This is a genomic window from Asaia platycodi JCM 25414 (assembly GCF_000614545.1).
Taxonomy (GTDB): domain Bacteria; phylum Pseudomonadota; class Alphaproteobacteria; order Acetobacterales; family Acetobacteraceae; genus Asaia; species Asaia platycodi.
Genome location: NZ_BAKW01000001.1, coordinates 171,031 through 401,716, shown reverse-complemented (window position 1 = coordinate 401,716; position 230,686 = coordinate 171,031). Strand labels below are relative to the sequence as shown.

General features: G+C 58.8%; 200 protein-coding genes, 1 tRNA gene and 34 pseudogenes (2 of these 235 running past the window's edge). 114 read left to right on the top strand and 121 right to left on the bottom strand.

The features are described 5' to 3' along the window. Together JCM25414_RS21205 and JCM25414_RS26295 are read left to right on the top strand one after the other, a co-directional pair. Positions 1 to 1,629, top strand: a pseudogene (locus tag JCM25414_RS21205) (glycoside hydrolase family 3 protein) (its annotated part extends 134 nt beyond the left edge of the window); the annotation flags it as partial. A 156-nt stretch (positions 1,630 to 1,785) separates the two neighbouring features. After that, a complete protein-coding gene (locus JCM25414_RS26295) occupies positions 1,786 to 1,995 on the top strand; it encodes a fibronectin type III-like domain-contianing protein (protein WP_369345964.1) in 210 nt (69 codons plus the stop codon). Between the two features lie 160 nt (positions 1,996 to 2,155). Here the strand turns inward: JCM25414_RS26295 and JCM25414_RS24180 are convergent, their stop codons facing one another. The 3 genes from JCM25414_RS24180 to JCM25414_RS01770 form a co-directional block, all read right to left on the bottom strand. Continuing rightward, a complete protein-coding gene (locus tag JCM25414_RS24180) occupies positions 2,156 to 2,506 on the bottom strand; it encodes a hypothetical protein (protein ID WP_051535617.1) in 351 nt (116 codons plus the stop codon). Further along, entirely contained in the window at positions 2,476 to 3,108 is a 633-nt protein-coding gene (locus tag JCM25414_RS16035; protein WP_051535616.1) for an N-acetylglucosamine kinase, read from the bottom strand. The genes JCM25414_RS24180 and JCM25414_RS16035 overlap by 31 nt, the downstream gene beginning before the upstream one ends. A 92-nt stretch (positions 3,109 to 3,200) precedes the next feature. After that, the gene (locus JCM25414_RS01770) at positions 3,201 to 5,480 is read right to left on the bottom strand and encodes a TonB-dependent receptor (RefSeq protein WP_025840537.1); all 2,280 of its coding nucleotides are present in this window, start codon (positions 5,478 to 5,480) and stop codon (positions 3,201 to 3,203) included. Between the two features lie 483 nt (positions 5,481 to 5,963). On the opposite strand from JCM25414_RS01770, the gene JCM25414_RS16030 reads away from it, so the two are divergent. Next, entirely contained in the window at positions 5,964 to 6,596 is a 633-nt protein-coding gene (locus tag JCM25414_RS16030) for a glucosamine-6-phosphate deaminase (protein ID WP_242403243.1), read from the top strand. 129 nt (positions 6,597 to 6,725) lie between these two features. Here JCM25414_RS16030 and JCM25414_RS16025 read toward each other — a convergent pair whose 3' ends face one another. The 4 genes from JCM25414_RS16025 to JCM25414_RS25685 all read right to left on the bottom strand — a co-directional run bounded on the left by JCM25414_RS16025 (position 6,726) and on the right by JCM25414_RS25685 (position 10,943). Then, positions 6,726 to 8,828, bottom strand: coding sequence for a beta-N-acetylhexosaminidase (locus JCM25414_RS16025; protein ID WP_148300895.1), 2,103 nt, complete (start codon positions 8,826 to 8,828; stop codon positions 6,726 to 6,728). A gap of 351 nt (positions 8,829 to 9,179) precedes the next feature. Beyond that, positions 9,180 to 9,776 (bottom strand): copper homeostasis protein CutC, encoded by a 597-nt coding sequence (locus JCM25414_RS16020; RefSeq protein WP_199897564.1) that lies wholly within the window; start codon positions 9,774 to 9,776, stop codon positions 9,180 to 9,182. Between the two features lie 32 nt (positions 9,777 to 9,808). After that, positions 9,809 to 10,225, bottom strand: a complete 417-nt coding sequence (locus JCM25414_RS25690; RefSeq protein WP_277910937.1) for an ROK family protein — start codon at positions 10,223 to 10,225, stop codon at positions 9,809 to 9,811. 37 nt (positions 10,226 to 10,262) lie between these two features. Further along, positions 10,263 to 10,943, bottom strand: a complete 681-nt coding sequence (locus JCM25414_RS25685) for an ROK family transcriptional regulator (protein ID WP_081775742.1) — start codon at positions 10,941 to 10,943, stop codon at positions 10,263 to 10,265. Positions 10,944 to 11,171: 228 nt separating this feature from the next. On the opposite strand from JCM25414_RS25685, the pseudogene JCM25414_RS26290 reads away from it, so the two are divergent. The 6 genes and pseudogenes from JCM25414_RS26290 to JCM25414_RS16000 all read left to right on the top strand — a co-directional run. After that, positions 11,172 to 11,588, top strand: a pseudogene (locus JCM25414_RS26290) (ROK family protein); the annotation flags it as partial. Next, positions 11,576 to 12,142: an ROK family protein gene (locus JCM25414_RS24170; RefSeq protein ID WP_081775741.1), complete on the top strand. Its 567-nt coding sequence runs from the start codon at positions 11,576 to 11,578 to the stop codon at positions 12,140 to 12,142. The pseudogene JCM25414_RS26290 and the gene JCM25414_RS24170, both read left to right, overlap by 13 nt. A 48-nt stretch (positions 12,143 to 12,190) precedes the next feature. After that, positions 12,191 to 12,538 carry an MFS transporter gene (locus JCM25414_RS24165; RefSeq protein ID WP_242403242.1) on the top strand — a complete coding sequence of 116 codons (348 nt, stop codon included), beginning with the start codon at positions 12,191 to 12,193 and terminating at the stop codon, positions 12,536 to 12,538. A 5-nt stretch (positions 12,539 to 12,543) separates the two neighbouring features. After that, complete coding sequence (gene gluP / locus JCM25414_RS16010; RefSeq protein ID WP_242403241.1) at positions 12,544 to 13,479, top strand: glucose/galactose MFS transporter; 936 nt, start codon at positions 12,544 to 12,546, stop codon at positions 13,477 to 13,479. 4 nt (positions 13,480 to 13,483) lie between these two features. Next, positions 13,484 to 14,601, top strand: a pseudogene (nagA, locus tag JCM25414_RS16005) (N-acetylglucosamine-6-phosphate deacetylase). A 498-nt stretch (positions 14,602 to 15,099) separates the two neighbouring features. After that, positions 15,100 to 16,303, top strand: a pseudogene (locus JCM25414_RS16000) (carbohydrate porin). A gap of 41 nt (positions 16,304 to 16,344) precedes the next feature. Here the strand turns inward: JCM25414_RS16000 and ade are convergent. The 3 genes from ade to JCM25414_RS21185 all read right to left on the bottom strand — a co-directional run bounded on the left by ade (position 16,345) and on the right by JCM25414_RS21185 (position 19,694). After that, positions 16,345 to 18,045, bottom strand: a complete 1,701-nt coding sequence (gene ade / locus JCM25414_RS01720) for an adenine deaminase (RefSeq protein ID WP_025840533.1) — start codon at positions 18,043 to 18,045, stop codon at positions 16,345 to 16,347. A 97-nt stretch (positions 18,046 to 18,142) separates the two neighbouring features. Then, positions 18,143 to 19,156 carry an NAD(P)/FAD-dependent oxidoreductase gene (locus tag JCM25414_RS21190; protein WP_148300894.1) on the bottom strand — a complete coding sequence of 338 codons (1,014 nt, stop codon included), beginning with the start codon at positions 19,154 to 19,156 and terminating at the stop codon, positions 18,143 to 18,145. After that, on the bottom strand, positions 19,092 to 19,694 hold the full coding sequence (locus JCM25414_RS21185; RefSeq protein WP_159101688.1) for an NAD(P)/FAD-dependent oxidoreductase: 603 nt from the start codon (positions 19,692 to 19,694) through the stop codon (positions 19,092 to 19,094). The genes JCM25414_RS21190 and JCM25414_RS21185 overlap by 65 nt, the downstream gene beginning before the upstream one ends. Positions 19,695 to 19,965: 271 nt before the next feature. Between JCM25414_RS21185 and JCM25414_RS01705 the strand changes: the two genes are divergently transcribed. The 4 genes and pseudogenes from JCM25414_RS01705 to JCM25414_RS01690 all read left to right on the top strand — a co-directional run bounded on the left by JCM25414_RS01705 (position 19,966) and on the right by JCM25414_RS01690 (position 22,654). Beyond that, positions 19,966 to 20,229, top strand: coding sequence for a Pathogenicity locus (locus tag JCM25414_RS01705; protein ID WP_025840530.1), 264 nt, complete (start codon positions 19,966 to 19,968; stop codon positions 20,227 to 20,229). A gap of 87 nt (positions 20,230 to 20,316) precedes the next feature. After that, positions 20,317 to 20,592: a FeoA family protein gene (locus JCM25414_RS01700; protein WP_242403240.1), complete on the top strand. Its 276-nt coding sequence runs from the start codon at positions 20,317 to 20,319 to the stop codon at positions 20,590 to 20,592. A 6-nt stretch (positions 20,593 to 20,598) separates the two neighbouring features. Beyond that, a pseudogene (gene feoB / locus JCM25414_RS15990) lies at positions 20,599 to 22,469 on the top strand (ferrous iron transporter B). Then, a complete protein-coding gene (locus JCM25414_RS01690; protein ID WP_025840528.1) occupies positions 22,466 to 22,654 on the top strand; it encodes a hypothetical protein in 189 nt (62 codons plus the stop codon). Before feoB ends, JCM25414_RS01690 begins: the two are co-directional and overlap by 4 nt. Positions 22,655 to 22,759: 105 nt before the next feature. Here JCM25414_RS01690 and JCM25414_RS24160 read toward each other — a convergent pair whose 3' ends face one another. The 5 genes from JCM25414_RS24160 to xdhA form a co-directional block, all read right to left on the bottom strand. Next, positions 22,760 to 23,173: an HAD family hydrolase gene (locus JCM25414_RS24160; RefSeq protein WP_242403239.1), complete on the bottom strand. Its 414-nt coding sequence runs from the start codon at positions 23,171 to 23,173 to the stop codon at positions 22,760 to 22,762. Further along, on the bottom strand, positions 23,166 to 23,435 hold the full coding sequence (locus JCM25414_RS24155) for an HAD hydrolase-like protein (protein WP_242403238.1): 270 nt from the start codon (positions 23,433 to 23,435) through the stop codon (positions 23,166 to 23,168). The genes JCM25414_RS24160 and JCM25414_RS24155 overlap by 8 nt, the downstream gene beginning before the upstream one ends. Positions 23,436 to 23,507: 72 nt before the next feature. After that, entirely contained in the window at positions 23,508 to 24,311 is an 804-nt protein-coding gene (gene xdhC, locus JCM25414_RS01680; protein ID WP_051535615.1) for a xanthine dehydrogenase accessory protein XdhC, read from the bottom strand. Then, the gene (xdhB, locus tag JCM25414_RS01675; RefSeq protein WP_025840524.1) at positions 24,308 to 26,602 is read right to left on the bottom strand and encodes a xanthine dehydrogenase molybdopterin binding subunit; all 2,295 of its coding nucleotides are present in this window, start codon (positions 26,600 to 26,602) and stop codon (positions 24,308 to 24,310) included. Before xdhB ends, xdhC begins: the two co-directional genes overlap by 4 nt. Further along, entirely contained in the window at positions 26,599 to 28,116 is a 1,518-nt protein-coding gene (xdhA, locus tag JCM25414_RS01670; protein ID WP_025840522.1) for a xanthine dehydrogenase small subunit, read from the bottom strand. Before xdhA ends, xdhB begins: the two co-directional genes overlap by 4 nt. A gap of 188 nt (positions 28,117 to 28,304) precedes the next feature. On the opposite strand from xdhA, the gene JCM25414_RS01665 reads away from it, so the two are divergent. From JCM25414_RS01665 to JCM25414_RS15975, 4 genes and pseudogenes are all read left to right on the top strand, one after another. Beyond that, positions 28,305 to 28,583 carry an HU family DNA-binding protein gene (locus JCM25414_RS01665; protein ID WP_025840521.1) on the top strand — a complete coding sequence of 93 codons (279 nt, stop codon included), beginning with the start codon at positions 28,305 to 28,307 and terminating at the stop codon, positions 28,581 to 28,583. Between the two features lie 186 nt (positions 28,584 to 28,769). Further along, positions 28,770 to 29,324: a hypothetical protein gene (locus JCM25414_RS24150; protein WP_242403237.1), complete on the top strand. Its 555-nt coding sequence runs from the start codon at positions 28,770 to 28,772 to the stop codon at positions 29,322 to 29,324. Further along, positions 29,264 to 30,223 carry an adenosine deaminase family protein gene (locus JCM25414_RS24145; RefSeq protein ID WP_242403236.1) on the top strand — a complete coding sequence of 320 codons (960 nt, stop codon included), beginning with the start codon at positions 29,264 to 29,266 and terminating at the stop codon, positions 30,221 to 30,223. Before JCM25414_RS24150 ends, JCM25414_RS24145 begins: the two co-directional genes overlap by 61 nt. 217 nt (positions 30,224 to 30,440) lie before the next feature. Beyond that, positions 30,441 to 31,427: pseudogene (locus JCM25414_RS15975) on the top strand (purine nucleoside permease). A 108-nt stretch (positions 31,428 to 31,535) separates the two neighbouring features. On the opposite strand, the gene JCM25414_RS15970 reads toward JCM25414_RS15975, so the two are convergent. Continuing rightward, positions 31,536 to 32,303 (bottom strand): AraC family transcriptional regulator, encoded by a 768-nt coding sequence (locus JCM25414_RS15970; protein WP_242403235.1) that lies wholly within the window; start codon positions 32,301 to 32,303, stop codon positions 31,536 to 31,538. Positions 32,304 to 32,386: 83 nt separating this feature from the next. Here JCM25414_RS15970 and JCM25414_RS24140 point away from each other — a divergent pair. Further along, positions 32,387 to 32,890 (top strand): annotated as a pseudogene (locus JCM25414_RS24140) (class I SAM-dependent methyltransferase); the annotation flags it as partial. 104 nt (positions 32,891 to 32,994) lie between these two features. Here JCM25414_RS24140 and JCM25414_RS24135 read toward each other — a convergent pair. From JCM25414_RS24135 to JCM25414_RS01615, 5 genes and pseudogenes are all read right to left on the bottom strand, one after another. Continuing rightward, the gene (locus JCM25414_RS24135; protein WP_242403234.1) at positions 32,995 to 33,213 is read right to left on the bottom strand and encodes a hypothetical protein; all 219 of its coding nucleotides are present in this window, start codon (positions 33,211 to 33,213) and stop codon (positions 32,995 to 32,997) included. A gap of 43 nt (positions 33,214 to 33,256) precedes the next feature. Further along, entirely contained in the window at positions 33,257 to 33,718 is a 462-nt protein-coding gene (locus JCM25414_RS01630; protein ID WP_025840519.1) for a GAF domain-containing protein, read from the bottom strand. A gap of 12 nt (positions 33,719 to 33,730) precedes the next feature. Next, a pseudogene (locus tag JCM25414_RS15965) lies at positions 33,731 to 34,500 on the bottom strand (sulfite exporter TauE/SafE family protein). 9 nt (positions 34,501 to 34,509) lie between these two features. Beyond that, a pseudogene (locus JCM25414_RS15960) lies at positions 34,510 to 36,109 on the bottom strand (TIGR01244 family sulfur transferase). A 51-nt stretch (positions 36,110 to 36,160) separates the two neighbouring features. After that, positions 36,161 to 37,087, bottom strand: coding sequence for an MBL fold metallo-hydrolase (locus JCM25414_RS01615; RefSeq protein ID WP_025840518.1), 927 nt, complete (start codon positions 37,085 to 37,087; stop codon positions 36,161 to 36,163). 113 nt (positions 37,088 to 37,200) lie between these two features. Between JCM25414_RS01615 and JCM25414_RS01610 the strand changes: the two genes are divergently transcribed. From JCM25414_RS01610 to JCM25414_RS24130, 3 genes are all read left to right on the top strand, one after another. After that, entirely contained in the window at positions 37,201 to 37,836 is a 636-nt protein-coding gene (locus tag JCM25414_RS01610) for a peroxiredoxin (RefSeq protein ID WP_025840517.1), read from the top strand. Further along, positions 37,833 to 38,210 carry an ArsR/SmtB family transcription factor gene (locus JCM25414_RS01605; RefSeq protein WP_025840516.1) on the top strand — a complete coding sequence of 126 codons (378 nt, stop codon included), beginning with the start codon at positions 37,833 to 37,835 and terminating at the stop codon, positions 38,208 to 38,210. The genes JCM25414_RS01610 and JCM25414_RS01605 overlap by 4 nt, the downstream gene beginning before the upstream one ends. 677 nt (positions 38,211 to 38,887) lie before the next feature. Then, positions 38,888 to 39,046: a phosphatase PAP2 family protein gene (locus JCM25414_RS24130; protein WP_242403233.1), complete on the top strand. Its 159-nt coding sequence runs from the start codon at positions 38,888 to 38,890 to the stop codon at positions 39,044 to 39,046. A gap of 258 nt (positions 39,047 to 39,304) precedes the next feature. On the opposite strand, the pseudogene cysC reads toward JCM25414_RS24130, so the two are convergent. The 4 genes and pseudogenes from cysC to cysG all read right to left on the bottom strand — a co-directional run bounded on the left by cysC (position 39,305) and on the right by cysG (position 44,168). Continuing rightward, positions 39,305 to 41,184, bottom strand: a pseudogene (gene cysC, locus JCM25414_RS15950) (adenylyl-sulfate kinase). Positions 41,185 to 41,187: 3 nt separating this feature from the next. After that, positions 41,188 to 41,981 (bottom strand): annotated as a pseudogene (cysD, locus tag JCM25414_RS15945) (sulfate adenylyltransferase subunit CysD). 35 nt (positions 41,982 to 42,016) lie between these two features. After that, on the bottom strand, positions 42,017 to 42,700 hold the full coding sequence (locus tag JCM25414_RS01585) for a phosphoadenylyl-sulfate reductase (RefSeq protein ID WP_025840514.1): 684 nt from the start codon (positions 42,698 to 42,700) through the stop codon (positions 42,017 to 42,019). A gap of 94 nt (positions 42,701 to 42,794) precedes the next feature. Continuing rightward, positions 42,795 to 44,168, bottom strand: a complete 1,374-nt coding sequence (cysG, locus tag JCM25414_RS01580) for a siroheme synthase CysG (protein WP_035442386.1) — start codon at positions 44,166 to 44,168, stop codon at positions 42,795 to 42,797. Positions 44,169 to 44,358: 190 nt separating this feature from the next. Between cysG and JCM25414_RS01575 the strand changes: the two genes are divergently transcribed. From JCM25414_RS01575 to JCM25414_RS15940, 3 genes are all read left to right on the top strand, one after another. Further along, the gene (locus JCM25414_RS01575; protein ID WP_025840512.1) at positions 44,359 to 45,126 is read left to right on the top strand and encodes an SDR family oxidoreductase; all 768 of its coding nucleotides are present in this window, start codon (positions 44,359 to 44,361) and stop codon (positions 45,124 to 45,126) included. Between the two features lie 141 nt (positions 45,127 to 45,267). Then, positions 45,268 to 45,492 carry a hypothetical protein gene (locus tag JCM25414_RS01570; RefSeq protein WP_025840511.1) on the top strand — a complete coding sequence of 75 codons (225 nt, stop codon included), beginning with the start codon at positions 45,268 to 45,270 and terminating at the stop codon, positions 45,490 to 45,492. A gap of 281 nt (positions 45,493 to 45,773) precedes the next feature. Further along, positions 45,774 to 48,821 (top strand): PAS domain-containing protein, encoded by a 3,048-nt coding sequence (locus JCM25414_RS15940; protein WP_051535614.1) that lies wholly within the window; start codon positions 45,774 to 45,776, stop codon positions 48,819 to 48,821. An 81-nt stretch (positions 48,822 to 48,902) separates the two neighbouring features. On the opposite strand, the gene JCM25414_RS01560 is transcribed toward JCM25414_RS15940, so the two are convergent. The 4 genes and pseudogenes from JCM25414_RS01560 to JCM25414_RS23240 all read right to left on the bottom strand — a co-directional run bounded on the left by JCM25414_RS01560 (position 48,903) and on the right by JCM25414_RS23240 (position 53,436). Then, positions 48,903 to 50,624: a mechanosensitive ion channel family protein gene (locus JCM25414_RS01560; RefSeq protein WP_025840509.1), complete on the bottom strand. Its 1,722-nt coding sequence runs from the start codon at positions 50,622 to 50,624 to the stop codon at positions 48,903 to 48,905. Between the two features lie 149 nt (positions 50,625 to 50,773). Further along, positions 50,774 to 51,340 (bottom strand): hypothetical protein, encoded by a 567-nt coding sequence (locus JCM25414_RS01555; RefSeq protein ID WP_025840508.1) that lies wholly within the window; start codon positions 51,338 to 51,340, stop codon positions 50,774 to 50,776. Positions 51,341 to 51,491: 151 nt separating this feature from the next. Further along, positions 51,492 to 52,711, bottom strand: a pseudogene (gene hemA, locus JCM25414_RS15935) (5-aminolevulinate synthase). A 143-nt stretch (positions 52,712 to 52,854) separates the two neighbouring features. Then, on the bottom strand, positions 52,855 to 53,436 hold the full coding sequence (locus tag JCM25414_RS23240; protein ID WP_159101687.1) for a hypothetical protein: 582 nt from the start codon (positions 53,434 to 53,436) through the stop codon (positions 52,855 to 52,857). Between the two features lie 584 nt (positions 53,437 to 54,020). On the opposite strand from JCM25414_RS23240, the gene JCM25414_RS01540 reads away from it, so the two are divergent. After that, positions 54,021 to 55,289 carry an MFS transporter gene (locus tag JCM25414_RS01540; RefSeq protein WP_025840506.1) on the top strand — a complete coding sequence of 423 codons (1,269 nt, stop codon included), beginning with the start codon at positions 54,021 to 54,023 and terminating at the stop codon, positions 55,287 to 55,289. 81 nt (positions 55,290 to 55,370) lie between these two features. Here the strand turns inward: JCM25414_RS01540 and JCM25414_RS21180 are convergent, their stop codons facing one another. The 8 genes from JCM25414_RS21180 to JCM25414_RS21155 all read right to left on the bottom strand — a co-directional run bounded on the left by JCM25414_RS21180 (position 55,371) and on the right by JCM25414_RS21155 (position 68,323). After that, entirely contained in the window at positions 55,371 to 56,432 is a 1,062-nt protein-coding gene (locus tag JCM25414_RS21180; protein WP_051535613.1) for a beta-ketoacyl reductase, read from the bottom strand. A 29-nt stretch (positions 56,433 to 56,461) separates the two neighbouring features. Continuing rightward, complete coding sequence (locus JCM25414_RS21175; protein ID WP_148300892.1) at positions 56,462 to 58,186, bottom strand: zinc-binding dehydrogenase; 1,725 nt, start codon at positions 58,184 to 58,186, stop codon at positions 56,462 to 56,464. A gap of 150 nt (positions 58,187 to 58,336) precedes the next feature. Then, complete coding sequence (locus JCM25414_RS21170; protein WP_159101686.1) at positions 58,337 to 58,957, bottom strand: polyketide synthase dehydratase domain-containing protein; 621 nt, start codon at positions 58,955 to 58,957, stop codon at positions 58,337 to 58,339. Next, on the bottom strand, positions 58,945 to 61,713 hold the full coding sequence (locus tag JCM25414_RS21165; RefSeq protein ID WP_051535610.1) for a type I polyketide synthase: 2,769 nt from the start codon (positions 61,711 to 61,713) through the stop codon (positions 58,945 to 58,947). The genes JCM25414_RS21170 and JCM25414_RS21165 overlap by 13 nt, the downstream gene beginning before the upstream one ends. A gap of 97 nt (positions 61,714 to 61,810) precedes the next feature. Continuing rightward, a complete protein-coding gene (locus JCM25414_RS01530) occupies positions 61,811 to 63,274 on the bottom strand; it encodes an AMP-binding protein (RefSeq protein WP_081775738.1) in 1,464 nt (487 codons plus the stop codon). Positions 63,275 to 63,467: 193 nt separating this feature from the next. After that, positions 63,468 to 65,405, bottom strand: coding sequence for a Hint domain-containing protein (locus tag JCM25414_RS15925; RefSeq protein ID WP_051535609.1), 1,938 nt, complete (start codon positions 65,403 to 65,405; stop codon positions 63,468 to 63,470). 660 nt (positions 65,406 to 66,065) lie between these two features. Further along, entirely contained in the window at positions 66,066 to 66,428 is a 363-nt protein-coding gene (locus JCM25414_RS21160; protein ID WP_148300891.1) for a hypothetical protein, read from the bottom strand. 83 nt (positions 66,429 to 66,511) lie between these two features. Continuing rightward, positions 66,512 to 68,323: a Hint domain-containing protein gene (locus JCM25414_RS21155; protein WP_025840502.1), complete on the bottom strand. Its 1,812-nt coding sequence runs from the start codon at positions 68,321 to 68,323 to the stop codon at positions 66,512 to 66,514. A 634-nt stretch (positions 68,324 to 68,957) separates the two neighbouring features. Here JCM25414_RS21155 and JCM25414_RS01510 point away from each other — a divergent pair. The 7 genes from JCM25414_RS01510 to JCM25414_RS15910 all read left to right on the top strand — a co-directional run bounded on the left by JCM25414_RS01510 (position 68,958) and on the right by JCM25414_RS15910 (position 74,771). After that, positions 68,958 to 69,392: a glycosyltransferase family protein gene (locus JCM25414_RS01510; protein ID WP_025840501.1), complete on the top strand. Its 435-nt coding sequence runs from the start codon at positions 68,958 to 68,960 to the stop codon at positions 69,390 to 69,392. A gap of 38 nt (positions 69,393 to 69,430) precedes the next feature. Further along, entirely contained in the window at positions 69,431 to 69,922 is a 492-nt protein-coding gene (locus tag JCM25414_RS01505) for a glycosyltransferase (protein ID WP_025840500.1), read from the top strand. A gap of 34 nt (positions 69,923 to 69,956) precedes the next feature. Then, on the top strand, positions 69,957 to 70,271 hold the full coding sequence (locus tag JCM25414_RS24125) for a glycosyltransferase family protein (protein ID WP_025840498.1): 315 nt from the start codon (positions 69,957 to 69,959) through the stop codon (positions 70,269 to 70,271). Between the two features lie 361 nt (positions 70,272 to 70,632). After that, entirely contained in the window at positions 70,633 to 71,040 is a 408-nt protein-coding gene (locus tag JCM25414_RS24120; protein WP_025840497.1) for a glycosyltransferase family 9 protein, read from the top strand. A gap of 141 nt (positions 71,041 to 71,181) precedes the next feature. Next, positions 71,182 to 72,462, top strand: a complete 1,281-nt coding sequence (locus JCM25414_RS01490) for an autotransporter strand-loop-strand O-heptosyltransferase (RefSeq protein WP_051535632.1) — start codon at positions 71,182 to 71,184, stop codon at positions 72,460 to 72,462. A gap of 37 nt (positions 72,463 to 72,499) precedes the next feature. Continuing rightward, a complete protein-coding gene (locus JCM25414_RS01485; protein WP_025840494.1) occupies positions 72,500 to 74,248 on the top strand; it encodes an AMP-binding protein in 1,749 nt (582 codons plus the stop codon). A gap of 238 nt (positions 74,249 to 74,486) precedes the next feature. Then, positions 74,487 to 74,771 (top strand): hypothetical protein, encoded by a 285-nt coding sequence (locus JCM25414_RS15910; RefSeq protein ID WP_025823789.1) that lies wholly within the window; start codon positions 74,487 to 74,489, stop codon positions 74,769 to 74,771. 47 nt (positions 74,772 to 74,818) lie between these two features. Here the strand turns inward: JCM25414_RS15910 and JCM25414_RS15905 are convergent, their stop codons facing one another. From JCM25414_RS15905 to JCM25414_RS25675, 4 genes are all read right to left on the bottom strand, one after another. After that, entirely contained in the window at positions 74,819 to 75,334 is a 516-nt protein-coding gene (locus tag JCM25414_RS15905) for a tetratricopeptide repeat protein (RefSeq protein ID WP_051535608.1), read from the bottom strand. A 142-nt stretch (positions 75,335 to 75,476) separates the two neighbouring features. Then, positions 75,477 to 77,732, bottom strand: a complete 2,256-nt coding sequence (locus tag JCM25414_RS01475; RefSeq protein ID WP_035442478.1) for a TonB-dependent receptor — start codon at positions 77,730 to 77,732, stop codon at positions 75,477 to 75,479. Between the two features lie 334 nt (positions 77,733 to 78,066). Continuing rightward, positions 78,067 to 78,633, bottom strand: a complete 567-nt coding sequence (locus JCM25414_RS25680) for a carbohydrate porin (RefSeq protein WP_277910936.1) — start codon at positions 78,631 to 78,633, stop codon at positions 78,067 to 78,069. Next, entirely contained in the window at positions 78,543 to 79,406 is an 864-nt protein-coding gene (locus tag JCM25414_RS25675) for a carbohydrate porin (protein WP_051535606.1), read from the bottom strand. The genes JCM25414_RS25680 and JCM25414_RS25675 overlap by 91 nt, the downstream gene beginning before the upstream one ends. Positions 79,407 to 79,539: 133 nt before the next feature. Between JCM25414_RS25675 and JCM25414_RS26285 the strand changes: the two genes are divergently transcribed. Together JCM25414_RS26285 and JCM25414_RS15895 are read left to right on the top strand one after the other, a co-directional pair. Then, positions 79,540 to 79,677 (top strand): PhzF family phenazine biosynthesis protein, encoded by a 138-nt coding sequence (locus JCM25414_RS26285; RefSeq protein ID WP_369345959.1) that lies wholly within the window; start codon positions 79,540 to 79,542, stop codon positions 79,675 to 79,677. Further along, entirely contained in the window at positions 79,656 to 80,375 is a 720-nt protein-coding gene (locus JCM25414_RS15895) for a PhzF family phenazine biosynthesis protein (RefSeq protein WP_369345963.1), read from the top strand. Before JCM25414_RS26285 ends, JCM25414_RS15895 begins: the two co-directional genes overlap by 22 nt. A 56-nt stretch (positions 80,376 to 80,431) precedes the next feature. Here JCM25414_RS15895 and JCM25414_RS15890 read toward each other — a convergent pair whose 3' ends face one another. From JCM25414_RS15890 to JCM25414_RS01435, 7 genes and pseudogenes are all read right to left on the bottom strand, one after another. Continuing rightward, positions 80,432 to 81,367, bottom strand: coding sequence for a zinc-binding dehydrogenase (locus JCM25414_RS15890; protein WP_242403261.1), 936 nt, complete (start codon positions 81,365 to 81,367; stop codon positions 80,432 to 80,434). Next, complete coding sequence (locus JCM25414_RS24110; RefSeq protein ID WP_242403232.1) at positions 81,352 to 81,558, bottom strand: hypothetical protein; 207 nt, start codon at positions 81,556 to 81,558, stop codon at positions 81,352 to 81,354. Before JCM25414_RS24110 ends, JCM25414_RS15890 begins: the two co-directional genes overlap by 16 nt. Positions 81,559 to 81,587: 29 nt before the next feature. After that, positions 81,588 to 83,122, bottom strand: a pseudogene (gene dhaL, locus JCM25414_RS22170) (dihydroxyacetone kinase subunit DhaL). Beyond that, positions 83,083 to 83,418 carry a hypothetical protein gene (locus tag JCM25414_RS24105; protein ID WP_242403230.1) on the bottom strand — a complete coding sequence of 112 codons (336 nt, stop codon included), beginning with the start codon at positions 83,416 to 83,418 and terminating at the stop codon, positions 83,083 to 83,085. Before JCM25414_RS24105 ends, dhaL begins: the two are co-directional and overlap by 40 nt. 458 nt (positions 83,419 to 83,876) lie before the next feature. Next, positions 83,877 to 85,202: a sodium:solute symporter family protein gene (locus JCM25414_RS01445; RefSeq protein ID WP_025840492.1), complete on the bottom strand. Its 1,326-nt coding sequence runs from the start codon at positions 85,200 to 85,202 to the stop codon at positions 83,877 to 83,879. After that, positions 85,199 to 85,411 (bottom strand): DUF3311 domain-containing protein, encoded by a 213-nt coding sequence (locus tag JCM25414_RS01440; RefSeq protein ID WP_025840491.1) that lies wholly within the window; start codon positions 85,409 to 85,411, stop codon positions 85,199 to 85,201. Before JCM25414_RS01440 ends, JCM25414_RS01445 begins: the two co-directional genes overlap by 4 nt. A gap of 89 nt (positions 85,412 to 85,500) precedes the next feature. Then, complete coding sequence (locus tag JCM25414_RS01435) at positions 85,501 to 86,184, bottom strand: Fe2+-dependent dioxygenase (RefSeq protein ID WP_025840490.1); 684 nt, start codon at positions 86,182 to 86,184, stop codon at positions 85,501 to 85,503. A gap of 191 nt (positions 86,185 to 86,375) precedes the next feature. On the opposite strand from JCM25414_RS01435, the pseudogene exbB reads away from it, so the two are divergent. The 7 genes and pseudogenes from exbB to JCM25414_RS01400 all read left to right on the top strand — a co-directional run bounded on the left by exbB (position 86,376) and on the right by JCM25414_RS01400 (position 92,082). Further along, positions 86,376 to 87,075 (top strand): annotated as a pseudogene (gene exbB / locus JCM25414_RS15875) (tonB-system energizer ExbB). A 2-nt stretch (positions 87,076 to 87,077) separates the two neighbouring features. Further along, positions 87,078 to 87,512, top strand: coding sequence for a TonB system transport protein ExbD (gene exbD, locus JCM25414_RS01425; RefSeq protein WP_025840489.1), 435 nt, complete (start codon positions 87,078 to 87,080; stop codon positions 87,510 to 87,512). After that, positions 87,509 to 88,408 carry an energy transducer TonB family protein gene (locus JCM25414_RS01420; protein ID WP_025840488.1) on the top strand — a complete coding sequence of 300 codons (900 nt, stop codon included), beginning with the start codon at positions 87,509 to 87,511 and terminating at the stop codon, positions 88,406 to 88,408. The genes exbD and JCM25414_RS01420 overlap by 4 nt, the downstream gene beginning before the upstream one ends. Positions 88,409 to 88,590: 182 nt before the next feature. Continuing rightward, positions 88,591 to 89,786, top strand: a pseudogene (locus JCM25414_RS15870) (MlaE family ABC transporter permease). A gap of 3 nt (positions 89,787 to 89,789) precedes the next feature. Beyond that, entirely contained in the window at positions 89,790 to 90,560 is a 771-nt protein-coding gene (locus JCM25414_RS01410; protein WP_025840487.1) for an ABC transporter ATP-binding protein, read from the top strand. After that, positions 90,557 to 91,519: an MlaD family protein gene (locus JCM25414_RS01405; protein WP_025840486.1), complete on the top strand. Its 963-nt coding sequence runs from the start codon at positions 90,557 to 90,559 to the stop codon at positions 91,517 to 91,519. Before JCM25414_RS01410 ends, JCM25414_RS01405 begins: the two co-directional genes overlap by 4 nt. Next, positions 91,516 to 92,082, top strand: a complete 567-nt coding sequence (locus JCM25414_RS01400; protein WP_035442381.1) for a PqiC family protein — start codon at positions 91,516 to 91,518, stop codon at positions 92,080 to 92,082. The genes JCM25414_RS01405 and JCM25414_RS01400 overlap by 4 nt, the downstream gene beginning before the upstream one ends. 36 nt (positions 92,083 to 92,118) lie before the next feature. Here the strand turns inward: JCM25414_RS01400 and JCM25414_RS15865 are convergent, their stop codons facing one another. The 8 genes from JCM25414_RS15865 to JCM25414_RS25665 form a co-directional block, all read right to left on the bottom strand. After that, positions 92,119 to 93,480, bottom strand: a complete 1,362-nt coding sequence (locus JCM25414_RS15865) for an OprO/OprP family phosphate-selective porin (RefSeq protein ID WP_148300890.1) — start codon at positions 93,478 to 93,480, stop codon at positions 92,119 to 92,121. Beyond that, entirely contained in the window at positions 93,435 to 93,944 is a 510-nt protein-coding gene (locus JCM25414_RS21140) for a hypothetical protein (protein ID WP_051535604.1), read from the bottom strand. Before JCM25414_RS21140 ends, JCM25414_RS15865 begins: the two co-directional genes overlap by 46 nt. Positions 93,945 to 94,211: 267 nt before the next feature. Further along, positions 94,212 to 95,252, bottom strand: a complete 1,041-nt coding sequence (locus tag JCM25414_RS15855; protein ID WP_051535603.1) for a catalase family protein — start codon at positions 95,250 to 95,252, stop codon at positions 94,212 to 94,214. A gap of 72 nt (positions 95,253 to 95,324) precedes the next feature. Continuing rightward, complete coding sequence (locus JCM25414_RS24100; protein WP_242403228.1) at positions 95,325 to 95,660, bottom strand: SIS domain-containing protein; 336 nt, start codon at positions 95,658 to 95,660, stop codon at positions 95,325 to 95,327. A gap of 11 nt (positions 95,661 to 95,671) precedes the next feature. Beyond that, the gene (locus JCM25414_RS24095; protein WP_242403227.1) at positions 95,672 to 95,872 is read right to left on the bottom strand and encodes a hypothetical protein; all 201 of its coding nucleotides are present in this window, start codon (positions 95,870 to 95,872) and stop codon (positions 95,672 to 95,674) included. A gap of 53 nt (positions 95,873 to 95,925) precedes the next feature. Continuing rightward, positions 95,926 to 96,279 carry a hypothetical protein gene (locus JCM25414_RS24090; RefSeq protein WP_242403226.1) on the bottom strand — a complete coding sequence of 118 codons (354 nt, stop codon included), beginning with the start codon at positions 96,277 to 96,279 and terminating at the stop codon, positions 95,926 to 95,928. 134 nt (positions 96,280 to 96,413) lie between these two features. After that, complete coding sequence (locus JCM25414_RS15845; RefSeq protein ID WP_081775735.1) at positions 96,414 to 97,289, bottom strand: alpha-hydroxy acid oxidase; 876 nt, start codon at positions 97,287 to 97,289, stop codon at positions 96,414 to 96,416. Continuing rightward, positions 97,172 to 97,615 carry an alpha-hydroxy-acid oxidizing protein gene (locus JCM25414_RS25665; protein ID WP_148300889.1) on the bottom strand — a complete coding sequence of 148 codons (444 nt, stop codon included), beginning with the start codon at positions 97,613 to 97,615 and terminating at the stop codon, positions 97,172 to 97,174. Before JCM25414_RS25665 ends, JCM25414_RS15845 begins: the two co-directional genes overlap by 118 nt. A 278-nt stretch (positions 97,616 to 97,893) precedes the next feature. Between JCM25414_RS25665 and JCM25414_RS01375 the strand changes: the two genes are divergently transcribed. Beyond that, positions 97,894 to 99,681, top strand: a complete 1,788-nt coding sequence (locus tag JCM25414_RS01375) for a thiamine pyrophosphate-requiring protein (RefSeq protein ID WP_025840484.1) — start codon at positions 97,894 to 97,896, stop codon at positions 99,679 to 99,681. 124 nt (positions 99,682 to 99,805) lie between these two features. Here JCM25414_RS01375 and JCM25414_RS25660 read toward each other — a convergent pair whose 3' ends face one another. The 5 genes and pseudogenes from JCM25414_RS25660 to JCM25414_RS15830 all read right to left on the bottom strand — a co-directional run bounded on the left by JCM25414_RS25660 (position 99,806) and on the right by JCM25414_RS15830 (position 105,003). Continuing rightward, positions 99,806 to 100,174 carry an SDR family NAD(P)-dependent oxidoreductase gene (locus JCM25414_RS25660; RefSeq protein WP_277910919.1) on the bottom strand — a complete coding sequence of 123 codons (369 nt, stop codon included), beginning with the start codon at positions 100,172 to 100,174 and terminating at the stop codon, positions 99,806 to 99,808. A gap of 22 nt (positions 100,175 to 100,196) precedes the next feature. Next, positions 100,197 to 100,574 (bottom strand): SDR family NAD(P)-dependent oxidoreductase, encoded by a 378-nt coding sequence (locus tag JCM25414_RS25655; protein WP_277910917.1) that lies wholly within the window; start codon positions 100,572 to 100,574, stop codon positions 100,197 to 100,199. Beyond that, positions 100,537 to 101,526, bottom strand: coding sequence for an AraC family transcriptional regulator (locus tag JCM25414_RS15835; protein WP_148300888.1), 990 nt, complete (start codon positions 101,524 to 101,526; stop codon positions 100,537 to 100,539). The genes JCM25414_RS25655 and JCM25414_RS15835 overlap by 38 nt, the downstream gene beginning before the upstream one ends. Positions 101,527 to 101,551: 25 nt before the next feature. After that, positions 101,552 to 102,589, bottom strand: a complete 1,038-nt coding sequence (locus tag JCM25414_RS01360; protein WP_025840482.1) for an NAD(P)-dependent alcohol dehydrogenase — start codon at positions 102,587 to 102,589, stop codon at positions 101,552 to 101,554. A 191-nt stretch (positions 102,590 to 102,780) separates the two neighbouring features. Further along, positions 102,781 to 105,003, bottom strand: a pseudogene (locus JCM25414_RS15830) (TonB-dependent receptor domain-containing protein). Between the two features lie 452 nt (positions 105,004 to 105,455). On the opposite strand from JCM25414_RS15830, the gene JCM25414_RS15825 reads away from it, so the two are divergent. From JCM25414_RS15825 to crcB, 3 genes are read left to right on the top strand one after another with little or no spacing between them, the layout of a single operon-like run. Beyond that, positions 105,456 to 106,847, top strand: coding sequence for a glycoside hydrolase family 32 protein (locus tag JCM25414_RS15825; RefSeq protein ID WP_408734855.1), 1,392 nt, complete (start codon positions 105,456 to 105,458; stop codon positions 106,845 to 106,847). Then, positions 106,814 to 107,197 (top strand): GH32 C-terminal domain-containing protein, encoded by a 384-nt coding sequence (locus JCM25414_RS26905; protein WP_408734854.1) that lies wholly within the window; start codon positions 106,814 to 106,816, stop codon positions 107,195 to 107,197. The genes JCM25414_RS15825 and JCM25414_RS26905 overlap by 34 nt, the downstream gene beginning before the upstream one ends. Positions 107,198 to 107,241: 44 nt before the next feature. Beyond that, positions 107,242 to 107,676, top strand: a complete 435-nt coding sequence (crcB, locus tag JCM25414_RS01345; RefSeq protein WP_025840481.1) for a fluoride efflux transporter CrcB — start codon at positions 107,242 to 107,244, stop codon at positions 107,674 to 107,676. 6 nt (positions 107,677 to 107,682) lie between these two features. Here the strand turns inward: crcB and JCM25414_RS01340 are convergent, their stop codons facing one another. After that, positions 107,683 to 109,140 (bottom strand): aminotransferase class V-fold PLP-dependent enzyme, encoded by a 1,458-nt coding sequence (locus JCM25414_RS01340; RefSeq protein ID WP_025840480.1) that lies wholly within the window; start codon positions 109,138 to 109,140, stop codon positions 107,683 to 107,685. 117 nt (positions 109,141 to 109,257) lie between these two features. Between JCM25414_RS01340 and JCM25414_RS01335 the strand changes: the two genes are divergently transcribed. Next, positions 109,258 to 109,707 (top strand): Lrp/AsnC family transcriptional regulator, encoded by a 450-nt coding sequence (locus JCM25414_RS01335; protein ID WP_025840479.1) that lies wholly within the window; start codon positions 109,258 to 109,260, stop codon positions 109,705 to 109,707. A 40-nt stretch (positions 109,708 to 109,747) separates the two neighbouring features. On the opposite strand, the gene glgX is transcribed toward JCM25414_RS01335, so the two are convergent. Further along, positions 109,748 to 111,880, bottom strand: a complete 2,133-nt coding sequence (glgX, locus tag JCM25414_RS01330; protein ID WP_025840478.1) for a glycogen debranching protein GlgX — start codon at positions 111,878 to 111,880, stop codon at positions 109,748 to 109,750. Positions 111,881 to 112,083: 203 nt separating this feature from the next. Between glgX and glgA the strand changes: the two are divergent. The 11 genes and pseudogenes from glgA (at position 112,084) to JCM25414_RS15790 (ending at position 125,147) form a co-directional block, all read left to right on the top strand. Next, positions 112,084 to 113,725: pseudogene (gene glgA, locus JCM25414_RS26280) on the top strand (glycogen synthase GlgA). A gap of 37 nt (positions 113,726 to 113,762) precedes the next feature. Beyond that, positions 113,763 to 115,993 (top strand): annotated as a pseudogene (glgB, locus tag JCM25414_RS15815) (1,4-alpha-glucan branching protein GlgB). A gap of 24 nt (positions 115,994 to 116,017) precedes the next feature. Next, positions 116,018 to 117,770: pseudogene (gene treZ, locus JCM25414_RS15810) on the top strand (malto-oligosyltrehalose trehalohydrolase). Between the two features lie 5 nt (positions 117,771 to 117,775). Further along, positions 117,776 to 118,234, top strand: a complete 459-nt coding sequence (locus JCM25414_RS21130; RefSeq protein ID WP_051535600.1) for an alpha-amylase family glycosyl hydrolase — start codon at positions 117,776 to 117,778, stop codon at positions 118,232 to 118,234. Then, positions 118,138 to 120,408, top strand: coding sequence for a malto-oligosyltrehalose synthase (gene treY / locus JCM25414_RS15805; protein WP_081775734.1), 2,271 nt, complete (start codon positions 118,138 to 118,140; stop codon positions 120,406 to 120,408). Before JCM25414_RS21130 ends, treY begins: the two co-directional genes overlap by 97 nt. Positions 120,409 to 120,629: 221 nt before the next feature. Beyond that, positions 120,630 to 121,649 carry a glycosyltransferase gene (locus JCM25414_RS15800; RefSeq protein WP_051535598.1) on the top strand — a complete coding sequence of 340 codons (1,020 nt, stop codon included), beginning with the start codon at positions 120,630 to 120,632 and terminating at the stop codon, positions 121,647 to 121,649. Continuing rightward, positions 121,601 to 122,005, top strand: coding sequence for a glycosyltransferase (locus JCM25414_RS21125; protein WP_051535597.1), 405 nt, complete (start codon positions 121,601 to 121,603; stop codon positions 122,003 to 122,005). The genes JCM25414_RS15800 and JCM25414_RS21125 overlap by 49 nt, the downstream gene beginning before the upstream one ends. Next, entirely contained in the window at positions 122,002 to 123,135 is a 1,134-nt protein-coding gene (locus tag JCM25414_RS01300; protein WP_025840477.1) for a hypothetical protein, read from the top strand. The genes JCM25414_RS21125 and JCM25414_RS01300 overlap by 4 nt, the downstream gene beginning before the upstream one ends. A 129-nt stretch (positions 123,136 to 123,264) precedes the next feature. Next, a complete protein-coding gene (locus tag JCM25414_RS23540) occupies positions 123,265 to 123,741 on the top strand; it encodes a glycosyltransferase (RefSeq protein WP_199897561.1) in 477 nt (158 codons plus the stop codon). Positions 123,742 to 123,779: 38 nt separating this feature from the next. Then, complete coding sequence (locus JCM25414_RS23535) at positions 123,780 to 124,061, top strand: hypothetical protein (RefSeq protein ID WP_199897560.1); 282 nt, start codon at positions 123,780 to 123,782, stop codon at positions 124,059 to 124,061. A 96-nt stretch (positions 124,062 to 124,157) separates the two neighbouring features. Next, positions 124,158 to 125,147 carry a glycosyltransferase gene (locus tag JCM25414_RS15790; RefSeq protein ID WP_369345962.1) on the top strand — a complete coding sequence of 330 codons (990 nt, stop codon included), beginning with the start codon at positions 124,158 to 124,160 and terminating at the stop codon, positions 125,145 to 125,147. Between the two features lie 679 nt (positions 125,148 to 125,826). Here JCM25414_RS15790 and JCM25414_RS15785 read toward each other — a convergent pair. After that, positions 125,827 to 127,229, bottom strand: a pseudogene (locus JCM25414_RS15785) (aminotransferase-like domain-containing protein). A 270-nt stretch (positions 127,230 to 127,499) separates the two neighbouring features. On the opposite strand from JCM25414_RS15785, the gene JCM25414_RS01270 reads away from it, so the two are divergent. The 7 genes and pseudogenes from JCM25414_RS01270 to JCM25414_RS15770 all read left to right on the top strand — a co-directional run bounded on the left by JCM25414_RS01270 (position 127,500) and on the right by JCM25414_RS15770 (position 134,317). Beyond that, positions 127,500 to 128,693, top strand: coding sequence for an acyl-CoA dehydrogenase family protein (locus JCM25414_RS01270; RefSeq protein ID WP_242403219.1), 1,194 nt, complete (start codon positions 127,500 to 127,502; stop codon positions 128,691 to 128,693). A gap of 101 nt (positions 128,694 to 128,794) precedes the next feature. Then, positions 128,795 to 130,194, top strand: a pseudogene (locus JCM25414_RS15780) (NtaA/DmoA family FMN-dependent monooxygenase). After that, complete coding sequence (gene ssuD, locus JCM25414_RS01260; protein WP_025840472.1) at positions 130,191 to 131,417, top strand: FMNH2-dependent alkanesulfonate monooxygenase; 1,227 nt, start codon at positions 130,191 to 130,193, stop codon at positions 131,415 to 131,417. Before JCM25414_RS15780 ends, ssuD begins: the two are co-directional and overlap by 4 nt. Next, positions 131,414 to 132,067 (top strand): FAD/NAD(P)-binding protein, encoded by a 654-nt coding sequence (locus JCM25414_RS24065; RefSeq protein ID WP_242403218.1) that lies wholly within the window; start codon positions 131,414 to 131,416, stop codon positions 132,065 to 132,067. The genes ssuD and JCM25414_RS24065 overlap by 4 nt, the downstream gene beginning before the upstream one ends. Next, positions 132,043 to 132,231, top strand: a complete 189-nt coding sequence (locus JCM25414_RS24060; protein WP_242403217.1) for a hypothetical protein — start codon at positions 132,043 to 132,045, stop codon at positions 132,229 to 132,231. The genes JCM25414_RS24065 and JCM25414_RS24060 overlap by 25 nt, the downstream gene beginning before the upstream one ends. A gap of 31 nt (positions 132,232 to 132,262) precedes the next feature. Continuing rightward, entirely contained in the window at positions 132,263 to 132,835 is a 573-nt protein-coding gene (locus tag JCM25414_RS24055; protein WP_242403216.1) for an FAD/NAD(P)-binding protein, read from the top strand. Beyond that, positions 132,832 to 134,317 (top strand): annotated as a pseudogene (locus tag JCM25414_RS15770) (MFS transporter). The gene JCM25414_RS24055 and the pseudogene JCM25414_RS15770 overlap by 4 nt, the downstream one beginning before the upstream one ends. A 255-nt stretch (positions 134,318 to 134,572) precedes the next feature. Here the strand turns inward: JCM25414_RS15770 and JCM25414_RS22765 are convergent. Next, entirely contained in the window at positions 134,573 to 134,812 is a 240-nt protein-coding gene (locus JCM25414_RS22765) for a hypothetical protein (RefSeq protein WP_148300887.1), read from the bottom strand. On the opposite strand from JCM25414_RS22765, the pseudogene JCM25414_RS15765 reads away from it, so the two are divergent. Next, positions 134,730 to 136,736, top strand: a pseudogene (locus tag JCM25414_RS15765) (TonB-dependent receptor family protein). The gene JCM25414_RS22765 and the pseudogene JCM25414_RS15765 sit on opposite strands and share 83 nt — an antisense overlap. A gap of 16 nt (positions 136,737 to 136,752) precedes the next feature. Here the strand turns inward: JCM25414_RS15765 and JCM25414_RS15760 are convergent. Beyond that, a complete protein-coding gene (locus tag JCM25414_RS15760) occupies positions 136,753 to 138,054 on the bottom strand; it encodes a hypothetical protein (protein ID WP_025840471.1) in 1,302 nt (433 codons plus the stop codon). A 317-nt stretch (positions 138,055 to 138,371) separates the two neighbouring features. On the opposite strand from JCM25414_RS15760, the gene JCM25414_RS23235 reads away from it, so the two are divergent. The 6 genes from JCM25414_RS23235 (at position 138,372) to JCM25414_RS22760 (ending at position 142,135) form a co-directional block, all read left to right on the top strand. Next, a complete protein-coding gene (locus JCM25414_RS23235; protein WP_159101685.1) occupies positions 138,372 to 138,542 on the top strand; it encodes a hypothetical protein in 171 nt (56 codons plus the stop codon). Positions 138,543 to 138,639: 97 nt separating this feature from the next. Further along, the gene (locus JCM25414_RS25650) at positions 138,640 to 139,323 is read left to right on the top strand and encodes an alkaline phosphatase family protein (RefSeq protein ID WP_277910914.1); all 684 of its coding nucleotides are present in this window, start codon (positions 138,640 to 138,642) and stop codon (positions 139,321 to 139,323) included. Further along, positions 139,320 to 140,288 carry a phospholipase C gene (locus JCM25414_RS25645; RefSeq protein ID WP_277910913.1) on the top strand — a complete coding sequence of 323 codons (969 nt, stop codon included), beginning with the start codon at positions 139,320 to 139,322 and terminating at the stop codon, positions 140,286 to 140,288. The genes JCM25414_RS25650 and JCM25414_RS25645 overlap by 4 nt, the downstream gene beginning before the upstream one ends. A 126-nt stretch (positions 140,289 to 140,414) precedes the next feature. After that, positions 140,415 to 141,164 carry a cytochrome-c peroxidase gene (locus tag JCM25414_RS24050; protein ID WP_242403215.1) on the top strand — a complete coding sequence of 250 codons (750 nt, stop codon included), beginning with the start codon at positions 140,415 to 140,417 and terminating at the stop codon, positions 141,162 to 141,164. Positions 141,165 to 141,169: 5 nt separating this feature from the next. After that, complete coding sequence (locus JCM25414_RS24045; protein ID WP_242403214.1) at positions 141,170 to 141,619, top strand: hypothetical protein; 450 nt, start codon at positions 141,170 to 141,172, stop codon at positions 141,617 to 141,619. 177 nt (positions 141,620 to 141,796) lie between these two features. After that, positions 141,797 to 142,135, top strand: coding sequence for a hypothetical protein (locus tag JCM25414_RS22760; RefSeq protein WP_148300886.1), 339 nt, complete (start codon positions 141,797 to 141,799; stop codon positions 142,133 to 142,135). A 655-nt stretch (positions 142,136 to 142,790) separates the two neighbouring features. Here the strand turns inward: JCM25414_RS22760 and JCM25414_RS26275 are convergent. From JCM25414_RS26275 to JCM25414_RS25635, 9 genes and pseudogenes are all read right to left on the bottom strand, one after another. Next, the gene (locus JCM25414_RS26275; RefSeq protein ID WP_369345958.1) at positions 142,791 to 144,935 is read right to left on the bottom strand and encodes a response regulator; all 2,145 of its coding nucleotides are present in this window, start codon (positions 144,933 to 144,935) and stop codon (positions 142,791 to 142,793) included. Further along, a complete protein-coding gene (locus JCM25414_RS24035; RefSeq protein ID WP_242403213.1) occupies positions 144,884 to 146,152 on the bottom strand; it encodes a hypothetical protein in 1,269 nt (422 codons plus the stop codon). Before JCM25414_RS24035 ends, JCM25414_RS26275 begins: the two co-directional genes overlap by 52 nt. Next, on the bottom strand, positions 146,149 to 146,769 hold the full coding sequence (kdpC, locus tag JCM25414_RS01210) for a potassium-transporting ATPase subunit KdpC (protein WP_025840469.1): 621 nt from the start codon (positions 146,767 to 146,769) through the stop codon (positions 146,149 to 146,151). Before kdpC ends, JCM25414_RS24035 begins: the two co-directional genes overlap by 4 nt. A 10-nt stretch (positions 146,770 to 146,779) precedes the next feature. Further along, a pseudogene (kdpB, locus tag JCM25414_RS15740) lies at positions 146,780 to 148,784 on the bottom strand (potassium-transporting ATPase subunit KdpB). Positions 148,785 to 148,897: 113 nt separating this feature from the next. Beyond that, the gene (locus tag JCM25414_RS27080; RefSeq protein WP_456303444.1) at positions 148,898 to 149,287 is read right to left on the bottom strand and encodes a potassium-transporting ATPase subunit KdpA; all 390 of its coding nucleotides are present in this window, start codon (positions 149,285 to 149,287) and stop codon (positions 148,898 to 148,900) included. Further along, entirely contained in the window at positions 149,190 to 150,602 is a 1,413-nt protein-coding gene (kdpA, locus tag JCM25414_RS15735) for a potassium-transporting ATPase subunit KdpA (RefSeq protein ID WP_456303443.1), read from the bottom strand. The genes JCM25414_RS27080 and kdpA overlap by 98 nt, the downstream gene beginning before the upstream one ends. Before the next feature lie 2 nt (positions 150,603 to 150,604). After that, on the bottom strand, positions 150,605 to 150,694 hold the full coding sequence (locus JCM25414_RS22755) for a potassium-transporting ATPase subunit F (protein ID WP_035442376.1): 90 nt from the start codon (positions 150,692 to 150,694) through the stop codon (positions 150,605 to 150,607). Between the two features lie 235 nt (positions 150,695 to 150,929). After that, positions 150,930 to 151,325, bottom strand: coding sequence for an SPFH domain-containing protein (locus tag JCM25414_RS25640; protein WP_025840466.1), 396 nt, complete (start codon positions 151,323 to 151,325; stop codon positions 150,930 to 150,932). 14 nt (positions 151,326 to 151,339) lie between these two features. After that, a complete protein-coding gene (locus tag JCM25414_RS25635; protein ID WP_206777942.1) occupies positions 151,340 to 151,765 on the bottom strand; it encodes an SPFH domain-containing protein in 426 nt (141 codons plus the stop codon). 306 nt (positions 151,766 to 152,071) lie between these two features. Here JCM25414_RS25635 and JCM25414_RS01175 point away from each other — a divergent pair, with 306 nt between their 5' ends. After that, positions 152,072 to 153,142, top strand: coding sequence for a cobalt-precorrin-5B (C(1))-methyltransferase (locus tag JCM25414_RS01175; protein WP_025840463.1), 1,071 nt, complete (start codon positions 152,072 to 152,074; stop codon positions 153,140 to 153,142). Positions 153,143 to 153,233: 91 nt separating this feature from the next. Here JCM25414_RS01175 and JCM25414_RS01170 read toward each other — a convergent pair whose 3' ends face one another. The 9 genes and pseudogenes from JCM25414_RS01170 to JCM25414_RS15715 form a co-directional block, all read right to left on the bottom strand. Further along, entirely contained in the window at positions 153,234 to 154,256 is a 1,023-nt protein-coding gene (locus JCM25414_RS01170; RefSeq protein ID WP_025840461.1) for an L-idonate 5-dehydrogenase, read from the bottom strand. A gap of 73 nt (positions 154,257 to 154,329) precedes the next feature. Further along, positions 154,330 to 155,585, bottom strand: a pseudogene (locus tag JCM25414_RS24025) (MFS transporter). Between the two features lie 197 nt (positions 155,586 to 155,782). Further along, positions 155,783 to 155,926 (bottom strand): hypothetical protein, encoded by a 144-nt coding sequence (locus JCM25414_RS23230; RefSeq protein ID WP_159101683.1) that lies wholly within the window; start codon positions 155,924 to 155,926, stop codon positions 155,783 to 155,785. A 105-nt stretch (positions 155,927 to 156,031) separates the two neighbouring features. Beyond that, the gene (locus JCM25414_RS01155) at positions 156,032 to 157,180 is read right to left on the bottom strand and encodes an anhydro-N-acetylmuramic acid kinase (protein ID WP_408734853.1); all 1,149 of its coding nucleotides are present in this window, start codon (positions 157,178 to 157,180) and stop codon (positions 156,032 to 156,034) included. Between the two features lie 7 nt (positions 157,181 to 157,187). Beyond that, on the bottom strand, positions 157,188 to 158,084 hold the full coding sequence (locus JCM25414_RS01150) for an N-acetylmuramic acid 6-phosphate etherase (RefSeq protein WP_025840459.1): 897 nt from the start codon (positions 158,082 to 158,084) through the stop codon (positions 157,188 to 157,190). Further along, the gene (locus JCM25414_RS15720; protein WP_051535596.1) at positions 158,074 to 159,450 is read right to left on the bottom strand and encodes a sodium:solute symporter; all 1,377 of its coding nucleotides are present in this window, start codon (positions 159,448 to 159,450) and stop codon (positions 158,074 to 158,076) included. Before JCM25414_RS15720 ends, JCM25414_RS01150 begins: the two co-directional genes overlap by 11 nt. Further along, complete coding sequence (locus JCM25414_RS23865; RefSeq protein WP_206777941.1) at positions 159,426 to 159,599, bottom strand: hypothetical protein; 174 nt, start codon at positions 159,597 to 159,599, stop codon at positions 159,426 to 159,428. The genes JCM25414_RS15720 and JCM25414_RS23865 overlap by 25 nt, the downstream gene beginning before the upstream one ends. Positions 159,600 to 159,874: 275 nt before the next feature. Then, the gene (locus JCM25414_RS01135; protein WP_025840458.1) at positions 159,875 to 160,576 is read right to left on the bottom strand and encodes an acetolactate decarboxylase; all 702 of its coding nucleotides are present in this window, start codon (positions 160,574 to 160,576) and stop codon (positions 159,875 to 159,877) included. A 21-nt stretch (positions 160,577 to 160,597) separates the two neighbouring features. Then, positions 160,598 to 161,555: pseudogene (locus tag JCM25414_RS15715) on the bottom strand (glutaminase). 143 nt (positions 161,556 to 161,698) lie between these two features. Between JCM25414_RS15715 and mntR the strand changes: the two are divergent. Then, positions 161,699 to 162,256: a manganese-binding transcriptional regulator MntR gene (mntR, locus tag JCM25414_RS01125; protein WP_277910933.1), complete on the top strand. Its 558-nt coding sequence runs from the start codon at positions 161,699 to 161,701 to the stop codon at positions 162,254 to 162,256. Here the strand turns inward: mntR and JCM25414_RS01120 are convergent. After that, on the bottom strand, positions 162,184 to 163,044 hold the full coding sequence (locus JCM25414_RS01120; protein WP_025840456.1) for a class I SAM-dependent methyltransferase: 861 nt from the start codon (positions 163,042 to 163,044) through the stop codon (positions 162,184 to 162,186). The two genes, mntR and JCM25414_RS01120, sit on opposite strands and share 73 nt — an antisense overlap. Positions 163,045 to 163,362: 318 nt before the next feature. Between JCM25414_RS01120 and JCM25414_RS15710 the strand changes: the two are divergent. The 5 genes and pseudogenes from JCM25414_RS15710 to JCM25414_RS01095 all read left to right on the top strand — a co-directional run bounded on the left by JCM25414_RS15710 (position 163,363) and on the right by JCM25414_RS01095 (position 170,876). After that, a pseudogene (locus JCM25414_RS15710) lies at positions 163,363 to 164,699 on the top strand (Nramp family divalent metal transporter). Positions 164,700 to 165,165: 466 nt separating this feature from the next. After that, positions 165,166 to 167,188, top strand: a pseudogene (locus JCM25414_RS26900) (TonB-dependent receptor); the annotation flags it as partial. A 95-nt stretch (positions 167,189 to 167,283) separates the two neighbouring features. After that, positions 167,284 to 169,562: pseudogene (locus JCM25414_RS15700) on the top strand (FdhF/YdeP family oxidoreductase). Then, positions 169,559 to 170,409, top strand: a pseudogene (fdhD, locus tag JCM25414_RS26270) (formate dehydrogenase accessory sulfurtransferase FdhD). Before JCM25414_RS15700 ends, fdhD begins: the two co-directional pseudogenes overlap by 4 nt. Further along, on the top strand, positions 170,406 to 170,876 hold the full coding sequence (locus JCM25414_RS01095; protein WP_025840455.1) for a nitrate reductase associated protein: 471 nt from the start codon (positions 170,406 to 170,408) through the stop codon (positions 170,874 to 170,876). The pseudogene fdhD and the gene JCM25414_RS01095 overlap by 4 nt, the downstream one beginning before the upstream one ends. Here the strand turns inward: JCM25414_RS01095 and mobA are convergent. From mobA to JCM25414_RS01080, 3 genes are read right to left on the bottom strand one after another with little or no spacing between them, the layout of a single operon-like run. Beyond that, positions 170,873 to 171,469: a molybdenum cofactor guanylyltransferase gene (mobA, locus tag JCM25414_RS01090; RefSeq protein ID WP_025840454.1), complete on the bottom strand. Its 597-nt coding sequence runs from the start codon at positions 171,467 to 171,469 to the stop codon at positions 170,873 to 170,875. The genes JCM25414_RS01095 and mobA overlap by 4 nt on opposite strands. Positions 171,470 to 171,481: 12 nt before the next feature. After that, a complete protein-coding gene (locus JCM25414_RS22160) occupies positions 171,482 to 171,814 on the bottom strand; it encodes a hypothetical protein (protein ID WP_148300884.1) in 333 nt (110 codons plus the stop codon). Next, a complete protein-coding gene (locus JCM25414_RS01080) occupies positions 171,811 to 173,193 on the bottom strand; it encodes an amidohydrolase family protein (RefSeq protein WP_025840451.1) in 1,383 nt (460 codons plus the stop codon). The genes JCM25414_RS22160 and JCM25414_RS01080 overlap by 4 nt, the downstream gene beginning before the upstream one ends. 240 nt (positions 173,194 to 173,433) lie before the next feature. On the opposite strand from JCM25414_RS01080, the gene JCM25414_RS01075 reads away from it, so the two are divergent. After that, complete coding sequence (locus tag JCM25414_RS01075) at positions 173,434 to 174,348, top strand: class I fructose-bisphosphate aldolase (protein ID WP_025840450.1); 915 nt, start codon at positions 173,434 to 173,436, stop codon at positions 174,346 to 174,348. On the opposite strand, the gene JCM25414_RS01070 is transcribed toward JCM25414_RS01075, so the two are convergent. Both JCM25414_RS01070 and JCM25414_RS01065 read right to left on the bottom strand, forming a co-directional pair. Then, a complete protein-coding gene (locus tag JCM25414_RS01070) occupies positions 174,338 to 175,126 on the bottom strand; it encodes an ABC transporter ATP-binding protein (protein ID WP_025840449.1) in 789 nt (262 codons plus the stop codon). The two genes, JCM25414_RS01075 and JCM25414_RS01070, sit on opposite strands and share 11 nt — an antisense overlap. A 5-nt stretch (positions 175,127 to 175,131) precedes the next feature. After that, positions 175,132 to 175,932, bottom strand: a complete 801-nt coding sequence (locus tag JCM25414_RS01065) for an ABC transporter permease (RefSeq protein WP_025840448.1) — start codon at positions 175,930 to 175,932, stop codon at positions 175,132 to 175,134. A gap of 229 nt (positions 175,933 to 176,161) precedes the next feature. Here JCM25414_RS01065 and JCM25414_RS24015 point away from each other — a divergent pair, with 229 nt between their 5' ends. From JCM25414_RS24015 to JCM25414_RS15680, 4 genes and pseudogenes are all read left to right on the top strand, one after another. Then, complete coding sequence (locus JCM25414_RS24015) at positions 176,162 to 177,067, top strand: lytic transglycosylase domain-containing protein (RefSeq protein WP_408734852.1); 906 nt, start codon at positions 176,162 to 176,164, stop codon at positions 177,065 to 177,067. A 46-nt stretch (positions 177,068 to 177,113) separates the two neighbouring features. Continuing rightward, complete coding sequence (locus JCM25414_RS22750; protein ID WP_242403211.1) at positions 177,114 to 177,500, top strand: SPOR domain-containing protein; 387 nt, start codon at positions 177,114 to 177,116, stop codon at positions 177,498 to 177,500. A gap of 23 nt (positions 177,501 to 177,523) precedes the next feature. Beyond that, positions 177,524 to 178,093 (top strand): peroxiredoxin, encoded by a 570-nt coding sequence (locus JCM25414_RS01055; RefSeq protein WP_025840447.1) that lies wholly within the window; start codon positions 177,524 to 177,526, stop codon positions 178,091 to 178,093. Between the two features lie 90 nt (positions 178,094 to 178,183). After that, positions 178,184 to 178,724: pseudogene (locus tag JCM25414_RS15680) on the top strand (DUF1643 domain-containing protein). 114 nt (positions 178,725 to 178,838) lie between these two features. On the opposite strand, the gene JCM25414_RS23225 reads toward JCM25414_RS15680, so the two are convergent. From JCM25414_RS23225 to JCM25414_RS24010, 9 genes and pseudogenes are all read right to left on the bottom strand, one after another. Then, positions 178,839 to 179,147, bottom strand: a complete 309-nt coding sequence (locus JCM25414_RS23225; protein WP_051535592.1) for a POTRA domain-containing protein — start codon at positions 179,145 to 179,147, stop codon at positions 178,839 to 178,841. Continuing rightward, positions 179,144 to 179,533, bottom strand: coding sequence for a hypothetical protein (locus tag JCM25414_RS23220; protein ID WP_051535591.1), 390 nt, complete (start codon positions 179,531 to 179,533; stop codon positions 179,144 to 179,146). The genes JCM25414_RS23225 and JCM25414_RS23220 overlap by 4 nt, the downstream gene beginning before the upstream one ends. A gap of 34 nt (positions 179,534 to 179,567) precedes the next feature. Further along, positions 179,568 to 181,103, bottom strand: coding sequence for a peptide MFS transporter (locus tag JCM25414_RS01045; RefSeq protein ID WP_025840446.1), 1,536 nt, complete (start codon positions 181,101 to 181,103; stop codon positions 179,568 to 179,570). Positions 181,104 to 181,168: 65 nt separating this feature from the next. Next, positions 181,169 to 181,315, bottom strand: coding sequence for a hypothetical protein (locus JCM25414_RS23215; RefSeq protein WP_159101682.1), 147 nt, complete (start codon positions 181,313 to 181,315; stop codon positions 181,169 to 181,171). 3 nt (positions 181,316 to 181,318) lie between these two features. Further along, positions 181,319 to 182,233 carry a DnaJ C-terminal domain-containing protein gene (locus tag JCM25414_RS01035; protein ID WP_025840445.1) on the bottom strand — a complete coding sequence of 305 codons (915 nt, stop codon included), beginning with the start codon at positions 182,231 to 182,233 and terminating at the stop codon, positions 181,319 to 181,321. Positions 182,234 to 182,350: 117 nt separating this feature from the next. Further along, positions 182,351 to 183,874 carry an efflux transporter outer membrane subunit gene (locus JCM25414_RS01030; RefSeq protein ID WP_025840444.1) on the bottom strand — a complete coding sequence of 508 codons (1,524 nt, stop codon included), beginning with the start codon at positions 183,872 to 183,874 and terminating at the stop codon, positions 182,351 to 182,353. A 2-nt stretch (positions 183,875 to 183,876) separates the two neighbouring features. Beyond that, a pseudogene (locus tag JCM25414_RS15670) lies at positions 183,877 to 184,787 on the bottom strand (efflux RND transporter periplasmic adaptor subunit). 72 nt (positions 184,788 to 184,859) lie between these two features. Continuing rightward, positions 184,860 to 185,054: a DUF1656 domain-containing protein gene (locus JCM25414_RS01020; protein ID WP_025840443.1), complete on the bottom strand. Its 195-nt coding sequence runs from the start codon at positions 185,052 to 185,054 to the stop codon at positions 184,860 to 184,862. Positions 185,055 to 185,322: 268 nt separating this feature from the next. Beyond that, positions 185,323 to 185,550: a hypothetical protein gene (locus tag JCM25414_RS24010; protein ID WP_242403210.1), complete on the bottom strand. Its 228-nt coding sequence runs from the start codon at positions 185,548 to 185,550 to the stop codon at positions 185,323 to 185,325. Between the two features lie 62 nt (positions 185,551 to 185,612). On the opposite strand from JCM25414_RS24010, the gene JCM25414_RS24005 reads away from it, so the two are divergent. Then, complete coding sequence (locus JCM25414_RS24005) at positions 185,613 to 185,765, top strand: hypothetical protein (RefSeq protein WP_242403209.1); 153 nt, start codon at positions 185,613 to 185,615, stop codon at positions 185,763 to 185,765. 166 nt (positions 185,766 to 185,931) lie between these two features. On the opposite strand, the gene JCM25414_RS01010 is transcribed toward JCM25414_RS24005, so the two are convergent. After that, positions 185,932 to 186,165: a hypothetical protein gene (locus JCM25414_RS01010; protein WP_025840442.1), complete on the bottom strand. Its 234-nt coding sequence runs from the start codon at positions 186,163 to 186,165 to the stop codon at positions 185,932 to 185,934. Positions 186,166 to 186,239: 74 nt separating this feature from the next. Between JCM25414_RS01010 and JCM25414_RS01005 the strand changes: the two genes are divergently transcribed. The 15 genes and pseudogenes from JCM25414_RS01005 to JCM25414_RS22150 all read left to right on the top strand — a co-directional run bounded on the left by JCM25414_RS01005 (position 186,240) and on the right by JCM25414_RS22150 (position 198,059). Continuing rightward, positions 186,240 to 187,349, top strand: a complete 1,110-nt coding sequence (locus JCM25414_RS01005) for an ABC transporter ATP-binding protein (protein ID WP_025840441.1) — start codon at positions 186,240 to 186,242, stop codon at positions 187,347 to 187,349. A 305-nt stretch (positions 187,350 to 187,654) separates the two neighbouring features. Beyond that, positions 187,655 to 188,611 (top strand): extracellular solute-binding protein, encoded by a 957-nt coding sequence (locus tag JCM25414_RS15660; RefSeq protein WP_051535590.1) that lies wholly within the window; start codon positions 187,655 to 187,657, stop codon positions 188,609 to 188,611. Further along, positions 188,604 to 188,852, top strand: a complete 249-nt coding sequence (locus tag JCM25414_RS00995; protein WP_025840440.1) for a hypothetical protein — start codon at positions 188,604 to 188,606, stop codon at positions 188,850 to 188,852. The genes JCM25414_RS15660 and JCM25414_RS00995 overlap by 8 nt, the downstream gene beginning before the upstream one ends. Further along, positions 188,845 to 189,348, top strand: coding sequence for a YcgN family cysteine cluster protein (locus JCM25414_RS00990; protein ID WP_025840439.1), 504 nt, complete (start codon positions 188,845 to 188,847; stop codon positions 189,346 to 189,348). Before JCM25414_RS00995 ends, JCM25414_RS00990 begins: the two co-directional genes overlap by 8 nt. Beyond that, a complete protein-coding gene (locus tag JCM25414_RS22745; RefSeq protein ID WP_159101681.1) occupies positions 189,345 to 189,560 on the top strand; it encodes a DUF45 domain-containing protein in 216 nt (71 codons plus the stop codon). The genes JCM25414_RS00990 and JCM25414_RS22745 overlap by 4 nt, the downstream gene beginning before the upstream one ends. After that, a complete protein-coding gene (locus JCM25414_RS15655) occupies positions 189,557 to 190,015 on the top strand; it encodes a M48 family metallopeptidase (protein WP_148300882.1) in 459 nt (152 codons plus the stop codon). The genes JCM25414_RS22745 and JCM25414_RS15655 overlap by 4 nt, the downstream gene beginning before the upstream one ends. A gap of 53 nt (positions 190,016 to 190,068) precedes the next feature. Then, a tRNA-Leu gene (locus JCM25414_RS00980) sits at positions 190,069 to 190,154 on the top strand. An 87-nt stretch (positions 190,155 to 190,241) separates the two neighbouring features. After that, a pseudogene (locus JCM25414_RS26265) lies at positions 190,242 to 190,406 on the top strand (DUF6538 domain-containing protein); the annotation flags it as partial. Between the two features lie 15 nt (positions 190,407 to 190,421). Then, positions 190,422 to 191,885 (top strand): tyrosine-type recombinase/integrase, encoded by a 1,464-nt coding sequence (locus tag JCM25414_RS00975; protein WP_148300881.1) that lies wholly within the window; start codon positions 190,422 to 190,424, stop codon positions 191,883 to 191,885. 238 nt (positions 191,886 to 192,123) lie between these two features. Continuing rightward, positions 192,124 to 192,639: a hypothetical protein gene (locus JCM25414_RS22740; RefSeq protein ID WP_148300880.1), complete on the top strand. Its 516-nt coding sequence runs from the start codon at positions 192,124 to 192,126 to the stop codon at positions 192,637 to 192,639. A gap of 511 nt (positions 192,640 to 193,150) precedes the next feature. Beyond that, positions 193,151 to 193,462 (top strand): hypothetical protein, encoded by a 312-nt coding sequence (locus tag JCM25414_RS00965; protein WP_148300879.1) that lies wholly within the window; start codon positions 193,151 to 193,153, stop codon positions 193,460 to 193,462. A gap of 167 nt (positions 193,463 to 193,629) precedes the next feature. After that, positions 193,630 to 194,490, top strand: coding sequence for a hypothetical protein (locus JCM25414_RS00960; RefSeq protein ID WP_148300878.1), 861 nt, complete (start codon positions 193,630 to 193,632; stop codon positions 194,488 to 194,490). A 430-nt stretch (positions 194,491 to 194,920) separates the two neighbouring features. Then, positions 194,921 to 195,424 (top strand): hypothetical protein, encoded by a 504-nt coding sequence (locus JCM25414_RS00955; protein ID WP_159101679.1) that lies wholly within the window; start codon positions 194,921 to 194,923, stop codon positions 195,422 to 195,424. 107 nt (positions 195,425 to 195,531) lie between these two features. Then, entirely contained in the window at positions 195,532 to 197,580 is a 2,049-nt protein-coding gene (locus JCM25414_RS00950) for a type III restriction endonuclease subunit R (RefSeq protein ID WP_148300877.1), read from the top strand. Further along, complete coding sequence (locus JCM25414_RS22150; RefSeq protein ID WP_025840432.1) at positions 197,580 to 198,059, top strand: helicase-related protein; 480 nt, start codon at positions 197,580 to 197,582, stop codon at positions 198,057 to 198,059. The genes JCM25414_RS00950 and JCM25414_RS22150 overlap by 1 nt, the downstream gene beginning before the upstream one ends. Before the next feature lie 690 nt (positions 198,060 to 198,749). Here the strand turns inward: JCM25414_RS22150 and JCM25414_RS22735 are convergent. The 4 genes from JCM25414_RS22735 to JCM25414_RS23525 all read right to left on the bottom strand — a co-directional run bounded on the left by JCM25414_RS22735 (position 198,750) and on the right by JCM25414_RS23525 (position 201,487). After that, positions 198,750 to 199,400, bottom strand: coding sequence for a hypothetical protein (locus JCM25414_RS22735; RefSeq protein WP_148300876.1), 651 nt, complete (start codon positions 199,398 to 199,400; stop codon positions 198,750 to 198,752). Further along, positions 199,397 to 199,816 carry a RusA family crossover junction endodeoxyribonuclease gene (locus JCM25414_RS00930; protein WP_035442373.1) on the bottom strand — a complete coding sequence of 140 codons (420 nt, stop codon included), beginning with the start codon at positions 199,814 to 199,816 and terminating at the stop codon, positions 199,397 to 199,399. The genes JCM25414_RS22735 and JCM25414_RS00930 overlap by 4 nt, the downstream gene beginning before the upstream one ends. Before the next feature lie 407 nt (positions 199,817 to 200,223). Then, positions 200,224 to 201,057, bottom strand: coding sequence for a TIGR02391 family protein (locus tag JCM25414_RS00925; protein ID WP_051535588.1), 834 nt, complete (start codon positions 201,055 to 201,057; stop codon positions 200,224 to 200,226). After that, positions 201,026 to 201,487 (bottom strand): hypothetical protein, encoded by a 462-nt coding sequence (locus JCM25414_RS23525; RefSeq protein ID WP_199897557.1) that lies wholly within the window; start codon positions 201,485 to 201,487, stop codon positions 201,026 to 201,028. The genes JCM25414_RS00925 and JCM25414_RS23525 overlap by 32 nt, the downstream gene beginning before the upstream one ends. 1,106 nt (positions 201,488 to 202,593) lie before the next feature. On the opposite strand from JCM25414_RS23525, the gene JCM25414_RS00910 reads away from it, so the two are divergent. Further along, positions 202,594 to 203,778: a hypothetical protein gene (locus JCM25414_RS00910; protein WP_148300875.1), complete on the top strand. Its 1,185-nt coding sequence runs from the start codon at positions 202,594 to 202,596 to the stop codon at positions 203,776 to 203,778. A 196-nt stretch (positions 203,779 to 203,974) separates the two neighbouring features. Here JCM25414_RS00910 and JCM25414_RS24000 read toward each other — a convergent pair whose 3' ends face one another. Both JCM25414_RS24000 and JCM25414_RS00900 read right to left on the bottom strand, forming a co-directional pair. Beyond that, positions 203,975 to 204,982: a hypothetical protein gene (locus tag JCM25414_RS24000; protein ID WP_025840426.1), complete on the bottom strand. Its 1,008-nt coding sequence runs from the start codon at positions 204,980 to 204,982 to the stop codon at positions 203,975 to 203,977. A gap of 287 nt (positions 204,983 to 205,269) precedes the next feature. Further along, complete coding sequence (locus tag JCM25414_RS00900; RefSeq protein ID WP_025840425.1) at positions 205,270 to 205,875, bottom strand: recombinase family protein; 606 nt, start codon at positions 205,873 to 205,875, stop codon at positions 205,270 to 205,272. A gap of 275 nt (positions 205,876 to 206,150) precedes the next feature. Between JCM25414_RS00900 and JCM25414_RS00895 the strand changes: the two genes are divergently transcribed. Both JCM25414_RS00895 and JCM25414_RS00890 read left to right on the top strand, forming a co-directional pair. Beyond that, positions 206,151 to 206,996, top strand: coding sequence for a hypothetical protein (locus JCM25414_RS00895; RefSeq protein ID WP_025840424.1), 846 nt, complete (start codon positions 206,151 to 206,153; stop codon positions 206,994 to 206,996). Positions 206,997 to 207,006: 10 nt separating this feature from the next. Beyond that, complete coding sequence (locus JCM25414_RS00890) at positions 207,007 to 207,912, top strand: hypothetical protein (protein WP_025840423.1); 906 nt, start codon at positions 207,007 to 207,009, stop codon at positions 207,910 to 207,912. Between the two features lie 24 nt (positions 207,913 to 207,936). On the opposite strand, the gene JCM25414_RS00885 is transcribed toward JCM25414_RS00890, so the two are convergent. Further along, entirely contained in the window at positions 207,937 to 208,536 is a 600-nt protein-coding gene (locus tag JCM25414_RS00885) for a recombinase family protein (RefSeq protein ID WP_025840422.1), read from the bottom strand. Between the two features lie 314 nt (positions 208,537 to 208,850). On the opposite strand from JCM25414_RS00885, the gene JCM25414_RS22145 reads away from it, so the two are divergent. From JCM25414_RS22145 to JCM25414_RS22730, 4 genes are all read left to right on the top strand, one after another. Next, positions 208,851 to 209,342: a helix-turn-helix domain-containing protein gene (locus tag JCM25414_RS22145; RefSeq protein WP_025840421.1), complete on the top strand. Its 492-nt coding sequence runs from the start codon at positions 208,851 to 208,853 to the stop codon at positions 209,340 to 209,342. 94 nt (positions 209,343 to 209,436) lie between these two features. After that, positions 209,437 to 209,934: a MobC family plasmid mobilization relaxosome protein gene (locus tag JCM25414_RS15630; protein ID WP_025840420.1), complete on the top strand. Its 498-nt coding sequence runs from the start codon at positions 209,437 to 209,439 to the stop codon at positions 209,932 to 209,934. An 86-nt stretch (positions 209,935 to 210,020) separates the two neighbouring features. Then, positions 210,021 to 210,704, top strand: a complete 684-nt coding sequence (locus JCM25414_RS15625; protein WP_148300874.1) for a hypothetical protein — start codon at positions 210,021 to 210,023, stop codon at positions 210,702 to 210,704. After that, complete coding sequence (locus tag JCM25414_RS22730; RefSeq protein ID WP_159101678.1) at positions 210,602 to 211,939, top strand: hypothetical protein; 1,338 nt, start codon at positions 210,602 to 210,604, stop codon at positions 211,937 to 211,939. Before JCM25414_RS15625 ends, JCM25414_RS22730 begins: the two co-directional genes overlap by 103 nt. A 345-nt stretch (positions 211,940 to 212,284) precedes the next feature. Here JCM25414_RS22730 and JCM25414_RS15620 read toward each other — a convergent pair. The 14 genes and pseudogenes from JCM25414_RS15620 to JCM25414_RS00810 all read right to left on the bottom strand — a co-directional run bounded on the left by JCM25414_RS15620 (position 212,285) and on the right by JCM25414_RS00810 (position 225,655). After that, positions 212,285 to 214,856: pseudogene (locus JCM25414_RS15620) on the bottom strand (TonB-dependent receptor plug domain-containing protein). Further along, positions 214,741 to 216,219 (bottom strand): M20/M25/M40 family metallo-hydrolase, encoded by a 1,479-nt coding sequence (locus JCM25414_RS00855; protein ID WP_369345948.1) that lies wholly within the window; start codon positions 216,217 to 216,219, stop codon positions 214,741 to 214,743. Before JCM25414_RS00855 ends, JCM25414_RS15620 begins: the two are co-directional and overlap by 116 nt. Positions 216,220 to 216,436: 217 nt before the next feature. Then, positions 216,437 to 217,174: an amino acid ABC transporter ATP-binding protein gene (locus JCM25414_RS00845; protein WP_025840418.1), complete on the bottom strand. Its 738-nt coding sequence runs from the start codon at positions 217,172 to 217,174 to the stop codon at positions 216,437 to 216,439. Next, positions 217,171 to 220,107, bottom strand: coding sequence for an FAD-dependent oxidoreductase (locus tag JCM25414_RS00840; protein WP_025840417.1), 2,937 nt, complete (start codon positions 220,105 to 220,107; stop codon positions 217,171 to 217,173). Before JCM25414_RS00840 ends, JCM25414_RS00845 begins: the two co-directional genes overlap by 4 nt. Positions 220,108 to 220,116: 9 nt before the next feature. After that, a complete protein-coding gene (locus tag JCM25414_RS25615) occupies positions 220,117 to 221,262 on the bottom strand; it encodes an ABC transporter substrate-binding protein/permease (protein ID WP_277910908.1) in 1,146 nt (381 codons plus the stop codon). After that, positions 221,210 to 221,614 carry a transporter substrate-binding domain-containing protein gene (locus tag JCM25414_RS25610; protein ID WP_277910907.1) on the bottom strand — a complete coding sequence of 135 codons (405 nt, stop codon included), beginning with the start codon at positions 221,612 to 221,614 and terminating at the stop codon, positions 221,210 to 221,212. Before JCM25414_RS25610 ends, JCM25414_RS25615 begins: the two co-directional genes overlap by 53 nt. A 196-nt stretch (positions 221,615 to 221,810) precedes the next feature. After that, positions 221,811 to 222,065, bottom strand: coding sequence for a dihydrodipicolinate synthase family protein (locus JCM25414_RS25605; RefSeq protein ID WP_277910906.1), 255 nt, complete (start codon positions 222,063 to 222,065; stop codon positions 221,811 to 221,813). Then, entirely contained in the window at positions 222,062 to 222,700 is a 639-nt protein-coding gene (locus tag JCM25414_RS15615; RefSeq protein WP_277910905.1) for a dihydrodipicolinate synthase family protein, read from the bottom strand. Before JCM25414_RS15615 ends, JCM25414_RS25605 begins: the two co-directional genes overlap by 4 nt. Before the next feature lie 46 nt (positions 222,701 to 222,746). Beyond that, positions 222,747 to 223,028, bottom strand: a complete 282-nt coding sequence (locus JCM25414_RS23995; RefSeq protein ID WP_242403208.1) for an ATP-binding cassette domain-containing protein — start codon at positions 223,026 to 223,028, stop codon at positions 222,747 to 222,749. A 16-nt stretch (positions 223,029 to 223,044) separates the two neighbouring features. Next, a complete protein-coding gene (locus JCM25414_RS23990; RefSeq protein ID WP_242403206.1) occupies positions 223,045 to 223,488 on the bottom strand; it encodes an ATP-binding cassette domain-containing protein in 444 nt (147 codons plus the stop codon). Further along, positions 223,475 to 223,705 (bottom strand): hypothetical protein, encoded by a 231-nt coding sequence (locus tag JCM25414_RS23985; RefSeq protein WP_051535587.1) that lies wholly within the window; start codon positions 223,703 to 223,705, stop codon positions 223,475 to 223,477. Before JCM25414_RS23985 ends, JCM25414_RS23990 begins: the two co-directional genes overlap by 14 nt. Next, positions 223,702 to 224,124 carry an ABC transporter permease subunit gene (locus JCM25414_RS23980; protein ID WP_051535586.1) on the bottom strand — a complete coding sequence of 141 codons (423 nt, stop codon included), beginning with the start codon at positions 224,122 to 224,124 and terminating at the stop codon, positions 223,702 to 223,704. The genes JCM25414_RS23985 and JCM25414_RS23980 overlap by 4 nt, the downstream gene beginning before the upstream one ends. Next, positions 224,124 to 224,783 (bottom strand): amino acid ABC transporter permease, encoded by a 660-nt coding sequence (locus tag JCM25414_RS00815; RefSeq protein ID WP_025840415.1) that lies wholly within the window; start codon positions 224,781 to 224,783, stop codon positions 224,124 to 224,126. The genes JCM25414_RS23980 and JCM25414_RS00815 overlap by 1 nt, the downstream gene beginning before the upstream one ends. Beyond that, entirely contained in the window at positions 224,780 to 225,655 is an 876-nt protein-coding gene (locus JCM25414_RS00810; RefSeq protein ID WP_025840414.1) for a transporter substrate-binding domain-containing protein, read from the bottom strand. The genes JCM25414_RS00815 and JCM25414_RS00810 overlap by 4 nt, the downstream gene beginning before the upstream one ends. Before the next feature lie 136 nt (positions 225,656 to 225,791). Here JCM25414_RS00810 and JCM25414_RS00805 point away from each other — a divergent pair, with 136 nt between their 5' ends. The 8 genes in view from JCM25414_RS00805 to JCM25414_RS15585 are tightly spaced (at most 27 nt apart) and all read left to right on the top strand, a layout consistent with a single transcriptional unit that may run on beyond the window. Beyond that, entirely contained in the window at positions 225,792 to 226,055 is a 264-nt protein-coding gene (locus JCM25414_RS00805; protein WP_025840413.1) for a 2Fe-2S iron-sulfur cluster-binding protein, read from the top strand. Next, complete coding sequence (locus JCM25414_RS15600; RefSeq protein ID WP_242403205.1) at positions 226,042 to 227,043, top strand: FAD-dependent oxidoreductase; 1,002 nt, start codon at positions 226,042 to 226,044, stop codon at positions 227,041 to 227,043. The genes JCM25414_RS00805 and JCM25414_RS15600 overlap by 14 nt, the downstream gene beginning before the upstream one ends. 20 nt (positions 227,044 to 227,063) lie before the next feature. Further along, entirely contained in the window at positions 227,064 to 227,465 is a 402-nt protein-coding gene (locus JCM25414_RS23975) for a (2Fe-2S)-binding protein (protein ID WP_242403204.1), read from the top strand. After that, positions 227,462 to 227,725: an FAD-dependent oxidoreductase gene (locus JCM25414_RS25600; RefSeq protein WP_277910904.1), complete on the top strand. Its 264-nt coding sequence runs from the start codon at positions 227,462 to 227,464 to the stop codon at positions 227,723 to 227,725. Before JCM25414_RS23975 ends, JCM25414_RS25600 begins: the two co-directional genes overlap by 4 nt. Beyond that, positions 227,706 to 228,632, top strand: coding sequence for an NAD(P)/FAD-dependent oxidoreductase (locus JCM25414_RS15595; protein WP_369345961.1), 927 nt, complete (start codon positions 227,706 to 227,708; stop codon positions 228,630 to 228,632). Before JCM25414_RS25600 ends, JCM25414_RS15595 begins: the two co-directional genes overlap by 20 nt. Positions 228,633 to 228,642: 10 nt before the next feature. Next, on the top strand, positions 228,643 to 229,569 hold the full coding sequence (locus JCM25414_RS15590) for a dihydrodipicolinate synthase family protein (protein WP_242403203.1): 927 nt from the start codon (positions 228,643 to 228,645) through the stop codon (positions 229,567 to 229,569). 16 nt (positions 229,570 to 229,585) lie between these two features. Next, entirely contained in the window at positions 229,586 to 230,239 is a 654-nt protein-coding gene (locus JCM25414_RS00785; RefSeq protein ID WP_025840412.1) for a GntR family transcriptional regulator, read from the top strand. A gap of 27 nt (positions 230,240 to 230,266) precedes the next feature. Next, positions 230,267 to 230,686: the 5' end (the start) of an amidohydrolase family protein gene (locus JCM25414_RS15585; RefSeq protein WP_277910903.1), read on the top strand. The gene runs 654 nt beyond the window's last position; the window shows 420 of its 1,074 coding nt (coding positions 1-420); it begins with the start codon at positions 230,267 to 230,269; its stop codon lies off the right edge, out of view.

Genomic DNA, 230,686 nt, shown 5'->3' with positions numbered 1-230,686 from the left:
CCTGGTCGCCCGCCATGCCCGAACAAGGCATCGCCGCCATTACCGAAACCGATGGCACGATCGGCGTCGCGCCCGCGTTCAGGATGCGCGCTATGAGAGCACGGCCTATCCTGCGGCGCTCGCGAGCGCCGCATCATGGAACCCGGCCCTGCTCGAAGCCCTCGGCCGTTCGGTCGGGCGCGATGCGCACGATCGCGGTTTCAACATCCTCCTCTCTGGAGGCACCAATCTGACACGCGACCCGCGGGGCGGCCGCAACTTCGAGTATTTTGGCGAAGATCCCCTTCTGGTTGGCCGCCTTGCCGGTTTTTATGCGAAAGGCGCGCAGTCGAACCATATCGTCGCGACCATCAAGCATTTTGCTCTCAACGATTACGAAACCGGTCGCACGCAATATGACGTCTCTATTCCACGCGACGCCGCGATGGAATCCGACCTGCTCGCCTTCAATATTGCCCTGCGCCTTGGCAAGCCCGGCGCAGTCATGTGCGCCTATAACATGGTCTGGGGCTCCTATAGTTGCGAGAGCAAGCCGCTCCTGAACGACATCCTGCGCCGCCAGTGGCGCTATCCCGGCTATGTCATGTCAGATTGGGGCGCCGTCCACAGCACGAAGAACTCTGCCGAAGCCGGACTGAACCAGGAATCTGGCGCCGAGATAGACACGGCGATCGGGCTTGGCGGGACCGGCATGTTGCAGGATTCCCCGATGTCGGCAGCGACGAAAAAACGCATCGCCGATGCCGTCAAGGATGGCACGTTATTCGGCCTGGCGTTTTACGCCCCTCGACAACTGGATTCCGTGGTCTCTGACGATGCATTGCGAGCCATGGCGCGCCCAATTCTCTACGGTCTTTTCGCCACCGGAGCAGAGCAACCCATCGAAAAGAGGCCGGTCGACCGGGCCGCAGGATACAAGACGGCACTCGAAGCCGCACAACAAGGCATCGTTCTGCTCAAGAACGACAAGACAGCTCTTCCTCTGGCCAAAACGACCAGATCGATCGCGGTGATCGGTGGGCATGCTGATAAGGGGGTGATTTCGGGGGGCGGCTCACCCACGGTCCTGCCCTTCGGTGGCAATGCGATCCCGCAGCAGGGATCGGAGATCATGTCGCAGCGGGTCTGGGATCCGTCTCCGCCGCTCACTTTCATGCGCCGTCTGGCACCCCAGGCAGCCATCTCCTTTACCGAAGAGACCGATCTGAGGGAAGCTGCGCGGGCGGCGAAGCGGGCCGATGCGGTGGTGCTATTCATTGCCCAGTGGTCGACCGAAGGGCGTGACCGCGCCAGTCTCTCACTGACTGACGCTCAGAACAAGCTGATCACGCAATTGCCCGTGCCAACCCGAATGTGACAGTCGTGCTCGAAACCGAAGGGCCGGTGCTGATGCCCTGGCTGGGTCAGGTACGTGCCGTGGTTCAGGCCTGGTATCCCGGCATTGCCGGTGGCGAGGCCATCGCCCAGATCCTGTTCGGCGATGTCAATCCTTCGGGCCATCTGCCTCTCAGCTTCCCGCTCTCGGAAAACGACCTGCCTCGTCCCGCCCTGCCAGTGGCTCCACCTCTCACGGAGGGACGTCCAACCACCTTCACGATCGCTTATGATGAAGGCGCCGATGTCGGCTATCGCTGGTTTGCCCGCGCAGGAAAGAAGGTCCTGTTCCCGTTCGGCCACGGCCTGTCTTACGCCCGCTTCACCTATGATCATTTTGTCGTAAAGGCGGATCGCACGCCCCTCGCCACGCTGACGGTACGTAATGACAGCAATCGCGATGGAAGCGATGTGGTTCAGCTTTATGCTGAAGGACAGGGCATCGGGAGGCGTCTGGTTGGCTGGCAGCGCGTGACCGTCCCGGCACATCAAAGCCGTGACGTCGCGATTCCTGTCGACCTACAGACGATCGCCCGTTTCTCTCAGAGGGATAATCGCTGGCACGTCACGCCTGGCAGCTATCAGCTTCGTGTCGCACACTCAGCCACCGATGAAGCCTGATCAGCCCGACACTGATTAGGGACACCACGATCGCAGGCACCGAACCTTTATCGGAATAACCTCTCGGAGCGGGCTCTACCGGCCATTTCAGCTGGTGGAGCCCGCTGAAAGAACACTCCCGCATAGACGCACGGACACGCCTGAAGCCAGCCGACAGTCCTCAGCTCAGCCCTGCAGTTTCGAGCGACGCTGCAAGCTGCGCGATGAAATGCGAGTCAACTTTCCAGCCAGCAAGGTCCGCCGCCACAAGTATGGCCCCACCAATTGGAGGCAGACCCGGCGCCTGAGGGGCGCCGCACTCCCGAGCCAGAGCCTCGCGCAACATTGCATTGCGCATGGTGCCACCCGCATAGCTCCACGGCAGAGTCTGCCCGTTCAGCCTGTGACGCAGGGCGTGCACATGGCGTGCGAGAGCCTGTGCCGCCCGGGTGACAATATCTTGAGAGACCTCGCAGCCTTGTTCAGCGAAGCGCCCAATCTCTACAGCCAGAGCTGCAACGCTGGGACGCACCTCACCGAGATTGGCATACCATTCCTGAAGAGCGGCACTGCAGAGCGCTGTTTCCTCCGGCCATCCCTGAAGGCAGAAAAGCGCGACACGAAGCCGCTCTCATTTTCCACCCGCCCATCCAGACAGTGCGAAAACCGGGCTAATGCCAGACGACCAATCCAGTAGGCACTCCCCTCATCGCCGAACAAGCTACCCCAGCCACCGACACGGGCTGTCTCGCCATCCTCGCCCACGCCCCAGGCCATCGATCCAGTGCCTGAGAGCAGCAGAATGCCCGGCCGGTTCAGAAAAGCCCCTCGACAGGCCATATCGACGTCATTGTGAATACTGTGGGGGGACGGACATAACGAGGCCAGGGTCTCTTCGAGCTCGCGACTCAGACGGCCACTTTCGCCAAAACCTGCCATGCCGAAGGCTGCGGCGGCGAGATTTGCCTGCTGGTCCGCCATCAACCCGGCCACCACACTGCGCCAATCCGGCACATCGAAAGGGTTCGATCCGCCTGCCTTGCGGCAAAGGGCGATCGTTGCATCCGGGCGCACGCGCAAGAGCAGTGTTTTCGTACCGCCACCGTCAATGGCGATTATCTCGGTTTTCCGCACGTTGGTTCCGTTTTTAAACCGTTGAAACGCGCCCGGAACTTCTCCGGCGCGCGCATCGAGTCAAGCGTGGTCTCTCGACCTTCACGCCAGTGTCAGAACCCTGTCGAGAGTGAGACGAGCGCCGCGAAATTACCGCCGACGAGATAGATCGGCGAACCCGCCTTGGTCGTATTACCGTAAATTCCCGTTCGTGATTTGGCGCTGGTCACGAAACTTGCTGGCGCGGAGCGATAGAGATTATTGCCGACATTCACCAGATTGAGCTGAATCTTCGGTCCGCTCAGGTGAGGCACATGCGGCAATCTGTAGCCCAGAGTAATATCAGACAGCACATAGGCCGGCATGCGCTGATCATTCATGAAGCTGGAGAATTGCGAGCTGATATAGCGCAGGCTGAAATTGCCAAAAAACCGCTTGTTATCGTCATAGGCCAACCCGACCGACGCCGTGACATGGGGCGTCGCCACCATGGTCTTACCCGCAGTCGGCAGATAATCGATGACCGATTGCCCCGCTGCGTTGGTTGCCGAGACCGGCAGATTGTTATCGGTTGTCGCGTGCAGATACTGTGCCGATACGTAAGGGCTGAGGTGATGCCAGGGCGTGAGGCCGAGCTCTCCCTGAATGCCGCGTATGGTCTCACCACCGACATTGATAGGCGTCGAAACCAGCGTGTTCGTGCCCGGAATATAAGACGTCGAGCTGACCTGGTGATTGGTCAGATTCATGTTGAAGGCGGAGACCTGAAAATGGATCAAGGTGCCGTTGTGACGATAGCCGATTTCCTCGCCAATGCCGTATTCCCCTTTCAGATTTCCGGGCTGCGACGTCGCCCCAACGGAATTCGGATCGAAGATCTGACTATAGGCCTGCACCGAGGCAGGCGCGCGAAAGGAGGTCGTGCCATTGACGTAAATCTGGTCCCTGGAGGTCAGAGAATAGCTGATCGCTACCTGCGGCAGCGGGGCAAAATAGTTACGTGCAGTCTTGTACGGGTCGGCTCCCGGCACATCATTCGTGCCCTGACGCGACACCATAACGGTACGGAACCCTGCGCTGAGTGTCAGCTTGTCATCCACAAGCTTGAGCGTATCGGCGATAAAAAGCGCATTGGTCTGCTGCATGAAGTTCAGATTATACCCGCTCAGCAGCGCTCCACCCGGCACCCTGATGCCATAAGCGCCATAGGAGTTAGCTGCCTTGCCCGAGAAATCGACCGTCGCAAATGTCGAGTGCTCCTCATGCGTGGCGTAGGAGTACCAGTAGCCGCCCGATAAGGTGTTGTGCCCTGAGGTCCAGTCAAGCGACGTGTTGACCGCACCCACCTTCTGGTTCCAGGGATCCACGGCAACCGTCGTGACTTTGCCACCGGTGACGTAGGGCTGGTTCAGATTACCATACACCTGCGTGCCGAATGTGCCGCCCGAAGCAGGAATATTCTCCCCTCCCACGGCCGGACCGTGCTGATGCACAAAATAGGGTGTGACGCTGAGCTTCAGACCGCGGGCCAGAGTGAAATGGGTTGGCACCACAACATCGAGCGAATTCAGATTGCTCAATTGCAGTTTGTAATAACTGGCATCGCCCGGCGTATAGTGATCGCTGTAGCTCAGCCCCTCACCCCATTGCTTCCACTGGGCCGCTGTGGGTGAGCGAAAAGGTGTCTGTTCCTGGCGGTTAAAACCGAACACAGCTGTAACCGAATTACCCTCGCCCCACTCTTTCAGAAATTTCGCATCGACGTGGTAGCGCTTCAGCCCACCCGGGCCGCGCCAGTTGTTATTGGATTGATGAGAAAGTGACACGAAGCCCCGAATGCCCGAACGGCCGATATCACCCGTATCGAGACGCAGAAACTCCTTGTTGGCGCTCTTGTTGCCGCCCATCAGATTGATGAACCCGCCATATTTATGAGACGGGTTCAGCGCTGTTGCTGAAATTTGGCCGCCCACCGCGTTGAATGTCGGCGCGTTCAGATCTGGCGAGCCTTGAGAGACCGTGACCGATCCGAGATTTTCAGTATCGACCAGCATGGCCGTGTACGGTTCGTAATTGATAGGATCGGCCAGAGGCGCCCCTTCGAACAAATAGCCGATCTGGCTCTGGTTCATGCCGCGCATGGTAATGTTGTCGCCTGCCGTCGCAAGAGGGCTCTGATTGGCGTAAACCACGCCCGGGAGATTGGCGATCATTGAGGAGATATTGCCCGTTGGGGCCTGCTTGGCGATGAAGTCGCGCGTCACGCCGCTCTGCGAGCGCGGCGCAGTCTGCCTTGGCATGAGACCACCACCCGGTGTCGTGTTGCTGGTGCCATCGGCGTGCCGCCCCGCTGCCTTGACGGAAATTTCCTCCGCCTGCGGATTAGCCCCCAAAACGGATCCCTCGGTGGCGTTGCCGGATCTGTGCCGGACGAGACAGGCTTATGATCGCCCTCCGCCGGCGACGCAGCGAGCGCCGACAGAGTGCCCGTCATATAATTCATTGCGAATGCGGAACAAAATAGAAAGAGATCACGTCTCATATGTCGCATGGTCAACTCCCGCCGGTTGGGCTTCAATTTGGTTGAGACGTAGAGTCAGCGGAAGATGTTGTTTTTCACCGCCTTATTCCACCGTATTGAGAGACGTTAAACGGCACGTTTCGCTATCGCAATTGTTTATTCGTGAAATTAAATGATTTCTTCCAAATTTGGCTTTCTTCCATCAAATATCCCAATACCAGTCACGATCCGGTGTTCAACAGAGGTGTTTTATTTAATTTAACTCGATAAACTAATTGAGGTTTTTTAGATGGGAGAGAACGCTCTTCCTCACCTGAGGTTTTCCTCCGTCCCTTTGACAGGATCATGCCTTTTCATGCGCCTTATCATCATGCCAGACCCGCATTCCGCCACACGATTCGCCGCAAATGAAATAGCCTCCCTGATGACCGCGGGCAGCCATCCTGTTCTGGGTTTGGCTACAGGGCGCACAATGGAAGGGGTTTATCGCGATCTCTGCATGATGCACCGTGAGGAAGGCCTCGATTTTTCGACCACGACCAGCTTCAACCTCGATGAATATGTCGGGCTGAGTGCTGCCGACCCGCGCTCTTATCATGACTACATGAATTCACTGCTTTTCAGCCATGTGAACATCAGGCCGGGCGCCGGACACCTCCCTGCCGGTGATGCGTCCGACCTCGATGCCGAGTGCCTGGCTTATGAAAACGCGATCGCGGCCAGCGGAGGCATAGACCTGCAACTGCTCGGCATCGGCGATACCGGGCATATCGGCTTCAATGAGCCCCCCTCGCCTTTCGACAGTCGCACACGTTGCGTCACCCTCAACGAGAAGACGCGCATCCAGAACGCGGGCATGTTCGGCGGCAATCCCGACAATGTTCCGACACGCGCACTCACCATGGAGTCGGCACCATTCTCGAAGCGCGCCACCTCATGCTTCTGGCTCTGGGGAAATCAAAGGCTGCGATTATTGCCAAGCGCTTGAAGGCGCGGTCGGGCCTGAGGTCAGCGCCTCGGCCATTCGGCTCCACGCGCAGTGTACGGTAATTCTCGATGGGGACAGCGCTTCCGCACTCAGCGCCAAGACACGCAGTCTGGCCCTTTATCAGGAAGGCTAATACTCGCCCCTTCGGGCTATATGCGAGAACAATACCGAAGCGACATCGGAGAGAAAATCACTCCGATGCCGTCTTGTTATTTCGCGACTGAGACCAGCGACCGGATACCGGGAACGATCGCGATGAGCAGTCCACCGGGCGCTGCGCCACATGATTCGAGCTTCATGATCGGCACTCGCCGCATAGGCCTTGTCCTGCTCCGCTAGGAGGGAATTAGCATGATCCTGCCATGCGCGCCCTTTCTCACCCGACTGCAGCGCTTCGAGGCCGAGCTTTGACAGAGCGGCAATCTGGCTCGAAATCGGCTTGACTTCATTCACGCAATCAGGCCCCGGCAGTGCCTGAAAGGCCCTATCATTGGCTTCATAACGCGCGAGTTTTTCCTTCAATACGCCCGCGACACCCCGGTCACCCGCTGCATAGCGTGCTGCCAGCGCATTGAACGCATTACCTTCGAAACTATCTGCAGAGGCGATGGCCGCTGGTGAGATGAGAATGGCCTCGCCCTTGCGATCGGCAAGACGGTTGATGGCGTAATTGCGCACTGGCACGGTCAACGCGACAAGCTGAGTCAGAGGTACGATGTTCTGCGGCGTCAAACGAGCAATCATGCGGGCCTGATGATCCGAAGCCTGAAGACCGAAATGCTCGAGCGTGTTCAATATCTCAGGCAAGCGGCGATTGAGCGCATCTGCATCGGCAACCGACTGAGGCGACCAGAATCGCTCCGCGATAGCGGCTGAGCGCGGCCAGAGCCTCTCATCGACCATTTCATCCGAAACGATTTCGGTCCAGAGTGGGGCCTCACCCCCGAGCACGAGTTTTTTCTGAGCCTCATCGAGAGCCGGCGCATTCGGATCGAGCATGAACGCCGCGTTCACCGGCTTCTCACCCTTTCCAGGCACCCTGAAGGCAAGACCATCTGCACGTGTGTCGTAAGGATCGACCGCATAATGCTTCGATGAAGGTGTCAACAGATCGAGGTAATAGCCCGAGGACACCACAACCGGGTGACCAAGCCTTGTGGCCGTTCCGACCCATTTGGAACCACGCCAGGCCTCGACCACCACATTTTTCGGAATAGGCGCCTCGCTGACCTCATCCCACCCCATCATTATCTTGCCATCGGCGCTCAGGATCTTTTCGATCTCTGCAGTGAACGCTGCCTGGAGCGCGGGCGCATCGGCAAAACCATGAGATTTCATATAGGCGGCAATCTGCGGATTATCGCTCCACTGCCGTGCCACGACCTCGTCACCGCCAGTGTGGAAATAGCGATCAGGAAAGAGCGCCGCCATCTCGCCAAAAAGCGTTCGGGCAAAGCCGAGCACCTTGTCGTTTGTCGGGTCCATGGCCGCCATATTGAGGTCGGGGTGTTTCGTGCAATGGGTCGTCACGTCGTCATTGCTTGAGGCCACCCGACAATCCTGCTGCCAGTCCTGAACCGTCGGTACAGGGTGCTGTGCCGCAAGATCAGGATAAGCGGTCAGGATAGCCAGGGTGTGACCAGGCACATCGAACTCAGGCACGATCCGTATGCCGCGATCGGCGGCATACGCGATGATCTCTTTCACCTGAGCCTGCGTATAATATCTGCTGTGCCCGCCAACCTGCTGCAGGAGCGGCAGGCGTTTGCTCTCGACGCGAAAACCCGTACCGTCGCTCAGATGCCAATGCATCACATTGAGCTTGGTCAACTCCATGGCATCGAGCTGGCGCTTGAGCGTATCGAGCGACTGAAAATGGCGCGACACGTCGATCATCAGCCCGCGCCACTTGAATCTCGGCGCATCATCAACATGCCCTTGCGCCAGAACCGGCACAGCGCCATGCGTATCGATCATCTGCAAAAGCGTGGCGAAACCGTAGATTACCCCTGTGGGCCCCCCGGCCGTCAGAACGATTTCTTTCGAGGACACATCGAGCGCATATCCTTCACGAGCATCGAGCGAAAGATAGGCCGGGTCTTTTCCTACCTTGATCCTGAGCACGACGCCGCCTTTCGTAGCCTCTGCGCCCGGAACGACACCTATCTGCTCCAGTCTTGCCTCGAAACGGGCCAGAGCCGTTTGAGCAGGGGGGATGGTGCGTGCGCCCATACCACTTTGGGCAGTGCTGCAAGTCCTGTCGTCTGTCCGCTCAATGTCGATTGCGCGGGCTGTGGCATGAAGACCGGCGTCAAAGGGGTCGCTTGCGCCCTTCCGGTGGCGGCACAGGCGAGCAGCAAAGCACTCAGTGCAAAACCGGAACGAATTGATACATGCGAAAGGAACATGGGGTTCGATCCTCTTTGTCCTGAAACGGTTCTCAGCCTTGGGCTGCGCAGGCGGCCTCGTGCAGAAGCCTGATCTCCACAGGCGATGTCACGGCGTGATCCACTGCGAATCCGAAATGAAGCAGACGCTCATCCTGCACCGCTGATTTTTCGCGGCAAGAGGCATGGAAGGATTTCACCCCAGATATTTTAGAAACTGTAGTAACTTTATCAGGACGAACAAAGCCCCCTGCCATGATATCGATACGCCCTGCCGCTCGCTCGCGCAGGCGCGCAGCATTTCGACACCATCCGGCGCTTTCGGAGTCAGTCCTGAGGTAAGAATACGCTCGAAGCCCAGCGCGATCGCCTCCTCAAGCGCCTCGAACGGATCGGGCACAAGGTCGAAAACCCGATGCAACTGGCGACGCAGAGGGCCGCAGGCCTGGGAAAGACGGCCCAGCATCGCCACATCGAGCCGCGAATCAGGGAGAGCCGCCCCGAGAACGACACCCGCGAGCCCAGCCTCACGCAGAGCCGCGATGTCGCAGAGCATCTGCTTCTCCTCATCGGGAGAAAAAACGAAATTCCCGGCGCGTGGCCTGACCATCGCAAATACCGGGACGCGCGGCGTTCTGGCCAGGGCAATCAGTCCGGGTGACGGGGTCAGCCCCCCCAGAGCAAGTGCTGCACAAAGCTCGATGCGCGCTACGCAATCGAGCTGGGCAGCAAAAAGCCCCTGCGCCTCATCGACACAGATTTCCAGACTGACATCGTCGGGCGATCGGAGCATTCCGCTGCGGCTCATCAATCCAGCTTCTGATTTCAGAGACTGGTATTGCCAAACAGGAAGCGCTGCGCTGCAAGACTTGCCGCTCCCGTCGCAAAATCATTCGGATGCAAGGGGCCGAGCACCAGCTCGGTCTCGTAGCTTTCACGGCGCAGCACATGCGCCTCTACCGCCTGCCTGAGCGCCCTCGCAAAAACGCTTTCCACAAGATGTGGATCCAATCTGACGACTATTCGTAATGGATCGATGAGCTGGATAATCTGAGAGAGCGAAACGCCAAGCGCCGTTCCCGCCCGATGAAGTATGGCCAGAGCCTCCGGCTGGCCATCTGTGGCGAGATCGACAATCTGCTCTATCTCATCCGGCAAACCTGCCCGTCGCGCCGCTCCCAGAATTGCGGGAAGGGCAGCGACTGTCTCCAGACAGCCGCGATTGCCGCAACGGCACGGCAGAGCCTCACGATCAATTGCGATGGGGGAATGCGAAATCTCACCTGCTCCCCATGATGACCTCGGTGCAGACGCCGATTGATGATGTGGCGCCGCCTATACCCTCGCTGACAAAAACGAGACTGAAATCCTTGAATTCGCCGGAATTGCCGAAAAGCTGTTCACCGATGACCAGCGCATTGGCGTCGTTTTCAACGAAAACCGGCAAACCGGTCATCGCTGCGAGCCGCTTACCGATATCGATATCCTTCCAGCCAAGTGTCGCAGAAGCCACACAGACCTGACTGTTACCCGACACAATCCCCGCGATCACAACACCGATCCCGGCAAGTTCACCGATTCCCTCAGGATAATCGTTGCGAATTTCCTTCACCGCTCCAGCCATGGCCGCAAGACAGGCCTCGACATCGGTAACGAGAGGCATCGTGAAGCTTCTATGTACGCCGCCGTGCGGATCGGTCAGCACTACATGTGCCGGATCCGCTTGCAGGGAAATTCCTATGAAACTGGCGGCGTCCTGACGCAGCCCCAGCATGATGGCCGGGCGACCAAAGCCGAAGACACGCTCGCGCTCGTCGAGGATATTCTTTTCGATCAGCTCCCTCACCAGCGCCGTGACGCTGGCCTTGCTGAGATTAAGAATCCGGGCAAGGTCGGTACGGCTTTGCGGGCCAGAACGGCTGAGCACACTCAATATTCGATGGTGGCCTGTCGAGAACATAACTTATTTCATTTGCTAAATTAAGTAGAACAACTCTACGGTCTCATCCTGCGCCCGAAAAGCGCACTACCCGAAGCAATCCTGCAGTGTTTTGGCTCAGGAGTCAGATTTCATACTAGCGACACGAGCGTTAATCTGTCCATAAGCCCAAGTGAGAAAAGCGAATGCTGCATGACCCTATACAGTCAACGAACGCAATATGTTCAGGGAAGATTATGAAATAATTAAATTAACTTACCTGAATTAAGTATCCGACCCAGAATCAAGAACGAAATACAATCGAAGGTACACGATGCCAACGAGGAAAAATCTCACTGCTCCGGCGCTGCTCTGCGCCGATATCGGCGGATCCCATATGCGCCTTGCCTGGTCGATAACGATCTCAACCTTGTAGAGCGCAGACAGATATCAACGCCTAGTCACGATCTGGACCGCTTTGTTGAGGCATTTTCGGAACTCCTCCGTGAATCGCGCAGTCCTGTTACGGCTGTCCATCTTTCACTTGCCGGTTTGCAGGACCCCATAACGGCTCGATGCACTGCCGCGAATATACCCTGCATTAACGACGTTTCTCTCGCCCCGCTGATGAGCAGAAAGCTCGGTTTACCGGTGCGCATCGCGAACGACGCCGATTGCTTTACGCTTGCCGAGGCAGAACCGGAGCAGCCAAAGGACAGGATAACGTGTTCGGCATCATACTCGGAACGGGCGTGGGTGGCGGACTCGTCCAGCAAGGCAATCTTGTCGTCGGGAGACAGGGGCTTACCGGTGAATGGGGGCATGGCCCTTTTCTGCGCCGCAGTGATCGGGATTATCCTTATCTTCCTTGCGGATGCGGGCAATCGGGCTGCCTTGATACGATCGGTGGGGCCAGAGGACTCGAGAAACTTCATCTCTGGCTTTGCGGGGAGGCCTGCTCCAGTCGCGAGATTATCAACGGCTGGTTATCAGGGAAACCTTCATATCAAACCACCGTGACACGCTATATCGACCTTCTTTCAGACGCTTTGGCAATCGTGATCAATATTACCGGCGCGAGCTGTGTTCCTGCAGGTGGCGGATTAAGTACGGTCGGAGAACTGATCACGGCGCTGGACCAGGCTGTCCGAAAGAAGTGCCTCTATAAAACAGATACTCCGATTATTGTGAGAGCGAAGCTGGGCGATGATGCTGGCCTGATTGGAGCGTCCTACCTATAATATACATAGTTTATTTTCTAAAATAATAAACCTTGTCTGTTTGAGGACTTGCACATCATGATTAAGGTCCGCAGTACCCAAAACAAATTAGTTGGCCCCTATGGTTATTCTGCGTTGGCTGTCGCCGCGCTGATCTTTTTTGCCATGGGCTTTGTCACCTGGCTGAACGGCCCGCTCATTTCATTCGTGCGTGTTGCTTTTTCATTGAGCGAATTCAGCGCCTTCTTCATTCCGCTTGCGTTTTATTTCTCCTTTTTCCTCTTTTCCATTCCGACCTCGCTGATTGCGAGCAGGCTCGGTCTGAAAAAAGGCCTTACCCTTTCCGTGCTCGTCTCTGCACTGGCGTTGCCGTTTTCGGCCAGTTCGTTTCCTGGCGCATCTATCCCGGAGCGTTGACGGGCTTGCTGATTCTCGGTGCCGGTATTTCTCTCATGCAGGTCGTGATCAATCCGCTTGTCAGCCTTCTCGGCCCACCGGAGCGGGCCGCACAGCGCATTTCGATCATGGGCATCTGCAACAAGACAGCAGGTATTCTCGCGCCGATCGTGCTTGGGCTGCTCGTAATGCGCAATATCGGCGCCGTTGCCGAGAAAGCGCAATCAGCGACTGACCCTGCCGTGCGCGAGGCGCTGCTCAATAATTTCGTTCAGGCGCTCTATGCCCCCTATCTCGGGATGGCAGGGATACTGGTCCTGATCGCCATCGTCGTCGCCTTCGCCCCCCTGCCCAATCTCGAAGCGCCTGTCATCACCTCCGGCGAAGGCTCTCAGCATCGCTTCTTCAAACCGCATCTCGTTTTCGGCTTCATCGCCATGTTCCTCTATGTCGGTATCGAGGTCATGGCAGGCGACGCCATCGGTACCTACGGTCAGGGCTTCGGCCTGCCGCTGGACGAGACGAAGTTTTTCACTGCCCTCACCCTGACCGGCATGCTCTTGGGCTATATCATGGGGTTCATCATCGTGCCGCGCTTCATCAGGCAGGAAGTCTATATGCAGCTTTCCTGTGCTGTAGGCTGTGTCCTGACCATTCTGGCAGTTCTGACCCAAGGTTATCACTCAGTGTTCTGCGTGGCCCTTCTCGGCGTCACCAACGCCATGATCATGCCGACCATTTTTCCCATCGCCATTCGCGGCGCCGGTCACATGACGGCCATGGCCTCTGCCGTCATGGTCATGTCCTATAGTGGTGGCGCGATCGTGCCGCAGTTCTACGTATGGCTGAAACCCGTCTTCGGGTTTCAGGGCATGTTCGCCATGATCGTTATCCCTGCCTATCTGATCATCATGGCCTATTCGCGTCGCTACGGCCGCGTCGGGCTGGCCGAACAGGACTGATTTCATGACACAGACTCTGACAGGCCAGATCGTTCTGGCCGATCGCCTTCTGCCGGGCACCGTTCATTTCGACAGCCATATTCGCGAGATCGAAGCGGGAGATACCTCCGGGCGTGACTATATTCTACCCGGCTTTATCGACGGCCATGTGCATGGCGGCGATGGCGCGGACACGATGGACGGCGCCGAGGCAATAAGGTGTCTCGCGCAGTATCATATGCGTCATGGCACAACGACCATCCTGCCAACCACCATCACCCGCCCCTGGGAAGATGTCATCGTCGCCCTCAAAGCGGTGGCCGAGGTGATGAAAACCCCCAGCGCCGGGGGGCCGCGTATTCATGGGGCTCATCTCGAAGGCCCCTTTGTCAGCCCTCACAAGCTCGGTGCCCAACCCCCCTTCGCTATCGCCCCCTCTCCTGAAAAAATTGCAGAAATCGTCGCTCTCGATTGTGTCAGGGTCGTTACCCTCGCCCCGGAACTCGACCATGCCGATACTGCCATTGCGAGCCTGGCAAGAGCCGATGTGCGTATCAGCATCGGTCACACCATAGCCGATTACGAAACGACGATGGGGGCGATTGCCAGCATCTGCACCTGCGGCGGCATTGCAGGTGGTACGCATTTGTTCAACGCGATGTCTCCCATAGAAGGGCGCAAACCCGGCCCCGTCACAGCGCTGATGTGCCATGACGCGAGCTATGCCGAGATGATTTTCGACGCACATCACGTCCACCCTGCCAGCTTCCGCCTCGCATCCCGTCTCATGCGCAACCGATTGCTTTTCGTCACCGATGCCATGCGCGGTGCGGGTCAACCTGACGGCCCCAGCACATTGGTGGACAGGAAGTCCTGATCGAAGGCGGGGTCGTGCGCTTGCCCAATGGTTCTCTCGCCGGGAGCGTGCTGAGCCTAGACCAGGCCCTGCGCAACGCTGTGACCCATGGAGCGTCTCTTCCCGAAGCAAGTCGTCTCGTAAGCACCAACGCGGCGGCTTATCTGGGACTTTCCGATCGGGGCGCTATCGAAACTGGCAAGCTGGCCGATATGGTGGTTCTCGATCACACCCTCACCGTGAAAGAAGTCTGGGTGGGAGGGCGAAAAACCTTCGCTCGCGACTGATCTCGTTATAATACGCTCAACTCTATCATCGTTTTTGTAACAACGTAACACGGAATTTTGTAGTCTTTATCCGTGTCCTTTCATCATGTCTTTCTGTTAATGCCATCACCATTATCGGCGCCCCTTTCGGCAGATCTGCCAGAGAGGCGTCGACCCGATGATTATTTCGCCCGATGGTTATTTGGATTGAGAAACGTGACGACCAAACCTGACTTGATGCCCATCAGAGACGGCGCCCTTCCCTCTGCGCGCCCTGTTGAAGCGCGCCGAAAGACACGACGTGGCTTGGGCGTTGCTTTCACGACGGCACTACTGGCGACGATTCAGGCACCCTCTGCCCGGGCACAGTCGGAAACCGCCAAGACGCTCGACAGTAGTGGATACACCGCAATCGGCTTCCCGATCGCAGGACAGGGCGCCGTACCGATCGGGCCGCTTGTGCCTTCCCTATATGGCAATCCGCATCTTTTCGGCGATTGGGGCGGGGCGCAGAGCTGGATGCAAAAGCGCGGCATCTTTCTCAATATCGCGCTGAATGAAGAATATATGGGCAACGTGACCGGCGGCCGCACGCGTGACAACGTGCTGGCCGGTCAGGTTGCCGCCGAACTCGATATCGACTGGCAGAAGCTCGCGGGTTTTCAGGGCTTCTGGACCCATCTTCTGGTGGTCAACGGTCATGGGCGCAATTTCAGTTCGACGCTGGGCGATTACGTCTCCAACCCCGAGCAGATCTACGGTTCACGCGGCAATGTCGTGGCCCATCTCGTCTCGATGTATGCCGACAAGACCTTTCTGCATGACCGGGTCATTCTTTCGGCCGGTGTGATCCCGACCGGAACGTTTTTCGATTTCGATGCGCTGGCCTGCAACTTCATGAATGTCAGCGTCTGCGGAAATTTCGCACCAGGCAAATATGCGCCCGGCGGTCGTGACTGGCCTTCAGCCAATATCGGCGCCGTGCTGCGCGTGCGACCGACCGAGCGGACCTATATCATGGGAGGCTTTTCGCCGTCAGCCCACACGCCTTCAATGGCGGCGTGTCAGGCTGGGCACTGGCCCAGGATGGGCTTGGCAAACTCAGCTCGCAATTCGAAACCGGCTGGGATCCTGCCTTTGGCAAGGACAAGTTGCTCGGCCATTACAAGATCGGTTTCTACTACGACAATTCGCGCTATCCGAATCTCTACGAAGACCGGTATGGCGGGTCGTATCAGGCCAGCGGGCTGGGTGCCCGCAAGGAATCCGGCATGTGGTCGAGCTGGGTAATGTTCGATCAGATGCTGGTGCGGAGCGGCAAGGGCATTGCCGACGGTCTGATCGTGATCGGTGGCGTCGGCTATGCCCAGGCAACGTCGTGGCCATGCGCGATCATGAATGGATCGGCCTGCTGCAAAGCGGTACCCCCTGGCACCGCCCACTCGATCAGGTCGGCATCATGTTCCAGCACATGAACATGAGCCGCTCGATCCGTCTGCAGCAGCAATCTTCAGTGGCGCTGGGTCTGCCGTTTGTCTCCAACCAATGGGGCAATGTCTATGGGGTGCAGAACTGGGAGCAGGTTTACGAAGCCTTCTACAGCGTGCACCTCCTGCCCGCGACCGCGCTGCAATTCGACTTTCAGTATCTGCAGCACCCCGGTGCCACGACCACTTTCAAGGATGCCGCCATTCTGGGTGGCCAGTTGACGACAAATTTCTGACCCCTGTTCCGCCCCGGTCAAACCGGGGTGGGACCATGCGCTCAGGGCACCAATGTCATGGTGTCGACATCGATCAATCCCAGATCGGTGATCTTGAGATGAGGAATAACGGGCAAAGGCAGAAAAGCCAGTTGCAGGAATGGCTCTTCAAGCGTGCCACCCATACCGCCAACTGCCCGACGCAGGGCTTCAAGATTGTCACGCACGGTCTCGAAAGGCTGATCACTCATCAGCCCCGCAATCGGCAGGCTCAACTCTGCAATCACCTTGCCGCCATCGACAGCCACAAAACCGCCGCCCAGCTCTGTCAGCCGCGACACGGCCAACGCCATATCGGCATCGCTCATGCCAACGACGCAGAGATTATGGCTGTCATGACCGACTGAGGAGGCCAAGGCCCCTTCCTTCAGACCGAAGCCCTGCACGAAACCGCGCCCGATATTCGCGTTCTTGCCATGACGGGCAATGACACAGATCTTTGCGATATCCTGCGTCTCGTCTGGCAAGACGCGGCCATCGGCAGTCGGCAAATCGAAACGTCTGAACGCAGTGATGATCTGCCCCGGAATAATACCGATTACAGCACGATGATCGCCTGCGCCTTTCACGACCAGATCCTGCTCGGTGATTGGCGCGGCCAGTCTGATGGAGCCATATCCGGTAGGAGGGATGATGTCACGGCTATCGAACAGCGCATCATCAACAAGCCGCCCTGCCGAGAAGACCTGAGCCACCTGGCAGGTCTCCAGATCGTCAAGCAGCACGATATCGGCGCGCATACCTGGCGCGATCTGACCGCGGTCGCGCAGACCAAAAGCACGCGCCGCCGAGAGCGAAGCGGCACGATAGGCGGCAAGCGGCTTTACCCCAAGGTCGATCGCCTTGCGGATAAGGAAATCGATATGACCCTCATGAGCGATTTCGAGCGGATTGCGATCGTCGGTGCAAAAGGCGAAAAACTGTGACGTCTCCGGCGTCAGAAGCGGGGCAAGCGCTTCAAGATCCTTGCAGACAGAGCCTTCGCGAATGAGGATGGTCATGCCCTTGCGGATTTTTTCCAACGCTTCCTCTGCTGCGGTCGCTTCATGATCCGTTGAAATACCCGCGCAGAGATAACCGTTGAGTTTCTTGCCACGCAGCAACGGCGCATGACCGTCGATATGCCCGCCGGCAAAGGCCACGAGCTTGTCGAGACAATCAGGCTGGCCGGTGAGCACACCCGGAAAATTCATGAACTCGGCCAGCCCGATGACCTTGGGGTGATCGCGATAGGCGACGAGCGACGCCGCATCGAGAATGGCCCCGGAAGTTTCGACAGGTGTCGCAGGGACGCAGCTCGACAGATTGATCCGCAGGTCCATGATCGTGCGCGTGGCACAGTTCAGAAAATAATCGAACGCGGCGCCGCCCAGAACATTGGCCATTTCATGCGGGTCGCAGATGGCGGTGGTCACGCCATGCGGCAGCACGCAGCGATCAAACTCGAAAGGCGTGATGAGAGAGGATTCAACGTGCAGATGGGTGTCGATAAAGCCCGGCACCGCAATTTTGCCGGTACCATCTATCTCACGTTTGCCTTCGTAACGGTCGAGCGTACCGACAATACGATCGCCACAGATAGCGATATCGCCAGGCAGAATCTCTCCTGTCACAAGATCGAACAGCCCGACATTACGTATGACGAGATCGGCAGGCGCCTTGCCACCACCCTGCTGAATTCGCTGTTCGATAAGATGGCGCATCATATACTCCCGGCCGGATCAAACCCAGAATATAGGACGTGCCAACACGCCTTACAAACCGACTGCCGGAGCTGCAGCGGAGATCAGACGCAGCCGGTCAGGCTGCATTCAGGCGTTGCCCCATCTGAGAGAAGTTTTCATCGAATTTTCTGGAATGCATGATGGAGTCAGCCAACTCCCTCAGAATGATCATGTTCTGGTCGAGCCGCTCGCGGATACAATCATCTGAGGCATCCGGACTTATGATCGTCCGGTTTGCAAAATCCTGGACCGTGCCCGCCAGATTGATGAATTCCGGGAGGCGATAATCGCTCGAGACCGCTCCGTCCTGCCTGAGAAAATCCATAACTTCGTGATGCAACGCGTAAAAAGCGCTGATCTTCTCATGGATCGACTGAATGAACGCGATGTCCTCGAACTTTCTATTCATGAACAGAACACACATGAACAGGAAATAAAAGCTCGCGTCCCAGTTCGTCTTGACGAAAACGTAGTTCCAGTCGTTGAAGAAACGATACGAGTCACGGTGCGTGTCAACAAAGCCAGCATAGGCCTCACTGAGAACGTAATTCATCTGCTCGATCATTTTGACGCCGTCAGGTTTTGTGATGGCGTTCGTGATCATCGTATTGGCAAGACCGATCATGTCGGTGCCATTCGAATACATCGGATCGACGAAACCGGCAGCTTCGCCCGTCAGGGCCCAGCCATCCTCGGAGAGAAACTGCTCCGATAAATAGGAATAATTGCGCAGCATGACAAAATCGATAACGCCGAAATCGCGCTCCAGCAGATAGTCATGAAAGCGTGGCTCGTTTCGCTGCAGCCATCCCATCGCCAGCGGGTGCGAACTCAGTTCCGAAAGCTTGAAGATGGCATTGTCAAACACGATGCCTATGCTGGTCGTCTGCTCACTGATAGGAATAATCCAGACCCAGTACCCCTTCCCGATGATATGCGTTGTGCTTCGCGCACGCTCGCCAGCATGAGCGAACGAATTTTCCGCATCGGAAGAAGCCAGGAAGTCATTGATATCGACCTTGCCTTCAACGCGAAACCAGACTGCCGAGTGGTTGATATTCGCGCTTTTCTGCAAACCGAATTTTTTCATCAGCACGCGACCGCGACCGGACGCATCGACAACCCAGCGTTGATCGCGTTGAAATGGCCCCGTCGTGATCCCGGATAGAGACCGTACTCACGCCATCATTTCTATCGAAATCCAGCACACGGCCATTCTCGATGAGAGTGACCGACGCGCCGAGTGTGTTCCGAATGTGATTTTCGAGCTTGCCACGATCAATCTGATAGGTCGCCTGATACGGATAATAGCTCAGACCGATTTCGCGATAAGGATCTTCTTGTGTCGTGCCCTGGGTCTGAATAAAGCGCAATCCCATCTTGCGAAGATGCTCGGTCTGCAGATGTGCCGCGCAACCGACGATCTCAGCCAGGTAGAATGCACCGATCTCAACGGTGGACTCACCGACCTTGTGGATACGCTCGGGATTTGGAAACCGGCGATTATGCACAAGACAGATATCGAGCGCAGGGTCAGCATCAAGCAATTGCCGGGCCAGCGTAAGCCCGGCAAGGCCAGCGCCTATGATCAGCACATCGTGGGATGTATTCGATACGTTATCAGACAAGACACCGCCCTCGGCTGAGGTCATGATTTTGGAAAGAACTGCCCATATGGTCAACAAGCAGAAGCCGGTTACCTATTATCACGATTCAGCATATGCAAGCACACATTCATGTTATTTTTTATTACATCAAAAAATTACCTGAAAATAATATCAGCGGTAACATCTACGAAAAATTACGTCATGTAATGAGAAACAAGATACGATACCTGCCATCTCCTCCTTAACTTGATCGTATGCTGTCGGCATACCCTGTCACAGGAGCCTTGCCTGCATGCCTTTTCACGAAACGGAACGTAAACTCCTTCTCTCAGCCCGCGGAATCGGCCCCACTGTTCTGCAACGCCTCGAAGAATGCGGCATCCAAAGCCTCAAAGAGCTGGCCCCGCAAACAGCGCAGGCCTTATGCCAGCGCATCGCGACCCAGCTTGGCGCTACTTGCTGGCAGAACAGCCCCCAGGCACGAGCGGCAATCGTCACCGCCATAGAGATCGCTTGCACCTATGAGAAAGACCCTAGCCATCGCAAAAGCCGGTAACACAGGTCCTTCCTGCAAAGGTTTCATACGCGTCCCTCTTCCCTAAGAATTCGTGAAGGCCTATCTAGGCAACTGAGAAGCGTTCTCATGGAACGCCACGATCTTGCTCAGGTGGGCCTACCCATGACACTCGACACCCTGCCTAAAGGGGCTCACGCGATCATCAGTCAGGTCATCGCACGCATGAAGGACGATCCAATCGCGACGCGCCTCAGTGAGCTGGGTTTCATACCCGGTGCGCCGGTCGAAATCGTCGCGACGGGGCCGGTCGGCCATGACCCTATCGCAGTGCGTCTGGGATCTACCTGTTTTGCCCTTCGCCGCGGCGAAGCTTCGCGCATAACACTCAAGCATGATCTTTAACGCAGTATGCATGCTGTCGCCCCGCCGGAAACGGCCACAAAACCGTTAAGGGCTGCCCTCGTCGGCAATCCCAATTGCGGCAAAACCTCGCTCTTCAACCAGTTGACCGGCAGCAGGCAGAAAGTCGCCAACTATGCCGGTGTCACGGTCGAGCGCAAGGAGGGGCGTTTCACCACTCCGCTGGGCCGCTCCATCAGACTGCTCGACCTGCCCGGCGCCTATAGCCTGAGCGCCACGAGCCCCGATGAAGACGTTACTCGCGATGTCTGCATGGGGCGCCATGCGGTCGAGAAGCAACCCGATCTGATCATCTGCGTCGTTTCGGCCAGCAATCTGCGCCTTCATCTGCGTTTTCTGCTTGAACTGATCCAGCTCGGCCGACCCATGCTGGTCGTGCTGAACATGATGGATGAAGCCGCCCGTATAGGTCTCAAGATCGACGTACCCGGCCTCGCTGCTACCATTGGCGTGCCGATCATACCGACCATCAGCCTGCGCAAGAGCGGTGTGACCCATCTGCTCGACGCGCTCGAAAAGCCCGAATTTCCGCTCCCCCCCGCATTGCCGGAAGGGGTCGATCTGCATACTCAGGTCGGCGCGCTGATATTACGGTTCACCAATGAATCGGTGCTCAAGAACGACCGAATGGCCGACCGGCTCGACCGCTGGTTTCTACACCCGGTCTGGGGCCCGATCATTCTTTTGGTTGTGCTGTTCTTCATGTTCCAGACGGTCTTCGCCTGGGCACAGCCGATCATGGACGCACTCGAGGCGGGGATCGCCTCTCTGGGTCAGCTGATCGTCTCGCCCCTGCCTGAGGGGCTGCTGCGCAGCCTGCTGGCAGACGGTGTGATCGCAGGCGCCGGCACGGTCATTGTCTTCCTGCCGCAGATCCTGATCCTGTTTCTCTGGATCCTGACGCTTGAAGAAACCGGCTATCTGCACGCGCAGCCTTTCTGCTGGACAGGATCATGGCGCTTGCCGGGTTGAGCGGGCGCTCCTTCATTCCCCTGCTCTCGAGCTTTGCCTGTGCCATTCCAGGCATCATGGCGGCACGCACCATCCAGAATCCGCGCGACCGTCTGGTGACGATCCTGATCGCACCGCTCATGACCTGCTCAGCGCGACTCCCTGTCTACACGCTGCTGATCGCGGCCTTCGTGCCGCATCGTACCGTGCTGGGCTTTCTGGGGTTACAGGGGCTGGTTCTGTTCGGTCTCTATTTCGTGGCCATCGTCAGCGGCATCATCGCAGCACGCCTCATGACGCGTGGCGTGGAATCAGACGAACATCCGCTGATGCTGGAGCTGCCTCCCTACCGCAGGCCGAACCTGAAAAGCGTGGCGCTGGGTCTGTGGCAGCGCGCCGTCATGTTCCTTTCGCGCGTCGGCACCATCATCGTCTCGCTGAACGTTCTGCTCTGGGCGCTGTCGAGCTTCCCCTCGCCGCCAGCCAACGCGACAGGGGCTGCTATCGATTACAGTCTGGCGGGCATGATCGGCCACTGGATGCTGCCGATCTTTGCGCCGATCGGTTTCAACTGGCAGATCTGCGTCTCGCTTATCCCGGGCCTTGCGGCGCGAGAGGTCGCGGTCAGCGCGCTCGCCACCGTCTATGCGCTGGGCGCCAATGACGACACGGCGGCTAGCCAGCTCATGCCCCTGCTCAGCGCGCATTGGAGCATGGCAACGGCTTTCTCGCTGCTCGCCTGGTATGTGTACGCGCCGCAATGCATCTCGACCCTTGCCGTGATGCGCCGCGAGACACGCTCACTCAAGGTCGTTCTGGGTGCTGCCGCGTATCTGTTTGGCCTTGCCTATGTGGCGGCGCTGCTTACCTATCATGTGACACGCGCCCTTACAGGAACCCCATCATGATCCAGAGCCTGATCGTCATCACCCTCGTTGTGATTGCCCTGCTCTTCTGGCTGAACAGGCTCTTCCCCATTCACGCGGCGCGCCTCAAGGCCCGGCTCGGGATCGCCCGACAAACCGCACCCGACAGCGCCTCGAAGAAAGGCTGCGATGGCTGTAACGGCTGCAAAGGTGGGGGCTGTCACTAGCCCCATTGACGGCGCTAAGCAGGTTACGAGGAGCACTTCAGGGACAGACTCTTTATCCGGCATGTGGAGAAAGCCGTGCAGAGCAACCGGCCGGTACCGCGCCGGTCAGGCCGCGCTATCGGCGCGTTCGATGAAGTCGCGCACTTCATGAAGGTCGTCCATGATCGCATGCGCTTTGCCGATGATTTCCTCATTTGGAGCCATGAGATCAGGCACGACGATTACCCTGATACCAGCAGCATGAGCGGCGCGGGCCCCGTTATGGGAATCCTCCACCGCCAGACAATAGGCCGGATCGATACCGATCGCAGCGGCGGCCCGCAGATAAGGCTCGGGGTCAGGCTTGCCACGTGTCACATCGTCACGCGTGACGATCGCATCGAAACGCTCATAGATGCCGACATGACGCAGATGGCGTCGGTGCGCGCGCGGCTCGATGAGGTTGCAATGGCCCGCTTCAGCTTGCGCGCATCGAGATAATCGAGAAGCGGCACTACGCCCTGCTTCATGATCAGCCACCCGCTTCGACCAGTTCATGCATATGGCGGTCCTGCGCACGAAACAGCGCCCCGAGATCGACTTCAGGCCCATATGTCTCGACCACAAGACGCGCACAGGCATCGCCGGGGAGACCGATCATCTGACGGGCAAACCCGATGGGCATGTCGTGCCCCAGATCCCGCGCCGCCAAGACAAACGCATCGAGCGAGAGCGTTTCGCTATCGAGCAGTACGCCATCCATATCGAACAGGATGCCGCGTATCGGGCCGGGTCCGGTCATGAAATTCCTCCTTATGCCGTCGGGCTGTCGCCGCAGAAACGCAACCGAACCCTCACCGCTCCTCACCTTGCCCTATTCGGGCCGACAGACCAACCGGGCGGCCAGCTCTGCCGCGACAAAGGCGGCGATGATCTGGGGACGCTTGTCACGCAGGCCCTGCGCCCCGATGGGACAGACCAGCGCGTCAATCTGCGCCTGGCTGAGCCCGATATCCCGAAACCCGGCCTCGAAACGCCGCCTCTTGCTGCGTGAGCCGATCAGCCCGACATAGGCGAGATCGCTTCGCTCAAGAGCGGCGGCAACGATCAGCGCATCGAGCGTATGGCTGGGCGTCATGATCAGCGCCCCGTCTCCGGGTTTCAGGCTGGCGATTTCACGCTCCCATTGATCGGTCACGCAGACCCGCACCCCTTCGGGCACTGCGCCGAATTCCTCTGCCCGCGGATCGATCCAGCGCAGGGACAGCGGCAGCAACGACGCCGCCTGCATCAGCGCGCGCGCCACATGACCTGCCCCGAACACCGCCAGAACCGGCCAGGACAGACGCTGCGCCCTGATAGCCCGCAATTCGGCATCGAGATCGAAAACCGGCTCGTAGCGGACCACCACCACGCCGCCGCAGCACTGATTGGCCTGCGGTCCCAGAACGAAGCGGCTTTCCTCGCGCCCGGCCTCGCCACGCAGGATCTGGCGCGCGCGGGCCAGAGACTCCCATTCGAGCTGACCACCGCCAATGGTGCCTGTCTGCGCCGTCTCGGTAACAAGCATGAAGGCACCCGCCTCGCGCGGAGTCGAGCCTCTGGCATCAGCCACGACCACGCGCAGAACGGCCACAGCCTGACGCTGCCAGGCATGAATGAGATCGAAATCGATCAGGCGGAGGCTCCATCGGCACGCTGCGCCTGAACACGCATGATCGTACGCAGCAGCGTTTCAGGCGTTGCGGGCGCATCGAGCGATGGGCAGGACCGGTAGGCATCGAGGCTCGCAATCGCGTCAGACAGCGCGTGCAGCACGGCCACGCCATGGCACAGGGGCGGCTCACCGACAGCTTTCGAGCGGTAGATCGTTGCCTCACGATTAGGCGCATCTTCAAGCAGCGCCACATTGAAAATGCGCGGTCGATCCGAACAGGCGGGAATTTTATAGGTGCTCGGGGCGTGGGTGCGCAACCTACCCTGACCATCCCAGACCAGCTCTTCCGTCGTCAGCCAACCCGCCCCCTGCACGAAAGCGCCTTCGATCTGGCCGATATCGATCGATGGATTGAGCGACTCTCCGGCGTCATGAAGGATATCGACACGATCAATTGTGTTCTCGCCGGTCAGCAGATCGAGCGTTACCTCGGCACAGGCGGCGCCATAGGCGAAATAATAGAAGGGCCGCCCCCTTCCTGTCGCCGCATCCCACGAGATCTTGGGAGTCTTGTAGAACCCGCTGGCCGAGAGCGAGATGCGGGCAAAATAGACCTGCCAGACAAGATCACGAAAAGAGACGATCTCCTCTCCGATCCTGACCCCCTCTGGGGCAAAGACGATCCGTTCAGGCGCCACCTGCCATTTCTCTGCGGCAAAAGCGACCATGCGTCCCTTGATCTGGCTGACCGCATCGAGCACCGCCATGCCATTCAGATCGGCCCCCGAAGACGCTGCCGTGGCCGAGGTATTGGGCACCTTACCCGTGGTGGTGGCGGTAATGCGTACGCTTTCAGCAGGCAGGGCGAATTCGTGCCGCACGATCTGCACCATCTTGGTGTGCAGCCCCTGCCCCATCTCCGTACCGCCATGATTCACCTGCACCGAACCATCGGTATAGACATGTACCAGCGCCCCGGCCTGATTGTAATGGGTCGCGGTAAAGGAAATGCCGAATTTGGCCGGAACGAGGGCGATACCCTTTCGAAGATTCCGGCTCGCAAGGTTGAAGTCGCGCAAAGCCTGTCGGCGCGCACGATAATCGCAGCGTTCGGCCAGCTGGCTCATCACCAGATCGGTGATCGAGTCCTCGACCACCATGTGGTAGGGCGTCACATTACGCTCGCCCGTGCCGTACACATTACGCAGACGCACATCGAGCGGATCCATGCCCGTGGCAAAGGCAATTTCCTCGATCACACGCTCGGCGGCGATGATGCCCTGAGGCCCGCCGAAACCACGAAATGCGGTGTTGGACTGCGTGTTGGTCTTCAGAGCGAGCGAGCGAAACCGCACATCGGGGTAGAAATAGGCGTTATCGGCATGAAACAGGGCGCGGTCAGTCACCGGGCCTGAAAGATCGGCCGACCAGCCGCATCGCGCGGCGAGCTCCATATCCACAGCCAGAATATCGCCCTGATCGGTAAAGCCGACATCGTAAGCCACCTTGAAATCGTGGCGTTTGCCGGTGATGACCATGTCATCATCGCGATCGAGGCGCATCTTGGCGGCCTGCCCGGTCAGCTCGGCCGCCAGCGCGGCGAGACAGGCGCAGCCATTGGCCTGCGATTCCTTACCGCCGAATCCGCCCCCCATGCGCCTGATCTCTGTCGTGACCAGATGATGCGGCCGCCCCAGCACGCTGGCCACAAGATGCTGCGTTTCGGAGGGATGCTGCGTGGAGGACCACAGACGCATCTCGCCTGCTTCGCCGGGCTGGGCCAGCGCCACCTGCCCTTCGAGATAGAAATGCTCCTGGCCGCCAATGGTCAGATTGCCCTGAAGCCGTCTCGGCGCATTGTCGAGCGCGGGCTCCACATCGCCACGCGCCATGGTGAGCGGGCGCCAGACGACGGCACTGCCATTGGCTTTCGCGCTATCGATATCGAGAATGGCGGGCAGTTCTTCGTAAACGATACGCGCCAGCTTCACTGCCCGTCTGGCAATGGAGCGCTCTGTGGCCACGACCGCAAAGATTGGCTGGCCGACATGCTGAACCAGATCCTGCGCCAGAAGCGGTTCGTCATTGGCATGAACCGGGCTGGTCTGGTTCTCGCCGGGAATATCGCTCGCAGTCAGCACGCGCACCACGCCCGGCAGCGCACGTACGGCAGAAAGATCGATCGAGATCAGGCGTGCGTGAGCCTTCTCGCTCAAGCCCGGCACCACATGCAAAAGCCCCTTGGGCTCCGGGAGATCGTCAATATAGAGCGCCCTCCCGGTGACATGCAGCACGGCGCTTTCATGCTTCATGTCACGGTCGATTCAGGCACAGAAACGGAGGAAGGCAGCGCTTCCAAAGCGATCGGGTCAGACATGCACGAGCCTCCAGCTTTGGCGAGGCGCGTGGTCTCACCCTGACTTTCCTCGAAGAAACGCGTCAGCAGATTGGCGGCGACTGTCTGACGATACCAGGCGCTGGCACGCATATCGCTCAACGGAGTGAAGTCCTCTGTCAATGCCAGACGCGCTGCTTCGAGCGTGGCCTCGTTCCAAGGGGCGCCGACCAGAGCCGCCTCGGCGCGTGCGGCCCGAGAGGGGGTTGCCGCCATGCCTCCGAAAGCCAGGCGCGCCTCCAGCACGATCCCTTCCTCATCGAAACGCAGCGCGAAAGCGGCGAGTACTGCGGAGATGTCCTGATCGAAGCGCTTCGAGATCTTATAGCTTCGATAGAAGGTGCCCCCGGCGAGCGGTGGTATGCTGACGGCCTCGACGAACTCGCCTTTCCGCCGGTCCTGCCTGCCATAGGCCAAAAAATAGCGCTCAAGCGGGATCACGCGTTTTTCGACACCACACCGCAGATGCAGCATGGCCCCGGCGGCAATAAGCGCCGGTGGGCCGTCACCAATGGGCGAGCCATTGGCGATGTTACCGCAAAGCGTCGCGCTGTTACGGATGGGTGTCGAGCCAATACGCCCGATAAGCGCCCCGAAATCAGGCAGCAGGGCAGCCAGTGCTTCACGTGCAGCGTCATAGGTGACCGCCGCCCCGACATGGAGCCCTTCATCATCGCGCTCGAGCCGCATCAGATCGGGGCATTGTCCGATAAAGGCCACACGCGGCAGGGAACGCATGGCTTTGGTCACCCAGAGGCCAACATCGGTAGCCCCTGCCACGATCAGCGTTTCAGGATGGTCATGCAGATAAAGGGCCAGCGAGTCCGCGCTGGCAGGCAGGAAAATCGCGCCACGCGGCGTCTCTATCGACACATCTCCGCCGTCCTGCAGCGCCGCGAGCCTTGCCCCAAGGCCTGAAAGTGCTGTCTCGAAAGGACTGTCTGGAGCAGCGAGAGCCTGTTTCATGGCGCGCACGATCGGTGCATAGCCGGTGCAGCGGCAGAGATTGCCGGAAAGCGCCGAATCAATCGCGGCATCGTCATCCGATCGCCCGTCTGCATTGCGATACGCGACCATCGACATCACAAAACCCGGCGTGCAGAAGCCGCATTGCGCGCCATTGAGGTTGACCATCGCCTCCTGAACGGGATGCAGCGCGGCCGCATGGCCGACATCCTCAATGGTAAACAAGGCCGCACCGTCGAGCATTGGCATGAGCTGAATACAGGCGTTGGTGGCTTTGAGAACCAGGCGATTCTGGCTCAAACGCGCGATAATCACCGTGCAGGCGCCGCAATCGCCCTCGTTGCATCCCTCTTTCGTGCCTGTGCGGCCCTCATGACGTAGCCAGTCGAGCAGGGTCTGGTCGGGGGCGACGTCGGCCAGACTGACGAGGCGCTCCCCCATATAGAACCGTATCGACTGACGCATGAAGACCCCTTCAAAAAGCGGAAAGCGTAGGAATGAAAGGGGTCGACCCCTTCGCCATTTCCTTAAACTCTTGTATGATTGGGAGATTCGACGTCAGAGAACAATCAGGAATATTGCATTTCCTGCCTTGTTCTCGCTTCGAACTGCGCCTAAGGCTCCACGGCCATTCCAAACGCAAGAGGATCACAATGAAATCCACTGATCTGATCGACCGCATCGCCGCCGCTACCGGTGGCACCAAGGCCGACGCCAAGACCGCCCTCGACACGGTCTGGGCCAGCATCATCGACGCCGCCACCAAGGGTGACGAAGTGTCCATTCCGGGCTTCGGCAAGTTCCAGGTCCGCTCGACGGCAGCCCGCCAGGGCCGCAACCCGAAGACGGGCGAGACGATCGAGATCGCTGCTTCCAAGAAGCTCAGCTACTCCCCGGCCAAGAACGTCAAGGACGCGCTGACCGGCAAGTAAGCCGCTCAGGGCGTCGGTCGGTCGAGGGTGGTTTCCGCCCCGCCCTGACGCCCCGGATCAGGCCGGGCACCGGCTTCTCTCGAGAAGCGGGGCCGGCCTTTCCACCCGCCCCGGTACGGTTCGCTAGCCGACTGCGGCATAAACAATAAATACCAGTTAAAAGCGCTCTCATCCCCGCAGGGATGCTTGCAAAAGCGGACGGCTTTCGTCACGTTCCGCGATATGGTGCCCCGCTTTTTACCCGCTCTTCTCGTCGCTTTCCCGATCCTGTCTGCTCAGGCTGAAACGCCCGAGGCTCAGGCGACGGCGCGTGTTTTCGATCATATTCGCAGCGATCCGACCCGCCTGACCCTGTTCATGCGCAGCTTCCCGAAAGGGGGCGATCTGCATAATCATCTGGCAGGCGCCATCCCCGCCGAGAGCTTTCTCGACTGGGCCGGTGAAGACGGGCTCTGCGCGTCGCTTGCACAGGGGCGCATTCTCCCCACAAAATGCCGCCTCGCCACACCGGGCGACATCCCTGTCTCCCAGCTCAGGGCCCATGACGACGCACGGGCTGTCATGATCGATTCTCTCTCGATGCATGATTTCGTACCCTCCCCGACAGATCGCTCCGGTCACGATCACTTTTTCTCGACTTTTGGGCGCTTCGCTCCTGTGCTCGCCGCCCATCAGGGGCGATGCTGGCCCAGGCGCGCGATCAGGCCGCCGCCGATCATGTCGTCTATCTCGAACTCATGATCTCACCGGGACTGGGCGCCATGGTCAAAGCAGGCGACCAGCACCCGCTGCACGATCTCGACCTTGCTGCTGCCCATGAAGCCCTTGCGGAGGAGCGCCCCCGTCTGGTCGCGGAAGCGCGACACGATACGGATGAGATGGAGCATGATGCGCGCGACATCCTGCAATGCGACACGCCAGCCGCTCATCCCGGCTGCGCCGTCACCGTGCGCTATCTGTTTCAGGCCATACGCACCATGACACCCGCGCAGGTCTTCACCCAGCTCGATGCAGGCTATCAGCTTGTTCATGACGATGCGCGTTTCGTGGGCCTGAATTTCGTCGCACCCGAAGACAACCCCGTCGCGATGGCCGATTACAGCCTGCATATGCAGATGTTTGCCAAGCTGGGCACACTCTATCCGGATGTGCGGCTGAGCCTTCATGCAGGCGAGCTGACCCCGGCCCTCGTTCCGTCCAGCGGGTTGCAGAGTCACATACGCGACGCGGTTGAGATCGCAGGTGCCGAACGCATCGGCCATGGGGTGGACATCCTGTGGGAGAAAGATCCCATCCGCCTGCTCAACGAGATGGCCCAGCGCCGCGTTGCGGTCGAGATCAACCTCACCAGCAACGCGCAGATTCTCGGCGTCAGTGGCAGCGCCCATCCGCTGAACCTTTATCGCCGTGCCCATGTGCCTGTCGTGCTCTCGACCGATGACGAGGGTGTGTCACGCAGCAATCTGACCCTCGATTATCTCAAGGCTCTTTCCACCACCAACCTGAGCTATGCCGATCTCAAGACCCTGTCGCGCAACAGCCTGACCTACGCCTTTATTCCCGGTACCAGCCTGTGGAGGGTGATCATGTCACCACGCTCTGCAAGGCGCCCCAGAGCTTTGCCTGCGCCGATTTCCTAAAGAAGAGCGAGAAGGCCCGCTTGCAGCTTCAACTCGAGCAGAATTTCGCGACCTTCGAAAACACGATCAGCCACGAACCCCTCTTCCAGTGAAGTCTTCCATGATAAAACGCCTTCTCGCCCTCACCGCGCTCTCTTTCGCCGGCGGTGCTCTTACTGCCCCCGCCTTCGTTCTGGCTGCCGAAACCGCCCCGGCGGCAGCGAAGATTCCGGTACGGGTGGTCGTCGTGACGACCTTCGAAATCGGCAAGGACATAGGGGACACGCCGGGCGAATATCAGAACTGGATCGAGAAATTCCCCCTCGTCCAGACCCTGCCCGCCCCCGGCACAGACCATGGCGTGATGCATTACAACCCCGATCTGCAGGTGCTGGCCATCGCCAGCGGTGAAGGGCCGGAGCATATGGCGTCTGCCATGACCGCGCTCATTCTCGACCCGCGCTTCGATCTGCGGCACAGCTATTTCGTTCTTGCCGGCATTGCGGGTATCGACCCCAATTTCGGCACCATCGGCGCAGCGGTCTGGGCACCGCGCGTGATCAATGGCGGTCTCGCCCATCTGGTCGACCCGCGTGAAATCCCCAGGAACTGGCCCGACGGCTTCACCCCCGTTCAGCAGCCGCCCCGACGAAACGCCTCGCCCGCCGCTGCACTCGCTTTCTGGCGACATGATGTACACCCTTAATCCCGGCCTGACCCGCTGGGCCTTCGACCTTACCAGGACGATCTCTCTGCCCGATAGCGACGGGATGAAGCAGAGCCGCGCGCGCTATCATGGCTACGCTCCGGCCCAGAAGCCGCCCTCAGTCATGATGGGCGACACGATCTCGGGCGAGACTTTCTGGGTCGGCAAGCTCATGAATCGCTGGGCTGAACGCTGGGTGCGCTACTGGACAGATAATCAGGGCGTCATGGCCACGACGGCGGAGGAGGACGTTGCCTTCTGTCAGGCCCTTGCCCTTCAGGCCAAGGCCGGTCGCGTCGATCCCGAACGTGCCTCGTGCTTCGTACCTCGAGCAATTTCGACATGCCTCCACCGGGGCAGACCGCCGCACAGCTTCTTGCTGATGAAGCGAATGAAAAAGGCTATTCAGCCTTCATTCCATCGGTCAACGCTGCCTATCAGGTTGGTAGCGTCGTCGTGCGCGAACTTGCTTCGCATTGGGACCGGTATGAGAACGCCATCCCTGCTGCTGGCAAATAGAGCTCACTCAGCTTTACCCCATTCCCCCCTCAAAGGGCCGTAGCCCTTTGAGGCTTCCCTGCTGGATGCTTTAGCGTGACTGGCTGCAAAACCGGGCCGGGGAATGGCCTAGCAATCGGGTGAAAGCTTGGTGAATGCGCTTTGTGACGCATAGCCGCTTTCAGCGGCCACATGCGTCACACTCACACCCTGCGCCAGCAGCGTGGCTGCATGGAAAAGTCGGGCCTGCGTGATCCAGTGCTGCCAGCTCATACCCGTCTCCCTGTCGAAATACCGTCGAAAGCTGCGCTCCGACATCCCCGCTTCCGCCATGGCCCGTGCCAGTGAAGCCCGTCCTGGATCGCGCAACGCCGCATCCATGGCGCGCTGAAGAGACGGATGCGCTGCTTTCGGCAGCGTGAAATCCTGCTTGCCGGCATTCTGGATCGCCTCCTGCAACAACAGGATAAGGGTCTGAAAAAAGCTCTTCGCGACCGGATCGGCGTCGCACGTCCCTTTCGGCCAGCGAAGCGCGTAAAACAACATTTCCTGTATCATCGGAGATACCGGAAAGGCCCGGACGGACCGACAATCGCCGGCGACATCCTCTGGATCGAGGAAAAGCGAAAGACCGTCCAGATTGCGGATCATCGTACGGTGATGCGTCCGAGCCGGAATCCACAGTGCATGACCTGCCGGAAGAAGATGGCGGCTCTCTGCCCTCTCGACCTGGGTCGTTCCTTTCTTTGCAAAGAGAATCTGGTGATGCTCGTGCGCGTGCCACCCGTAGAACAGCGCGTCGCGCGACTCCCTTCGCACCAACCCGGTCCCCTGCACCTGATCGAGGCCAGTATCTTTCAGGACGACCTGCGTTTCCTCGACAGTCAGGATCTGCATCTGGCCGATATCCGCCTTTTTTTGACCGCACTGCGCCAGACGGCCATCTCATCTCCTTCTATCCTGCCTGAAACAGGAAAGGAATGACGATGTCGACGTCGCATGACACCAGAATCATCGACCAGTTCACACGCTGGGCCAAGAGCTTCGCCGCGCTGCCGATCCATGCCGAAGCCGAAAGCATGGCCCAGACCATCGCTGCCTGCGACGTCACGCAAGGGACGCGCGTGCTCGATGTTGCCTGTGGCCCCGGCATCGTCTCCTGCGCCCTGGCCGCTAAGGGCGCGGAAGTGACCGGCCTCGACCTGACTCCGGCCATGATCGATCAGGCGCGCGACCTGGCCGCCCGGCGCGGGCTTTCCATCGCCTTCGACTGTGGCAATGCGCTTCATCTGCCTTTCGAAGACGGACAGTTCGACAGGGTCGTCACACGATACAGCTTTCATCATATGCAGAATCCGCTGGATTGTCTGACAGAGATGATGCGCGTTTGCCGCCCGGATGGGCGCATCATTGTCATCGACGCCACGCCAGAGCCCGAGTGCCAGCCAAGTTATGATCAGGCCGAAAAGCTGCGTGACCCGTCCCACACCTCAGCTCTGACACAGGCCCAGCTTCTGTCTTTGGGCGCGCAGGCCGGTCTGACCCCGCTCCTCACCCACGCCTATCGCCTTGAATCAAGACTGGACGATCAGTCGCCCCCGAAGATTGGGCTGCCCTGCACGCCCTCTTCGCTGACGACATCGCCAACGGCACGAACCGCCTCGGCATGGGCGCCTTTCACGCCGAAGACGGCATACGCTTCTTCTTCCCGATCTCGATCATCGCCTGGCGCAGAAACCCTGTCTGAAGCAAAGCCAGGCTCATCTCCAGAGGCAGGGGCTGGCCTGCAATTGGAGCGCTGCCTCATTTCCCGCCCCCAAGACAGTCGCCAACGGGAAAGCCTGCGTGTTTCAGGCGTTCAGAAGAAGACTGACGAGCCTGGTCAGCAGAGCTTCTTCCTCAAGGCCGAAACGGGCAGGCTCAGGGCTGTCGATATCGAGCACGCCCAGAAGTTCACCGTCACGAATCAGGGGAAGAACGATTTCAGAAGCAGAGACCGCGTCACATGCAATATGGCCGGGAAAGCTGTGCACATCGTCAATGCGCTGGATGCTGCGCTCAGCCGCTGCCGTGCCGCATACGCCGCGCCCCATGGCAATGCGCGTGCAGGCCACACGCCCCTGAAACGGACCAAGAACCAGCTCGCCATTCCTGAAGAGATAGAACCCTGCCCAGTTGATGCGCGGCAGAGCTTCGAACAGCACTGCGGCGATATTGGCCATATTGGCAATCAGATCGCTTTCGGCAGCAACGAGGCCTTCGACGGCAGAAAGAATATCGTCCTGGGTCAACTTGAGGTCAGGGGCGCTCATGGGGCTTCACTTTCAGAGGTTCTGAAAAACGATATACCCTGCCACAACGAAAATGAGACCCGCAAAAACCAGTTTCAGCGTGGCGCCGGAGCCTTTGCCCAGCTTTCGTGCCAGATACGTACCGGCCAGTGAGCCGACAATGCCCCCAGCAATGAACCATCCGGCCAGCGGCCAGTCGACGAGACCCGACAGCGCATAGCTGACCGCGGTCGTCACGCCGAAAGCGGCGACCGCCACCAGCGAGGTACCAACCGCATTGAGCACGGGCATATGGGTGGCCGCCATCAGGCGGGTACGATCAGAAAACCGCCACCGATGCCGAAAAAACCGGACAGCCCGCCAGTGCACAGACCGAACAGCCCGACCTTCCAGACATTGTCCCGATTGCAGGCTGCCCCCGGAATGCCCTCATCATGGCGCCCCCTGATCATCGCCACGCCAACCAGGACCATCAGGAAAGCAAAGAGCAACAACAGGCGTTGCCCATCCACCGCCTTGCCAAATTGCGCCCCGAGGGCTGCGCCCAGCATACCGGCAGGGGCAAAGAACCCCGCGCAGCGCCATTTGACGGTATGTTCCTTCGCATGACTCACCAGACCGGCCAACGCATTCACCGCTACGGCGAAAGCACTGGTGCCGATAGCGATATGCGGGTTGCGCACCCCTACCGCATAGATCAGAAGTGGCACAGCGAGGATGGACCCCCCGCCGCCGATCAGACCCAGAACCAGCCCGACAAGGCTGCCTGACGCGAGGGCAGGCAGAAAAGGGGTCGCAACCATAAACCGTGATCAGCCTTCAGTTTTCTTGGCAGGACGCACAAACAGCTCGCGCCCGCGCAGCATGAAATCCCAGTACAGACGCGGCATGATCTTCTCTTTCAGAAACCAGGCCAGGCGTGTGGGCTTCTTGCCGTTCAGTATCCAGCCCGGCAGGTCGGCATCAGCTTGCCGCCATAACCGAACTCGGCAAGCACGATCTTGCCGCGCTCGACGGTGAGCGGGCAGCCGCCATAACCGTCATAGGCGTAATCGAGCTTGCGGCCCGAAAGCTGCGCGATGAGATTTTCAACCACCACTGGCGCCTGCTTGCGCGCGGCGGCGGCAGTCTTGGCATTGCTCGTACCAGCCACGTCGCCCACCGCGAAGACATTGGGGTATGTCGTATGCTGCATCGTATCGGGATGAACCGAGACGAAGCCGTCCTGCCCGGCCAAGGGGGAAGATTTGATGACATCCGGCGCTGTCTGGGGCGGCACGACATGCAGCATGTCAAATTTTCGCTCCACACGTTCGACACCCTTGTCGGTGCTGCGCTCGAATGTCGCGATTTTCTTCTCGCCATTGACAGCAACGAGACGCGACTTGAGCGTAAGATCGATGCTGTAGCCCTTGATGTAATCCATCAGGCAGGCACGAAATCGGCCACGCCGAACAGGCTGGGCGTTGCTGTGTCGAAGGCGACCTGAACGCGACCCAGAACACCCTTGCGACGCCATGCATCGCAGGCCAGATACATCGCCTTTTGCGGCGCACCCGCGCATTTGATGGGCATGGGTGGCTGGGTGAAGAGCGCCATTCCCTCTTCGAGCTGGCTCACCAGTTCCCAGGTATAGGGCGCCAGATCATAGCGGTAATTCGAGGTGACGCCGTTCTTGCCCAGTGTTTCGGTCAGACCGGGGATAGCCGCCCAGTCGAGTTTGAGACCAGTGGCAACAACAAGCGCGTCATAAAGAATTTCGCTGCCATCACCGAGTTCGACGCTGTTCTGCTCGGGCTTGAACCCCGTCACGGCCTGACGGATCCAGCTCGCCCGCGCAGGGATCAGCCCCACCTCTGAGCGACGCGTGTCCCTGGCCTTGAACACACCGCCACCGACCAGCGTCCAGCCGGGCTGATAATAATGCTCGGTCGAAGGCTCGATGACCGCCACAAGCAGCTCGGGCCGACGGCGCAGCAGACTTGCCGCACAGGCCAGACCGCCCGCGCCGCCTCCCACCACCACCACATCGAAGCGCTGGCTCTTGGGAGCAGGCTCTTCCGTCTGGGCCGAAGCCAGCTCGAACAGATCGGAGGCGCGGCGGCCCGAGCGGCAATAAGCCAGTACCTTGCCCGTGTTGTCCGGCCCGATCATCTCGGCCAGGGTGCGACGCATGACGGTCACGCTATGCGCGTCGGGCGTGGCGCCCATGCGCACCGGGATATAGGCGAAGGCCAGACCGCTTTTCTCGGCAGCAACACCAAGATCGGCAACTCGCGGCTGATCTTTTTCCTCCCCATCGGGGCGGGTGGAAATTATGGCGGTAAAGCCCTGCTCCTTGAAAGCGGGCAGGTCATCCACATTGATCTGGGGCGAGACGGCGAAATGCGCCGTGAGAAAACGAAGGGACATGAGCATGCCTTTCTCTTGTCAGACTGTCTTGTTTGCCAGGGGCTTGAGAGCTTAGAGCGTATCGAGCGGTATCTTGATGTAGCGCGTCCCGTTCTCTTCGGGTTCCGGCAGACGCCCACCGCGCATATTGATCTGGACCGACGGCATGATGAGATTGGGCAGAGACAATGTCGCATCACGTTTCGTACGCATCTCGACGAATTCGTCTTCGCTCACCCCGTCATGAACGTGCAGGTTGCTCTCGCGCTGGGCGCCGATCGTCGTTTCCCACGCGTAGAAATCGCGCCCAGGCGCCTTGTAGTCGTGACAGAGAAAGAGCCGCGTTTCGCAGGGGAGCGACAGCAGACGTCTGATCGAACGATAAAGCTGCCTTGCGTCCCCACCGGGAAAATCGGCGCGCGCGGTGCCGAAATCCGGCATGAACAACGTATCGCCAATAAAGGCCGCATCGCCGATCACGAAAGCCATATCGGCAGGGGTATGACCCGGCACATGCAAGGCCATCGCCTCGATTTCGCCAATTCTGAAACTGTCACCATCCTTGAACAGATGGTCAAACTGCGATCCATCACGCGCAAAACGCGTACCCGCGTTGAAGATCTTGCCGAAAACCTCCTGAACACGGGTGATTTCGGCACCAATGGCCAGCTTTCCGCCAAGCTGCTCCTGAAGCCAGGGCGCGGCCGAAAGGTGATCGGCATGGGCATGAGTCTCAAGCTGCCAGACGATTGTCAGGTTTTCACTTTTGATGAAATCGAGAACCGCCTGCGCGCTCTCGCTCGAGGTGCGGCCGGAAGCGGGATCGTAATTGAGCACGCTATCGATCACTGCGGCTTCGCGGGTTTTAGGATCGTACACCACGTGTGACGCGGTGAAAGTCGGCTCATCGAAGAAGCTTTTGACGGCAGGTCGGGGCAAAGCGCCCTCATGCGTCTCTCTCACAAGCTTCGTCGCGTGGGCGATCTGCGCGTCATTCATGGTGCCGCTCCTGTCTCTTACATATTTTATGAATATGATATTTCGTTGTTTTTGTAAATATGATAGGAGTCTGCGTCAAGAAACGCTTTCTTAAACATAGGAGAGGATATTCCGTGCAGGACGCGTCGCCCAGCTTTCCCCCTCAACTCGGATCGAAAGCCCCCAATTTTCGCGCCCGCACGACGCAGGGCATGGTGACGCTCGGCGATTATCGCGGACGCTGGGTGGTGCTCTTTTCACACCCGGCCGATTTCACCCCTGTCTGCACGAGTGAATTCATCGCCTTTGCCCAGGCTCAGGACGAATTCGATGCCCTCGACTGCCAGTTGCTTGGTCTGTCCGTCGACAGCCTGCCCTCGCATCTGGCCTGGCTGGACTCGATCAGGCGGGAATTACAGGTCGCGATTCGGTTCCCGGTGATCGAAGATCCCTCGATGGCTGTTGCCCGTGCCTATGGCATGCTCGACCAGACCGCAGAAAACAGCAGCACGGTCCGCTCCACCTTCATCATCGATCCAGAAGGGACCATACAGGCTGTTCTGACCTATCCACTCTCGGTCGGGCGCTCGGTCAGTGAGATCCTGCGGACGGTCAAAGCACTGCAAAGAACCACAACAACCAACGTGCTCACACCCGAAGGGTGGCAGCCTGGAGGAACCGTCTTTGAGCCGCCCGCCCTGACGACCCGGAGCGTAGCGACGCAGGACACGCCATTATGGTTTTACCAGATAAAGGACGATGAGGTATGAGTCATGAGACGAGAGAAAGCCTCGCCCCACTGCTCGAGAGGCTTCGCCTCTACAATCAGGTCCAGCGCCTTCTGATCCTTTCCTGGCTTTGTGAACGCCCGTGTCCTGTCTCGGAACTCGAACGTGAAACCGCGATCGGTCAGCCTGCCCTCTCCCAGCAGCTTGGCGAATTGCGTCGGGCCGGCATCATTGCAGCAAGACGCGAAGCCCGCGAAGTGACCTATGATTTCGCCACGCCGGCCGAAAAACTCCGGGCGCAGATCATTCTCTCCCTGCTGACGTACCAGCCGGACATCCAGAACGCGCCACCCCAGACGCTTGCCACAGGCCGGGCGCATATCGGCGCTCAGTTCGCCACGATCCTCGACGACTGACCCCAGCCATAGGGCTGAGGCAAGTGCCATAACAATACGGATCAATGCGGCGTCACTGCACAAATAAGGGCTGTCCCCCATTCGAGGCCTGCTATATCCGTTGTCGAACCGGATTGATTTTTCCGCCTTCAGACACCAGCGACGGAACGACACATGGCCTTCTCCCTCTGCCGCCTCGGTCTTGCCAACGCAGGCCTCCTGAGCCTGACTCTGCTTGCGGCCTGCTCAGACCAGACAATACAACCCGCCACACTCCCGGTTTTGCCAGATGAGCGTCTCTCTCTCGCCGCCCCGCCTGCACCGGGTAGCGAGGCGCAGGCGGAGGATGACCGTATCTTTGCGCAAACGCGCCGTCTGGTGGGAAGCCCGCGCTGGGCACTGGCAACGAGTGACGCCGATCTTCATCCGGAGCCGTTTCTGCGTCACTATTCCTGTGCGATCGGCTTCACCCTTGATCTCGCCAAGACGCCTCATCTGGCCCGGATCATGACCATCGTGGCCAAGGCAGAAACGCCTCGCACGTCAGAAGAGAAACATTACTGGAAACGCCAGCGCCCTTTTATCGGCAATGATGCCCCTATCTGCGTTGCACGCTCACCCGACCTGGCGAAAAGCCCGTCTTATCCATCAGCCATACGATCGCGGGGTATTCCACCGCGCTCGTCCTGTCTGCAATCATGCCGGAGCGTGCAGCGCAGATCCTGCAAAGAGGGCGCGTCATCGGGGAAAGCCGCATCATCTGCGGCGTCCACTGGGCGTCGGATGTCGCAGCGGGCTATCAGGCTGCAGGGGCATTCGCGGTGGCCCTGATTCAAGACCCCACCATACGCGCCTGATGCCTCAAGCCCGTCAGGAACTGCTGGCTTTGCAAGCCGACAGCATACAGCCAGACCCGAAAAGCTGCGCGGCTGAAGCCGACGCCGCTGCGCATTCGCCCTTTTCTGCGAACTGATAGCCGCAAAGCTGCGCCCAACGCGGCGGCTTTTCTGAACACCGCCTGAAGGGCGGAGAACAGGGCGGATCGTCGTCAGGTGAAAAAACAAAAAGCCGGTCACTGACCGGCTTTTTGTGTTCACCTAACCAGCTGCCGGAGTTCAGCTGGCGACGACCGTTCGGACAAAACTCCCGAAGCTGGAAATCGACAGATCGATGGCCTCAGACGTATCGAGACGAAATGCCGGTGCCGACGGCGCCTCATACGGTGCGCTCACCCCGGTAAATTGCTGGATCTTCCCAGCCCTTGCCGCCGCGTAAAGCCCCTTGGGGTCGCGCGTTTCGCAAAGCTCGAGCGACGCGTCCACGTGCACCTCATGAAAGGCGTCGCCAACGATCTGAGACGCGAAGGCGCGGTCTTCATCCAGAGGCGAGACAAGAGCCACAATCACAACCTGGCCAGTCTCGGCAAGGATACGCGCCACATGCGCGGCGCGGCGAATATTCTCGCGCCGATCTTCAGGAGAAAATCCGAGATCGCTGCACAGGCCAGCGCGCAGCGTGTCGCCATCCAGCACGGTCGCGCGCAGACCGGAGGCAACAAGATCACTCTCGACCGCGCGTGCGATCGTGCTCTTGCCGGAGCCCGGAAGCCCGGTCAGCCAGAAAACGCCTCCCTGATGACCGTGCAGGGCGTGACGCTGGGCGGCAGTAACCTTGCTCGCCGTCGGATGAATGGCATGCGCACCATCCGGCAGCTCCGCCGCACCGAGAAGCGGCGCACCACCCACAATACGCTGGAAGCGATCGACGAGCACGCCACGACCATCGTTGTAGCCCGGCGCGAACGCGTCAAACAGAATGGCATGAGACGTGGCGAGCGTGATCTCGGCAAAACCATCCGGCGGCACCTCGTCTCCCGGCGAGAGCGTCAGATCGTCCAGATCAACCACGGCGTCGATCGACGCGACGGTCACGTCATGCTCGGCTGTCGCGAGACGCAGGGTGAAGCTCTCGCCCACACGCAGAGGCTCGCCACGCAGCCAGAACAGGCGCGTGCGGATACGGGCAGAACGGATCGGCGCCTTGCCCGTCTCATGGGCATGGAAAAGCAGGTCACCACGATCTGGCACCAGATCGGGCTCCAGACGCAGGGCAATCGACTCACCGGCCCCGGCCACCGGGTTGACCGGCGCATGCCAGCGGCAGATTTCCGCCACTGTTGCCTGCTGTCCCTGCGACCCGATCATGATGCGATCGCCTGCGCGGATCACGCCACGCTCGACGCGGCCCGCAACATAACGCACATCGTCAAAGCGATAGACATCCTGCACTGGCATGCGGAAATCGAGCGCCAGACGCGAAGCCGGCGCAGGGACCGCTGCCAGCGCCTCGACGAGTGTCGGGCCGGTATACCAGGCGCGCGCTCGGAGCGAGTGGCGATGTTGTCGCCATCGCGCGCCGAAGCAGGAACGAAAGCCTCGACCGTGATTTCCAGACGACCGAGCAGATCGCGAACATCGATTTCGGCCTGAGCGATCTTTGCCTGATCGAATTCGAGCAGATCGGATTTGTTTAGCAGAACGATGACATGGCGAATGCCGATCAGGCGCAGCAGCATGGCATGACGACGCGTCTGCTCCTGCGCACCTTCCAGCGCATCGACCACCAGCACGGCGGCCTCGGCATCGGCCGCACCCGTGATCATGTTGCGCAGAAACTGGCGATGGCCCGGCGCATCGACGATCACGAATTCACGCCCGTCCAGATGGAAAGGAATACGCGTGGAATCGACAGTCACACCCTGATCGCGCTCGATCTGCAGGGAGTCGAGCAGGAAGCTCCATTCGACAGCGAGTCCGCGCTTGCGGCTGCTCTCGACGATCTGGGCCAGCTTGCCGTCCTGCAGACTGTCAGTGTCATAGAGCAGACGCCCGATCAGGGTGGATTTGCCGTGATCGACATGGCCGACAATGACGATCGGCGTAGCGGCAGCCCGCAACGAAGCGGGAAGGTCGTTGGTTGTCATGGTGTCGCCCATAGCTCAGAGGTAGCCCGCAACGCGCAAACGCTCGAAAGCGTCTTCGGATTCGTGGTCCATGGCGCGACCGGCGCGCTCGGAGGTCTTGCTGTTTTCCAGTTCGGCAATGACTTCGGCCAAGGTCGAGGCATTGCTGTCGATCGGGCTCGTGATGTCCTGATCGCCAAGCGAACGATAGCGTTTGCCGTTTTTGGCGAAATAGAGATCGACCAGAGGGATGTTCTCGCGCTCGATATAGCGCCAGATGTCGATCTCACGCCATGAGAGCAGCGGATGCACACGGATATGCATGCCGTCTTCATAAGGCGTCGCATACTGGTCCCAGAATTCGGGCGGCTGGTTGCGCACATCCCAACGGTGGCCTGCGCCACGAGGCTGAACACGCGCTCTTTGGCGCGCGTCGCCTGCTCATCGCGACGGATACCGGCAATCACGCCGCGCAGTTTGTGCTTCTCGATCAGGCTAGCAAGACCCGCCGTCTTGCGGGCAGCAGAGCGGGCCGCAGGCGGCAGAGAGGGATCGATCTCTTCAACCGGCGGGCAATCGCCCAGCATTAGATCGAGGTTCCACTTCCTGGCGTATTCCTCACGAAAGGCATACATCTCAGGAAATTTCTTGCCGGTATCGACATGCATGACCGGGAAAGGAACGCGGCCCATAAAGGCCTTGCGCGCCAGCCAGACCATGACATTGCTGTCCTTGCCCAGAGACCAGAGAAGCGAAAGCGGGCGAAGCTTGCGATAGGCTTCACGCAAAACGAAAATGCTCTGCGCCTCGAGCTGATCGAGATCGTCCATGGCGCGGGGGGCCGCCAAACTCATGTTATGCTCCGTTATCGCGCAGGCAGGTGAATGCCGCATTCGGTTTTGGTCTGACCGGCCCAGCGACCGGCTCTGGGATCCTCGCCTTCGGCCACAGCACGCGTGCAGGGTGCACAGCCGATGGAACGAAAGCCGAGGGCGGTCAAAGGATGGCGCGGCAAGGCACGGCGCGTCATTTCTGCCTCGATCTCGACGCCGGTCCAGGCGGCCAGCGGGTTGATCTTGGCACGTCCGTCATCGAGCGGCTCGAAGACGGGCATGGCGGCACGGGTTGCGGCCTGACCGCGCTTGCGCCCCGTAATCCACGCATCGAAATCGTTCAAAGCCGCATCCATCGGCTCGACCTTGCGCAGGGCACAGCAGGCATCAGGGTCAAAATCGGCCAGCATGTCCTGCGGGTCGCGATCATGCAGCGCTTTGTCGCTCGGTCCGACAGAACGCAGATTGGTCAATCCCAGAAATCCGGCCAGCTCGTCACGATAGGCCAGGGTCTCGGGGAAGTGACGACGCGTCTCAAGAAAGAAGACCGGAAAATCGGCGTCGATTTCGGCAATCATCGCCAGAAGCAGCGCGGATTCGGCACCGAAAGACGAGACGAGTGCCAAGCGCCCGTGGAGCAGGTCCATGGCTTGCGCCAGAATCCCGTCTCCAGAGGTCTTTTCGAGGATCTGCCGTTCTGTCTGGGTCAAGGCCATGACTGAATAAATCCACACCAATAAATCGCTTATTGCGACGACATGCTCGACATAATACCTCGGACACCGCCGTGCAATGGGTAATCTACGAACTTCACGCTTCTTGATGGTGAATTAAACGACGGTGATTGACCACCTCGCCCACCAGCGTGAGCGCCGGGCTCGCCACACGGCGCTCGAGTACCAACGCAGGCAAGCTGGCCAATGTTGCGATGTGCACCCGCTGGTCATGCCTGGTGCCGTGCTCAACGACCGCAGCAGGCCATTCGGGTGGCAGACCATGAGCCATCAACTGGGCGCAGAGATCGGCCATGGGGGCGAGGCCCATATAGATGGCGAGCGTCTGGCCTTTTTTCGCCAGACTGGCCCAGTCGAGATTGAGCGTGCCATCGGCGCGGGCATGGCCCGTCACGAAAATACAGCTCTGTGCGCAATCACGATGGGTCAGCGGAATACCGGCAGCCGCCCCGCAGCCACTGGCCGCTGTGACGCCAGGTATGACGCGCACCGTGACACCGGCATCGACCAGCGCCTCCATCTCCTCGCCGCCACGCCCGAAAATGAACGGATCACCGCCCTTGAGACGCAGCACCCGCTCGCCCGCTTTGGCGCGACGGACGAGTTCCTCATTGATCCCTTCCTGAGGCAGGCTGTGATTGCTGCGCTTCTTGCCGACAAAAACCCGCTCGGCATCCCGGCGCACGCGGTCCATGATCGCAGGAGGGATCAGTTGATCGTACAAGACGGAATCGGCATTCGACATGAGACGCAGGGCTGCCAGCGTCAACAGATCCGGGTCGCCAGGGCCTGCGCCCACAAGCCATACCTCGCCCTGCCGGGGCACACCGTCTAGCGCCTCTTCGAGACTGCGCCGTGCGGCCGCATCCTCCCCCCGCAACGCCTGCTCGGCACCGGGACCATCGACAAAATTTTCCCAGGCCCGACGACGTATGAGCGTGTCGGGCTGAGTCTGTTTGATCCATCCTCGCTGTGCCTGCATGAACCGGGAGAGACGGGATAGCCCCTCGGGCAGAAGCGCCTCGATCTGCGTGCGCAGACGGCGCGCCAGAACCGGAGCCGCTCCGTTGGTCGAGATCGCGATCTGGACCGGTGTCCGGTCGATGATGGCGGGCGTGATGAAGGTTGAGGGCTCGGGATCATCGACCACACAGATGGCCACGCGCAATTCTCTTGCCGTCGCGGCAATGGCGCGATTGAGAGCGAAATCATCGGTTGCGGCAAACACCAGTCGCATTTCCGGCAAAAGCGCAGGAAGAGCCTCAACTGCGATGGAATCGCCAAGATGGGCAACCCGCCCTGAAGCAATGGCCTGCGCGATCTCCGGGTCTTCGATCCGACCCAGAACAGCGATATCCGGGCAGCGGCCCAGCAGAAGGCGCAGCTTGTTGGCGGCCACCTGCCCGCCCCCGATCACGAGCGCGCGCGCGTCGTCGAGACGCAGGGCAATGGAGGTAAGTCGCTTCCTTGATCATCATCCCTGTATGGCGTGCGCCCGGACAATCGCCAAGATGCAGCGGCGCCAGCAAATCGGAGTGGCGCTCAGCCTTGTAAGAAACCACACGAAAATGTCGGCTGGGCAGGGTCGGCAAGCCTGTTAGCATACCCATAAGATGAGCCGCGACGTAAAGGATCCCGCGATGTCCGACCCTGTTCTGTTTTCTCTCAAGGGTCGACGCGCCCTGATTACCGGCGCCTCACGCGGGATCGGCTTCACACTCGCACGAGGTCTGGGCAGTTTCGGCGCCGAGATCATTCTCAACGGACGTCAGGCAGACGCGCTCGACACCGCCCGCGCCAAACTTGAACAGGAGGGCATCGCAACACGGGGCAGCGTGTTCGACGTGACCGATCAGGATCAGGTCGTGGCCGGGATCGAAGCTATCGAAAAGGAAGGGCCGATCGATATCCTGATCAATAATGCCGGCATTCAGTTCCGCTCGCCGCTCGATCAGTTTCCGCGCAATGAATGGGACCGCTTGATCTCGACCAATCTCAATTCGGTATTTTTTGTCGCTCAGGCTGTGTCACGGCACATGATTGCGCGCAATCGCGGCAAGATCATCAATATCTGCTCGGTACAGAGCGAGCTCGCCCGCCCCGGCATTGCGCCCTATACGGCCACCAAAGGCGCGGTCAAGATGCTGACCAAGGGCATGGCGACCGACTGGGCGCGCCACGGACTCCAGATTAACGGCCTTGCGCCGGGCTATTTTGAAACCGAGATGAATGCAGCTCTGGTTGCCGATGAAAAATTCTCGTCATGGCTCTGCCAGCGCACTCCCGCCGCGCGCTGGGGCAAGGCCGAAGAACTGGTCGGAGCTGCTGTCTTCCTGTCGTCGGATGCCTCCAGCTTCGTGAATGGGCATATTCTGACTGTTGACGGTGGTTTGACGGCCTCCGTCTGACCCTCTCTTAATTCTGTGTTTACGCATTCACGCTTCTAACGCTATGAGTCGTTCTGGTTGAGCGGGCCCATCGGCATTCCTTCCCGAGACGCCCTCCCTCCCCCTGAATGCCGGGGTGCCTGAAAGCGGGGGGCGATCATCATGATGCTTATGAAGCATGACGGGGCTGACCCACAGAGTGGCGAGAGCGGGTTCCACCATCATGCCCTTCAGCCTCTGCGCGAGGCTTTTCCCGACATCTGCTTTTCCCTGCTCCAGATCGGCGAGGGCCGCCCCTCTCATGCCGATCCCAACCGGCGTGGCTATCCCGATCTCTCGGCTGGCAAGAGCATGACTGGGCGCAAAGCGCACCCTCGGAAGGCGTAAGCTCTTTTTCCGGCTGGTCCTTTTATCCTTTCGGCGTGCCTGTTTCAGGGGCGATTGCAATCGACGTCCGACGCTCGCAGCTCGAACGCCGCCATGATCGCACGATTCACGCCCACGCGTTACTGCTCGGTGCCCTTTGCGCAGGTGAGCACACGAGATCTACCGGGACGTTTCCCCCAGCAGAAGTACAATCCGCCTCACACGAGGCGAAAAGCTCTCTCGCACAGCTCGGCTTTTTTCTGTGGAACAGCGAAACGGGCAAACTCACAGGCGACCCGCGCATGGCGTCCCTTTGTGGCTTGTCCCGCGAGGCGCTGCGACAGGGGCTGGACTGGCCCGATTTCGTCACCTGTATCCATGAAGACGATCGTCCACCTCCACAGCAGACCCCGGTCGAGTGGCTGTCCAGCGCCCCTCAGGCGGGCGTGCGCCTCTGCCGGGCAGTTGGAGAGACGCTTCGTGTTCATATCAGCGCCCAGCCCCATGGTCAGGATTGCACGGGCACTCTGATCGATATCGGCCTTGATGACAGGCTGGCTCTGAGAACAAGCCAGGCCTTCATCAATTCGATGCTGGTCAGCGCCAATGACTGCGTAAAAATCCTAGATCTCGACGGCGTCATCACGTTCGTCAATCACGGCGCCGTTCTCGTGCTCAATCTTTGTGCGCCGTCAGACATGGTGGGCGTTTACTGGCCTGATGTCTGGCAGGAGCGCGGGCGCGCTTTGGCGCTTGATGCCATCGAGGCGGCACGCGCAGGCCGGACAAGCCATTTTCAGGACTATGTTGAAACGACCGATGGGCGAAAGCGCCTGTGGGACGTGGTTGTGGCGCCCATACTGGGACCGGATGGCAGGCCCGAGCGCATTCTGGGCGTCTCCCGCGACATGACCGTCGCCAATCAGGAACATGAACGCCTCGAATTGGCTCTGGCGGCAGGAACGATCGTCGGCATGTGGCTCTGGGACGCCAGAAGAAGACTGGTGACGGGCGATCTGCGCATGGCCGAAACGCTTGGGTTGCCCCCGGTCGCGCTTGCCGAAGGCGTCCCGTTCGAGCGGCTTCTAGACTATGTCACCCCGGAGGATCGACCCGGGATCGAGACTGCGCTTGACGCGGCCCTGCGCGAAAACCGGCAGTTCCGCTGCGAATTCAGATTGCGCGACGACGGTACGCGCTCTGCGCGCTGGCTTGAAGCCAATGGATCGTGCACCTATGATCAGCACGGGAAGATCAGTCATTTTCCCGGCATTCTTCTCGATATCGATGCGCCCAAACGCCAGACCCTCAAGCGTGAGGCCCTGGTCACTTTCGGTGACGAATTACGCGCCCTGGCCAGTGAGGCCGACATTGTCGCGCTGACCTCACGTACGCTCGGCCTGACCATAGAGGCCGATCGCGCCGGATTTGCCGATGTCGATCGGGAGCGCGAACTGGCGCAGGTGACCGATAGCTGGCGACGGGATTCAACGTTTCCCGATGTTTCCGGTCTTTATGCCTTTCGGGCTTACGGCTCCTATATCGAATTGCTGAAGCGAGGCGAATGCGTTGCCATCGACGATGTGCACTTCGACCCCCTGACCGCTGAGCAGGCAGAATTTTTTGCCCCTCTCAGAATCTGCGCGCTGCTCAACGTCCCGATCATGGAAAACGGGGTACTTCAGGCCGTAGTAATCGTGCATTTCTCCCACCCTCATTGCTGGGACGAGATCACGCTCTCATTCGTGAGGACGGTCGCGGACCGAAGCTGGGCCGCCATCAAGCAGGTGCGCGCGCAGGAAGCCCTGCGGCGCATGAACGAAACGCTCGAAGAGCAGGTGCTGCGGCGAACCCGCGAGCGCGACCGACTTTGGGCGATCAGCGCCGATCTGCTGGCCCTGACCGATCGCGACGGCAAGCTGCGCTATCTCAACCCGAGCTGGCAACGCTGCTTTGGTGACAAGGCACGGAGCTGGCTTGGGAGCAAGGTCGAGCAGCTCGTGCATCCGGCCGATTTGGCACGCGCCGCAGAGGCACTGGCCATGCTGCGCGATGGGCAGCTCGACCACGGGATCGATCTACGCTTCCTGCATCAGGATGGTGAATGGCACACATTCAACTGGTCCGGCTCAATCGAAGGGGACGACATCTATCTGATCGGGCGTGACGTCAACGATCGCATCGCGCTTGAAGACCAGTTGCGCCAGTCACAGAAAATGGAGGCGGTGGGCCAGCTCACAGGAGGCCTCGCCCATGATTTCAACAATATTCTTGCAGGAATCGGTGGCGCTCTCGATCTGCTGAGCCGCAGGCTGGAACAGGGCCGCACCGATGGTCTCGAGCGCTATATTGTTGCCGCAAGAGGCGCGACCGACCGTGCCGCGGCCCTCACCCATCGCCTCCTCGCCTTCTCGCGCCGCCAGACGCTCGACCCGCAGCCCGCCGATATCAACGCGCTCATTCTTAGCATGCAGGATCTGATCGGCGGCACCATCGGGCCCGGTGCTGTTCTCGACCTGAAGCTGGATCAGTCGATCGGCCCCGCTCTGGTCGATACCAACCAGCTTGAAAACGCTTTGCTCAATCTGTCGATCAATGCCAGGGACGCCATGCCAGATGGCGGCACATTGCGTATCGCCACATCCCACGCCAAACTTGGCATTCTTCAGGCTGAGGAATGGGGACTGCGCCCGGGCCGCTACCTTGTCCTTTCGGTTACCGATACCGGTGTCGGCATGAACGCCGATGTCATGGCCCGTGCATTCGATCCGTTTTTCACGACCAAGCCGATCGGCAAAGGAACGGGACTAGGGCTGAGTATGATCTACGGCTTCGCCCGGCAATCGGGCGGACGTGTCAGCATCGCTTCCACACCAGATTCCGGCACATCTGTGCATATCTGGTTGCCCAGTCATGCTGCTACCCTCCCCGCAGCTACCAAACTGCCGGAGCATAAACGCGAAGGCGAAACCCTTCGCCACTTGCGGGTGCTGCTGGTCGACGACGAGGAGACACTGCGCTTTACCATGCGGGAAACGCTGGAAGACTGGGGCGCCGTCGTGCAGGAAGCCGCAGATGGAACGGCGGCCCTGGCCCTGCTCAACGATCATGAGCGTTTGTTCGATGTTCTTATTACCGATGTCGGTCTGCCCGGGGGGCTCAATGGCCGACAGATCGCCGATGCGGCGCGCGTGCTACGGCCAGGCCTCGCGGTGCTCTTCATCACGGGCTATGCCGAACAGGCGATCTTCAACCGGCACACGGCTGATGAGAAGATCCACATCCTTCCCAAGCCCTTTACTTCTGCAATGCTCGAAGAAAAACTCAGGAGCGCGTTACGCGCCACCTGAGGCAGAAACGACAAACTCACAGCGAAACGCGGCAACCTGCCGCCGACACCTCTTGCCGTTCCAGAGAGCCAGGCGGCGCGTCTAGGCGCCCGTCTCAGGCACAATCTGCTTCTGTGAAGGCTCGGGGGGCTCGCTTTTCTGCTGCAACGCGCCGAGGCCGGTGACCTCAACAAACCGGGTCGGATAAGGCAGATGGATGCCATGCGCTTCGAAGGTTTTTTTCATACGGCGGTAGAATTCACGCTGAACAGGCCAACGACCGGCCGTCGTAGTCGGCAATGTACCGCGTACGGTAACGGACGTCTGGTTGAGCGCGTCCACGCCCCACATCTGGAAATCGTCGATGATAAGAGAACCGAAACGCTCATCCGCGCGCATTTCCGCAGTGATTTCCTTGATGGCGGCAACGACATCGTCCGTATCGGTTTCATAGCCGGTTTCCGCAACGATGATCGCTCTGGCAAAATCACGATTGTAGTTGATGATCTGCCCCAATGAGCTGAACGGAAAAATGTTCATCGACCCGTCATTGGCGCGCACATGTACCGTGCGCAGCGACAAATGCTCGACCACACCATAGGTGCCATTGAGGGTGACGGCATCGCCAACGGTCAGGGCGTTTTCCATCAGCAGGAAAATACCATTTATGAAATCCTGCACCAGCTTTTGCGACCCGAAACCGAGCGCCACGCCGAAAATCGAGGCGCCTGCCAGGAGAGGCGCCACATTCACGCCAATTTCGCTCAGAACTGTCAAGCCGATAACGGCGACTAGCACGACCAGCAGCACGATACGGATCATCGGCTGAAGTGTGCGTACACGGGCCAGACGCGCGGCCCCCTCTTCAAGTGCCCCGACCTTGCGGGCATAGCGCTCGAGCGTGAGGTTGGTCGCCTCCCATACAAGTACCCCCAGAAACAACACGATGAGAACGGTCATGGACGACGAGATGAGCCTGTAGCCGAGCCCCCCGACGCCGAACAGCGCCTTGACGGGAGCCCCCCAGGCACTGGCGAGCGCCAGAACCGTAAGCACGACGATGACAACCGACGTCACACGCTGGGCCGGCGCATAATAGCGGCTGAACCGGGTCTGGGTGTCTTCGCTGAGTGCTACCCAGCCTGGCGCGGTGCGGAACACGCGCTCAAGCACGCCATAAAGCACGATACTGACAAAGCGCATGAGAACCAGCGCTGCAGCACTGCGCAAAAAAAGCTTCCAGATTGCCGCATAGCCGTGATGGATCTCGGCAGCCCAGACCAGCCACAGCCCCATATCAAAGAACAGCGCCACGACCCACCAGATACGGCCGAAGAGATGAAGTGCGTTGGCGCCCATGCCTCGCTTGTCGCCACGGTCGCAAAACCGCATCACGCGAGGACGGCTTCGCATGATCATGACCGCGACCATCAGATGCAGCACCAGCGTCACGATCTTGAGCAGCGCCTCGACAACACGGTCTGGCAGACCGCAATCATCAAGCGTTTCGAGCGCCGCTGCCGAAATGCCCGTGGTAATTACCAGCAGACGCGTCCAGTCGAACAGGAAGACCGAAGCGGAATCGGACAGTAACGCAAGACGCAGCCACGGGCGCTTTGGCGCCAGAATGGTCCTGACAGCCACGATCAGCGCCCCGGCGATTAGCGCCGTTATACTGAGCGCCCGCAAAAGAGCAGTCGTCGACTCATCGGCATCGGGGTCGATCACGACGATCAGTAGCGCGATGAACGGCACGACAAGTACGGGCAGGCTGTCGAGCAAGAGACAGAGCAGGCTGTAAGGGAGACGCTTGAGCACAAGCATGAGGCGGGCAAGAGCCCCCTGATGACGCAGGCGCGACAGACGCTCCTTGTCCTGCCCCTCTTCTTCCTCTCTGGTCGTTTCAGGAGGCGTCGACGCGGCCTCACGTTCGACCGCCTCCTCTGCGGCCTGGCGATCGTCTTCCCCCTTGATCAGGCGGCACGCCCCTTGATGCGCGCCATGGCCTCGATACGACCGCGAGGGCCGCGAAGCAGAAAACGCAACGCGTAGAACAGCCCGGTACTGACAAAAGCGAGCCCCAGCGCCCGCAGAAGAAGCTTGAGCGATTCCTTGCGGTCAGCGTCACTGTTGCGCATATGCCGCCACCAGGGACCGATGGCGCGCACATCGACCACTGTGCGCAAAAGCGAATGCGCCTGCGCACTGGCAAGGCGGCTCCAACCCGTCGCGCTGCCAAGTATCTCAGCGCCCAGCCCGTCCGGCTTCAGTTTGGACGGACCACCGCCCCCCTGCCCCGCACCCTGCTGCGCCTGAGTCAGGTTCTGAAGTGTGGTCAGGAATTCCTTGCGCCTGGTCTCGTCATTGAGCACCGAGGCGAGCTGTCTGGCCTGTTCGGCGGTAATATGGGGCGCCGCAGTACTGGCAGGCGCCGTTTGCGCCCGGACAGGCAGCGCCACGCCGAGAAAGAGACCGGACATCAGAATCATGAGCGCCATGAAAACGGCGCGGCACGATGATGCTCGTGAAATGGGCAGCATCGGAAGCTTCCTTGCGGGAGACAGATCGGAATAAAGGCCCCTGCCTATAACAAGACAGCGAGGCGGGGCAATGCGTGGCGGCGCAGCTTGGACGCGCCCTCATCAGAACAGGTAGAGAAAAAGCGGGGGCGTCCGGCGCCCCCGGAACCGCTCAGGCCGCTTCTGCCAGACGATGCTCGCGCCACAGAACCTTGAGCGCCGATACGAGAGAGTCGATATCCTCGCGACGGTGCAACGGACCTGGCGTAATGCGCAGACGCTCTGTTCCACGGGGAACAGTCGGATAATTGATCGGCTGGATGTAATGGCCGAAACGCTGCAAGAGCGCGTCGGACAGCGCGCGACAGCGCGTAGCATCACCCACCATGACCGGCACGATATGGGACGGGTTGGCCAGATGCGGGATATTGGCGCGATCAAGGCTCTCACGCAGCCACGCGACGGCCTGACGATGCGCAGAACGCTCTTCCTGGCTTTGACGCAGATGACGGATACTGGCCAGCGCGCCTGCCGCCACCATCGGCGGCAATGCCGTGGAAAAGATGAAGCCTGAAGCGAAAGAGCGCACGAAATCGCAAAGCGCCGCCGTGCCGGTGATATAACCGCCGACGACGCCAAAGCCCTTGCCGAGCGTTCCTTCGATGACCGAAAGCCGATGCGCGATACCGCGCTCTTCGGCCACACCGCCGCCTGATGGCCATACAGCCCCACGGCGTGAACCTCGTCGAGATAGGTCAGGGCGTTATAACGGTCGGCCAGATCGCAGATCTCTTCGATGGGCGCGATATCGCCATCCATCGAGTAGACGGACTCGAACGCCACGATCTTGGGCGTCTCCAGAGGAAGCGCCTTCAGCTTTTCCTCGAGATCGGCCACGTCGTTATGGCGGAAAATCATTTTCTCGGCGCGGGAATGGCGGATGCCTTCGATCATCGACGCATGGTTGGCGGCGTCGGAGAGCACCACGCAGCCCTTCAGACGCGCGGCAATTGTGCCGAGCGTTGCCCAGTTCGACAGATAGCCCGAATTGAACAGCAGCGCTGCTTCCTTGCCATGCAGCGAGGCAAGTTCGGCTTCGAGTGCCACATGCTCATGATTGGTACCGGAGATATTGCGTGTACCGCCTGCCCCGGCGCCGCTGCGCTCGAGGCTCTCATGCATGGCTTTGAGCACGTCGGGGTGCTGACCCATGCCGAGATAGTCGTTGGAGCACCAGACGGTGATGTCGCGTTTCAGACCATGATGATAGGCGTGAGGAAACTGGCCCGCATGACGCTCAAGCTCTGCGAAATGCCGATAGCTGCCATCTGCCTTGAGCCCATCAAGGGCCGTCTGGAAATACCGGTCATAGACCGCATCTGCCTGCGCCATCTCTTCTCCTTCTCTTCAGTACTTAGCGCAGAACAGGTTAAGGCGTTGCAGGGCAAGTTAAACTCACGTTATGGGCGACACCTCGAAGAAAGGATCGACCGCCTCACCAGACACCCGCTGCAGTCAGACCGTTAAGCCCTGCGTCAGGGACAAGGCAGTGCCTCACGCAGCGCAATGCGGTCAAGCTCAGGACAATGGCCACCCATCTCATCGAACCCAGCCGAAACCGCGAAAGCGAACTGTGCCGAAGAGGTGATACGAGCAAAATGGGTCTTGAGTCCCAGAGCGTGCATGGCGTCACAAGCAGCCGCAAAAAAGCGAGACGCTACCGGGTCGAGTTTGTCAGCAGGCTGCTCGGTATCCAGAGGACGCCACGACCCGATGGGGGTCATGACAAGGGCGGCGTCCATACTCACACCTGACAGGAGACCCGACGCTGCCCGCTCTCTCAGCAAGCTCATGCTCGTCGTGTCCTGGCCAAAACGCGTCATCCATATCTCAACGCCCCAATCAATGAGAATTGCCAGAGCGAGCGCCAGATCACGGCTATCGGCTGCGAGGCGCCGTTCATGCAGGGTGATGCGCAGGGCCTCAGGGGGAAAGGCCGTATCGGCGAGGATTTCCCTTAGCGCCAGAACAAAATCATTATCCGGCGCCATTGTATCAGTCAGCGTGATTGTAACGGAGCGAACGACATCAGGCGCGTCTTCAGAACGAACCAGCAACGGAGCCGTCAATCGACAGACCCGCTGCAATCGAATCAAATCCGTCCCTGTCGAGACCGTGACCGCCAGCTTACTGCTTCGTTCTTCCCGACGTCGATGTCTGACAATCTCGGAAATACCAGGCTCGACCTCCCATCCAATCAGGCGTACGCCCCCGTGTTCCAGACCGAAGCGGTTCGTCCAGCTTGGCTCAGAATCACGTTGCCGTGCCTTGGGTCTGCCCGTGCCTCGCTTGCGGCGCTCGCCGGGGGCATGATCAGAGGTAGCGTCGTTTCCCTCGCAGGTCATGAGGGAGTCGGGCCCGCCTGTGACCGGGACAGATCGGGAGCGTCCCAGCTCTTCCATCATTTCATTCCCACGGTGAAACCAACGAGGACGCTAACACCAGACATCTAACAAGCTGTTAACGGTCAATGATGCCAGTCGTGCCGACCAGCCCTGCCAAAATGACTGAGCACGCGCTGGCGTGAGACAGGACTCGATTTTTGGACAGAGGCGATGCAGAATGAGGAGTGAAACGGTCCGCTATCTGACGCGCTTACGTCGCTCTCCCTTCGTTTTCCTTTCTGTTCAAGGACGAGACCATGTCGGCCTCCGCCCGCCCTTCGCCCCTGTCACAACTTCTCTCCTACCCACCGCTCGTCGCCCTCAAGCCCTACTGGCGCGTGACAATTGCCGCTTTTCTCGGCTGGTTTCTCGACGCTTTCGACCAGACGGCTTTGCTTCTGACACTGCCCGACATCTCTCACGAGTTCGGTGTGACGATTAGCGCCATGGGCTCCGTCCTGCTTGCCCAGAGCATCGGTAGAGCCATCGGCAATACGGGATGGGGATGGCTGGCAGACCGTTACGGGCGTCGCCTAGCCTTTCTTCTCGGGGTGTTGTGGTTCGGCATCTTCTCGGCGGCAACGGGCTTTTCCAATGGCCTGGTCAGCATGATCGTTATTCAGTTTCTGTTCGGTATCGGCTTTGGCGGAGAATGGACCGCCTCAGCCGCATTGCTGATGGAGAGCGTGCCAGGGCGCAGTCGTGCCATGGCATCGGCCATCATGATGTCGGGCTACGAGCTTGGCTTTCTCGCGGCCACGGCCGCGCAGGCGATCATCCTGCCGCATTATTCATGGCGTCTCCTTTTCTTCATCGGGCTCGCTCCTGCCCTGCTCGCGCTCTTTATCCGTATCGGGGTGCAGGAAAGCCCGGTCTGGAAACTGAAGCAGGAGGAACGACGCAATGCCACCGAGGCCGCGCCTGTGCCGAAGGTGAAATTCGTGCTCACCATCGCTGCGGTGCAGGCCATCGCCCTTATGTCGTTTCTGGAGTTCCAGAAGGCGGCGATCTACAGCCTCTACCCGACGATCCTGCGTGGTGTGCATCATCTGAGCCCGGCCATGGTCTTCTGGCCGATCGGCTGTTTCTGCATCGGCTCGCTGATCGGCAAGCTCGGCTGCGGCGCGCTAGCGAGCCGGTTTGGCGATCTGCGCGTGATCATCGGCACCCTGATCGTGGTGGTGCTCACCATCTATCCGTTCCTGAGTGCGAGCGCCTATCCGGTACTACTGGTATCTGCCGTCATCATGGGGCTTGCGGCTTCGGGAGTTTTCGCCCTTGTGCCGCATTATCTGGCCAAGCGTTTCCCTTCAGATACGCGCAGTTTCGGCATGGGGCTGAGCTACGCCATCGGGTCGCTTGGGCAGGGTCTAGCCGGCAAGCTCGTGCCTGTTTGCGGGCGCTCACTCGGCTTGCCCCTCTCTGCCCAGCTCTTCGTTATCGGGTCGAGTGTCATCGTAGGGGCTATCGCGCTGATCGAGCCGAAGGAATTGCCGGGCGAGACAATGGAGATCGAGCACGACTGATTTTTTCAGGACCGGTTGCTACAAACAGAAAAGCCGGGAGGGTCACCCCTCCCGGCTTTTTTTGCCTTCACCTCACCGACTTCAGGCTGAGGCCAGAGCATTCAGGCTGATCTGACGTAGAACATTCTTCGCAATCTCACGGATCGGCTCGTTGCGCGACAGCACCAGCAAGGAAATCTCGACATTGAATTCGGTCTTGATTGCCGTCTGGATTTCAACACCGGCGAGGGAATCCACCCCCAACTCGTTGGGCCGAGCCCCCGGATCGATACTGTCAGGCGCCATCTTGAGCACGCTGCCCAGAATGGTCTTCACATTCTCCAGCACGAAGTCGTACCGCTCCTCCGGCGACAGCGCCTGAAGATGGGCAAGCTTCTGCGCTGAGGAATTGCGATTGTTCTTCTCACGACGAATAAGCGCAAATTTCGGATTACGCTCGATGGCCCCGTGATGGGTAAAGCAGGTTTCCCAGTCGATCGCCATTACTGCAACCGTATCGCGGTCACGATTGAGCAGATCCGGCAGAAGCGACAGCGCCTCCTCGCCCTGAAGAAGACGGAAGCCGGCATTTTCGAAAAACTGCACGACACTGCCTTCCTGCGCCAGCATACCCACTTCCGCAATCGGCCCCCATTGCACGGAAAGCGCAGGATACCCTGCCTTGCGCCGCGCACTGGCGAGCGCGTCGAGCCAGGCATTGGCAGCGAGATAGCTGCTCTGACCGATATTGCCTGTGACGGTGACGATGGACGAATACAAAACGAAGTAATCGAGAGGGCAGTCGCGCGTCAGTTCATCGAGATGACGCCCGCCGAGAATTTTGGGTTCCAGCACCCGGCGCAGGCTCTCTTCGGTATATTTCGAAACCAGCCTGTCATCGAGCACACCTGCGGCGTGGAAAACGCCCTTCAACGGCTGCCCTGCCTCCAGAATGGCGGCCTTGATACGCACCAGATCTGCCAGGACGCCCACATCGCCATAATGCAGCGTCACGCGGGCACCAGCCGTCTTGAGCGCCTTGATCTTGGCCAGTGTCTCCGGGTCGTCGCGCTTGCTGCGCCCCATCAGGTGGAGATGACGCGCGCCATTGGCGGCAAGCCACGCCGCAGTCGCCAGGCCCAGACCGCCCTGACCGCCCGTCACGAGATAGGCCCCTTCCGGGTCGATCGGCCTTACAGGCTGACGCTGGGCACGGACATCGGCCAGATCTTCATAGGAAACGAGGATCTTGCGATATGCTTCGCCGACGACATGAACTTGAAGGCCTCGCGCACCTCCGACGCCGGATAGACCTTGTGAGGCAGAATGACCGTGTCGAATTTGCGCGACAGATAAGGAATGCGGTCGAAAATCGATACGGCCTTGCGATGGTCATTCGCCATCATCAGATCGAGATCGAAGCTGTGGAACGAGACGTTACCGTTGAAGCTGAACTGCGACAGGTCGCGCTTTTCCCAAATGTCCTTCTTGCCGATTTCAACGAAGCGTCCCGTATTGCACAACAGCGCGAGGCTATGGGCCTGCATCTCGCCAGGCAGGCTGTTGAGCACGACATCGACGCCCTTGCCACCGGTCACATCGAGAATGCCCTCATAGAAAGCAAGGCTGCGCGAATCCCACACGGCTTCGCAGCCACGGTCGAGCAAAATCTGCCGCTTTTCGTCATTACTGGCCGTCGCGAAAATACGAGCGCCGATAATCTTGGCGATTTCGATCGCCGCAAGCCCGACCCCACCGGCAGCGGAATGCACGAGCAGGATTTCGCCTTTCTTGAGATGGGCGAGATCGTGCAGACAATACAGCGCAGTCGCGATAGCGATGGGCAGACCCGTGGCTTCGGCAACCGTCAGAGGACGCCCCGCCGTCTCGAAAAGGTCGAGCGGCATGACGCGAAAGCCCTTGACCGGCAGCGTCATGTGGGAGGCAAAGCAGCCCGGATGGCAGGTCAGATAGCGCTTGCCGACTTCGAAACGCTTGACCCCCTTACCAACCGCCACAACCTCGAAACAGCACTCCATGCCCATTTCGACCGTATGATAGGTGTCGAGCAGGAATTTTTCAGGCAGGACCGAGATCCCCTTGAGCATGTCCTTGAAGTTGAGTGAAGTCGCCAGAATGCGGATCGTGATCTCGCCACGCCCCGGAGGACGCACATCGAAGGCCTTGTAATAGAGACCGTCCAACGTGCCTGTACGGCTCTTTTGCAGCTTGATGCCCGGGGCACCCGGCAGTTGCGCGAGGCTTCTGTCCGGCTGGCCTTCAACCGGCATGAAACGGGGCACAAAACGCCGTCCCTCGCGCAGCGCCACCTCGGCCTCGGGATCCTCGTTCAAAATCTCCGCAGCAAGAGCCGTCAGGGCCTCGGGCGTCGAGAGCGTGTCGACGTCGATCACCTTGCCCCGGAATTCGGGACGCTCATCGACCAGCCCCTTGAAGAAACCCACGAGCGCCGCGCCATCAGGATTGACGCGTGCCTGTTTGGCAAGCACGTCTTCCGGGTCAAAGAACAGGGAATTCTCGGAAACGAAAACAAGCCTGGGCTGCTTTTCGCCATTCTCGAATGACAGGCGCTTACCAAATTTGACCAGCGCATTGACCTGATCAACGATCGTATCGAATGCACCGTCTTGCTGGGGGCCCGCGCTATACAGCACGGCATCGAGCGTCAGGCCGGGTTCCAATCCGATCGTCTCTGCCGTGATGGCACCCGTGCGCGTCGCCGACAGAACCGTGACGCCGTTTTCCTCCAATAGCGCAGAGAGTTTTTTGACGGCAGCCGTCTTATATCCGACGATGAGAATGGTCTTGGGCTCGGCGAAAAGGATCGATGCCTCGGTTTCGGTCCATTTGGTGAAATATTGCTGGGTCTCCACCGCTCTGGTGGCTTCCTTGCGCACGCGGGGCACCTCGCAAGCCGCAGCCCCCTGATTTCGGCGGCAGGCATGCCTTCAGTCGTATAGAGCCGCAGCGTCGCTCGATCTGACTCTGGCTGATTGTCGTGATCTCGACCCGCGCCACGATCTCGGTCAGCCCTTTGGCGAAGCAGCTCAGACGCTCGAAGCTACCGGCACATACATATGGTCGGAGAAACTTTCGGGCACCAGGCCAATGAGCGCATGCATCGCCCCGTCGAGCAGCGCCGGGTGCAGATGATAAGCCGCAGCATCCGCCTGCTCTGCCTCATTCAACCCTATCCTTGCATAGGCAACACGCCCCTGCACGGCAAATTGCTGCAAGGTCTGGAAGCTGGGCCCGTAATGGAAACCATGGGCGCGGATCTTTTCATACAGATCCGCTCCCGCATGTCCCTGCGCCAGGCAATCGCGCGCCTCATCCCGGTCGATGACAGGCATGGGCCAGGGTGCTGCGGAGAGGATATCGACCCGCCCATGGTCGAGCCACATCTCGCTGTATTCCTCTTTCGCACTGAAAAAGCGCAGGGTCTTCTTCACCTCGTCATAGGCCAGATGCATGACCGGATTATCGCCGGTTTGCACCACCAACGGCGCGAAAATCTCGAAATTCTCGAGCACGATGCCGGTCTGTCCCTCGACATCATGCCCGACCGCCAAAGCGGACTCGATGAAACCGGCCGCAGGCAGCAATACGACATTGTCGATACAGTGATCCTTGAGCCAGGGCACGCCGAGTTCAGTCAGGTCCACCACCCAGGATTTGCCCGGACCATGCTTCCGAAGCCAATCAGCGGATGCCCGCCACCGCCCTGACGAAAGCGTTTTTCGCGCTCGTTCTCGACCCAGCATTCCTCTCGCGACCAGCGATAAGAAGGCAGATCGATCAACACGCCTCCCGTAATGGCCTGCCAGTCGAGACGTGCGGTTTGAAGGATAATGTTGGCGACGGCATTTTCGAGGCATTTCGCCTCGTCTTCCTGGCGATTGAGCGTGCTGATGACGCTCAGCTTGGCCTGCTGCTTGTCTGCCACCGATTTCAGAGACCGCCCGATCACCGGGTGCGGGCCGATTTCGACGAACTGCGTGAAGCCGTCAGCCAGACAGGCTTCCACAGCCGACGCAAAAAGAACCGGCTGTCTGGCATTCCTGAACCAGTAGTCGGAATCGACGCGATGCTCTTCTGCCGTCACGGCTCCATGAACGGTAGAATAAAATGGCGTGGTCGCCACCATGGGAGAGAGAGCCGTCAGCGCCGTCTTCAGATCGGCCTCGATACGATCCATGACCGGGCTGTGGAACGGCACATCGACATTCAGAATGCGATTGAACAGACCTTTCTGCGACAGATGAGCGGAAAGCGTCCTGATAGCCTCTTCAGGCCCGGCAATGGTGCAGGTGTTGGGGGCATTGATCGCCGCCACGCAGAGTTCTGGCGCCTGTTCGGCAATGATTTCCTGCGCGGCTTCAGCGGAGAGACCAACAGCGAGCATGCGGCCAGTCCCGTCGAGACTGCCCTGCAACGTGCTGCGATAATAGATGACCGTAACGGCGTCATCCAGGCTCAGCGCGCCGGAAACATAGGCAGCGGCAACTTCCCCCATGCTGTGACCCAGAACGGCATCGGGCAGGATGCCCTGCTGGGCGAGATATTCCGTCACCAGAACCTGAATCACGAAAATCGCAGGCTGCAGAATGGCCGTATTATCGATCCGCGAAGTGGCTTCTTCTTTCAGGATTTCATCGACAATCGAAAATCCCGAGAGCGACTTGAAAATCGTGTCGCAACGCCGTGCCTTGGCCAGAACTGCCTCTGGCGCATGGTGCAACAGATAGCGTCCCATCCCCCACCATTGCGGCCCCACACCGGAATAGACAAACACGATGCCACGCCCTGATTGTGCTTCGACACCTGCCTGAAGCACATCGTCCTGACGTTGATCCTGCAGATAGCCATCGAGCTTGGCACCCAGGTCCTTCTCATCGCGCGCCATGATGAGAAGACGGTTGCGGAACAACGTGCGTGACGTGGCCAGGCTGAAAGCAAGATCGCCCAGAGAAGGTGCCGGATCAACCTCAAGACGTTCACGATAAGCCGCCGCCATCAGCGGCAATGAGGTTTTGGAAAACGCCGTCAGCAGGAAAGGGATTTTCCCATTGATCCGCTGAGCGGCAATCGTGGCACGCGCGGCTTTCTTTTTCGCCTCGGGACGACGCAGAAGGGCTATGGCATTCGTGCCGCCATAGCCGAAAGAATTAACCCCGGCATAACGGGCAGGCTTCGTGGTCGCGATCGACCGCATGCCGCCGCGCGCAACGTCGAGATTCCATTCATCGAGATGAATGGAAGGATTGATGTTCTGCAAGCGCGGCTGCGGTGGCGCTGCCTGATGCCGCAGGCACAAGGCCGCCTTGAGCGTACCGAGCGCCCCGGCTGCCGCCTCGGTATGACCGAGATTGGCCTTGATTGCCCCGATGACCAGCTTTTCGTCCTTGAACCGGGCAATGGATTGCGACAGCGCATAGGTCTCGATCGGGTCGCCTGCGGGCGTGCCTGTGCCGTGGGTCTCGACATAGGCCACCTCGCTGGGCTCAACCTGAGCCGCGTCCAGAACCTCGGTCATCAGACGCGACTGCGCCCCGGCATCCGGCGAGGTCAGAAACTGGGTACGGCCATCCGAATTTACCCCGGTCGAACTGACAATGGCATGAACAGTATCGCCATCGCGTTCGGCATCCTCAAGGCGCTTGAGAATGAAAACCACGCTGCCTTCGCCTCGACCATACCCGTCAGCAGCTGCGTCGAAGCTCTTCGAGCGACCGTCACGGGCGATGAAATGCCCCTTGGACATGAAGATCGAGGTCTGCGGGCAGATCATGAGACTGACCCCGCCCGTTATGGCCACATCGGTCTCGCCCTCATTCAGGCTGCGGCAGGCCTGATGCAGCGCCACGAGCGACGAAGAACAGGCCGTGTCGATCGACATGCAGGGCCCCTGCAAATCGTAGACATGCGCCAGTCGGGCCGAGAGCATGGTCGATGGCGTTGCCGTCGCTGCAAAATGATCGCGCACCGTCGGCAGATTATAGGGGCTCGATGTGTGGGCATGGGCATCGACGGCAAAAATACCGATAAAGACGCCGGTTTTATGCCCCGCCAGTCTGGCGGGCACGACACGGGCGTTCTCCATTGCCTCCCACGTTACCTCGAGCAGCAATTTCTGCTGCGGGTCCAGAATCTGCGCCTCTCTAGGGGAAATTCCGAAGAAGAGCGGCTCGAATTCGTGGATGTTCCTTTTGAGAAAACTGCCCCTCCGCATATAGGTTTTCGACGGGGCTTCGATTTCTTCGGCATAGAAGCGTTTGACGCTCCAGCGCTCTTCGGGAATATCCGTGACCGCTTCACCCTCCGCACAGAGAAACGACCAGAGTTCATCGACATTTCTGATGTTGGGTGCCAGACGGCAACCGATCCCAACGATGGCGATATCAGCAGTTTTCTTGCGCGACATAACGAGAACCGAACCTTGTTATCAGCAGTAATGTGAAAGACTACAGACAATGCGCACATAACACGCGTGACATTTCATTGTCTGATCCCTTCGAACTTTAACGAAGCGTATTTTCCGATCGCCGGAAAGCCTGCGACAGTCGATCGCGATCGACATGACCATCGAGCGACCAGGGGATATGGTCGACCGTCATGACGCAAACCGGTGGCAGGGTCGGGTAGAAAGCGCGGAGCGCCTGAGCCAGATGATCGGCGTTGAAATGCTCCGAAGAGGCGAAAGCAATATTCAACCGATCTCTGCCGGCCTCATCCAGCGAGAGAAAACTACCCAGCTCACGCTGCCCCAGTATGTCACGCGCAATGTCATCGATGACACCAAGGTCGAATTTCTCTCCCCCAAGGGACACGAGATCGTCGACACGCCCGGTGATACGCAGCTTCTGCCCGTCATCAAGAATGCCGCGATCGCCCGGATAGAACCATCCTTCCGAAAAATGACGGGATTGCGTCTTGTGACCGTCAACATAGCCATTCAGCAGGCCGGAACTCCTGATGCGTACGACGCCTTCCTCCCCTGCGGGCACCTGATCGCCCTGAGGATCGACCACCTGAAGCGAGACCCAGGGAAGTGGCGTACCAACCATATGTTCTGTCTCGAATGACGCGGCATCCCCCACCGCGATCGCCCCCGCTTCATCGGTACCGTAAGCAACAACGAGACTACGTGTGAGCTTTTCGAGAGTCTTGTCTCTGAGCGCGCGGCTCAGCCTGCCACCAGTAACCACGAGTTTCAGCGTCTCGAGTGGCTTCATGCCCGGCGGTAACACCTCGATGATATGAGCAAGATGGCCCGGCGTCACGACAGCAACCGTTGCGATCTTGCGGGCAATGAGAATGCCTATATCCGTGTGGCTGACGAAATTCAGCGGTGAACCGCCGCAGAGCGCACTGCACCCAACGATAAAACCGGTCAGGGATATGACACCGATCGTGGACAGGACATGCGGCCGATCAATAGTCGCGCGCGCCAGGATCTGATCCTGGAAGATCATATGCATGATCGCCATTTCTGCCTGGCGAAAACTCATCGACAAGACGTGGCGCTCGGCATCAGTACCCGCAGCGATTGCGTACCGGCATATCGTATCGCAATCGATACTCATATTGATGGGCTGAGGCTCGGTTTCGCGGACACGGGTGAGCCATCCTTCGCTAACCTCGAGAACCTGCACATCCTGAAGCGACAACCCACCGAGGGAAAGAATCAGATCCGGCTCCAGAAGACGGAGATCTCGCAGAAAGGACGGGCTCGAACTCTCGGGAAGCGACGCGCTTGCGACCCCGAGCGAAGCGAGCGCCAGAACGAAAACCCAGTGCCAGTACAGATTTCCGCAATGGATACCAACGAGCCGGGGTTCCGCTTCTCGAAGCTTGCTCAGCGCAGCTGCGACAGATCTAACATCGATGTCGAGTTGAGCGAAGGTCCAGTCTTGCGACAGACTGTCGAACGCTAGGGACTGCGGAGTCTGCTTCGCATGCCGCAACACCATAGTATGAAACATCTCTGTCAATCCCCAAACAAAAATGGGGCGGCCATAACGACCGCCCTCTTTACCCGAAAAACGAGGGTCACTCGAATAACCCGGCTCTACCCCGCCTGAGCCCCCAAGAGAGGCTCTGACGATTTTGCCAGATATGGCCCCCCTGCAAGAACCTCAATGGCGAGGATGCAGACGGCATCACACTGACGGTCACTCAGATCCAGCACGGCTGAGCCAGTTGTCCAGCGCTGCGCCCGTCTTCAATATCTGCCCAGCCCTCAAGCGTTTCATCAGTCAGATGGGCACCTATATGGCGCGTCTTGTCGGACTCCCATATCTGGATATCACCGACCAGAACCCCAAGATGGCGACGGTCGTCATGAAACGGCCCGATGACATCAGCAGGACGGGAGACACGCGAGACGATCCTTACCTTTGTCGCGTCAGGCGGCAACATGAAGACACTCGAACGATTGACTACGCGCATTTTACGCATGATGCGTCCTCTGTCATCCACAAGGTGCAAATCGGGATCTTCAGTGATCTCCGGCTCGCGGGTCAGTTTCCCGAGGCCGAGCGCAGTGGCTCGGAGAGCGAGGGATGCATGAAGTGGCTCGACAAATCGACGCTCTATACGTAGCGGTGCGGCCCCATCACTTTCCCAATTCTGCTCAGACGCATTCAGGATATGAACGACAGAATTGGCCTGTGCGAAACGCTTGCGATCACCGGTATCCAGATAGCTTTCACTGAGCGCACCATCAGACCACAGGATCGAATGTTCATTTGTTTCGATATGATAGTAGTCGAAATGCGTCAGGCTCCGATCGTAGAATATGCTGCGTCCGTTGACGAGCATGCGGACCGGAACAAACGCATTATTCAGGTACATGGCGTGTTCCGGGGTCACGAGCAGGTCTTTGTGCGGAATATTATCGCCTAATGCACCCCGGAGAACACGCACAGGATAACCGGCCTCATCATCCTCCAGCCAGGTACGCACAATTGTCGAACGGTGGCCGAGCCAAACGATTTCACGGAACACTTCATCGCCGTCGACATAAGCGGCCACACGATCGCCAACCTTGAGTTCCTCGATTGCAACTTCGCCGCGATCGGTACGGATCATGGTCCCCTTCAGGAAGCACTTGTCATAGACGATCACTGTGCTGCCATCGATGGGGTCTCTCTCAAGGTGATAATCTCCACCCGATATGGCCTGCGAACCGCTCACCGGCGCTGTCCACAATACGCGACCGGCCCCATCGACTATACTGATCTGGGTGTTACTGTAGACAATGCGCTGTCCTTCCGCCCACCCGAGCGTATCGACGTCGATACGTCCCTTCCAGCCGATGCGTACGCCTTGCAGCACGGCTCCAGACTGAACGATCAGCAGACCACCCGCGCCCTGGCCCTCCTGTTCGATCCCCGAGATCACGACATTTGTCAGCGTCGCGCCGGAGTTGACCGTTATCGTACCGCCGCGCTCGATCTTGACGGCGCTCGCATACGCCAGCGCGTCGAGCGTGACTTCGCCACCTGCCGCAACAAGCGCTCCGTTGATCTTGCCAATTGCAAGAGCATGCGCGCTGCCGCCAGCGCCGACGATCAGGTTGCTGGTCACCGCATATTGGGCAATCTGAACAAGCCCACCGGCGGAGACGACGCACTGGTTCGCCAGCGCTCCCGGACCCAGCAGCTGCGTTCCTGCACTGAAAATCGTTTTTATGGCGGTTCCGCCTGAGGAAACCGCCTGGATACCACCAATGACGCTCCCGATATCGGTGCCACCGCTGGCCAGGACTTCAGTCGAGCCAACATCGAATTTGCTGGCGGAAATAACACCGGGACCGACAAAGCTCTGCCCCTTGAGCGTGAAGCCGCCACCCGCGATGCCATAGCCTCCAGACAAAACATGCGCATCGACGACAACGCCGGGGCCACCGCCATAACTCGACATCTTGCTAGCGAGTACGCCGCCGGAGAGACCGACAGTCACGCCGCTGACAATACCATCATTGATGGCAGCAAAACCACCGCTGTCGTACGCAGTACCCCCCGCTGTCTTGCCGCCGCCACCGGCCATCACCACGCCGCCGGAAACCGCCGTCGCGCCAGAGGCGACTGCTGCGGCCGACGCAATCAGCATGGCGGGATTACTGGTCCCACCGCACCCAAACCGGCCACATACGAATTAATCGTCGCCCCGTCCGCGCCTGTGGTGATGAGTGTTGCACCACTCAGAACTCGATAACTACTGGCGCCTGAACTCGTAATCGACGCTGCCCCACTCATACCATCAGAAGTAATAGCCATATGCCAGCCCCTGCAAGAATATACGAGCACGCATCAGAGCACCGAACACGAAATGACCAGACAAATGCCTTGCCACAGCAGGAATCGACACCCGAATAACAGGATGCTTACTATACTCGTTCATAGTTAATTAACATATGAGCAAGTGACATATAAGAATTCATCAATCAACGTCGCGATATATAGATAATTACTATACGAGATTCCGATAATTAGTTTTTAAAACAAAAACATCTCTTAGGTATCTCGTTAAGCCTTTACTAATCCATCCTTTTTTTACTCAGACCCAACACTGACAAAGCCAAACACCAACTGACCCAAACCGCAAATTTTTTGTGAGCGACCAGGATTCAAAGAAATCAGAGTGATAATTCTGCGAAACTATCAGTGTAACGGCCTCGTCCTGCCGTATCTCAAGGTAATTTACAGCAAGACATTTGCCCAAAATCGGGGCGTATCACGCCCCGACCGGTTACCTTGTGCAGCAATGCCTTCACATACGCGCCGGTAGGGCACCCTGATTGCTTTCGACGGCATCGGAGGCAATCGGATAGGGTCCACCTGCCAGCACCTCGATGGAGATCATCGCGATAGCATCGGAATCCAGGTCGCTCAAAGGAAGCTCGGCACATCCTGTCGTCCAGCGACGACGCCCTTCTTCCACGGTCGACCAGCCGGACAGGCTGACAGATCCGAGATGTCCATCGATCTGACGAGTCTGGCCGGCCTCCCAGATCTGTATTTCCCCGACCAGCACACCGAGATGTCGGCGATCGTCAAGAAACGGGCCAACCACGTCCAGCGGACGTGCAACACGAGAGAGCAGATGCAGCCCTTTCGCCCCTGCCGGGATCATAAAGATGTACGCCTGCTTTACTGTCCGCAGAGGCCTTATTTCCCGCCCCTGATGATCCACCAGGCGCAGATTTGCATCATCGGTCATCTCGACGCCAGGCCGTTCAACTCCAATCGAAAGCGTCGCGGCTCTCTCAGAAAGCGCCTCAAAAACCGGTTCCACGAAGCTGCGTTCAACACGCAGAGGCGCCGCAGCGTCATCCTCCAATTCCTTGCAGGTGCGTTCAGCAGCCTGACAACAGGACCGTCTTGTGAAAAGGCGGAACGATCACCTGTGTCGAGATAGCTCTCGCTCATCGCACCGTCCGACCAGAGAACGGAATGCTCGTCTGTTTCGATATGATAATAATCGAAATGGGTAAGAGTGCGATCGTAATAGATACTACGTCCATTGACCAGCATGCGGGCCGGAACAAAAGCGTCATTCAGAAACAGCGCGTGCTCCGGGGTCACAAGCAGATCCTTGTAGGGAACATTGTCACCCAGGGCGCCCTGTACGATCCGCACAGGATAACCCACCTCATCATCATGAAGCCCTGGACGCACTGTTGCTGTGCGACGCCCGACCCAGATGATTTCGCGCAGAACTTCCTTGCCATCGACATAGGCGACAACCCGGTCTCCAACTGCAAGATCTTCGACCAGCCGCTCGCCCTGCTCCGTTCGGATCATCGTTCCCTTGAGAAAGCACTTGTCATAGACGACAATCAGACTGCCATCGGCAGCATCTCTCTCGATATGGAAATCCTTGCTGGTCCCTCCTGCAGGGATGCTCGCCACAGAACCGGTCCACAAGACAGTGCCACTGGCATCGGTAATCGTCAGCGTATTACCGCTATAAGTAGTCTTTGCACCCGAGACATACTGCACGCTGTCAATATCCAGCCTGCTCTTAAAGCCCATGGACGTTATGCCACTCAGCACAGCACCGGACTGAAGAACCAGGAGCCCGCCGGCCCCACCACTCGACGTCAGACCCGAGACTACTGCATTGATGAGGGTCGCTCCCGAACTGAGCGTCAGGGTTCCGCCACCAGAAATGACGACGTTGCTCAAGACGGATGCCGCTTCCGCAGAGGCAGCCGCAGCTGCTTGCACCTGAAGCCCGTTGACCTGCCCACCGGCTGTCGCACGCAAACTACCACCAGAGCCAAGCACGACCGCAGAGGCCATGCCTCCGCTGACCACGATCCGACCGCCAGCAGACGCGGTCGCTCCACTCGCCAACCCTCCGGCGGCGACGATCTGCGTTCCGGCGCTGAAAATCGAACGCAGGGAGACACCCGCCGAGTTTACAAGCTGCGTGCCTCCCACGAGACTGCCGATATCGGTACCTGCCGAAGAGAGAACCTCGGTAGAACCAACATCAAAGGTGCCATTGGAAATAACACCCGAACCCGCGAAAGCCTGCCCTTTGATGGTGAAGCCACCACCGGCCAGCGCATAGCCACCCGCAAGCACATGGGTGTCGATCACGACGCCAGCGCCACCACCAGAGCCCGAAACCATCGAGGCAAGCACACCACCATTCGAACCGATGGTCGCGCCACTGACAAACCCGCCATTGACCGCAGCAAACGAGCCACTATCGACCGCCGTACCGCCAGCGGCTGTTCCGCCATTAGCCCCCATCACAACGCCACCGAACCCGACCGTGGAGCCGGAAGCGATACCGCCCGCAGACGCGATGATCAGAGCAGGATAGTTTGTACCGCCGGACTGTCCGGGTATCGCTCCAGAGTTGTTGGGACCGTTACCGAATCCTGAGACAACAGCGCCGGATACGATGTAACCCGCATTTTGCACGACGAGAGTGGCGCCGCTCAGAACGGAGTATTTCCCGCCGCTGCTTATGATGGTCGCGCCGCTGGCGGAACCGGTAGAAGTGATCGCCATGTTTTGCCTCTCAGAATGTTCATCACGGCACGAATACGGCCCTCGCGGGACAGCCTGTGGTATGATGACCGAAATTACTGTGCGATCAGGCGCGACTCTTTCCGGAATCACCCCGCCGACAATTTGTGTTATCTATTTACCAACATTTCTGACATATCGAGCAGAAGGATGCAATGGGTAATTGTTTGGGAAATGCCATCACGATTCCGGTATAAAACGTCACAAACCGATTATTTCTTTGGTTTGTATGGGTTTCGGGAAAGAGGAATAAACATTTCCTAATGTATTTTTGACGGATTGGTGACGATTTTATCCAGAAGAATCCTATTCTCCCTTTGCACGCATGAGCACCCCTTGGGACCAGGCATATCGATTAACGATATTAACGAATACAAGAAGAAGACAGGCAATCACCCTTGTTTATCATTATGTATGAATACATTATTTATACAATTATGAATATTATATGATTTTATATCGTTATATTGGGGAAATCTCCATTTATAATAGTATGATATATTGTATTTATACAAAATATTAACCCCTATACGGCATATCTATGTTCCGTTGATCCTTGCGGGAATGAGAGCCACTATTGAGCTCCAGAGCGCCCCACTTCGCGGACTATTACGACATGAGCAAAATTGTTTTCCTGAACCCCTATGATCCAAAGGCCATCTCCGGCGGCATCAAGGTAACGTACCAACACGCCGGAATCCTCGCGAAGCTGGGACACGACGTCTCGGTTTACCAGCCAGCCGGCAAACCCGAGTGGCTTGATATCTCGAACCGAATCACGATCTGCGACAGATATGCCCCATCTCCGGATAGCGTCCTCGTCTTTCCTGAAACCCTTAGTGCTTTCCTGCTTGACCATGCCAAGACCCCCCATCCGGGCCCCAAGGTCATGTTTTGCCAGAACCAGTTCTATCTCTACAGCTACGGCCTTGGCGGTCAGGAACTGCGGGAAATGGGTTTTCAGCACTTCATCGTGCCCGGACGTGAGACTGCACGTTCGCTTTCCGCCGTTCTGCGCGTGCCCAATATCCACATCATACCGAATTCGTAGATACGAGCCTGTTCTATCCGCGCCCAAAGCAGCTATGCGTGGTGACCAACCCTGGCAAATGGCCTGCCGAAAAAGGTAACTCTGCGTTAGCTGAACTCATTCTCGCGATGCTGCATTTGAAATATCCCCAAACCAAGCATATCCCCTGGATCGCCCTGGAGAACATGCCGCAACGGGAAGTCGCCGAGGCGATGGGGATAGCCGCGGTTTTCCTTGCCCTTTCGAGACAGGAGGCGTCTCCCCTGACACCTCTCGAAGCCATGGCTTCACGCTGCGCTCTGGTGGGACTGCTTGGCACGGGTGGGAAAGACTACGCAACCCCTCATAACGGCCGCTGGTTTTCACCGGAGCAGTGCGAAGAAATCGTCGATTGCATCGCTTCGCTTCTCTTCGACATCAGCCATGGGGCACCAAGCGTTGACAGCATGCTCGACGAAGCGGAAAAGACAGCAAAGCAGTATTCCGTCAATGCAACCTATCAAGCCGTAGCCCGGGTCTATGGCGAGATATTTGCGCGAGCGGGCCTCTAGCCCTCTCGACCAGGGAACAAAGAGCATAAAGTTTATGGACAGTACGCCGAGCCAGGTCGGACCAGAAGGGATAAGATATGATTTTCAGGAAGGCTGCCGCGTCAGCCTTCCTGAGGGTGACTGGCATCTCGAGATCAAGGATCTTCTCACCCAGACGGTTCTGTTCTCTGCGGAGAGCAAAGGCGGCTTCATAGCAAGCACGAAGAAATATTTTGTTCCTTTTTCCATCAAGGTCAGTCGCGCGGGCAGGGTCGTCCTCGATCATATCATGAATTTGAATGATCAGGAAGTACTGATCGACATGCATCTCGGTGGTGTCGGCGACCATATAGCTGGATGGGGCATGTAGAAGCCTTTGTCCTCCGACACCGCTGCCGCGTGACTTGCCTGGTTCGCCCTGGCCTTGCAGAATTATTCCAGAATGACAGGGAAGAATTGAAGGTCACTGAAGAACAGGATATTCTGAGCCGCCCTTATTATGCACGGTACAAGGTTCTCATTTTTTTCAACGATTTAAATCGCGACTTTCAGCCAACAGATTATCGGCAGGTCGGGCTGGGAGTGTCAGGCGCCTATATTCTTGGTTTACCTCCCACTGACAGACTGCCGTCAATCAGAACTGCAGAAGGTGACAGGCCAATCGCGGAAAACTATGTGTGCATCGCCACACAAGCTACCGGTCACAACAAATACTGGAACAACCCCACCGGTTGGTCGAGCATTATCCTTTTCTCAAAGAGCAGGGTTACCGGGTTATTTGTATAGACCGCGATCGCGTCTCAGGCAGCGGCACGATCTGGCACCACTTGCCCCATGGCGCAGAAGACATGACGGGCCAGATACCTTTGAGTGAGCGTGCACGCTGGCTACGCCACGCCTCTTTTTTCATCGGACTCTCAAGCGGGCTTTCCTGGCTGGCCTGGGCAGCAGGGTGCCCCGTCGTGCTGATCAGCGGCTTTACCGAACCCTATAACGAATTCGCCACGCCCTATCGGGTGATCAATCGCAATGTCTGCAACGGATGCTCCAACGATATCACCTTGATTTCGAGCGGACAAATTACATGTGGTGTCCACGCCATGCCGACAGCGAGCGCGATTTCGAGTGTACCAAGATGATCTCGGCGCTTCATGTAGAACAGGTCATCCGGCAGTTGATCGCGGACCGGCAGGATTGTGCCTGACATGAGCAACATCGATTCCATCATCGACTCCATTCTGAATTATTCAGGTTCGAGCAGCGCTGCCTCTGCAACAGAAATGATCGCAGAAACGGATATGTCATCGGCCGCATCTGAACTTCGCCGCCCCGAATCTACACCCGCTTCCTCGCCAGTTCATGACCATCAGAATTTTCCCGAGCCGCCTCACGTCGCGACACAAACCGCTCCAGCTAGAATCTCATTTGATTTCAATCATGGTGCACGCGTCACTTTGCCTGAAGGACGCTGGCATGTTAGCCTGACTGATATCGACCGGAGTATCTGCCTCTACAGTGCAGAAGCGGGCGCCTGTACGATTATCGGTTCGAAGAAATATTTCATTCGCACACGCATCGACGTGCGCGCCGTGGAAACGGGTGAAATCGTTTTCAGTCATGATTATGACTGCCGCGATCGCGACGTCGCCATTCTACTGCCTGGAGGAACACTGGGCGACGCAATCGGTTGGTTTTCTTACGCTGTGAAATTCCAGCAGAAACACCAATGCCGGCTGATTATTGCCATGAATGCAGAAGCCTGCAAGCTTTTTGCAGGGCAGTATCCTGGCATCCGATGCTGCACCTTTGCCGAATATGAAAATATCAAGCATTTGTCTTATGCCACCTATTACATAGGCCTCTATTTCAATGATAAGGCAAATGACTGGCAGCCTTCTGATTTTCGCCTCGTCGGTCTGCACCGTACTGCGGCATATATTCTCGAAGTCGATCCAGTCGAGGTGCCCCCACGCCTGGTACCATGGCCGGAAACAGGCCGCCCTATTGAAGGCCCCTATGTTGTCATAGCAACTCAGGCTTCGAGCCAGTGCAAATACTGGAACAATCCACATGGCTGGCTGAGTGTCATCTCCCATCTCAAATCCCTCGGCTACGAGGTCGTCTGCATCGACAAGAGTGCCGTTTCCGGCCATCGAAACCACTGGAATTACATCCCCCACGGGACGCGTGATGAGACGGGAGACCGCCCTCTTTCAGAGCGTGCGCACTGGTTGCGTCATGCCGCTTTCTTCATCGGACTGTCGAGCGGACTTTCCTGGCTGGCCTGGGCGGCCGGAACACCAGTGGTCATGATCAGCGGATTCACACATCCGTTGAACGAGTTCGAGACCCCCTATCGTGTATTCAATCCCCATGTCTGCAATAGCTGCTGGCACGACGTGCGCACACCGTTCGAACATTCGAACCTACTCTTCTGCCCGCGTCATCAAAACACGCCAAGGCATTTCGAGTGCACGCGGCTGATTTCCGCCGAGCATGTCATATCCTATTGCGACGCCTTGCATCAGCAGGCCCTGTCGCCCCCTCCCGCCGAGGGCTGAAGCCCTTTGCCGAAGAGAAAACTGCGGGAGTTCAAGAATGTATGAAGAAGAACAATCACTTGTCGGCGTCGAAGCATGGAAGGAACGGAGCCTGGTCGATCTGCTTCATTTCAGACGTCTGACCAAAGGCAATAATCCGATTTTTCTCTTCCTGGGCGACGGCGAGAATGTCACCGGACAACTCAGTGCCGAGGAGTTGCATAGACAGGCGGGCCATGCGGCGGCTCATCTCGCTCGTACGCTCGACCAGGGTTCACACGTCATTCTGCTGTTCGAAAATGGTCTGGATTACATCGTCGCGTTTTTCGCGTGCCTTTATGCCGGGCATACCCCGGTTTCTGGCATCTATCCCAGCTCGATTGGGGCTCGCGAACGTTTTCTGTTCATTCTCCAGGATAGTCAGGCGCAAGCGGTTCTTGGCAAAAAAGAGACGCTTCAGCTCTTTCACCCGGACGGAGCGCGATCCCATCCGGTAAAATGGATCCCGCTCGAAAGCGCACTTCATGCCCCTCGTGCCCTGGATCCAGTCGCGACAACACCAGACAGCCTTGCCCTCGTGCAATACACCTCCGGTTCGACGGAAGAGCCGAAAGGGGTATGTCTCTCTCATCGTAATATTTGCCACAATATCCATACCCAGCTCATTTCGTTTCAATATCAAGATGATGATACGGGATTGAGCTGGTTACCTTTCACCCATGACATGGGGTTGGTCGGCGCGGTTCTCCCTGCTCTGGCTGCTGGAAATCCCTTTTATTTCATGGCACCTGACAAATTCATCGAGCGCCCCTCGCGCTGGCTCGACGCAATCAGCCGCTATGGCGCAACTATCTCAGGCGGCCCCGATTTTGCCTATCGATACTGCGCCCGCCTGCCCGGGCAGGAGACTTCCACGCAGTGGGATCTTTCGCGCTGGAAAATCGCGTTCAATGGATCGGAGAACATCAATCCCGAAACGCTAGAGAGTTTTTACGGAAGGTTCCGTCACTGCGGCTTCGGAAAAGAAGCCTTCTACGCTTGCTATGGTCTGGCTGAGAACGCGCTGCTCGTCACATCAGGCGTCAAGGGCGAAGGGGTACGTCTCGTTTCTTTCGAGCGCGTTGCGCTTAGTGAAGGCAGAGCTGTCGCCACACAGACGGAAAACAGCGAAAGGACAATCTCCCTTTCCAGTTGCGGCGCGCCCCATGAAGGTCAGCATGTATATATCGTCGACCCCGAAACCCTTGCTTTCCTGGACGAAGGTCTTGTCGGCGAAATCTGGATCGATAGCCCGAGCGTCAGTGTTGGGTATCTCAAAAATCCGTTGCGCAATGCGCTCAGCTTCGTGGAGATCGACGGCATTCGGTATCTGAGAACGCAGGATTTCGGCTTCATCCACCAAGGCGATTTGTTCCATGTTGGCCGACTAAGTGAAAAATTCATCCATGACGGCATTACATTCTACACGAATGATATCGCGCTCTCGCTAAGCCAGTCTCTGGACGGCGCCCTGTGCCTGGTTGTGCCACCTTCCCTGCCAGAGCGTGATCTCCCCACCCTGATTATCGAATGCGAGGGAGCTCCTGATGAGCGACATCTGAGGGGTGTGCTCTACGAGACGATGAAACGCCTCAGGATCACACGCTTCGCCTATCACGCAATACGCAAGGGATATGTCATCAGGACCCCGAGCGGGAAGTTACGTGCAGACCTTACCCTCAACAATATTCTCGCAGAGAAATCGGCAATCCTGTTCAGCGGCGATACCCAAGCGCCCATCACCACAGGCGCCAGCATGATCATTTGACGACAGGCTGCAACGACGTGCGGCATCAGTACATGACAGATCCATAATGCTCACATTATGGATATTCTTCAAACTTGGCCTTGTGGGATGCCGGACACGTCACGTATGCAGGTAAGTCGAGGTTGCGAATGATCTTCGGAAACCCGTCCTGCGGTCGCAAAAATTGTGAGCCTCTTCTTGTTGTAACATTTTCGGCTCGATCAGCCGCATTTCTCAAATATCCAGAGGCATTCTGCAAATGGCAGACAATAATTCAGACAAGATCCTGCACCAGATTGCACAGGGCATCGCATCGCTCAACGCCGAGTCAGCGCCGATCATCTTTGCCGATAACGTGCCTGTCTATGGGCATGTCGGTGGCATTATCACGGTGACACTCGCAGCTGAGCGCCCTCATGGTAATGAAATTGTCATTGCCCCGACCGCACATCTCCGATTGACGCCGAAAGCTGCCAAACTCCTCGCAGAGTCCATTCTGAAAGCCTTCGCCATGGGTGAGCGCAAGGAAGCTTCGGTCAACTGAACGACACCTGTTACGGCTCTGATTTCTGAGGATTTCAGCTGATCCATTCAGACGAGGGGTCGTGAGGCTTGCTGCTTCAGCCTGTCAAGGTTGATCCTGGCAGCGTCATCACCGCAGGCGCTTCCAGCCTCGAAATAATGGCGGGCGTAATCGTGGTTGGCTACGACTGAGCCGTAACCTTCTTCGTGAAGCAGGCCGAGCATGTTGAAGGCCTTGCTGACCCCATGGCGCGCTGCCTCGACATAATGCGCATGGGCATGGGCCTTGTCGCGGGTCACGCCGTCACCCATCAGATAGAGATCGGCAAGGTTGTAGTAGGCCCAGCCCTCGCCGCCGTCGGCCGCCGCCTCGAACAGAATCCGCGCCAGTTCGACATCACGCGGCACACCCCAGCCCCGCTCATAAGCGCGCCCGAGCATGTTGAGCGCTGTCGGGTGGCGTGACTGAGCCGCCTGCACGAATAGACGATAGGCTTCCTGAACCGCTCCACGGTCGAGATGCCATTGCGCGAGATAAAGCTCAGCCTTGAGACGTTCATCGAGAGCAGGCGCAGCAACAGGCATCAGGAGAGAACTCCGCGAGTTTCGGCAGGCTCAGGCGCCCGGCTTCGGGCAAGGGACCACCGGCACAATAAAAAGCGGTACGAGAAGGGAGTTTATCCCCCTCCCGCCACGCAGGGACCCGTATCGAGCCGTGCCCCGCACCTCAGAATCGCAGCCCGATCGACCCGAGGAAGGTGCGGCCCGAAAGCGGCACAGCACGGGATGCAGAGAAGGCAGACGCATAGTTGAGGTGGTTGGTCAGGTTGTTCGCATTGAACTGCACATGATAGCGCTCATAGTCATATGAGAGCATCGCATTGAGCGACACATTATCAGGCATGCGGGCCGTATTAGCCTCGTTTGCCCAGTAACCCGAGGAGTACTGAACGCCGCCGCCAGCCGAGAGCTTTCCTTGGGTAGGCTTCAGCACGAGGCGGGAGAGGTTATAGGTGCTCCATACCGACAGGCTGTTGGCAGGAAGCTGAGGCGCCTTGTTGTTACGATAGGCAGCGCTATGCGTCACCTTGCCGCCCATATAGGCGTAGGACGTATAGATCTCCCAGTCATTCGTGATCTTGCCGGTCGCGCTCACTTCCAGTCCGCGCGTCCGACGACCGGAACCTGCATCCGAGAAGCCCGTGACGATCTGTCCGAAATCGTCATACGTGAAGGAGTTGTTCTGCTCGATCTGGAAGATCGCCGCCGTGACACCCAGCTTCTTGTTCAGGAAGTCGGCCTTGCCACCAAGCTCATACAGATCGCTGCGCTGAGGCTTGAGATCACGACCGTTCGTCGCAACATCGCTGATACCGGTAGAGCTCGCCGTCAGGGACGACACATCGGTGCCGACTGGCTTATAAGACTGCGCAAAGGTGAAGTAGAACGTCGCGTTCTCGAACGGTTCGTACATCAGGCTGGCAGAGGGGCTGAACTTGTTCGAGCTCTGCTTCTGCACTCCCTGCGCGGCCGCAGCGGCACTCCAGTAGGTCGCGCGATAGCTGTCCCAACGCACCGTGCCATAGACCGAAACCTGCTTGGTCAGGTTGATCTTGTCGGCAAGGAACAAGCCGAGATCGCGGAAATCGGACGTACGTCCGCCCGAAGCCGGATAGGTGATCTGCGTGCCGGGATATTCGAATTGCGGCGTACGGATCAGCTGGTTGTTGGTCCGGTTGATATAGGTGCCATAGACGCGATCGTCTTTTGTATAGTTGATATCCACACCAGCGCGCACATCGTGATGCAGGAAGGCCGTCTTGAATTTGGAATGGCCCATCGTGACGTTCTGCACGCCCCAGCCTGCCTGCTCATACGCCATGCCGCCACCGGCGCCATAGGTCAGAGCCGGATTCCTGCCCGCGAGGAAAGCCGTCGCACAGGCTCCGGAGCAGGCGGCCGGATTGGTCGCTGCGAAATCACGGGTGTAATGCGAATAGCGCGTATCGTTGGAGAGAGTGAGCCATTTTGCGATCTGCGACGAGAATTTGGACGTGACCATATGCACATTGCCGCTATCACGATCGAAATTCCGCGAATAATTGGTGTCGCGTGCAAGGCCCCGTTCGGTTATCGGACGGAATGTCGTACCGGTCTGGATCATGGGCACGCCATAATCGGGGCGGCCACGGCTGCCGAGCCATTGATAATTCAGGTGCCAGGTATTTTTGGTACCGAGCCCGACGCCGAGATCGGCCGCAGCGCCGTAGCGATCGGTGCGCACATTGTTGCGGTCGGCCACCATCTGCTGGTTATACATGCCGTTAACACGCAGAGCCGTATGAGCGTTGATGCCATAATTCGCATCGGCGGAACCGCGATACTGCATGCCGCTGCCAAAAGACTGATCGGCGCCGAATGACTTGCCCAGATGCGCCTTCTTGAGCGTCTGATTGATCACGCCGCCCACATTGCCCGCGCCGAAATACTGGCCGGAGGGGCCTTTGACGACCTCGACGCTCTCGGTGTTGTAGACGTCACGGACGTAATTACCGAAATCACGCAGACCGTCTTCGTAAATATCACCACGCGCCTGCTGGCCACGGATGCGGAACTGGTCGCCGCTCATGCCGCCATTGCCTTCACCGGCAGACATGGTGATGCCGGGCACGTTTGCGAGCGCCTGATCGAGTGTGAAGACGCGCTGCTCTTCGATCAGCTGCTTGGGCACGACGCTGATCGTCTGCGGTGTTTCACGCACTGTGGCGGGCATGCGACCGATATCGAGCGACGTAGTGTTGGTGTTCATGGTGTTGACCGGCGTCGCGCCGCGCACCTTGACCGCAGGCAGCTGCATGGTCGAGCTTTCGGTCGTCTTCGTGTCAGCCGGAGTCTTTTCCTGCGCCTCGGCCTCTTCGGCGCCCCCCAGACCGACACCCGCCGTCAGTGCCAGAAGAAGAAGACGTTTCTGCTTTCTCGACATTTCACGAGATGAAGACAGTGTTTCGTCACGCGATGGCTGATGGTCAGAACGGCATCCGTAATCTTCTGGCATAGATTTCACCACTTTTCCGGTTTCAAATCCAAAGACCATCGCCCGATAACTTTGAAATGTTTTGTCATCATTCAAATATCTCTTTGAAATTCGATAAAATGACAAACTATTACATGACAACGCTCGGGCGCGTCTTCGCCGGCGGTGTTACCGTCATGTTACGCACAGATGCAAACGATTCTTAAAATCTTTCTTAACTCGGACCCGAACTGTGCCTTTTGCGTCACGCGACAGCGCGCGACAGACGCGAATCTGGCTGCGGTCAGATGAATTCGATCTGGGTCTTGACCCCAAGCATCCATTGATTGCGCAGGTTACGCTGCGCGTTCGGATGGACGTAATATTGTAGATCTGGCGCCACCGTGATGCCGCGCATCAGATGGATCTGGTACAACGCCTCGATAATCAGCGCATCTTGCTGCACCAGAGGCGTCGAAGCGCTGCCGGGCTTCTGCTGTGCCGCCTGGCGCCGCTGCGCGCGAGTGACGTGATGGGCGATGCGGGTATAGGCCATGTTGATAGCGAACATGTCCTGCGGGCGCTGACGTATCAGCCCGCGGACCATTATACCGACGGAATATTGCGCCGCCCTGAGCGCCGTGCGCGGGTTATTCCAGTACGCGCTCGCCAGTATCGTCAGGCCCGCATCGGGGCCACGCCCCGCGAAGTGCAGCAGCTGTTGATCGGCCAGAACCCATGCTGACCACGATCCATCGACAACACGTGCAGGCGCACCCGTCAGACCAAGTATCTCACCATCGTGGTCTTCGAACAGGCTGGTATGAGGTGCTGTATCGTAAACAGCGCCGAGCTTGTAATGGCCCGGCAGCGTACCCCCCTTACCCGCATGCGCGCCCAGGCGAGCTCAAGCGGAATGGCTTCTCCATCGATGGTCGCGCCATTGAACTTGAAGCCACTTCGCATTTGCGACAGCGCATATTGCGACGCAGCCTGCGTGAAATAGACTCCCGACTGAAGCTGAAGCGCCTCACTGATCTGTACCCTGAACCGCGCGCCCCAGGTTGCCGTAGGAAACGCCGCATGGGCCGTATTATCGCTCGCCGCTCTTGGATTGCCGCAGAAAGCGGCATTCATGAAATTGCAGTAGAGCGGATTGGCGGAGAAATCGGACAGGAAGGTCATGCGCCCTACTGCTGCATTGAGATGGTCATAGAACATCGAACGCTCGATATAGGCCGATACGAGATGGATCACGACGTTGCCGACCCCACCATAGGTCGCCTGGCTTGGGGTCAGATGATCGCCGAATTTGCGGCTTGTCGGCGCGCCATAACCGCTCGCAAGCACGATATGCGTCGAGACGCCGGACAGTCCGGCCAGACGCTCCCAGTCGATATCGTTGCCGTAGGTCACGATACCTACATTGCCAACGCCCTTTTCATGCGACGGCGTTGGGTCGTTCAACATGGCCTGCATCTCGTTGGTGTTCTGCACATGAAAGGCCACGCCTCGCTCACGCAGGGCCGATAGACCCGTCAGCACCTTGCCCGCCGCAGCGTGAGCCGCAGGCAGAGGAGCGAGAACAACCGCGAGCAGAGACAGCCGGGCCAGCGGCAGCTTGATACGGGCATTACGTGTCATCGGGCTGGCTCCCTCTCGAGCGATGGCATGGAGCGGCTATCGCGGCGATTTGTGGCATTTTTCGGCGCCCGATGCCCCTGCAACGCTTTGTCTGTTACGATCTCCAAATATTCATCAGAAAGCAGGAGTAAACATGACGAGCGACCACGCATTCTGGCAGGTCGATGTGTTTGCCCAGGAGCCGTTTAGCGGCAACCCCCTGGCCGTCATCACCGGCGCCGACCATCTGAGCGACGCCATGATGCGCGCATCGCCAACTGGACCAATCTGAGCGAAACGACGTTTCTGCTGCGCCCGACAACGCCTGAAGCGTCCTATCGCGTGCGTATCTTCACCCCGTCGGAAGAGCTTCCCTTTGCGGGGCATCCGACACTCGGCACGGCTTCGGTCTGGGCTGCGCTGCCCGGCAACAGCCATGAAGGCATGATCGTGCAGGAATGCGGTGTGGGTCTCGTGCGGGTAAAAGTGCAGGATAATCGCCTTGCTTTCGCAGCACCTCCCAGACGGAAAAGCGGCGCGCTGAGTGCGGCAGAATATGCCCAGGCCCTCGCCGCGCTCAATCTGACACCCGACAAGGTGCTCGATGCCGCATGGGGAGATAACGGTCCCGGCTGGCAGGTTCTGCATCTACAGGACCAGCAAAGCGTGCGCGATATCTGTCCGAACTGGCAGATCATTGGTAACGCTCAATATGGTGTCGTGGGCGCCTGCCCCGAGGGCAGTGAGGCGCAATTCGAACTACGGGCCTTTGCCGGAGGCAGACAAGGCTTTGAAGACCCCGTGACAGGCAGTCTCAATGCGGCCATCGCCCAATGGCTGATGGAGAAGAACATGGCCCCCTCACGCTACATCGCATGTCAGGGTTCTGCGCTCGGACGCAATGGCCGCATCGTCGTCGAGCGCGAAGGCGACACAATCTGGATCGGCGGGGCCGTTATCCACAATATCAAAGGCACGCTTTCGATCTGAACGAAAAAAGGCGGCCCCTTTCGGAGCCGCCTTTCTGACCTGCGAGAGGGCCGATCTTATGGGATCAGAACCGTCTTGATGGATTTGTCGCCCTTTTTCATCAAATCGAAACCTTCCTTCCACTGGTCCAGCGGCAGGGTGTGGGTCACCACGCCCTCGACCGGCAGACGACCATCGGCAATGGCAGCGATGGTGAAGGGGTAGCAGTACGGGCCGAGATGAGAACCCAGAACGTCCAGCTCCTTGCGGTCGGAAATGATCGACCAGTCACAGGTCACTTCATCACCGAACACGCTGAACTCAACGAAACGGCCAAGCTTGCGGATCATGTGCAGGCCCTGACGGACGCTGGAAGGGTGACCCGTCGCCTCGATATAGACATCGCAGCCGTAACCGCCGGTCAGTTCCTTGACCTTGGCCACCACGTCTTCTTCGAGCGGGTTCATCACGATATCCGCACCGAATTTCTTGGCCAGATCCAGACGGTCCTGCTTGGTGTCGAGCACGATCAGCTTGCTGGGGTTCTTCAGGCGGGCGGCGCCCACCATGCCCAGCCCCAGCGTACCGGCACCGGCCAGAACCACCACGTCATCCAACTGGATATTGGCGCGGTTCACAGCATGAACGGAGCAGGCATAGGGCTCGATCAGGGCTGCGGCGTCGAGCGGCATGTTCTCAGGAACACGATGGGTGCGCGACGTCTTGGGGAAGCGCATATACTTCGCCATCGCGCCGTTGGTGTTGTTCTGGAAGCCGTACAGGTCGTGACGTTCACACATCCAGTACTGACCGCCCTTGCAGTAGCGGCAATCGTCGCAGGGAACGATCTGCTCGCTGATCAGGCGATCACCGATCTTGTACTGGCTGCGCAGGTTCTCGCCGATCTCGACGGCACGACCGACGAATTCATGACCCGGGATCATCGGCGGCTTGACGTAGCGCGGCTGCTCCTTGTCGCCCCAGAAGGACGGTGCACCTAGGAAGCACTTGATATCGCCTGCACAGATACCAACGCTTCGACCTCAATGATGATGTCGTCGGGGCCAGCGCGGGGCACATCCACCTCTTCCCAGCGATAATCGCCAGGCTCGTAGGCGACAACCGCATTCATCTTGGTCGGCAGAGTAACGCTGACTGCTTCTTTCTGCAGGGCGCCCAGATCGGGGGTGACGATGTTGTTCATGGTATTGGGTCTTTCAGAAATGAAGCTGATCAGGCGTTGTGCTTGCGCGCCGGGGCCTCAAGTTCTTTCGCAATGGTCTGAAGGATCAGGCAGCAGGAGGTGGCACCGGCATCGAGCACGCCGCGTGAACGCTCACCCAAGCGGCTGGCGCGGCCGATACGGGCAACTAGATCGACCGTGGAGTCACGGCCGCGCTCTGCCGCTTCCGACATGGCAATCAGGGCCTGTTCGAACGACTTACCGTCATCCAGAGCCTTGTGAAACGCTTCGACGGAGGGTTGCAGCGTATCGACAAGGGTCTTGTCACCCACCCGGGCATTACCGAGCTATTGATACCCGCGAGCGCCCCGTCAAGCATCTGGGCGAACAGCTTGCCGTCGAGGAACTCGACATTACGCAGCGGGATCGCCATGCCTTCAAAGAAGCGCCCATAAAGCGGGCCCATCGAGCCGCCGATACCGGCCATCAGGGAGTCGGACAGAGCATCGAGACCCTTTTCCATAACCGGCGGATTGGCGCCCAGAGCCTCGCCACAGCGGGCAAAACCCTTGGCCATGTTGATGCCGTGATCGCCATCACCGATCTTGCCGTCGATCTCGCTCAGCCAGTCGCGCGCCTTGACGATGGCATCGACCAGAGCCGGAATGACCTTGGTGGTCTCACCAACAGGCACGCCGCTCTTAGGTACGTATTTTTCACCCGTCTCCGTCTTGACCAGAGCCTCGACCGGATCGGCCTTGGCCGTCGGGGCTTCAGCGGCAGGAGCAACTGCAGCACCGGCACCGATGCGCACCAGACCGATGGATTCGGCCGGAGCACCCATCAGGCGGTCCAGTTCCTCATCGGTCTTCATAACGGTCAGCGTGGCTCCCTTCATTTCGAGCGACGTAAAGAGATTGCCGACGAAGCGATGCGCCACTTCGATGCCCTTCTCCTTCAAGAGATCGGCCACATCGGCGTAAAGCACATAGAGTTCGATGATGGGGGTGGCGCCCAGACCCGAGAGCAGCACCGTCACGCGATCGCCCTTGGTGAAGGGCAGGTCCGGCAGGATGTGCTCGAGCATCAGCTTGGCGATGTCGCGCGAGCGGCCAAGCTCCTGAACCGATACGCCGGGTTCTCCGTGATGGCCGATACCGACTTCCATCGTGCCGAGCTCAATGGCGAAATTCGGGTGACCATTGGCGACAATGGTGCAGGGCGTGAGACCAACACCGATGGAGCGGGTATTGGCAATGGCCTTGCGGGCCACGGCGATGACTTCATCCAGCGAGCCGCCCTCTTCAGCGCGGGCGCCCCCGGCCTTCCACATCAGGATTTCACCGGCAACGCCACGACGACGCTCGGCTTCGCTGGCCGGGGCCGAGGCGACGTCGTCGGTTGCAACCACGGTCTCGACCTTGATGCCAGCCTGCTGCGCATCGCGCGCAGCCATGCGGACATTCATCGTGTCACCCGCATAATTGCCGAAGAGACAGGCGACGCCTGCGCCCGTATCGGCTTCCTTCATCGCATCGAGGAAGCTCACTGCCGTCGGCGAGGAAAAGATCTCACCGATCGCCACAGAATCCAGCAGGCCCGTGCCGACATATCCAAGGAAAGCAGCTCATGACCCGAGCCGCCACCCGTGATCACACCGACCTTGCGTCGGCCCGTGGTCTTCGCGCGCTTGACGACACGCGGATTGGCTGTCTCGACGATGATATCGGGATGGGCGAGAAGCGCACCGCGCACGCCGTCTTCAACCACGCCATCGGGATCGTTGAAAATACGGTCCAGCTTGGGACGTGATGCGGGAGACTGGGACGAAGCACCATCACCGTGGCCGGTATGCGCTGCGTAAACGAGAGACTGATCCATATTGGGCCCCATACTGAATGCCGGGAGAACACCCTGTGTGCCCAATCGTCTTAACCGTAACAGACATTATGCGTAAAATCACACTAACGAGAGTGATATTCGTGACCTAATATGTGGGATTTTTCTGGTCCATTTTCGCCACGTGATGGATTCCACCCGATTATTCCGATAATATTCCTTTGTTATCAGATCGCTATGCTCGAAAAGGTTGGATTTCGAGAGTGCGATCCGATTATGCCCCTTCAGACACAAACTGAACAAATGTGATATTTTGTGTCGTCCAATGGGACATTCCTCTTTTCCATGCCCATCAACAGCTGAAGAAGCAGTTTCATCCGGTAATCAGAAGGGGATATGAGGAGATAGAAACGTCAATCACCAGCTGTCACATCAGACGCGCTTGGAAACAGGATCTATGTTCTTCTCCGGCCTGCCCGACTGAAACAGGACAAGAAAATTTATGGCAAGCCCAGGTATTGCGGGACTGCCCCCCCCATGGGAACACCGGAGAAAAACAATCCTGCTCCTGTCATCAGCCCCGCAACAAGAGCTGTCACCAGGCGGGGCGCCTTGACCCGGCGTTCCGAAACGCAAAGCAGGACCGCAGGCAGAAGCTGTACGAGTCCAACATAGAAAAGACGGTTCAACGTCACGATCAGGGTCGTCTGGAATGATGCTGTTATGACAGAGAGACCGAGATAGACGGCAATCACGAGAAGCCCCAGACGCTTTTGGGCATCAGGCGGAACATGAGGGACGATCGATCGGGTCACGATCGCCGCAAGGCTCAGGCAGACGGCCCCCAGCCACACAAGCGCGGTCAGCGCAACGCCGCCGGCCACAATCCCGTACAGCCACGAGGGTAGCAGGACAGAAGCAGCGGAAAGAAAGATCCCGTCACGATGGCTCATGATGGTCGGGTGGGTCAGCCCATAGAAGGCCACGACAGCGAGTAATGGGAACAGCACCATGTAAAGCGGCATCCATATCTGCGCCCGCCTTATCGTCTCAGGTCCACGCGCCGAAAAGACAGCAGCCGCGGTCTGCGGCGCGATGCAAAACCCCAGCGACTGAACAAGGATCGTGCTGACGATCATCATGCAGGAAGATACTGGGTGCGGCCCCGCCCCATGCAATACCGTCGCAAGAGGCTGCGGGGCTCCTCGTGACCAGAACACGAGTGCGGCCAGCGCAACAGTCAGGATGGCGATCAGGATCAGAAAATCTTTCAAGGCCGCTGTCAACGCCGCACCGCGCAGCCCTGCGCTTGCGACGAACAGAAAAGCCAGTAGCGCGGCCAGAGAAGACAGGATAACCGGCGGAACAGGCAGGGCGAGCGCCGAAAAGACGACCCCTAGCCCGATAAACTGCGTCGTGCCAAGCGGCAGCATGAGTACGACCAGAACGCATCCGCTCACGCAGGCCACCAGGCGACTGTCGAAATACCCGCCCAGAAGATCGGGCAATGTGATCGCACCAAGGCGCTGCCCGACCCGCCAGAGCCGTGGATAGAGAATCATTCCAATCGGGAAAGCGAGCAGGATATAGCCGACAAACCACAGCGCGACGTCGATGGACCCGCTGGCAGCGATCCCTCCCGGAAATCCGAGAACGGAGCCGATGGAATAGGTCTCGCCGACCGAAAGCAGGAAGAACAGCAACGCCCCGAACTGCCCGCGCGCCGCAAAAAAAGACTTTTGGATCCTGACCGGACGCTCCACGCCCAGAGACGAACGACAGACCGAGCGCCAGGTCAGTACGATCAGAAAGGCCCCGAACATCATTGATCGGTCTCAGGTTCTGCAAGGTACGAGGCCAGAGCGAGACAGAGTGTCGTCAAGGGCAGGCAGGCAAAAAGCCAGACCAGCGCAAGCGGCACTCCCAGAACACGGAAGGAGGCGCGGTAGAGAAACGGCATCGGCAGGAGCACCGCGCAAAACGGCAGGGCCAGAAAACCGTGCCGAAGCCGGATGCCGGAAAAGGAAACAGACATGACAGGCACTCTGAAATCAACAGGTCAGAGCCAAGCCATAGAGCCAAGCCCTGCCGCGAGGCCAGCACGGAATGGGATTATCTTCAGCCTTACAACTCGGCCCATTGACGCAGGAGGTTGTGATAGGTGGAGGTCAGCCCCAGAACGCCGGGATGATCGTCGGGCAAGGTCTTGCGTGTTTCGATGATCGAGCGATCGAAATCGTAAAGCAGCGCACGCTTCGTGTCGTCACGCACCATGGACTGGCTCCAGAAGAACGAGGCCCAGCGACTACCCCGTGTCACCTCGCTCACACTATGCAGGCTGGTCGACGGATAGACGACCATATCGCCCGCGGGCAGCTTCACGCGCTGCTCGCCATACGTATCCTGAATGACCAGCTCGCCACCGTCATACTCATCTGGGCCGGTAATGAAGAGCGTCGAAGAGACATCGGTGCGAATGCGAAAACCGCTCTCGGGAATAGGGCGGATCGCATTATCGACATGCGCGCCGAATTTCATACCGATATCATAACGATTGAAAAGCGGTGGAAAGACCCGCAGAGGCAGGGCCGCGCTGTTGAATGTCGGGTTACGCCCAAGCGCGCGCAGAACGATCTCGCCCAGCTCACGGGATTCTGACGAATCCTGCGGCACCTGCAAATTGTTCTTCGCCTTGGCCGATTGCTGCCCCGCCGTCACCTTGCCGTCGAGCCACGCCGCGCGTTCGAGCGTCTCACGGCAATAGCGCAGTTCGTCTGCGGTCAGGACATTGGGAATATGAACCAGCATGAGCGCTCTCCTTTAGAATCGAGTTCTTGTAATTGAGAATGAATCTGATTAACACATCAGGACCGCACGGTTACACCCCGTAACATGAACAGGACGCACCCGCTCCCGGGTTGCCGCACCAGAAAAATAGGAGAGCCCCATGGGCTACGCCCGTTGGCGATCTCGCCTCACTGCCCTTCACGCCTTGGGAGATGTTTCTTGGTGCCGGTCTTGTCGTGCGCTGCGTGATGATGCTGCTGATCGTTGCCTGCGTGATCAGCTGGGCCGTTTTTGCGGCGAAGGTCGTCGAGATGATCCGCGTCAGGGCGGCGCTGGCGAGAACCGAAATCAGGGTAGAAGAAGCGGCCTCTCTCGAAGCTGCTCATACGCTTTGCCCCGATATCGGCATCGTCAAGGCGCTGCTGAGCGCAGCCTCGAATGAATGGACGCGCTCTGCCGATGTGCTTGAAGACCGTGAAGCTGAAAGAGCGCATCATGCTGCATCTCGAACGCCTCGAATCTGCCGAGGGCCGACGCCTCATGCGCGGCACGGGCATTCTGGCCACGATCGGAGCCACCGCGCCGTTCATCGGTCTGTTTGGCACGGTCTGGGGCATCATGACCTCGTTTACGGGCATTGCAGCCACCAAGGCCACGAGCCTTGCGGTCGTGGCACCGGGTATCGCTGAGGCCCTGCTCGCCACGGCACTCGGGCTCGTGGCCGCCATTCCGGCTGTTGTCATCTATAACTATCTTTCTCGCCAGTGCCTCGGCTGCAAGGCTCAGGTAGGCGATCTGACCGCACTCATTCTGCGCCTCGTATCTCGCGATCTGAGCCGGCTGCATGTGCAGAGCCATGGCGCACAAGTGCTGCGCTTTACCTCGCCCCGCGTCGAGCAGGCCGGGCGCTGACAATGGCCCTGCGCATGCGCCATGCGGATGACACCGCGCTCGACGCCCATGAACTGAACGTCACGCCACTGATCGACGTCATGCTTGTGCTTCTGGTCATTTTCATGGTGACCGCGCCGCTCAGTACCGTAAATGTACCGGTCGATCTTCCCTCTTCGACGCAGAAGCCGGCACCGCGCCCGGCCAACCCCATCTTCCTGACCGTCAAGGCCGACCACACCCTCGCTCTGGGTGAAGACGATATCAGCAGTGATGCCCTGACCCCCAAACTCATGACTCTGACCAACGGCCACAAGGATGAGCGGATCTTTCTGCGCGCCGACAAGACCGTTGATTACGAGACGCTCATGAAGGCCATGGATCTTCTGCGCAAATCCGGTTTCCTCAAGGTCGCGCTGGTCAATTTGCAAGGCCAGGAGGAGGGCGACGAACCGTGACGGCTCGCGACCTGCGCCCCTCCCTGCCTGCAAGCCCCCTGCCCTCTCCGAAGCTGACCGAAGCAGGAGAAGTCGGGATTCTGCCATTCCGGCAGGCTTATCAGATGCACCTGCAACGCGAGGCCGTCCTTCGGCGGTGGTGCGGTGGCTATTCGGCTGCGTCCATCGCTCTTGTCGCAGGGCTCGCGCTCGGTCTGGTGGCGATGGTGCCGGCCAGTTCTCCGCCGCCTTTCTCACCGCCGCCAGCGGCCATTGCGATCGATCTGGCGCCCGAACCCGCCAGCGTGCCTGCCCCGCCGCAGGAACGCCCGCCTGGCCCGCCACAGGTCGCGACTCCCGAGCCCCCTGCGCCGGAGAAACCACCCGAGGTAATGGCACCGCCTTCTCCGGCACCATTGCCGCCCGTGCCTGTACCGCAAAAGATCAAGGTAGCGCCCGTGCATCGCAAGGTCGCGCCGTCTCCTCCTTTGCCGAAACATCTGCCGCCGCCAGTGCCGACCCAGTCGACCGCCGATACGGCGCCACCGCCTTCGGATGCCCCGCCCTCGACAGTGTCGGCAACGAATGCCAAGGGCGCACCGTCCTCACGTGAGGCATCCCAGGCAAAGGAAAGCTGGCAGGGCAGGCTCCTCGCCCGCCTGGAGCGGTTCAAGCGCTATCCGGCTCAGGCACAATCCGAACATCAGGAAGGCACGCCGATGCTGCGCTTCACCATGGACCGCAAGGGCCATGTTCTGGCCGCATCTCTTGTGCGTCCCACCGGCTATGCGCTTCTCGATGAAGAGACACTCGCTCTGGTGCGTCGCGCCGAACCCCTGCCAGAGCCGCCCGAAACGATCGAGGGAACAACGCTGACCCTGACAGTACCGGTCGAGTTCTATCTGGAAACACACTGAGGGCGACAGAGAACTAGATCGACCCGGCTGACTAACGCTCGATTGACAAGTCAGTAGCCTGAGGAAACTGCCTGCACGCGGGGTTAAAACCGATCACATCTTGAGCACACGTGGTCACAGCTTACCCGGATGGTCTCGATAGAGAGGCTGCATTCTTGCAAGACCGGACGCATGTGATCAGAATGCCGCAACATGATCGTATCACACGCAAAGACTTCTTCATGGTCCTGACAGAGACCTCAGCCACCCATGGCGCCGTGGCCTCTGGCACTCCGCCTGAATGGCGCGTGGATGCGAAAGAGGGCGGTTCCTGCCTCGTCCTCTCCGGCTCATGGCTGAGCCATAATGCCGCTCTTCCCGAATTTTCGGGCGATATCGACGACAGCCTCGCCGTTCTGACCTGCGATACGCGCGACGTCTCCGCATGGGATACCGGACTTATCGCTTTTCTCTGGGATGTGAGACGCAGCTGCGACAAGGCGGGCAAGGTTTTCGACATCGCTTCCCTACCGCATCCGATGCAGCAATTGCTCGATCTGTTGCCAGACAATGCGCCACCAGTTCTGCCTGCGCGCGCCAGACGGCTTCCATTCCTCGAAGCTGTCGGCGTCAAATCCATCGCCATACTGGCGGAAATCGGCACCGTTTCGGCGCTCGCCGGGCGCACAGGTCTTGCCGCCTACCGATCGCTTTTCGGCAAGGCCGGTCTGAGGCGCAGCGATCTGGTAAGTGATCTTTTCAATGCCGGGCCGTCTGCGCTCGTAATCGTCGGGGTTGTCAATTTTCTGGTCGGGGCGATTCTGGCCTTCGTCGGCGCCGTGCAATTGCAGAAATTCGCCGCGGGCATCTATGTGGCAAGTCTTGTCGGTATTGCGACCGTACGTGAAATGGCCGCTGTGATGACCGCCATCATCATGGCAGGCCGGACAGGTGGCGCCTATGCGGCGCGCATCTCGACCATGCAGGGCAATGAAGAAATCGACGCGCTGAAGGTTTTCGGCATATCGGTCTCGTCCTACCTCATTCTGCCAGCCGTTCTGTCGCTCGTGTTCACCATGCCGTTTCTCTATCTCTATGGGTGTCTGATCGGCATGCTCGGCGGCTATATCGTGGCCATCTCGATGCTGGACATCACGAGCTTGGCTATTTTCACCAGACGATCATCGCCTTCGGTATCGGCCAGTTCGTGTTCGGTTTTATCAAGAGCATCGTTTTCGGCGCCTTCATCGGGCTGACGAGTTGCCGCATCGGCCTCAAGGCCGGGCGCTCTGCCGCCGATGTCGGTATTGCTGCAACCCATGCCGTCGTGATCGGGATCGTCGGCGTCATCGCCCTTGATGCCATATTTGCCATCATTGCCAATAGTGTGGGGATCTGAGCCATGGTGCAGGAACCCATCATGACCATGCAGGATGTCACCCTGGCTTTCGGCCCGAAAGTGATCCAGTCCGACATCTCTCTCTCGGTCAAACGTGGCAGTATCTTTGCTGTCATGGGTGGATCGGGTTGCGGTAAATCGACCCTTCTCAAAAGCATGATCGGCCTGCTGCGCCCCACGACGGGTAGTTTTCACGTCGGCACCGAGAATTACTGGGCGGGCACCGATGCACAGCGCACCGAAATCAATCACCGCTTTGGCGTATTGTTCCAGAGCGGTGCGCTCTGGAGCTCCATGACGGTTGGCGAAAATGTCGCCCTGCCGCTGCAGATGTTCACCAGTCTCGGCCCGCGTGCCATCAGGCGTCTGGTCGAGCTCAAGCTCGCTCTGGTCGGACTGCTCGACGCAATCGACCTCGCCCCCGCCGAGATCAGCGGTGGCATGCGCAAGCGTGCGGGGCTGGCCCGCGCGCTCGCACTTGACCCCGATATTCTGTTTTTCGACGAACCTTCGGCAGGGCTCGACCCCATCACCTCGGCACGCCTGGACGATCTGATCCTCAATCTGCGTGACGGGCTCGGCGCGACCATCGTGATCGTGAGCCATGAACTCCCTAGCCTGTTCAGCATCGCAGATGACGGGATTTTTCTCGATGCCATTACCAAGCGTCCCATCGCCTTCGGCTCTCCGCGCGAGCTGCGCGATCGCTGCACCGACCCTCAGGTTCATGCCTTCATGAACAGACAACGAAACGAAGAAGGAAACGCATCATGAACAGACAGGCGCTCGTCGGTGCGTTCGTTCTCGGAGGGATGGCCCTTATGGTCAGTGCCTTCGTCTTCTTCGGTAATTTTCATCCCTTCACCCATACGGAGCGGGCTGTCCTGATTTTCCGCGGGTCGACGAACGGCCTGACCGTTGGAGCACCAGTCAACTTCCGGGGCGTTCAGGTCGGCGCGGTCGATCGCATCGCCATCGAATACGACCCGAAAACGCGTGAAGCGTTCATCCCAGTCTATGTCACGATCCGCCAGAACGATATTCTCGTTGCCGGAGAAAAACATGGCCATGTGCCCGGGTTGGGCGAACTGGTCGCACACGGCTTGCGTGGTGAGATCAATCTGAAGAGCTTTGTGACCGGCACCTCGCAGATCGATCTCGACGTGTCGCCCGGCACGCCCGCTGTCCTGCACCCGGAACTGACAAGCGAAGTCGAGATTCCGACACGGCAATCCTCTATCCAGGCCATAACCAACACGCTGACGCATCTGCCTCTGCGTCAGATCAGCGACGATGCCGCTTCGACCCTTGCGGTGATCCATCACCTTGCCGAGACACTCGACCAGCGTCTTCCCGCACTGGCAGACAGCTTGCAAGAGACATCGGATCATAGCCGCGCCACGGTCGATGCCGCCCATGAAATGTTGACGACCTTGCAGCCACAATTGCTGCGCACGTTACAGAGTGTCGACCGTCTCACGACGACAGGCAGCGACCAGCTTTCGGCCCGCGGTCAGGAACTGCACGCACTCCTTCAGACGAGCCGTGACACGATGGCCACGGCCAACAAGACCATGGCCAATCTCCAGGGTATCACCTCACCGCGCTCGATCGACCGCGCCAATCTGGATTCGAGCCTCCGCGATATCGCTGCTGCCGCCGCCGCGCTGCGCGGCTTTGCCAACGATGTCGAACGCAACCCGCAACTTCTGCTGACAGGACGCCGCCAATGAGCCTGCGCCCCCTTTTCTCCGCACTCGCTCTGGGGCTGCTCTCGGGCTGCGCTTCAGCGCCCGTCCAGTTTTATACGATTGCCCCGACCGCCAGCGACGTCACGCTTGCGCAGAAAAATGCGCCGGTCACTTACGTGCCACGCGTATCGCTGCCCGATTATCTCGATACGCAGGATATTCTGGTGCGCGACGGCAGCCGTCTGATCCGAAGCAGCAATGGGCGCTGGGCCAGCCGCCTGTCGCAATCGGCGACCGATCTCATCGTGGCCCGCCTGTCTCAGGATTGGCCCCAGCGCATGATCACCGCCTATCCACCGATCGACACGCCTGAGTCACGTCTCGGCATTACCATCGAACGTATGGATATGCTCCAGCAGGGTCGGGCTACTCTGATCGCTTCCTGGACCGAGTTGCCGCTCAACGAGGCCAGTCCGCCGCTTCTGGGTCGCGCCTCTGTCACCGTTCAGGGCAGTGTTGCCGATGACGCCGCCAAGGCCGCGTTGTTGCAAAAGCTTTTCGAACAACTGGCCGACAAGATCGCCGCCAGCCTCGTCTCACGCTGAAAACCCGTTGCGGAGATACCCCCGCGACGCCCGACGTCAGAAAGCAGCCTGAATACGGCTGCCGATCGCATTGATCGAACGCCCCTTGGTGTTGACGCTTCCTGCCGTCTGTGACCGCGTAGCGTTGATATGGCTGTATTGCAGCTGAATGCGATAATGGCGGTTCAGATACCAGTTCAACCCACCGGACCACACGGTCTGCACGCCGCCACGCACCCCGCCTGTCACGGCGGCCGGTACATCCTTGAGGATGTTGCTGTTGAAATCCATCACACTCCAGCGCCCGACCAGTTCGAGTGCGCCCCACTGGTTGTTCCAGAAATCGACATCCTCTTTAGGAGCCGGTGCAGAAAACGCGGCATCCTTGGGGCTGTAACGACGCGGCTGCCCGAACAGCGTATAGCTGCCCGCCACATAATAGCCGTCGAAGCCGAGACTGGGCGCCGGGCCTTTTTGACGCGCATCGGCGTCGCGCTCGACACCGATATGATAATACTCAGCCTGAAGCAGGGCGCGGTCATAACGCAGGGCAATCTCAGGCCCCACAGCCCATACCTTGCCGATATTGGTGATCGTGCCGCTCGATACGAGCCGCTCATTGGTCAGACGCGTCTCAGGCCGGTCACTCAGAGACAACACGCGTCCCTGGGATGTCTGGTTCCGCTTGAACGACATGGTAGACGACATGCCGAGATGCAGATCGACATTTTTCGTCGCTACCGGGCGCCCGGCTACGCGTAGCAAACCGCCCATCTGGCTGTCAGAGACCGTAGGGTCACTGGTACGGTCGCCATAGGTCTGCCCGGTAAGATAGGCCCCAAGATACCAGCGATTCTGATGGGTGCGCCCGCCGATGCTCAGTCTGGTATCACCCGCAGCGATCAGACGCACGACTTCCGAAATCGAGGCGCGCTCCATCAGAATAAAGCCGTTAGACGATTCAGAATCCTGCATGGTAACGCGCGGCTGATAGTAACCCACCGTAAACTGTGAGTTGTGAATGCCGCTATAAACCATATTGGCTTCGTAGAGACCGGCCGTGCCATCGACCGTGCGCCCCCATTCGGGTGTCAGATTGGCCAGAAGATTGCCGTAGCGCCATGTCAGCGGCAGACGCAGACGACGGGCATTTTCGTTCATTTTCGGGAAACGCCCCGTCTGCCCCTGCGCCGATCCGCCCGAAGACGGAAAACCGCCAATATCGAGATGCATCACAAGACCGACCGAGAAAGCGTAGAGCCCGTCGCTCGACGCAATGGTCGGGCGCCCTGCCGGAAACCCGATGCGTATGCCACCGATATCGACCGTCTCTGCCGTGCGCGTGGCGCGGCGGAAATCGGCGAGAGACATGTTCAGACCATGATCGGGCGGTGGGATGAGATGAGTGTCATAGGCCACTTGCGGTCAGACGGTTTGCCAGCGCCCTTCCCCGATACTGACGCCAACTCGACCTGTCCCGAAGTCGAGACACCATCTTGCTGGCGAGGTGGCGTTGCACCAGGCACGGGCTTTGTTTCCAGCTTCGGTCGGGTGCTTTCCAGAGCAGTCACAGGCTGGACCGGCTCCACAGGCGACGGAGCAGGGACAGCATGGCGAGACGCGTGATTTGTACGTGCTCCGACTCCTGCGCCGCCACGTGGCGACTGCGGCTGCGCCTGTGCCAGCTCGGTTTTATGACGCAGCGCACGCTCCTTGGCCAGTTCATGTCGCAGATCGGTGATCTGGCCCTGCATCTGAGCACGCATCTCAAGCATTTCACGGCGCAAGGCAGCAATATCGTCTGACTGGCTGGCAGCCAGAGCCGAAGCGGGGATGGTAGCGCCGCAAAGCAGCAGCATGGTCGTGAAATGGCGCACGCGCATGGGCTCGACTAAACTCTGATCTGGACTAACTGCGCGCTGCTATAAACGACAAGACAAGTCAATCATATGACAGTTTGATGACAATGATCGGTTTTCGTAATCATACGAAAGAAATGTTTTGTCATGGTAAATTGGTTACTTTCCAATTTCTTCACTGCCCTATCGTTTTCTCCCTGACTGCATGACGACCTTTCGCCTCATATTCTCTCAACCCCATCGGTTTTTACGAGGAGCTCCTCTCAGGAAGGAGCCGCATCGGACAACCATTCAACCGACCCCGTAACTGGGCGGAAAATGGATAAGCCATACGACGAGCGCGCATGATGTTACCCAAGGGGCGATGCGCCACCAGTCCATGCCAGGGAGAGAAAGACAGGCTATCGTCGATCTGGCGTGACTTCTCCTCGCTCCAGCCAATCTGCGGCGGGAAATCGAGACTGGCCACACACTGGAAAGGCTCATCTCTTCACTCCAGGCGATCTGGGCATTCTCGACGGGCTGAGTGGCAAGATCGCGACACAGCTGAACACGCAGGCTTATGCTTCCACCTTCCTGAGCCAGAACGCGTCCTACAGCGCGCCGAACGGCAATCGGGTCATGATCTATATCGATATGGCGGCCTGTCAGACGCCGGAAACTTTCCGATTCCGGAACAAGATCGAATTTCGCAACATAATCGCCATAGCGCGAGGGCACCTGGGAATGAAAACGGTCGCCCAATGGGTGGGTCGGCGCAAAGCCGCCTAGCGCATCCAGCGCCGCGCTGCGTCGGGCAAAACGTGCCAAACCACGTTGTATCAGACGAAGGCTACGCGAGAGCAGCGCCTTGGCCCCTTCTGCCTTGTCGGTTGTCAGGGCGAGCAGACGCAGCATTGTCAGAAATACGCCTGCGTGAGGCGCGCCAAAGGCCGTGCCATTCGCAAACAGGAAATCCTGCACTGCGACACCCTGCGCATCCTCAAGCAGTTCACCGGGCACGTCATGAATCTTGAGGGCGAAGCCGCGCGGCCCCGATACAGCATCGCGCAGCGGATCGCCCGGTATGGCAGAAAGACGCGCCGTTATGCGGTAGGAACCCGGCTTGGCAAAAAGCCCCTGAGCGAGTTCGGGAGGCAGGCCGGACCTGACATGCAGCGTGCCGTCGAGCAGGGCGTGACTTTTTGCGTGAACGCCTCTGGAAGCATGACCGAGATCGCGATGGGTTGCAGTGACGATCTTGCGGAAGCTCTTTCTGAGCCCGGCCTTCACGGCCTCTTCGTCAGAACGCAGCTTTTCAAGCGAGTCATCATAAGCAACAGGCGCGCGCATCACTCGGCTCCGTGAAGGGGAAGGATATTATTTCGATCCCCTCCAACCCGTCGCCGCTTCGAGAGTTGCCGATCAGCCCTTGAGCGTCACGACTTTGGTCAGATGACGCGGAGCCAGCGTATCGAGACCATGGGCACGGGCAACATATTCGCCAAGCAGTTGAAGCACGGGCAGACAGACCAGAGGCTCTGCCCCATGATCGCCCTCGACAGGCAGGGAGACTGTGCCGGGACCGCCAAGCCCGAGCACGACGGCCCCCTTCTCCATAACGTCCCGCGCGACGAGCGCTTCTTCCTCACGCGTGTCAGGATGGTAGAGCATGACGACGAAGGAGCGCTCATCGATCAGACTGATCGGGCCGTGGCGGTATTCGAGCGGATGATGCGCCTCACTCTGACTCAGGCTCATTTCCTGCATCTTCAGCGCCCCTTCGCGGCTACGCCGTAAAGCGTGCCGCCCCCCAGAAAGACGAAATGCGAGCGTCCGCGCAGGAGGGCCACAAGATGCATGTCTGCTTCTTCGAGCAAAGACTCTGCGGCAGCGATGCTGGTCGGACCTATGGATAGCCCGGCGTAACGCAGCCCGGCCATGAGCATCAGACTCGCCGATGCCGTCATCACGATGCCTTCCTCGGGATGGGTTTCCGCCTCGAAGACTTCGGAAGATACCTGCGTCAGCGCGCTTCCCGCCGCGCAGGTAACACCCAGAACCTCGTGACCGGCCTCAAGCCTGCGGCGGCGGCGGCGACCGTCTCGGTCGACTCCCCGCTGCGCGAGAGTGCGACAAGCTGGATCTTCATGCCCGCAGGCACATAGGACGAGGCACGACGCGTCCATTCATTGCCGGGCACGGCACGAGCTAGAAAGCCCGCCTCGTTCAGGGCGCAGGCAATGCTGTCTGCGATATGAACGGAAGTGCCACACCCGATTATGGCGTGCATCTGGCCTTTTTGCGGGCTGGATTGCGGACTTGTCAGTGCCCTCCAGAACGAAAACTGCTCGCGTATTCCTCGTTCGGTCGCATTCATCAGCCTGACTTTCCTCTACAGATGGGCATATTTCTTCTACAGATGGGCATATTTCTCAGGATCATGACACATGTACTCCCGGCCTCCGAGAGGAGAGAGACAAAATTTCCTCTCTTCGGTCAGATTAAGTCTTGTCAGCTATTTTCGGGTGCATGCTCAACGAAAGGCATCATTCCCAGGTCCTTGAGCAGAGAGGCGTCGAGCGATGCCAGATCGTTCACACCGAGCAGAGCCAGATCGCGATTTACCTCAGTGCTGAGGATGGAAACGGCCTTGTCGAGCCCTGCCCCGCCGGCCAGCGCACAGGCCTGGAGAAAAGGCCGCCCGAGCATGACGGCATCGGCTCCGAGCGCCATGGCCTTGAGCACATCCCCGCCACAGCGGAAACCGCTATCGATCACGACACTCATGTCCTTCGCAGCTTTCCTGATCTCGGGCAGCACTTCAAGAGGAGACACGGTTGAGTCGAGCAGACGTGCGCCATGGTCGGAAATAACGATACCATCAGCACCGATCTTCGCCGCCTCTTTTGCGTCTTCCGGACGCAGAACACCCTTGAGGATCAGCTTGCCTTTCCAGCGCTTGCGAATGTGGCGGATATGATCCCAGGTGAAGTTGGGCGAGCCGCCGACCGCTGCGATCTCGTTCGAGAAAAGACCCGGCCCGCCCTGCGGCCTGATATTCACGATTTTTGGGTTGCGATCGCGCAGGATGGTTCGCCCGAGCGTGCCGAATGTCCAGCCAGGGTTGAGGATACCGCCGATCGTCGCACGCAGGTTCGGACGTATGGGCATTGAGTAGCCCGCACGCGTTTCGGCGATACGCTGGGCTGGCACCGGCACATCGCAGGTGATCAGCAGGACGGGGTAACCTGCTTTCTGCACCCGGTCGATCATGCCATCGATAACCGCGAGGTCGCTCGGCAGATAGGCGGCAAACCAGGTGCGCGGGTTGATGCGAATGATCTCTTCAAGCGGCGTGAGAGAATTGGCCGAAAGCGCATAAAACAGATTATGCCGTCGCGCCGCGGCTGCTCGATGCGATCGGCATCATAGCGCGTCATGGCCGCGCCCCCGGTTGGAGCCAGACCGAAAGGCTGGGCATATTCCTCGCCGAACAGGGTGATTTTCGTGTTCACGGACGATACGTTACGCAGTCGATACGGACGCCAGAGATAGCGCTGAAAGATTGCCCTGTTGCGCCGCAAGCTCAGTTCGGCCCCGGCGCCATTGCGCACGTATTCATATACTGCCTTGGGCAGATAGCGCTTCACGGCTTTTTCGAAATCGTTCAGCTGGTAAATATCGTGCAAACGCCGCTTGGCCGTCATGGACATCGAAAAACTCCGAGGGGTGAAAATGCAGGCCAGAAGCCGACGGTGACAGAACGAACCAGACAGGCTTTCTCCTGCGCACTCGATATTCACGTTAATGTGAAACGGATCCGATTATGGAAACCAGTGTATCGGCCACTGAAAAGCCTCGCCAAATCGCGAAATAATCATTCCGATTGATGAACATAAAATAATTTTACCTCGACACAGAATGAACAGACCTGCCTGACGCAACGTTGCTGCGGCACACAGTCAATCGCCGGAGCATCGATGCCATGTCCATGAATGTCAGTGAATTCATGTGGAAACGCCTGCAGGAATGGGGACTGAAACGGGCCTATGGTTACCCCGGCGACGGGGCTGGCGGCATCGATGTGGCACTCCAGCGCGAGGTAGATAACGGGCGCATGGAGTATGTGCAGGTGCGTCATGAAGAGATGGCAGCCTTCATGGCATCGGCTCATGCGAAATTCACCGGGCAGGTCGGGCTTTGCTTTGCCACCTCCGGCCCTGGCGCCATTCATCTGCTGAACGGGCTCTACGACGCCAAGCTTGACCATATGGGTGTGGTTGCCATCATGGGTCAGCAGGCGCGCAGTTGCCTCGGCTCGAACTATCAGCAGGAAGTCGATCTGCAATCGCTCTGCAAGGACGTCGGGTCGGAATATATCGTGACCGTGACCGAGCCTACGCAGATGCGCCACGCCATCGATCGCGCCGTGCGCATTGCCAGAGACAAGCGGGCGCCTACGGTCGTGATTGTGCCGAACGATCTGCAGGAGCTGCCTTACAAGGACGGCCCGGTTGCACACGGCTATACCCATACCGGTATCGGCGAGACCATTATCAGCCCTGTGCCGGAAATGCGTGGGCTCCAGGCCGCAGCCGATATTCTCAATTCCGGCAGGAAAGTCGCCATTCTCGCCGGGGCAGGTGCACTCGACGCCACGGATGAGCTGATCGCCATTGCCGACCTGCTCGGTGCGGGCATTGCCAAGGCCCTGCTGGGCAAGGCGGCTGTGCCTGACGACCTGCCCTACGTCACAGGATCGCTTGGTCTGCTCGGCACCAAGCCTTCGTGGGATCTGATGAAGGAATGCGATACCTTCCTGATGGTCGGGTCGGCCTATCCCTATAGCGAGTTCCTGCCCGATCCTGGTCAAGCGCGGGGTGTCCAGATCGACATCAACACCGCCAATCTGTCGCTGCGTTATCCTATGGAGCTCTGTCTCCAAGGCGATAGCGCGGCCACCTTGCGCGCGCTCCTCCCCCTGCTCAAGCACAAGGAGGACCGTAGCTGGCGCGAGAAAATCGAAAAGGAGGTCGCAACCTGGTGGAAGGTGCTCGAAGCCCGCGCCATGACCGACGCCAACCCGGTCAATCCGCAGCGTGTGTTCTGGGAGCTGTCCCCCCGCCTGCCGGACAAGGCGATCATCACCGCCGATTCAGGTTCGGTCGCCAACTGGTTTGCCCGCGATCTGAAGATCCGACGCGGCATGAAGGCGTCGCTCTCCGGCGGGCTTGCCTCGCTAGGTGCGGGCACGCCTTATGCCGTTGCCGCCAAGATGGCCTTTCCCGATCGCACCGTCATTGCCTGTATGGGCGACGGAGCGATGCAGATGAACGGGCTGAACGTGATGATCACCATCTCCAAATACTGGAAACAATGGGAAAATCCGAAGCTCATCGTATTGGTTCTGAACAATCAGGATCTGAATCAGGTGACGTGGGAAGAGCGCGTGCAATTAGGCGAAGGCAAGACAACGGCCACGCAGTCGATCCCTGATTTCCCGTATCACAAATATGCCGAGCTGCTCGATCTGAAGGGTATTCTGGTCGATCATCCTGACCAGATTGGCGCGGCGTGGGAAGAAGCGCTCAGTGCCGATCGCCCGGTCATTCTGGAAGCACGCACCGACCCCGATGTCCCGCCTTTGCCGCCGCATATCACCCTGCAACAAGCGAAGGCTTTTCTCTCATCGTTGCGCAACGAGCCGGAACTGCTTGATGTGATCCGGGGATCGGCGAAGGAAATGCTCGCGACTTTCCTGCCTTCGAAGAAATCCTGATCTAGGCGTTCTTTTCGCGCTGTAGAAGCATCTAACCGCCGATGATGCCCATATTGGCGGGATCGGCGGTCGCCAGCTTTAGGGTGGATAAAGCGCGCCTGACGAGGGCGCTCAATCAGCGGTCTCAGAGCGCAGTATACCCGCCATCGACAAAGATCTCCTGCCCGTTCACCATTCCTGAGGCAGGAGACGCGAGATAGAGCACCAGATCGGCGACTTCTTCGGGGGTCGCGACACGACCCGAGGGAATTTTCTCCAAAAAACGGGCCAGTTTGTCGCCAACACCCCAGACGCGCTCACCCATGGGAGTCCAGACAACGGTAGGGCAGACGGCATTGGCCTGAATGTTGTGCGGGCCCCATTCTGCCGTCATCACCTTGGTCAGTCCGTTCAACCCGGCTTTCGAGGCGACGTAGGGGCCATGTTCCGTCAAGGCGACAGAACTGGCCATCGAACTGATATTGATGATCTTGCCACCACCCGCCCCGATCATGCCCGGCGCCAGGCGCGAGCCATCAGCAGGGAGCCCGCAGATTGAGGGCTAGTATGGAATCCCATTCCTCGACGCTCTGATCGATCAGGGTTTTCGGTATGCTCATCCCCGCATTATTGACGAGAATGGTCGCAGCGCCGAACTCGGCCTCGATGCGCGCTTTTACTCTGTCGGCAGCGGTGGCATCGAGCAGATCGGCGGCAATGGACAGACAGCGGCGCTCGTTTTTCGAGACGATTGCCTGCGTCTCGGCCAACAGGGCTTCATCGCGTGCAACAGCCACGATGTCCGCCCCAGCCTGACTCAGGACATCGCACAGCGTAACGCCAAGGCCACGCGAGGCACCCGTAACGACGGCGATTTTACCAGAAAGGGAAAAGCGTTCGGAAAGACGGGTCATGAGAGAACCAAACCTCCTGATGGGGCGACAACAGCGCGCGTTTCAGCATCGCAATCTGTTGGGCCTGCTGACGGAACTGACGGGGCGTGCAACCACGCAGGCTGAGAAAAGTACGGTTGAAGTTGGAGAGATTGCCGAACCCGGATGCCCGGCAGATATCTGTCACAGCCAAAGGGGTGGTTGTCAGCAAATGACAGGCATGTCCGATGCGCAGCTTCTGAAGAAAGCACATGAAACTCTCGCCCGTGAGAGCACGAAACTGACGCGAGAAGGTCGATGCGGTCATGCCGAGCGATGCGGCGACTGTTTCATGACGGATCTCCGCTGGATCCATTGCAAGCAGTTGCCGCACGAGACACGCGATCTGCCCTCCTTTTGTCGATTCCGGCGTCTCCAGATCGCGCCTGGTGGCGAGACGGCGCCAGGAGCAGTTTGTCAGATCAACCAAGAGGGCAATCGCCCCGGCCAGGCGCGCTCCGCCGGTTTTTTCGCCCAGCTCTTCCAGCCTGTCGCCACAGCGTAATGCCTGCTCACCCGAAAATTCGAGACCGTGACGGGAAGCTGCCAGAAGGCGTGATAGCCCTACCAGCTCCGGGCAAAGGCCGATCAACCCGTCGATCCAGCTCTGACTGAACTGCAGCACAACATCGCGGCCTGCCATGACCTCTCCCTCACCAAGCAGGCTGAACCAGGCATGAGGCAGATCCGGCCCGACGAGAACGAGCTGTCGCGCTGCAAACGGGCCGATATGATCGCCAATCATGACGCGGCCCGCACCATGCGTGATCAGGTGCAGTTCGTATTCCGGGTGGTAATTCCAGCAGGCGATCGACGCGGGATAATCATGGCGATGCCAACGAAAGCTCTCGACCTTCTGGTCGGTAAACAGTTCCAGAATGGCAGGAAAGCGCCCGCCACGCCGACTGTCTCCCCTGTCTTCACGGGTCGCCATGAATGCCGCCACTTCCCGCAAGGCTTCAGAGCGTAATCTGGAGTTTTACATCGTCAGGGCGCCCCTCGGCTGCTCTTTCGAATGCCGCCACACCCTCGTGAAAAGGAAAACTGGCCGAGACAAGCGGTTTGAGATCGATACTGCCCGAGGCGATCAGCGCAATAGCCCGGTCATAGACATGGGCGTAACGAAAGATCGTCTCGATGGTCAATTCCTTGGCCTGGGCCGCCACGATATCGAACGCAACCTTCTTTGGCGGCATACCGACCAGAACCAAACGCCCACCGGGACGGGTGCAGTCGAGCGCATCCTGATAGGCGCTTTCGAAGCCGCTCGCCTCGAATGTGACATCGACACCCCAGCCGGACCCGCAATGCGCGCCGACGATTTCGACGGGCCTGGTTTCGGCAAGATTGATCGGCACGATATTGGCATAAGCCCCGGCTATGGCCAGTTTGGGCGCGGAATAATCGCTGATGAAAACGCGGCTTGCCCCGGAGGCCAGAGCGGCAAGCGCCGTCATGATGCCGATCGGCCCTGCCCCGGTGACAAGACAGACATCGCCCGGCTGCAAACGGGCCTTGACGCAGGCATGAACCCCAACGGCAAGAGGCTCGACCATCGCCCCTTCGGCAAAACTCACTTGATCAGGCAGCTTGAACGTGTAAGCCGCCGGATGAACGACTGACGGGGTAAGACACCCATGCACCGGTGGCGTCGCCCAGAAGCGCACGGCAGGATCGATATTGTAATGACCGATACGCGCGGCACGAGACTGCGGATCGGGAATACCCGGCTCCATGCAGACGCGATCGCCAATGCTAAAACCCGTGACAGCCGACCCGATCGCAGTGATCGTGCCCGAGGCCTCATGACCCAGCACCATGGGCTCACGCACCACGAAGGGGCCTATCGCGCCATGGGTGTAATAATGCACATCGCTGCCGCAGATACCGACCGTATGAATGGCAATACGCACATCATCGGGGCCAAGTGCCTCATCAAGCGCGATTTCCCGCAATGACAGAACACCACGCTCTTCCAGAACCAGGGCCTGTGCCATCTTGTCGTCTTCCTTTCAGGAGAGCCGCAGGGAGTACTTTCCTCTGCCGCCTCATGTTAGATATAACGACCATATCCCATTAAATAGATCAGCTCTTAACAAAAAACGATGTTTTTTTGCGACACAAGAACACCACTGTGTGAACGACGGGCTGAACTGTCAGACGAGGGAAACTCCCCCGCCTGAAATCGTCAGAATTGCGCAGCAATCGTGCCGAAGAATTCCCGCGGCGCCGCCACAAAGAGGTTGGCATTGTCGTCGCCCGAAACGGACGCTGCGCCATAGACGCCACCGATATAATCGCTGTTGAACAGATTGGTGACACCAATCGACATCTTCATGCCGCGGGCGAACAGAACCCTGCCGAAATCGTAGCTCGCATTGATATTGGACGTCCAGTAGGACGGAATATACTCATCATTGGTGTAGGTCATGGCACGACGCTGGTGTAGGTCGTGTTGAAGTTAAAGCTGGCACTACGCCATGTATAGGTCAGATTCGCCTTGTACATAAATTTTGGATAATAGACTTGGTTCTTGCCCTTTATGCTGATTGTCGTCCCGTTATAGCAGGGCTGAGTCTTCGTAATTTGCATCATTCCAGCTGAAGCTGTTCGTGATTTCCAGCCCTTTAACGGGGCGGATCGTGCCCAGCACGTCAGCCCCGTTCATAGTCTCATGCCCGACATTGAGAAAGGCAGCATAGACGTTATTGGTCGGGCCACTGGTGATGGCGGCCAGACGGTTGATATAATCGGTGTGATAGAAATCGGCGCTACCGGAGAAAAATTCCGAATTGAAGCGATAGCCGATCACGTAATTCCAGGTGCGCTCGGGTTTGAGCGTTTTCTTGCTGGCATCGAACACCGATTGTGCCGGATTGGCTGACGAGCCCAGCCCGCCCCAGGGATTGCCCGACCCCGATTGTGCCCCGAAATCATAGGCGCGCATGTTTTCGGCGATATCCCAATAAAGTTCATGGTGATTGCCGAAATGCCAGTCCCAGTTGAAATGCGGCAGGAACGCATTCGAAGCGGTCAGGCTACCCGAGGCCGGATGGCTGTAATAGGTGCCCCAGCTATCGGCGAGCGCACCGGTCTGATCGAAACTCGTCCCACCATGAGTCGTCTGGGTGAGCGATTTGAAGCCGCCGGCAAGAGTCATACCTCTGGTAAGGTGCCAGACGTCCTGGATATAGAACTGGAAAGTATTGGTGTTGAATGAATCTGCATACCAGGTCGTCGCCTGATAGGCATAATAATCGCTCTTTGAATTATGCGCCTCATCCTGCCCCTCCTCGTACAGACGCATCGGATAATTGAAGCGGTCATTCTCATACCATAGGCCGGTCTGGATGGTATGATGGCGCAGCTTGATGTCGAAGCTCTGAGTCATGCCCAGTCGGCGCACATCAGGATGTCCCGCCTGATCGGCCATCAACACGCCCGAACTCGGTGAAATCAGAAAGGGGTTAGTGCCCTGATAGACGCCGTTGGAAATATGTCCATAGGCCAGTGTGTGCGAAATGATATTGGAAGCCAGATCGAAATCACCCCGAACCGCCGAGAGGTAATTGCGCTGCTCCTGCGTGCCGTCATAGGCGAAATCACCCACCTCGTCATTAGTGATGCCGGCAGGTAACCCGGGCGGGATGCCGCCATTCTGGGCGTAAAAGGCGTATTGCTTGGCCTTCTCGTAATCCGGCTTCAGATAGGTCGTGTTCCGCCCCAGAAGGCGCCACATGTTCTTGGTCAGGCTCATGAAATTATACTGATCAAAATTCGAATAATCGAAGATCGCCGTGATTTTCCCATGCTCCCCAACGGGCTGTACCAGCTTGAAATTGGCCTGATGCTCCTGCTGGTCACCGAAGCCTTTCCACAGATCCTGCGCCGTGCGCGCGTAGGAGGCGTAAAATTTCGTACCCGTCGGGTTCAGGATACCGCTATCGGCCCGCGCGAAAGTACGAAACAGGTCGAAACTGCCGAAAGTCTGGCTGACCCGCCCGCCCGCCTTGTCCTGCGGATCATCCGTAGTGAAGGTGATCGCGCCCCCAAGCGTCTGGGCGGAGGGCATTTCCACCGCGCCTGCGCCTTGTGTGAGCGTCATGCCGGCAATGTTTTCCTGAATCGCCATCTGGTCGACGCCAAGGCCGTTCCAATTGTGAAAGCCCTGCGTGCCCATGGGAATACCGTCCATGGAAACGCCAAGCTGCGACTGATTGAAGCCACGAATATAGAGCGTGTTGGCGACCGTATCGAGGCCGAACGCATCGTCAGAAGCAAAATTGGCGCCCGGCGTCGTGAGCGCCAGAATCTGCATGGGGCTCGTGCCAGCCGTGAAATGATCCATTGTCTGGCGTGTAACCATTTCCGTCGCACCGTGAGACGCAATGCGATGCGCGGAAATCACCATCGACTCGCCAGATCGCGCCTCGACATCGCGCCTCGACACATGACGCAGACGCGTACCTTGTCTCATTTCTCGAGGAGGGGCGTGATGGCGCACATTCTTCGCAGTGGCTGCCGAAAAACTCTTCTGCTTATCCACTGGCCTCGCCTCAGCTGCTGCTGATTGCGACAGGGCAAGCGAAGAAACATAGCAAAGAGCAGAAGCACAGATCAGGATTTGTTTTGCGTATGGGGTTCGTCGCCCCTTGCATTCATGACGCATATCGAGCTGATCTCCCAATATTTAATTCCGATATAAGAACAATGCCATATCGTTATCATTACGTTAAATGTGACAAAACATGAATGCAAGAATCTTTGCGCGTCTCAGCCGAAATCAAACCGTGACCGGAATACAGCCATCGGAACTTCAAAAGGGAGCGACGCCTGATTTGGCACTGCAGCAATGTCAAGCCTATGCTGCCCCTCTTGAAATGGGATGAGGAAGATCTGCATGGCCAAGCGCCCCACTGCCCCCGGTTTGAGCCGACGCACGGCGCTTGCCTCGCTGCTCGCAACAGGGGGAGCGTCGTCGGCCTCTCTATCGCACAGGCGGCAGAGCCCGGCCCGCAGGCCCCGCCCCGCGCCCCTGAGGGCGAGCGCAAGGCAGAGCCTAACGCTTCTCATCCCTCACCCGCCGATCAACCCGGAGCGACCTCGCACCCGGTCATTCGCACGCAGGCTGACGCGCTTTATCGGCCCACCATCCATTACACGCCCGAGCACGGCTTCATGAATGATCCGAACGGTCTGATTCATGACGGCTCGGTCTATCATCTCTATTATCAATACGACCCTTTCGCTCCTTATGCCGGGCGCGTTCACTGGGGGCATGCGACAAGCGGCGATCTCCTGAGCTGGGAGGATCAGCCAATCGCACTCAGCGAAACGCCCGAGGGCGAGGCCTTTACGGGCTGCGCGGTGCTCGATGCGCAAAACACGTCCAGTCTCTTCCCTGCGGGCAAGGGCGGCCTTGTGGCGCTTTACACACGCGCGACCCCCAAGAAACAGACACAGTTTCTGGCCATCAGCGACGATCAGGGCAAGAGCTTCAAGGATATCGCGCATAACCCGGTGCTCGATATCGGCAGCAATTCCTTCCGCGACCCAAAGGTGATCTTTCACAAGCCCACCGGTCAATGGGTGATGGTGGTCGCCAAGGCGCGTCTGCATCAGATCGCATTCTACGCCTCGATAGACCTTCAACACTGGACCCATACGAGCGATTTCGGCCCATCGGGGCTGTTCGGTGTCGATTACGAATGTCCCAATCTGATCGAAATTCCCATTGAGGGGGGCGGATCGCGCTGGGTGCTGTTCATTTCGGTCAATCCGGGCGGTCCGACTGGCGGCAGCATTACCCAGTATTTCGTCGGCAGTTTCGATGGCAGCCGTTTTACGCCAGATGATACGGTGATCGGCCTGACCGATTTCGCCAAGGATGCCTATGCCCTGCAATGCTACGAGAACATGCCGGGCAATGAAGCCGTCTCGATCGCCTGGCTGGGCAACTGGCAATACTGCCAGGAATTGCCAACCCAGAGCTGGCGCGGCTGCATGACGCTACCAAGGCTTATGACCCTGCGTCACGACTCTGCAGGCTGGCTGCGTCTCGCACAGTCACCGCGAGGGCTCGAGACGCTGCGCGAAGCCCCTATCCCTTTCGCCTGCCAGAAGCTGGCCGCAGGAGCGAGCGCATCGGTGCCGCTACCACTCGGTGCCGCACTGGAATTGACGCTGAGCGTCACGGTCGATCAGATGACGCCCGATCTGCCTTGGGCGACAAGGGACGCACCGGGCGCTTCGTGATCGTGTTCGGCAATGATCTCGGTGAGAATCTGACAATCGGGTTCGATGCGTTCAGCGGCCAGCTCTGGATCGACAGGGCCGATCTCAATGGGTTCAAGCAGCCGTTCTTTACGGGGCAGTTCTCGACCGCACTCAATCCCGATGATCGCCATTTCGATGTCAGGATCGTGCTGGATGCCTGCACGCTCGAAGTCTTCGCCAATGGCGGTCTGTCCGTCGGCACGGCACTGCTTTTTCCAGCCAACCCTCTGAGCTTTCTCAAGCTCGAAGCAACCGGGACCGGGGCAACCATCGAGACTCTCGACTTCTTCCGGCTCAAGAAAGTCATGCCGCGTGAGACGGCCTTGTGATAAGGCCGCAATCCTGTTGTTTATGAACGGAGTATCCTGAGCCGATGTCCTTTACGACCTGCCTTTTCGTCATGCTCGGCGGTGCGCTGGGCACGCTGGGACGTTATCTGGTGACGCTCGCGACTGCTCCGTACAGCCGCGCCATGCCCTGGGGCACGATCCTCGCCATCAACACGGTCGGGTCTTTCGTCATCGGTTTTTTCGGCACCTTGACCCTGACGCATGGACGTTTTCCGGTTTCGGAGAACATGCGCCTGTTCGTCATGGTCGGTCTCTGCGGCGGCTATACGACTTTTTCGTCTTTCAGTCTGCAGACTCTCGATCTGCTGCGCGCTGATGCCTGGGGGCGTGCGTTTCTCAATATCGCGCTTTCAGCCCTGCTCTGCCTCGGTGCCGTCTCGCTCGGTCATCAGGCCGCTTCGAAGCTCAATGCGGGCGCCTTCCAGATCGCGCAGAACGAAACCGAGGAAGACGCCTGAGCACCCTCAGGCCGAGAGCGCCTCGAAACGCGCCGTCTGTTCGTCGCAACGGTAGAAATCGGCCATCGGATAAGGCCGGCGGGCGAGGGTCGCGACGGCATCGATAAGGCGATCGACCTTCTCGTCGCTCATCAGCACACTGAAATTCAGACGCGTCCATCCCGGCTTTTCGATCTCCTGTCCCGAGAGAATGGCCTGACGCAACAAGGCGGAGGCAGGGGCATCGATCGAGAGCAGGCGATGAGCATACGGCCCGGCACAGGCGCAGCCGCCTCGCGCCTGAATGCCGTAGCAATCGGACAAAAGCCGCGTGAAGAGCTGCTGATGCACATAACCTCCACGCTGGCGATCGCGAATACGCATCGAGAAAATCGGCAGGGCCGAAGTCTGCTTCGCCGTGCCGATCAGTTCGATTTCAGGCACATCACGCCAGGCATCAAGGGCCCGCTGACGGAGTTCAGCATGCCGGGCATCCATGAAATCCTGACCGATAGCCTCTTTCACCAGAAAGGCCAGCGCGGCGCGAATGTCGCCCACGACATTAGGCGTACCAGCCTCCTCCCGATCGCTGATACAAGCCGAATAATCATGCCCCCAAGGCGACACGAAACGCACCGTACCGCCACCGGGCAGGCTGGGGCGCGTGATGGCAACTGCCGCGTCCCGCACGATCATCACGCCGCTAGCCCCTGGCCCGCCGACGAATTTGTGAGGCGAGATGACAACCGCGTCTTTTTGGGCGTCTGTTCCGGCTTTCATATCGATGGCAAGATAGGGAGCCCCACCAGCATAGTCCCAGACCGAGCGGGCGCCGTGAGCGTTGAGCAGACGTGTCACCGCGTCGACATCCGTCAATATGCCGGTCACGTTCGAGGCTGCAGAGAACGCCCCGACGATGAGACGCCCCGGCTTCACCGCTGCAAGAGCCGCCGCCAATGCGTCGAGATCGGGACCACCCTGCGCACCCTCCTCAATCTCGAGTATCTCGGCACCGCTCTCACGCCATGGCAGGATATTGGAGTGATGCTCGTACGGACCGATCAGCACGAGCGGCGTTTCACCTGCGGCAAGCGCTGTCCCGATACCCATCAGGCTCACCAGACGATTGATGCCAGAGGTGGCTCCCGAACCGGTGAAAACCACGCTAAATCCCGCAGGGGCCTGGCAAAGCCGGGCGATATGGGCACGGGCAGAGGCGCGCAGGCGGGTCATCATGCGACCGCAATACGATGCCTGAGTGTGGCTGTTGGCGTAGTAGGGGAGCACCTGGGTGAGCATGAAGCTCTCGACCTGCTGCAAGGCCCGGCCTGACGCAACATAATCGGCGTAAAGCAGGGGATGATCACCGAACGGTCCAGGCACCGGCACGCCCTCACCGATCACGCCCTTGCGCAAAGCTGCAAGCCCATCAGAAGTGCCCAGAGAGCGGGCGAAATCGGCAAGACAGGTTTCAGGATCGAACATGTGAACGGCTCCGGCTGGTGACACAGCAAACTTAATGCGCCCCAACCGAGAAAACCCTTCCTAATTCCTCACAATATACGCTATTTTTCTATCAAATGATCTTGTTTCAGGATTTTTATGGATCAAATCGACAAGGCAATTCTACGCGCGCTTCAGAGCGACGCTTCGCTCTCGCAGCGCGAGCTGGCCGACAAGGTAGGGCTATCGCAAAACGCCTGCTGGCGCCGCCTCAACCTGCTACGTAGTGAAGGGGTCATTCAGGGAGAAACCATACGCCTTTCGCACGAAGCGATCGGTCTTGGCGTCACCGTGTTCGTGATGGTGCGCACACGCTATCACTCCCGCGAATGGCTCGGCCAGTTTCGCGAGGCTGTGCTCTCAATCCCGCATATCGTCGATTTTCACCGTCTTGCTGGCGACTACGATTATATGCTCAAGATCGTCGCCAAGGATATGAATGCGTTCGATGGAATCTATCAAACCCTGATAGGCAAGATCGAACTCGACACGGTGACCTCCTATCTTTCGATGGAGGCCATCGCCAATAACAGGGATATGCCGGTCTGATTTCTGAAGGCCGGGGCACAATATCCCCGCCCTTCCCAGATCAGTTTGTTTCTGGCTTGGTGATCAGCTCGAACAGCAGGACAGAGCGGCCTGTCACCGTATAGACCTGTTCCTGTGCGAAATGCTCGTCTTCAAGCGCCTCGCCGTCGTCGGGGCGATTGGTGTCAAGCAGGAGCTTCCATTCTTCGCCTTCCGCCTTGGGCAAGGTGAACTGGACCACATCGTGCCAGCTATTGAGGATAAGCAGCAACGTCGCATCGGCCCCGCGACGCATGATACCGCTCGGCTGAGCGCGTCCATCGAGCATAAGCCCGAAACACTGGGCCTGAGACCACTCTTCCTGTTCCATTTCTCCGCCCGACGCGCTCACCCAGCTCAATTCCTTGACATCAAGATCCGGGTTGTATGCCTCAGTCAGGAAACGTGAACGACGCAGGATAGGGAAGCGTCTGCGCAATGCCAGCAGGCGCGTCGTGAATTTGGAAAGCCGCGCCCCCTCTTCGCTGATGCTCCAATTGACCCAGGATATTTCGTTGTTCTGGCAGTAGGCATTGTTATTGCCCCCCTGAGTGCGACCGAACTCGTCGCCCGCCAGAATCATCGGTGTGCCTTGGGAAAAAATCAGTGTGGCCAGCATGTTGCGGCACTGACGCCAACGGATCTCATTGATCGTCTCGTCATCCGTGGGCCCTTCGACACCGTAATTGTTGGAACGGTTATCCGAGGTGCCGTCGTTATTGTCCTCACCATTCGCCTCGTTATGCTTCTCGTTATAGGAGACGCAATCGAGCAGGGTGAAACCGTCATGGGCCGTGATGAAGTTCACGCTCGCCCAGGCCTGACGGCCCGAGTGATTGAACATGTCCGGGCTGCCAAGCAGACGCGGCGCCAGCACATCGGCCTTCGCCTCACCGCGCCAGAAATCGCGCACCGTATCACGGAACTTGTCGTTCCACTCCGCCCAGCCGGGGGGGAAATGCCCCACCTGATAGCCGCCCGGGCCGATATCCCATGGCTCTGCGATCATCTTCAGATGGGTAAGGGTCGGATCCTGGCGGCAAACCCTCAGGAAGCCTGATTCACTATCGAAACCGTCGAGCTCTCGGGCCAAAATCGTACCAAGATCGAATCGGAAGCCATCGACGCCAATCTCATTTGCCCAGTAACGAAGACTGTCAGTCACAAATTGTATTGGCGCCTGCTTGGTCAGGTTAAACGTATTACCTGTCCCGGTGTCGTTAATGTAGAATCGTTTGTCATCCGGCATGAGACGGTAATAGGACGCATTATCGAGCCCCTTGAACGACAAGGTCGGGCCAAGCTCGTTGCCCTCGGCAGTATGATTATAGACCACGTCCATAATCACTTCGATGCCCGCTTCATGATAGGCAGCTACCATGCGACGAACCTCCGAGAGGGCGTCATCCTGATCGGCTGCATAACGCGTATCGGGCGAAAAGAAGCCGATCGTGTTATATCCCCAGTAATTCGTAAGGCCCTTATCCACGAGATATTCGTCGGCGACGAAGCTCTGGATTGGCAGCAGCTCGATGGTGGTGATGCCGAGCGACTTCAGATGCTCGATGACGTGACGATTACCGAGTCCTGCATAGGTACCTCGGAGGCGACGAGGCACACGCGGATGATTGAGCGTATAGCCCCTGACATGAGTCTCATAGACGACTGTATCCGTCCAACGGGTCTTCAGGGGACGGAGGTTCTGCGCCGCGGGGTCGGTGATGACGCATTTGGGCATGAAGGCGGCGCTGTCTCGCTCGTCAAAGCTCAGATCCTTGTCTGCGTGACCGAGCTGGTAGCCGAAAAGGGCCGGATTCCAGGTTATTTCGCCAAAATGCTCACGGGCATACGGATCGAGCAAAAGCTTGTTTGGGTTGAAGCGATGCCCCTCCTTCGGTTCGTACGGGCCGTGCACCCGATAACCGTAAAGCTGGCCAGGGCGCAGATCGGGAACCCAGCCATGGAACACCTGATCCGTGTATTCCGGGAGCTTGATCCTATCGGTCTCTTTCTCGCCGTTCTGATCGAACAAACAAATCTCGACCGCCTCGGCATTGGCAGAGAAAACCGCGAAGTTGACGCCCTTGCCATCATAGACCGCGCCTCGCTCCGCAGGACTTCCCTCTTTCAGGCGTTTTCCAAAAGAATCGCTCATAGGTTTCTTTCCATCCTGACCCGGTATCCCAGTTTTCTGCATTTCGGACTGGGGTAGCGAGACGCCTAACGCTCAGAGCGAGGAAAGAGGCGATAACATAAACGCGAGGTCATAACGATTTTAGGTGTCCGGCGTTTCACAAGTATTAGCATACTTAAAGAGCCGTGAATTCTTTCGGCCCCCCAAAAAAGACGAGGCCCGCCATGCCGACAGACCAGATCGTTGCGCTTCCAACCGATCTGCAGCTTCTTTCTGTCACGGCGGAAATGTTTCCGTTCGTGAAGACGGGCGGATTGGGGGATGTCGCAGGCTCCCTCCCGACCGCACTGCGTCATCACGGCGTTCGTACCCGCACAATACTACCCGGCTACCCCTCGGTCATGAGCGCTCTGACCCACAAGAACGAAGCCTATATCTTTCTCGATATGCTCGGTTATCGCGCCACCTTGTGGGAAGGCACCGCCCACGGTCATCACCTGTATGTCGTCGATGTTCCCGAACTCTATGATCGTGCTGGCGGACCTTATCTCGGCCCGGACGGTCGTGACTGGGTCGACAACGACATGCGCTTCGCTGTGCTTTCGCGAGTGGCGGCCTGCGTCGCTCAGGCTGTCTTGCCCAGTGGCGCCCCGATGTGGTGATGACCCATGACTGGCAGGCAGGCCTAGTGGCGGCATATCTCCGTTATGATGAGCGCCCGGCCCCGCCGGTCGCTCATGTTATTCACAACATGGCGTTTCAGGGGTTGTTCCCACGCGACCTCCTGCCCCGCATCGGGTTACCAGAGCACGCCTTTACTTTCGATGGCGTCGAGTTCTACGGCAAGGTTGGCTATCTCAAGGCCGGGCTTCAGATCGCCGATCGTTTGATCACCGTCTCGCAACCTATGCCGAAGAGATTCAAACCGCAGAGAACGGCATGGGTCTGGAGGGGCTGTTGAGCGCCCGCTCGTCCGATCTTAGTGGCATTCTTAATGGGATCGATCTACATGACTGGAACTCGCTGACTGACCCGGCCGTCATATTCCCCTATGCCATTGGCGATATCGCAGGAAGACGCGCAAACAAGAGGGTTTTTCAGGCCGAATTCGGCCTGCCCCAAGACCCCAATGCCATGCTGCTGGGCATTGTCAGCCGCCTGACGCGCCAAAAGGGCGTGGATGTGCTGGCCGAGATCGCGCCTCGCCTTTTCAAGGCCAATATCCAGCTTGCCGTGGTGGGGGTGGGGGATGCCGATATCATGCAGTCTTTCCGCGCCTTGCAGCTCGCTTATCCGCGCAACCTTGTCTGTCATCTGCGCTATGACGAGGTTCTCGGGCATCGCCTGCATTCGGCCGTTGATGCGTCGCTCATCCCATCGCGGTTCGAGCCCTGCGGCCTGACCCAGCTTCACGCACTTCGTTATGGTTCCGTGCCTATCGCCGCGCGCGTTGGGGGGCTGACCGATACAATCGTCGACGCCAACGCGGCGGCAATCGAAGAAGGTGTGGCTAACGGCATCCTTTTCGCGCCTACTCAGGCCGATGCACTTTATCGCGCCATCAAGCATGGCAGAAAGCTGTTCAAGCAAAAATCCGTATGGGCGCGGTTGCAGCGTAATGGCTCGCTGCACGACGTGTCCTGGCACGGCAAGGCAGCCCACTACGCGCGTCTACTGCTCGAGATGGCCGGACGGGCACCCGCGCGAACCATTGGCGAGAACGAGATCGCCCCGAGGCTTAGCGATCTCGGCATGCCGCTCTCTCCCAATGCCTCTTTCACCCGGACGGCCAGAATGCCTCAAAGCCGCCCGCGCAATCCGGGACTGGGCAGGACAGACCTACCCCGTTTCGGCACGACATCCTGAGACGATCTCTTTCTCCTGAGGCGAGATACTGCTTTCCATGACCGAAACTGATACGGCTGAACTGCCCTCCAAATCTCTCAAACCTCAGGAGAGGATCCTGATCGATGAAATCGTCGAAGGGCGTATCCATGACCCCTTCGCCTATCTCGGTCGCCACCGTGAAGGACGCGGCAACGTCGTGCGCGTCTTTTATCCCGATGCAGTCGAAGTGCGCCTCGTTGCGGAGCGCAAAAACAAGCCCTCTCTCGAAAAGAAGATGGATCGCATCGACGAGCGGGGCATCTATGCTGCGTCGATAAGTGTCCAGTCGACAGGCTACAGCCTGCGTATTCTCTGGGCCGATGGCTGGCAGGAAACACATGACCCCTACAGCTTCGGAACGCTGATCGGCGATCTCGATCTGTATCTCTTCGCGGAAGGAAACCACCGCGATATCGACCAGATCATGGGCGCGCATATCTGCGAAATCGACGGAATTTCGGGAGTGCGGTTTACCGTCTGGGCACCGAATGCCCATCGCGTTTCCGTAATCGGCGACTTCAATATCTGGGACGGGCGTCGTCATCCGATGCGCCTGCGCCACAGCGCCGGAATCTGGGAGCTTTTCGTGCCCGGAATCGGCTCGGGCGAACGCTATAAATTCGAGATTATGGCGCAGGGTGGTGTCATCCTTCCTGCCAAGGCCGATCCTTATGCCCGCTATGCCGAGCTTCCTCCGGCAACAGCCTCTATCGTCGCGCCACCGCTTGAGCATGACTGGCACGATCAGGAGTGGATGGCGAAACGGGCTGAGAGGCAAGCACTGGGATCACCGATCTCGATCTATGAGCTACATGTGCCGTCATGGCAGCGACGCAACAGTCCGACTGGCTATATCAGCTGGAATGACCTGGGCGATCAGCTGATACCCTATGTCAGCGAGCTGGGTTTTACTCATATCGAGCTGATGCCTATCACCGAATATCCTTTTTCAGGGTCGTGGGGCTATCAGCCGCTCAGCATGTATGCGCCTACCTCGCGACACGGCACGCCCGCCGAATTTGCCCATTTCGTGGATCGCTGCCATCAGGCCAATATCGGTGTGATTATGGACTGGGTGCCCGCTCATTTCCCCGCTGACGCCCATGGGCTGGCTCTTTTCGACGGCACGCATCTTTACGAGCATTCCGATCCCAAGGAAGGCTATCATCAGGACTGGCATACCCTGATCTATAATTTCGGTCGTACCGAAATACGCAATTTCCTGACTGGTAGCGCTCTCTACTGGCTGCGCAATTTCCATCTCGACGGGCTGCGTGTCGATGCTGTCGCTTCGATGCTCTATCGTGATTACAGCCGCAAGGATGGCGAGTGGTGCCCGAATATCTATGGTGGGCGCGAAAATCTCGAAGCTGTCAGCTTCATGCGTGAGCTGTCTGGCATCATCAGAGATTACTGCCACGATGCAGCACTCATTGCGGAAGAGTCGACTGCCTGGCCGGGCGTCACTTCCCCTGCCGAGGTAGGCGGGCTGGGCTTTCGTTTCAAATGGAACATGGGCTGGATGCACGACACGCTGCGTTACATGCAGCACGATCCGCTCTGGCGCCGCATCATGGCTCGGACATCACGTTCGGAATGGTCTACGCCTATTCCGAGCATTTCGTGCTTCCCCTGTCGCATGACGAAGTCGTGCATGGCAAAGGGTCCCTCCTGTCACGCATGCCGGGGGACGACTGGCGTCGCCATGCCAATCTGCGCGCCTATTACGCGCTCATGTGGGCCTATCCAGGCAAAAAGCTTCTTTTTATGGGAGGTGAATTCGCCCAGTGGGAAGAATGGCATAATGACCGCGAACTGGCCTGGCACAGAATGCACGATACCCTGGGGCGCGGTATGTTCGACACGGTGTGCACGCTCAATGCCCTGTACAGGCAGGAGCCCTCGCTCTCGGCCCGCGATTTCGACAATGAGGGTTTTCGCTGGGTCATCGCCGATGACACGGAAAATACCGTCTTTGCGTGGCTGCGTCAGGCGCCCGGCGTGACGCCAGTTCTCGTCATCTGCAACATGACACCTGTGGTGCATCATGATTATCGCGTCGGCGTGCCATTGGGCGGAGAGTGGGAAGAACGCCTCAATACGGATCGCACCGTTTTCGGCGGGTCCGGCATCGTGAATGAAAAACCTGTCCCCGCCAGACAAGAATCTGCTCACGGGATGGAACATTCCATCGTCCTAACACTTCCTCCTCTCGCCGTGCTCTATCTCACCCCGAAGCGACGCTGAGTTTTCCTCATCAAGGAGGCACCGATGCAGCAACATCCTCTCTACCAGACCCGTTTCGGTGCCAATCTCCAGAAAGACGGAACAACACGTTTCTCGATCTGGGCGCCCTCGTGTCAGGCTGTTTCTCTCGAAATCGAAGCCGAGACGCCTCGTGCCATGGCGCGAGACGAAGAGGGTGTTTTTACCCTTGTAACGGATTGTCCGGCAGGGGCGCACTATCGTTATCGCGTGCGCGACGATCTGGCAGTACCTGACCCCGCCAGCCGAAACCAGCCCGACGGCGTCCACGGCCCAAGTGTTGTCTGCGACCCCGAAAACTACGTCTGGCAGACCCCACAATGGCAGGGACGTCCCTGGTGCGAAGCCGTCATCTACGAGCTTCACGCCGGACTACTTGGTGGCTTTGAGGGCGTCTGTAGCCGCCTGGACGAACTCAAGACACTCGGAATCACTGCTATCGAGATCATGCCGATCAACAGCTTCGGCGGCACGCGGAACTGGGGTTATGATGGTGTTCTGCCCTACGCCCCGACCAATGCCTATGGCGAACCCGACAGCCTCAAGCGGCTCATCGATACGGCGCATCAGAAAGGGCTGATGGTCATTCTGGACGTGGTCTATAATCACTTTGGCCCGGACGGTAATTTCCTCCACGAATACGCCGAAGCCTTTTTCGACCACGACAACAACTCTACCTGGGGCACCGGCATCGCGTTCGCCAAGCCGCAAGTGGCCGATTTCTTCATCGACAACGTGCTCTACTGGTTGATGGAATTCCGCTTTGACGGTGTGCGTATCGACGCTGCATCGGCCATCACGGATCATGCCTGGTTTGGCAAGCTGCGCCAGCGTGTCGGCGAGTACGTCGAAAAAGGGCGTCATGTGCATCTGATACTCGAAAACGAGAATAACGATGCCGGCCTGCTACGCGATGGCTTCACTGCCCAGTGGAACGATGACGGGCATAACGTGCTGCATGTCATGCTCACAGGCGAGACCGAGGCTATTACGAGATGTTCGCCGAGCAGCCGACACGGATACTGGCTCGCGTCCTGCATGAGGGCTTTGCCTATCAGGGGGAGGTCAATCCCTACTCCGGCAAGAAGCGCGGCATGCCAAGCGGCGATCTGCCCGCTTCGAAATTCATTCTCTTTCTGCAGAATCATGACCAGACCGGCAACCGCGCTTTGGGTGAGCGTCTGATCACGCTCGCCTCGCCCGAGGCGCTTCACGCTGCTACGCGCTTCTGCTCCTCAGTCCCATGGTGCCGATGCTGTTCATGGGAGAGGAATGGGGATGCCGCTCGCCCTTTCTTTTCTTCTGTGATTTTCATGATGAACTCGCCGATGCCGTTCGCGAAGGCAGACGCAAGGAATTCGCAAAATTTTCGGCATTTCAGGACCCGGAAAAGCGCAAGACCATCCCAGACCCCAATGCACTCTCGACTTACGACAGGTCGCGGCCCGATCGCGATGAACGCAGCACGCTCGACGGTCGTATCTGGCTCGACCGCACGCGCAGCCTTCTGGCACTGCGTCAACGCTGGCTCGCCCCCTATCTGGCGCAGGCGCATAGCCTGAATGCGACCGTAATTGGCGACAAATCCGTACTGGCTCGATGGAAACTGGACAACGGTGCCATCCTGACCATCGCCCTCAATTTCTCCGATCACGAAACATGCAGGATCAGCGAACCGGGCAAGCTACTCTATAGCTCTGCCACCAGACGGGCAGTAGAAGAGCTTCCTCCTGGCAGTCTCGTCGCCGGTCTGGAGTAACGCGCATGAATCCCCTTCCTTTTACGGCTACGCTTCGACTGCAATTCCATCGTGAGTTCACGTTCGATCAGGCCATCCCCCTTGTTCCCTATTTCAGAAAACTGGGGATAAGCCATCTTTATGCGTCACCGCTTCTCGCTTCCACACCCGGCTCGATGCACGGCTATGACACGATCGATTGCCATCGCATCGACCCTGAGCGTGGCGGGATAGAAGGACTGCGCCGTCTGGTGACCAGATTGCGTCAGGAAGGCATGGGACTGATTCTCGACATCGTGCCCAATCATATGGGCGTCGGTCCGGACAACATCTGGTGGATGGATGTTCTGCGCCTCGGCGAGCGTAGCCCTATGCGCAGCATTTCGACATCGACTGGCGTCCTGCAGATCGAAGCCTGCATCACAAGGTACTCCTGCCTTTTCTCGGCGCGCCTCTGGGGGACGTCATCGACTCCGGCGAACTGACGCTCGGTTTCGATGTAACCGGCAGTGACGTGGTGCTTCTCTACGGTGAGCAGCGTTTTCCGCTCTCGCCGGAGAGCACGAAAACGCTTCTCGAAGAGGCGGGGCATGACAGCGCTCAGCCTGTCGACGACGCTTTTCTCGAATCCCCGCAGGGTAAGGCCGTCAAAGGGCGGCTTGGGACATTATTTGACCACCACACCAAGTCTGGTCGGACACGCCTGCGCATTCTGCTCGAAGAGCAACACTATCGTCTCGCCTGGTGGCGTGTCGCTGGCGATCTCATCAACTGGCGGCGCTTTTTTGATGTGACGTCTCTGGTCGCGCTTCGTATGGATCGACGCGCCGTGTTTGACGACGCTCACCGCCTGGTCTTCGATCTCTATCGCGAGGGGCTGATCGACGGTTTACGTGTCGACCATGTCGATGGTCTTGCGCGTCCTGCGGAATATTGCTCGCGCCTGCGCGGTCGACTCGATGCCCTGCGCCGCGAACGCCCTGTGCCCCTGCAGGACCAGGCCCCGTTCTTCATCGAGAAGATATTGCAGCAAAACGAGATTCTACCCCTCGAATGGCCCGTCACAGGCACAACTGGCTATGATTTTCTCGAACAGGTCGATCTCGTGCTGCATCACCCCGAGGGCGAAGCGCCGATCAGCGACCTCTGGTCGACCTTTGGTCCGGCCGATTTTGAAGAGGTTGAGCAGGTCGCCCGCCACGAAAAGCTGGACACCTCTTTCGTCGGTGAGTTCGAAACACTGGTGACGTTGCTGGCAAAAGAGTTTCCGCAAGAAAGCGATCTGACAGCCCATGCTCTGGGCACCGCCATGCGGGCTTTGCTGACAGCGTTTCCCGTCTATCGCAGCTATTTTGCCGATGGGGGTGATTCAGGTGCAGATTTTCGGGCGATTGATCGGGCGCGTCTGGCCGCGCAACACATGCTGCCTGTCTATCAGCACGATATTCTCGACCGACTATGCCAATATCTGGCGGATGCGCGTATCGACACAGCAGAACGTCAGGACATTCTCGAGCGCTTTGAGCATCTGACGGCACCCCTTACAGCCAAAGCGGGTGAAGACACCGCATTTTATCGCTATGCCCGTCTGCTTTCACGCAATGATGTTGGATGCAGCCCGGACCGCTTTGCTGCCTCGGTGCTGCAGTTTCACAAACTGAACAAAGAGCGCCTCGCTACACATCCTCAGGCCTTGCTGACAACAGCAACCCATGACCACAAACGCGGCGAAGATGGTCGCGCAAGGCTGATGGTGTTGAGCGAGCCAGAGGCCGAGTGGCCGCATACGGCCCGACACTGGCTGTCGCAGACACAGCCTTTGCTCGAGAGAACCTCTCACGGGTTATCGCCGGTCCCAGCAGATGCCTATTTTATTTTCCAGACACTGATCTCGTCCTGGCCGCTGGAAAAGAGCGAGATGGCGGCCTATCCGGAACGGCTGCAGGCCTATCTCACCAAGGCGCTACGCGAAGCTGGCGAGCGCACAGGGTGGAGCAACCCGGACGAAGCCTATGAAAGAGCTTGTCTGACCTTTGCGACTACGTGCGTAACGGGCGATTTTCACACCGATATCACCACCTACCTCAACCGGCTCGAAAACAGCGCTGCCCTCAACAGCCTGTCCCAGACGCTCCTGCGCATGACAAGTCCGGGCGTGCCCGATCTCTATCAGGGGCGCGAGGGCTGGGATTTCAGCCTTGTCGACCCAGATAATCGCCGACCCGTCGATTATGCGCGCCGTGAGCAGATGATGGAGCGAGGCCAGAGCTTTGCTGATAGTTGTCGTGAATGGCGGACAGGACGCGTCAAGCAGGCGCTTATCGAGTCCGTTCTGGCCCTGCGCCTGACGAAGACCGACCTGTTTGAAACCGGGCGTTATACGCCCTTGACCGTCAGTGGCCCGCTGGCAGATCATATCGTCGCTTTCGAACGTGAGGGCACGTCAGGCGCCTGTCTTGTGATCGCCCCGCGACTGACCATGGCGCTCTCTCCCAATAATGATCTCAGCACAGTCCACACTGGCTGGGCGGATACCCGCCTTGCGATCAAGGGAGAGTGGCAAAGTCTGCTCCACCGCCACACGAGCGCGAGGGAAGAAACACTTTCTCTCGCGTATCTCGATCGAGCCGTACCGATTGATATTCTCGTCAGAAAATAGATAAACGGTCGCGGCCAAGAAGCAATTGGGGGGATGGGGGCAACCCTATCCTCGTTTTCCGGATAGCTCGGCCCGGTTCCCGAAGTCGGGTGAATAGTGGCGCCAGATCGCCCATCTGTTCCATTTCGGCATCATTCTGCATCAATCCAGTTTTCAGTCTTCCGGATTAGCAACTGCCTCTCGCCGGGCGGCGTTCTATCGCCCCATAGATGAGGTGACGCGTGCATATTATTCATATTGCGCTTGGCGGCTGCCTCCGCGCCCCTCCTATCACCTATGGCATCACACCCGATACCGGCGGCCATATTGCTTATGTGCTGGGGGCAGCTCTAGCTCAAGGCCGTTGCCCAGAGGTCAATAGAATTACAATCGTAACGAGACGATTCAACAATGAACATTTCGGCGCGATCCATGATCAGGAAATCGAGCCTGTCTCCGACAAGATCACGATTGTCAGATTAGGCGCGCCGGATTTACCTTATTGCGAAAAGGAGGCGCTTTCTGCTGAACTTCCTGCACTTGCCCACGCCTTAAGGCGTTTCCTCGCCCGGCCGGACTGCCGTGCCGATGTCGTTCACGTGCATTTCGCCGATGCTGCCTCTCTTGCACTCTCGATGTCTGAAGGAGAGCGTCTTCCCGTCGTTTATACGCCCCATGCGCTAGGGATTGATAAGCTTCACTCTGGCGGGGCTGCGTCCCAAGCGTTGTACGACAGGATTGCCCTTGAGACATGCGCCATTCGTGACGCCGACGCCTTGATTGTCTCGACACGCGACGAGGCTGATTGCCAGATAACCCGCTATGGCGTTTCAACGGCGAGGGAAAGAACGCATATCGTCCCCCCTGGGGTTCCCTCTTTGAGTGACGTGGATGCCGAGCACGGCGCACAGTTCGTGCAGGACAGGCTGGCACATCCGGAGCGGCCCCTGATCCTTGCCATTGCGCGCCCGGTCGAGAAGAAAAATCTTGCTGTTCTCGCCACGCTATACGCGCAGGATAAGGCACTTCAACGCAAGGCCAATCTCGTCATTCTCAGTGGACAACACACGCTTCTTCATCCGGGAACGGAAGAAGCCGGGGTAGTGGCGAGCCTCAAGCAGATCCGTACGCAGCACATGCTCGAAGGCTGCTTCATGCTTCCCCCCAACCATAGCCCAGATGACGTCGCGGGCTCTATCGGCAGGCTGCCGCATTGGGGGGTGTTTTCGTCAATCCCGCACGTCACGAACCTTTCGGTCTGACTCTTCTGGAGGCTGCTGCGGCAGGTCTGCCTGTCATAGCGACAAATCAGGGCGGACCGGTGGACATTCTCAACCGGCTTGGCCACGGCCTTCTTGTTTCACCTGACTCGCCAGAGGCTTTGAAACTGGCGCTGCATCGTCTTCTGGACAGGCCGGAACTCCGACAGCGCCTCGCTGCCGCAGCGATACAGGCCGCCCCTCTGCTTGACTGGGAGGGTTATGCTCGCGCTTCGATTGCAGTCTATCGCTCGGTGGCGCGGAAGAAACATCGCGTCTCGCCTCTCGGCTTTGCAACCGCTTCTGCTCCTCCCCTCATCGGACCGGGTCACGCCGCGCTTTCAGGAGCCACCACATGACCAGACCCATCGGTTATTTCGTCCATCATCAGGGGCGTGGGCATGCCGAGAGATGCCTGTCGATCGTCAACGCTCTGCCGCCGACACGTCCGGTCACCATATTCTGTGCTCGCGATGATCTTTTTTCCGCGCTGCCTGCGCATGCCAGCCTGATACGCATCCCATCGCTTTTCGAGGCCGACGGGCACGAGAACGCTGCGCTGGCGGACATCCCAACCCCGCGCACCGTTCATTGCGCGCCTTTGGGCTGGCCAGGCATACGCAAAGCCATGGGGCGGATCGTCGCCTGGTTTGTCACAGCCGATCCTGCCCTGATGATATGCGATGTTTCGGCTGAAATCGCCCAACTCAGCCGATTATGCAGCGTGCCTCATATCAAGATACTCCAGCACGGTGATCGCGATGATGAGGGTCATCAGGCGGCGTATGACGGCGCCATTGGCGTACTGGCCCCGTTTTCCGAGAAGCTGGCTCAGCCTGAATGGAGTAGCGCTCTGCGCAGTCGGCTCTTTTTTGCAGGCGGTCTTGGCAAGGCTGACGGCCTTCCAGAACGGGAGGTAGCGCGTCGGCGCCTCGGGCTTGATGACACGCGCGAAATCATTCTCGTAATGGCAGGGGGCGGTGGCACCGGCTTTACCGTAGCCCCGATTGCAGTTGGCGCACGCGCCAGACCCGCTGCACTCTGGATAACGATCGGTCCCTTGGCGCGCGACTGGCATGCCACAGAAGCAGGCAATCTGGTACATCATGGCTGGGTCGAACAGGCCGCAGACTATATTGCGGCAGCGGACTGCATCATTGCCAGCACAGGCAACACGACCTGCCAGCAGATCCTAGCGGCCGGCAAACCCTGGCTCGCGGTGCCGGAATGGCGCTATTTCGACGAGCAGCATCGCAAGGCCGAATGCCTCGCCGCCGCCGGGATGGCGACCATTCGCCCCCATCTGCCCGGCTCTGCGCTGGCCTGGTCGCGCGCACTGACCGAAACCTATAGCCACCACGCCCCGGAACTTCAGCGCGCGGCCATTGACGACCAACCTGCAGAGCGCACCGCACTCTGGATCGAGGGCCTGATCGCCCGGTTCTGGAACGACCATCCCACCCCTGTCCGTGAGACTTTGCTGCCATGAACACCCTGTCGGTTCTCACCCTTGCAAAAGGGCGGCCTGCTCATCTGGTCAATATGATGCTCGGGCTCGCCAGGCAGAGCATTCTGCCACACGAGCTTATCATCGCGGTCATGCAGGACTCACTCTACGATGATCTGCGAGATGCCTTTTCCGGTGCGTCAGGTGAAGGTCGATCCCCTTGCCCTGCGTCTTTCGGCCGCCCGAAACCGGGCCGCAGCTGTCGCCAGCGGCGAGGCGCTGGTTTTTCTGGATATCGACTGCATCCCAGCGCCTGATTGCCTGCGTGACTATCAGAAGGGCCTTGACGACTGTGACGGGCTTTTGATGGGTGAGGTCATGTACCTTCCGGCAGGCGCATCGAAATCGGGCTGGACATATGCCGGATTCGAACAGAACTGTGCCCGGCACTCCGACAGACGTGGGCCACCGGCAGAAGGCGTAGAGATCTGCTCGGATTATCGCTGTTTCTGGTCGTTGAATTTCGCCATACGACGCGACCGCTTCATGCGTCGGGCGGCTTCGATGAAGCCTATGTCGGCTATGGTGGGGAAGACACCGATTACGCCAAAGGCTTCACACTCTCCGGCGGGATACTGGGCTGGCTGAAGGGCGCTCTCGTCTATCATCAGCATCATGCCCATCACATGCCCCCTGTGCATCATCTCGAAACGGTGGTCAGCAATGCAGAGCGCTTCGAGGGCAAATGGGGCTATCGCACGATGGGCCATTGGCTGCATGCATTTCGTCTTATGGGCCTGATCGACGATACCGCAGGCCGCCCTATTCGCATTCTGCGTCAACCTACCGGGGCAGATCTGGCCCTGACCGGGCAGCAGAGCCATCAACCCTATGCGAACACAGCTTCCGTCATCCGCATCCTCGAGCAGCGCGTCGCACCCCTCCCCCAGAGCCTCGCGGCAGAATGACCCCTTTGCGCATTGCCCTTGTCGCGCATCCCCGCCACCCGATCGCAGAACCCTTCAAAGGCGGGATGGAGCTCATAGTTTTCATCTCGCCAAAGGCTGATCGCACGGGGGCATGATGTCACCCTGTTCGCGGCAGGTGACAGCGATGCGGGTTTTACGATCGACCCTGTTCTGGATGTCCATTACGATCGTGATTACCCTTGGGAAAATGCCCGACCAGACCCCAGACTCTATCCTGTTCTCGACAGGGCCTTCGCCTCAGCATGCCCGCGCATTTTCAGCGGTGCCTTCGATGTCGTGCACAATAACTCTCTCCATCGTTTTGTCATGCAGGCCGCAAAGGAGAGCGGGCTTCCCTGCGTCACATCCCTTCATGTGCCTCCTTTCGAGGCTATTCACGGCGTGGTGCGTGACAGTCTTTGCCCCACCCACCGTGCCACGGTCACCTCTCAGCGTCAGACGCTGTGCTGGTGGCCGGAGGGAACGCCCGACACGGTCGACATCGTTCATAACGGCATTGATCTTGCGCTGTGGCCCTGGTCAGGAGAACGCGGTGATCATGCCCTCTGGTGCGGTCGGCTGACGCCGAATAAGGGTCCGCACCACGCCATAAGGGCCGCACGCCAATCCGGCATTGGCCTGCGGCTTTTTGGCGTCAAGGAAGATGATGCCTATTTCGACAGGGAAATTGCCCCGCTACTGGACGGAAAGATCATCTATGGAGGCGTACTCGACGGCGCAGGACTGGCAAAACAGATGCGCGAGGCTGGCCTGTTGCTCTTCACACCGTGCTGGGATGAGCCATTTGGGTTGGTCGCAATAGAAGCCATGGCCAGCGGCCTGCCTGTCGCAGCTTTCGACAGGGGGGCAGCACGCGAAATCATCGGTGAAGAAGCTGGCCGTTTCGCGCCTCCCGATGACAGCGCTGCCCTGGCTGCTGCCACCCTAGCGGCCTTGAAGGTGGACCGGATCGTCCCCCGGCATCGCGTTGAAGAGCATTTCAGCCTTTCACGCATGCTCGATCAGTATGAAGCGATTTACGAGAAGGTCATCGCGTGTCGCGCCACGGAACACGCTGCTATTTGACCATTGTATTCACAACTTCGGAACACAACAGGCGTCCGCTGCGCTCAGGAAACGCTCATATTGTAGACGGCGAACATGGCCCAGAAGAGTGTGCCACCCAATGCCCAGTAGTTGGTATGGAAATGGTCCTCCATATCGACCGATGTTCCCGCAACGGCCCAGGCCAGGCAGACATGAACATGAGCACACCTACAACCATGGCGATCATGCGATAGCGCAGGCGCCGCTGAGCGGATTCTTCCTGTGCAGCCAGCGAGGGATTGGCGAGTTCTGCGTTCATCCTGACTCTCCGTAAGAGAGGCGTCTGCGGTGGATGGTGCGTCCGCGGCGCCCTGCTTGATAAGCAACGCCGCCTGCCCTGCGTGTCCGACTTAAGGACATCCGACCGGGGCAAAAGCGGCTGTTGCCTTACTTTATGGGAAGTTCTGACCGATAACGCAAGAAATTGTATGGATAGGATAAACCACACAATAGCATCTTTTATGCATTCTTCAGGAATTCAACCCATACATATGCATACAATAGAAATTATCTTGGAATTCAATTTACTTGATATTCCCTAAGCTTCTGTTTTCAAACAAATATATTCTCTCTTTTTCGTGATGGCTCCACTCGGGTGTTCCACATGAATTCGTGGTAAGTAACGCTTTCCGGGTGCTGTTACGCCACTCACTGCCCCTCAGACGACATCCGAAAACCCCTCTGCCGGGCGATATTCCAGTACGGAGCGCAGACTGGTCAGAGAGTCTCGCAGCTCGGAAAGGTCGGACGCGCTTCCCAGAGCCACACGCACGGCAGCGGGCGGATCGCCACTGACGGTAAAGACCGAACTGGGCACGAGCGCCAGCCCCTGACGGCGAGCAAATGCCACGAAATCAGCGCTGCTCCACCATTCCGGGAGGGATAGCCAGACATGCGGACTCGGCGCCTTGTCCGGCGCCCGCGCACCCAGAATCTGACGCATGACCGCATGACGCTGCGTCAGCTCCTCACGAACACTCCGCAGGCAGTGCTGTGCGAGACCGGTCTCGATCCATCGTGAAACGATCGCGTCGAGAATACCCGCCTTGGCAAGACAGATTGCCCTCACCCCCGAAGTAATGCGTCGGGTCATTTCCGCGCCGGGCAGCACGATATAGGCCGTGCGCAGGCCCGGGCTCAGAACTTTCGACATGGTGGCCACATAAATGACGCGTGTCGGGTCGAGCATGGCCAGCGTTGGCGGCGGTGCCTTGAGCAGAAGGCTGTATGGGTCGTCTTCGACAACAGTGATCTGGTAGCGTCGGGCAATGGCCAGTATGGCCTCGCGACGGGGCAGCGACCATGTGGCCGTCGTCGGGTTTTGCAGCGTCGGCGTACAGTAGAGCACACGGGGTCGGTGACGGGCGCAGAGCTCTTCGAGCGCCTCGGGAATCATCCCCTCTCCATCCTGCTCTACCCCAAGCAGCACATAGCCGAACTGGGCGGCGATCGAACGCATCCCGGGATAGGTCAGGAGATCGGTCACGATGGTCTCGCCCGCTTTCACGAGCGAACTCATGATGGCCGAAAGGGCGACCTGTGCGCCGGGGACGATCAGCATCTCGCTGGCGCGTCGCCTGCCCAGAACTGGCAACAGCCACTGCATGCCCAGTTGACGGTCCTGCAGCGTGCCGCCCGTCACGCGGTACGACATGAGCGACTGCGCATCCTGCTGCCTGAAAATTGCGCCGATCTCGCCCTGAATCATGGCCTGGATACCTGGGTCCCGAGGCAAAGGCGGTGAGTTCATGCTCAGATCGAGGACGCTCCCGGCGCCCGCGCGCCATGAGCCTCCGCCTGCATTGATCTTGACAAAGGTGCCGCGACCTATGGTGGCGTCGAGCAAGCCGCGCTTCTGCGCTTCGGCAATTGCGCGTGTGACGGTGCTGAGATTGGTGCCAAGACGGGCTGCGATCACACGCTGTGGGGGAAGCTTCTCCCTTCCTGCAACTCTCCCTTGCGAATGGAATGTGCAATGGCCTCGACGATTGCGAGATAAAGCGCTCCCGTATCGCGGCTGATAGCAATTTTCCATCCTTCGAGACAGGCCTCGGCCGCCATGCTGCTTTCCTCTCCCTCAGCGCGTACCCAGCTCTTCTAACGCCCCTAGGCGCTGCCTGAAATGGCCCCGTTTCCAGATACGCCGCCGGACCCAGCCTGCCGCGAGACACGAACAGCGCAGCAGTCAATAAAACGATTAATAATCGTTGTTTTCTAAATCAACATATTTCGCGTTGACATATGCCCACATATTGACCTGTTATAATATGGTAATAACGTTCAGACGATGTGGAATCGTCTATTGACCATATTTCACAAGGAATCCGTCCGTTGAGTTTCACAGAGATTTTTGATGATATAGGAAAGGGTGCGGCAGATCGCGACCGCAAGGGGACCCGCCCTCATGCCGTTGTTTCTGCACTTGCTGCTTCCGGTTTCGGTCGGTTGCGTCTCGGCAGGAATGAGGGCGGCTACGGGCTGAGCCTGTCGGAAAGCTTTGTGCAGCTGCGCAACCTGGCGCGAGCGGATTCGAATCTTCCACAGATTTTCCGCGCTCATTTCGCTTTTGTCGAAACGCTCCGCGCAGGATTGCCTCAGGCAGAAACCTGGCAAGGCCTAATCCGGGACAACAGGATCTTCGGCGCAGCCATGGCCGAACGCGCCAATGAGACCAGCGTGACGACCGAGGTGACCCATGGTCCGAACGGTCTGGTGCTCAACGGGCGCAAATATTATTCGACAGGCACGTTGTACGCCGACTGGATTATCGTCTGGGCAACATTCGGCGGTGACAGGGTGCGGGTGCTGGTGCCCGCCACGGCCGCGGGTGTGACGAGGCTGGACGACTGGGACGGTTTCGGCCAACGCCTGACAGGCAGCGGCACGACCCTGTTCGAGCAGGTGCCCCTCACCCCTGACCAGATCATCGAGCGTGCGCCCGCCGACACACCGCCCAGCCAGCCTTTTCTCGGCGCCTATTATCAGCAATTCCACAACACCACACTGGCAGGCATCGCTCAGGCCGTGTTGCAGGATGCACTGACTTTCGTTCGCCCCCGCGAGCGCGTTTTCGGCGTGCCGGGCAAGGTCAGCCAGAGGCATGACCCGATCGTGCAAAGCGTGGTCGGGCGCCTGTCTTCCCTCGCCTATTCCACTGCCGTTCTCGCCGATCAGGGCGCAAAGGCGCTCGAGACCATCGAGCCGCTGTTCCTTGCTGGCGCCCATGATGACGATGCCATCGAGCAGGCGCAGGAGCAGATCTTCAAGGCGCAGCAGATCATCACCCAGCAGACACTCGAAGCTGCCACGACGCTTTTCGAAGTCGGGGGCGCCTCGGCCACTTCCGAAACACTCGATCTAGACCGCCACTGGCGCAATGCCCGCACCCTCGCCTCGCATAACCCGGCAGCACAGCGCCAGCGCGAACTCGGTGACGTGGCGTTAAACGGCACGCGCCTCTGGACACCCTATCGCGACGGTTTGCGCCGACTAGCCGAAAGCCGTCGCACAGGAGAAGCCGCATGACACTTTCCTCGCGCCAGCCGGATCATTCATCAACCGGCACCCGCAAGACCCTGCACGTCAATCTCTTCGAAATGGCCTGTGTGAGCCATATCGTGCATGGCATGTGGCGCGAGGAATGTAATAACCGCCACCGCTTTGGCGAAATGGCCTATTGGCTGGACACAGCCAGACGCGCCGAAGCTGCCGGAATGGATGCGATCTTTCTGGCCGATGTGATCGGGATCTATGACCGGTTCGGCGGGCTCGATGCCTCTTTGCGTCTGGGGCTGCAGATCCCCAATCTCGACCCGCTCTCGCTCATCCCGGCCATGGCTGCGGTGACCGAAACGCTCGGCTTCGCCGCGACATTCTCGACCACCTACGAACCGCCTTTCTCATTCGCACGCCGCATGAGCACGCTCGATCTGCTCACCAATGGACGGGTGGGCTGGAATGTCGTCACCTCCTATCTGCCGAATGCTGCCCGCAATTTCGGTCTTGATGGCGAGCTTGAGCATGACAGCCGCTATGACCGTGCCGACGAATATCTCGACGTGCTCTACAAGCTCTGGGAAGGGAGTTGGCAGGAAGACGCAGTGATCCAGGACCGCGCGTCAGACCGCTATGCCGACCCTTCCCGTGTGCATCACATAAATCATGAGGGGCCGCATTTTCGTGTGGAAGGGCCCCATCTGGTCCAGCCGACGCCGCAACGCACGCCTGTGCTGTTTCAGGCCACCGGTTCTGCGCGCGGCCTGAAGACCGCTGCCCGTCATGCCGAAGCGATTTTCATCGGCGGCCGCACACAGGAAGAAGTGCGTGCCCATATCGCCCGCACGAGGCAGAAGCCGCCGCCCAGGGGCGCGACCCTGCCGAGCTGAAATTCTATGTGATGGCCGGGTTGATCGCCGGACGTACGGAAGCAGAGGCGCAGGCGAAACTCGCGCGCTATCGGCAATATTACAGCATTGAGGGCGCTCTTGTTCATGCTCAGGCCGAGATCGATCTGCGCCAGTTCGATCCGTCGATCACCATCGGTCAGGCTCTGGCCCAGAGCGGGCGCAGCCTCGGCAATATGGGGCGTCGCTTCGGCATCGAACTGACTATAGGCGCCGCGCTGGAACAGATCGGCAGCTTTGACGAGGGTCGTTTTTTTGCGGTCGGCACGCCGGAGCAGATCGCCGATGCACTCGAGATCTGGCTCGATGAAGACGGGATCGATGGCATCAATCTGCGCCAGTATCACAGCTTCGAAACGCTCGATGATTACGCGGCGCTCATCGCGCCGGAATTGCGTCGCCGCGGCCGCCTGCCCGCACCCGCACAGGCTGGTGAAACACTGCGTCATCGCCTGACGGGACGCGATCGTTTGCCAGACAGCCATCCTGCGGCGGCTCATCGCGGAGGCTTTGCCCCTACACCCGCGCCCGAAAGCGGCCTTCGCGCCGAAGCCCCCATTGTGCCCAAGCGGAACAATGGCACCCCGATTCATAACGCCCAGAAAGAGAGCGCCCTGTCATGACCACGATCCCGTTCAACGCTGTTTCTGAAAAGACCGTTTCGGGTGACAATACCCGCGAGAAGAGCGCTCCGGAGAAGATCAATGTGCTCTGGTTTCTGCCGACCCATGGCGATAGCCGCTATCTCGGCACCAGCGAAGGCGGAAGGGCGGTCGATCTGCCCTATCTGCAACAGATCGCTCGCGCTGCGGATTCACTGGGCTATTACGGTGTTCTGCTGCCAACGGGCCGAAGCTGCGAAGATAGCTGGGTCGTGGCCTCGGCACTCGTCACCTCCACCGAGCGTCTGAAGTTTCTCGTTGCCGTGCGTCCGGGCCTGCAATCGCCGACACTGGCCGCACGCATGACGGCAACGCTCGACCGGCTTTCGGGCGGGCGGCTGTTGATCAATGTCGTCACAGGCGGAGATCCGCGCGAGAATGGCGGCGATGGGCTGTTCCACGATCATGCCACGCGTTACGCCATCACGGACGAATTTCTCGACATCTATTCCCGCCTGCTGCGCGGAGAGACCGTTGCCCATGAGGGGCCGCATTTTCGTATCGAAGACGGCCGCCTGCTCTTTCCCCCGCATCAGGAAAATGGACCGCCGCTCTATTTCGGCGGGTCATCGGATGTCGGGATCGATATCGCCGCACGACGCGTACAGAAATATCTGACCTGGGGCGAACCCCCGGCACTGGTGCGCGAGAAGATCAGCCGCGTGCGCGAGGAAGCGGCCAAAGCAGGGCGCGACGTCAGTTTCGGCATACGCTTTCATGTCATCGCGCGCGAGACCACGGCAGAAGCCTGGCGCGAGGCGGATCGGCTGATCTCGAAGCTCGATGACTCGACCATCGCCGAGGCGCAATCGGTTTTCTCGCGTCTCGATTCCGTAGGGCAGGCGCGCATGAGCGCGCTGCATGGCGGCCGTCGCGACAAGCTCGAAATCAGTCCCAATCTCTGGGCCGGTGTAGGGCTGGTGCGCGGCGGGGCCGGCACGGCACTTGTGGGCGACCCGGCAACCATCGCCGAGCGTATGGACGAATACAGACGCGCCGGATGTGACAGTTTCATCCTCTCCGGTTATCCGCATCTCGAAGAGGCCTATCGCTTTGGCGAACTGGTTCTGCCGCTCCTGCCGACCTCCCACCCCGTGCGTGCGGCACAGGCCAGCAGCAATATGGGACCGTTTGGCGAAACCATTGCAGGTAGCCACCGACCGGGCCGGGTCTCTTCCTCATGACGGCGCCCTCAGACACCCCAATCCCGATCGTGATCATCGGCGGCGGCGCGACCGGCGCGATGGTGGCCTGGCATGTGCTGCGTCACCGCCCCGATCTGGGCCGCCATGGTGTGACCATCATCGAGCCGCGTGAGAGGCTTGGCGCAGGGCAGGCCTATGGCACGAACGACCCGCAGCATCGTATCAACGTACCTGCCTCGCGCATGAGCCTGCAGACCGAAAAGCCAGGTGATTTCCGCGACTGGCTCGACCTCGATGCCCTGGCCGCGATCGACCCCGATGCTTTTCTGCCATCGGGCGATCTCTATCCTTCCCGGGCGCTGTTCGGTCTCTATCTGGCAGCGCGTCTTGCACCCTATCTGGAGACAGGGAGGCTGCGGCATCTGCACGGCACAGCAGAAAACGTAACGCGCGAAGGGCAGAACTGGAAAATCGTCGCCAGTGATGGCACGTCTCTTGTGGCGCAAAGGTTGGTGCTCGCCACCACCCATCCAGCCCCTCACTCCCCACCCCGTTGGCGCTATTGGCTCAGAAGCCACAGATCATTGGCAATCCCTGGCGTGATGACGCCCTCTCGCGCGTTGCCCCTCACGACCGTGTTGCCATCATCGGCACGGGACTCACCATGGCCGATATCGTGGCAAGCCTGACGGCGCGTGGCCACAAGGGCGAGATTCTGGCTTTCTCCAGACGGGGCCTGCGCCCGCGTGCCCATGCTCCGCAGGCTTCGGCGCTGTCGGACATATTAAGGCTCATTCCTTCCCCAACGGCGCTTGTTGCTGCGACGCATCCGCTCTGCTCTGCGGGACCATAGAGATCTCTCATGGCACGAAATCATCGATGCGGTGCGCAGACAGGGACGTGGGCTCTGGGGGGCGCTGAACAATGTCGAACGCCGCAGGCTGATCCGCCATCTCAGGCCCTTCTGGGACGTGCACCGCTTTCGCATTGCGCCACAACTGGATCGCATTCTTGAATCGCGTCTGAGGGAAGGACATCTCACCCTCAAGGCTGCCAGACTCCTGTCAGCAGAGATCAGGCCTGAGGGGGTCCTCCTGACTCTCAAAAACAGGGGAGGCCTTGAGGAAACACGGTTTGTCGATCATGTGATCAACACGACTGGCCCCAACCATGCCGGAATCGTCCGTCATACGCCCTATCTGCGGGCTCTTGCCGAGGCAGGCCTTCTCGAAGCTGATCCTGTCGGGCTCGGCATTCATACCGGGGCGGATCATCATGCGCGTGTCGGCACACGGAGCATCCCCGATCTGCTGATTGCCGGGCCGCTGTCACGTGGCCAGTTCGGCGAATTGATGGGACTGCCCGAAGTAACAGAGAACGCCCAGTCAGTGGCGGGCACCCTCGCAGCCCTGGTGCCGCAAAGCCGGTATGTTTTCTCAGACGAGGTGCGCTCATGAGTGCCCTGCCCCCTCATCATACCGCCCGCCCTGTCATCCGCACGGCCGATGACATCGCCGCCCTCGTCAATCAGGGGCCGACAGGCAGGGACATGCGAATATCATCGTCATGCTCGCGCTCGGCGGTGTGTTTCTCGATGCCTATGATCTGACGACTCTCTCTTATAGTATTGGCGACGTGCAGAAATATTTCGGCCTTTCGGGGTCCGAAACCGGCATGGTCGCGGCAGCCATGAGCGCAGGCACGATTATCGGCAGCCTGTCGGGCGGGTGGTTGACCGACCGTATCGGGCGCTATGCCGTTTTCATGGCCGATATGGCCTGCTTCGTAATCGCCGCTCTGGTCGCCGCGGCGGCTCCGACGGCCAGCATTCTCATTCTGGCGCGCTTTGCCATGGGGTTCGGCGTCGGGATGGATCTGCCTGTCGCCATGGCTTTTCTTTCTGAATTCTCCAGGCTCTCCGGCAAGGGCAGCAAGGCCGGACGCGCTGCAGCGTGGTGCCCCACCTGGTATGCGGCGTCTTCTGCCTGCTTTCTGATCGTCTTTGCACTCAACGCGGTCGTGCCCGCCAGCCATCCCGACTGGTTGTGGCGTGCCTCTCTGGCTTCGGCGCCGTGCCCGCGCTGATCATCATTCTGGTGCGCAGCCGCTATATGAGTGAATCGCCGATCTGGGCGGCACGTCACGGCGATCTGGAAAAAGCCGCCATTATCCTGCGCAAGACGCATGGAATCGACCCGATACTCCAGATCACGGTCACGCCCCCGCGTGCCCCCTCTCCCGGTCTTCTGGCTCTGCTGCGCGCGCCGTTGCTGCGCCGCACGATTTTGGTGATTGGTATGAAGATCGTCAGCGCCACGTCTTACGCCGCTATTGCTTTCGGTGCGCCGAGCCTGCTGAGCACCATGCTGCATCTCAACCGCACGCAGGTGTTGGTCGTCTCGATCGCGCTCAATCTGGTTTTCGCGCTGAGTGGCGGCTTGCTGGGTGTACGCCTAACCCGCTCTTTCGGCTCTCGTCCGATCACGCTGGCCGGTTACGCGCTGCAATGCGTCGGCATTCTGCTCCTCGCGCTTATCGGCACGCCGCATTCTACGCTCGGTATCGTGCTGGTCATGACAGGATTTGCCGCCTTTCTGTTTGCTCAGGGTTTCGGCCCTGGCTGCCAGCAAATGGTGTATCCGACGCTCAGCTACCCGACCGAACTGCGTGGCACGGGCATTGGCTTCACCAATTTCGTCGCCGGGTTTGCCGGGACATTGAGCATGTGGGCGCTGCCCTCGGCCTTCACCTCAATGGGCACGACGATCTTCTGGGTCATTCTGATCGCCCCTGTCGTCGGTATCGCGCTGCATCTCGTCCTGCGCTGGGAGGTCTTCGGCTACGACGCCGATAGCGACAAGGCGTTGGAACGCGCGCTCGACACCTCTCGTCGTTCCCTGCCGCATGAAACGCTCTGCCCCTCAGGACGCGGCGTGTGAGTCCTCCCGGTGGCGCAGCCTCTCCATAGACTGGCTGCGCCCTCTCCCCCTCAAACAGATCCCAACCGGAAAGGGCTGACATAATGAAAAACTGCACCTCACCGCTTTTCGCTGCCCAATCACGATGTTCGTCCGCGCCTTTTTACCTGGTTTTTACTCATCGCTCGAACGGACATCGACCCAATGAAACGCCGCCACCGATCTGATTTTCTCTCTCCCGACGCGCTCTTCTTGGCGCCAATTCGCTGGTGCTTCTCACCGGCATGAGCCTGCTCCCCCATGAAGCGCGTTTGCAGCCGAACTTGCGGCGAAAGACAGCAGCAAGACGCGCCATGCCGCATCGACCCGCGCAGCGACGGCTCCCGCCAAACCGGCAGGTAGAAATCCGGCCCTTAAACCCTCGACTGAATCCATCACCGTTTCGCAACAGCGCCTCTCCCCTGCTGCTGCAGCCACACGCCAGCTCGATACGGTGCCGGGCGGGGTATCGGTCATCAATTCCAAGGAAGTGCTGCGCAGCCGCAATCTGACCAATGCCGATATTCTGGCATTCCAGCCAGGTGTTTTCGCCCAAAGCTCTGGCGGCGGCGATGGGTTGCGCCTTTCCATTCGCGGCTCGGGCATCCAGACCGGCACGAATTATTTCCGCTCGGGCATATTGATGATGTTCGACGGTCTACCGGTTACGACCCCGGCAGGCACGCCCTATGAGCTTTTCGAGACGCTGGGCATTCAATATACCGAAGTGCTTCGTGGCGCGAATGCCTTCGATTACGGTGGCGTGCAGTTGGGTGGCGCCATCAATTACGTCACTCCGACAGGTTATACGGCCGATCATTTTCAGGCCCGTGTCGAGGCGGGCAGCTTCAATTACAACAAGCAACAGATCAGCTCTGGTGCGGTCATCGGAAAATCCGATTATTATATCAGCGTCACCAAATCCTATCGTGGTGGTTATCAGGCCCAGACAGCGGCAAGCAGCTTTGGCGTGAACGCCAATTACGGCTATCGCTTCAACGACAATGTCTCGACCCGTCTGTTCTTTCGTTATCGCCAGACGCAGAATGGCTATCCCGGCTATCTGACGCGAGACCAGATCGAGACCAATCCGAAACAGGCGCAGGCGCTCTACGCCACGCTGCACGGCCATCGCATTCAGCCCGGCAGCAAATTCTATGGCGACATGACGACCATACGCATTGATGACAAATCAAAACTGGAACTCGGTTTCGACTATCAGGATGCGCCAATCGATATCCAGAACACGGCAACCGCCCAGCGCTGGGGCTACAAGACCGTTGCAGGCGTGGTGCGCTACATCCGTAACGACAAGCTTTGGGGTCATAAGAGCGAGACGCTTTTCGGCATCGACACCTATACCGATCTCGAAGCCTGGCAGACCAACCGCTCACGCACCACAACCGGCATTTATGCAAGATCCCCTTCGGCACTGTTCTGCGCCATTCGGATTACGGCGGCACTGATAACTACTTCCACATCCGGAACAATTTCGAGCTCTTCCATAATTTCTGGCTCACCGCCGCGGGTGCGCTCGATTTCGTGCAGCGATCGATGGATGTCGCCTATCCGACGACGAGTTCGGTCAGCACATCCGGGCTTGGCTTCACCCCGCGCGGCGGCTTTCGCTATGTTATTTCGCCGCATGTATCGATTTACGGCAATGTGAGCCGCAGCTTTCAGCCACCCAATGACTGGCAGCTTCTCTCTGGCGCACTTTACACCTCCGGCCCGGCGCAGGGGCTTAATGCTTCGGGTGTGAAGCTGGATAACCAGACAGCCACGACCTATGAAGTCGGTACGCGCGGCGAGTGGAAGAACAATCGCTGGAGCGTTTCCTATTACTATTCCGACGTGCGTAATGAGCTGCTGACGGTTATGACACCGCTCTCACAGCTTTACGGCGCCACCACCTACTCCAACGCCAGCCCGACGACACACCAGGGGGTCGAGGCTTCGCTCGAAACCGATCTCATCAAGTGGTCGGGCGGCAAGCTCGGGCTGAGACAGTCCTATACCTGGCAGGATTTCCATTTCAAACACGACGCCGTCTTTGGCCGCAACGCGCTGCCCGGCATTCCGGCCCATTTCTATCAGGCGAGATACGCTCGATCTAAAGAACGGGCTCTATGCCAATTTCAATACGCAGGTGTCGTCGAAGGTCTCGGGCTCATATGACGACACGTATTTTGCGCCGTCTTATCATATCTTCAACACGACAATAGGCTATGACTGGCCGCACAAGCACCGGCAGGTTTTCCTGTCGTTCAACAATCTCGCAAACACTCATTACGCCTCCATCGTCGTGCCGGGCTATATTGCCGCAGGCAAACAGCTCGCAGCTTTCCAGCCCGGGGATGGGTTTGGTGTTTTCGCAGGGATATCGGCGGGGTTTAACTGACACGGATCAAGCGGGCTCACCCAATATCCCAGGTCATTTTGATCTGGGATTCATATGGATGCTCGGTTGCCCAGCGTGTGGGCAACCAGATGATGCCCGCCCCGTAGCGCATCAGATCGCCCTCAGGCAAAGCGAGTTCCGGCACACCGTCATAGGCGATATGCAAGAATGCAGTCATGGGATTACCGTCAAGGTCAGACTGGTATTCTGCCCCCTGAAGCCAATATGGCTCACCCAGAAACTTGTCGCCCGTCCAGACCAGCAATGGCCGATCAAGAGGTGCCTGATTTTCCTGTGAACCGAAAAGGAATTCACGCGCCTCGTCATCCTCCATGAGGGGCTCGCTGCCTAAAGAGCTGACCGCAGCCACCTGCTCGAACAGCGCAGGGTCAGCATCGGGACGATCATTATATTCGCTGAGCACCCCGGTATCACGCGTCTGGCAGAAATCGGTCAGGGCTCTGGCTGGGGGCGGTGTTTCTTTACCAGGCGGCATGATTTGCACCGCGCACGCCTCCCCTTTGCGTATGAAACGGACGACGAAAGGAGGATGATCCGGAAGTCTCGGCCAGTCTTCGATAATCGGATTGACAAACACCAAGAAGGCTTCAACGTCTGATGGTAGATACGCTTTCACGGCGCCCGGTAGATCTTCTGCGCGATACTGACTATGGAACAAATAAGGGCCGCTTTTTCCTTCGCTGTTCCAAAATGGCCACTTCATCGCCTCAGGCATCAGCGGCGCGCCGAAATAACCCGTCGCACCCTCGTCCGGAATTTCTTCTAACCGGAACCTTGGGATATAAGCATCCTTGGTCAAATCTTGGGAGAGAAGCGCAAGAGTAACCTGACGTGCCTTTGCAATCTGCGCAGTCAGACCAAGACTATGGGCGTCAATAAGCGGAATCGTCTTGCCCGTCATTGCAAGATAAGCCTCGGCCAGCACCCGATCAGCTTTTGTTTCCACAGCGAGAGCGGCTATCTTGAAACGCTTTTCCGCTTCAACGGCCCTTTTCTCGTCAGCGGTTCCCATCAAGCGATAACGACGCTGCGGCGGCATATTCTCGTCCGGTCCAAGCAGCTTTCCCGGCAGTTCAAGGTCGGCATGATATAAGCGTAAAGGAGACTTCGACCGCTCTCGTTCGAGTTGGGTTCTAGTGCCCAGATCGGCTTTTATCCCCCGCTCCTCAAGATATTCCTTTGCTTTCGGCCCTCTGATAATGCCGACGCCCTCTTCAGGCAGATCCCACGCAAATCCCAGATCAGAAGCACAAACCGGACTCGCCGGCGGTAACCTCTTATAACAGGGCAGGCTCATTCTATTCTTCTCCTGAGGGGCAGGGCGTATGTCCGGGAAAAGGCTAGCTAAAGAGCGATCCACCTGAACAGACGATGCATGCGAACCTCCTCAAGAAGTGTTCCTCCGACTGCGCTTTTTCAAAAAAACAACTTCCTGAAGCGCATTTACTCGGCTCGCCTCATGGAGAGCGGCGTATCTCGGTTATGTTTTTTGGAACAATCAGAGGCGCGAAACGCTCTGGCCCGGCAAATTCATGGAATGGTCACACACCATCGCCAGCGAATCCTCTATCGAGGCGCCGTAACCCGACGGCCTTCTGGAAAAGGAGCAGGTCAATGGACTATCAGCTTCAGCATCAAACCCCTACGGCTCCCTCGGATCGCTGGCGCCAGACGCTCGTCGCGGCGTGGCGCGAGCATCGTCTGACTGCCATTTCGCTGCAATCGCGTCGTGGCGCGCTGATGGCTCTGGACGAAGAGACACTGCGCGACGATGATCGCACCTGAGCCACAAGCGGCTGGTCTCTCACCTATCCGGTGCCTTTTCGGTGCTTGGAGAGACCGGCGCTTTATCTTCTCTGAACAGGTGTTGTCGTATTTTCCCATGAGTTTTCCGATCCGTTCTTTCGCCTCCGCCCTTCTCGCCCTCACCTGCCTGAGCGCCCCCCTCCAGGCCCGGGCCGAGACGCAGACGAAAACGCCGATCAAGCATGTGGTGGTGATCTTTGACGAGAACGTCTCGTTCGATCACTACTTTGCCACCTATCCGCAGGCCGCCAATCCTGAAGGCGAGCCGGTATTTCTACCCAGACTTGGTACGCCGCCAGCCAATACGCTGCTGCGATCGAATTTGCTGGTGACCAACCCCAATACCAATCCGGCCAATGGGGCCGATGCGGCGCTTCCTTTCCGCCTCGACCGGACGCAGGCCAGCACGGCAGACCAGAATCACGGCTACACAGCCGAGCAGATGGCCTATCACAATGGCAAGGCCGATCTCTTTCCATTGCATACAGGCCGGGGCTCGCCCGGTGGCGTCGGGGCTTTTGCCACGCGCGGGCAGGTCATGGGATATTTCGACGGCAACACCGTGACCGCGCTCTGGCGCTACGCGCAGCGTTTTGCCATGAGCGACAACGCCTATACCGACACCTATGGCCCCTCGACGCCCGGCGCGCTTGAGATCGTTTCCGGTCAGACCAACGGGCTGCATATCACGGCCTCTTCGCAGAAGCCTCGACGCGTGATGCGGTCTCGCCTTTCATCAATGACGGGCAAGGCGGCATGACCATGATCAACGATATCGACCCGACGGGCGATGTCTGTTCGGTGCCGGGTGAGCAGGTCTGGATGGAAGGCCGCAATATCGGCGATCTGCTGAACGCCAAGGGCGTAAGCTGGGGCGGGTTCATGGCGGGGTTCGATCTCTCGCAGCATAACCGCAATGGCACGAGCGGCTGCCAGCGCGCCACCTATTCGACCGTCGTGGCGCAGACAGTGGTTGACTACATCCCGCATCACAACTGGTTTCAGTATTACCCCAGCACGTCCAACCCGAAGCATCTGCGCCCCTCAGGTGTGGCGGCCATCGGTCAGACCATGGGTGTGGATGGCAAGACAAAAGACCCTGCCAACCATGAATATGATCTGGATGATTTCATCGCCGCTACCAATGCGGGCCATATGCCGGCGGTGTCGTTCCTGAAGCTCCCGGCCTTTCAGGATGCCCATGCCGGCTATTCCGACCCGCTGGACGAGCAGGAAGGCATGGTGCGTGTGGTCAATTTCATCCAGTCGCGACCGGAATGGAAGGATACGGCCATCATCATTGCCTATGATGATTCCGATGGCTGGTATGACCACGCCTATACGCCTGTGCAGCACAGCTCGCATGACATGCAGGCCGACCAGCTCAACGCGCCCGGCCAGTGTGGCAAGGGAGCCCCGTCGGCTGGGGTGAAGAACGCCCCGGTAAACGGACGCTGCGGCCCCGGTACGCGCACACCGCTTCTGGTTCTTTCACCCTGGGCACGCCCGAATGCGATCGATCATACCCTGCTGACGCAAAGCTCGGTTCTGCGCTTTATCGAGAACAACTTCCTTGAAGGCGCACGTCTTGGCGGCGGGTCTTTTGATCAGGATGCGCAGGATATGGACGGGCTGTTCGACTTCAAGAGTCAGCCCGACGCCACACCGCTCTATCTCGCGCCGAAAGACGGATCGGTGCTGCGTGATGCGCCAAAGGTTTTCTGATTTCGTCGGAAGGGGAGAACGCTTGGGAAGTGCTGGCGGGCAGAGCGCCAGCTTCCGCAGCTTTCTGACGAAGGCGTTTCTGCTTGGAACGCTGATAGCGAGCGCTCCCGCCGCACTGGCCAGGGATTGTTCCCCTGCCAGCGATGGCAGCAACCCCTGCCCTGTCACGCTGGTGCGCCCCCCTGTTTCCCCGCTTTCTGCCATGCAAAGCTCGGCGAGACACTGTTTTTCGACAAGGCGCTCTCCGGCTCTGGCCAGCTTTCCTGCGCCTCGTGCCATGTACCGAGCGCGCATTACGCGCCAGACAACGCGCTGGCTTTCGCCAAGGGCGGTGTGGCAATGGACAAGTTCGGCGTGCGCGCCGTGCCTTCGCTCACCTATCGCGAGCGCCAGCCACCTTTCAGCGTTGGCCCTGATAATGCCACCAGCGAAACAGCGCCGCCTCCCCCACCGCCGCCCGGCGTAAAAAGCGCCAAATCGGCCAGTAATACCGGCGCCTCGGCGCAGGCCATGGTGCCGCAGGGCGGCTTGTTCTGGGACGGCCGGGCCGACACGCTGCAAAGCCAGGCCGCCGGGCCGCTATTCGATGCGCGCGAGATGGCGGCGACCCACGAAGGTGTCGCGGCCCGCCTGCGCCATGCGCCCTATAGCGCCGATCTGTTTCGCCTGATCGGCGCCCATGCTTCTGACGATATGCTGATTGCCGAAGCGCTCTTCGCGCTAGCGCGCTACCAGATCGAAGCGTTGTCATTTCATCCTTATTCGAGCCGTTATGATGCCTGGCTGGAAGGGAAAACCCGCCTGACACGAGGCGAAGCCGAAGGCTGCGGCTTTTCAACGACCCGGCGAAAGGCAATTGCGCCGCCTGTCATCTGAGCGCGGTGGATGAGGAAGGCCGCCCCCCTCTCTTCACCGACCATCAGTACGAAGCCCTCGCCGCCCCGCGTAATCCCCTTGCCCCCAAAAGTACCTACGATCTCGGCCTCTGCGCGGCGGGTCGCACGGATATCGGCCACAACGATGCCTATTGTGGCTTCTTCCGCACCCCATCGCTGCGCAACAGCGCCACACGTAAGGTGTTCTTCCATAACGGCGTCTTCACCTCGCTGCGTCAGGTGATGGATTTTTATGTGCTACGGGATATTGAGCCAGAGCGGTTTTATCCGCGCCACGCGGACAAAACTTTGGCCTTGTACGATGACTTGAAACAAAAATATTGGCAAAATATCGACAAGACTGACGCTCCTTTCAATCTGCGCAAAATGCCTGCCTTGAACATTAGTGAGCGCAATCGGATCGTTATATTCCTTCGCACACTCAACGATCGCTAATTCTATTTTTCCAAACAGAATACTGATAGCAACCTTTTTCAAACCATTTCATATCAAACGAAAATAGGTGAATATGAACCATCGTTCTTAGAAAATCGATTTACATATTCCCAAATTTTCATGCTGAGAAGATAGTTGTTCTATATGATACCAAAAATAAAATAATGAGGGAAAATCATGAAAAAAAATTCTTCGTGGCCTGGAACGTCTTTTCTATCCCGCCACACCAGTCATGGGCTTACTGCACTGATTCGGCGCAACGTTTCTGTTATGAACACAGAAAACAGAAAAAGACTATCGGTTAGCCACCCGCTATCACATCCATCTTCCTATGATTTTTCAACCGATGGTAGCCATCTCGCAATAAAATCCACAAGTGGACATATTGTAATTATAGACCAAAAACTGGTGCAACAACAACGGATTTCAATAACAAAAAAGAGGGCGAAGGAAGCAATCTCTGCTTTTCATCTGATGGGCAGTATATCGTGGATGGATCTTGGGGCGGCGTACTGACCATCCGCAGCATATCCAAACTCAACCCGACCTATCGAGAAGAGTACTGGGACGAACAGATATCTGTCATCTCCCATGACCGCGAAAGACGCATATGGGGAATATTTCACAACCCAAAAGCTTCCAACTACAATCATCCTCATTCTAAAGGCTACGTGTCTGTACGAACATGGCCATTACACGTTTCCAAACCCCAGATATTCAGCTTTGGAATGACAATATCTCATGCCCGTTTATCACCAGACGGCAGCAGAATAGCATTTTACGGTACAGATTACGCTGACGATGCGATACAACGACTCTATATTGCCTCGCAGAGAATGGCCAAATTCTTATACGCAGTGGTGCAGTAAAAACTGGCGGTGCAGGTCGCCATATTGCTTGGACGGATGATTGTCGCCACATTATCGCCGTAGCTGAGAGAAGGTTTTTATTGTTAGATACTGAGGCGATGCAGCGTATTCGTGAGATACCCTCCCAATACCCGGCTTGCACTACCATTTTAAACGATGGAGACACAGTAGTTTTTGGTGATCGGCAACGAACAACTTTCTCAAGTATCTCCGAGTTATTAGTAGCACCACCGCCCAATTCCGATATCAACGATATCTGAAACGAGCCGCTTGGATAGTTTCTTATCGCGGAACCCTCCGCCTCACAGGTCATCGCACTTCCTTAGACGATACCCTACCCCCGTCTCGGTCAAAATATGCCTCGGCCTCTCCGGGTCTGGCTCGATCTTCTGTCTGATCTGGCGGATATAGACCCGCAGCTGCTGCACATCGCCTGTCGGGCCCCAGAGTTGTTTCATGATGGTCTGATGGGTCAGCACGCGGCCTGCGTAGCGCACCAGCATGCGCAGGATGTCCCATTCGCGGGGCGAGAGGCGGAGTTCTTCGCCACTGCGAAAAATCTGGCGGCGGACGAGGTCTATGGTCAGATCGCCCGAGGTGAAGAGTGGCACCGTGCCTTCCTGTTGCAGGCCGTGGCGCAGGGCGTTGCGCAGGCGGGCGATGAGTTCGGCCATGCTGAAGGGTTTGGTCACGTAGTCATCCGCCCCGGCTTCGAGGGCCGCAACCTTGCCGCGCTCGTCGTCACGCACTGAAAGAATGACCACGGGCAGATTGGGCCGGTCGCGGCGTAGCTGGCGCAGCACCTCTACCCCGTCCATATCCGGCAGACCCAGATCGAGCAGAACGAGATCGGGCGGGGTTTCACTGGCGCGTTGCAGGGCCTGCTCGCCTGACCCGGCTTCGAGAATGCGCCATGACTGGCTCGCGAGCGTGGTGCGCAGCAAACGCCTGATGGCGGGTTCGTCATCGACAACCAGAAGGGTCGGGTCGCTCATCAGGATGCCTTTTCTGCCAGAGGAAAGCGCAGGGTGAACATGGCCCCCTGCCGGTCGGGTCGGTTTGCCGCCGTTATCTCTCCCCCATCGCTTCAACGAAACCGCGCGCAATGGCAAGCCCCAGCCGGTGCCCGCCCGCGCCGTGTCGGCAGCGGCGAAGCGGGTGAATTTGGCAAAAAGCACCGCCGGGTCGCGCGCGCCAAAGCCCAGCCCCTCGTCCAGAATGGCGATGACAAGACACGCCGCCTCCACCGACAGCCTGACCGTAATAAGCGTGCCGGGCGCGGTGTATTTGGCGGCATTATCGAGAATATTGAACAGCGCCTGCTCAAGCAGCACGTCATCGAGCGGTACGATCGGCAGATCGGGTGCGACCTCCAGGGCTACAGAATGCGCATCCAGCAGGTTCGCGGCGCGTGAAAGAGCTGAGGCCGCCACCTCGGCGCAATCGACCGGTTCGTGACGCAGCGGCAGGGCGCCAGCCTCCAGCCGTGTCATGTCGAGCAGATTGCCGACAAAGCGGTTCAGCCGCTCGGCCTCGTCGGTCAGTGTCGTGAGCAAGTCGTGACGCCCCTCCTCCCCCAAAGCCTCGCCATAGTCGCGCAGGCTGGAGGCTGCGCCCAATATCGAGGCGAGCGGTGTGCGTAGGTCATGGGAGATCGAGGTCAGGAGCGCCCCGCGCAGGCGGTCGGTCTCGGCGTCTAGGCGCACACGGTCGAGATCGCGCGCCAGAAGAATGCTTTCAATCGCGGTCGCTGTCTGCTCGCCCAGCGCGTCAAGCAAGCCCTGCTGCTCGGCATCCAGCAAGGCCCCGCCGCGGTCGCGGTCGATCCCGAGCAGGGCCACTGGCCCGCGCCCCGTGCGCAGCGGCATGAAGAGCCAGCGCACGCCGGGAAGATTATCGGAGCCACGCCCGGCCACGCGGTTGTTTTTCCAGGCCCAGCTTGCTGCGGCAAAACCGTCTTCCCCGATTGGATGGCCGGAATCATAAGAGGTCTGCACGCGAAGCACCCCGTTTTCGGGCATCAACAGCACGACGCGGCAATTGAGCAGGGTCGCCATCTGGTGGCTGACCGACCAGAGCAGATCATCCAGCTTGATCATGCCGGTAATGGTGCGGCTGAAATGATAGAGCGATTGCGTGATTTCAGCCCGATGCCGCGCCACCACCGCCTGACTGCGCACGCGCGCGCCCAGATTGCTCGCAATCAGGGCCGTGGCGAAAAAGAAGAACAGCGCCACCACATTATCGGGCGCCGCAATGGTCAGGGTATAAAGCGGCGGCAGAAAGAAGAAATTGAAGCAAAGCATCCCGAGCAGCGAGGCCCAGAGAGACGGCCAGAGCCCATAGGCCACCGCCACGCCCAGAATGGCGGTCAGGAAGGCGAGCGAGACATTGCTTACTTCAAAACCCTGACGCAGCAGCAGCGCCAGACCCAGCGCCGCCAGCACAATGGCCGTGCTGCCCAGATAAGGCTCAGGCTTGGTTTGATCTTCTCGCGCAGACGCCCCGTTACCGCCTCGCCAGAGCGCGGCACGACATGCACCGGAAAGCCGTCGGAGCGCTGGATCAGCCGCTCGGTCGCGCTACGCCCCAGAATCTGCCGCAACCGCCCGACCCAGCCCGATCCGGCAGGATGCGCCGCCACAATCTGCGTGACGTTCTGGGCGCGGGCAAAAGAGAGCGCATCGAGCACCACATCATGCCCCGGAATGGTCACGGTCTCGGCCCCAAGCGACTGCGCCAGATGCATCTGCGACGCCATGCGGGCGCGGGCATCGTCGGTCAGATCGCGACTGGTCTCGACATGCAGCACGATCCATGGCGCGTGCAGCCTGTCCGCCAGACGCTTGCCATAGCGCAGCAGGCTGGCATCGCCATCCTGCAGGGTCAGGCATACCATCACGCGCTCGCCCGCTGCCCAGGGGCCAGCAATGGCATTGGCCTTCATGTGGTCAACAAGCTGCGCATCGACCTGCTGCGCCGTCTGGCGCAGGGCCAGTTCGCGCAGGGCGGTCAGATTGCCGGGCGAGAAATAATGCAGCATGGCGCGACCCGCCGTGTGCGGGCCGTAGATCTTGCCATCGCGCATGCGCTGCAACAGATCGTTCGGGGTGAGGTCGATCAGTTCCACTTCATCGGCCTGCTCTACCACCCGGTCCGGCACCGTTTCGCGCACACGCACGCGGGTGATGGAGGCGATGACGTCGTTCAGGCTTTCGAGATGCTGGATATTGACCGTGGTATAGACGTCTATGCCCGCAGCAAGCAGGTCTTCGACATCCATCCAGCGCTTGGGGTGTCGCGAGCCGGGCGCGTTGCTATGGGCCAGTTCGTCAACAAGGGCGAGCGCGGGGCGACTTTCCAGCAGGGCATCGAGATCCATCTCCTGCAGCATCTGTCCGCGATAGGCGACAGGCCGCGTCCCCTGCGCGGCCAGCCCTTCCACAAGGGCAGCGGTCTCGCTTCTGCCATGGGTCTCGACCACGCCGATCAGTACCGCCACCCCTTCACGCTGCTGCTGATGGGCCGCGCTAAGCATCTCGAATGTCTTGCCGACACCCGGCGCCGCGCCGAGAAAGATCTTCAGCCTTCCCCGACGTGAAGAACCGCCATTCTGGCGAAGCAGTGCGTCAGGGTCCGGGCGGTCGTAATCGCGTGGGGTCATTGGCCCAGTCTATCGAGCGCCTGATTGAGCGCCAGCACATTGACATGCGGCTCCCCCAGAAAACCGAGGATCGGCGCTTCTGTCTGGCTCTGCACGAGATGACGCACGCGGTCAGGCGACAACCCCCGTGCCTTCGCGACACGGGCAATTTGGAAAAAAGCGGCGTCGGGCGAGATATCGGGGTCGAGCCCGCTGGCAGAGCTGGTTACGAGTTCGACCGGAATACGCCAGCCCTGTGCCATCGCATCGGGGTTTTCGGCACGAAGCTCAGATGTACGCGCCGTTACCTGATCGAGCAGCGCCTTTGAGGTCGGTCCGGCATTAGAGGCGAGAGAGGCAGCGGCGTTATAGGGCATGGCGATCGATTTCGACGCATCGCTGGGGTCAGGCCCCATCGTGGCCGAAGGGCGCCCGTGGAAATAACGCGGCGCGGTAAAATCCTGCCCGATCAGGCTCGAACCGATCACCCAGCCCTTGGCGTGGATGAGGCTGCCCGTCGCTTTCTCAGGCAGGAGCAGGTTTGCGAGCGCCGTCATGCCCAGAGGATAGGCCAGACCGGTCAGGGCTGAGAGCAGGAGGAACAGGACGAGCGCCGGGCGCAGTTGAGAGAGGACCATGAGTATTTCCTCAGACCAGACCGATATGGGTGACGACAAGGTCGATCAGCTTGATGCCGATAAACGGCACGATCAGACCGCCCACGCCATAGACGAGCAGATTGCGGCGCAGCAGGGCGGCAGCACCGACCGGGCGATAGCGCACGCCACGCAAAGCAAGCGGAATAAGGGCGATGATGATCAGCGCGTTGAAAATGATGGCAGACAGAACCGCACTTTCCGGCGTAGCCAGATGCATGATGTTCAACCCTGACAGCGCGGGATAGAATCCGACGAACATCGCCGGAATGATGGCAAAATACTTGGCCACGTCATTGGCAATCGAGAAGGTCGTGAGCGCGCCGCGTGTCATCAGCAATTGCTTGCCGATACCCACGATCTCGATCAGCTTTGTCGGGTCACTGTCGAGATCGACCATGTTCCCGGCCTCTCTCGCAGCTACGGTGCCGGTATTCATGGCAACACCGACATCGGCCTGGGCAAGGGCGGGGGCGTCATTCGTGCCGTCGCCGCACATGGCGACCAGCTTGCCGGATTCCTGCTCGCTGCGGATCAGCGCCAGCTTGGCTTCGGGTGTCGCCTGGGCCAGAAAATCGTCCACACCACTCTCGGCAGCAATGGCGGCTGCAGTCAGCGGGTTGTCACCCGTGATCATGACCGTACGAATACCCATGCGGCGCAATTCGGCAAAACGCTCGCGTATGCCGCCTTTCACCACGTCTTTGAGATGCACCACGCCCAGAAGACGCCCGTCATCCAGCACGGCCAGCGGCGTGCCGCCCTGTCGCGCAATGCCATCGGCAATGCTGCGTATCTGCGCCACCGAGGCCGCGCTCTCGCCAGTGGCGGCAATCACGCTCTCGACCGCGCCTTTGCGTATCTGACGCGCCCCGATATCGACGCCACTCATGCGTGTCTGCGCGGTGAAGGGCACGAAATGCGCCCCGGTGGCGATGAGTTCGCGCCCGCGCAGGCAAAACGCGTCTTGGCTAGCACCACGATGGAGCGGCCTTCAGGTGTCTCATCCGCCAGCGAGGCAAGCTGGGCGGCATCACCAAGCTGCTGCTCGGTCACACCGGCACAGGCATAAAGGCGCAGGCCTGACGGTCACCGATCGTGATGGTGCCCGTCTTGTCGAGCAGAAGCGTATCGACATCGCCCGCCGCCTCGACCGCACGCCCCGACATGGCCAGCACATTGAAGCGTATGAGGCGATCCATGCCCGCAATACCTATGGCCGAAAGCAGTGCGCCAATCGTCGTCGGGATGAGCGTGACGAAAAGCGCCACGAGCACCAGCACCGAGATGCTACCCCCAGCGTAATGGGCGAAGGAAGGAATGGTCGCGACCGCGATGATGAAAATCAGCGTCATGCCGGCAAGCAGGATCGTCAGCGCAATTTCATTGGGTGTTTTCTGACGCTGCGCCCCTTCGACCAGCGAGATCATGCGATCGAGAAAGGTCGAGCCCTGTGCTGCCGTAATCCGCACGATCACCCAGTCTGACAGAACACGCGTGCCGCCCGTCACGGCAGACCGGTCGCCGCCGCTCTCGCGTATGACGGGGGCGGATTCACCCGTAATGGCGGATTCATCGACAGACGCGATGCCCTCGATCACCTCGCCATCGCTCGGGATGAAATCGCCCGGCTCCACCAGAACCACATCACCCACCGCAAGCTCTGGCGCCGCGACTTCCTCATAAAGCCCGGCGGGAGAGTAAAGCCCGGTATCGGTGGGGATCAGACGCTTGCCGCGCGTTTCGGTGCGGGTGCGGCGCAGTGAATCTGCCTGAGCCTTGCCGCGCCCTTCGGCAATGGCTTCGGCAAAATTGGCGAAAAGCAAGGTGAACCAAAGCCAGAGCGTGATCTGAAGCGCAAAACCCGTATGGGGCGCCCCTTTGATGACGTCACGAAGCAGCAGAATGGTGGTCAGCACGGTTACAACCTCGACCACGAACATGACCGGGTTGCGTATCATCACGCGCGGGTCGAGCTTGCGCAGGCTTTCTGCCATTGCGGGCAGGACCAGCGCGCTGCTCAGCACACCCGCACGGGCGCGCGGCTCTTTGCGCACCCCGTCAGACCGGGGCGCGGGAGAAGGAAAGGAAATCATGAGACAAGCGCCTCTTAATAGGTGGTGCCGTGGAGCATCGCGAGATGCTCGACAATCGGACCGAGAGCGAGAGCGGGAAGAAAGGTCAGACCACCGACAATCACGATCACACCGGCCACAAGCGCGATGAACAGCCCGTTATCGGTCGGGAAAGTGCCGGGCGTGGGGGCTGCGACCTTCTTGGCAGCCATAGACCCCGCAATGGCAAGTGCCGGAATGATCACGAAGAACCGGCCGATCATCATGCCTATGCCCAGAGTGACGTTCCAGAAGCTGTTGGCGGTCAGCCCGGCAAAAGCGCTGCCGTTATTGGCGGCGGCAGAGGTATAGGCATAGAGCGCCTCGGTGAACCCGTGCGGGCCGCCGGCGGACAGGGCCGACAGCTGCGGGAATAACGACGGCAAGCGCCGTAAAGCCGAGCATGACCAGCGGCAGGCAGAGCACGGCCAGCATGGTCATCTTGATTTCGCGTGCCTCGATTTTCTTGCCCAGATATTCCGGCGTGCGCCCGACCATCAGACCGGCCATGAAGACGGCAATCAGAGCGAAGAGCAGGAAGCCATAAAGCCCGGAGCCTACCCCGCCGAAAATCACCTCACCGAGCATCATGTTGATGAGGGGCACCATGCCACCGAGCGGCAGAAAGCTCTCATGCATCGCATTGACCGCACCGCATGAGGCATCGGTCGTGACCGTGGCAAAGAGTGCCGATGCGACCACGCCAAAGCGTGTCTCCTTGCCTTCCATATTACCGAGCGTGCCATCAAGACCGAGCGAGGCGAAAAGCGGGTTGGCATGGGCTTCGGACCAGTAGAGCACCCCTACCCCGATCAGGAACAGCGCTGCCATAGCCGAGAAAATGGCCCAGCCCTGCTTCTCCTGTCCGATCATGCGGCCGAACATGTTCGTCAGCCCTGCGCCGAGGGCGAAGATACAAAGCATCTGCACAAAATTGGTGAGGGCGTTGGGATTCTCGAACGGATGGGCCGAGTTGGTATCGAAGAACCCGCCGCCATTCGTGCCCAGCATCTTGATCGCCTCCTGGGAGGCAACAGGGCCGAGTGCGATAGTCTGATGACGCCCTTCAAGCGTGAAAGCCGTAACACTGCCCCATAATGTCTGCGGCACCCCCTGAAGCACGAAAAACAGGGTTAGCAATACGCAGGCGGGAAGCAGCACGTAGAGCGTGACGCGCACCAGATCGACCCAGAAATTGCCGATGGTCGTGGCACTACGCCGCACGAAGCCACGCATGATCGCGGCGGCGATAGCGATGCCTGCAGCGGCGGAAACGAAATTCTGCACCGTCAGAGCCAGCATCTGGCTGAGCGGGCTGAGTGTGGTCTCGCCACTATAGCTCTGCCAGTTGGTATTGGTCAGAAAGCTGATGGCCGTATTATAGGCAAGGTCAGGCGCTACCGCCGCGAGACCTGCCGGATTGAGCGGCAGCACGCCCTGAAGACGCAGCAGCGCATAAACGGCGATAAAGCAGAATATCTTGAACAGGATCACGGCGAGCGAGTAATGCGACCATGATTGCTCGCGTGCCGGATCGACGCCCGCAAGGCGATAAAGCCCCCGCTCCAGCTTCCCGAGCATACGCCCCGGAAAATGGCGCTCCCCTTCAAGCACGCGTTTGAGAAAACCTCCGAGCGGTCGTGTCAGCGCGACCACGCAGAGAAAGAACACCGCAATGGTGATCCATCCTGAAAGGCTCATGGTCAGAACCTTTCAGGACGGAGAAGGACAGCCGTGACATAGGCCAGAAGGCCAAGCGTCACGATGCCGCCAAAAACGAGATCGGGCGTCATGTCAGATCCTTTTGCAGACCGAGATGAAGCCCAGGCAGAGCATAAAGCCCAAAAGCCCGAGCGCGCCGTAAAGAGCATCAAGCATGAAAAAAGGCTCCCAGAAGAGAGCCTGATTATCGATCCGCGCCCCATAGGAATGACAGAAGGCGCAGCCCGTAGCTTTATAGGAAAGTCATAGGAATTTTCTGCCCTCGTCTCGCTTGGTGAGCGACACGAAGGCGGGAACACACAGGAATCACTTGGCGGTGGGAATGAACTGCCCCGAGGCCGCTGCGGCAATCTGGCCGCTATTCATGTCGATTGGCACGAAGATCACCGTCGCCTTGCCTGAGCGGCTGGCAGTCACAACCATATCAGCCTGATTCACGTTCTGCATCAGCGTGAGAATGGCATCTTCGCTGACATCGGGGATGCTCTTTCGAAACAACTCGGCCGCTTCGGCAAACCCGGCCGCAATGGCCTTGCGCTCATTGGCAATACCCTCACCTTGCAGCTTTTTGCTTTCTGCTTCGGCTCGGGCGATCCCCACACGGCGGACCATCTCGGCCTCGGCTTCAGCCTGGGCGGCATCCTTGCGGGCAATCGCGGCCAGCTTGTTATTCATCGCTTCCTGAATTTCGGGCGGGGGCATGGGTTGCTCGATGGTTACGCGTGAATATCCAGCCCTGATTCAAGCGCGTCGGCCACCTGATCGTCAATCACGCGCCGGGCAATCTCGTTACGCTGCGAATAGAGCTCGGCCAGTGTCATTGTCGAAGCGATCTGCCTGATCTCATTCTCAACACGAAAGACGAGCCTTTTGACAGGCTGCGAGACCTTATAGGCGTAGCTGAATACAGCCTCTCGGTCATCGCGCACGCTGTAAAGCAGCACCCAACGGATCTCGATAAACACGTCATCAAGCGTCTTCACCTCCGATGACGTCTCGACCTGCATCTGTTGCAACGACACTTTGTAAGCAACGCGGTTCAGAATCGGGATACGAAAATGCAGCCCGCTTTCCAGCAGGTTCCGCTGCGGCTTGCCCAGAAACTCCGTGACATAGACCATCCGTCCGGGAACGATCAGCACACCCCCGAGTAAGAAGAAAACAGCCAGAAAGGCTATGACCGCGATAACAAGTATCGCTAAAACAGGCTCGGGAATTGTCTGGGTCTCCTTTTTCTTTTCTATTTCGAGATGGAATCTATCAGAAGCTCTCCTGCTACTCGCATCAAAAACAGCCAACATGTCCATATTCTGAGACTTCCGCGCGATGTGCGATGCCTGATGTCGCCTCCGAAGCTCTGGCGGGATCCGGTCTGAAATGCGATGAAGAACGCGTGCGCAGAATGACGCGGCCTCTGGCCGCCCGGATGGCAGGGAGGCAGAGCCGATATGACGCAAGCCACGGCCCTGCGTCGGGGATGGACGACAGGAAGCTGTGCCACGGCAGCCGCCAAGGCCGCATGGTCGCTGCTCACGACCGGAGACTACCCCAACCCTGTCAGCATCACGTTGCCAAATGGCAAGGAGGTCACTTTCGCGCTCGACGGGTCAGGCCGTGAAGGCGGGCGCGCTTGGGCGCGCGTGATCAAGGATGCCGGAGACGACCCGGACGTCACCCATGGGGCGCTGATCACGGTGCATGTCGAAGCTGCCCCGGCAGGAAGCGGGGTCCTGTTCCGGGCAGGAGACGGCGTCGGCACCATCACCCAGCCGGGCCTGCCGCTTCCGCCCGGTGAGCCCGCGATCAACCCAGTGCCGCGCGCCATGATCTGCACGGCACTGGGGCAGATCACGCCCGGTCCTGTCGACGCCTGCGTCACAATCTCCATCGCCAATGGCGAGAAGCTGGCTGAACGCACCCTGAATGCACGGCTCGGTATTCTGGGCGGATTGTCGGTGCTCGGGACAACCGGGATCGTCATTCCCTATTCCTGCTCGGCCTGGATTCATTCGATCCATCGCGGTGTTGATGTCGCGCGCGCGCTCGGCTTGCCCCATATAGCGGGCAGTACAGGAGCGACTTCGGAAAATTCGGTACGTTCTCTTTACACTCTGTCTGATCCGGCCCTGATCGAGATGGGAGATTTCGCGGGTGGGTTTCTCAAATATCTGCACCGTCACCCTGTGCCGCGCCTGACGATAGCGGGCGGGCTCGCGAAAATGACCAAACTTGCCCAAGGCCATCTCGATCTGCATTCCAGCCGCACGCTGGCCGACCCACAGGCTCTTGCGCTGCTTGCCGCCCCTCTGGGACTCAGTGAAGCTCAAATCGACCGGCTGCAACGCGCCCAGACGATCGCTCAGGGGTATGCGGCAATAGACGATGACAGGCTCGGAGAGCTTATCGCGCAGCGTGCGGCTGAGATTGCCAGAAACGCCCTCGGTGATCCTGCGTGCCAGCTCGATGTGGTCATTTTCGACCGTCAGGGCACCCTGATTGGGCGAAGCAGCTTATCGTGACCAACAGCAATCACGGCGTTCTTTCCCTGGTTCGCCGCGTGAGCCCATCGGCTCGGTCTAAGCGCAGTTCTGACCACAGACGAGGCGTCCATCAGAATTCGAGCAGTACTTTCATGGCCTCGCGACGGTTCGAGGCCAGATCGAACGCCTTGCCTGCGTCTTGCAATGCAAAACGCTGCGTGACCAGCGCGGCCAGATCCGCCTTGCCTGAATCGATCAGATCGACAGCCAGGGCGAACTCCTCGCGGAAGCGGAAAGAACCGACCCAGTTCAGTTCGCCTGTCACGATGCGGCTCTGCGGCAGAGTGACATCATCACCCAGACCAAGTTGCACGATGGTGCCACAGGGCGCCATCAAATCGAGCCCCCTGCGCAGGGCCTGCTCATTGCCCGAACACTCGATCAGCACATCGACAGAGCGCCCAAGAGCCGCCAGCGCCTCAGGGGTGTCACGCGAGTTGATCACTCGATCGGCTCCGGCCTTGAGAGCAATGACCAGAGGCTCGGAAAGGAGGTCGGTGACGATCACGTCTCTGGCCCCGTTCAGCCGTGCCGCCACCGCCACCAACGTACCGATAGGCCCGGCCCCGGTCACGAGTAGGCGCTTGCCCATCAGAGATCCCGCACGACTGACTGCGTGAAGTGCCACGGCAAAAGGTTCCGAAAGCGCAAGTTCTGCCGGAGACTTGTGTATGGCTTTCACGCATTGGCGCGAATGGCAGACGAGGTCCTGCCTGAAGGCACCATCGATATGAGGGTTGCGCATGGCACTGCCGTAGAAGCGCATATCGGTGCAATGATTGGCGCGCCCGGCAAGGCACTGGTCACAATGCCCGCAGGCCAGACCGGGATTGACTGCTACGACATCGCCTATAGCAAGACCGACGACGTCGGATGCTTTTTCTGCAATACGTCCGGCGATTTCATGACCGAGTATCATCGGATGCTTGATGCGCACAGCACCAAAACCACCTTGATGGTAATAATGAAGGTCTGAGCCGCATATTCCGCCTGCCTCGACATGCACGCGCACTTCGCCCGGCGCCAGAGCAGGAACGTCACGCTGTTCGATCCGGAGATCGTGGGGAGCGTGAATGACGAGCGCCTGTGTCATGAAAATAATCCTGTCCTCTGCAACCATGAGGGTAGAAGCTGCGAAATTGCTCTGATGTTGCGCCCGACCCGTCTCACTTCCGCGTGTCCTGCGGCAAGGCAATGCGCTCGACAGGCCCCATGATGAAGAGATAGGCGAACGCCCCCACGAGGCACAGCGCCCCGGCCAGAGCGAGAGGCAGGACGAACGAACCGCCAGTGAGCATCAACAGGAGGCCGGTGAAGGTAGAAATGCCGATACCTGCCAGGTTCGCTGCGCCATTCTGTAACGCGCCAATCAGCGCGACATTAGCCGCGCTCGGGGCCACCTCACCCGGAAGAGTCCATATATTGGCGGCGGTAAAGGCGAGGGCAGCATAGGAAATGCCCATCAGCACAAGAGCGGTGACCGAGCTCTCTACGATCGGAGCAAAGGCAATCACGCAGGAGACGATCATACCACCGACGAGGCAGCTCTTGCGTGCGCTGGTGGCACTCCAGCCACGGCGCAGCAGCGCGTCGGAGACGGCCCCACCGATCCACCCGAACGGGATTGCAAACAGCGCGGGGAAGAGACCGTAATATCTGACATCCTCAAGCGAGAAGTGCCGGGCATTCATCAAGAAGCTGGGAAACCACGTAATGAAGAAATAGATCGCGAAATTGAGGCAGAAAAATCCTATCATCATGCCCCAGATTGTGCGCTGTCTCAGCAAATAGCCAAGCGAGACAGGTGCAGCCTCTGTCGCGGCCTGACCAATGCCCTGACTGTCATGAAGGAGAACCCGCTGCGCCTCGGTCACACGCTTGTGGTCTTTGGGGTCGCGATAGAGGAAAAGCCAGATAACCACCCAGACAAAGCCAAGCGCGCCGGTCCAGATGAAGGAATGGCGCCAGCCGACACTCGCAACCAGCCACGCGACAAGTGGCAAGGCGAGCGCCGAACCCACGCGGGAGCCGCTATCGAAAATACTACTCGCGAACCTCTCTCGGTACGGGGAAACCAGTTGAAGGCCACCTTGGCAAAGCCGGGTAAAGCACCCGCCTCGCCAATTCCGAGCAGCAGCCGGGCCCCGATCAGACTCGGCAGCCCCGAGACAAAGGCGGTCGCGGCCGTGAAAAACGACCACCACAGCACCGAGCCCGCAAGGCAGCGCCTGACGCCAAAACGGTCGATCATCCAGCCGACCGGGATCTGCATCAGCGCATAGGTCCAGAAAAAGGCGCTCAGAGCGAGACCGATCTGGAACGGCGACAGATGCAGTTCTGCCTCGATGCGTGGCACTGCAATGGCCAGATTGGAGCGGTCGAGAAAATTGATGATATTGGCAACAAAGCACAGGGCGATCATCTGCCAGCGCAGGGGGCTCATCGACGGTATCCTTCCGATCAACGAGCAGTCATCCCGACGAGACCAACACGCTTCCATCGCGCGCTTGCCCGGTGAGGGAGAACACCCTGCGTTATCGACCTGTTCTACCTGTCGCAGACCCTACTAAAACATGACTCGTCTGTCATCTTATGATGAGTCACGGCTGTGTTACGGCCTCAGTTGCAGGTGTGCAGAACTTGCTTCGGGCTGTCGACCGGATAGGAACTCGCTGTTGGGTCATTGGCGCAAGCCGCGTGTTCGATGCCATTACAGGCGGTCAGGGTGAGCGCACCCACCAGAATTGCCAGAATTTTACCCATTGGTCGGTCCATCCCTTGTTTCATTGTATCAACGCATCAGCGTGCCGGAACTGTCAATCGAGCATGCGGAAATGCCGCATCACTCAATGAGGATCACGACTCACCTCAATTTCCTATGCGTGGCATAGGCTGCCGGAACTCAGTGGAAGGATGGATGGCAGCGCAACTCAGGCGACCGCCGGTGAAAAGGCCCGGCGCGCCCGTGATGCCCGGCGCCGAAAGAGGCAGCCCTCGCAGGCTGCGCATTGCGAGATAGGCGAAGCATTCGGCTTCGACCATATCACCATCCCAGCCCAGAGCCTCGACCGGGGCGACGCTGCCCGGCAGGGCCTTGGCAAGCGCCTGCATCAACGCCGGATTATGGCGCCCGCCACCGCAGACAAACCACGCGCGGGGCATTTCAGGCAGGATCGTGGCCGCAATAGCCTGAACCGTGAAGGCGACAAGCGTTGCGGCCCCGTCTTCGGCGGAAAGAGGCGTAAGCAAATCAAGGGCCGCAATGAAGGCCTGACGGTCGAGCGATTTGGGCGGCAGACGGCGAAAAAACGGTGCCGAAAGCAGCGATGTCAGAAGCGCCTCATCCACCTCTCCTGCAAGCGCCAGCGCGCCATCGCGGTCACAGGCAATACCCGTGTGACGCAAGGCCCAATCATCCAGCAAGGCATTTCCCGGCCCGGTATCGCAGGCGAGAACAGCCCCGTCGCGACCAACGAAAGTGACATTTGCCACACCGCCAACATTGAGAATGGCCACCGGGCCGTCCTGCCCGGCCAGACAGGCGGCGTGATACCAGGGAGCAAGTGGCGCCCCTTCTCCGCCACGCCGCACATCGTCGCTGCGAAAATCATGAATGACCGGCAGACCCGTTGCCGCAGAGAGATGCAGCGCATCGCCGATCTGCCATGTGCGTCCCGACTGTGGCGCATGGAACAGCGTCTGGCCATGAAACCCGATCAGATCAGCCTCGCCCTCGATCGCCAGAACCTGACGCACGGCTTGAGCATGAATGTCGGTGAGCGCGCGCTCTGCCGAGAGCAACTCGGGCTCATCACCACGCAGGTCTGCCGCGCGATCAAACAGGGCGTAGAGCACCTGACGCAGCGCAGGATCGTAAGCAAGACTGAGCGATGCCCCACGACGCCCGACGCGCGTGCCGTCGGTCTCGATCAGGGCAGCATCGACCCCATCGAGCGATGTGCCACTCATGAGCCCGATGACACGCAGAAATCCCGGTTCGACAGGGCGCATCGTCATGCGGGCCTCACGATTTGAGGATGGCGTGAAGATTATTGCCGTTCGCAGTCAGCGCGGCTTCCGCCTCTTCCAGCGTCATGCCGTGTCGCAGCAGGACGGCGCGTTTGACATTGCCATGACTGAGCTTCAGCGCCTCGCCGATTTCGGTATCGCTCCCACCGGCAAGGCTACGCACCATCGCAATAGCCCGGCGACCGAGCTTGGCATTGGTCACACGCATATCGACCATCAGCCCGCGATAGACATGACCAAGACGGATCATGAGTGTGCTCGAGAGCAGATTGAGTGCCGCTTTCTGTGCCGTACCTGCCTTGAGACGGGTCGATCCTGCAATGGCTTCCGGCCCAGTCGGCAACAGAATGCCCAGCTCGCCCTCGCGCAGAAGTCGTGTTTCGGCCACGCAGCTTATGCCCACAGTCAGAGCACCGGCTTTACGCGCAGCATTCAGGGCGGCGCAGCTATAGGGTGTATTGCCGCTCGCCGCGATACCGAACACCACGTCATGCGGCCCGACATGATGCGCCGCCATTTCGCTTCGCGCAGCCTCTTCATCGTCCTCCGCGCCTTCTACGGCCTGGGATTGCGCGCCGCTGCCACCTGCCAGCATCAGCACGAGACGCTCCGATGGCCAGCCATAGGTCGGGGTCAACTCCACCCCATCCTGCATCCCGACGCGCCCGGCCGTGCCTGCTCCGACATAGAACAGCCGCCCGCCGTCACGAAGGCGCGGCAAGGCGGCTTCCACCACGACTTCAAGCGCGGGTACCGCAGCGCGCACCAGTGCCGTAGCGGCCATCTGGGCCTCGGCAAGAGAGTCGAGAATGGTCGCCGTCGGCCAGAGCTCGATTGTCGCGTAGCGCGGGTCATGCGCCTCGGTCTGCGGGGAAGACGGCTTATCGGTCATGATGCTCCTTAACGGCCTCGTCCGGCCCGTTTCGTCCCAAACCCGAGGCTCTGGCGAGCCCGGCGGCGCCAAGGTGAAACAGGATACCCAGCGGGACAAGCCACGGAAAGGCGATCGAGACACCGCCCATCTGTCCGCTGATCAGAACGAGTGCCATGGCACTGAGCGACACTACAAAGCCGGTTTGAACGGCACGCGCACCGAGCCCCGGCAGAAACAGGGCGCAGAGAAACGCCCCCAGCGTCGGCCCATATGACCAGCCTGCAATCGTCAGGCCCAGTATGACCGCCGATTTGCTGCCCATCGTGAAGAGCGCCGCGCCAGACAGCAGCACCGCCCCCCAGAAGAGCGTCATGAAACGTGGGGCGGAAAGCGTGCGCGGCCTGTAGCCGATAGTCCGCATCAGGCCTTCGATCCAGCGACGGGGTGTCGGGCCGAAATCGGTTAGGCTTGCCCCCGCCATTGCGTTGAGCGTGGAGGATAGTGACCCCATCGTGGCACTCAGCACACCCGCGATCAGCAAACCCGAGATACCGGCAGGAAGCGAACTGACAATGAAATGCGGAAACAGCGCGTCGGGTGACTCCAGTCCTAATGCGGCAAGGCTCTGCCCTGCCTGACTGATCCAGAGTTGCACCCCGAGCAAGGACAGCAGCCCGAACAACAACGCCACCACGACAGCGCTCCCGATCAGTGCAAGACGCGCCTCGCGCAAGGAGCGTGCCGCCAGAAGACGCTGCACCATAAGCTGATCGGTGCCGTGAGACGCCACGGAAAGCACCGCCCCACCGATCACGGCAGCTGATACGGTGAAAGGGTCACGCCACCAATTATGAACGGTCAAAGGATGAAAGACCTGAAACATCCCGCCCTGCCAGGCATGATGCCAACCCGCCGCGCTCAGATGTCGTCCGACGAAAACCGCGCAGAGCGCGGCGCCGAACCCATACAGCCCGAGCTGGATCGCATCTGACCATACCACCGCGCGCAGCCCGCCAAGGATGGTATAGACAAGGGTGAAAAGCAGAATGGCACCCAGAACTGCCCAACGCCCGACTGGCAACCCGCTATGGGTGAAAAGCCAGACCACAGGCAGCGCCCCGGCCAGAAGGCGGATGCTCTCGGCCAGAAACCGCGTAACGAGAAAGGCCCCTGAAGCCAGACGCTGCATCGACGCCCCGTAACGATGACCGAGCAACGTATAGGCGCTGGTCAGCGCGCCCTCGGCATAGCGTGGCAGAAACCAAAGTGCGACCGCGCTGCGCCCCACACAATAGCCAGCCGCGATACCCAGGAAGACAAGCCCCTGCGTGTAGCCGACACCCGGAATGCTGATGAAGGTCAGTGTGGATGTTTCGGTAGCCACCAGAGACAGGCAGAGCGCCCACCAGGCAGATCATGATGCCCTGAAAGAAAATCTTCGGACGATCCCCCAGCCCTCCGGCTCACGCACCAGATCAGGAACGAGATCGCAATGAAATAGAGCAGGATAACCGTGAGATCGAGAGGTTTCATGTCACCTTGTCAGAAAGGACGATCGGGATGTCGGCCATCATGTCATGCCATGACCAGGGCACAAGACATCAAAGACGGATCGAAACCCAAAATCGTCGTTTCCTCATGGAAGACGCGCAGAAACGTGAATCCGAGCACCTGCAGCAGAGATCGGGCTGGCAATCCCGCATATACTCGAGACAGGCTTCATCATACGCCTGATGGGAGGCTACGACGATTGACAGCAGATGCGCACCAGAGAGATTTGCGCCTCAACGCCTGAGAACCCGGCCCCTCTATTTCTCGATACGATGGATCATCTCGTCGAGCGCATCGACATCGATTTCGAGCGCTCTGAAGGCTTCGCTCGCCGGGTTCATAATTTCAATCGTGGTTTTTTCTTCGAAGCTCAGCACAGCATTCTGCGCCGAAAATTCGAGCACATGACCGCTGATCTGTGAGGTTTCGTCCAGAAAGTGAAAATGGAATCCCGGGACAGAAACACGCCCGAATAATTCGGGAGTCCAGAAGCCGATCAGGCGCCCTGTAATCCTCTCGTATTGGTCCACCTTCTGAGCGGCAGCGACATCATCGACACTGCGACTGCCGCCATCGGCGCGGTGGGGACGGCGCAGTACGAGATGCTCGAAACAGCCACTGATGGACACCGCCAGAAAGATATTATCGGGGCGGATAAAGCGGCTGAGCTGCGCCTCGGCGTTTTCATGGGTAACGGACGTGACCTCCCGCTCCTGCAGCGGCACAAAATCCGTCACCTGAACGAACGGAATCTCGGCCTCCATCGGCAGACAATGCAGCGCCTCACCTGCCGTTGCCTCATGCACCTTTCCGTCATGGATGGTCAGCTCACCACTAATCTCGGCAGAGCACCCCAGACCGAAAGCCAGATGCGAGCAGAAAGCCGAAAGTGGCGCCTCACCACGGAAATGCCCGGCCATCAGCGCGCCAATGGTCGAGAACTGGGTAATCTTGCTCATGCGACAATGCCTTTCAGGTGATCAGGTAATTTTTTGAACCGAGAGCGGAAACGGATTGAAAACCGACCAGCCCGTTTTCTGAACCAGTTTTTCGAGCGCCAATGTGCCGAGCAGGGAATTGCCCTGTGCATTCAGCCCCGGCGACCAGACCGCAACGGAAGCGAGCCAGGCGCAATGGCCAGAATGCCGCCGCCTACGCCCGATTTTCCAGGCAATCCCACCCTGATCGCAAAGGCACCCGAGCCGTCATAATGGCCGCACATCATCATCAGTGCCATGATGGTGCGCGCGTTGGGCACGGAGGTGACCATGCGACCTGAATGAAGATCGAGCCCACCCGTCATCAGATAGCCGCCAATACCCGCAAGCTGTCGGCAGGACATCGTCAGCGCGCATTGGTGAAAATAGAGATCGAGCGTGTCTTCGATCGGATTTCTGATATTGCCGAAGGTGCGCATGTAATTGGCCAGTGCCGCATTGCGGAACCCGGTTTCACGCTCCTGCTGCGCCATGTTCTCGTCGATATGCAGCCCTTCTGACGCTCCCGATTGCGATTGCGCAAAATCGAGCAGGGCCTGGCGGGCACCCAGCCGTCCGAACTGCGAGACGAGAATATCGGAAATGACGATCGCCCCCGCATTGATGAAGGGGTTGCGCGGAATGCCCTGCTCGCTCTCCAGCTGAACGATGGAGTTGAACGCACTCCCCGACGGCTCCTGACGCACACGTGTCCAGAGCGCGCTCCCCTCAAGGGTCAGCGCCAGCGTCAGCCCGAAGACCTTGGACAGGCTCTGGATCGAAAACGCCTCATCGGCGTCTCCTGCCACATGCGCGCCACCACCGGCATCGATCACGCAATGCCGAATTTTCCCGGATCGACACAGGCCAGAGGCGGAATGTAATCCGCCACATGGCCACGCTCGGTAATCCCTCGCATATCATGCGCGATTTCGGCAACGATGCTGTCGAGATCGGCCATATCCTGTCCTTCTTCCTGCTGGGCGCCTGATCGGGTGGCACAGACATGACATGGCGGCGCATGGCAGACAACGCCCCGACCGCATGAGCCCGGTTGAGATCGACGGCCTAATCTGCGATGAGGGCTTCATGACAGGCGGCATCATGAAACCCAGCGATCATACCGACGAGCCCAGGGCAATGTCAGAGGTCACGCTTCCTGACGTGGATGCGCAGTCCGAAGGGTTTCGCCTGAATCGTGCGGCGCGACGCAATGCGCTTATCGAGGATTATGTCGAGCTGATTGCCGATCTTCTGGCCGAAGGGCGCGAAGCGCGACAGGTCGATATCGCGACCCGTCTTGGTGTCTCCCAGCCCACGGTTGCCAAGATGCTTACGCGCCTCTCGACAGAAGGCTATGTGCATCGCCGCCCCTATCGTGGTGTCTTTCTGACCGAGAAAGGCCAGAGCGTGGCCGATGAGGCCAAGAACCGTCATCGCATCGTCGAGAGCTTTCTCCGCGCTCTGGGCATCAGTGAAGAGACCCTCCGCGTCGACGCCGAAGGGATCGAGCATTACGTCAGCGACGAGACACTCGCTGCTTTCGACCGCGCTCTTGGCACCCTGATTGCCCGGCCTGACAAGGCTGATCAGCCCTCGCTGGCATCGGCTTCGAACAGGGCCGCACCGCAGAGTCTTGACCCACGCGTCAGAAATGCATGAACTTGCGATACGCAGGTTGCGCCCCAGCTGATATCGCGCGCCAGATCGCATTCTTCGCGAAGAACAAGACCGGGAATACGCGCCAGGACATCCTGCGGGCGGCGCAGATTCCAGTCGAAACGCGCCCCTGTCTGACGCACACTGGAATTGCTGTGTGCGTGCCGCGAAACAAAAGGCGAGACATAGTCGAAGAGGATACCAAGCGGGGCGTTCCTCGCTGCGGCGAAATTCCTGATTCTGGTAAAGAGGCGCCACACGATCTCTGACGGCAGATACATCAGCACACCCTCGGCGAAAAACAGGATGGGCTGGCCGGGACTATGTGGCAAGGCATCGAGCCACGTCCCTGCCTCCATTTCGTCGCTCACCAGCCCGGTGCCGATCATCCCCTGCGGACGGACCCGTTCGCGCAGAGCCAGGATTTCAGGCAGTTCGATATCGTACCACAGCACCGCATCGATATTGTTCAGGCGATTCTGACGCATATCGAGCCCTGAGCCGAAACTCAGACAGAGCGTGGCCGGATGACGCATAAGCCAGGCCTCGATGACCCTGTCGAACCATCGGGCGCGCAGGATGGTTCCACGCATCGATTTCCGGTCGGCAGCAAAACGCGACGGGTCGAAACCCAGCCGCGCCGCCACAGCCTCTGCCGTACGGTCGCGAAAATTGAGATCGGGCGCCAGCTCGGGAGCGAGAATGCGCGCCGCCAGCGTGATCAGCATGGTTTCCGGAACGCCCCGCAGCGTTGCGAGTGACACGTCGGAATGAGGGGCAGTGCATAACATGGCAGAGCACTCCTTGCTGTGGCGCAGTCCAGATCATTTATGCGAATCGTTCTCATCTAACGCTATCGTCTTCGTACCCGAAACGCTAGCGCTGTTCCCACTCACCAGCCTGACGCTACCGCCCCCGCCATTGACAGGGGATAAAAACCAACCACCTCATCAACAGGACGTTATCGGTCCAGAATGTTCGGTTTCGATTAATATAGCATATTGCATATTGATAAGCCTTAGGTTTGAGTAGCGCCCCATGTCCTGCCCCCCGCCCGCACAGGAACCTGCCCCACCGAAGCCGAACACACCGGAACCGACCGGCCCGGTCTGAAACGCACGCCGTGGCGCTTTACGCGTGCGCTCGGGGCAGACGGGCATAGTTTGCCCGAGGTCTTCTCCTCTGTGCGTGTGGCGCCCGAAGGCGCGGGCTGGCTCAGGCGCTTTCTGTCATTTGTGGGACCAGGCTACATGGTGGCCGTGGGGTATATGGACCCCGGCAACTGGGCCACTGACCTGCAGGGCGGGGCGCAATTCGGCTATACCCTGCTTTCGGTCATCATGATTTCGAACCTGATGGCCATTCTGCTTCAGGCGCTTGCTGCGCGTCTGGGTATCGTGACCGGGCGCGATCTGGCTCAGGCCTGCCGCGACCATTTCCCCCCTGCTGTCTCGTTTGTGCTGTGGTTTACCTGCGAACTGGCGATCATCGCCTGCGATCTGGCCGAAGTCATCGGCACGGCGGTGGCGCTGCAATTGCTGTTTCACATTCCGCTGCTTTTCGGCGCACTGATTTCGGCCTCCGACGCGCTGATCGTGTTGTTTCTGATGAATCGCGGGTTTCGTTATCTCGAAGCTTTCATCATCGCGCTGCTGAGCGTCATCGCCGTGTGTTTCGGTGTGCAGATCGTGGCGGCTTCCCCTCCGGTGGCTGCGGTGCTCTCCGGCTTCCTGCCGCGCGCCAGCGTGATGACCAATCCGGCCATGCTCTATATCGCCATAGGCATTATTGGCGCGACGGTCATGCCGCATAATCTCTATCTGCATTCCTCCATCGTGCAGACACGCGACTACCGGCGCAATGATGCCGGTCGCAAGGACGCACTACGCTGGGCAACGCTCGACAGCACCGTGGCGCTTATGCTGGCGCTGTTTATCAACGCTGCCATTCTGATCGTGTCTGCTGCCGCTTTTCACGGCACCGGCCATCAGGATGTGGCGGAAATCGAAGACGCCTACCGCCTGCTCTCTCCTGTTCTGGGCATGGGCGTCGCCTCGACGCTGTTCGCCGTTGCCCTTCTGGCAGCAGGCACGAATTCCACCGTCACCGGCACACTGGCCGGGCAGATCGTGATGGAAGGGTTTCTGCATCTGACCATACCGCACTGGGCGCGTCGTCTCATCACCCGTGGACTGGCCATTATCCCGGTCGTGGTCGTGACGGGTTTTTATGGCGATCATGGCGTCGGCAAGCTGCTGATCTTCAGCCAGGTCGTGCTGTCTCTTCAACTCCCCTTCGCCGTCATCCCGCTGGTGATGTTCGTGTCCGACAGACGCAAAATGGGACGTTTCACGATATCCCCCGGCATGAAAGCCTCTCCTGGGCTGTCGCGGCGATCATCCTGCTCCTGAACTTCAAACTGCTCTACGACACCCTCGCCGCCTGAGGCGAGGCCCCCTCTCCCTTTTTTATACGCCGTGAAAGTCCAAGCCATGCTCTCTGCCACCTCGCAATATAGCAAATGCTATTCAAGAAAGCTTAAGGGATTTCTTGAAACATCTGCTCATTTGTGCTCTTTCACCGCGCTGGCTCCGACCTCCCTGAGACCGGTGCTGATGGGCTCGGTTCTCGCAGGACAATGTCTCGTGTGTCTTTTGGCCGCGGAGGCAAAGGCGTCGGAGGGAAAGACGCATTATGGCACTGCGCTGACGACAACATCGCCGCAGGAGGTGCAGACGGCAAAATCTGCCCCCAGGCCCCATTCATCTCGCCCGGTAGCCGCGACTGCAAGCGCGAAAATCCCCGCGAAAACAGCCTCTGCAACCGCCCCCTCAGATGCGCAGCATCATAATCCGGGCGGCGCCCCAACCGCGCCCACAGTCGGCGGGAAAGCTGCCGTGCAGCTTCCGCCCGGTCGCGAGGATATCACCGTAACCGCCCATCTCGATCAGGCGCGTGGTCGCCTTGCGCCGGGTCTGGGGGCGGTTTCCTACGGCATCGATCAGAGACAGATACAGGTCACACCGGGCGGCGAGAATGCCGCCTTCAGCCAGATCCTGCTTCGGTTGCCAGGCGTCGTGATGGATTCTTATGGCGAGGTGCATGTGCGTGGTGAGCATGGGGGGCTGACCTATCGCGTCAACGGTGTGCTGCTTCCGGAAGGGTTGAACGGTTTCGGGCAGGAACTCGATAGCCGCATTATCCATCAGTCGATCTTCTGACCGGCACGCTCCCTGCACAGTTCGGCTTTCGCACCTCTGGCGTGGTCGACGTCAAAACCAAGACGGGTGACAGCCTCAAGAACAATCAGATCTCGCTCTATGGGGGCAGTTACAACACGTTCGTTCCATCCCTGCAGCTTGGCGGCTCGAAAGACCGATGGGATTATTTCGTGACGGCGTCTTATAATCGCAACGATATCGGCATTGAAAATCCGACGAACGCCTTCCGGGCCACGCATGATTTCACCCAGCAGGAGAAAGGCTTCGGCTATCTGGCCTATCAGCTTGATGACGAGAGCCGTATCAGCCTGCTGACCAGCGCCTCCTATTCGGATTTCCAGCTTCCCAACACGACGGGTCTGCCGATCCTCTATCAGTCCTCCACCATTGCGCCCGACGACCAGAGCATCCAGTCGCGCCTTCTGGGTAACGGGCAGACCGAGCAGAACTACTATGCCGTGCTGTCCTATCAGCGCAGCACCGACAAGATGAACCTGCAGGTCTCGCCCTATTTCCGATACGGCCGCATCGGCTATCGCAACGATCCGGATCGTGATCTCGCCTTCTCCGGCATTTCGCAGCACGAGGTGAATGATTTCACGACCGGAGGGCTGCAATTCGACACCTCCTACGACATAGCGCCCCACCATGTGCTGCGCTTCGGTCTGCTCGGGCAATATACCTCCGAGCGTCTGGACACGAACACACTTGCCTTTCCGATCAACGAGGCGGGAGAGCAGATTTCCACAGACCCGAAACGGATCATCGATAACAGTGGCAACTGGGCGGTCGAGGCCGGGGCCTATATCCAGGACGAATTTCATATCACGCCCAAGCTGACCTTCAATTACGGGCTGCGCTATGACCGTTTTGCGTCGTCCTTCCATAATGAGGGGCAGCTCAGCCGCGTGCCAATATGGTCTGGAAGGCGTCGAAAACGACCACGGTCCATTTCGGCTATTCGCGCTATTTCGCACCGCCCTCGCCTCAATATATCTCGGATACGACGCTCGCCAAATTCGCAGGCACGACCAATGCGCCGCAAACGATGCTGAACACACCGACGCGCGTAGAGAAATCCAACTACGTCGATGTCGGTATTCTGCAGCATGTCACGCGCGATTATCAGATCACGATCGATGCCTATGGCAAATGGGCACGTGATCAGGGCGACTTGGGCCAGTTCGGTCGTGCGGTCATTCTCGCACCGTTCAGCTATCGCCGGGGCCGCGTCTATGGCGCGGAAATCGGCAATTCATGGCGTCATGGCGGGTGGTCGGTGTACGGCAATTTCTCTTTCGTCAAAACCTGGGCGAAAGACATCAACTCGGCGCAATACCAATTCGAAGTCGCCGAGCTGGACTATGTCAGACGTCATGGCATCCAGCTCGATCATCAGGGTGAGTTCACCTCATCGGCAGGTATTTCCTACGCCGACAGGCATGACATGGCCTATCTCGATTTTCTCTATGGCTACGGACTGCGCAGCGGCTTTGCCAATCTGGAGAAACAGCCGTCTTATGCCGTGTTCAATATCGGCTATGCCCATACCTTTACCAGAGTGCCGGTCGGACACAGTCTCAAGCTGCGCGCCGATGTGGTCAATCTGTTCGACCATCGCTACCAGTTACGCGACGGTAGCGGCGTGGGGGTAACACAGGCTCAGTACGGCCAGAGGCGCGGGACATTCTTCTCTGTAGTCAGCAGCTTCTGATCGGCTTCACGCAGATATGAGGGAGCGATTCCGACGCTGGAAAGGTTCATGCGTATATGGTGGCGAGCGCTGCCCCCTATACGGAGACCCACCCGATGCCCGACCGCAAGACCATCTTCAAGCCGTATCACCATCCGGCAGGGGGGTGGGGTGCAGTCAAGGCAACGGCAAAAGCCCTGCTGGAGCAGAGCGTTGTCAGCAAGGGCTCACGCGCCTTGCTTTCGATGAACCAGCCGGGAGGTTTCAAATGCCGAGCTGTGCCTTCCCCGATCCGACCCATCACAAGAAGATCGAATTCTGTGAAAACGGCGTGAAGGCGCTTGCGGTCGAGGCGACGAAACGGCGGGTCACGCGGACATTTTTTGCCGAATACAGCGTCACCGCGCTGTCTGCACAAAGCGATTACTGGCTTGAGGAACAGGGGCGCCTGACCGAACCGATGCGTTACGATCCGCAGACGGATCATTACGTTCCCTGCACATGGCAGGCGGCTTTCGATCTCATCGGCTCCCATCTGCGCCGCCTCGACTCTCCCGATCAGGCCGAATTCTACACCTCCGGTCGCACCTCTAACGAAGCGGCCTTCCTCTACTCGGTATTCATTCGGGCCTTTGGCACGAACAACTTTCCCGATTGCTCGAATATGTGTCATGAGCCGACCAGCCGCGGGCTACCCGATGCCATAGGCATCGGCAAGGGCACGGTGGTGATGGATGATTTCGACCATACCGATGCCATCTTCATCGTCGGGCAGAATACGGGCACAAACTCGCCGCGCATGATGGGGCTGCTCGCCCATGCCCGCAAGCGCAACGTCCCGATCGTCGTGGTCAACCCAATGCCAGAACGGGCGCTGATCCGTTTTACCGAGCCGCAGGATCCGGTAACGATGGTGACGGGCGGTTCAACGGCCATTGCCACGGAATTCGTTCATATCCGCATCGGCGGTGATCTCGCCTTCTTCAAGGGAATGATGAAGGCGCTTTTCGAGCGCGAGGCTGCAGGCGAGACGATTCTCGATCACGCCTTTATCGAGACGCATACAGAGGGCTTCGCTGCGCTACGCGATGAGGTCATCCGGCTGGAATGGGCGGAAATCGAGCGAATTTCGGGCATCGAGAAAGTCCAGATCATGCGCGCAGCGTCAATCTATGCACAATCGAAGGCTACGATCATCTGTTTCGGCATGGGCATTACCCAGCACCAGCAGGGCGCGCGCATGATCCAGCAGATCGCGGCCTTCCTGATGCTGCGTGGCAATTTCGGCAGGAAAGGCGCCGGTATCGCGCCCATCCGAGGCCACTCCAACGTCCAGGGAGACCGCACGGTCGGCATCGATGAGAGGCCGACCCAGGTCTATCTCGACCGTCTGCGCGACGTCTTCGGTTTCGAGCCCCCGCGCGCCCACGGCCACCACGCAGTCGATTCAGTCGAGGCCATGCTGGCAGGTACGGCCAAGGTCTTTATCGGCATGGGCGGCAATTTCGTCCATGCCATTCCCGACACGCCACGCGCCTATGAGGCGATGCGCCGTCTGAACCTCACCGTGGGAATCGCAACGAAGCTCAATCGCGGCCATATCGTCCATGGACGCGACGCGCTGATTTTGCCTGTGATCGCCCGTTCGGAAATCGATCGTCAGGCGACGGGCGAGCAGTTCATCACCATCGAAGACGCTATGTCGAATGTCACGGCGTCGCGCGGCGTCCTGGAACCCGCCAGCCCCGATCTGTTGTCGGAAGTCGCTATCGTCTGCGGCATGGCTCAGGCGACATTGCCTGACAGCACGATCCCCTGGGCGCTCTTTCCTACCGATTACGGGTTGATCCGCGACCGGATCGCCGCCGTCTATCCGGAGATATATGCCGATTTCAATGCACGCATACGCAACAAGCAAGGCTTCCATCTCGATATTCCGCCGCGCCGCCGCGTATGGAAAACCCCGTCGGGCAAAGCGCAATTCCTGCTTTTCCCCGGTCTTGCCGTCGATGCCGACGTTGAAGACAACACCATGCTGCGCCTATCGACCATACGCTCGCATGACCAGTTCAATACAACCATCTACAGCATGAACGACCGCTATCGCGGCATCTACAACACCCGGATGGTTGTCTTCATGAATGACGAAGACATGGCAGAACGCGGGCTCGAACAGGAAATGGTTGTCGGTCTCGAAACGCTTTCGACCGATGGTATTTCCCGCCGCGTCGACGATCTGGTTGTCATTGCCTATCCAATGCCGCGTGGCGCGATCGCAGGTTATTACCCTGAGCTCAACCCGCTTCTGCCGCTCAATCATCATGACGAAATCAGCGGTACCCCGGCTGCGAAATCCATTCCCGTGCGTGTGATCTCAGCGGCGAGGGTGCCATGACGATACGACCGGACAGTCTTGCCGCAGCGCATCTGCTGCGCCACGCCATCACGATCGGGTCAGACGGCGTTCAGGAACGCACCGAGCTTGGCATTGCTGAAGAAACGCCGCTCACACTGATTTTCAACGAATTTCATGTGCATGCCGTGATGATGGTGACCCCGCTCGATCTGCATGATTTCGTCCTCGGATTCATTCTGACTGAAAAAATTATCGCCACGCCGTCGGATCTGATTTCCTGTCATATTGAAAGGCATGAGGATCAGCTTTCGGCCCATGTCCGCATTCCAGGCAGCGATTTCAGCCGACTGATCCGCCGAGGACAACGGCTTTTAACCGGAAGCAGCAGTTGCGGTCTATGCGGCGTGACCGATCTCAACGATATCGCGACCCCCGCACCTTGCCTGCCGGCTTACAGCATTCCGGTGCCCGCCATCCGAAAGGCACTCACTGCCCTGCCTGAATTGCAGGTGCTCAATCAGAAAGTACATATGGTTCACGCGGCCGCCTGGGCAGCGCCGACGGGGTGATCCACTATGTGCGTGAAGATATCGGCCGCCATAACGCTCTCGATAAGCTCATCGGCATTCTCAGCCAGTCTCCTCGCGACGCCGGGCGAGGCTTCTGCCTCGTTACCAGCCGCTGCTCCTATGACATGGTCGAAAAGGCTCTGACTTTGGGCATCTCGACGCTGGTGGCAATTTCCTCTCCCACAGATCGTGCCATACAGATCGCCCGCAAGGCCGATATGACCCTTATCGGCAATGCCCGCCCCGATCGCCTTGCCATTTTCTGTGGCGCGCATCGCCTGATCAAACCGGAAACCGTCGAGATGAATGCCGCATGAGTTTTGACCCCCAGGCCGATTTTTTCGCCTTCGAGCACGATTTTGCCGGTTCGCTTCGCTGCATTCCGATGAGGGTACGCCTCAAGCTCGATTGCTGTGGCATCAAGCTGAGCCTGCGACAGTGGAGCCAGTTTTCCCCGGACACACGTCGCGAGCTTCTTCATCTGCCCTGCGAAACAGCGCCGGAGCAGGCCGCTTATCGTGACAGGCTGGTGGCGCTTATCGCCGTGCATTGCGATGAGCCGTCGAAAACGCTTGCCAATAATGACGATTTTCTCTGGCGCGATACGTCACTCGTGCCTGACTGTATTCTCGCTCAGGCTCGACAGGACGACGTGCTGCCCCCTGACCTTGTGGTCTGGCAGACCCTCCATCCCTTGCAGCGCTTCGCGCTGGTCAAACTTGCCCGCTCACGTCATGAAAACGAGAATTTTGTGCCTGCCTTGCGGGAATTCGGCCTGATCTAGCTGCGCCGGGAGGAGCGTAGAGCGAGGGCATCCACATCCTCCGGCGTGTTGATATTAAAAAATGGATCGTCCGGCTCATCGTCGAATGACACGTCGCGCATGGCGATCTTTTCGGCAAATCGTCGCACAGCCAGTTGACGCCGCGCACCCGAGGCGAGAGCCCTTGCAAGATGGTCGCGGAGTAGTGAGAGGCATGTTGTCGGCCAGAGGGCAATGAGCGGATGAGATCGCTCACGGCTCATGGCGCAGGACGGCCCGGGTGAGAGCCGTGAGACCAGATCACGCGGTATGAAAGGCGTGTCTCCTGATACGGTCAGAACCTCGCTTGCTCCTTCGCCTCGCCCCCATTCGAGAGCGGAGAGGATGCCGATCAGCGGTCCCTGGTCTACCCACCCGTCTCTCAGCACAGGCAGGCCAAAACGCGCATATCCGGTCTGATCACCCCTGATGGCGAGCGCAATCGTCGATACCTGAGGCGTTAGACGCTCCAGTATCGTGTCGAGGAGCGCACCTTGACCAAGAGGGAGAAGCGGCTTGTCACAGCCACCAAGCCTGCTCCCCCTCCCCCCAGCCAGGATGACGGCATGGGTCATGAAACGATCACGTCAGCGTGGCGGAACCATCGGTTGATCATGCCCCATCTCGTGCCCAGGATGCAGTGGGTGTGGGTGCGGATGGTGACGCTGCGGATGACGCGGTGGCGGTGGCGGCTCCGGGGGGAGCGGGACCGGCTGAAATGCCGGAGGCGCCTCACCGCGATGATAGTACGGGCCTTTATAATTATCGTTGAGCTGAGAGGCGTTCAGCCTGTCTATCGCACTGTTTCCGGTGCCATCGGCATAATGGCGGGGAGACATGACTGGCGCCTGCTGTGCAAGGGCGAGTGAGGGAGAGACGAAAAGAGCTGCCCCCAGAAGAGCCCCGATATGACGGTTCATGGTGTCTTTCCTTTAAGAACTAGTCCGTCAGAGACAGGCGTGCCGCGCTGCCAGACCTGAGAAATCAAGCCGATATCAGATATGGTGCGATCGGGAGCACCGTCAATGACCAGCAGATCGGCCCGTTTTCCGACTGCCAGGACGCCACGATCCTGCAAGCCGAGCAGAGAGGCCGCCTGCTGGGTGGCAAGATTGATTGCCTGGAGTGGGGTGAGCCCTGCCTGCACCAGAAGGATCAATTCGCGATGCTCGGCAAATCCGGGCAGGCGCAGCGGGGTGGCGCCGGAATCGGTGCCAAAACCGATGTGAACGCCACTGCGGTAGAGTGTGAGTATATTACGCTGGTTCATGGCCAGAGCCGCACGGGCGGCGGCAATGCTTGGCTTGGCAAGTGTCGTCCTGCGCCAGGCCTCCTCAGCGACCGATTCACGGAGTGCGGGAGACATGGCGTCACGCGCCACGCTCTGATCCAGAGTCTCGGGATGCTCGGCAAAATAATAGGTCGATTCATCGAGTGAAAGAGTGGGGATATACCACGCCCCGGTATTCTTGAGCTGTGTGACGAGCGCTGGATCGACGGGCTTGTCGCGCACGCCATGGGCCAGGATATCCGCCCCATGAGCCAAAGCCTGATGCGCCAGATCGAGATCGTGGATATGCACGGCCACACGCAGATGACGCTTGTGCGCCTCACTGATCGCAGCCTGCCATACCGGCGCACCGAGCAGTGGAAGGGGCGGTCTGGCCGGGTTGGTGAGATGCAGATCATCAAGCCAGATCTTGACGAAATCGGTCCCTTCATCGGCCATGCGATCAACTGCCTGCCGCGCCTGCTGCGGGGTATGGGGGCGAGAAATCTGGTCATGCCCCATGTTCTCGACCATGGCCTCTGGCGGCATCCCGCCGGGCGCACCGATGCCCTGATCCACGCCGAACAGATCGGCGCCAGGGTTGACACCCTGATGCTGCTCGCGGCGCAGTTGATCGAAAAGCGGCGATTTGTTCAGGCCAAGCGCTGTCACCGTCAGCACGCCGTAACGCCTGTATTGTTCGAGCGCGGCCAGAATGTTCGCCCTTGTATAATTGCGCGAGGCGGTGGTCATGCCGTCAACCAGTCCGACATGGCTGTGATCGCTGATCAGCGCAGGCATGAGTGTCTTGCCCTGAAGATCGATCGTCTTCACCCCGGCGTCGGGAGCTTGCCCGATCGATACGATCTGACCGTGATCGATCACGAGCGTAACGTCGGGCCGGACAGCCGCTCCGGTGCCATCGATCAGTCGGGCATGGGTAAGCGCAACCGGCGTGGCGAATGCCGATGAGGCAAACAGGCAGGGTCCAGCCGCGAGACAGGTAAGCAGGCCGAAATGTCGCATCATGGTTCCTCTCTCCTTCTCCCCTCCCGAGGCGGGAAACGGCGCGACAGGGCGCAGACGGAGGTGCCGCGTGAACGCGGCAATCCTGTCCGGGATGCATCGCCACGCAAACCACTGTCGAATCTGTGAAGGCTAGTTCGGCCATCGTAAGAAACGGATCGAGGTGGCGACAGTTAGAAAGCGTTATAGTCCTCTGGTCATCGTGTCCGCCCCGATGGCCAATAATAAAGACAGGAGCGTTGCATGTCATTGACACCCCAGGTCAAAGCCATTCTTGCCAATTACGAAGCCGATAACCCCGGCACAAAGGCCAATCTGGTTCGCCTGATGAATACAGGCGTGCTGGCCGGCACCGGCAAGCTGGTGATCCTGCCGGTCGATCAGGGTTTCGAACATGGGCCCGCGCGCTCTTTCGCCGCCAACCCTCCGGCCTATGACCCGCATTATCATTTCTCTCTCGCCATCGAGGCGGGGCTCAATGCCTTTGCAGCACCGCTCGGCATGCTCGAGGCCGGCGCATCGACCTTTGCAGGCCAGATCCCGCTGATCCTGAAGTGCAACAGCTCGAACTCGCTGGCGACAGAAAAGAATCAGGCCGTCACGGGCACGGTAGCCGACGCGCTGCGCCTCGGATGCTCGGCGATCGGCTTTACCATCTATCCGGGCAGTGAATACTGCTTCGATCAGATGAACGAGCTGCGCGAGCTGGCGCAGGAGGCCAAGGCTGCAGGTCTGGTCGTGATCGTCTGGAGCTATCCGCGCGGGCCCATGCTCGACAAGGCGGGCGAGACTGCCATCGATATCTGCGCCTATGCCGCTCACATGGCTGCCGAATGCGGCGCGCATATCATCAAGGTCAAGCCCCCGACCGACGTGCTGTCACTGCCCGCCGCCAAGGCCGTCTATCTGGAGCAGAAGATCGACATCTCGACCATGGAAGCGCGCATTCGCCACGTCGTGCAATCGACCTTTGCCGGGCGTCGCATCGTCATTTTCTCGGGCGGTGACCACATCACGACCGATGCACTGCTCGACACCATTCGCGGCATTCATGCTGGCGGTGGTTTCGGCTCGATTATCGGCCGCAACACGTTCCAGCGCCCGCGTGAGGAAGCCCTTGCCCTGCTCGCCTCGATCACCGGCATTTTCAAGGGCTGATATCAGCGTGATTGACTGCCTTATAGGCGTCGATCACCAGATCTGGCGGGCCGTCCATACGGACGCGCCCGCCCTCCATCCAGATGATGCGTGTGCACCATTTGAGCAGTATGGGGAGCGAGTGCGAGGTAATAACCAGAATACGCACATGCTCGATGAGCCGCGTAAGGCGCTCCCGCGCCTTCTCCTGAAAATGGGAGTCACCCGCCATGAACCACTCATCCATCAGCAGAATCTCGGGACGGGGCGCTGTGGCAAGACCGAAGCCGAGACGGATCGCCATCCCTGAGGAATAGAGCCTTACGGGCAGATCCAGAAACGCGCCGAGCTCGGCAAAGGCCTCGACATCAGCTTCCAAGGCAATTGTTGCGGCATCGCTGAGGCCGATATAACGCGCATAGAGCCGGATATTCTCACGACCTGTGAGATCGGTATTCATGCCAGCCTGCGGGCTCAGAAGAGCATGCAGATCGCCCTCGACATGCAAGACGCCCAGCGAGGATTCATAAATACCGGCAAGCGCACGCAGAAGCGTCGATTTTCCTGCGCCGTTATGCCCGATCAGTCCGACACGTTCACCGGATTCAATCGTCAGGGTAAGCTGGCTCAACGCCAGAACCACTGTCGTGTCCGATTGGCTGACGATACTGCCACCCGCGCTCTGCCGGTCCGTGACCTTGCTCTTCACGCCCTTGAAGAAGCTCTTCTTGAATGAACGCGCACTGCCATGAAACATCGGATAGATCAGCGAGTAGTCGATCAGTCGGGTCAGGGACATGGCGGTCAAACCCAGAAAGCCAGGCGCGCACGCGTCCGGGCAAAGAAAAGAAAGGCTCCTACGCACCAGACCGTGCTCAGACCGACCGCGATCATTACGGCAGGAAGCGACGGCAGAGTGCCAAGAATCGGCCCGCGCACCAGCTCCAGAAGATCGTAAAACGGATTAAGAACGAGCAACTGGCTTCGATGCGGAGAAAGCTGGGAGGGCTTCCAGATGATCGGGGTCACATAAAAGGCAATCTGCAGGAAGGCACTGATGATCGGGCCGATATCGCGAAACCGCGCACAAAGCGCACCGAGCAGAAGACAGGCCGCGAAGCCGTCGATCATCCACAGAGCCAGTCCCGGCAGCGCAGCAAGACTGATCAGGCCAGGAAAGACGCCGTAGATCACGAACACACCGATGGGCACGATAATGCTGTGAGCAAAGACGATGGCATTGCGCACCAGAAGACGCAGCGCCTGAAGCGAGAAAGGCAGCTTCATCGCGTGGATGCTGGCTTCCGCATCGATGAAACAGGTGCAGGATTCAAGCAGAAGGCTGGATAGACCGACCTGCCACAGCGCCAGAGAGAGCGACAGATAAGGCAGATAATCGTGCAGGTTCATGTGAAACAGACGCGCATAGATCACGCCCATCGAACCGACCATGATCACGGCAGACAAGGTCAACCAGAACGGGCCCAGCACCGAGCCGCGATAACGCAGTCTGACATCGGTCCAGCCGAGCGTGGTGGCAAGCCGCCAGGCGCGCAGACCTGAAGCGAGATCATTCCATGCACGGGCATATCGACTCTGACTCATGTCCCTCCAGGGGATTTTGCGGGTTCTTGCTTCTCTGCGCTCCGAGCGTTCCGCCCTAGCGGATAAGCCTGTTTCCGCAACTATCGTGCCTTGTCGCCCCTTGCCTGCGTGAGTCGGAAAGAGTTCGCCTCAATTTATTGCTATCTTTCTGGGGAACGGGTCCGTAGTTTTGCCGCATTCATGCCGCAGAGTGCGGTCTACGCTCGGTTTGCATCAGGTGAAGCCCATCATGACCCGTTCTCGCCGTTTGAATGCCAAGGTCGGACAAGAAGAAGCCGGCCGGTTCCTGTTTTCGGGGCTGAAATCTTCACGCCTTCTGATGATCACGGGCGCTGCAGCCCTCCTGTCGGCCTGTGCGAGCGGTCCGCAGAGACCCCAGATTCCGGTCGCGCAGGAAGCCGCCGATTACCGCGAACATGCGAAATCCTATTACGCGCCACCCGGCCCGCCAGAAGACCCCTGGGGGCCGTATATCGAGGAGGCGTCACAGCGTTTCGACGTGCCTGGCACCTGGATCCGCTCAGTAATGATGCAGGAATCGGGGGGCCGGCTTTACGACCGCAACGGACAGTTCACGACCTCGGCTCCGGGCGCCATGGGGCTGATGCAGCTCATGCCGCCGACCTATGACGACATGCGTTCGCAGTATAATCTGGGCGATGACGCCTATGATCCGCGGGACAATATCATGGCGGGCACGGCTTATATTCGCCAGATGTATGACATCTACGGCTCGCCTGGCTTCCTTGCCGCTTATAATGATGGGCCTGGCAGTCTCGATTCCTATCTGCGTCGTGGGCGTTCCCTGCCTCGAGAGACACGGCGTTATGTCGCCCATGTGGGGCCGCAGATTGCCGGCATCTGGCCGCGGAACCGTTCTGCTGCGACCTGCTTGTCTCACAGCACGATCCTTCTGCCGCCACGATGGTCGCGCAGAACGATAGTGAGACGGCCTCTGTTCGTGCCGCATGGCGCCAGCAGGCCCAGACCGCAACCTATCGTGCCGACCAGCAGGAAATGCAGGTCGCCGAGGCTCCTGCGAGCAGCCGCTCTTCGGTCAGTGCCGCCTGGGCTGCCCGCGGTGTTGTCGCAACCTCGCCTTCACGCAGCGCCCCGGTTCAGATGGCAAGCCTGAACACGCAGGATGATGACGGATCGTCCACCGACAGCGTTGCCCAGGCGTGGGCGGGGCGCGCGCCGTGCAACCCATACCGGTCGGGCGTCGCCTGTCGGCAGAGCCTGTACTTGCGGTCATGACCCCCCGTCCTTCTCAGCGCAGCGCCCAGCCAGCACCTGCGCCACGCAATGTGCCATCAGGAAACTGGGCCATTCAGGTGGGCGCCTATAACTCCGCCGTTCAGGCAACACGGGCGGTCGCACAAGCGCAAACCCATGCAGGAACTTCACTCTCTGGCGCACGTAGTCAGGTTTCCACGGTGCAGTCAGGGCGGGCGCATCTCTATCGGGCGCGCCTGCTCAATCTTTCCCATGACGATGCCGTGGCAGCCTGCCGGAAGATGGGCCGCGACACGCCCTGCGTGGTCGTCTCTCCGGGATCATCGTTCTGACCCTGATCTTGTGCGGAGATCGCATGTCCCGTCGCCTTGCCTTCATATCCTTGCAGACCCTGCTCGGCCTTTCCCTGATCCTAGCAGCGCCCGCTGCTAGGGCAGAGCTGAAACAGGGAGCCGAAGCCCCCAATTTCACCCTGCCAGCCACCCAGAATGGCAAGGAGATGTCGTACACGCTACGTGACGCTCTCGCCAAAGGCCCGGTCGTTCTGTATTTCTACCCTGCGGCCTTCACCAAGGGCTGCACCATGGAGGCCCATGGTTTTGCCGATGCCATGTCACAATTCACGGCACTCGGCGCCAGCGTCATCGGCGTGTCGATGGACAACATCAGCAAGCTCGACGATTTTTCGGTAAGCCAGATCAAGGGGCAGTTTCCGGTCGCCTCTGACAGCGACGGAAAGGTTACGCGCCTTTACGACGCCAAGATGCCGATGCTCGATATCGCCCAGCGTGTCACCTATGTCATCGCCCCGGAAGGGCAGATCATTGCGACGATCAGCTCTGAATCCCCCGGCAATCACGTCGAAAAGGCCCTCGCGGCCCTCAAGACCTTCAAAGCCGATACGATGAAGAACAGAAAGAAGTAAGGATCACCGCGCTCCCTTATCTCGCCGGGGAGCGCGCTTACCGCCTATGGATCAAGAAAAAACAGTTCATCACGTAGCTCCTCCAAGGCGTTGCGCCTTCAGGACGACGTTGTAAGCACCGCCGTTTATGACGGCCCGCATGAGTGCTATCGCTACCGGCTCCATCGCGTCTGGGACGAAACGAAGCCCACTATCATGTGGCTGATGATGAACTTCTGTGGCAACCGAATATGGCGATGATCGCACCGTCGCCAAGTGTCAGCGCTATGCGAGAGGCTGGGGCTATGGCGCGATGTTCGTCGGTAACAGCTTCGGCTATCGCTGCACCGATCAAAAGCGCCTGCTTGAAGTGAGCGATCCGGTAGGCCCGGGAAATGACAAGGCTTTGCTCGCCATGGCAAAAGAGGCCGACAAGGTCATTCTGGCTTACGGCTCGCCGACCCATCCCTCCCTCAAGGCACAGGGCAACAAGGTTGCGCTTGCCCTGCACATGGCCGGAATCACCTTGTACGTCATGCGTTTGAGCAAGGGTGGGCGACCAGAGCATCCACTTTATCTGCCAGCTGCGCTGGAACCTGCGCTTTTGCAGGAAGAATTTTTCTCTTCTCTGGCACGAGCGGAGACACTTTGATTCTGGGCTGAAGCGGCAGGCCCTCTGCGCGCGAAAGAAATCACGCCTTGCTGGCGCGCCACGTTGGGGGCAACGCGCCAGCGGAAGAAATGAGCCCCCTTGAGAGCCCTTCTCTTACTTCTCGGTGATCTGATAGGTCAGCACGACATGATTGTCGTGGTTGGGCTGGGTGGCGACAGGCTGGATCTGCACGCCAAGATTATGCTTTTGATAGATCTTCTGAATGGCAACCGTGTCAGCCGTAGCCGCCTCTGCCGTAACGGTTGCACCCGGATGCAGCTTCGTCGCGGCTTCGAGCTCAGCCGTCGGCACCTGCTTGTTGCCAACGAACTCGACCTTGTCCAGGACGAATGGCGCCGGTGCAGGCGCAGCGCTCGGTGCCTGCTCCTCAATCACAAGGTAGAACTGCACCGTGTTTTTCACGAAGCGCTCTTTCTCGCTGAACTTGGCGCCCAGGTTTTTGGCCTTGTAGAGGTCGGCCACTTTCTGCACCCCGGCATCGAGCTGGTCGCGCGTGACAGTGTCGCTACATGGTAAGGGAGGACCGCCATGATGTCTGCGGTGGCGACAGCGCTGTTGCCTTCGACCTTGAGAACCTTGAGCGTGAGCGGCGCGCTGGGCGCCGGTGCGCTGGCAGCCATGGCGGGCGTGACGGCGCCGATGACTGGCAGGCAGGGCAGCGCAGCGGTTCCGGCAATCAGGGCCAGACCGGCGAGGGCGTAACGTGAGCTCGGCTTCATGATGTCGTCCTTCTGAACAGGCTCGTTCTGAGCGCGGGGATGATAGGCATCTTCCTGAACGATTGGCAAAACCCCATCCTCCCGGGCGGGGCGATACGACAAATCAGTCCTCAACCTCTAGCGGCATGGATGGTCGGGCTTCCGGCATCGCGGCGTTCCCCATCGCCAGCACATGCTCGCGATCCCAGCGTTTGGCCAAAGGCAGCAGGCAGATCAGCAGCCCCGTCAGAACCAGACCGGCTATGAACAGATCGCGGAAGAGCGGCACATAGAGTGCCGCCGCCGCCGCCGCACCCGTCGTGGGCTCGCCGGTGGCTGCAGCGAAATTGGCGACGAGGCTACCGACATACATGGCGATACCCCAGACGAGATAGAGCGATCCCATCATGAAGCCACTGCTTTCGGCTGCGGTGTAGCGCGCGATGATGGCCAGGCCGAGCGCCATGGTCAGCAATTCCGCAATCGAGATCAAACCGTAGCCAAGCACCATGACCCAGGCCGAAACCAGATTCTGCGCATGGGACGCCGCGATCCACCAGATAAGAAAGCCAAGCGTAACCAGACCGAAACCCAGCACCATCTTATGCGCCAGAGACAGATCCCGCCCCTGTGCGGCCAAGCGATTATACAGCGCAGCCAGAACCGGGCTGGCCAGCATGATCCAGATCGGGTTGAGCGCCTGAAACTGCCCGGCACTCAGATGCACGAGGGTCACGCCACCGATACGCAGATCACCATCGACTGCGCGCAAGGCAAAGAGCGTGAGCGACGTCATCATCTGCTGATAGAAAATCAGATAGGCCATGCTCTCAAGGCAGAGCAGGAAAGTCAGGCGCAGACCCGGCCGGGCCTTCGCGCCAGAGCGAAAATACAGACGCCCCCAGAGGATGACGATGGCCACACTGGCCGCCCAGACGCAGAGCCGAGCGATACCGGGGCTTGCGATGATGCCGGTCAGAACCAGAACGGTCAGCACGAAACCACCGAGAACGATCAGGAAAGGCCTCAGCTGAAACGGCCCCTGATCGAGCGCGGAGCCCGCATGATGGATCCAGCGACGGCGCCAGAAATAATAGAGCAGGCCCATCACCAACCCGCCCGAGCAGGTCAGAAAAGCACTGGCCGGGCCGTAGCGATCCTGAAGCAGCGGGGTGATGAGCATCGAGACCGTCGAGCCCACATTGACCGACATGTAGTAGATGGTGAAGGCGGCATCGAGCGCGGCGTCGTCGCCCTCATAGATGCGTCGCACCAGATTGGCGGCGTTAGGCTTGAACAACCCGTTACCTGCCGAAATCAGTGCCATCGCAAAAAAGAGCAAGGGACGATGCTGGTCAGCCAGGGCAAGCGCCGCATAGCCGAATATCAGCGCAAAAGCGCCCATGAGCATCGTGCGACGCGGCCCGAGGATACGATCGCCCGCGTAGCCGCCAAGAACCGGCGTAATGTAGGTAAGCCCCACAAAGGCCGCGATCATGACATTTGCTGCCACATCGCTCAGCCCGAGGCGTTGCACCAGATAGAGCGTGAGAACGGCCTGCATGCCGTAATAGCCGAAGCGTTCCCACAGCTCGATGGCAAACACGACCGAGAAGGACTGTCGTCGTGTCGGCAGCTCGGAAAGGGAGGATGAACTCATGGGCAATGTCCGGGCAAATGAAACTCAGTTGCCCGGAGATATCACACTCGCGAGGGAGGGGAAGTCTAAAGTCCCGCCCACACTCCCGAGATCCGCATCCCGCCATAGCAGAGCATGACCAGAAGCGCGGTCGTGAGAAGCGCTACGACTGCCCCCATGACCTCGCGGGTAAAAATCAGTTTCCAGTCTAGAAAGCTGCTTTTTGCTGGCATTGATCAGGCTCTTTCGCCCTCGAGAGCCTGCTGTTTGACCAGAAACTCCTCAAGCGCCGGATCGACCTTGCCGATCCTGACCTGCAAGGTGACATACAGATTGCCCGCCTTGTGCGCGCCCTGCTCGGCCACGCCACGCCCACCAAGACGCAACACAGTACCCGTATCGGAATGGGGCGGCACTTTCATCGTCACCTGCCCCTTGGGGGTCGGCACCACGATCTTGCCTCCCAGAATGGCAGTGGTGAGATCGACCGGCACGCTGGCACGCAGATCGCGCCCCTCGCGGGTATAAACGGTGCTCGGTGTCACCGAGATGGTGATGAGCGCATCGCCTGCAGGGGCGCCCTCCCCCATTCCTGCTGCGCCCTTGCCACTCAGGCGCAGGGTCTGGCCATCTTCGATCCCGGCAGGAATCCTGACCTCGACTGTTCCGGCCTCCGGCAGTGTCACGCGGCTCGTGGTGCCCAACACGGAATCTTCGAACGAGACGGTCAGGGTGTAGGAGCGATCGGCGCCGCGACGGCTGCGACGACGGCCTCCGCCACCAAAAGGCCCCGTACCGAAATCGGCCCCGGTGCCACCACCGCTGAACATGTCGGAAAAGAACGCCCCGAGATCTTCCTGGTTGAACTGGCCACCACCGCCACCATGGAATCCCTGACCGCCGCCGCCATGCCCGAAGGGGCCACGCTCATTGCCCTCGGCATCGATTTCACCACGGTCGAAACGTGCGCGCTTCTCCTTGTCGCCGAGAATACCGTAAGCGGCGCCGACCGCCTTGAAGGCTTCTTCGGCCTTCTTGTTGTTCGGATTATGATCCGGGTGATGCTCCTTGGCGAGCTTGCGATAGGCGCTGCGGATTTCCTTATCCGTGGCGCCACGCGTCAGGCCAAGCGCTGCATAAGGATCTTTCACGCCTGTTTCTCCTCATTATTCGTGAATACTACAGAATTCATATGTTTTATGTTGGTCCGGATCGGGACAATTCAAGAGCGCACACAGCCTCTCAGACCGCAAGCCATTGCGACCGGCCTAGCGGGAGAAGGCCTTGGCCAGAATACTCTGCTTGGCTGCATCGATTGGCAAGGCCGTGTCACGCAGTGCCAGCCCCTGCCAACCCGCCCCCATGGCAGTATAGAGAGCCACCGTATCGTGCAGACGAGCCGTGCGAGCCACGGCTTCACGGTCCTGCGCGCCCAGAAGCATGCGCTGCGTTGTCAGCACATTGATGTAATCGGTCAGACCTGCCGCATAGAGGCGGCGTGCGCGGTCTGCCGCAAGCCCGCTATCGAGCGAAGCCTGATGAAGCTGGGCCACATAATGGTCGTTATGGAGCCACGACGTCATGGCGTCTTCGACTTCACGGAAGGCATTGAGCACCGTCTTGCGATAGGTCAGGCGGCTCGCCTCGGCACGTGCGCGGGCCTCGACGACCTGCGAGGTAAAGCGCCCGCCATGCATGATCGGCAGGGTGGCCAGCATTATGAAAGACCAGCTCATCGAATTGACCTGAAACGCCTGATACATGGCCGAAGCGTTCGGGTTAAAGGTGAGCGGTATCGAGAATTTCGGATAGAGCTGCGCCACCGCAACACCGATACGCGCTGTCGTCTCGGCATAGCCCCGCTCGGCTGCCCGTATATCGGGGCGATTGGCCACGACGATCGACGGTAACGTCGCCGGGAAATGCGGCATGACCGGCAGCGAGGCAGTGCCGTTCGGAAGCGCCTCGAGTTCGGCCTTGAGATCGCCCGGCATATCGCCGAGCAGCACGCTCACCCCGTGGCTCAACGTATCGATCTGAGCCTTGAGCGGCTCCAGCGACGCCTGCTCGCTATCGAGTTCGCTCTGAGCCTGCGCGGTCTGGAGGGTGTTGCCGATCCCTTCGAGATAGAGGCGTTTGGTCAGATCGACCTCGTTCTGCGCATTCTTGACATTGGCCTGCGCGATTGCCAGACGCAATTGCGCCCCACGCAGAGAGATATAGGCCCGCACCAGATCGGAAAGCAGCGTCATGAGCGTGGCGCGACGATCTTCAATGCTGACATCAATGGCACGCTCGCTGGCCTCGACCTCGCGACGGATACGGCCGAAAGCATCAATTTCCCAGCTCGCCTGCGCCCCGTAGGTCAGCACCGAGGCTTCGGGGCGGTTTTGCGGGTTGCCGGGTCGGATCGGCCAGTTATCGATATTGATCGAATAGCGGCTGGAACCGCCCCCCGCATTGGCATCGAGTTGCGGATACCAGGCCGAAGCCGCCTCCTCGCGCATCGCACGCCCGGCAATGATGCGCTGGTCGGCAATGAGCAGATCGTAATTGCCCTTGATCGCCTGGGCGACCAGCCTGTTGAGCAGAGGGTCGTTATACTGCCCCCACCACTCTTTCATCTCCGCTTCCGTGCGGGCAATCTCTTCGGGTGTTGCTGCGTGATCGCTCTCGACGAAGCCATTGGGCAGCTTCATGCGATCGGGCGTATAATGCGGCCCCACCGTGCATCCGGCGAGAAGAGAAACAGCGAGTGTCAGGGCGGCGAGCCTGCGTGGGAAAGGAACCATGATCAGAGATGATTCTGCAGCCAGGTGGTGAGTCTCCCGCGCTGGCCCTGGGGAGGCGTACCGACCGTTACCGTACAGGTCATGCCCGCTGCGAGAATGACCTCGGGCGGCACACGGTCGAGATGGATACGCACCGGAATACGCTGCGCCAGACGCACCCACGTGAAAATGGGGTTCACATCCTGAAGGCCAAGCTTGTCGGGCGAGCCATTCTGGTCGTTGATGCCGCGAGCGATAGAGACGACATGGGCAGGCACGATCTCACGATAGCCCATGAGTTTCACGCGGGCGACGTCTCCCACATGGACACCCCACATTTTCGTCTCTTCGAAATAGGCATTGATCCAGAAGCTGTCGGCATCGATGACCGCCATGTGCGACTGGCTTCATGCGCGTAATCGCCCACACGCAGATTGAGGTTGGTCACATACCCCTCAACGGGCGAATAGACGATCGAGCGCTGCAGGTTCAGCCGCGCCACATCGAGCGACGCGCGGGCGGCATTGACTGCATCTACCTGCGTCTCGACATTCGAGTTGTAGATTTCCTGCTCTTCGGCAGAGACAATACCGTTAAGCCCCATACGGCGCTTGGCGTCGTTGCGGCGCAGCTTCAGATCTTCTTCCGCGCTTGCCAGATGGGCTTCAGCTTCACGGATGGCGAGGCGAAATCTGACCGGATCGATCACGAAAAGCGGATCGCCACGATGAACGAAATCATTGTCATGCACCGGCACGCTGACAACCGTGCCCGAAACTTCGGGTGCTGCATCCACGACATAGACCCGCACGCGCCCGTCACGCGTCCAAGGGGCGATCATGTAGGTCTCCCACAGCGTGTACCCCAGAAGGAGCGTCACCCCGAGCACTGCTAATGTCAGAAAAACACGGATCAGCGTACGGGCGAACAGCACGAAGGAGATTCCTTGCCATGATGGGAGGGGACGGATCGTTTCACGAGGAAACCCGCGTGAACCTCTGGCCGTTCAGACATACAGCACCATGAGGCACAACACGCAGACGTAAAGCGCCACCTCGAAAAGGGCGACATGCCAGAACCACTCGATGGCACCAGTGCGCCAGAGCAGAAAGCGGATGAACAAGGTAACGGGGATCGCAGCGAGCGAATAGACGGCAATGGGAGAGATCAATACGCCGAATAGATTGAATTCTGCGAGCATCTGCCTCCCTCACCCCTTCTTGCATCGACCTTTCGGGATCAGAAAGAGGAGAGCATAGCCCGGCAGGATGAAAAACCGTAGTTCTTCATCATCTCGCCAGGATGCGGACACCAGATGATACGACCTGACCGAACCCGGGGCGCTTCGGACAACCAGCCTGAAGCACCTGCCGAAAGGTCATAGGGGAAACAGGGCGCTCCTGCCAGAAGGCAAACCTGAATTTTGCATTAGATTTCTGGCAAGAAAGGTCACAAGCCGTTCAGGCTGTTCATCGGCGGGTGAAGATGTTGCGTACGGCGCCGAAGAGCTGCTTGCCAGTGAAGCGCCCGACCGGGCCGATCAGCAGGCCCATCAGCGTCGAGAGCGCAAGCGTCTGCTTGAATTCTATCATCTTGCGATCACGGCGCAGACGCGCCTCGAACTCGACCGGGTCGGCAATGTTGCGCGTGCCAAGCAGGGCAAAGACGATCACGAAGAGCAGATCGATGCCAAGCACCGAGCAGGCCGCAGCAAAGGCCGAAAAATGCAGGACGCTGAAGCGAAGGCCCAGAGCACGGCATGAAACGAAACCAGAGCGAAAAGGCCGAAGATGGCGGCAATGATGAAATAGGCAACACGGCGACCGACGCGCATGGCCACGCGCTGCATCACCTCACCTTGTGCCTTGAGGCTTCCTGCCCGACATCGATGACCTTCATGGAGATTCGCTAGCCTTTATCGTGTGTTCGTATCAGGGGCGAACCTGCAAGATCGGATCCGAAACAGGACAGACCGCCTTGCCCGCACCTGATACGGGTTGGAACGAGAGGCCGCCCTGTCTCGGAAGAGACGGCCTATTTGGAGACACGTCCTGCAATAAAGCCAATGACGGCAGAAATCAAAACAGCAGCAAGGGGACGCGCCCGGACACGTGCTTCAGCATTGTGCAGCTGAACATCGGTGATCTCGCGCGCATTGGCAACCGCCTGATCGGCGCGGTCGGCAACATCAAGGAGGGCCGGTTGATGCGATCCTTAAGAAGCTGCTCAAGCTGGCTCTTGAGACCGTCGATCTGCTCCTGCGCCGACTTGGCAGCGGCGTCGGCGGTGTGCTTGACGTCTGTTTTGCTCATGTCACAACTCCTTGCGCGGTGAAAACCGCGTCTAGTGGTTTGGGCTCAAACGTTCTGAAGAGAGGCGAGGTTTCATGTCTGCGTTATCACGTGACCGCAAATTTCCCCTCGAGATCGAGGCGCTCGCGCTTGATGAGGCTGCGGAGCCGTTTTCCCTTCGTCTCGGCCAGAGCGAAGCTCTCAGCCTCTTGAGTGAAGACGCCCAGAGCCTTAGTCTGTTCTGCGACGTGCTTGGGGGGTTCGCACAGCCAGCCAGCGGGAAGATCCTTCTCGACGGGCAGGACATCACTCGCGAGCCTCCGGAGCGCCGTGCGATCGTGCTGGTCTCTCCGAGAGAGCCGGTTTTTGGGCATCTCGATGTTGCTGCCAATATTGCCCTCCCCCTGCGCGCCAAGGGCGCCGCAGCGCAGCTTGTCGACGCGACCGTAAAAAAGATGCTCGCCCTTGTCGGCCTTGATGCCCAGATGGGCCTGCCCGGCGATCAGTTGACTCCCGAGCAGAGAATAAGACTCAAACTGGCCCGGGCGCTGGCCGGGGCGCCCTCCGTCCTTATCCTTGACGGATTGCTGAGCGCGCTCGACTTGCGCGCAGCCAGCAAGACCCGCGATCTGGTATCCAGATTGCAACGAGCCCTGGGTCTCACCCTCATTCATGCCGCCCGCAGCCGGGAAGACGCGCTCTGGCTCGGCGGACGCATCGCGCTCCTCGACGGGCAGTCTCTGGTTCAATGTGCCGATGCGGCGACATTGATGGAACGCCCGAGCGATGCGCGCAGTGCCAGGCTGTTCGGGGAAGCCAATCTCCTGACTGGACGAGTGCTGGAAATAGAGGACGATGTCGCACGCATTCACCTCGCCTGTGGCGGCGTGGTCGAGGCCATGGCAGACGCCGAACTTGCCGAAGATGCGCTGTGCATTCTCTGCATCCGCCCTGACCGTATGACCCCTCTTTTCGGCACTCCCATGGCAGGTGACGAAGAGACACCTCCGTTGCTGGCAAGCGTCCAGTCCGTTCTTCATACAGGCGAGCATATTCGCTTCAGGCTGCGCTTGGCCGATGGCGCAGAAATCGAAATGCGCCGCCCTCTTTTGCAATCCCTGCGCGGCGTAACCCACGGCACCTCGCTGCAACTTGCATGGCAGGCCAGTCAGGCTGTGGCCTTTCCCATGAAAGACGATCTATAAGAAAAATTCTGCTTTCACCTTCAACCGGAAAGGGTGTTATCTGCACACGTCTCCACCCTCTTCCAGACATGGCCGCAAGCGCCTGCCTCGCGACGTCGTGCGGGATGGATGATGGTGCTCACACTGTGCCTGCCCGTCGCGGCTCAGGCGACGCCGCATCATGCCGCGCATCATGTCGTGCATCGCGCCAAGACGAAAAAAGCCAACCGCCCTGTGGCTGCTACGCGCCCCGTTCTGGCCGTCGTGTCGGGAAGTATCGACGCCCATTCGCTTCTGATGCCCGATCAGCCGTATCCGCTGCGGGAGTGGGACGCAGCCTCGCCACATTGCGCCAGGCTGCCCAGACACGCACAGCTCCCTGGCTGGCCGTCATGGTGGACAACACAACGCTTTATGCTGCCTGCCGTGACGGCGTGGTGCAGACCCTGCCCACGCCCAACGCATCGACTGCCTCGCATGGAGCGGCCAATTCCCCCTGCGGCATACCGGCTGGTGAGGAAAGCATCGTTCTGGCCTGGGATCGCGGGCGGCTGGGCGAAGCTGCGCCGGACTGGGGCGATTTCTGGGATATCGCCCGCCATCCCGGCAAGCGTGCGCTGCGCCTCGACCCGCGTGGCACGCTCGAAATTGCGCTCATGGCCGATGGCGTCGCACCGCGTGACGTCTACAACGTTCTTTCCTCACCTGCGGGTGTCGACCGCGCCTTTCGCAAGCTCGACCAGCTCAGGCCCTATCTCGTCTGGTGGCGCACCGCCGAGGAGGCGAGCCGGATTATGAATAGCGGTGCGGCGCTCATGCTGTCGACGCCCTTCGACCGTCTGGCCGATCTCGGACAGAAGATTTCGTTCTCAGTCCAGTGGCGGCAGTCGCTCCGCCAGAAGCTGTCCTGGGCGATCCCGCGCAATGTGCCGGCGGACCAGACGGAAACAATCATCAAAATGTTGCGTGATCAGACGCCGCTTCATGATGACACGCAGGATGCCCCTCAGGATGGGCGCGATCTGGGCAGCCTCTCGATGAGCGATGGCTTCTGGGCAATCAATTTCGATGCCTTGCAAAAGCGCTTCCAGACCTGGCTGACGTCGACGCATGATGGTCGAACTCGCGCTCCTCATTATGGGAGCCGCCTTCTGCCTTATCACTCTGGCCCTGTTACGGCTGATCATGCCGAAGGCCTTGCCGCGCCTTCTCGTAGGGAGCGCGTCGGGAGCATTGGTCGGGGCATGCTGGCTGAGCGTCACTCATGCAGGGCCTATGCATAAAGGAGCCCTCTTTGGTGCGGGCGTTTTGCTGACCCCTTTCTGCCTGCTGCCCATCACCCGGCGTCTTTCAGGCAGGTTCGAAGGCCTCGCGCGCGCTGCGGCAGGTTTGGGAGCAGGGCGTTCGGCCAGAATACGCTATTTATGGCTACCACTCTTGCGCCTGCCGGTAGCCCTGTCCGGTCTCTGCCTCGCCTTTTGCCTGGCGCTTTGCCTGTTTCTTTCGAGCATCGCCCATGGCTGACTCCCCGTTTCCTTTCTGGCAGACAACCTCTCTTGCAGACATGAGCAAGGAAGAATGGGAGTCGCTATGCGATGGCTGCGGCAAATGCTGCCTGCACAAGCTGCGCGACGACGAAACCGACGCTATCTATTTCACGAATGTTGCGTGCCGCCTGCTCGATCTCGAATCCTGCCGTTGCTCCAGCTATGAGACGCGCTTTCGAAAAGTACCAGACTGCGTCTCACTGACACCCGACATTCTGGCCGATATCGACTGGCTTCCCCCGAGCTGCGCCTATATTCTGATACGCGATGGGCAAGATTTGCCTGAATGGCACCCTCTGCGCTCGGGCTCTGCGGAGTCCATTCATGAAGCGGGCATCTCAGGACGGGGCAAGATGATCAGCGAGCGTGAGGCCGGTTTGCTTGAAGATCATCTCGTCGACTGGCCTGCGGAAATCCCTTCCGGAGTGGCGCGCAAGAAACGCAAGCGCAAGCCCCGCAAGACTGCCCGGTGATCACGACAGATCGACCCATTCTCTGGCGTCGTTCTGCCCGTGCGCGCCGCCTCTCGCTGCGTATAGACCCGGTGCTTCGACAGGTTGTCGTCACCTGCCCACTCTCACTCTCACTCAAACGCGCCAAGGATTTCGTTTCGGCCCACTCACCCTGGATAGACGAGAAACTCGCGGCTCTGCCTGCGACGCCAAGCTGGTGCCTTTGCAGATGATCCTCTTGAACGATCATGCGGTCACACTGCATCATGCCCCCGAGCAGCGCCGACCAGCTTTACTGGAGGCGGCACGCCTCACGATAGGCGGGCCTATCGAGCGCTTCGAAGCCCGGACACTCTGCTTCTTGAAAAACCATTCGAGTATCACCCTGCCCGCGCAGCTCAACCACCATGCCGTCACGATGAGGGCCATACCCACCAGCATTGTGTGCGGCAATGCCAGAACACGCTGGGGCAGCTGCGCTCGCACTGGCCGGATCATGCTCAACTGGCGCCTTGCTCTGATGCCCCAAACCGTGCGCGACTACGTCATGATACATGAACTCGCGCATCTCACGCATTTCGATCATAGCCGCGCATTCTGGCATCATGTCGAGCGCTTTCACCCCAAGAGACGTCAGGCGCAGAGCTGGCTCAAGGAACACGGCGCAGGACTGCTCGCCCTCGGCTGACCGTTGGGGATTTGCACGCCCCTTCCCTCGTGCTAGAGCCAGACCCGTGCTGTGCGAACTTGGCGGAATGGTAGACGCACGAGACTTAAAATCTCGAGTCCGTAAGGGCGTGTGGGTTCGAGTCCCATAGTTCGCACCACTATCTCATTGAAAATGATAGGTTTTTTGGCTCTCAACGCGTCAAACCGGGGTTGCCCCGGAATTCTTCCCAGAATGGGAAAGTTTGATGCTGCGTCTGATCGGGTCCCGATACCATTTTCGCAGGGCCGTGCCGAAGAATATCCAGCCTCTCCTGAGGCGGTCCGAGATCTCCCTTTCGCTTGATACTTCGGCTAAACTCGAGGCTCGCAGACGGGCGGCACAGCTATATGACCGGACCGGACAGTTCTTCGACAAGGTGCGCGCCATGAGTGACTCGAAAGCCCGACCGCCCACACCAGACGAGATCATCACTTTTTATGAGAGCTTCGTTCGCGATACCGAGTCTGCCCATGCCATCGAAATGCGCCTGCTCGAACTCAAGCATGAGAGGGAAATGACAGAGGTTCAGGTACGCTTCCTCGAGTTCAACAACCTCGTGACGCGTTTTCTCTCCATCATCGGCCCCTATCTTGCCAAGGATACCGAGCGGCTCGAAACGATGCGGAAAATCGTGAAGAAGGATCTGCCTGAAGCGCGTGCGGAGGCCGCTAATCTGGCCGCTCAGGTCGATCTCCTAAAAAACATCGTCGTCGACATTGGAACGGCCAGGAAGAGCGAAACTATCGCCCCAGTGCCGCTGACTGCTGAACCAGACCCACGCAAACCATCCACGCCAGGGAAAAAGCTTGCAAGCTCAGGTTCCCGCTCAAAGCTTCTGACGGTCAGCATGGCGGCGGAGCGTTTTATTTACCCAGATACCAATCGCTCAGAGGATACGAAACGCGGCACGCGCAAAGCGCTTAACCTGTTCATCGATGCCTTCGGCGACATGGAGGTCGAACGGATTACCGGCGAGACCGCAGGCGAGTTCCGTGATCTCCTCTTCCGTCTTCCCTCCACCCACGGCAAGGAGCGCAACGGTCGTTCGATCCGTGACGAGGTCGCGCGCGCTGAAACCGAGAAGCTCGAGACCATCAGCGCCAAGACGGTCAAGAACCACTTCTCTCGTCTATCCGCTCTTTGGGCGCTCCTGCTGCAGCGTGATCTGGTGTCACGCAATGTCTGGGCAGGCTGGGACTACCATGTCACGAAGAAGGTCGAACGACGCTGCTTCAGCGACGCTGAGCTAGCGCAGCTCAGTGCGACACCATGGGCGAGCCGCACGCCCTCTGCACGCACGGCAGCCGCAATCATCAATATTGCTGCCTACACAGGTATGAGACTCGGTGAGATCTGCAACCTGCGATGCGCCGATATCGAAATGATGGAAGGTGTCGCCTGTTTCCAGATCCGCCCGCACAGCGAGAGCGGATGGTCCCCAAAGACACAGGCTGGCACACGCATCGTACCGATCCACCCTGAGCTGATTGCAAAGGGTATTCTGTCTTTCATGAAGCCCGATCAGGTCTGGCTGTTTCCGGATCTGGTCGTCACAAAAACCGGCGACCGTTCGGCAAGCTTCTCTCAGGCCTTTGCGCGCCTGCGAAGCAGAGCCGGACTCCCTAGGGAAGTCTGTTTCCACAGCTTCCGACACACAGTCTCGACTAAGCTACGCAACACCGGGCATGAACTACGGGAGATCTGGATTGACCGTCTCCTGGGGCATGAAGCGACGCATCGAAGCCAGGGGACCACGAACTACACCTCCGCGATTGATGTCCCTAACCTCAAGCGTGTTGTCGAAGCGATCAGTTACAAGACGCTTGATCTAACAATTCCCGAAAGTTGAGCGGAGACACATCTTTAGACATCAGTTCGTCCGCTTTCGCCTACATCTCAGACGTGAGTGGGATAGAAGTAATTTCTGCATAGCAGACATTATTAGTTAAAAATTCTTCTTAGAGTCTTACCCGAAGGTTTTTTTAACAATGAATTTTCTCTTGATCTTCATCGTGTCAGCATGCGGATTTTCATGTAATTTGGACGCGTAGATAAAGAGGAAACGGGAATCTGGGAGGCGTCGAAAGGTGGCAACTGAAACATTTGGACAGGACAAAATAAACCAGTTGCCGACCATGCGATGGGGGCTGCTTGGACCCGAACAGCTTGCGGGATCGCGCCGAACGCGGACGCTCGGTCTGGGAGCCGCCGTGCGGAAGTTCAACCAACTCGCTGTGCCTGGTCTGGGCGGGGTGTGGTTTGCCAAGCAACTTTTTCTCGCGACGCTTGGCGTCCGGATTGCCGATCGGCTGCGCTTAAGCAGCACCAACGTCAAAGCAATAGAGATTGCCAACGCGGTGGAGGCGCTGGCGTGCTGGTGTGCATTTAGAAACAATGGTTGGACGAGTGACTCTCGGCTGCGCGGCCGCCAAAAGCTGACCGGCACAGACGACCTGACCTTCTCGCGACTGCGCCAGCCACGATTCTATGTCACTCAGCCCATGCGCATGCGACCGTGGAAGCACTGGTTGATCTTGGCTTCGTCGAACCTGGGAGCCAGCGGTTCAATAGTTTTCGTTGTACACAAGTCGGCATGGATTTGATCGAAGCCGCCACGGCCGGACATAGACCGTATAAGGCCACCGTTGAGGACTACCTGTTCGGACGCGCCAAAGACGGTGCCGTCATCAGAGACACAGACAATCTGCGGAATGCCCTCTCGCCGTTGATCGTTCTGCCTCCTGATGCGCGGATACTCGTTCGCGACAAGCTCTGCGAAGGTGCCGGCCGGAACCCCGAAGCAGCCCGAAGGAAGAACGCCCTTGGCTGGGTTCGTTCTCTTGATGTGACTCGCCCTGCCGGGTGGGAGACGAAGCCAGCGATACTTGATGCGAATCACTGGGACGATCTTCGGCTGGGCGCCCAATTCTTCACAGCGCGAGACGCCGCCATCGACGTGTTGAACGCCATTGAGGCACAGATGGCGCCGATGCTGCGCCGAAACTTGCTGCAGACGCCGCATACACGCTTTCCCCCGTACAGATGCGGCTTGGGACACTGCGTGAAGCGGCGCACCGTTTTCTGGATGAGGGCAAGGACCCGACTGAAGGACGCATGGCGACGATTTTCTGCCGACAGTGCACAGAAGGTGATTCTGTGGCCATCATCCGGAACCTCGTCAGGCGCGATGATCGGGTATTGCGGCTGGTCGGAAACGATGTGCTGCCGGGCGGGGCTTTCTCCCGACAGCCTGAAGCGGAAATCTCGGAAGATGAAGGCGAGGGAGCAGATGCCGACAATGCGGGCCGCGTGCCTGTCCCGGGCGGCATCTCCGGCCGCGTCCGCAATCTTTATCTCCTCGATCTGGACCTTGAGGGACGACTTGCAGATTTCCTGAACCCGCCGGTGGCCGAAGAAGCGGCATGAGTTTCAAGCCAGCCTCTCTCGCCCAGCTTTTTGATCCACCCGAGCAATATCAGGGAATCTTCGGCTGGCTTTGCGGATACGCAGCCGATGCCGGTTTCCTGGAGGATGCCCTTGAACGCTTCTCCGGCTTGACCCGGGCTCGACGTGCCTATCAGGGCCGGATTCTGTTGGCCGTGATGCTCAATCCCGGAAATCCACAAATTGCGCCCGCAGAAGCACCGGGCGCTCTGCATCTGCCCGTAAAGACTGCGAATCTGCCCTTTGCACTCCTGCACGCCAAGGTCGCGGTCATCAGCTTCAGGGGCGAGGACAGCGACCGCTTTGTCCTACGCATCATCGTGTCAACCGGCAATTGGACACGCCAGACGCTTGAAGAAAGCCTCGACCTCGCCTGGCACCTCGATATCGTCGGCCGGGATACGAACAATAACGTTGCTCCTCAGGACCGTACCGATCTGGCCGCAGCCTGGAATTTCCTATCTTGGCTCCAGCAATTCTTCGATCTTCGCCCCCTCGAACGCATTTCAGGGAAAGACAACGAGTCGACCGATGCTGCAGCCAAATTTGCCGCATGGATTGGCCAGATTGCCAAACGCCAGACGGAGTACCCTCCCCACTTCTTCGACAGTCGGGAGCGCTCCCTATTTGAACAGCTTCCAGACCTTGTGAGGCATCACGGGGGCAATGCCAGGCGCAACTATCTTGCACTGGGGTCCGGCTTTTTCGAGGGCGAAGGGGCGCATGATACCTTCATCCCTGAGCAGATATGTGAGACCCTAAAAGAGAAATCGCTAGTCACAATGAGCTGCGAAAAGAGCCTCTTCGTCAACCCGCTCGCTTGTCAGGCGGTCGCCGCTCGACAGTCCTGGATCGAGGCAAAGGCTGGACCATACACGCTGCCGGCATGCCGGCCTACTTTGGCGCCTTCCCGCGCTCTCTCCACGCCAAATTCATCTTCAGTGCCAATTGGAGCAAAAAGTCTAACAATTGCAGCAGCCCTTGGGTCTATCTCGGGTCCGGCAACCTGACCAAACCCGGCTTGATGAACAAGGCAGGTTCGTTAGGAAACCTCGAAGCCGGTGTTGTCTTTGCCCCTGAAGCCCTGAGGTGGTCCGTTGAGGGCAAAAAAGACGAGGGAGGAGATGTCGTCACCAACCGGCTTCCCATTCACTGGGACGATGCGGAGGAGACACCTTTACCGACGCTACAGGCTGGGCAGGACATGCCGGAGCGCGATGCCGCCTTCGTTGCCGCGCCCGTCGCTCTGTTTCTCTGGAGCGAGTGGCCCGAAGGGGGGAGCCTCACCACGCAAGGGGAGGTACTGGAGGCGTTTGAGTTGTTCGATCCCGATGGGAACCCGTGCGAGCGTCTTGCAAATGGCAGCTTTACCTGGCCAGGAAAGCGTCCACGACAGGTAACCGTGGCGTGGTCGACCGAAGGAATATGCGAACGGCCAGTGTGCCGGTCATCGACCGCTACGGCCGTTATTGCGCCGCCGATCTGCCCGCGCTCGATTTGGAAGAAGCATGGATCCAGCTCGCCAATTTCCCGATGCCGCCGGAAGATGAGGAACTGGTGGGCAGTGATGCGATGGATGCCATCGACGGAGTTGTCGCCGCAGGGGTTGCCCAGGCAACATCGCCTTCTGCCTACCCGGTTCGCCGGATGATGATCCTGGTCGAGGAAATTGCAGCCAAGCAGGTCGCCATCGCAGTAACGGACTGGGCCATGTGGTGCAACCGTCTCGAACAGGTACTGACGCAGGCAAAGGACAGCGAGGTTGTAAGGGCGTTCCAGTCAATCTCGCTTAATCCGCTACACCCTTTGTTCGCACCAGCCTTCCGGCCGGCCTTTGCCGCGACCGCGCAGACGCAACAAGGCGTGCGCTACGAGGCTGCACTCAATGCGGCTATCGCGGCCTGGCAGCTTGAGAACTGCGCGAAGCTGGGGGAAACGCGTTGAAACAGAAGTTTCGGGGATGGACGGAAGTTGCGCGCCGCCTCCAAGACATGGCGAGTCCTTCGTCTGCGTTCGCTCGGCTGCTTAATGACGGGCAACGCGCAAGCCTTTTGGCAATCGCCGACCGCATCGGCAGCAACGGCGTGATTGTCGCCGACGAGGTCGGCATGGGAAAGACACGCATTGCGGTCTTTGTGGCCATGGCTGTCGTGCAAAGTGGCGGCCGATCAGCAGTCGTCATCCCGCCCGGCCTGAGCTTCCAGTGGACAAAAGAATTCCGCGATTGCGAGACAGATGTCCTGCCGGTGATTCGCAGCTTGCATGGCTATTTTGAAGCCTGGAACAACGAGGAATCTGCCTCGGCTCCGTGGTTCCGGCAGTCCATCATCATGATTTCCCATCTATTTTCTAACTGGCGGTTCGGACAGAACCCGCAGACTTGGCGATGGTGCCTGCTTCCGGAGGTCTACGCGGCAACCCGACGATTGACAGAAGGGCGTGTACCCCGTGGCTACCGCGATGCCTATTATCGTGACGCCTATGTGAAACGTGTTGTAACCGCAGCAAATTCAATCGCAGGAGCAGTACCTTCGACCTCAGGCAATCCCGCGCGTTGCCTGCTCTCACGCCTTCTCTCGGAGGTGACCTGGCCCGCCCCGCTCAACGCGGAAAACTACGGGAGCCGTCAGCCGCTTCGCGTTTGGTTTGAGAAGGTCGTCGGGCTGGGGCTTGGAGCCTTCGACCTCATCATCGTGGACGAGGCGCACAAAAATCGGTCGGAGGACGGCGGTCTGTCTACCGTGGTCGAAAACGTTATCCTTACAGGTGGTGATAGCCGTCGCCTCGCGCTGACAGCCACGCCCATCGAACTTGATGTCGGGCAATGGGAATCGACGCTCAAACGTATTGCCACGACCACGGAACAACGCCAGCCAGTCGTTGAGGCGACAGAGCGTTATGCGCAGGCGATCCGTCGCCTCCGACTGGGCTGGCGAACGAGTGGCGCAGTGCGGGACGAATATCGCGAGGCCGCCGCACAATTCCATAACGCGCTCCAGCCTTATCTTTTGCGACGCGACAAGCGCGAAGACGAAGATGTACTCAGGTTCAAAGAGGCAAGCGGGCTATCCGAACACGATTATCGGCATTTGCGCGAGGTCGCAGTTGAGTTCAACGACCTGAGTCCGGCCTGGCGCCAGGCGGTTTGTGCGGCGGAGGCGCTATCGGTTGTTCGGGAACCTGTGATGGATAGCCGGACGAAACGATTGCGCCTGACCATCGGTAACGGTCATGGCCTTGCCGGTATCATCGACCAAGCATTTTACGACAAGGAGGAGGATAAAAGGCAGGTTGAGGAAGACCGGGCTCAGGCCGATGACGAGATAGGACCGTCTGGTCTTGATTTAGTTGCCAGGCCACCGGCCGGCAATCGGTCTGCGTTGTGGGCGTCCGTCCTGCAAAATGCGTTCGGAAACGATCCGGACATCCTGTTCGATCATCCGGCGATCCTGGCGGCCATCCGAACCATCGAAGAAGAAACCGAGCGGGGCGAAAAGGTGCTGGTCTTTGGACGCTTCACTCGCCCGATGCGCGCCTTGGTGGGGCTGCTCAATGCGAGGCAGATGCTTAAGGCCGTCGAGCATGCGAATCCCTGGCCGCAAGCCAAGGTGCATGAAGACGAGTGGCCGGCCGTGCGCGCCGCACACCGCCAGTTAGCGTCGAAGGTGGACTTGACCCGGCTCGACGACCTTTTAGTCCAACGCTATCGTCGGGAAAGCGGCCAGCGTGCGAGGCACCGAGAAGGGCTTCTCGTGCGTCTGCGCGCAGGACTGGCTCATGACGCAGCCAATGGCAAATGCCTCGCCATTCTCGACGCCATCGGACGCCAGACGGCGCCCGTGACCGGCGATGATGAAGAAGACGAGCGCCACATGGCTCTGCTTGCCCGGGCTATCGCCGCAAATACCGACGGTCCGGAAGCATCTAATGCCGACCTGGCAAGCGCATTCCGAGCCTTGGTAGAAGCGGTCGCGGACCGTGATAGCGGCGAGAACAAGGAGAGGAATTCGACGAGGAACAAGCGACAAGGGCCTGGAACGTCCTCGAAGAGCATTTGCGGGAAGGATACACAAGCCGGCAAGGGGGATTCGCCCGGCTGATGTATGGTGAAACCAAGCTGCAGACGCGCCGTATGATCCAACTCGCCTTCAACCAATCGAACAGCTTCCCGCGCGTGCTCGTAGCGCAGTCGCTTGTGGGGCGCGAAGGGCTCAATCTTCACGAGAGCTGCCGGCTCGTTGTCCTGCTGCATCCCGAGTGGAATCCGGGCGTGGTCGAGCAGCAGATCGGCCGCGTCGACCGCGTGAATTCCCGATGGGCGAAGATGCTGCGGAAGGCGATTGATGCCAAGAGAAAGGGGGCCGATCTTCCCTGTATTGAAATCTGTCCGATTATCTTCAAAGGAACCTACGACGAGCACAATTGGAACGTTCTCCAGGAGCGCTGGGAGGATCTGCGCTCCCAACTGCATGGAGAAGCGGTCCCGGCGCGCCTGCGGGTGAGCGAGGACGAGGAAGGACGTGCAATCCTTGATGAAGTCGCGGCGGCCAGGCCAAACTTCTCCCCCCGGAAAATCTGACGCGCATTTGGCGAGGCACGGTACGCTATCTTTGCTGCATGGACGATAATGCCCTTTTCGCTGGTTATGGGGCTGTTCGGCATTTTTTTCCGGAGAATTGTGGTCCTGACCGGTGTATTCCCTTTCGGAGGCGCCTTTTGCAGTCGATCTGCGACTCAAGCGAACATACACGGCGGCAAAGCAGTTGCTGTCGACCTTCCGGAGGTTGCTCTGGCAAAAGCTAATGCCGTTTTTCAATACACATCTTAACTACGACGCATCAACACACAGGGCCATGCTTCGTTCACTTCCAAACCAAGCAAGCTTAAAACCGGCTATTCTGTTTCCTGCTTAACTGCTTATCCGCATCAAGGATGCAGACAGGCAGGCTTCGCCTCATTTCAGACACCCAAGCGGGTATGACGGTTAGCGGCATGGGTTTAGGCTCCTTTGGTTGGGGCATTGCCCGGTGGTACAGCATCCAGCAACACGTGAGCGCTTCGAATAACTGTTCTCGATCATCTCTTCCCGGTAACTGACATTCAACTCACCCCCTGATCTGCCTATCCGCTCAGTGAGACAGGAGCAGACAGGCGGCTTCATGTAGTCATCCACCTGCCATTTCAGGTTTCTGAAAGTTGTTATATAGATGATCGGGGTTTAGACTATCGCTGTCGTCGTAAGCGGGTTTAGCGATGCTGGTCCATTAATTTACGGAGCAAGTTCTAAAATTGAACGCGTGATAGTGACTAGAAGCGCCACATCCTCCCGAGATGGTGTTAGGTCAAGGCGTCCATGTGCAACCGCGTTTCTAATGCGGCTAAGGTACCGAAGCGTATCGGCTTCGTCAGGCGTTACATATCCCTCTGATGCCAAGGCTTCTATGAGACGGGCAGGAGACTGCGGTCGCGAGAGACTGCTAGGGAGCAGGATACGGGCCGCTGCTTCAAATACCGCCCATCCAGTTAGCAATGCCGCTATAGATCCCATTGTGTCTACAGAAGTATCAAGATGATGCAGGTGGTCATAGATGGTCTGCTTTGAGACAACCGGAATGTCTGCATCAGAACTTGTGGGGGGGGCATAGACAAAGCGCAGTTCCCAATCTGGATGCGCGTCGAAAAGCGTTCGCAGCTTGCGTTCTTGCGATCCGGACGGATGGGGCTGAGATTTGATTTCGATAGCCAGTTTCGTATCGTTCTTATATGCAACAATATCTGGTTGATACCGCTGTAGAAACTCAGGAAGAGTGTCCCGGGCGGGATGAACTACAACCCGATATCCATCCGCTTCCAGCTTGGGCACCATGATATCCAATACCGCCCGTTCAAGCTCATAACCAGATAGTGACATCGACATCATACAAGCCCCTCAGTTGGATCATCTCCAAGGCGGATGAATAGTAGTGGCTTCTCGCCATCTAACGCTTCTGATAGAACCTCGGACGGGTTAGTAAATTCAAAAATTCGGCCAGGCTCGAATTTTTGGACCCATACTCGCTCGACTTGCTTGTCATCTGCATAAATATGTTGTGACAAAGCGTCCAGAATTGGCTTCACGATATTATCGACATCACCCTGCATTTCTGTCGCCGGGAAATAGAACAATGTTATGGAAATTGGTGCTTCGGTGGAGAAATGCCCCTCAGGAAGCACATTATAGCTGGCATCTCTTACTCTACCCTTCCAGTCGTCTTTGGCGGTGGTGCGTTTGCATTGAAGAGAAACGGGTGTTCCTTGCACGATAAACTCAAGAGGGAATTGAATTTCCACGCTCATTTGTGCGCTTATTTACCGAAAGCAAGGTAGCTGCAGTAGGAATTACACGTATTAGTCAAAATATACATACAGCCTCCTCGTTCATTGTTAGAACCATAACAAGCTTTTCGGGTATATAGCATGCTCTTGAATTACGCGCTGTAAAAATTTTAGCCAGACAGACATCTCAAGAACTTTCTCAATTGCATTTGAAATTAACAATATCAAATATTTAAACTAAATCTGCCTCGTGATTGGCATAGTTTTGGAGATGTTCGCTTTCTATTTCTTTTTTAGAAAAGCGGATATTCATCTTTCGCCTTCATCGCGGGCATGCGTGCTTATGAATAGCGTTCCATAAAGCAGACATAGGCAGGACGACCTTTCTCGGGCGCGTTTAGGCCGGAAGCGGTCTGTCGACCTGATGACTAGGCCCTGCGCGGCATGGTGGCCTTGTCCAAGCGTCGATGGACCAGCGATTCCATAGAAAGAAGATCCTCGGCGTCCTCGCGCTCCATAGCCCAGTAAACGCGCGGCGCGTGCGCTGCCGGGTTCCGGAACATGCCGAACAGCCCCCGCACCAGGTTTGCGAAGCCACGCTGCTCGCTCTTCTCGTTCTCATTCTGAAGAGAGTTGATCGCCAGCATCGGAGGGTCGCCGCTAAGCGCGCGGTCAACCAATGCGGAGCCGTCGTCTATCAAGCCGGTACGCGAGCGGATTTTGTCGGCCACGCTCTTCGTGGCCTCGAGGACCGCGTGGAAGTAGTCGTCGACAAGTAGCTCAGAACGGCAGAAGGACAGCACGTCAGGATGCACACCACGTCGGACGAGATCCTCGCACATCTCGCGTGCTCGCCGCTCTGCGTCGGGGATGGTGGTCGCCTTGTTGGTCGCGCCGAGAATGCCTTCCGCGTCCACTTTGAGACCGGCAAAGGCGAGGGCGGTGTTCACCTTCATGCGAAGCGGCTCATAACGCTGAGGGTTTTGAAGATATCGCTCGGGCCTCATAGCCTTCCGGATGAACGCGATCACTCCGACACGGTCCCCCCGCTCGTTCTGGCTGGCCGCGAAGGCATTATGGAGGCGATGGCGCTTCGTCAGTTCCGGAGACGGGTCATCCATCTTCGCGACACTAAGAAGATGGCGGATCTCGCTGCCGGTTAACCCGTCGGCAGTATCGCCGAGCGCGGCAGCGATGGCCTCCATCTGACTTTGAGAGAAGGTCGCCACGTTACGGGAACTGTGCCCGGCTGATGCGGTCATGCTCCGCCATCAGGTAGCCGAGGTAACTGCGGATCAGGTTGCAGTAGAGCTCGGCATCTCCGTGCGGCATTCCGGCCGTGTTCGTGATGTCGGCTCCGTGACGGACGCGGCCGCCGGTGGGCGAGGAAAGGAAACCGTACAGCGTGGTCATCCACCCCACAACCTGCTCAAGAACTTGTCCTCGATGCTGGCGTCGGAGTTCACCTGCGATCCTGTTAAAATATTTCTCCTCAATGGTTCCTGATCCTGCATCTAGCCCGCGGAAAGCGGTTGATACGGTTTCCAAGAGCCAAAGGATTTCCGAGACCGCTTGTCGGCCGCGTCCCTCCCTAAGAAGTTGTTCCGACTGATCAAGCGATCTCTGGATGAGTTGTTGCGCTTGCTCATCGAGGGACGGCTGCCGCTCCGGCTTGATGATCGGTACCTGCATGCCGGTAAAGACAAGATTAGGCGGCTGGATCGCGTAACCGGTCTCTGCCTCCGATAAAACGCGGTTTAGCCGTTCAATTGTTGGGAAGCCCCAGTTGGCTCTTGCTCCCTAAGCTCGACACATGCCTTGCAGAATGCATTGATAAAGAGAGGTGCGTTCTCGGCCGCCCCATGCATGAGGTTCGCGAGGTCACCCTCAGCCCAGCTCAAGGAAGAGCTTCTATGGCTGGGAAGCCCTGCCGCCCCGGCAAAACGCACCTTGAAGAATTCAATTACGTTCCAGCGGTCGCCCTGAGACGCGACCCTCGAGATAAGGTCATCGAATTGATTGATGACTATCGAGGGGAGGGGATCACCAGGAGCCTCGAACCGCCATTCATTCGGGAAGGTAAGCATTGGTTATTTTAACACGTGGTTGCTGATCTGTCGCGTTAATCTACTTCATGTGGTCGGTTTAGACTAACGCGTTGCAGTCTGCACGAATACCCCGACGACAAGAAGCGGATGCGTTGTGGTGTCCGGCCCATCGGTTCACTGCTTTGGACCATACTCCAAAAGTTTTCTTTCAGGGCGGTCGTATCGTGTGACAACGACAGCTTCAAGCCCAAAGCGGTTGTCGCATGCGGTCAAACTGATGGCTGAAAAAATTGGCCGAAACATCTGGAGCGGCTATATTGCTCTCGCCTACTTTTCGGACGCTGAAGCACAAAATCATGATTTCTCAAAACGGGCATGACACAAATCTTTAGCGGAAACATCTACGTCAGTTTTAGATCGGTCCCACTTCGATTTAAACATATTCCCAATTGGTTTTCGATCTAGAAATATCTGATCTCTTCCGTAGGCGCTACACCTCGGATTGACTCATTAGATAAGGTATTTTGCGTTCGTCGTGACGGATAGTAATTGGGGGAAGTCGTTCTCGATACATGGAATGGGCAAAACCCAATCAAAACTTGATTGATAAATACCTAGTAATCGCAATGGTTTTCGTGTATTAATTCCTGCTTAAAAAGTCACATCATTGCGATTTTTCTGCGGATCGGTAATTTTTTCAAAAATAATTGCAGATCGTAACAAAAAATAAAACTTGTGGGGATGATCATTGTGCCAATTATTGAAGGAAATAACATGGAAGATATACCAACAGACGATATCTGCATAAAGTACCTTGAAAGTAAATGGAGATCCATACTAAAAACAAGGTTTGAATATTTTTTCCAAAAATCACCAGAGTCTGGTGATCGTATGACCACAATTATAGGTTGCATGATTGAGGGTCTTAAATCTCTTTTCATAAGTTATGGTCGATTAAAGGATACCACCTTCAATAAACAAATTATGCTTGATGATGTCGACATATATTCTCAAATAATGGCAGAGTTGCTGTTTTATTCGCGGCTTCTACGCATGAACTTTGAGGATATAAAAAGTAATGATGCTGGCCCGGACTTTGTCGCCACAAAAAATGGTGTGACATTCTGCTTCGAAGTAATCACACCAACCCCACAGGATCGTATAAAAAACCTCATCAAACAAAGGAAATTAGATCAAGAAGACAGAAATACTGTCTTCCGTGAGCGATTGTTGTCAGTTACGTCAGCTATTAAGGCAAAACGGGAGCAGTTTGAACGACACAAAAAGGCTGGCCATGTGCCAGTGTCTACCCATTACATTATCGTCGTAAATGATTCTCTGCTGTTGCCCTATGATCAGCCTTGGTATGGAGTGATGGGAGAACTCTGCTTTGGAAACAGTTCTCTACCGATTACCGTGGATGCAACGCTGGGTACCAGCGACATCGATTTCACTAATATTTTTGGCGATAAAACTTCGGGGACAGCTGATGCTGAGTTTCGAAGTCTCGTCGTGAGACACAGCCTTGGGGTTTCTATGAACGGAGGTGACGTAAAAAATCCAGAGCCCTCCTTATTACGTTTGCAAATTAGGAAAACAATTCCAACTAGAAGGAGCGCTAATACCGTAGATGTTGATATAATAGAGTCTATGGATGTGACGGGAATTTACCAGATAACATTGCGCGAAGATCTGATGTTCTTTTATTCTTTTGAATTTACCCAACATATAATGCCTCCTTCGGCACTGATCAGTTCGGTAAAAAATAAGAATCTAGTCAGAGATAATATACTCTTTACCTCTACATACGCCATAGATGAGAACCTGGTGCAGCCAAAGATGGCAAGCGCACGATTGTTTGGCCTCGAGCCAGACCAGCTTAACAGTCAGGCTATTTATGAAACATTTTTCAGGCCGGTCTTGAATGATGGGTAATTTTATCAGCCTCTAGGATTTCGCAATTGTTCGACAATCTGTTGCATACAAAAATTTCATTTACGAACGTCAACGTTTAATTTGGTAAGCAAACTGCCAGGGAATTGGCGGAGACATCTTGATCGACGTTATTCGTCCGAAAGCGGACCGTCAGAGACCCCCTCAAACAGGCTGCCTGCTCAGGAGGCGCACACTTCTAGCGGACGACAAACGTTGGGAGGGTGGTATCATATGGGGCATGGCTTGCGGCTAATTGCGCAAGCTTGTTCATTGCCCGATAGAGTTGGAGGAAACGTGTAAGAGCATCTTGACCCGGCGCAAACGGATCAGATGCATCCAGCGGCATAATTATACGTGGAAAGATAAGCCCCACATATTCGACTGTCTCATAGACCAAAACAGCAGGCGATACCGTCGAGCCAAGCGGCTGGCGATGAAGGTAGAGGTTCCGATATTCCGTTAGATGATGGAGCCAAGGATCGGAATCACGAGGATCGTATGCAGCCAGCATTACACTCGCCACTGGCCCGCAGGCCAGGTCAGCGCGGCTCGCCGCTGAAAGCCACTCCTTAAAACGATTCATCGCGTCGATTTTGTTGGGTGCGCCGAGCCTGCTCGCGATTGAGGCCGCAAGATAATCCCTAGTACTGGCCAGTTCGGATAAAACAGAGTGGAAGGCGAGTTGTAGGTCGCGTATCGGGATGTTCTCAAACCTGCTGCCGCTCCTCGTGCTGGTTTGGATCGCTGCCATCAATTGCTCATGATAATGATCTGATGCGTCGCGAAGTCGAATTCCGGCTGCCATTAAGCTATACGAGATATGGCGTGCTTTCAGTGCGTAAGCAGAATCCCCTGCTCTATCGGCATTGCCTGCGATCGTCCTCCATAGATCGGCAGGTTGAAGGCCACCGGCATAGCCGCCATCGAGCGCAGTCCAGACCCGCGACACAAGGGGGCCTTCAAGGCCACTCTGCTGATCGCCGCCAAACAAATCGAGCTCGATGTTCGTTGCTAAAGCGCCGATCTGCTCTATGGGTTGCGGTGCGAGGTATTGGGGCTTGCCATCGTAGAGAGCTGGGTACCAAGACCAATGGTGCCTCGACCGCTGGACCGCTCGACAGCCGCCCGTAATATGAAGCTCCGCTATGCTCTGCGTAACACCGCGCCGAAAAGTCGCTTTGTGGATTTCATATTTATCCGCCATCTCGGTGTTTTACTTTCGCGAACGTTGCACGTCGATTATGAGGCTGAAAAGCTCAAGAACACCAGTCGTGGGGGTTTCGCTTCAGCGGAGGCCGATCGATTGTTACTGAAGCGTCCGGCTGTCAGGGGGTATTCCCCAATATGAGTGGCCGCTTCTTTATTATCCTCGCCTAATAGCAGACATTCCGCTTCCCCCCCATAGCCGCCCCCTCGCACCAAACCTACCGCCCCTAGCCACGTTTTCTGTCCCGGAACCGGTCATTATTGTGCCGGTGTCAATCGAACCGGCTAGGCGGCCCGGTCATCCGTCCCGGAACCTTCGTTTCCGGAACGCTCTCTCCCGCTGGAAACCGCGCGCCAGATCGTGGTTTTCGAGACACCCATGATCTGCGCAATTTCGTGCAAAGATTTTCCTGCCTTGTGCAGTTCGACCACATGCCTGCGCTGCCTGTCGGTCAGGCGCCCAGGCCGCCCCAGCCGTGACCCGCTACGCCGTGCTGCCTCGAGCCCGGCTCGCGTTCGCTCACGGATAATCTCTCGCTCGAACTCGGCAAACCCGGCGAGGATGGTCAGGAATAGCTGCCCGTTTGCTGTGCCGGTCTCGATCCCGACATCGAGAAGCCTCACGCGCACCTGACGTTCCACGAGACTGCCCACCAGCCCCATGACGTCGAGCATGGTGCGCCCCAGCCGGTCGAGACGCGCTGCAACGAGACTGTCGCCCGGCTGCAATTTCGCCAGCAGTCCGGACAGACCCGGTCGTGACGCAGCCGGAACCCCGCCGGAAACCGTATCGAGTACGATCTCCCGCACCCCTTCCCGCTCAAGTGCCACCAGCTGCGGATCATGCGTCTGATCATCGGTTGAGACGCGTGCATAGCCATACCGTGTCATGAAAACCCCCTCGGCTGTTTCGGAACACGGTTTGGAGACAGGACTCCCGACCCGATGCCGTGCCGTCCCGAAACCGACGGATTGTGAACCGGTCATCACAACCGGACAGGACACCGTCGAGCCGCCAGAAAGTCAGTCACGGCAAGGGTTTTGCAAGGTCGAGCTCCCGCTCACCCCTAACCCCATTATTGCCCTGTCATGACTTCCTGGGCGGTTCAGACTGACACCTGTCCCGGCCCTGTGATGGCCTGCGTCACATCACTCCGGGGGAAACCATGAAACGCGTCATCGCCTGCCTCTTGCTGTCTGCGGCTTCAGCGCCGCTCGCTCAGGCTCAGGATATGGAGGCTTTCCGCCGCAACATGGTCAATGCAGCGAATGCGCTTGGTCAGGGGCACGTCACGGAACCCCCGGCGTCTCCTCCGAAACAGGATAATGGCGGCGTCGCACTGACGCAGAAGCTCACCTATTCCAGAATGGGCAATGCGATTGGTCAGGCCTCCATACTTGGTCTCTCGCTTGGCATGTCCGCCCCGGAAGCCACCAACATCCTGCGCCAGTACTGCCAGACAGAACCAAGCATCCGGACCGAGACGCTACGGACATCGCATAAGGGGGTGGATATCGAGAGCCAGCCCTACCCGGCATCGCTGGCCTGCCAGCGCGAGAACGACAGGATCGATGTCACCCTCGCCCCACCGGTCATGGGCGGCGTGGTGACCCGCATCGAGCGCAGTGTCTCCTACCCGCCCCTCAATGCGCCCGGATACGATGCCCTCAAGGTCGAACTCACCGCGCATTACACGGCGCATCTGCCGCCGCTATCGGGTGGGAGTGCTGCGACCGCGCTCTACGCTTTCAAAAACGGCAGCGTCATTGAGAAAGCGGATGGCACCGGAATTGATCCTTCGCCTTCGTCAGACCCGCGCGCTGCCACCACCCAGGCCTGGCTGCGCATCGATGTCAGCATCGTCCCGCAAAACCCGTCCGCCGTGCGCAGCCTGAGTATCACGAACGAGGATATCGGTGCCGAACAGGCCATCACAGCCGAGATCATCCGGCAGCTCAATGCGGCCATCGAGGCCAAACTCGCGCATGCCACCGCCAAGCCCGCCCTGTGAGGACAGACCGATGAACCATTCCTCGTCCCTGCCCAACGCTGGCAATACCCATGACGCCAGCTCCGCAGCCCATGCATCCGCTGATGCAAGGCCGGACGCTGCCAATCGCGGCACAATCATCCGCATTCCCGACGCCCAGCCAGGCCTTCTCGTGTCCGATGGGAAACAACACGAGTTCATGCTCTCCGGTATCTGGCAGGGACCAGCAGCCCCGGCCCTGAACCAGAAAGTCAGCTTTACCCTGACACCGGAAGGACGCATCGCGTCCATCCATGTTCTGGGGCGCGATGTCCTGGCCAATGAGACACTGAGCGCATTCGGTCAGACCCTGCGCAGCAATGGTGGCTCACTGGGGGCCGTGATGCTCCCTTATCTGCGGCAACAGAAAGACCGCATGACCCTGCCCGGCATGGTCATGTCAGGTGCCTTGCTGCTTGGGTTCTACGCTCTGCCGGGATGGACGCTCGATGCAGGCAACACGATGCTGGGCATGAGGCTCGATTACACGCTGAACCAGCTGCTCGGTGTTCAGACGGGTGGCGCGGACATCACTGTGACATTCGGCTTCTGGCGTCTGCTCGGCTGCGCCATCACGCTCCTGCCCTGGATGACACCATGGCTCGGTTTTGCCCGGGCGCGTCTGCTCAATACCCTGCCGCTGCTCATGCTGCTCGCCCTGCCTCTGGTCGTGCATGCGAGGCTGCATCACCTCGCAGCCGAGGCAGCCCAGAGCACGGGTCAGCTTCTTGGCGCTTTTGGCGGTAATGCCGCCATGCAGCATGATTTGCAGGCCATGGTACAGAAACAGGCGACCGCGCTGATTGATGCCACCTCATGGAATAGCGGCTACTGGTTTGCACTTGTCGCCGCCTGCGGTCTGGCAGGTCTCACGCTGGTGCAAAGGCCCCGTCACTGAAGCAACGCCCCTCCGGCGTCAGGCTCAGGCTGCGGCGCTGGAGGATGGCCCGGCCCGCTGCGGTCCAACCTCGCCCTGCAGCGCTCGATGCACGGTAGCGCGCCCAACATTCATGACGGACGCGATGTCCCGAATGGAAAGTCCCTGTGCCGCCAATGCCCTGACATGCCGGGTCTGCGCCGGTGTCAGCGCGCGGGGCCGTCCGATACGACGCCCCGCTGCCCGCGCTGCCGCAATCCCTGCACGGGTTCTCTCCCGGATAAGCTCGCGCTCGAATTCCGCAATGGCCATCAGGATAGTGAGGAACAGGCGCCCATTGGCCGTGCCTGTTTCGATACCCAGCGAGAGAATACGCACTCTGACATTGCGCTCATCCAGCGCGGAGACGAGCTGCAGCATATCGATTGCATCGCGCCCGAGCCTGTCGAGACGCACCACCACAAGACTGTCGTCAGGCTGGAGCCGGTCCAGCAGCGAGGCAAGGATGGGACGCTCCCTGGCAGGCACGGCACCTGACACGGTCTCGACGAAAATCATGTCCAGCTTCTCGGCTTCGAGGGCGGGAAGCTGGGCATCGACACTCTGCATATCGGTCGACACACGGGCATATCCATAGCGCGCCATGACTGCGTTCTCCTTCTCGAGACGACAGATAGCGGCGTTCCTAGGCCATGGTCAACGTATTTGGACTCCAAATCATATTTGGACTCCCAACAGACTTATATGGACTCCTTATTTCATACTAAGCACACTAAACCACGCGAAAACCCCCTGCCTTTTTTCAGAAAACCGTCCGAGCGTCTTCCGAAAGCGACGCATATGAGGCAGTGTCGGCATCTATCTTCCTGCCCTGCTTTCTGTCCCAGTCCCCTATCGCCTGTCTCTCTTCCTCTCGCTCATCTCTTCCATCCCCTGCCCTTACCTTTACGGAGCCCTCCATGACACTTGTTGCTTCGCAATGCCGTGCCGCCCGCGCCATGTTGGGGCTCTCGCAGCGTGACCTGGCCAGAATGGCCGAGATGGCGCATCGCACGGTGGCCGATTTCGAGACGAATGCCCGCACACCCCATATCCGCACCCTGCGTGCCATGCGTGAAACGCTGGAAGCCTGCGGGGCAGTGTTCATCCCGGCGGATGCGCAGTTCGGACCCGGTGTGAGGCTGAAGCTGTCGAGGAGCCGAAGACTGCCGCCGAGGCCAACGCCGGCGCCTGTGCCGATGCAGGTGAACCCGCGTCACAGAAGACCGAGCCAAGCTGAAGGAAAGCCCTCCGGGAGACCGGAGGGGACAGCCCGCAAGAGAGCGGATTTCCGCCGGACGGAACGCAGGAAAATCCTCTCATTCTGCATGGGGTTTGTCAGAGGCCGCCTGCTCTTCCCGGCATTCGTTCCTGTCTTGTTCTATCATAAGGTCGTGGGTTGGCTCCCCTGAGCCAGCAGTGCTTCGTGGCTACCCGTTGGGTGCACGAAGCAGCTGGCAAGGGGGCTGTCGCCCCCGTTGACCCCCTTGATGGAAAGCGCATCCCATGTCTGCTTCGCCGCATGTTCCTGTGCCCGTGACGCCTCCCGTCCCCAGCCTGCCCCGCCCTGCCCGCTCCTCTCGCCTGTCGGTTCGTGCCTCGCCTGACGAGATCGCTGCGTGGGCCGGTACAGCGCGTCTTCTAGGCCATGAGACCACCGCTCATTGGGTACGATCCCTGCTGAAAGAGGCCGCCCTGACCGGTCATGACGGGCGGGCTGTGGGCGTCTCATTGCGCAAGCTGCGGGGCGAGCTCGGGCACATTGGTAACAACCTCAACCAGCTGGCTCACTCTGCCCATTGCGGCGACGCTGTCCGGGCGGGAGATGTTCTGGATGCGCTGGAAAAGACAAAGGACCGCGTCGATGTCCTGCTCAAATCCCTGCGGGTGACGAGGACAAGGAGGATGTCCAGACCGCGGAAGATGGTCGAACCAGTGACAGGGATAGAGGTCGAAGCGGAGGCATCAGGACTTATAGAGACCGCCTCCGAAACATTGCACTAAGCCTCCTCGTAGTCCGGAGGGGAACGCATGATTGTGCAGGAAACCCGCATCCGGACCAGCAGCGGCCATCAGCCGTTTCCCGGCACGTGCTACAAGGCGCAAGGAACGAAGCCATACGTGTTCTGTGTGGCAGTGACTGGTGCCTTGCGGACTGGATGAAGGAAGCAAGACGCGAGGGCATACGCTATGGCCTGCGTCATATCGCCTTCAACCCTTACGAGCCCATGAGTGACGCGGCCCTCGCCTCTTTTGCAGCCAGGCTATGCGATGAGCTGCAGGCGGATAAGGAACGCATGACGCTGGTCGTGCATCAGAAGGATGGCAGCACCCATGGCCATCTGCTCCTGCCCGAATGGCAGGACGACCATGTGCTGAGCTCGCGCTTCTCATGGCAGCGTCTTGAGAAATGCGCCCGCCTCGAGGAACTGCGTCTGGGGCATCAGCTGGTGCCGGGTCGGCATGACCGGGCCATTGTCAAAGCCCTCCGTCATGAAGGAAAGACGGCAGAGGCGGAGCGCGTTGAGGCGATCCTGCAGGGGCCAGCAGCCGAGACTGCAAACTTCACCGCCCCTACCTCAGCATCTCGCGACACACCGTCCTCTCTGACCAAAGCAGATCCCGCTTTACGGCTCCTTCCACGTGCAGCCTACACCTCGCAATCACTCGTATGGCCGAACGACAGGGGCTGGATCTTGCTGAAGCAAAGAAGGTCATCGCTTCCCTGTGGGCGCAGTCGGATAATCAGCTGCATCGTTTTCGCGCCCTGCTGAAAACAAGGGGCTGGGTTATGCGTGCTGGAGACCGGCAGGATACCCGCAAGGACGCGCATATAATCGAGACGACTGATGGTGTTCTGATCGGGTCTTTCACGCGCCTGACGAAAACGCGCATGAAGGATTTCCGCCAACTCCTCGTAGAGGAAGCCGCAAGGCCAAAGCGCGGTGATATCAGGGCAGCAGTCAAACCGCTCCTGGAGCGTGCCCCTCTGGAGATGGCTGCGATGGTGCGCCATGGAGAGGAGAGTGGTCTGCTTCTGCCGCCCCTTGCGGAACTCAGGCGTGACCCTGAAGCATTTGCGAGAGCAGCTGCGAAAGCAAGGCCGTCACATCCCTCGTCCAAACAGCCGAGGATCCTCTCGCTGGATCGTATCGATGCACTGCCACCGAACTTTGCTCACTACATCCGGCAGTGGAAATGTGAAGCTAGGGCGTGCCGCACGGTACTGAATGCAAAACCGCCTCTGGCGTATGGCCCGCGGCGCTCTGTCGCTGAACAAAGTGCCGCCACGCTTGCATGTATAGAGGACGCACGCAGGCAGCTCTGGCAGACCGGAAAACAGTTGCAGGAAACACGGCGGGAGCATGATGCCTTGCGTGACAGGGTATTCGTTCTCTCGAAGAAGAAACGCCTCTCCCATCTCGACGAAGAAATAGAGCGGCTCACAAAAACGCTGGCCGAGATCCTGCGCTATCTTCTGGAGACCGTGTTCTGGCATTTGGGTTTACGTGCAGCACCGCCCGAGCCGCTTTGTCTGCCCGTGCCGACGGAACGCGAGGAAGCCAATACGCAGCTACGGAGAGAGAACCATGAGCTGCTTCAGCAGATCGTCAGGCGGGATACATGCAGGGAATGGCTTGTCAGGCTCTGCCGCGAGGCCGACAGGCGAAGGCAGGAGGAGATCACCGCATGGAAAGCACGCCATGTCGTCCAGTGCGATAGGGCCAGGAGAGATCTGGACCTGCTGAAGGCCATCTGGATGCCGCCAGCAAAACTGCCTCGTGAGACACAGGCAGAGATCATGAAATGCAAGCTGACCGGCAATCTTGAAAAAGCCAAATACGTGACGCGGGTCGCTTTTAGGAAGTTGGACGAGGCTGAGGCAGAACGACTGGCAGAGGAGATAAAAAGTGAGAAAGCTTTCCCAGTCGCCGAGGCCCTGACTTCCCCATCAGTGATGAAATCTGATGCCCCCCCGCTAATGGAAGAGCCAAATCTACGCACATGATGTGGGTCAAGTGATTGTGGTCTTCATGCGCGCTCCATTGAGAACAAATTAGCCTACAGAGGCGAGAGACGAATATGTTTCCGCCCCTCGCCTTTAATGGGCCTCATACAATGATGGGCTGCAATTGAACTCCCAAACTACGCTGCCGATAATCGGGGTACATGTTCCAAACAATCCCTATGTCCCGCGCAACCGCAGTATTCGGATGATATGATCGAGCTCTATTTCCATCACTCCGAATAAGTAGCGCTTTCTCTATTGAACGTGTCCGGAAGCCTGTCCAGCTTGCTGTGGCATTTACATAAAAAATTAGGAGCAGGCCTCCAATAACTGCCTTAAAAACTCTTAAAGCGTGAGATTGACCCTTCCATAGTAGTACCCGCCGGTCATCGGCACTTGGAGGAGAACGTATCATAAGGATTGCCACCCAGCTGATTGAGCTCCGCAGGCAGTTTTCTGGGACGAATATTGAAGATGTTATTGGCCCCGACCGCAATGTGCCAGCGTGGTGAAATCCGGTAACCAACTTCAAGGTCGGTGAGCCAGCGTGGCGTATTTTTGAATTGGGCGAAGCATGTGCTGGATTGCTGTAACTGCTTGCCGTCGATCGGACAGATCGCAGCGGTTGGGGTCCAGTCCTGATACGTCATCATACCGACAGTCTCACCGTACCGGGTCTGCCTCAAATTCACGTCCCAGTTCCCTAGGGTCCAGTAGGCATTCAGGATGATCTTACTGCGTGGAAAACCAGTCGTGAGATAGGCAATATTTTGCGCATTTAGGAGGGGAGATCCGCTCGATGACATCCCATTATGCGTGAGCCGTGTTCTGTTGAGGTCGAGTGCCATAGACAGTGTAACATTGCCGTATCGGTGCATGCGCACCATGTAGTCTGCCTTGATATCCAACCCCTGTGTCCGGGTGCTGGCCCCGTTGGTAAAGTAGTAGGTCTGGACTGCATTTTCGGAAAGCTGGGTCAAGGCAGGCAATGAAACGCCCAGGCTGGAAAGGGCTGCGATAGCGGTTGGGCCCGTCACGTTGCCGCCTTGTACGACGCGATCACGGATATTGATCTGATACACGTCGGTTTCGATATGAAACCCGTCGATCGGCTCCAGAACAATGCCCCCGCTGGCACTGGTCGAGCGTTCTGGCTTCAGCGGCGACGCCCCCGTGGCGCGTGCGGCTTCCGAAGAGACAGGCAGCAAGCCAAGCACCGAGGTCGGACCGACATTGATCGCACTATAGTGCTGCTCCGCCATTGTGGGCGCCCGGAAGCCGTTGCTGATCGTCGCGCGTACTCCAATACGGCGCGTGAAATCATACCGTGTCGATACCTTGCCATTCTCGGTATTGCCGACATCGGTGTAATGCTCGAACCGGCCGGCGAAATCGAGATCCCAGTTCTTCAGAGGATGGAAATCCCCGTCCAGATAACCTGCCCATATGTCACGGTCCCATTTCCCGGCATCCTGTGGAGTCAGGCCGGCCAGCGCGGATGTGCCCCCGTATTCGTAGGAAGCCGGCTCTCCAGCGAGAATGGTATATTGCTCAAGACGATGCTCGCCACCGAAAGCCACAGTCACAGGTACGGCATTCGCGATACGGAAATTACGCCTGAAATCCAGGTTGTTCGTCCATTGCGCCATACGAAAATTCGAAGCCCGCACCGTCGTAGGCGTGTATCCTGTCGCCGCATACATATTGGGGTTGGTCGTGTTCTGTACCGTGATCTTGTCGAGATCCTCACCCCAGGTCGTGCTCAGATCCCAGTCAAACCCGAAGACACGGCCACCCTTCAGTCCCAGCGTAGCCGCGTAATCATTCTCATCAATGGTCTCAAGAGGGGAGTACCCGTAGGGGAACACGACCGGATTGCTCGCGCTGGTACCAGACGGCACGCGATAATTTTCATAGGCCTCGGCATGACGATGCGCGTAGGTAACCTGTCCGTAAAAAGAAAGATCTTCGGTAATATCCTTGCCAAAATTGATCCCGAGATTTTCGCGTGTCTCCTCGGGTGTACTCATGATCTTGTTCGAATTTTTCGGCACTTTGACCGAGCCGGTATAGAGCTCATTTGCAGCGCCCGCAGGCACGTAGCCAGCAAGGCGGTTATCAACGGTATTCGTTACGAAATGATCGGTGTGGTAAATCTGCGCGCCGATATGCAGGAACCCATCCTTGCCCAGCTTCGTCCCGCCATCGGCATTCAACTGATATTGCCAACCGTCACCATTATAGGCATTCGCGCCCGTCTGTGCGCTCATGGAGGCGCCGTGGTCCTGCTTCTTGGTAATGATATTCACGACACCCGCAATGGCGTCCGACCCGTACATCGCCGCCGCGCCGTCCTCGAGAATCTCGATATGATCGATCATGTTCGAAGGAAGCATGTTAAGATCGACAGGCGTCGCACCGAAGTTCGGACCGGCATCGGCATTGATATTGGCGGTGGTGTGACGACGCTTGCCATCGACCAGCACCAGAACCTCGTTCGGGTTGAGACCACGCATACGGATAAATGATGTCAATGCCCCAGCATCATTGCCCATCGTGCTGATATTGATAGACGGATAGGTGCGCGTCAGTGCGTCAGCAAGATTGAGCATCCCCGAACGACGCAGCGTCGCCGAAGATAGAACGGTAATAGGCTTGTGCTTTGTCGCGCCTTGCGATTTGTGGAATGCGTGCCGGTTACGATCAGCGCTTCCTCACCGCCACTGACTGGCTTGCGGATCTGAGCGGCTTTCCTTGCCTTTGCACCATGACCGTTCTTGCTCGTTGCATGAGACGGTTCCTTACGCACCTCCTTGCCGGATGCCTTCACCTCCGGGGAAGATTGTGCCTGAGCCAGATTGCCCCACAGGCCAACCGACAGGATCGTTGAGTATAGCGCAAGCTTTCTGATCTTCATGGTCGGTTCCATATCCCGCAGATGCGCGGCCTATTATCGGTTTCCAGGAATACGGGGGCTGTGCCCCAAATCGGCGCGCGCCCAGGGGCGCGTTTGAAAGCGAGGAAAAGTCTCGCTGAAGGAGACGCGACAGCGCCAACGCGACGACCTCTGTGGCGCGGCGCAAGTCATCAAGAACCACGTGCTCATTGGCGCGGTGACCATTGGCATCACGCGGATCTCTCGGGCCAGCGCCATACAAGACAGTGGGAATGCCGGCTTTGGCGTAGAGGCGGGCATCCGTAAAAAGAGGCATGCCGGACGCCGGTATCAGTTCACCCAGAACACTCTGAGCGGCGTCCTGAAGCGCCTCAACGAGAGGGGTCTGGCCAGCAGACGGCACGAGTGGATCTGCCAGAAGATGGCGCTCGATCTGGCAGGGGACTCCGCCTGCGGCGTCCAGGATCAGTGTCCTGAGATCGGCTTCGACCAGGGCGGGATCTTCATCCGGGAGGATACGTCGCTCAAGACGAAACTGCGCCATTTCAGGCACGATATTGGCTGCGACCCCGCCAGAGATGACGCCAATTACCAGAGTGGGCGTATCTATCTTTTCGACATCGGAACGAATGTTGGAAAGTCCGTCTCGATATTGATAAAGGGCCTGCATGATCCGGGTGCATGCTTCGATCGCATCCTGACCGGTTTCAGGCCAGGCCGAATGGGCTGCCACGCCAGCGAGCCTTACATCAAGCTGCAAGCTGCCATTATGAGCAATCATCACATCGTAGGTGAAGCCTGCGCTGATAACATAGTCGGGGCGGGTTATTCCCTGATCGAGCAGCCATCCTGGGCCAAGATGACCACCGGTCTCCTCGTCATAGGTAAGGTGAACCTCGACCTGCCCGTTGAGGCCATTCCCGCGTTCAGCCAGGGCTCTCAATGCAAAGATGTAGGTGGAGAAATCGGATTTTGATACCGCAGCGCCCCGGCCGAACAGGCGCCCTTCGATAATCGTGCCACCATAGGGATCACAGGTCCACCCGCCACCCGGCGGCACGACATCGCCATGGGCATTCAAGGCTAAAACCGGACCTTCACCATCGCCAAACATCCGGCGGATGACGAGGTTGGTCACGCTCAGCATCCCGTGCTGGCGCACAACTGCCTCAGGGACCGGATGACGCTCCACCTCGAAGCCCATGGTCTCAAGCAGGATAGCCGTATGGGCCGCATGCGGGGCGCAGTCGCCTGCCGGATTGTCGGAAGCAACACGAACCAGCTCCTGCAGGAACGGAACCTGCTCCCGCTCAAAATTCCGCTCGATGACACTGATCAGTTCAGCAGACAAATCCTGCCTGTCATTTTGGGCCAGTTTGCGCACCGCAGCTCCCCTCGACATCTTGTCTCATTTGATATTCGATTTGTATACAATGAGAGTTCGATGAGGAAGCGAAATATTACGATTCCGTGTATTTTTCTGTGAAACGGGGTCCATCCAGCAATCGTGCTAAGGAATGGCGCGCCTCAGGTGAAATGCAGGCACAGGCACAGGCACAGGTCACGCCTGGACAAAAGCTCATCTGAAAGGCAGGCGCTGCTTACCGGAGCAGCTCGGAAGATGTATGTGTCAGGAACGACCGCGCCCTCTCGGAACAGCGACCCGCAAAAAAGGCCTCGGCGCTGCAATCATCGAGAATCTGGCCGCGATCGACGAAGATAATCCGTGTCGCGACCTGTCGGGCGAAGCCCATTTCATGGGTGACGCACATCATCGTCATGCCATCATTCGCGAGCTCCGTCATAACCTGCAACACCTCCTGGACCATCTCCGGATCGAGCGCAGAGGTGGGTTCGTCGAAAAGCAGGATTTCAGGCTGCATGGCCAAAGCCCGCGCGATGGCGGCGCGCTGCTGCTGTCCGCCGGAAAGGGCGCTGGGGTATTTTCTTGCATGCTCGCCCAGCCCCACGCGCTTTAGCAGAGACTGCGCGACCATCCTGTTTTCGTCACGCCCACGGTTGAGAACCAGTTTCGGCGCCAGAAGGATATTGTCCTCGATTGTCAAATGCAAAAAAAGCTCAAAACTCTGGAACACCATTCCAACTTTGCGGCGCAATTCGGTCATGGGTCGTGTTCCGGGTGCGACGACGATACCTGCGGCAGTAATCTGACCGGCGTCGAAGTTTTCCATCGCATTGATGCATTTGATGAGTGTCGATTTACCCGAACCCGAGGGGCCACATACAACAACGACTTCGCCTCGGCCGATAATTGCCGAGCAAGATTGCAACACAGGGAAATCGCCGTAGGATTTGGAAACCTTGTCCAGCGTGATCATGAAATATTGCTCCCGAAACGATCAGGTGAAAACGGGGTAAGGTCGAGTCCTGTGTCTTTTCCCAGCACGAGATCGCATGCGGCTTGCCCCATGAGCGGCGCAAGGGTGACGCCATTGGCCGTTACGGCCGAGCAGAATCCCGGCCTATCGCATTGCACCCCGATAATAGGTGCGCCATCGATATCGATGTTCATCGCCCCCCAGCTTCTGACAATCCGGACGCCGGAAAGAGCTGGCAGCAGGCGAAGCGCCACCCAGAGATTTCCCTCGAGACTGGCGCGTGAGGGACGAGGATGACCATGTATCGGATCTATCCCGGCACTCCAGCCGCCTCCAATCAGCAAGGATCCGTTTTTCGCCTGCTTGAGTGTCAGATGCCGACTGGCATGCGCGAGAAGCGAGGACACGACAGGCGCCACGGGCTCGGTGACGATCATCTGCAGGGGGGCGCCATAGACCGGAAGAGACTGACCAAGCATACCGGCGATATCACCGGCATAGGCTCCGGCTGCATTGATCACTGCCCCGACCGACCAGCCCTCGTTATCCGTATCGATTTCGAAACCGTTGGAAACCTGCTTCAGACCCCGGACACGCTGGCCCTCCTCAATCGTGACATCGCGCTCCCGGAGCAGCCGCGCCAGAGCCAGGGTGGCTGCCAGGGGATTGATCTTGCCTTCTTCGAGACAATAGGCTCCGCCCTGAAAACCCTCCCTGAGTTTTGGTTCGATGACACGCAATTGCTGGGCGTCCACCATGCTGCACGCAATACCCAGTTGCTGCTCTATCGCGACCTTTCGTCTCAAACGGGCCATATCAGCATCAGTCTCGGCAATCACCAGACCACCGCAGACACTCAATTCGATATCGCGATCAAATTCGGGCCTGAGGGCTTGCCATAGCGCAATCGAACGCCGTTGCAGATCCAGTGTTCTCGCCTGCAAGGAAACACCTCCCCCTTCCTCAGCAGGATCGAACGCCATGAGCTGGGCGTGAAGGCTGCCCGCATTTCCCCCTGATGCAAGAGCGCCCAATCGTGATTTTTCCAGCACAACCACTTTCTGCCCCGCCTGGGCCAAAGCACGGGCAGCGAACAAGCCAACGAGACCGCCACCGATGACGGCCACATCGGCGACACGATGGCGGGTCTTGTCGATCGGGCGCGGGGATGGCCTCCCTCGCTGGGTCTCGACACGACGATGCCCCCGCCATTCGGGCCTCTGACGCGCCAATGCCCCTATCGGAACAGGTCGAAGCGGTATTTGTGGGGCGGTAAAGGCCTGCACGTCCTCCGGCTGGGGCAGGAACTGCATCAACGTGGCCTGACAGAAACGTCCCTGACATCGGCCCATGCCAGCGCGCGTTGCCCGCTTTATCGCGGCAAGATCAGACAGGTGATCGCGCTCGATCCGCTCGATGACCGTTTTGGCTGTCACACACTCGCAGCGACAAACGATCGTATCTCCGGTGGGCCGTGAGAGGACGATATCCGGCTCATAGAGCTTCCAGAGCGCGGATTGAAAGCGCGCAGCCACAGCATAACGAAGCCTCGCCAGGGAGCGACGTACAAGACGGGACGCAATGTCTCTTATCGAGCTTCCCCGATGCGGTGTCAGAAGGCGATCTGCGCAGAGCACCGCCTGAGCCTGGGCGAGAGCCGCTCCGCCGAAACTCCCTGCCTCGCCAATAATCGAGATATCTTCCTGTTCCGTCTGGCCATCATGACGGCGGCCGATCTCAGGATGCGTCCCGAAACGTGTGGAGATCCGCGTCCTGCAGCCCAGAAGTCGCGCCAGTTCACTGGCGGGAAGAAACCCGTCACCAAGTGCACAGAGACGCGCTTCCGCCCATTTTTCACTTCCGTCTTTCCCCCGTATGCAGACACGTTGCAAGGAGCCTTTACCGTCAAATGCCGAAGCAGCGCTCGCCCATAAGATCGTAACCCCCGCTCGCCGGAGGGCCAGAAGATGCCGTGCCCCGGTCAGGGCCAGACGTGGCGACCATATGAAGGCCAGAACCATCTGGCGCAGTCGACGCCAGGGTGGCGGTGCAGCCTCCACCACGCTCATCTGTGTCTCCCCATGCGCCAGATATTCTGCCGCCAGTTGCAGATTGAGCGGACCATTACCCGCAATGACGAGCGGCCCCTTTGGCCTTACCTCATAACCACGCCCGAATGTTTGCATGGCCCCGGTGGTCATCACACCAGGCAAGGTCCAGCCGGCGCGCGCGCTCGGCGCTTCCTGTGCGCCTGTCGCGATAATCAGATGGGAAGGCCGGATGTAAAAGGCCTGGCCTGCCTTTATTGCACCTAGCACCAGGCCATCTGTTTCGCGTGCAGCGCTCCAGACCATGGTATCGCCCAGATAACGGGCGCCACTATGTGCCATTTCCTCAATCAGGATACTTCCGCGCTTCGCTTGAGCGTCGCCCTGGGCAGCGGCAACAGCGTTTTGCTTGAAATACTGGCCGCCCGGAAGATGCCGCTCATCAACAAGGAGAACGTCGCGTCCGCCTCTGGCGAGTTCACGCGCCACGACCAGTCCGGCTGGGCCGGCTCCAACGATCAGAATATCGCACCCTATCTCTTCAAGCGGCGCCTCATCTGGCGCCCCGTGATTGTCGGGACGCATTGCTTCGGATCGCCGGGGCTCCTGTGACGACACGCCAGGCGCATTCTCATCAACGGGAAGGGCAAGCACCCGCCTGACATCCATGCCCGGCGCGACCTCGGTGAGACACCCACGCTGCGGCATACCGCCATTAATCGAAAGCAGGCACTCCTGGCAGGCGCCTATGCCGCAAAAGGCACCGCGCTTCGTGCCGTCGGGCGCCGTACGATGGTCCAGCACACCTGCTGAGAGGAGGGCTGCGCTCACTGTCTGACCGCGCTGTGCGGTAATCAGACGGCCCTCGAACGTGAAATCTAGCATCGCATGCCCCTATCGAGCATCTTGTGAGAGATCGATGGCAATGCCTTTCTGACTTACCGACACGCTCTTCTCCCGGCGGTACGGACGCTCAGCATAGATTTCCAGGCGCCTTTGAAGGGCGTCCCAGGCGGTTGTCATCGCCAGATAGTAGAGGGCTGCCACCGAGAAAAGCTCGAGCACCATGAACCGATCCTGCACAAGGATCTGTGCACGCTGCATGAGTTCCTCCATGGAAATCACGGAAGTAACACTCGTTGTCTTGAGCAGGCTGTTAACAGAGTTGCCAAGTGGCGGGATAATCAGTCTGAATGCCTGCGGAAATGTGACCGTCCTGGCGATCTGCCTTTCGCTCAGGCCCAAGGCACGCGCTGCAGCAATTTGCCCCTTGGGGACTGCATTCAGTCCCGCCCGGATGATCTCGGCAAGATAGGCTCCCTCGTTGAGAGTCAACCCGATGATGGAGCAACTCAAGACGCTCAGGCGGATATCCAGCTTTGGCAGACCGGCATAAATAACCACCAGCTGTACAAGCAGCGGCGTCCCTCTGAAAAACCAGATATAAAGCCGCGCTGGTGCCGAGAGCCACAAAACGGGTGAGCGCTTCATCAGCGCCAGCACAAGACCAAGCACAAAGCCAAGGATGATCGCTATCAGCGTCATACCTATCGTGATCAGTGCGCCACGGAAAAGATAGCCGCTTTCGAGATAGGAGAAAAAACCTTGCCAATTCCAGACCTGCATGAGGGGTTCCTTACCGGCTTTTACTGGCGGACATATCGGGGCCGATCGCATGATCACATGATTGAACGGCGCGACGCCGTAGGGCGCCATCAGACGAAGCAACTCACCATTCATGCGCATATGTTCGAGCACGGTTGCCGCGAGACGTGCCAGTCCGGGATCGCGAAAGGCTAGAGCGACAGGCGTCGGAAACAACCCGCGCAATACAGGCTTCACGCCGCCCTGATCTGCGTTGCGCTGCGCAACCGCGTCTATCGACAGGACGGCAGCAACCTGTCCGGCCCGTAGCGCAGCAAAAGCAATGCCAACGTTCTGGAACGTCTTGATATCGAGCCCTGCCCGCCCCGATTTCCGCAGAGATTCATCGGTGGCGCGGGCATGAGCTTCTTCCATGCCTCCCATCTCGACCCCCACGGAGCGCCCTGAGAGTGCTCGATATCTCGTATCTTGCGCGTATCATCGACCTGCATCGACACACTGATCGCCTGTAGCTCGTAGGCACCATCGTCATGAGCGTTGCGCGATACGGAGTGAAAAACATTCCGGTGTCGATGACATCCCAGCGCTTTTCGAGTAGCCCGAGCGTGAGCTGGGCGAAGGAGGCCCGGTGATAGACCGACCGCAAGCATAGCTGACGCGCTAAGACGTTCCCGAGCTCAACACGCAATCCGACGAGAGCCCCGGAGGGCGTCACATACTGGAGTGGCGGCAATGTGGGGTTTGTTGCTAGGGCCAACTCACCTGGCCTGACGAGGCCGTCAAGCATCGGGCAGGATCTCTCACCGCTCGGGTGATCAGCTTCAACCCGATAGTCCGGAGCGGTCGCGTGATCGGGCACGACTTCGCTACTCTTGGCCGAGCCCCGATCTCTCGCGACGCTATCTGACGAAAAACCGGGAGGCGCCCCGGCTGTGGCCGTCCAAAGAGTAAGGGCCGCGCAAGTCAGTCCCTTCCCTCGCATCTTAGATCGGGTCCTCAAACCTGAGATCGAGATCACGCACGATTTCGCCCGCCCTCAGACGCGCCGCCTCCGGCAGGGGCAGACGCGGCGCCCGGGGAAGACCAACTTCAAGACCCATCATTCCCAGAAGCGCCTTGCTGCCCGCAACATACCCCTGTCCGCCAACAAGCTGGATCAGGGGAAGGTAGCGATGATAGAGAGCTTTGGCCTGCGCGATGTCGCGATATCCGTCACAAAGGCGGAAGATCTCGCTCATGGCGTGCGGCGCGACGTTTGAGGCAACGGCCACCCAGCCACTGCCCCTTCGAGGAAACTCTCATATCCCATAATCCCGCCGAAGACGGCCATGCCATCGCCGCACAGGCGCTGGATGTCGCGTATACGCGTGACATCCATTGTCGATTCCTTGATCATGCGGCAATTCGCGAGGGTCGAAAGCCGCGCGACCAGTTCGGGACGCAGATCGACATTGGCTGTCGCCGGGTTGTTGTAGAGCATGATCGGCAAGCCGATAGCCTCGGAAACAAGGCGATAATGCGCGAAGATTTCGTCATCGGTCGGGGTGGAATAAAATGGCGGGATGATCATGACGCCATCTGCGCCCAGCGTTTCAGCCTCGCGGCTGTATCGGATGACATCATGCGTGTTTTCAGCACCCGTTCCGATCAGAACGGGCACGCGACCATCTGCCTGCTCGATAACGGTACGGGCAACGAGATGACGCTCCTCGTCGGTGAGGGACAGAAATTCACCCGTTGAACCAAGCGGAATCAGACCAGCGATACCCTGCGCAATCTGCCATTCGGTAAAACGACGCAGGACAGACAGATCCACCTGCCCCTCTTGATCAAAAGGCGTAATCATCACCGTATAAGTGCCGCGAAATTTCATGATTTTACCCTCGATTGAAAATGATGTCCCCCGACCTCCGAAGCGGTCAGGCCATGTTGTCCTGGGCGTCCTGTGAATTCATGAAACGCGCAATCGGATGATCGGGGGTGGCGGCGTCAGCGCTGTCAGCGGCATGGATCACCCTTCCCTCTTGCAGAAGAATGATGCGGCTGGACAGGCTACGCACAGCCTGCATGGCATGTGACACCTGAATGATTGTCATGCCCTCAGCGGCCAGGTCCTGCATCAGATGCCCGACTTCGCGCACACGCGCCGGATCAAGAGCCGATGTCGGCTCATCCAGCAGGAGTAAGGCAGGGCGCTGCATCAGGCACGGGCAATCGCTACGCGCTGCTTCTGCCCCCCTGAGAGTTCGCGCGGGGACAGCTTGGCTTATCCTCGATTCCGAGCCTTTCAAGGAGCGTTCGCGCCTCTTTTTCGGCTTCGTCGCCAGGCCGCTTATGCACAAGCGTCGGTGCCAGGGTTAGGTTACGCAGGACCGACATGTGATCGAACAGACCGAAATTCTGAAACACGATTGCAGCCTTGTGTCTCAAAGAGGCGGCAGCGTTGGGCGCCGAGAGGTCGATCCAGCGTCCGTCCACGGTAACCGTGCCCGACTGAGCGCCCTGCAGCCCGATCAAGGCGCGCAGCATGGTTGTCTTGCCCGAACCCGATGGCCCAATCAGGCTGACGATTTCCCCGCGGCCGGCCTGAAAGCCCACATTGCCAAGGATCTCCTTACGACCCTGTCGAACAGAAACATTGCTTACATCAAGATAGGGCAAGACGCTTCTCCAGAGCACGACTCAGCCGCGTCAGCGGATAGGACAAGGCGAAGTATAGTGAGAGGACGACGATAAAGACGGGTGTCGCTGGCAAGCCGCGACTTGAAAGGATCACACCTGCCTGGCTGAGTTCCACAACACCAATCTGGGATGCCAGCGCCGTGTCCTTGATAAAGAGCACGAGATAGCCAATTGCCGGCGGGAGAATGGCCCTCATGCTTGCGGCAGAACCACATGGCGCCAGCGCGCCCAGACAGGAAGGTCGAGAGCAAGTGCGGAATCGAATTGCTCAGGGCCGACAGTACGAATGCCGCCCAGGATGATTTCCGAGAGATAGGCCGAGGCGATCAGGCCAATGGCCCCTATTGCCACTCCCATTGCCCCGATATCGGCACCCAATGCACCAGCGAGAAAGAAAAGGCCATAAAGCGTCACGATGAAGGGAATCCGACGCATGATCTGCACATAGGCTGCACCGACCAGCCCAAGGCCTGGGAGCCATCTCACAGTCGACAAACGCATGGCGGTCAGGGCGATACCCCCAGCCACCCCAAGCAAACCGCCTGCCAGTGAGAGAATGGCCGTACGCAGAACAGCGTGTTCGAAAAGGGCGATATCATAGACCGAAAAAACCATCAGACCCTGCGCTCCACAAGGTGATGGAAAAGCGCGAGAAGCCCCCCAAGGACAAAGGACAGGATGATATAAAGGCCTGCGGTAACGCTCATTACTTCGACGATACGAAAGCTTGAGGTGCCAATATCGTAGGCACGCCCTGTCAGATCCTCCACGCCAAAAATGGAGGCCATCGAGGAGCCGAGGATCATGATCTGGAAGTGGTTAGAAAGCGCCGGATACATGGCCCTTCCGGCATGAGGAAGAAGAACACGGGTCCAGATCTGGAAACGGCTCATCCCAAGCGTGAGCGCAGCGTCATGATAAGCATGCGGAACGGTTCGCAGACCAGTTACCAGAATTTCTGCGAGGTATGCCGCAGCATTGAGCGCCATGCCCGTCAGCACGGAAATGAAAGGCGATACCGTCATGCCGAATAACGGCAATGAATAAAACAGGGCAAAGATCTGCGACAATTGCGGCGTATTCGTCAGGGCCGTACCGTAAATAACGCTCAGCCGTTTCACCGGACCACGCCCATCGACGCGCATGATCACCAGCACCACTGCCAGAAGCAGGCCCAGAGCAAAGGAAATGCCTGCGAGCAGCATTGTTGTACCAACACCTCCAAGCAGGAAAGGCAGCTTCAGCATGACAGGATGAAAATCGAGGCCGCTCATTCTGAATGCGTATCCGCACCGAACCATCGCTTGTCGATGGACCGCAATGCGCGACTCCTGCGCATCGCCTCAATGATCCTGTTGACCTCTGCGATGAGTTGGCGGTCTCGCGGATTCATCCCAATACCGTCCTCTCCGGCCGGCGGCGCAAACTCCCTCTCTATGCGCCAGGGGGAGCGGGGATCTTGGGGAACAAGATGCCCGACATAATCAATGACATCGACCAGTGCGTCCCCCCGGCCCTGAGCGAGGGCGCGCATCGCATCCTCATATGTATCAAGAACGAGCATTGCCGCTCTTGGCGCCTGTGCCCGCATAAAGGAAACGGCGGTGGAGCCACGCACCTCAACCAGACGAAAACGGCCCGTAGCGAGATCGGCAAAATGCTGCACCGGAGAAAAACCCGGCATGATGGCCGCGAATGACTCCCGATAGAGAGGCGCGGAAAACGCGATGACGGCCTCACGATCGGCGGTCCGTGTCAGGCCGCCGAGCACGACATCCACCTTACCCGCCAGAAGATAGAGAATACGCCCACTTGAAGTCACCGTGACGAAGCGCGGCTCTACCCCGAGTTTGCGAGCGAGGTACGAGCCGACATCGAGATCGTAACCCACAAGGCGATTGTGATCATCATAACCAGCCAATGGGGGTAATCCGGGCTCCACCCCTATATTCAGATGCCCGCTCGCACGTATCGCGTCGAGATCACGGGCCTGCGCCAGCCCGGGACTAAAAGCACAAGACCCGAGGAGACTCAGGAAGAAAACAGCCGCGCGCGCAGCGACGCCACGCCTGAACAAGGCACGACACCTATTCAACCCGGCATCGCCCCTGACGCTCTGCGCTGCCTTGTCCTTGAGGCTGCTCATAAGATGATTTCCTGCCCCAATGCGAGTTTGCTCTTGCGGATTCCCCGCCCCTCATCTAATCGTAATATACGCTTTGTATACGATAATAAACCCGTTTCTGAGATTCTCTATCAAAACGTTCTGATAAGGAAATATCGTGACCCTGGTGCGTCTCACTTTCAAGGGCAAGAAGCTCGAGGCCCATAAAGGGGAGCCTCTGACCGCTGCGCTGATCAGGGCCGGATATCTCGCCCTTGGACAGAGCCGAATGCCGGGTCAGGGCCAGCGTGGTACGTGCGGGGCTTTTTGCTTCATGGGTGTTTGTCAGGAGTGCCGTGTCATCGTTGATGGCAAGCTTGCACAGGCCTGCCGCACCTTTGTTGAAACCGACATGCAGGTTCTTCCCTATGACCGCCTCTGAGCCCAGACCCGATATCGCTGTTGCAGGCGCCGGGGTCTCCGGGACCACCTGCGCGGTGGCACTCTCTCGCCATGGGTTTGCCGTCACGCTCATAGATGATCAGCCCGATGCAGGCGGACAGGTTTTCAGGGCTCCATCACCCTATGCCAGAGAAAAAATCCGTGCGGACCAGGAACGGAAAAAGGGCGACAGGATACGTAAGCATCTTGCTGCTTCCGGGGTCGACCATCGTCGTGCCACGCGCATATGGGGGCTGACGGGGCGATTTGAGCTCGATCTGCTTGGCCCTGATGGCATGGCTCAGCTCCGAGCCGAGCGACTGGTTATCGCCAATGGCGCTGTTGAGCGTTTCCTTCCTGCGCCGGGCTGGACGACACCGCGGGTTATCGGCCTTGCAGGTGCAAGCATTCTCCTGAGAGGGGGTGGGACGCTCCCCGGTCGAAGTATCGTCCTGGCTGGATCCGGGCCGCTGCTCTTTTCGGTCGCCCATCAGGTGCTTGCGCTTGGCGGCAAAGTCGCGGCCATTGTCTCATCTGCAGGGCTGGGGGAATGGATCGAACTCGGTACGAAATTGTATCGCGACGCCGGGCGTCTGCTGGAGGCCACACGATGGATGGCGCAGATCACCGCTGCCCGCATCCCTATCCATTATAATGCCCGCATCTCGGATATCCAGAATCTGGAAGATGGGGTTCTCGTGACAATCTGCCCCAAGGATCGCAGGAAATCCTCCTCGACCGTGAATGCCAGCATACTGGCCTATGGCGATGGCCTGAAGCCCACAACGCTCCTCTCGAGAGCAGCCGGAGCTCGGCATGAATACGATCCGTCAGGAGATTACTTCAAACCGGTCACCGATACGGCGGGGCGCACCGATATCACTAACCTCTATGTGACAGGCGATGCAGCCGGGATAGAGGGCGCGGAGGCTTCACGGCTCAGAGGACTTGTCACCGCCCATGCTATCGCGCTCGATACTGGCGTATAACCAAGGCTGGATTCGACTCATTGGCGGCGCCGGCGCTTCGACGCCTGCAAAAACTAGCCGCGATTTCCGTCACGATGCGCCGTTTGATGCGGTCAGGTCATGACTGCGCTCTTGCCATACCGGATGCGACGATCCTGTGTCGCTGCGAACAGGTCATGGCCTCGGCTGCACGCCAGGCCATCGCGGCAGGGGCAAGAGATGTCAATCAGGTCAAGGCGTGGACACGCTGCGGCATGGGCCCCTGTCAGGGGCGTTCCTGCGAGGACGGGCTGCGTCAGATCCTGATTGAGACTGGCAGCATATCCCCTCAGGACACCGGGATATTTACCGTACGCGCCCCGTTTTTTCCGCTCCCATTGAGCGCGATCTCGGGAGAATTCGATTACGACGATATCCCGCTTCCAAAGGCGGCGCCGCTATGAGCGTGACCATCGGGACTGCGCATGAACGCTATGACGCGGCTATCATCGGCGCCGGTGTCATGGGCGCGACAACCGCATTGTTCCTTGCCCAGGCTGGCATGAAGGTGGCGTTGATTGAACGCGGGGCCCTCTTTCGCGCTGCTTCCGGGATCAACGCAGGCACCCTGACCTTGCATATGACCCGGGCTCAACTGATACCCCATGCCATCAGGGACGGGAGATGTGGCTTGATGCGGCGCGCTGGCTTGGCGAGCCGGTAGGCGCTGTTTCCACTCATGGACTGTCCCTGGCTTTCACCGAAGCCGAAGAAGCGCTGCTCAGGCGCGGGCGCGTGTCAGGTCGGAAGCAGGCGCACCGATCGAGATTATTTCTGCCGGAAAAGCCGTCGAAATAGAGCCGGGGCTGAACCCGGGACTGCGCGCCGCTGCGTCATGCGCCCTTGACGGCCATATCCCGTCCTATCGCGTCGGAGCCGCCTACGCACGCGCTCTGGAGCGAGAGGGTGTCACCCTGCTTGAGCACGGCGAGGTGGCGCAGATCGCAACGGGTAACGGGGGCGATCATGCCATCCATCTTCGCGATCGTGCCCATCCTGTTCATGCCGCACGCGTCGTGGCGAGCGGAGGAGCCTGGCTCGAGAAAATGCTCGACTGGATGGGTTTTGCCATCCCGATACGCTGTCTGTTCAATCAGCTCGTCGTCACCGAGCCCATGAGCGAAGTGATGGGAAGCGTCATCAGCATTGCCAACGGTCTCCTCTCGCTCAAGCAATTCACCAATGGAAGTGTGCTTATTGGCGGCGGCTGGCAGGGAGAGGGCACGCTTGAAGCAGGCGGAACGCGCGTCATACCCGAAAACCTGCGAGGCAATGTGAGGCTGGCCCAGCATGTCATTCCCGCGCTTAGAAATGCGATGGTGCTCAGGGTATGGCTTGGCCAGGAGGCCGAGACACCCGACGCCATGCCATTGATCGGCTCCCTGGGGCCGGACGACACGCGGTTTGTCATTGGCTCGGTCCATTCCGGTTTTACCAGCGGCCCGTATATGGCCCGCCTCCTTGCAGATCGTATCCTGGGGGGTGATCCGGACCTGAGGGCATTTGACCCCTGTCGTTTCGCTCTCCCGCCAGCGACAAAAACCAGTTCCCTGCCCCCCACTCTCTCCTGACAGGATCGTCATGACGTCTTTCGAAACGGCCTCGCACTTCAGGGGGATCTATGCCGCCACCCTCGTTCCTTTCGACGAGACGGGGCTTATCGCATTCTCCTTGCTACGCGCCCATCTGCGTCGCTGTACGGCAGATGACGGGATCAGGGGCATTCTCTGCAACGGGCACGCTGGCGAAAACCATCTTCTCACCCGGGAAGAGAAAAAACAGGTCATAGAGGTCGCACGGGAGACGCTTGGAAACGACCGTCTGATCGTGAGCGGGATCCTCGCCGAGGAGACGACAGAGGCCTGTTTCCATGTGCAGGACGCGATTGATGCCGGGGCTGATGCCCTGCTGGTCTTTCCTCCGTTCTCATGGGCGCTGGCACAGGACGATGCGGCCATCCTCGCGCATCATCAGGCCATATGCGCTGCGTCGACAGTGCCGGTCATGCTGTATCAGTCATCAATCGGCAGCGGAGGCATGGCCTATAGCCTTCCCCTGCTCGAAACGCTTCTCGGCCTGCCGGGTATCGTTGCCGTCAAGGAGGGCAGTTGGGAAACGAATGCCTATGACCGCCACAGGAGACTGGCCGCGCGGGTTGCACCGCATGTGCAGGTCATGGCCTCAGGAGATGAGCATCTGCTCCCCTGTTTTGCGATTGGCACGACAGGCAGTCTCGTCAGCCTTGCAGCCATACTGCCGCGCTCGATGTGCAGGCTCTGGAGCGCTGTCGAAAGTGGCGACATGGCGAAAGCCCGTGCGATCCATGAAGCGATCCAGCCTCTCGCCAACCTGATCTACGGCAAGGCGCCATCCAGCCGGGCCACGTTGCGCTCAAGGCATGCCTCGTCATTCTGGGAGAATGGAGCGCCTGCCGCACCAGACGACCTTCTGTTATCCTCTCTTCCAATGAGTGGTCGGCTCTTCGGCACGCGCTGGAAGCCGCAATGAAAGTGGAAGAAGAGGCATGAGTGAGTACCGGGTTGCTGAACGCGAGCAAAATCTTGCAGAACTGGCTTATACCCAGATCAGACAGATGATCCTCGAGAAGAAGCTGCCTGGCGGCACTTCTGTAGTTGAGGGAAGACTGGCAGATCACTTGGAAATTTCCCGCACACCGGTACGCGAGGCGCTGATGCGCCTGGCTGCGGAGGACCTTCTGGTAAAGCAGGGCTCACGCTCGTTTGCCGTACGCAATGTCTCTGCTGCAGAGTTCTTTCAGGGCATCCATATTCGTGAGATTCTCGAAAGCGAGGCGATTGCGCTTTCCTTTGATCGGCTTGATCGGGGTTTGCTCGGCTCGCTGCGCGCAGAAGTTGTCGAGTTGGGAGAAACGCCCGAGCAAACTGCTGCGCAATGGCAACTCGATGACCGCCTTCACCTCCTCTTTCCCAAGACCACCGGAAATGGCGTGATGGTGCGAACGATCGACTCTCTGCGTACGCTTACGCGGCTTTGCGAGGTTTCCTACCCGCTCGGTCGCGTGCCTGCCTCTACTGTCGAACACCTGGCCATCCTCGATGCCCTGCTGGACGGTGATGCGAATGCAGCCCGGCAGGCCATGGTCACGCATCTGCGCAATGTCGCTGCAGATTGCATGGAAATTCTGCGCGGCGGCTAAGGTCCCCCGCTCTTACAGGAGCTTGCAATGACCCGCTATGACCTCGTTATCAAGAACGGTCTGATTGTTACGGCTACCGATCAAATTAGAGCCGATATCGGTATAAACGGGGAAAAAATCGTCGCCCTGGCCCATCATCTTCGCGGCGACGAAGAAGTCGATGCGACAGGCCTGATCGTGATGCCGGGAGGCGTGGACGGGCATTGCCATATTGAACAGGATGAGGCGGACGGCACCGTTCATGAGGACGGTTTCGCCTCGGCCACCGGCTCGGCGCTGCTCGGTGGAACAACGACAGTTGTATGTTTTTCAGCCCATTTGCCTGGCAGAGAACTCAAGGAACAATTTCTTGCTTATCGCGAGAAAGGCCAGGCATCGCGTTGTGATTATGCCATCCATCAAATCGTCACGCGCACAGACAAGGAAACACTGGAGACAGGCATACCT

Coding starts and splice junctions, on each gene's coding strand:
- JCM25414_RS00810 (WP_025840414.1), bottom strand. CDS start 225,655: ATGAGCAGCCTCAAGGACAAGGCAGCGCAGAGCGTCAGGGGCGATGCC.
- JCM25414_RS01700 (WP_242403240.1), top strand. CDS start 20,317: ATGGAACGCCACGATCTTGCTCAGGTGGGCCTACCCATGACACTCGAC.
- JCM25414_RS01075 (WP_025840450.1), top strand. CDS start 173,434: ATGTCATTGACACCCCAGGTCAAAGCCATTCTTGCCAATTACGAAGCC.
- JCM25414_RS22145 (WP_025840421.1), top strand. CDS start 208,851: ATGACACTTGTTGCTTCGCAATGCCGTGCCGCCCGCGCCATGTTGGGG.
- JCM25414_RS23540 (WP_199897561.1), top strand. CDS start 123,265: ATGATCTGCGAGATGCCTTTTCCGGTGCGTCAGGTGAAGGTCGATCCC.
- JCM25414_RS24000 (WP_025840426.1), bottom strand. CDS start 204,982: ATGGCGGATAAATATGAAATCCACAAAGCGACTTTTCGGCGCGGTGTT.
- JCM25414_RS15615 (WP_277910905.1), bottom strand. CDS start 222,700: ATGAAATTTCGCGGCACTTATACGGTGATGATTACGCCTTTTGATCAA.
- JCM25414_RS01510 (WP_025840501.1), top strand. CDS start 68,958: ATGAGCAAAATTGTTTTCCTGAACCCCTATGATCCAAAGGCCATCTCC.
- JCM25414_RS15940 (WP_051535614.1), top strand. CDS start 45,774: ATGGCGTCCCTTTGTGGCTTGTCCCGCGAGGCGCTGCGACAGGGGCTG.
- JCM25414_RS01630 (WP_025840519.1), bottom strand. CDS start 33,718: ATGAGCGCCCCTGACCTCAAGTTGACCCAGGACGATATTCTTTCTGCC.
- glgX (WP_025840478.1), bottom strand. CDS start 111,880: ATGAGCGATTCTTTTGGAAAACGCCTGAAAGAGGGAAGTCCTGCGGAG.
- JCM25414_RS01485 (WP_025840494.1), top strand. CDS start 72,500: ATGTATGAAGAAGAACAATCACTTGTCGGCGTCGAAGCATGGAAGGAA.
- JCM25414_RS24125 (WP_025840498.1), top strand. CDS start 69,957: ATGGACAGTACGCCGAGCCAGGTCGGACCAGAAGGGATAAGATATGAT.
- JCM25414_RS25610 (WP_277910907.1), bottom strand. CDS start 221,614: ATGCTTGACGGCCTCGTCAGGCCAGGTGAGTTGGCCCTAGCAACAAAC.
- JCM25414_RS01440 (WP_025840491.1), bottom strand. CDS start 85,411: ATGTCTGTTTCCTTTTCCGGCATCCGGCTTCGGCACGGTTTTCTGGCC.
- JCM25414_RS24110 (WP_242403232.1), bottom strand. CDS start 81,558: ATGAACAACATCGTCACCCCCGATCTGGGCGCCCTGCAGAAAGAAGCA.
- crcB (WP_025840481.1), top strand. CDS start 107,242: ATGTCCTTTACGACCTGCCTTTTCGTCATGCTCGGCGGTGCGCTGGGC.
- JCM25414_RS25650 (WP_277910914.1), top strand. CDS start 138,640: ATGAGTTTTCCGATCCGTTCTTTCGCCTCCGCCCTTCTCGCCCTCACC.
- JCM25414_RS01170 (WP_025840461.1), bottom strand. CDS start 154,256: ATGACACAGGCGCTCGTCATTCACGCTCCCCACGATCTCCGGATCGAA.
- JCM25414_RS00925 (WP_051535588.1), bottom strand. CDS start 201,057: ATGACCGCATCAGCCGGGCACAGTTCCCGTAACGTGGCGACCTTCTCT.
- JCM25414_RS23535 (WP_199897560.1), top strand. CDS start 123,780: ATGCCCCCTGTGCATCATCTCGAAACGGTGGTCAGCAATGCAGAGCGC.
- JCM25414_RS01155 (WP_408734853.1), bottom strand. CDS start 157,180: ATGACGATGCGCCCTGTCGAACCGGGATTTCTGCGTGTCATCGGGCTC.
- JCM25414_RS01690 (WP_025840528.1), top strand. CDS start 22,466: ATGATCCAGAGCCTGATCGTCATCACCCTCGTTGTGATTGCCCTGCTC.
- xdhB (WP_025840524.1), bottom strand. CDS start 26,602: ATGAAGCATGAAAGCGCCGTGCTGCATGTCACCGGGAGGGCGCTCTAT.
- JCM25414_RS24005 (WP_242403209.1), top strand. CDS start 185,613: ATGAAACGAAACCAGAGCGAAAAGGCCGAAGATGGCGGCAATGATGAA.
- JCM25414_RS00845 (WP_025840418.1), bottom strand. CDS start 217,174: ATGATCACGCTGGACAAGGTTTCCAAATCCTACGGCGATTTCCCTGTG.
- JCM25414_RS01530 (WP_081775738.1), bottom strand. CDS start 63,274: ATGTTTCATACTATGGTGTTGCGGCATGCGAAGCAGACTCCGCAGTCC.
- JCM25414_RS15760 (WP_025840471.1), bottom strand. CDS start 138,054: ATGAGCCTGCCCTGTTATAAGAGGTTACCGCCGGCGAGTCCGGTTTGT.
- JCM25414_RS01410 (WP_025840487.1), top strand. CDS start 89,790: ATGGTGCAGGAACCCATCATGACCATGCAGGATGTCACCCTGGCTTTC.
- JCM25414_RS23985 (WP_051535587.1), bottom strand. CDS start 223,705: ATGAGGGCCATTCTCCCGCCGGCAATTGGCTATCTCGTGCTCTTTATC.
- JCM25414_RS26285 (WP_369345959.1), top strand. CDS start 79,540: ATGACGAGCGACCACGCATTCTGGCAGGTCGATGTGTTTGCCCAGGAG.
- JCM25414_RS01445 (WP_025840492.1), bottom strand. CDS start 85,202: ATGATGTTCGGGGCCTTTCTGATCGTACTGACCTGGCGCTCGGTCTGT.
- JCM25414_RS21155 (WP_025840502.1), bottom strand. CDS start 68,323: ATGGCGATCACTTCTACCGGTTCCGCCAGCGGCGCGACCATCATAAGC.
- JCM25414_RS00900 (WP_025840425.1), bottom strand. CDS start 205,875: ATGACACGGTATGGCTATGCACGCGTCTCAACCGATGATCAGACGCAT.
- JCM25414_RS00815 (WP_025840415.1), bottom strand. CDS start 224,783: ATGAGCGGCCTCGATTTTCATCCTGTCATGCTGAAGCTGCCTTTCCTG.
- JCM25414_RS25600 (WP_277910904.1), top strand. CDS start 227,462: ATGAGCGTGACCATCGGGACTGCGCATGAACGCTATGACGCGGCTATC.
- JCM25414_RS15825 (WP_408734855.1), top strand. CDS start 105,456: ATGCTGCCCCTCTTGAAATGGGATGAGGAAGATCTGCATGGCCAAGCG.
- JCM25414_RS01055 (WP_025840447.1), top strand. CDS start 177,524: ATGTCCCGTCGCCTTGCCTTCATATCCTTGCAGACCCTGCTCGGCCTT.
- ssuD (WP_025840472.1), top strand. CDS start 130,191: ATGACCACGATCCCGTTCAACGCTGTTTCTGAAAAGACCGTTTCGGGT.
- xdhA (WP_025840522.1), bottom strand. CDS start 28,116: ATGCGTCAGTCGATACGGTTCTATATGGGGGAGCGCCTCGTCAGTCTG.
- JCM25414_RS00840 (WP_025840417.1), bottom strand. CDS start 220,107: ATGCTAGATTTCACGTTCGAGGGCCGTCTGATTACCGCACAGCGCGGT.
- JCM25414_RS22150 (WP_025840432.1), top strand. CDS start 197,580: ATGTATGGTGAAACCAAGCTGCAGACGCGCCGTATGATCCAACTCGCC.
- JCM25414_RS23235 (WP_159101685.1), top strand. CDS start 138,372: ATGGACTATCAGCTTCAGCATCAAACCCCTACGGCTCCCTCGGATCGC.
- JCM25414_RS24015 (WP_408734852.1), top strand. CDS start 176,162: ATGACCCGTTCTCGCCGTTTGAATGCCAAGGTCGGACAAGAAGAAGCC.
- exbD (WP_025840489.1), top strand. CDS start 87,078: ATGGCCCTGCGCATGCGCCATGCGGATGACACCGCGCTCGACGCCCAT.
- JCM25414_RS22735 (WP_148300876.1), bottom strand. CDS start 199,400: ATGATGTCGATGTCACTATCTGGTTATGAGCTTGAACGGGCGGTATTG.
- JCM25414_RS25605 (WP_277910906.1), bottom strand. CDS start 222,065: ATGAGCGAGATCTTCCGCCTTTGTGACGGATATCGCGACATCGCGCAG.
- JCM25414_RS01615 (WP_025840518.1), bottom strand. CDS start 37,087: ATGAATGACGCGCAGATCGCCCACGCGACGAAGCTTGTGAGAGAGACG.
- JCM25414_RS01405 (WP_025840486.1), top strand. CDS start 90,557: ATGAACAGACAGGCGCTCGTCGGTGCGTTCGTTCTCGGAGGGATGGCC.
- JCM25414_RS25640 (WP_025840466.1), bottom strand. CDS start 151,325: ATGCCCCCGCCCGAAATTCAGGAAGCGATGAATAACAAGCTGGCCGCG.
- JCM25414_RS25675 (WP_051535606.1), bottom strand. CDS start 79,406: ATGACACGTAATGCCCGTATCAAGCTGCCGCTGGCCCGGCTGTCTCTG.
- mntR (WP_277910933.1), top strand. CDS start 161,699: ATGAAACCCAGCGATCATACCGACGAGCCCAGGGCAATGTCAGAGGTC.
- JCM25414_RS25645 (WP_277910913.1), top strand. CDS start 139,320: ATGACCATGATCAACGATATCGACCCGACGGGCGATGTCTGTTCGGTG.
- JCM25414_RS15910 (WP_025823789.1), top strand. CDS start 74,487: ATGGCAGACAATAATTCAGACAAGATCCTGCACCAGATTGCACAGGGC.
- JCM25414_RS01335 (WP_025840479.1), top strand. CDS start 109,258: ATGGATCAAATCGACAAGGCAATTCTACGCGCGCTTCAGAGCGACGCT.
- JCM25414_RS01030 (WP_025840444.1), bottom strand. CDS start 183,874: ATGGTTCCTTTCCCACGCAGGCTCGCCGCCCTGACACTCGCTGTTTCT.
- JCM25414_RS21190 (WP_148300894.1), bottom strand. CDS start 19,156: ATGAAAAAATTCGGTTTGCAGAAAAGCGCGAATATCAACCACTCGGCA.
- JCM25414_RS15655 (WP_148300882.1), top strand. CDS start 189,557: ATGATCCTCTTGAACGATCATGCGGTCACACTGCATCATGCCCCCGAG.
- JCM25414_RS21160 (WP_148300891.1), bottom strand. CDS start 66,428: ATGATCCCGGCAGGGGCGAAAGGGCTGCATCTGCTCTCTCGTGTTGCA.
- JCM25414_RS00990 (WP_025840439.1), top strand. CDS start 188,845: ATGGCTGACTCCCCGTTTCCTTTCTGGCAGACAACCTCTCTTGCAGAC.
- JCM25414_RS01360 (WP_025840482.1), bottom strand. CDS start 102,589: ATGGCACAGGCCCTGGTTCTGGAAGAGCGTGGTGTTCTGTCATTGCGG.
- JCM25414_RS00885 (WP_025840422.1), bottom strand. CDS start 208,536: ATGGCGCGCTATGGATATGCCCGTGTGTCGACCGATATGCAGAGTGTC.
- JCM25414_RS25685 (WP_081775742.1), bottom strand. CDS start 10,943: ATGTTCTCGACAGGCCACCATCGAATATTGAGTGTGCTCAGCCGTTCT.
- JCM25414_RS01095 (WP_025840455.1), top strand. CDS start 170,406: ATGAGTTTTGACCCCCAGGCCGATTTTTTCGCCTTCGAGCACGATTTT.
- JCM25414_RS15905 (WP_051535608.1), bottom strand. CDS start 75,334: ATGCCTGTTGCTGCGCCTGCTCTCGATGAACGTCTCAAGGCTGAGCTT.
- kdpC (WP_025840469.1), bottom strand. CDS start 146,769: ATGGTCCTCTCTCAACTGCGCCCGGCGCTCGTCCTGTTCCTCCTGCTC.
- JCM25414_RS24155 (WP_242403238.1), bottom strand. CDS start 23,435: ATGACCGGACCCGGCCCGATACGCGGCATCCTGTTCGATATGGATGGC.
- JCM25414_RS24145 (WP_242403236.1), top strand. CDS start 29,264: ATGCTGGCCCAGGCGCGCGATCAGGCCGCCGCCGATCATGTCGTCTAT.
- JCM25414_RS01070 (WP_025840449.1), bottom strand. CDS start 175,126: ATGTCCCTGACCCGACTGATCGACTACTCGCTGATCTATCCGATGTTT.
- JCM25414_RS15855 (WP_051535603.1), bottom strand. CDS start 95,252: ATGCGCGCGCCTGTTGCTTATGATGACTCGCTTGAAAAGCTGCGTTCT.
- JCM25414_RS23995 (WP_242403208.1), bottom strand. CDS start 223,028: ATGCAGCGCCCTGCCTTACTCCTGCTGGATGAGCCGACATCGGCTCTT.
- JCM25414_RS01080 (WP_025840451.1), bottom strand. CDS start 173,193: ATGATGCGACATTTCGGCCTGCTTACCTGTCTCGCGGCTGGACCCTGC.
- JCM25414_RS21130 (WP_051535600.1), top strand. CDS start 117,776: ATGAATCCCCTTCCTTTTACGGCTACGCTTCGACTGCAATTCCATCGT.
- JCM25414_RS25660 (WP_277910919.1), bottom strand. CDS start 100,174: ATGATCGGGGCGGGTGGTGGCAAGATCATCAATATCAGTTCGATGGCC.
- JCM25414_RS22730 (WP_159101678.1), top strand. CDS start 210,602: ATGGCCGAACGACAGGGGCTGGATCTTGCTGAAGCAAAGAAGGTCATC.
- JCM25414_RS00975 (WP_148300881.1), top strand. CDS start 190,422: ATGAGTGACTCGAAAGCCCGACCGCCCACACCAGACGAGATCATCACT.
- JCM25414_RS24105 (WP_242403230.1), bottom strand. CDS start 83,418: ATGGATCAGTCTCTCGTTTACGCAGCGCATACCGGCCACGGTGATGGT.
- JCM25414_RS23865 (WP_206777941.1), bottom strand. CDS start 159,599: ATGAAACCTCTCGATCTCACGGTTATCCTGCTCTATTTCATTGCGATC.
- JCM25414_RS01120 (WP_025840456.1), bottom strand. CDS start 163,044: ATGTTATGCACTGCCCCTCATTCCGACGTGTCACTCGCAACGCTGCGG.
- JCM25414_RS22755 (WP_035442376.1), bottom strand. CDS start 150,694: ATGACGCCCGATCTCGTTTTTGGCGGCATCGTGACGCTTGGCCTTCTG.
- JCM25414_RS21165 (WP_051535610.1), bottom strand. CDS start 61,713: ATGTCGCGCAAGAAAACTGCTGATATCGCCATCGTTGGGATCGGTTGC.
- JCM25414_RS01150 (WP_025840459.1), bottom strand. CDS start 158,084: ATGACCGATAAGCCGTCTTCCCCGCAGACCGAGGCGCATGACCCGCGC.
- JCM25414_RS01375 (WP_025840484.1), top strand. CDS start 97,894: ATGAATGTCAGTGAATTCATGTGGAAACGCCTGCAGGAATGGGGACTG.
- JCM25414_RS15600 (WP_242403205.1), top strand. CDS start 226,042: ATGACCGCCTCTGAGCCCAGACCCGATATCGCTGTTGCAGGCGCCGGG.
- JCM25414_RS15970 (WP_242403235.1), bottom strand. CDS start 32,303: ATGCAGATCCTGACTGTCGAGGAAACGCAGGTCGTCCTGAAAGATACT.
- JCM25414_RS25665 (WP_148300889.1), bottom strand. CDS start 97,615: ATGTCCATGACGGCCAAGCGGCGTTTGCACGATATTTACCAGCTGAAC.
- JCM25414_RS15835 (WP_148300888.1), bottom strand. CDS start 101,526: ATGGCGACCCGTGAAGACAGGGGAGACAGTCGGCGTGGCGGGCGCTTT.
- JCM25414_RS23215 (WP_159101682.1), bottom strand. CDS start 181,315: ATGCCAGCAAAAAGCAGCTTTCTAGACTGGAAACTGATTTTTACCCGC.
- JCM25414_RS00890 (WP_025840423.1), top strand. CDS start 207,007: ATGAACCATTCCTCGTCCCTGCCCAACGCTGGCAATACCCATGACGCC.
- JCM25414_RS01175 (WP_025840463.1), top strand. CDS start 152,072: ATGACGCAAGCCACGGCCCTGCGTCGGGGATGGACGACAGGAAGCTGT.
- JCM25414_RS01065 (WP_025840448.1), bottom strand. CDS start 175,932: ATGAGTCAGAGTCGATATGCCCGTGCATGGAATGATCTCGCTTCAGGT.
- JCM25414_RS24035 (WP_242403213.1), bottom strand. CDS start 146,152: ATGACCCCACGCGATTACGACCGCCCGGACCCTGACGCACTGCTTCGC.
- JCM25414_RS24065 (WP_242403218.1), top strand. CDS start 131,414: ATGACGGCGCCCTCAGACACCCCAATCCCGATCGTGATCATCGGCGGC.
- JCM25414_RS01010 (WP_025840442.1), bottom strand. CDS start 186,165: ATGAGCAAAACAGACGTCAAGCACACCGCCGACGCCGCTGCCAAGTCG.
- JCM25414_RS01020 (WP_025840443.1), bottom strand. CDS start 185,054: ATGCTCGCAGAATTCAATCTATTCGGCGTATTGATCTCTCCCATTGCC.
- ade (WP_025840533.1), bottom strand. CDS start 18,045: ATGCGCCATCTTATCGAACAGCGAATTCAGCAGGGTGGTGGCAAGGCG.
- JCM25414_RS15925 (WP_051535609.1), bottom strand. CDS start 65,405: ATGCTGATTGCGTCGGCCGCAGCAGTCGCCTCTGGCGCGACGGCGGTT.
- JCM25414_RS16020 (WP_199897564.1), bottom strand. CDS start 9,776: ATGCTCCGATCGCCCGACGATGTCAGTCTGGAAATCTGTGTCGATGAG.
- JCM25414_RS23525 (WP_199897557.1), bottom strand. CDS start 201,487: ATGCAGGTACCGATCATCAAGCCGGAGCGGCAGCCGTCCCTCGATGAG.
- JCM25414_RS22760 (WP_148300886.1), top strand. CDS start 141,797: ATGAAAAAAAATTCTTCGTGGCCTGGAACGTCTTTTCTATCCCGCCAC.
- JCM25414_RS01705 (WP_025840530.1), top strand. CDS start 19,966: ATGCCTTTTCACGAAACGGAACGTAAACTCCTTCTCTCAGCCCGCGGA.
- JCM25414_RS01560 (WP_025840509.1), bottom strand. CDS start 50,624: ATGCTTGTGCTCAAGCGTCTCCCTTACAGCCTGCTCTGTCTCTTGCTC.
- JCM25414_RS00995 (WP_025840440.1), top strand. CDS start 188,604: ATGCATAAAGGAGCCCTCTTTGGTGCGGGCGTTTTGCTGACCCCTTTC.
- JCM25414_RS01400 (WP_035442381.1), top strand. CDS start 91,516: ATGAGCCTGCGCCCCCTTTTCTCCGCACTCGCTCTGGGGCTGCTCTCG.
- JCM25414_RS24090 (WP_242403226.1), bottom strand. CDS start 96,279: ATGAATGCGACCGAACGAGGAATACGCGAGCAGTTTTCGTTCTGGAGG.
- JCM25414_RS00895 (WP_025840424.1), top strand. CDS start 206,151: ATGAAACGCGTCATCGCCTGCCTCTTGCTGTCTGCGGCTTCAGCGCCG.
- JCM25414_RS01585 (WP_025840514.1), bottom strand. CDS start 42,700: ATGGCCTTGACCCAGACAGAACGGCAGATCCTCGAAAAGACCTCTGGA.
- JCM25414_RS01135 (WP_025840458.1), bottom strand. CDS start 160,576: ATGAGCAAGATTACCCAGTTCTCGACCATTGGCGCGCTGATGGCCGGG.
- JCM25414_RS01555 (WP_025840508.1), bottom strand. CDS start 51,340: ATGCTGCCCATTTCACGAGCATCATCGTGCCGCGCCGTTTTCATGGCG.
- mobA (WP_025840454.1), bottom strand. CDS start 171,469: ATGACCCATGCCGTCATCCTGGCTGGGGGGAGGGGGAGCAGGCTTGGT.
- JCM25414_RS16030 (WP_242403243.1), top strand. CDS start 5,964: ATGCGCCTTATCATCATGCCAGACCCGCATTCCGCCACACGATTCGCC.
- JCM25414_RS01665 (WP_025840521.1), top strand. CDS start 28,305: ATGAAATCCACTGATCTGATCGACCGCATCGCCGCCGCTACCGGTGGC.
- JCM25414_RS25655 (WP_277910917.1), bottom strand. CDS start 100,574: ATGACCCGTCTTTCCGAACGCTTTTCCCTTTCTGGTAAAATCGCCGTC.
- JCM25414_RS24100 (WP_242403228.1), bottom strand. CDS start 95,660: ATGAGCCTGAGTCAGAGTGAGGCGCATCATCCGCTCGAATACCGCCAC.
- JCM25414_RS24130 (WP_242403233.1), top strand. CDS start 38,888: ATGCCGGAGCGTGCAGCGCAGATCCTGCAAAGAGGGCGCGTCATCGGG.
- JCM25414_RS01570 (WP_025840511.1), top strand. CDS start 45,268: ATGATGCTTATGAAGCATGACGGGGCTGACCCACAGAGTGGCGAGAGC.
- JCM25414_RS01575 (WP_025840512.1), top strand. CDS start 44,359: ATGTCCGACCCTGTTCTGTTTTCTCTCAAGGGTCGACGCGCCCTGATT.
- JCM25414_RS01605 (WP_025840516.1), top strand. CDS start 37,833: ATGAGTCATGAGACGAGAGAAAGCCTCGCCCCACTGCTCGAGAGGCTT.
- JCM25414_RS01490 (WP_051535632.1), top strand. CDS start 71,182: ATGATCGCAGAAACGGATATGTCATCGGCCGCATCTGAACTTCGCCGC.
- JCM25414_RS00785 (WP_025840412.1), top strand. CDS start 229,586: ATGAGTGAGTACCGGGTTGCTGAACGCGAGCAAAATCTTGCAGAACTG.
- JCM25414_RS16025 (WP_148300895.1), bottom strand. CDS start 8,828: ATGGGCGCACGCACCATCCCCCCTGCTCAAACGGCTCTGGCCCGTTTC.
- JCM25414_RS00965 (WP_148300879.1), top strand. CDS start 193,151: ATGGCGACGATTTTCTGCCGACAGTGCACAGAAGGTGATTCTGTGGCC.
- JCM25414_RS24060 (WP_242403217.1), top strand. CDS start 132,043: ATGGCCGATATCGTGGCAAGCCTGACGGCGCGTGGCCACAAGGGCGAG.
- JCM25414_RS00930 (WP_035442373.1), bottom strand. CDS start 199,816: ATGAGCGTGGAAATTCAATTCCCTCTTGAGTTTATCGTGCAAGGAACA.
- JCM25414_RS01475 (WP_035442478.1), bottom strand. CDS start 77,732: ATGTCGAGAAAGCAGAAACGTCTTCTTCTTCTGGCACTGACGGCGGGT.
- JCM25414_RS22160 (WP_148300884.1), bottom strand. CDS start 171,814: ATGAACCGTCATATCGGGGCTCTTCTGGGGGCAGCTCTTTTCGTCTCT.
- JCM25414_RS01435 (WP_025840490.1), bottom strand. CDS start 86,184: ATGCTGGTTCATATTCCCAATGTCCTGACCGCAGACGAACTGCGCTAT.
- JCM25414_RS22765 (WP_148300887.1), bottom strand. CDS start 134,812: ATGACCGATACCCCGCCCGGCACCGTATCGAGCTGGCGTGTGGCTGCA.
- JCM25414_RS01045 (WP_025840446.1), bottom strand. CDS start 181,103: ATGAGTTCATCCTCCCTTTCCGAGCTGCCGACACGACGACAGTCCTTC.
- JCM25414_RS15630 (WP_025840420.1), top strand. CDS start 209,437: ATGTCTGCTTCGCCGCATGTTCCTGTGCCCGTGACGCCTCCCGTCCCC.
- JCM25414_RS01300 (WP_025840477.1), top strand. CDS start 122,002: ATGACCAGACCCATCGGTTATTTCGTCCATCATCAGGGGCGTGGGCAT.
- JCM25414_RS24135 (WP_242403234.1), bottom strand. CDS start 33,213: ATGAGGCAGCGCTCCAATTGCAGGCCAGCCCCTGCCTCTGGAGATGAG.
- JCM25414_RS15590 (WP_242403203.1), top strand. CDS start 228,643: ATGACGTCTTTCGAAACGGCCTCGCACTTCAGGGGGATCTATGCCGCC.
- JCM25414_RS23980 (WP_051535586.1), bottom strand. CDS start 224,124: ATGGTTTTTTCGGTCTATGATATCGCCCTTTTCGAACACGCTGTTCTG.
- JCM25414_RS23230 (WP_159101683.1), bottom strand. CDS start 155,926: ATGGGTAAAATTCTGGCAATTCTGGTGGGTGCGCTCACCCTGACCGCC.
- JCM25414_RS01340 (WP_025840480.1), bottom strand. CDS start 109,140: ATGTTCGATCCTGAAACCTGTCTTGCCGATTTCGCCCGCTCTCTGGGC.
- kdpA (WP_456303443.1), bottom strand. CDS start 150,602: ATGAGCCTTTCAGGATGGATCACCATTGCGGTGTTCTTTCTCTGCGTG.
- JCM25414_RS21140 (WP_051535604.1), bottom strand. CDS start 93,944: ATGCGCGTGCGCCATTTCACGACCATGCTGCTGCTTTGCGGCGCTACC.
- JCM25414_RS01005 (WP_025840441.1), top strand. CDS start 186,240: ATGTCTGCGTTATCACGTGACCGCAAATTTCCCCTCGAGATCGAGGCG.
- JCM25414_RS01540 (WP_025840506.1), top strand. CDS start 54,021: ATGTCGGCCTCCGCCCGCCCTTCGCCCCTGTCACAACTTCTCTCCTAC.